Origin of the sequence: Microscilla marina ATCC 23134 (assembly GCF_000169175.1) — a bacterium.
Taxonomy (GTDB): domain Bacteria; phylum Bacteroidota; class Bacteroidia; order Cytophagales; family Microscillaceae; genus Microscilla; species Microscilla marina.
Window position 1 is genome coordinate 1 of record NZ_AAWS01000003.1, and the last position, 230686, is coordinate 230686.

174 protein-coding genes, 1 pseudogene and 1 riboswitch (1 of these 176 cut by a window edge) are annotated in these 230686 nt (G+C 40.3%); of the genes and pseudogenes, 94 read left to right on the top strand and 81 right to left on the bottom strand.

The features are described 5' to 3' along the window. The coding region (locus M23134_RS02685; RefSeq protein ID WP_045112893.1) for a hypothetical protein at window positions 1–327 on the bottom strand (327 nt) is incomplete at its 3' end. A 545-nt stretch (window positions 328–872) separates the two neighbouring features. Here M23134_RS02685 and M23134_RS02690 point away from each other — a divergent pair. From M23134_RS02690 to M23134_RS02715, 5 genes are all read left to right on the top strand, one after another. Next, a complete protein-coding gene (locus M23134_RS02690) occupies window positions 873–1079 on the top strand; it encodes a hypothetical protein (RefSeq protein WP_002693698.1) in 207 nt (68 codons plus the stop codon). Between the two features lie 497 nt (window positions 1080–1576). Further along, entirely contained in the window at window positions 1577–1858 is a 282-nt protein-coding gene (locus M23134_RS02695) for a hypothetical protein (RefSeq protein WP_002693700.1), read from the top strand. Window positions 1859–2068: 210 nt separating this feature from the next. Continuing rightward, window positions 2069–2350 carry a hypothetical protein gene (locus M23134_RS02700; protein WP_002693702.1) on the top strand — a complete coding sequence of 94 codons (282 nt, stop codon included), beginning with the start codon at window positions 2069–2071 and terminating at the stop codon, window positions 2348–2350. 329 nt (window positions 2351–2679) lie between these two features. Then, window positions 2680–4446, top strand: a complete 1767-nt coding sequence (locus M23134_RS02710; RefSeq protein ID WP_002693704.1) for an anthrax toxin lethal factor-related metalloendopeptidase — start codon at window positions 2680–2682, stop codon at window positions 4444–4446. Beyond that, a complete protein-coding gene (locus M23134_RS02715; protein WP_198144973.1) occupies window positions 4439–5926 on the top strand; it encodes a WG repeat-containing protein in 1488 nt (495 codons plus the stop codon). The genes M23134_RS02710 and M23134_RS02715 overlap by 8 nt, the downstream gene beginning before the upstream one ends. A gap of 479 nt (window positions 5927–6405) precedes the next feature. Here the strand turns inward: M23134_RS02715 and M23134_RS02720 are convergent, their stop codons facing one another. Both M23134_RS02720 and M23134_RS02725 read right to left on the bottom strand, forming a co-directional pair. Then, the gene (locus tag M23134_RS02720; protein WP_002693708.1) at window positions 6406–8184 is read right to left on the bottom strand and encodes a 4Fe-4S binding protein; all 1779 of its coding nucleotides are present in this window, start codon (window positions 8182–8184) and stop codon (window positions 6406–6408) included. Window positions 8185–8188: 4 nt separating this feature from the next. Then, window positions 8189–9535, bottom strand: coding sequence for an NAD(P)/FAD-dependent oxidoreductase (locus M23134_RS02725; protein WP_002693710.1), 1347 nt, complete (start codon window positions 9533–9535; stop codon window positions 8189–8191). 676 nt (window positions 9536–10211) lie between these two features. Here M23134_RS02725 and M23134_RS02735 point away from each other — a divergent pair. The 6 genes from M23134_RS02735 to M23134_RS02760 all read left to right on the top strand — a co-directional run bounded on the left by M23134_RS02735 (window position 10212) and on the right by M23134_RS02760 (window position 18539). After that, entirely contained in the window at window positions 10212–11297 is a 1086-nt protein-coding gene (locus M23134_RS02735) for a tetratricopeptide repeat protein (RefSeq protein WP_002693713.1), read from the top strand. 164 nt (window positions 11298–11461) lie between these two features. After that, window positions 11462–12346: a hypothetical protein gene (locus tag M23134_RS02740; RefSeq protein WP_045112897.1), complete on the top strand. Its 885-nt coding sequence runs from the start codon at window positions 11462–11464 to the stop codon at window positions 12344–12346. Further along, a complete protein-coding gene (locus M23134_RS02745; RefSeq protein WP_002693718.1) occupies window positions 12331–13428 on the top strand; it encodes a glycoside hydrolase family 113 in 1098 nt (365 codons plus the stop codon). The genes M23134_RS02740 and M23134_RS02745 overlap by 16 nt, the downstream gene beginning before the upstream one ends. Before the next feature lie 428 nt (window positions 13429–13856). Next, window positions 13857–14126 carry a hypothetical protein gene (locus M23134_RS02750; RefSeq protein ID WP_002693720.1) on the top strand — a complete coding sequence of 90 codons (270 nt, stop codon included), beginning with the start codon at window positions 13857–13859 and terminating at the stop codon, window positions 14124–14126. 327 nt (window positions 14127–14453) lie between these two features. Beyond that, complete coding sequence (locus tag M23134_RS02755) at window positions 14454–16613, top strand: PP2C family protein-serine/threonine phosphatase (RefSeq protein ID WP_002693722.1); 2160 nt, start codon at window positions 14454–14456, stop codon at window positions 16611–16613. A gap of 414 nt (window positions 16614–17027) precedes the next feature. Beyond that, window positions 17028–18539, top strand: coding sequence for a PP2C family protein-serine/threonine phosphatase (locus tag M23134_RS02760; RefSeq protein WP_002693732.1), 1512 nt, complete (start codon window positions 17028–17030; stop codon window positions 18537–18539). 145 nt (window positions 18540–18684) lie between these two features. Here the strand turns inward: M23134_RS02760 and M23134_RS37430 are convergent, their stop codons facing one another. From M23134_RS37430 to rocD, 4 genes are all read right to left on the bottom strand, one after another. Next, window positions 18685–19701 carry a TonB family protein gene (locus tag M23134_RS37430; RefSeq protein ID WP_002693734.1) on the bottom strand — a complete coding sequence of 339 codons (1017 nt, stop codon included), beginning with the start codon at window positions 19699–19701 and terminating at the stop codon, window positions 18685–18687. Between the two features lie 6 nt (window positions 19702–19707). Continuing rightward, on the bottom strand, window positions 19708–20151 hold the full coding sequence (locus tag M23134_RS02770) for an energy transducer TonB (protein WP_053337230.1): 444 nt from the start codon (window positions 20149–20151) through the stop codon (window positions 19708–19710). 10 nt (window positions 20152–20161) lie between these two features. After that, a complete protein-coding gene (locus tag M23134_RS02775) occupies window positions 20162–20479 on the bottom strand; it encodes a hypothetical protein (protein WP_045112899.1) in 318 nt (105 codons plus the stop codon). A 454-nt stretch (window positions 20480–20933) separates the two neighbouring features. Then, window positions 20934–22169, bottom strand: coding sequence for an ornithine--oxo-acid transaminase (gene rocD, locus M23134_RS02780; RefSeq protein ID WP_002693739.1), 1236 nt, complete (start codon window positions 22167–22169; stop codon window positions 20934–20936). Window positions 22170–22530: 361 nt separating this feature from the next. Between rocD and rpmB the strand changes: the two genes are divergently transcribed. After that, window positions 22531–22782, top strand: a complete 252-nt coding sequence (gene rpmB, locus M23134_RS02785) for a 50S ribosomal protein L28 (protein ID WP_002693741.1) — start codon at window positions 22531–22533, stop codon at window positions 22780–22782. Between the two features lie 563 nt (window positions 22783–23345). Beyond that, window positions 23346–24335: a phosphoglycerate mutase family protein gene (locus M23134_RS40410; RefSeq protein WP_002693743.1), complete on the top strand. Its 990-nt coding sequence runs from the start codon at window positions 23346–23348 to the stop codon at window positions 24333–24335. 69 nt (window positions 24336–24404) lie between these two features. Here M23134_RS40410 and M23134_RS02800 read toward each other — a convergent pair whose 3' ends face one another. The 4 genes from M23134_RS02800 to M23134_RS02815 all read right to left on the bottom strand — a co-directional run bounded on the left by M23134_RS02800 (window position 24405) and on the right by M23134_RS02815 (window position 31217). Then, complete coding sequence (locus M23134_RS02800; protein WP_045112901.1) at window positions 24405–25049, bottom strand: hypothetical protein; 645 nt, start codon at window positions 25047–25049, stop codon at window positions 24405–24407. A gap of 123 nt (window positions 25050–25172) precedes the next feature. Further along, complete coding sequence (locus tag M23134_RS02805) at window positions 25173–27314, bottom strand: TonB-dependent receptor (RefSeq protein ID WP_002693748.1); 2142 nt, start codon at window positions 27312–27314, stop codon at window positions 25173–25175. A 258-nt stretch (window positions 27315–27572) separates the two neighbouring features. Then, window positions 27573–30644, bottom strand: coding sequence for a protein translocase subunit SecDF (secDF, locus tag M23134_RS02810; protein ID WP_045112902.1), 3072 nt, complete (start codon window positions 30642–30644; stop codon window positions 27573–27575). Window positions 30645–30788: 144 nt separating this feature from the next. Next, window positions 30789–31217 carry a hypothetical protein gene (locus M23134_RS02815; RefSeq protein WP_002693753.1) on the bottom strand — a complete coding sequence of 143 codons (429 nt, stop codon included), beginning with the start codon at window positions 31215–31217 and terminating at the stop codon, window positions 30789–30791. Between the two features lie 177 nt (window positions 31218–31394). Between M23134_RS02815 and M23134_RS02820 the strand changes: the two genes are divergently transcribed. Beyond that, the gene (locus M23134_RS02820) at window positions 31395–32105 is read left to right on the top strand and encodes a LytR/AlgR family response regulator transcription factor (RefSeq protein ID WP_002693754.1); all 711 of its coding nucleotides are present in this window, start codon (window positions 31395–31397) and stop codon (window positions 32103–32105) included. Window positions 32106–32119: 14 nt separating this feature from the next. On the opposite strand, the gene M23134_RS02825 is transcribed toward M23134_RS02820, so the two are convergent. Next, complete coding sequence (locus tag M23134_RS02825; protein ID WP_002693756.1) at window positions 32120–32554, bottom strand: hypothetical protein; 435 nt, start codon at window positions 32552–32554, stop codon at window positions 32120–32122. Between the two features lie 385 nt (window positions 32555–32939). Continuing rightward, window positions 32940–34256 carry a serine hydrolase domain-containing protein gene (locus M23134_RS02830; RefSeq protein ID WP_002693757.1) on the bottom strand — a complete coding sequence of 439 codons (1317 nt, stop codon included), beginning with the start codon at window positions 34254–34256 and terminating at the stop codon, window positions 32940–32942. 447 nt (window positions 34257–34703) lie between these two features. Here M23134_RS02830 and M23134_RS02835 point away from each other — a divergent pair, with 447 nt between their 5' ends. Further along, on the top strand, window positions 34704–35912 hold the full coding sequence (locus M23134_RS02835) for an NADase-type glycan-binding domain-containing protein (RefSeq protein ID WP_002693760.1): 1209 nt from the start codon (window positions 34704–34706) through the stop codon (window positions 35910–35912). Next, window positions 35912–36826, top strand: coding sequence for a prolyl oligopeptidase family serine peptidase (locus tag M23134_RS02840; RefSeq protein WP_157558306.1), 915 nt, complete (start codon window positions 35912–35914; stop codon window positions 36824–36826). The genes M23134_RS02835 and M23134_RS02840 overlap by 1 nt, the downstream gene beginning before the upstream one ends. Before the next feature lie 296 nt (window positions 36827–37122). Here the strand turns inward: M23134_RS02840 and M23134_RS02845 are convergent, their stop codons facing one another. Together M23134_RS02845 and tnpA are read right to left on the bottom strand one after the other, a co-directional pair. Next, window positions 37123–38337 (bottom strand): MFS transporter, encoded by a 1215-nt coding sequence (locus M23134_RS02845; RefSeq protein WP_002693772.1) that lies wholly within the window; start codon window positions 38335–38337, stop codon window positions 37123–37125. 156 nt (window positions 38338–38493) lie between these two features. After that, a pseudogene (tnpA, locus tag M23134_RS40415) lies at window positions 38494–38878 on the bottom strand (IS200/IS605 family transposase). A 57-nt stretch (window positions 38879–38935) separates the two neighbouring features. Between tnpA and M23134_RS02855 the strand changes: the two are divergent. Continuing rightward, window positions 38936–40072, top strand: a complete 1137-nt coding sequence (locus M23134_RS02855; protein WP_002693776.1) for an RNA-guided endonuclease InsQ/TnpB family protein — start codon at window positions 38936–38938, stop codon at window positions 40070–40072. Window positions 40073–40131: 59 nt separating this feature from the next. Here M23134_RS02855 and M23134_RS02860 read toward each other — a convergent pair whose 3' ends face one another. Then, window positions 40132–41310: a serine hydrolase domain-containing protein gene (locus M23134_RS02860; protein ID WP_002693777.1), complete on the bottom strand. Its 1179-nt coding sequence runs from the start codon at window positions 41308–41310 to the stop codon at window positions 40132–40134. Window positions 41311–41474: 164 nt separating this feature from the next. Here M23134_RS02860 and bshB1 point away from each other — a divergent pair, with 164 nt between their 5' ends. The 4 genes from bshB1 to tpiA all read left to right on the top strand — a co-directional run bounded on the left by bshB1 (window position 41475) and on the right by tpiA (window position 45067). After that, window positions 41475–42200: a bacillithiol biosynthesis deacetylase BshB1 gene (gene bshB1 / locus M23134_RS02865; protein ID WP_002693779.1), complete on the top strand. Its 726-nt coding sequence runs from the start codon at window positions 41475–41477 to the stop codon at window positions 42198–42200. A gap of 71 nt (window positions 42201–42271) precedes the next feature. Continuing rightward, window positions 42272–43237 (top strand): GlxA family transcriptional regulator, encoded by a 966-nt coding sequence (locus tag M23134_RS02870; RefSeq protein ID WP_002693781.1) that lies wholly within the window; start codon window positions 42272–42274, stop codon window positions 43235–43237. A 256-nt stretch (window positions 43238–43493) separates the two neighbouring features. Beyond that, window positions 43494–44099, top strand: coding sequence for a DJ-1/PfpI family protein (locus M23134_RS02875; RefSeq protein WP_002693783.1), 606 nt, complete (start codon window positions 43494–43496; stop codon window positions 44097–44099). A 206-nt stretch (window positions 44100–44305) separates the two neighbouring features. Next, window positions 44306–45067 carry a triose-phosphate isomerase gene (tpiA, locus tag M23134_RS02880; protein ID WP_002693785.1) on the top strand — a complete coding sequence of 254 codons (762 nt, stop codon included), beginning with the start codon at window positions 44306–44308 and terminating at the stop codon, window positions 45065–45067. Between the two features lie 99 nt (window positions 45068–45166). On the opposite strand, the gene M23134_RS02885 is transcribed toward tpiA, so the two are convergent. The 4 genes from M23134_RS02885 to M23134_RS02900 form a co-directional block, all read right to left on the bottom strand. Further along, window positions 45167–45631: an N-acetyltransferase gene (locus tag M23134_RS02885; RefSeq protein WP_002693787.1), complete on the bottom strand. Its 465-nt coding sequence runs from the start codon at window positions 45629–45631 to the stop codon at window positions 45167–45169. 449 nt (window positions 45632–46080) lie between these two features. Further along, window positions 46081–47355 carry a Glu/Leu/Phe/Val family dehydrogenase gene (locus tag M23134_RS02890; RefSeq protein WP_002693789.1) on the bottom strand — a complete coding sequence of 425 codons (1275 nt, stop codon included), beginning with the start codon at window positions 47353–47355 and terminating at the stop codon, window positions 46081–46083. Between the two features lie 203 nt (window positions 47356–47558). Further along, the gene (locus M23134_RS02895) at window positions 47559–48431 is read right to left on the bottom strand and encodes a phosphatidate cytidylyltransferase (RefSeq protein ID WP_002693791.1); all 873 of its coding nucleotides are present in this window, start codon (window positions 48429–48431) and stop codon (window positions 47559–47561) included. Between the two features lie 4 nt (window positions 48432–48435). Beyond that, window positions 48436–49401: a CPBP family intramembrane glutamic endopeptidase gene (locus M23134_RS02900; RefSeq protein WP_053337231.1), complete on the bottom strand. Its 966-nt coding sequence runs from the start codon at window positions 49399–49401 to the stop codon at window positions 48436–48438. Window positions 49402–49782: 381 nt separating this feature from the next. Between M23134_RS02900 and dusB the strand changes: the two genes are divergently transcribed. After that, window positions 49783–50775, top strand: a complete 993-nt coding sequence (dusB, locus tag M23134_RS02905) for a tRNA dihydrouridine synthase DusB (RefSeq protein WP_002693796.1) — start codon at window positions 49783–49785, stop codon at window positions 50773–50775. Between the two features lie 153 nt (window positions 50776–50928). Here the strand turns inward: dusB and M23134_RS02910 are convergent, their stop codons facing one another. Further along, a complete protein-coding gene (locus tag M23134_RS02910; RefSeq protein WP_232296767.1) occupies window positions 50929–52209 on the bottom strand; it encodes a TrkH family potassium uptake protein in 1281 nt (426 codons plus the stop codon). A 654-nt stretch (window positions 52210–52863) separates the two neighbouring features. On the opposite strand from M23134_RS02910, the gene M23134_RS02915 reads away from it, so the two are divergent. Next, window positions 52864–54519: a DUF4139 domain-containing protein gene (locus tag M23134_RS02915; protein ID WP_045112904.1), complete on the top strand. Its 1656-nt coding sequence runs from the start codon at window positions 52864–52866 to the stop codon at window positions 54517–54519. 295 nt (window positions 54520–54814) lie between these two features. Then, window positions 54815–56467, top strand: coding sequence for a DUF4139 domain-containing protein (locus tag M23134_RS02920; protein WP_045112947.1), 1653 nt, complete (start codon window positions 54815–54817; stop codon window positions 56465–56467). A gap of 334 nt (window positions 56468–56801) precedes the next feature. On the opposite strand, the gene M23134_RS02925 is transcribed toward M23134_RS02920, so the two are convergent. Both M23134_RS02925 and M23134_RS02930 read right to left on the bottom strand, forming a co-directional pair. Then, window positions 56802–57347, bottom strand: coding sequence for a 2OG-Fe(II) oxygenase (locus tag M23134_RS02925; RefSeq protein ID WP_002693803.1), 546 nt, complete (start codon window positions 57345–57347; stop codon window positions 56802–56804). Window positions 57348–57378: 31 nt separating this feature from the next. Continuing rightward, window positions 57379–58626 (bottom strand): S-adenosylmethionine:tRNA ribosyltransferase-isomerase, encoded by a 1248-nt coding sequence (locus M23134_RS02930; RefSeq protein ID WP_002693805.1) that lies wholly within the window; start codon window positions 58624–58626, stop codon window positions 57379–57381. 77 nt (window positions 58627–58703) lie between these two features. On the opposite strand from M23134_RS02930, the gene M23134_RS02935 reads away from it, so the two are divergent. From M23134_RS02935 to M23134_RS02950, 4 genes are all read left to right on the top strand, one after another. Then, complete coding sequence (locus M23134_RS02935) at window positions 58704–59732, top strand: hypothetical protein (protein ID WP_157558308.1); 1029 nt, start codon at window positions 58704–58706, stop codon at window positions 59730–59732. 257 nt (window positions 59733–59989) lie between these two features. Continuing rightward, on the top strand, window positions 59990–60823 hold the full coding sequence (locus M23134_RS42005) for an RpnC/YadD family protein (protein ID WP_002693808.1): 834 nt from the start codon (window positions 59990–59992) through the stop codon (window positions 60821–60823). 13 nt (window positions 60824–60836) lie between these two features. Then, entirely contained in the window at window positions 60837–61058 is a 222-nt protein-coding gene (locus M23134_RS02945) for a hypothetical protein (RefSeq protein ID WP_002693809.1), read from the top strand. After that, window positions 61055–62095, top strand: coding sequence for a hypothetical protein (locus M23134_RS02950; protein WP_002693811.1), 1041 nt, complete (start codon window positions 61055–61057; stop codon window positions 62093–62095). The genes M23134_RS02945 and M23134_RS02950 overlap by 4 nt, the downstream gene beginning before the upstream one ends. A gap of 2 nt (window positions 62096–62097) precedes the next feature. Here the strand turns inward: M23134_RS02950 and M23134_RS02955 are convergent, their stop codons facing one another. Next, window positions 62098–63585 carry a tetratricopeptide repeat protein gene (locus tag M23134_RS02955; RefSeq protein ID WP_002693813.1) on the bottom strand — a complete coding sequence of 496 codons (1488 nt, stop codon included), beginning with the start codon at window positions 63583–63585 and terminating at the stop codon, window positions 62098–62100. A 254-nt stretch (window positions 63586–63839) separates the two neighbouring features. Here M23134_RS02955 and M23134_RS02960 point away from each other — a divergent pair, with 254 nt between their 5' ends. The 10 genes from M23134_RS02960 to M23134_RS03005 all read left to right on the top strand — a co-directional run bounded on the left by M23134_RS02960 (window position 63840) and on the right by M23134_RS03005 (window position 81235). Further along, on the top strand, window positions 63840–65276 hold the full coding sequence (locus tag M23134_RS02960; protein ID WP_002693815.1) for an amidohydrolase family protein: 1437 nt from the start codon (window positions 63840–63842) through the stop codon (window positions 65274–65276). Between the two features lie 251 nt (window positions 65277–65527). Further along, window positions 65528–65947 carry a hypothetical protein gene (locus tag M23134_RS02965; RefSeq protein WP_002693817.1) on the top strand — a complete coding sequence of 140 codons (420 nt, stop codon included), beginning with the start codon at window positions 65528–65530 and terminating at the stop codon, window positions 65945–65947. A gap of 112 nt (window positions 65948–66059) precedes the next feature. Beyond that, the gene (locus tag M23134_RS02970; RefSeq protein WP_002693819.1) at window positions 66060–67148 is read left to right on the top strand and encodes a mechanosensitive ion channel family protein; all 1089 of its coding nucleotides are present in this window, start codon (window positions 66060–66062) and stop codon (window positions 67146–67148) included. 214 nt (window positions 67149–67362) lie between these two features. Then, entirely contained in the window at window positions 67363–68421 is a 1059-nt protein-coding gene (locus M23134_RS37440) for an OmpA family protein (RefSeq protein ID WP_002693821.1), read from the top strand. A 325-nt stretch (window positions 68422–68746) separates the two neighbouring features. Next, a complete protein-coding gene (locus tag M23134_RS02980) occupies window positions 68747–74167 on the top strand; it encodes an AAA family ATPase (protein ID WP_045112905.1) in 5421 nt (1806 codons plus the stop codon). Between the two features lie 52 nt (window positions 74168–74219). Beyond that, a complete protein-coding gene (locus M23134_RS02985; RefSeq protein ID WP_002693824.1) occupies window positions 74220–75104 on the top strand; it encodes a hypothetical protein in 885 nt (294 codons plus the stop codon). 54 nt (window positions 75105–75158) lie between these two features. Continuing rightward, entirely contained in the window at window positions 75159–76310 is a 1152-nt protein-coding gene (locus M23134_RS02990; RefSeq protein WP_002693825.1) for a helix-turn-helix domain-containing protein, read from the top strand. 1188 nt (window positions 76311–77498) lie between these two features. Continuing rightward, window positions 77499–79055, top strand: a complete 1557-nt coding sequence (locus M23134_RS02995) for an ArnT family glycosyltransferase (protein WP_002693826.1) — start codon at window positions 77499–77501, stop codon at window positions 79053–79055. A gap of 169 nt (window positions 79056–79224) precedes the next feature. Beyond that, window positions 79225–80079, top strand: coding sequence for an SDR family oxidoreductase (locus M23134_RS03000; RefSeq protein ID WP_045112906.1), 855 nt, complete (start codon window positions 79225–79227; stop codon window positions 80077–80079). A 55-nt stretch (window positions 80080–80134) separates the two neighbouring features. Continuing rightward, entirely contained in the window at window positions 80135–81235 is a 1101-nt protein-coding gene (locus M23134_RS03005; RefSeq protein WP_045112907.1) for an FKBP-type peptidyl-prolyl cis-trans isomerase, read from the top strand. A gap of 62 nt (window positions 81236–81297) precedes the next feature. On the opposite strand, the gene M23134_RS37445 is transcribed toward M23134_RS03005, so the two are convergent. Then, window positions 81298–82251 carry a hypothetical protein gene (locus M23134_RS37445; RefSeq protein ID WP_002693831.1) on the bottom strand — a complete coding sequence of 318 codons (954 nt, stop codon included), beginning with the start codon at window positions 82249–82251 and terminating at the stop codon, window positions 81298–81300. 146 nt (window positions 82252–82397) lie between these two features. Here M23134_RS37445 and M23134_RS03015 point away from each other — a divergent pair, with 146 nt between their 5' ends. Beyond that, a complete protein-coding gene (locus tag M23134_RS03015; protein ID WP_002693833.1) occupies window positions 82398–84941 on the top strand; it encodes a COR domain-containing protein in 2544 nt (847 codons plus the stop codon). 77 nt (window positions 84942–85018) lie between these two features. Further along, window positions 85019–85783 carry a hypothetical protein gene (locus M23134_RS03020; protein ID WP_198144974.1) on the top strand — a complete coding sequence of 255 codons (765 nt, stop codon included), beginning with the start codon at window positions 85019–85021 and terminating at the stop codon, window positions 85781–85783. A gap of 85 nt (window positions 85784–85868) precedes the next feature. Here the strand turns inward: M23134_RS03020 and M23134_RS37450 are convergent, their stop codons facing one another. The 3 genes from M23134_RS37450 to M23134_RS03035 form a co-directional block, all read right to left on the bottom strand. Then, window positions 85869–87179 carry a PAS domain-containing sensor histidine kinase gene (locus tag M23134_RS37450; RefSeq protein WP_002693839.1) on the bottom strand — a complete coding sequence of 437 codons (1311 nt, stop codon included), beginning with the start codon at window positions 87177–87179 and terminating at the stop codon, window positions 85869–85871. A 118-nt stretch (window positions 87180–87297) separates the two neighbouring features. Beyond that, entirely contained in the window at window positions 87298–87732 is a 435-nt protein-coding gene (locus M23134_RS03030) for a GNAT family N-acetyltransferase (protein WP_002693840.1), read from the bottom strand. 148 nt (window positions 87733–87880) lie between these two features. Further along, the gene (locus tag M23134_RS03035) at window positions 87881–88387 is read right to left on the bottom strand and encodes a SixA phosphatase family protein (protein WP_002693842.1); all 507 of its coding nucleotides are present in this window, start codon (window positions 88385–88387) and stop codon (window positions 87881–87883) included. Window positions 88388–88915: 528 nt separating this feature from the next. On the opposite strand from M23134_RS03035, the gene M23134_RS03040 reads away from it, so the two are divergent. The 4 genes from M23134_RS03040 (at window position 88916) to M23134_RS37455 (ending at window position 95360) form a co-directional block, all read left to right on the top strand. After that, window positions 88916–91267 (top strand): hypothetical protein, encoded by a 2352-nt coding sequence (locus M23134_RS03040; RefSeq protein ID WP_002693844.1) that lies wholly within the window; start codon window positions 88916–88918, stop codon window positions 91265–91267. A gap of 479 nt (window positions 91268–91746) precedes the next feature. Beyond that, on the top strand, window positions 91747–91992 hold the full coding sequence (locus tag M23134_RS03045; protein WP_002693845.1) for a Sec-independent protein translocase subunit TatA/TatB: 246 nt from the start codon (window positions 91747–91749) through the stop codon (window positions 91990–91992). Between the two features lie 13 nt (window positions 91993–92005). After that, window positions 92006–93427, top strand: a complete 1422-nt coding sequence (gene gatA, locus M23134_RS03050) for an Asp-tRNA(Asn)/Glu-tRNA(Gln) amidotransferase subunit GatA (protein ID WP_045112908.1) — start codon at window positions 92006–92008, stop codon at window positions 93425–93427. Window positions 93428–93527: 100 nt separating this feature from the next. Then, window positions 93528–95360 carry a LysM peptidoglycan-binding domain-containing protein gene (locus M23134_RS37455; RefSeq protein WP_053337232.1) on the top strand — a complete coding sequence of 611 codons (1833 nt, stop codon included), beginning with the start codon at window positions 93528–93530 and terminating at the stop codon, window positions 95358–95360. Window positions 95361–95398: 38 nt separating this feature from the next. Here the strand turns inward: M23134_RS37455 and M23134_RS03060 are convergent, their stop codons facing one another. From M23134_RS03060 to M23134_RS03070, 3 genes are all read right to left on the bottom strand, one after another. Beyond that, window positions 95399–96397 (bottom strand): ParA family protein, encoded by a 999-nt coding sequence (locus M23134_RS03060; protein WP_002693850.1) that lies wholly within the window; start codon window positions 96395–96397, stop codon window positions 95399–95401. Continuing rightward, window positions 96397–97593, bottom strand: a complete 1197-nt coding sequence (locus tag M23134_RS03065) for an ATP-binding protein (RefSeq protein ID WP_002693851.1) — start codon at window positions 97591–97593, stop codon at window positions 96397–96399. Before M23134_RS03065 ends, M23134_RS03060 begins: the two co-directional genes overlap by 1 nt. A 90-nt stretch (window positions 97594–97683) precedes the next feature. Continuing rightward, window positions 97684–98532, bottom strand: coding sequence for an alpha/beta fold hydrolase (locus tag M23134_RS03070; RefSeq protein WP_002693853.1), 849 nt, complete (start codon window positions 98530–98532; stop codon window positions 97684–97686). A gap of 412 nt (window positions 98533–98944) precedes the next feature. On the opposite strand from M23134_RS03070, the gene M23134_RS03075 reads away from it, so the two are divergent. Both M23134_RS03075 and M23134_RS03080 read left to right on the top strand, forming a co-directional pair. Continuing rightward, window positions 98945–100039 (top strand): DUF4837 family protein, encoded by a 1095-nt coding sequence (locus M23134_RS03075; protein WP_045112909.1) that lies wholly within the window; start codon window positions 98945–98947, stop codon window positions 100037–100039. Between the two features lie 274 nt (window positions 100040–100313). Next, the gene (locus M23134_RS03080) at window positions 100314–102581 is read left to right on the top strand and encodes an NADP-dependent malic enzyme (protein WP_002693858.1); all 2268 of its coding nucleotides are present in this window, start codon (window positions 100314–100316) and stop codon (window positions 102579–102581) included. Window positions 102582–102781: 200 nt separating this feature from the next. Here M23134_RS03080 and M23134_RS03085 read toward each other — a convergent pair whose 3' ends face one another. Next, window positions 102782–103195, bottom strand: coding sequence for a GlcG/HbpS family heme-binding protein (locus M23134_RS03085; protein WP_002693861.1), 414 nt, complete (start codon window positions 103193–103195; stop codon window positions 102782–102784). A gap of 51 nt (window positions 103196–103246) precedes the next feature. Further along, window positions 103247–104188, bottom strand: coding sequence for a LysR family transcriptional regulator (locus tag M23134_RS03090; RefSeq protein ID WP_002693864.1), 942 nt, complete (start codon window positions 104186–104188; stop codon window positions 103247–103249). A gap of 104 nt (window positions 104189–104292) precedes the next feature. Here M23134_RS03090 and M23134_RS03095 point away from each other — a divergent pair, with 104 nt between their 5' ends. Further along, on the top strand, window positions 104293–105729 hold the full coding sequence (locus M23134_RS03095; RefSeq protein WP_002693866.1) for an NADP-dependent isocitrate dehydrogenase: 1437 nt from the start codon (window positions 104293–104295) through the stop codon (window positions 105727–105729). Window positions 105730–106333: 604 nt separating this feature from the next. Here the strand turns inward: M23134_RS03095 and M23134_RS03100 are convergent. Continuing rightward, a complete protein-coding gene (locus M23134_RS03100) occupies window positions 106334–107098 on the bottom strand; it encodes a hypothetical protein (RefSeq protein ID WP_002693868.1) in 765 nt (254 codons plus the stop codon). Between the two features lie 1136 nt (window positions 107099–108234). Here M23134_RS03100 and M23134_RS03110 point away from each other — a divergent pair. The 3 genes from M23134_RS03110 to sov all read left to right on the top strand — a co-directional run bounded on the left by M23134_RS03110 (window position 108235) and on the right by sov (window position 120200). Further along, entirely contained in the window at window positions 108235–111825 is a 3591-nt protein-coding gene (locus M23134_RS03110; protein ID WP_045112912.1) for a ligand-binding sensor domain-containing protein, read from the top strand. Window positions 111826–111910: 85 nt separating this feature from the next. Further along, complete coding sequence (ruvA, locus tag M23134_RS03115; RefSeq protein WP_002693871.1) at window positions 111911–112495, top strand: Holliday junction branch migration protein RuvA; 585 nt, start codon at window positions 111911–111913, stop codon at window positions 112493–112495. Between the two features lie 442 nt (window positions 112496–112937). Beyond that, window positions 112938–120200, top strand: coding sequence for a T9SS outer membrane translocon Sov/SprA (sov, locus tag M23134_RS03120; RefSeq protein WP_002693872.1), 7263 nt, complete (start codon window positions 112938–112940; stop codon window positions 120198–120200). 190 nt (window positions 120201–120390) lie between these two features. Here the strand turns inward: sov and M23134_RS03125 are convergent, their stop codons facing one another. The 6 genes from M23134_RS03125 to M23134_RS03150 all read right to left on the bottom strand — a co-directional run bounded on the left by M23134_RS03125 (window position 120391) and on the right by M23134_RS03150 (window position 128090). Then, window positions 120391–121392, bottom strand: a complete 1002-nt coding sequence (locus tag M23134_RS03125) for an NADP-dependent oxidoreductase (protein ID WP_002693874.1) — start codon at window positions 121390–121392, stop codon at window positions 120391–120393. A gap of 266 nt (window positions 121393–121658) precedes the next feature. Continuing rightward, window positions 121659–123680 carry an NADPH-dependent 2,4-dienoyl-CoA reductase gene (locus M23134_RS03130; protein ID WP_002693875.1) on the bottom strand — a complete coding sequence of 674 codons (2022 nt, stop codon included), beginning with the start codon at window positions 123678–123680 and terminating at the stop codon, window positions 121659–121661. Window positions 123681–124082: 402 nt separating this feature from the next. Beyond that, window positions 124083–124643 (bottom strand): TetR/AcrR family transcriptional regulator, encoded by a 561-nt coding sequence (locus M23134_RS03135; RefSeq protein WP_002693877.1) that lies wholly within the window; start codon window positions 124641–124643, stop codon window positions 124083–124085. Window positions 124644–124771: 128 nt separating this feature from the next. Further along, a complete protein-coding gene (locus tag M23134_RS03140; RefSeq protein ID WP_002693878.1) occupies window positions 124772–124993 on the bottom strand; it encodes a hypothetical protein in 222 nt (73 codons plus the stop codon). Window positions 124994–126965: 1972 nt separating this feature from the next. After that, window positions 126966–127214, bottom strand: coding sequence for a hypothetical protein (locus M23134_RS03145; RefSeq protein ID WP_002693880.1), 249 nt, complete (start codon window positions 127212–127214; stop codon window positions 126966–126968). A gap of 468 nt (window positions 127215–127682) precedes the next feature. Then, the gene (locus M23134_RS03150; RefSeq protein WP_157558309.1) at window positions 127683–128090 is read right to left on the bottom strand and encodes a hypothetical protein; all 408 of its coding nucleotides are present in this window, start codon (window positions 128088–128090) and stop codon (window positions 127683–127685) included. 769 nt (window positions 128091–128859) lie between these two features. Here M23134_RS03150 and M23134_RS03155 point away from each other — a divergent pair. From M23134_RS03155 to M23134_RS37460, 3 genes are all read left to right on the top strand, one after another. After that, window positions 128860–129234, top strand: coding sequence for a hypothetical protein (locus tag M23134_RS03155; protein WP_045112913.1), 375 nt, complete (start codon window positions 128860–128862; stop codon window positions 129232–129234). Window positions 129235–129413: 179 nt separating this feature from the next. Next, on the top strand, window positions 129414–129755 hold the full coding sequence (locus M23134_RS03160) for a hypothetical protein (protein WP_002693883.1): 342 nt from the start codon (window positions 129414–129416) through the stop codon (window positions 129753–129755). Between the two features lie 167 nt (window positions 129756–129922). Further along, on the top strand, window positions 129923–130297 hold the full coding sequence (locus M23134_RS37460) for a hypothetical protein (RefSeq protein WP_002693884.1): 375 nt from the start codon (window positions 129923–129925) through the stop codon (window positions 130295–130297). Window positions 130298–130417: 120 nt separating this feature from the next. Here the strand turns inward: M23134_RS37460 and hmpA are convergent, their stop codons facing one another. After that, window positions 130418–131617: an NO-inducible flavohemoprotein gene (gene hmpA, locus M23134_RS03170; protein ID WP_002693885.1), complete on the bottom strand. Its 1200-nt coding sequence runs from the start codon at window positions 131615–131617 to the stop codon at window positions 130418–130420. 229 nt (window positions 131618–131846) lie between these two features. Between hmpA and M23134_RS03175 the strand changes: the two genes are divergently transcribed. Next, window positions 131847–132173, top strand: a complete 327-nt coding sequence (locus tag M23134_RS03175) for a hypothetical protein (protein WP_002693886.1) — start codon at window positions 131847–131849, stop codon at window positions 132171–132173. Between the two features lie 317 nt (window positions 132174–132490). After that, window positions 132491–133468, top strand: coding sequence for a pyruvate dehydrogenase complex E1 component subunit beta (locus tag M23134_RS03180; RefSeq protein ID WP_002693887.1), 978 nt, complete (start codon window positions 132491–132493; stop codon window positions 133466–133468). A 360-nt stretch (window positions 133469–133828) separates the two neighbouring features. On the opposite strand, the gene M23134_RS03185 is transcribed toward M23134_RS03180, so the two are convergent. Continuing rightward, on the bottom strand, window positions 133829–135061 hold the full coding sequence (locus tag M23134_RS03185) for an alpha/beta hydrolase family protein (RefSeq protein ID WP_045112914.1): 1233 nt from the start codon (window positions 135059–135061) through the stop codon (window positions 133829–133831). Window positions 135062–135385: 324 nt separating this feature from the next. Continuing rightward, entirely contained in the window at window positions 135386–136846 is a 1461-nt protein-coding gene (locus M23134_RS37465) for a serine/threonine protein kinase (protein ID WP_002693889.1), read from the bottom strand. Between the two features lie 334 nt (window positions 136847–137180). Between M23134_RS37465 and M23134_RS03195 the strand changes: the two genes are divergently transcribed. Continuing rightward, entirely contained in the window at window positions 137181–138203 is a 1023-nt protein-coding gene (locus M23134_RS03195; protein ID WP_002693891.1) for a patatin-like phospholipase family protein, read from the top strand. 128 nt (window positions 138204–138331) lie between these two features. On the opposite strand, the gene M23134_RS03200 is transcribed toward M23134_RS03195, so the two are convergent. Continuing rightward, window positions 138332–139624 carry a M28 family metallopeptidase gene (locus M23134_RS03200; protein ID WP_198144975.1) on the bottom strand — a complete coding sequence of 431 codons (1293 nt, stop codon included), beginning with the start codon at window positions 139622–139624 and terminating at the stop codon, window positions 138332–138334. A gap of 457 nt (window positions 139625–140081) precedes the next feature. Between M23134_RS03200 and M23134_RS03205 the strand changes: the two genes are divergently transcribed. Together M23134_RS03205 and M23134_RS03210 are read left to right on the top strand one after the other, a co-directional pair. Further along, complete coding sequence (locus M23134_RS03205) at window positions 140082–141509, top strand: MATE family efflux transporter (protein ID WP_002693894.1); 1428 nt, start codon at window positions 140082–140084, stop codon at window positions 141507–141509. Window positions 141510–141600: 91 nt separating this feature from the next. Continuing rightward, window positions 141601–142089 (top strand): hypothetical protein, encoded by a 489-nt coding sequence (locus M23134_RS03210; protein WP_157558311.1) that lies wholly within the window; start codon window positions 141601–141603, stop codon window positions 142087–142089. A gap of 76 nt (window positions 142090–142165) precedes the next feature. Here M23134_RS03210 and M23134_RS03215 read toward each other — a convergent pair whose 3' ends face one another. Further along, a complete protein-coding gene (locus M23134_RS03215; RefSeq protein ID WP_002693896.1) occupies window positions 142166–142666 on the bottom strand; it encodes a YcxB family protein in 501 nt (166 codons plus the stop codon). A 163-nt stretch (window positions 142667–142829) separates the two neighbouring features. Next, window positions 142830–143558 (bottom strand): hypothetical protein, encoded by a 729-nt coding sequence (locus M23134_RS03220; protein WP_157558312.1) that lies wholly within the window; start codon window positions 143556–143558, stop codon window positions 142830–142832. Window positions 143559–143811: 253 nt separating this feature from the next. Here M23134_RS03220 and M23134_RS03225 point away from each other — a divergent pair, with 253 nt between their 5' ends. Then, a complete protein-coding gene (locus M23134_RS03225; RefSeq protein WP_002693898.1) occupies window positions 143812–145263 on the top strand; it encodes a C1 family peptidase in 1452 nt (483 codons plus the stop codon). A gap of 20 nt (window positions 145264–145283) precedes the next feature. On the opposite strand, the gene M23134_RS03230 is transcribed toward M23134_RS03225, so the two are convergent. Further along, window positions 145284–145793 (bottom strand): hypothetical protein, encoded by a 510-nt coding sequence (locus tag M23134_RS03230; RefSeq protein ID WP_045112915.1) that lies wholly within the window; start codon window positions 145791–145793, stop codon window positions 145284–145286. A 430-nt stretch (window positions 145794–146223) separates the two neighbouring features. Here M23134_RS03230 and M23134_RS03235 point away from each other — a divergent pair, with 430 nt between their 5' ends. Then, window positions 146224–146706, top strand: coding sequence for a hypothetical protein (locus M23134_RS03235; RefSeq protein WP_002693901.1), 483 nt, complete (start codon window positions 146224–146226; stop codon window positions 146704–146706). An 85-nt stretch (window positions 146707–146791) separates the two neighbouring features. On the opposite strand, the gene M23134_RS37470 is transcribed toward M23134_RS03235, so the two are convergent. Further along, window positions 146792–147127, bottom strand: a complete 336-nt coding sequence (locus tag M23134_RS37470; protein WP_157558313.1) for a DUF192 domain-containing protein — start codon at window positions 147125–147127, stop codon at window positions 146792–146794. 469 nt (window positions 147128–147596) lie between these two features. Between M23134_RS37470 and M23134_RS03245 the strand changes: the two genes are divergently transcribed. Together M23134_RS03245 and M23134_RS03250 are read left to right on the top strand one after the other, a co-directional pair. Next, window positions 147597–148892, top strand: coding sequence for a DUF2851 family protein (locus tag M23134_RS03245; protein WP_002693904.1), 1296 nt, complete (start codon window positions 147597–147599; stop codon window positions 148890–148892). Between the two features lie 464 nt (window positions 148893–149356). Next, window positions 149357–149920, top strand: a complete 564-nt coding sequence (locus M23134_RS03250; protein ID WP_002693906.1) for a hypothetical protein — start codon at window positions 149357–149359, stop codon at window positions 149918–149920. A gap of 771 nt (window positions 149921–150691) precedes the next feature. Here M23134_RS03250 and M23134_RS03255 read toward each other — a convergent pair. Beyond that, entirely contained in the window at window positions 150692–151282 is a 591-nt protein-coding gene (locus tag M23134_RS03255) for a hypothetical protein (RefSeq protein ID WP_045112916.1), read from the bottom strand. Window positions 151283–152224: 942 nt separating this feature from the next. Here M23134_RS03255 and M23134_RS03260 point away from each other — a divergent pair. Then, complete coding sequence (locus M23134_RS03260; RefSeq protein ID WP_002693909.1) at window positions 152225–157717, top strand: alpha-2-macroglobulin family protein; 5493 nt, start codon at window positions 152225–152227, stop codon at window positions 157715–157717. Window positions 157718–158525: 808 nt separating this feature from the next. Next, window positions 158526–159593: an IS110 family RNA-guided transposase gene (locus tag M23134_RS03265; protein WP_002693910.1), complete on the top strand. Its 1068-nt coding sequence runs from the start codon at window positions 158526–158528 to the stop codon at window positions 159591–159593. A 443-nt stretch (window positions 159594–160036) separates the two neighbouring features. On the opposite strand, the gene M23134_RS03270 is transcribed toward M23134_RS03265, so the two are convergent. The 9 genes from M23134_RS03270 to M23134_RS03305 form a co-directional block, all read right to left on the bottom strand. Next, window positions 160037–160975, bottom strand: a complete 939-nt coding sequence (locus M23134_RS03270; protein WP_002693911.1) for an NAD(P)-dependent alcohol dehydrogenase — start codon at window positions 160973–160975, stop codon at window positions 160037–160039. Between the two features lie 112 nt (window positions 160976–161087). After that, complete coding sequence (locus tag M23134_RS03275; protein ID WP_002693912.1) at window positions 161088–161663, bottom strand: Crp/Fnr family transcriptional regulator; 576 nt, start codon at window positions 161661–161663, stop codon at window positions 161088–161090. Between the two features lie 284 nt (window positions 161664–161947). Continuing rightward, window positions 161948–162124, bottom strand: coding sequence for a hypothetical protein (locus M23134_RS40885; RefSeq protein WP_002693914.1), 177 nt, complete (start codon window positions 162122–162124; stop codon window positions 161948–161950). A gap of 480 nt (window positions 162125–162604) precedes the next feature. Continuing rightward, entirely contained in the window at window positions 162605–163693 is a 1089-nt protein-coding gene (locus M23134_RS03280) for a hypothetical protein (RefSeq protein WP_002693916.1), read from the bottom strand. A gap of 234 nt (window positions 163694–163927) precedes the next feature. After that, the gene (locus M23134_RS03285) at window positions 163928–164224 is read right to left on the bottom strand and encodes a thioredoxin family protein (protein WP_002693917.1); all 297 of its coding nucleotides are present in this window, start codon (window positions 164222–164224) and stop codon (window positions 163928–163930) included. After that, window positions 164224–164709, bottom strand: a complete 486-nt coding sequence (locus M23134_RS03290; RefSeq protein ID WP_002693918.1) for a DUF6265 family protein — start codon at window positions 164707–164709, stop codon at window positions 164224–164226. Before M23134_RS03290 ends, M23134_RS03285 begins: the two co-directional genes overlap by 1 nt. A 131-nt stretch (window positions 164710–164840) precedes the next feature. Further along, window positions 164841–165683: an acetyl-CoA carboxylase, carboxyltransferase subunit beta gene (accD, locus tag M23134_RS03295; RefSeq protein ID WP_002693919.1), complete on the bottom strand. Its 843-nt coding sequence runs from the start codon at window positions 165681–165683 to the stop codon at window positions 164841–164843. 407 nt (window positions 165684–166090) lie between these two features. Beyond that, window positions 166091–166501 carry an acyl-CoA thioesterase gene (locus M23134_RS03300; protein WP_002693921.1) on the bottom strand — a complete coding sequence of 137 codons (411 nt, stop codon included), beginning with the start codon at window positions 166499–166501 and terminating at the stop codon, window positions 166091–166093. Window positions 166502–166654: 153 nt separating this feature from the next. After that, window positions 166655–166846, bottom strand: a riboswitch (cobalamin riboswitch). Between the two features lie 277 nt (window positions 166847–167123). Further along, window positions 167124–168182: a class I fructose-bisphosphate aldolase gene (locus M23134_RS03305; RefSeq protein ID WP_045112917.1), complete on the bottom strand. Its 1059-nt coding sequence runs from the start codon at window positions 168180–168182 to the stop codon at window positions 167124–167126. A gap of 288 nt (window positions 168183–168470) precedes the next feature. On the opposite strand from M23134_RS03305, the gene M23134_RS03310 reads away from it, so the two are divergent. Both M23134_RS03310 and murB read left to right on the top strand, forming a co-directional pair. Continuing rightward, window positions 168471–169928: a leucine-rich repeat domain-containing protein gene (locus M23134_RS03310; RefSeq protein WP_053337234.1), complete on the top strand. Its 1458-nt coding sequence runs from the start codon at window positions 168471–168473 to the stop codon at window positions 169926–169928. Then, window positions 169928–170944 (top strand): UDP-N-acetylmuramate dehydrogenase, encoded by a 1017-nt coding sequence (murB, locus tag M23134_RS03315; protein WP_002693925.1) that lies wholly within the window; start codon window positions 169928–169930, stop codon window positions 170942–170944. Before M23134_RS03310 ends, murB begins: the two co-directional genes overlap by 1 nt. 445 nt (window positions 170945–171389) lie before the next feature. Here the strand turns inward: murB and M23134_RS03320 are convergent, their stop codons facing one another. The 5 genes from M23134_RS03320 to M23134_RS03340 form a co-directional block, all read right to left on the bottom strand. Then, window positions 171390–172079: an energy transducer TonB gene (locus tag M23134_RS03320; RefSeq protein ID WP_045112918.1), complete on the bottom strand. Its 690-nt coding sequence runs from the start codon at window positions 172077–172079 to the stop codon at window positions 171390–171392. Between the two features lie 445 nt (window positions 172080–172524). Beyond that, window positions 172525–173214 carry an energy transducer TonB gene (locus M23134_RS03325; protein WP_002693927.1) on the bottom strand — a complete coding sequence of 230 codons (690 nt, stop codon included), beginning with the start codon at window positions 173212–173214 and terminating at the stop codon, window positions 172525–172527. 102 nt (window positions 173215–173316) lie between these two features. Next, on the bottom strand, window positions 173317–173691 hold the full coding sequence (locus M23134_RS03330) for a VanZ family protein (RefSeq protein WP_045112919.1): 375 nt from the start codon (window positions 173689–173691) through the stop codon (window positions 173317–173319). 286 nt (window positions 173692–173977) lie between these two features. Beyond that, window positions 173978–174361 carry a glycine cleavage system protein GcvH gene (gene gcvH / locus M23134_RS03335; RefSeq protein ID WP_002693929.1) on the bottom strand — a complete coding sequence of 128 codons (384 nt, stop codon included), beginning with the start codon at window positions 174359–174361 and terminating at the stop codon, window positions 173978–173980. A gap of 260 nt (window positions 174362–174621) precedes the next feature. Next, window positions 174622–176052 (bottom strand): hypothetical protein, encoded by a 1431-nt coding sequence (locus tag M23134_RS03340; protein ID WP_045112920.1) that lies wholly within the window; start codon window positions 176050–176052, stop codon window positions 174622–174624. Between the two features lie 447 nt (window positions 176053–176499). On the opposite strand from M23134_RS03340, the gene hslV reads away from it, so the two are divergent. Further along, on the top strand, window positions 176500–177039 hold the full coding sequence (gene hslV / locus M23134_RS03345) for an ATP-dependent protease subunit HslV (RefSeq protein WP_045112921.1): 540 nt from the start codon (window positions 176500–176502) through the stop codon (window positions 177037–177039). 485 nt (window positions 177040–177524) lie between these two features. After that, window positions 177525–179393, top strand: coding sequence for an ABC transporter ATP-binding protein (locus M23134_RS03350; protein WP_002693932.1), 1869 nt, complete (start codon window positions 177525–177527; stop codon window positions 179391–179393). 3 nt (window positions 179394–179396) lie between these two features. On the opposite strand, the gene M23134_RS03355 is transcribed toward M23134_RS03350, so the two are convergent. Further along, the gene (locus M23134_RS03355; protein WP_002693933.1) at window positions 179397–179903 is read right to left on the bottom strand and encodes a hypothetical protein; all 507 of its coding nucleotides are present in this window, start codon (window positions 179901–179903) and stop codon (window positions 179397–179399) included. A gap of 431 nt (window positions 179904–180334) precedes the next feature. Here M23134_RS03355 and M23134_RS03360 point away from each other — a divergent pair, with 431 nt between their 5' ends. After that, window positions 180335–180763, top strand: a complete 429-nt coding sequence (locus M23134_RS03360) for a type III secretion system chaperone family protein (protein ID WP_157558314.1) — start codon at window positions 180335–180337, stop codon at window positions 180761–180763. A gap of 175 nt (window positions 180764–180938) precedes the next feature. Here the strand turns inward: M23134_RS03360 and M23134_RS03365 are convergent, their stop codons facing one another. Then, window positions 180939–183224, bottom strand: coding sequence for an OmpA family protein (locus M23134_RS03365; RefSeq protein ID WP_053337235.1), 2286 nt, complete (start codon window positions 183222–183224; stop codon window positions 180939–180941). A 110-nt stretch (window positions 183225–183334) separates the two neighbouring features. On the opposite strand from M23134_RS03365, the gene M23134_RS03370 reads away from it, so the two are divergent. Next, on the top strand, window positions 183335–184594 hold the full coding sequence (locus M23134_RS03370; RefSeq protein ID WP_157558315.1) for a DNA polymerase beta superfamily protein: 1260 nt from the start codon (window positions 183335–183337) through the stop codon (window positions 184592–184594). Between the two features lie 42 nt (window positions 184595–184636). Here the strand turns inward: M23134_RS03370 and M23134_RS03375 are convergent, their stop codons facing one another. Continuing rightward, window positions 184637–185662: an ABC transporter ATP-binding protein gene (locus M23134_RS03375; protein WP_002693938.1), complete on the bottom strand. Its 1026-nt coding sequence runs from the start codon at window positions 185660–185662 to the stop codon at window positions 184637–184639. A 290-nt stretch (window positions 185663–185952) separates the two neighbouring features. Between M23134_RS03375 and M23134_RS03380 the strand changes: the two genes are divergently transcribed. Then, complete coding sequence (locus M23134_RS03380) at window positions 185953–186711, top strand: metallophosphoesterase family protein (RefSeq protein ID WP_002693940.1); 759 nt, start codon at window positions 185953–185955, stop codon at window positions 186709–186711. A 264-nt stretch (window positions 186712–186975) separates the two neighbouring features. Here the strand turns inward: M23134_RS03380 and yaaA are convergent, their stop codons facing one another. After that, complete coding sequence (yaaA, locus tag M23134_RS03385) at window positions 186976–187737, bottom strand: peroxide stress protein YaaA (RefSeq protein ID WP_002693942.1); 762 nt, start codon at window positions 187735–187737, stop codon at window positions 186976–186978. Between the two features lie 198 nt (window positions 187738–187935). Between yaaA and M23134_RS03390 the strand changes: the two genes are divergently transcribed. The 3 genes from M23134_RS03390 to smc all read left to right on the top strand — a co-directional run bounded on the left by M23134_RS03390 (window position 187936) and on the right by smc (window position 192864). Beyond that, on the top strand, window positions 187936–188526 hold the full coding sequence (locus M23134_RS03390; protein ID WP_002693943.1) for a type 1 glutamine amidotransferase family protein: 591 nt from the start codon (window positions 187936–187938) through the stop codon (window positions 188524–188526). A 196-nt stretch (window positions 188527–188722) separates the two neighbouring features. Further along, entirely contained in the window at window positions 188723–189043 is a 321-nt protein-coding gene (locus M23134_RS03395) for a hypothetical protein (RefSeq protein ID WP_002693944.1), read from the top strand. Between the two features lie 218 nt (window positions 189044–189261). Beyond that, window positions 189262–192864, top strand: a complete 3603-nt coding sequence (gene smc, locus M23134_RS03400) for a chromosome segregation protein SMC (protein WP_002693946.1) — start codon at window positions 189262–189264, stop codon at window positions 192862–192864. A 484-nt stretch (window positions 192865–193348) separates the two neighbouring features. Here smc and M23134_RS37475 read toward each other — a convergent pair whose 3' ends face one another. Further along, complete coding sequence (locus tag M23134_RS37475) at window positions 193349–196156, bottom strand: S8 family serine peptidase (RefSeq protein ID WP_075163984.1); 2808 nt, start codon at window positions 196154–196156, stop codon at window positions 193349–193351. Window positions 196157–198681: 2525 nt separating this feature from the next. Here M23134_RS37475 and M23134_RS40890 point away from each other — a divergent pair. The 12 genes from M23134_RS40890 (at window position 198682) to M23134_RS03470 (ending at window position 208794) form a co-directional block, all read left to right on the top strand. Continuing rightward, complete coding sequence (locus tag M23134_RS40890) at window positions 198682–199077, top strand: hypothetical protein (protein WP_157558316.1); 396 nt, start codon at window positions 198682–198684, stop codon at window positions 199075–199077. 1549 nt (window positions 199078–200626) lie between these two features. Further along, on the top strand, window positions 200627–202654 hold the full coding sequence (locus M23134_RS03420; RefSeq protein ID WP_082226513.1) for a tetratricopeptide repeat protein: 2028 nt from the start codon (window positions 200627–200629) through the stop codon (window positions 202652–202654). Between the two features lie 173 nt (window positions 202655–202827). Beyond that, entirely contained in the window at window positions 202828–203031 is a 204-nt protein-coding gene (locus M23134_RS03430; protein ID WP_002693951.1) for a hypothetical protein, read from the top strand. A gap of 87 nt (window positions 203032–203118) precedes the next feature. Beyond that, window positions 203119–203856: a hypothetical protein gene (locus M23134_RS03435; RefSeq protein ID WP_002693953.1), complete on the top strand. Its 738-nt coding sequence runs from the start codon at window positions 203119–203121 to the stop codon at window positions 203854–203856. A gap of 9 nt (window positions 203857–203865) precedes the next feature. Next, entirely contained in the window at window positions 203866–204687 is an 822-nt protein-coding gene (locus M23134_RS03440; protein ID WP_002693954.1) for a hypothetical protein, read from the top strand. 12 nt (window positions 204688–204699) lie between these two features. Continuing rightward, complete coding sequence (locus M23134_RS03445) at window positions 204700–204888, top strand: hypothetical protein (RefSeq protein WP_002693955.1); 189 nt, start codon at window positions 204700–204702, stop codon at window positions 204886–204888. A 38-nt stretch (window positions 204889–204926) separates the two neighbouring features. Beyond that, window positions 204927–205391, top strand: a complete 465-nt coding sequence (locus M23134_RS03450; RefSeq protein WP_045112923.1) for a hypothetical protein — start codon at window positions 204927–204929, stop codon at window positions 205389–205391. A gap of 405 nt (window positions 205392–205796) precedes the next feature. Then, window positions 205797–205982, top strand: a complete 186-nt coding sequence (locus M23134_RS40895) for a hypothetical protein (protein WP_157558317.1) — start codon at window positions 205797–205799, stop codon at window positions 205980–205982. 10 nt (window positions 205983–205992) lie between these two features. Then, complete coding sequence (locus tag M23134_RS03455) at window positions 205993–206259, top strand: hypothetical protein (protein ID WP_002693959.1); 267 nt, start codon at window positions 205993–205995, stop codon at window positions 206257–206259. Between the two features lie 58 nt (window positions 206260–206317). Next, window positions 206318–206701 carry a hypothetical protein gene (locus M23134_RS03460; RefSeq protein ID WP_157558318.1) on the top strand — a complete coding sequence of 128 codons (384 nt, stop codon included), beginning with the start codon at window positions 206318–206320 and terminating at the stop codon, window positions 206699–206701. 55 nt (window positions 206702–206756) lie between these two features. Then, window positions 206757–207470 carry a hypothetical protein gene (locus M23134_RS03465; protein WP_002693961.1) on the top strand — a complete coding sequence of 238 codons (714 nt, stop codon included), beginning with the start codon at window positions 206757–206759 and terminating at the stop codon, window positions 207468–207470. 76 nt (window positions 207471–207546) lie between these two features. Next, window positions 207547–208794, top strand: a complete 1248-nt coding sequence (locus M23134_RS03470; protein WP_002693962.1) for a hypothetical protein — start codon at window positions 207547–207549, stop codon at window positions 208792–208794. Here M23134_RS03470 and M23134_RS03475 read toward each other — a convergent pair. From M23134_RS03475 to M23134_RS03535, 12 genes are all read right to left on the bottom strand, one after another. Beyond that, the gene (locus M23134_RS03475) at window positions 208791–209369 is read right to left on the bottom strand and encodes a Maf family nucleotide pyrophosphatase (protein ID WP_002693963.1); all 579 of its coding nucleotides are present in this window, start codon (window positions 209367–209369) and stop codon (window positions 208791–208793) included. The genes M23134_RS03470 and M23134_RS03475 overlap by 4 nt on opposite strands. A gap of 555 nt (window positions 209370–209924) precedes the next feature. Continuing rightward, window positions 209925–210737, bottom strand: a complete 813-nt coding sequence (locus M23134_RS03480) for a 3'-5' exonuclease (protein WP_002693964.1) — start codon at window positions 210735–210737, stop codon at window positions 209925–209927. Between the two features lie 368 nt (window positions 210738–211105). Further along, window positions 211106–212485: a UDP-N-acetylmuramate--L-alanine ligase gene (locus tag M23134_RS03485; RefSeq protein WP_002693965.1), complete on the bottom strand. Its 1380-nt coding sequence runs from the start codon at window positions 212483–212485 to the stop codon at window positions 211106–211108. A 625-nt stretch (window positions 212486–213110) separates the two neighbouring features. Further along, complete coding sequence (locus M23134_RS03490; RefSeq protein WP_002693966.1) at window positions 213111–214088, bottom strand: CHAT domain-containing protein; 978 nt, start codon at window positions 214086–214088, stop codon at window positions 213111–213113. A 74-nt stretch (window positions 214089–214162) separates the two neighbouring features. Continuing rightward, on the bottom strand, window positions 214163–214540 hold the full coding sequence (locus M23134_RS03495) for a hypothetical protein (protein ID WP_157558319.1): 378 nt from the start codon (window positions 214538–214540) through the stop codon (window positions 214163–214165). Window positions 214541–214551: 11 nt separating this feature from the next. After that, on the bottom strand, window positions 214552–216840 hold the full coding sequence (locus tag M23134_RS03500) for a hypothetical protein (protein WP_002693968.1): 2289 nt from the start codon (window positions 216838–216840) through the stop codon (window positions 214552–214554). A 137-nt stretch (window positions 216841–216977) separates the two neighbouring features. Continuing rightward, window positions 216978–217175: a hypothetical protein gene (locus M23134_RS41715; protein ID WP_002693970.1), complete on the bottom strand. Its 198-nt coding sequence runs from the start codon at window positions 217173–217175 to the stop codon at window positions 216978–216980. A gap of 405 nt (window positions 217176–217580) precedes the next feature. Then, complete coding sequence (locus M23134_RS03510) at window positions 217581–217916, bottom strand: hypothetical protein (RefSeq protein ID WP_002693972.1); 336 nt, start codon at window positions 217914–217916, stop codon at window positions 217581–217583. Beyond that, complete coding sequence (locus M23134_RS03515; protein ID WP_002693973.1) at window positions 217913–218119, bottom strand: hypothetical protein; 207 nt, start codon at window positions 218117–218119, stop codon at window positions 217913–217915. Before M23134_RS03515 ends, M23134_RS03510 begins: the two co-directional genes overlap by 4 nt. A 36-nt stretch (window positions 218120–218155) precedes the next feature. Continuing rightward, window positions 218156–218413 carry a hypothetical protein gene (locus M23134_RS40900; protein WP_157558320.1) on the bottom strand — a complete coding sequence of 86 codons (258 nt, stop codon included), beginning with the start codon at window positions 218411–218413 and terminating at the stop codon, window positions 218156–218158. 202 nt (window positions 218414–218615) lie between these two features. Continuing rightward, a complete protein-coding gene (locus tag M23134_RS03525) occupies window positions 218616–218804 on the bottom strand; it encodes a hypothetical protein (protein WP_002693975.1) in 189 nt (62 codons plus the stop codon). A gap of 886 nt (window positions 218805–219690) precedes the next feature. Further along, a complete protein-coding gene (locus M23134_RS03535; protein ID WP_002693977.1) occupies window positions 219691–221334 on the bottom strand; it encodes a pyruvate dehydrogenase complex dihydrolipoamide acetyltransferase in 1644 nt (547 codons plus the stop codon). 377 nt (window positions 221335–221711) lie between these two features. Between M23134_RS03535 and M23134_RS03540 the strand changes: the two genes are divergently transcribed. Together M23134_RS03540 and M23134_RS03545 are read left to right on the top strand one after the other, a co-directional pair. Then, complete coding sequence (locus tag M23134_RS03540; protein ID WP_002693978.1) at window positions 221712–222902, top strand: aminotransferase class V-fold PLP-dependent enzyme; 1191 nt, start codon at window positions 221712–221714, stop codon at window positions 222900–222902. 149 nt (window positions 222903–223051) lie between these two features. Next, window positions 223052–223300 (top strand): hypothetical protein, encoded by a 249-nt coding sequence (locus M23134_RS03545; protein WP_002693979.1) that lies wholly within the window; start codon window positions 223052–223054, stop codon window positions 223298–223300. A 201-nt stretch (window positions 223301–223501) separates the two neighbouring features. Here M23134_RS03545 and M23134_RS03550 read toward each other — a convergent pair whose 3' ends face one another. After that, the gene (locus tag M23134_RS03550) at window positions 223502–223765 is read right to left on the bottom strand and encodes a hypothetical protein (protein ID WP_002693980.1); all 264 of its coding nucleotides are present in this window, start codon (window positions 223763–223765) and stop codon (window positions 223502–223504) included. 895 nt (window positions 223766–224660) lie between these two features. On the opposite strand from M23134_RS03550, the gene M23134_RS37480 reads away from it, so the two are divergent. The 6 genes from M23134_RS37480 to M23134_RS03580 all read left to right on the top strand — a co-directional run. Continuing rightward, the gene (locus M23134_RS37480) at window positions 224661–226550 is read left to right on the top strand and encodes a PAS domain S-box protein (protein WP_002693982.1); all 1890 of its coding nucleotides are present in this window, start codon (window positions 224661–224663) and stop codon (window positions 226548–226550) included. A gap of 135 nt (window positions 226551–226685) precedes the next feature. After that, window positions 226686–227123, top strand: coding sequence for a response regulator (locus M23134_RS03560; RefSeq protein WP_002693983.1), 438 nt, complete (start codon window positions 226686–226688; stop codon window positions 227121–227123). 237 nt (window positions 227124–227360) lie between these two features. Next, a complete protein-coding gene (locus M23134_RS03565) occupies window positions 227361–228776 on the top strand; it encodes a sensor histidine kinase (protein WP_002693984.1) in 1416 nt (471 codons plus the stop codon). A 207-nt stretch (window positions 228777–228983) separates the two neighbouring features. Then, window positions 228984–229394, top strand: coding sequence for a hypothetical protein (locus M23134_RS03570; protein WP_045112927.1), 411 nt, complete (start codon window positions 228984–228986; stop codon window positions 229392–229394). 369 nt (window positions 229395–229763) lie between these two features. Next, window positions 229764–230171 (top strand): lipocalin-like domain-containing protein, encoded by a 408-nt coding sequence (locus M23134_RS03575; protein WP_002693987.1) that lies wholly within the window; start codon window positions 229764–229766, stop codon window positions 230169–230171. 173 nt (window positions 230172–230344) lie between these two features. Beyond that, window positions 230345–230686, top strand: partial view of a lipocalin-like domain-containing protein gene (locus M23134_RS03580; protein WP_002693988.1) — the 5' portion only. It continues 63 nt past the right edge of the window; 342 of the gene's 405 nt are visible here — the first part of the coding sequence; its start codon is at window positions 230345–230347; the stop codon falls past the right edge of the window.

The following is a 230686-nucleotide window of genomic DNA, read 5'->3' on the forward strand; positions in this document are numbered from 1 at the left end:
AGCTCCATAACCCGAGCTTCCATTGTTAATGACCACATTGGTTACTTCACCACTCGAAATAGCAGCCGTAGCCGTGGCTCCGGTACCGCCTCCACCAGTAATGGTTACTGTGGGGGTTGCAGTATAGTTTTTACCCCCATCCAATACCAGCACCCTATCAAAGGTAGTAGCTCCAAGTATTGCTTGCCCTTGGGCACCACGTCCAGTAGCATCTTTTATAATCACAAAAGGGGTATTTGTATATCCAGTGCCATTATTAGTTACAGTAAAACTACTGATACTACCAATGGTAGCTGCGCTTGCAGTAGCTGTACTTGCATCGCCCACTCATCCAGGAAAGCTTGACAAACACCCGTCAGCTGACGGGCGTTTGTCCCCGTTATTTTGTTGGCTAACTCACTAAAATTCAGCTACTTATTTTTAGGTTTGTCCCTGCGTCAAATAGCGAGGACACCCGAAAAAACCTCACTTTCACCCCTTGCGTGGTATGTTTTTGCCTCCTACATTTGCCTCAAACGTAGCGAAGTTTTATACGCCCAATACTGCAGGGTGTAGGGCTTCAGAATCAGTTTTTTCTAAAAACCAGAGGGTAAGTAACTACCCTCTTTCCCTCGAAGTAAATGGTGCGCCGTAGTGTGGGTGTACTATTGCATTAAGCACAGCTTAAGGGGTGGCTGCTGGCTGCCCTTTAGCTTATAGTTGGGAGCTTTTTAGTCGGGAGTCGGTAGTCAGTAGTCAGTAGTCAGTAGTCAGTAGTTAAAAAAAGGCTAAAAGCTAATGGCTAAAAACTAAATTAAAGCTCAAACAAAGGCTAAAAGCCAATGGCTAAATCAAAAAACAAAAAAAACTAAAAACTCAACCATACGAAAAACATGAATTTATTCAGAAAGAAACGAAAACAACCCACTACCGGGGAGCCTGTGCCCCTTGCCCAGGCAAACAAGGTGCGCGAAGCCAAACTAGAGTATTGCCGGGAGGTGTGCGCCCGTACTATAGCCAAGCTGAGGCGGGGCGAACCCTTGAGCCCCTATGAGAAAACCATGACCGAAGCGGCTATAGAAGATTTGATCAATAGTTAGTTTAATTACGAATGGTTCAATTACGAATTACGAATGTTCGCAAAGCGAGGCTAAAAACTATGGTCTACCGACTACCAACTCCGGACTAAAGTATGAATGGCTTCGCCCAATTCGTAATTAGCTTTGCAGAGCTCCCTTTGGTCGGTTCGTAATTCTCAAATTCGTAATTCCTAATATTTGCAAAGCGAGGCTAAAAACTATGGTCTACCGACTACCAACTCCGGACTAAAGTATGAATGGCTTCGCCCAATTCGTAATTAGCTTTGCAGAGCTCCCTTTGGTCGGTTCGTAATTCTCAAATTCGTAATTCCTAATATTTGCAAAGCGAGGCTAAAAACTATGGTCTACCGACTCTGGACCAAATTACTAACGGCTTCGCCCAATTCGTAATTAGCTAAAGCAGAGCTCCCTGCGGTCGGTTCGTAATTCCCAAATTCGTAATTCTCAAATTTGCCACTAAAAACTATAAGGTTAAAAATTAAACAATAAACCACCACATGATACAAGCAATAAAAAAGTACTGGAAAAGGCTGCGGCATACTGTGCCCCAGTTGCCAAGAGAGGGCAAAGCCGCTTACCCACAGGCAAAACAAATGCCTGCCCGCTACACCAATAGTTTGGTGTTTTTTCAGGAGCTGCAAACTCGCCTGCAAAACAACGAACCCCTCAGCGAACGAGACGCCATACTTGCCAGGGCTGCCCTTGCTATGCTAGGGGCAAAGTTTTATGAGGAGTATAACCAACTATTGGGGCAACTGATAAGCGAGCGTACAAAATAAGCTAATTACGAATGACGAATGGTTCAATTACGAACCGACCGCAGGGAGCTCTGCTTTAGCTAATTACGAATGTTCGCAAAGCGAGGCTAAAAACTAGGGTCTATGAACCAAAAGGATTGAGCATTAAAAAAACAGACGCGTGAGCCATTTGCGACAGGCTAAAGCTAAAAGCTAACGGCTTAATAATACAACAATCAAAAAAACAATACAATGACTAAAAAACAACAACACCAAGCCGACCAAATAGCGGCAATAGAGCTACACCCACCCCACCAGGCGCCTACTTTGCTAAAAATGGAGGCGATATTAGGCATTACGCCCGACATTTGGTGGGATCAGCCCGCCGTGCGACTGCAAATGGTAAACGGTGGCAAGCACCGCCTTGCCTTTGCCAGCCACGAAGCCCGCGCCAAGTTTTACAACGAGGTATGCGAGCACTTCAGCATTAGCCGCCACGAGGTAGTAGAGATGCAGTCGGAAGAAGCTTGTTAATTATGAATTGTTTAATTACGAACCGACCAGAGGGAGCTCTGCTTTAACTAATGGTCGCAAAGTTAGGCTAAAAACTATGGTCTACCGACTACCAACTCCGGACTAAAGTATGAATGGCTTCGCCCAATTCGTAACCGCAGACCTTTAGGTCAAGCTCTGCTTTAGCTAATTCGTAATTCTCAAATTCGTAATTACTAACGGCTTCGCCCAATTCGTAATTCGTAATTCTCAAACTCGTAATTACTAACGGCTTCGCCCAATTCGCAATTCTCAAATTCGTAATTTTTACTGAAAAAAATATTAACTTTATACCTTATCAGACTTAACCCATGCACAAAAAAATACCACAAGAGGATAACAGCCAGGATCAAACGCAGGCACAGCAACCTGTACAGAAAAAGCCAAAAGCGCCTGAGAAAAAAACCGGGCAAACCCATAACCCAAGCATACCCACGGTAGGCGGCGACTTGCCCCCTATAGAGAGCAAACACCCACCCCACCGCAGCAAGCATGCGCTTCATAAGGCAAAGCAAGTGCCTATCAACAGAAGTGGAGCAACCAGCAAACCCCAACACGGGGTAACCCTGAGCGCGGCTAAGGTAAAGGTAGTGGGGCAAGACAAAGAGGTAAACGTAAGGGCTGGTGTGGAGGTGTACATTGCAGACGTAATGCCCAATGGCTATGTATGCCAGGCACCCGTCAAAGAGAAAGACAAGAAGGGCATTTGGCATACCAAACCCTACCAGGTGCTATTGCCCAAAGCAATGGTAAAAGTAACCCCCAACCAGCTAAGCGAAATAGACCCTGCCACCCGCCAACAAGTGGTAAAGTATACCAACCCCAACCTCAAAAAGACCAACCAGTCGCTTGCGGCAGACTATAGCAAAGCCACCGAAGTAAGCTTTATGCATACCCCGGGCATACCCAAGGAACTTAGGCGGGTGTTTGAGCATTTGGCAGAAACGTTTTTTTCTGACATAGAGAAGTTCAACGAAATGATGACCTTTAAAATAGACTTTGGGCAAATTCCCCCAAAAATAGCCCCTAAAGAATCGCCCACTAGTACCAAGTATGGGGGCAAGGTGTGGGCATACCGCTTTACCTCGTTGCGGCACGCCGACTTTGAGAAAACCCTGTTGGTAGAAGAGCTGGGCGAGGTAAAACAAGCCCCCCTCACCGAGCAAGCCGAGGCTAAAGCTGCCCAGCTCATGAAAAACTATCACATAAGCATCCACCAACCCACCGCCCGGGAACAAGCCAATAGCCAAGCCCTGAAGCAAGCCGTGGATGCGTCGAGCAGTAAGGTGTTTAAGCTAGGAGTGGACAATGATAAAAAGGGCAACGAAAAAAAGGATAAGGATAAAAAGAAAAAAGTGGATATGAAAAAGCTACATGCCCAGTCTTTTTTGCCGTTTAGCCCCCAAGACAAAACCCATATACGCCGTGCCTTGCTCAAGATGACCCCTGCCATGCTAGAGCGCATAGCGGGGGTAGCGTTTTTCAAACGTGGCTTTGCTTGTATAGGTGTCCCTACCCCCACTGGTAAGACAGGACAACATGTGAAAATACAAGCAGGCTGGGCAGTGGCAAGGTACCACCTCGAAAACCATACAATTTCGGTATATAATGGAATGATCAACGCCGACAATGTGTTGGTGTTTGGCGACAAGGGCAGCGACACCTTTACACCCCAGGCCGAGGAAGCCATTATTCATGAGTTGGGGCACGCCATAGATCTTAAAGAGGTGGCTAAAGCTCGCATGAAACGCGACCAGCTTAGAGAAAAACACAAAAAAGCCCCCCAAGACCCCCAAGCCAAAAAAGCCTGGGAAGCCCAGCAAAAGGTGTATAAAAATACCCCAAGGTTAAGCGGGCAAACCGATACCAAGCGTGCTCCAGTGTACGAAACCGAGTTTAGCAAAGCAGCCCAACTAGATGCCCCCTTGCTCACCAAGTACTCGAACAAAAACGACCTGGAAAACTTTGCCGAAGCTTTTGCCTTGTATATCACCGAACCCAAAACCCTACAACTATTGAGCCCCCATGTATACCAATACTTCAAAACCCATTACCCTAAACCTACCTCTGATGATTAGAAACCTACTGCTCTATCTAGTGCTAAGCGGGGCGTGTACAGCTTGTGTGGTGCGTCCCACCACCCCGTACCCCGCTCGTTGTTATGCTATAGCTACTTTTCACGGTAAAAAGGGGGTGATCAACCGCCAAGGAGAGTGGGTGGTAGCCCCTAAATATGACGACTTGTATTTTTTGAATGATGAAGTTTTAAAAGCTTGTGCACAAACTGGAGACAAACAGAAAGCGTACTTGATTGATTTTAAAGGCAAGGTAATGTACACTGTCCCTGATACATTGAAAATAAGCACAATGAACCATCACAGGCTATTAAAAGCTCGAATAGTATTGCCTGAGTTTAGATTTAAAGAAGTTGGTTGCATTGATGCCAAAGGCAATTGGATCGTTCCTCTTAAATACGATGGTATGGGCGATTTTTCGGAGGAGCTTGTGGCAGTCAAGCGCCAAGGCAAGTGGGGTTTTATCAATGCCCAAGGCAAAGAAGTAATTGCCCTTAGTCACCAACAAGTAAAACACTTTGTAAACGGCTTGGCAATGGTAAAAAAGGATGGTTTGTATGGAGGCATCAACCGCCAAGGTGGTTGGGAGATACCCCCTGTCTACCAACACATAGGGTATTTTGTCAATGGCTTGGCAATTGCCCAAAAAGACAGCTTGTATGGGCTTATCAACCGCCAAGGCAAGTGGGTAGTGCCCAACCGCTACCCTGACATAAACTACTACCAAAGGGTGCAGGGGCGTTTGGTGGTGAAAGACACCACGGGCAAATGGGGGGTGATGACCGAGGCGGGGCAATGGGTGCTCAAGCCCCAATACGAGTATGTGCAACTATTGGGGGCAAACCGTGCCGTGGTGTGGCAATTAATCCCTGGCAAAACTGCCATTCATCAGCCCCGTAAGCGAACCTTGGTAGCTTTGCCTTCGGGCAAAATTGTTTTACCCCTTGCCAGAGAATATTTTTTGCAATCCTTTGATCACCACGGGCTTGCCAAAATACTGGGAAAAAGCTTCCAGCATTGGTATAAAATCAACAAGTCAATTCGTGATGAAAACGACATACCTTGGGATTATAGCCATTTGCTATACTTTGATAAATTCTCAAGAGGGGTGCCTGGGTTGATAGATACCATGGGCAAAATGACGATTGCTACCAAGTATGATGAAATAGGGGAGTTTAGTGAAGGGTTAGCCGCAGCGCAAAAAAAACCCAGAGATAGATATATGTTTATTAGACCAGATGGCAGTGTTGCTATACAAGGTAACTTTATCATTGCTTCCCATTTTCAACAGGGCTGGGCAAGGGTGTTAGCCCCTGCCGACTCGCTTACTTTTGTGCAAGAGAAAAACGGCAAGTTAGTCCTTACACCTGCTTCTATTTCTGACCTCAAAAGCCATCGTTGGGGTTTTATCAACAAAAAAGGCGAGTGGATGATTAAGCCCAGGTTTGAAGAAGTATCTGATTTTTATTGTGTTGAAAAATAAAAGTCCCCGCTGTGTCAAATTTTCCCGTAGGGCGACTTGACACCATTGATGAATAGAAGTTTCCTAACTTCGCCCGAAAACAAGTTCGGGGTTTTTAATCTGCGAATGCAGCCTTTGGTCAAGTACTATGCGAGGTTGCTACGCAAGGAAGCCTGGAGACTTCCCTGTATTTAAGCTTTTAAGCCTCTTTTGGAAGATTTAAAAGAGCGGGGTGTTGTATACAATACTCCGCAGTGATTTTAGTCAAAGTTGTTTGCTGGTGATCAGTCATTGATGAATTTAAAAACTATTTAATTGGGTGTTTAGGCATAAAACCGAAACACTTTTAAAAATAAAGTGAGTACTCAATCTTAATATAAAATACTGGTTTACAGCATTTAACAAGGTGAACATTTACTCGAATCAGCTATGGACTATCGACTAAATACTATGGACTATTGTTATAGGCATATTGGAAATTAGACGTAAGAGAGCACAAATTACTTTTTGAGGTCAATACTGTCGTTCCCAATCAAGATGGGTTGGTCGTGAATGCGTCCATCTTCGGGAGCATTTTCTAACTTGAGCACACCACGTGGGCATACAGCGGCACATATCCCACAACCCACACACGAGGCGCGCACAATGTTTTGTCCTTTTTGGGCGTAAGCCCGAACGTCTATGCCCATTTCGCAATAGGTAGAGCAATTGCCACAAGAAATGCACTGACCCCCGTTGGTAGTAATGCGAAAACGCGACTTGAAGCGTTGCACAATGCCCATATAGGCCGCCAACGGACAACCAAAACGGCACCAAACCCGGTTACCCATCAAGGGGTAAAAGCCTGTACCCACTACCCCGGCAAATGCCGACCCAATCAGAAAGCCATAAACCTTTTGTACCATGTAAGTGTCTAAAAATAACACTTGCGATGCCCCCGTAAAGTAAGTATATAAAGTAAGTCCAGTCATGGCTACTGCAAACACCAATACACTATGAATAAGGTAACGCTCTACCTTCCAGGCTTTTACCGATTTGTCGGACAATTGACGGTAAGGATCGCCCAAAGTTTCGGCAAGTCCGCCACACCCACACACCCACGAACAATACCAACGCTTGCCAAAGAAATAGGTCATAATGGGTACAGCTATAGCAAATAAAGCAATGCCCCAGCCCAGCATAAAAATACCCAAGGTTCCGGCTTTTACCATTCCGTCTATGTTGTAAGCAAAGAAAAAATCATAGTCAAGCGGCCAGATGTTCTTAAAGTCCATATAAGGTTGGTTGAACCTGACCAATATTTCGGGAATAAGAAAAGCAAAGGCCAACTGGAAAAAGACTACCGAAGCTGTGCGCACCAATTGGTAGCGGTTGTGGCGGTATTTTACTGCCATACGTACGCCCATGACCAACATAGCTACACAGTATAGCAAACCATACAAAAACCATTGGCTTGCCGGGTTGCCACTGAGTTCGTTGCTGAGAGGGTCTACCATGAGCACCCAGCTGGTAATATATTCGGGAAACCAATACAAAAAAATGTAAAAGCTAATGAGAAAACTCCCCACCAAAATACCTATCCATCCGCGCGAAGTGCCTGGATGAGTAAATACGCCATTGTTTTTGATGCCTGGAAAGGAGGTGAGCGAGGGTAAAATATAAAGCAAGCCACCCACAGCCGCCAATGCTATAGTGAGCAAAAACCACAGGGCAGGATGAGCGGCTACCCATCCGTCGCTGGAGGCTTTGGTAATAGAAAAAAGCAGGTTTTTGATTTCGTAGCTACTAAACCCCTTTTTTTGGATTACATCATTGTTGATGTTTTGTATGGTAGTAGTCAGTTTTTCTTTGAGTGCCTTGGCATCGGCAAAGCTTTGCGACTCTAGCCAACCTGTATAGTCTTTGAGCGCTTTGTTTTTAAAGTCGTTGAGTTCGTTGCCTTTGGGGTAAAGCTCATCAATAGGGCTTTTACTGTATTTTTTTCCATTTTTGGCGGCAATTGCGTCTATTTCTGCTTGGCTAAAGGCATACTTTTGTTTGATTTCGGCATTGGCAAGCTCAAACCCTCCCTTCAGATTGGCCACAAAGTTAAACTGGTCGCCAAACCGCTTGCGAAACATGGGGTCTACCTGGGGCGTAAGTGCCGCACGTTTGTCGGCATTGGTCACGGTGGTTTTGAGCACCTCTGGGGTAAGCTGATATTCGCCCAGGCTTAAAGTAGCAATAAAGGCAATAAAGCCCACCAAAAATAAGCTTAGCCCTATTTTTTGAATGTTCATAATTTTAAATGTATTGTTTTTTGCGGTTAAAAATTCTTTTCCAGCTTCTTTTCTTGAGTCGAATATTTTCCCCGGTTTGCTGGTTGTAGGCGGCTATAATGGCGGCCTCGTGTTGGGTATACAACTCAGGGTCGAAATTGGCATCCTTCAGGTGAGCAATGGCATACGCTACTGATTTTCCCTGAGCAACCCAGTCGTTGCATACCTCGTGGCGTAAGCGTATGCCAAATACATTGATGCCCAGCAATTGCTGATTGCTTGCCTCATACACCAGACGCAAACTAATACGCTTGTTGGGGTGTTCCCAATAAAAAGCCCGTTCGTTTTCTTTAAGTTCGTTCCATACCCAGCCATAGGTTTGGTATTCTATATCAAAAAACTTTGCAGAGTTAAACCAAATTCCGGGCTTATACTCTGTGCGTTTGCCACACAAAGTTTGGGCAAGTGCTTCGCCCATCATTCTTCCTGTATACCATACTTGCTCTATGGGGCGTCGGTTGGCAAAAGGTTCGGTAAACTCAGCACAGTCGCCCAAAGCATATACATCGGGTATGTTGGTTTCTAAAGTACGGTTTACCAATATGCCCCGGTTGAGGGCAATCTCTGAACCTTGCAAAAAATCTATATTGGGCACCACCCCAATGGTAAGCCCTACAAACTGGCAATCAATTTTCTTGTCATTATGGGTAATGATATGCTGCACCCGCCCATTGGCATCGGGTACGATCTCTTTGAGTTCGGTTTGCAAGCGTAAGTCTACGTGGTGGTCGTGCGTCATGTGGCGGTTAATGAGTTCGCCCTCCTCTTTAGGCATTACCCCACCCCAAAATCGATCTTCACGCACCAAAAAAGTAACCTCTATCTGGCGGCTTTGCAGCATTTCTGCCATTTCTACCCCAATAAGTCCTCCCCCCACTATCACTGCCCGCCTAATGTCTTTAGTGTTTTGCTCCATCATCTCCAGGTCTTGTAAGCTATACAAACCCTGTACCCCTCTGGCATCTACACCTTTCCAGTCAAATTTGCGTGGCTTTGATCCCGTTGCAAGCACCAACACATCATAATCGAGGGTTTCGTTATTGTTCAAATACAGGGTTTTACGGTCAGTGTCTACCCGTTGTACATACGCTTTTTTGAGGGCGATTCGGTTCTTTTCCCAAAACCAATCTTCATACGGTTTGGTATCCTGGTAGCGCATGTGCCCCATATAAATGTACATCAAGGCAGTACGCGAAAAGAAATGATCTGACTCGGCAGATACTACTGTAATGCGATGATCACTGTTTTTACGCACGTGGCGAGCAGTAGTAATCCCCGATATACCATTCCCGATAATGACAATATGTTTCATTTTTTTTAGTGGTTTTTGGGTGTTAGTAGTTGGGAGCTCCTACAGGGGCAAGCTTCAAGCGACAAGCCACAAGTGCCCCATGCTTTGCAAGTAGCTACTGATTTTATAGTACATTGGCTTTTAGTGGTTTATAAAATTGATAGATAGAAGCTTCTGTAGTTTCAAGGTACAGGCAACAATTCGCAAGGGTACTCTGTAAGTAGCCACTGATTTTTAATGTTTTATACACCCCATAGTTAAGCTGATGCATATCGGTGTTACACCCTGTGCTATCGGTGACTATTTTTAAACAGTTATCACTTGGTTGTTTAAAGATAGACGACGGCTTGTTTTGGGGTATTGTTTCGCACCCATTGGCAATAACTCTTGATTCGTTCCCAATTAAAAACTTGCTTCGTGTACCATCAAGCAATAGAACAATACCTTCCCCCCTCATAATTACATTTTAAATTACTATATTTCAGTTAGCATTGCAATTGAATACACTTCATTCACAAAAAATTAAGAGAATAGGTGTTTGACTTTGGTAACCTGAAGGCAATATAAGTGGTTCGGGGAGATATTTTTGTCGGGTAGATGACAGAAGTTTTTTACTTGAAAGTATTAAGTATTTGATTATGAGAGTACTGATAGCAACGCATTGCTCTTTTTCACTAAAATCCTAAATATTTGTTAAATGCCTAACTTACCTCATATAGACCAGTTAAACGAACAAATAGCACTGGATGCCGACAATGATGAAGCGCGTTTTATGCGGGCAGAATATTATTTCAGGCACCGTAATTATGCCCAGGCAAAACTTGATTATCAGGCAGCCATTGACATTAACCCTGAGTATGGGTTGGCGTATGTGGCGCTGGGGTATGTAGACACTATAGAGAGAAGCACTGAGACAGCGTGCGCCTATTTTGAACAGGCACGCCTGTTGTACCCCACCAATAGTCAAGAGGCAGCGTGGGTACAACAAGTAATTTGGGCCACCCAAAACCTGGCAAGCTACGGAGAAGACGCCAGCTATTACAACCGCAGAGGCATTAATCTAAACGATTTGAAACTCTATTGGCAGGCATTGGTCGACTACAGTCAAGCATTGGTGACCGATCCTGGATATAAATATAGTTATTATAACCGAGGACTTAACTACAACGAAATGGGGGAGTATGCATTGGCAATTAAGGATTTTACGCAGGCCATTAGGCTTAAACCGGATGATCCCTGGCATTATAACGACCGGGGCAACAGTTATAATTACCTGAAAAGGTATGAAGAGGCTTTGAAAGATTACTTTAAAGGCATTAGCCTTGACCCAAACATTGCGGCGCTGTATGGCAATGTGGGCGATGTGTATTTTAGCCTGGGCAACCTGGAACAAGCCACACACTATATTGAGCTTGCCATTAACAAAGACCCACACGATGCTACCTACAAGGCTATCCTTGCCGAGATTTATTTGTGTGCTGGTGGCTATGAAAAAGCGTGGCAAATGATGATGCGAAATCGCACCTTGTTTGATGAATCAGCGTATGCGCTTGCCACTGATATTTTACAGTTGGTGTTGGCTTGTATATTGGGGCACACCCAAGCGATAGATGCATTGGAAAAACGACTTTATATAGCAAAGCAGTTGGCAGAAACTGTAGATTGGGATTTTGATAGTTTGATGCGTTGGTTTAACAATACACAAGACCTGAGCGAAGGTACAAGGGTAGTTATTCAAAAGTATTTGGAAGTGGCCGTTGGACTAGTACCTCATCCAAAATAAATGGTGCATTTACTTAGAGGATAAGGTACTAGTGCATTAGGGATTAAATAAGTCGCCAAATAATATGTGAGTAACTTAGTACCTAATGCACTAAGGTATATATCTTAAATCATTTATCAAGTGCTAGGTTTTGTATGCAAACACCTTTCATTACTATTGTCAATATGAAAAAAACACTACTACTGCTGGGCTTACTTGTAGGCTTGGTACATTTGAGCCAAGGTCAAACCGACTCTTTGCACAACCTGCAAAATTACACGCCTGCCGTTGCGCTTAAAAAAGGGCAATTTGCTTACCGTTTCTGGAACCTGCTCTATACCCAAAAAGCCTTGTATGCCAACGATGGAGTGAGATTTGAGAGCAGCGAGCGGATTACTTATTTTACCTCGCAACATCACTTTAGCTATGGTATAAGCAAGCACCTACAGTTAGATACCGAAATATGGCTGAAGTCGGTACGGGCAGATTTGCCCCAAAACTCTCCATTGCAAGTATACCAGTTTACTGGCTCAGACAGTATACGTACTGCTTTGACTTATGCAGGAGCGGGTGTTCGTTGGTCGCCCCAACCCGACAAAAAACGTTGGTCGCTGGTGAGCAAAATACTTATTCCGCTGACCCCCAATCTGGAAAGTATTGATATTGTGCAGCCTTTTCTTGCCGAAGATCATTTTTGGTGGGTCAACGAAATCTACTTCGATCAAGTAGTAGCCGACAAACTCTATACTTTTTTGCAAGCAGGGGTGTGGTGGTCGTTGCCCAAAACAAGCAGTGAGCAAAACAGCATTTTGAGGCTACCCTTTCGGGGAATATTGAGTTATTTTGCCTCGCCCGTAATCAGTGCAAATTTGCAAGCAGGCTTTACGTTCCATCAGCAGTGGCAACAGCCCCAACGTAGCGGCTACTGGGGCGACTTGGGCATAGGCTTGCGTTGGCAAATTGTGCCGGGTGCCCTTGAGCTACAAGCTGATTATCAGAAATATGTGCTGGGTAAAAATCAAGGGGCTGGCGAAACCTTTAACTTTGGTGTGCGATGGATCAGGTTTTGAAACATTGGGGTTGGGCTGTTTGGATGGCAATATGGGTCACCACTGCTTGTCAAACCTCCCCCAAGACCGAGGCAAGGCATACCAGGCAACCAAACGAAAGAGTTATTCATCAACCGATGAAAAAAATTGACGGAGTGAGTTTTGTAAGTGCTGCCCAACCACCCAATGATCAAACCTTTGCTCCTATACGTCAGCGTGTACATGCCGACTGGGTAGCATTAGTGCCCTATGCTTTTTGTTTCAAAGATTCTACCCAAATACATTTTGACACCCCCCAACAATGGCAGGGCGAAACCACCCAAGGAATGATTGCTTATGCTAAATATGCCCGCCAACAACGTTTAAAATTGATGCTCAAACCTCATTTATGGATCATTCGGGGTGGTTTTACGGGTACACTTAGTTTTGGATCTACTGCCCGATGGCAGGCTTGGGCAAAGTCTTACGAAGCCTACATTTTGCACTATGCTCACCTTGCCGACTCGCTGCAGGCAGAGTTGTTTTGCATAGGCACCGAGTTAGAAAGTTTTGTAAAAGCGCAGCCCCGGTTTTGGCAACAATTGATCGAAAAAATAAGGAAGGCATACCGGGGCAAGCTTACCTATGCGGCTAATTGGGACGAGTACAAACGGTTTCCTTATTGGACAATGCTCGACTACATAGGCATAGATGCCTACTTTCCTTTGACAAAAGCCGCTACCCCTACCTTGCCCCAGCTCAAGGCAGGCTGGCAACGTTGGTTGAATGAAATAAGCCAGGTACAAAAACGCCACCACAAGCCAGTACTTTTTACTGAGTTTGGTTACCGCAGCATCGACCATACCGCCAACAAGCCTTGGGAATCAGGCAACCACCGTCAAAAGGTAAACCTTGCCGGGCAAGCCCAGGCACTGGAGGCGCTTTTTCAAGTTTTTATGCTTCAACCTTGGTTTGCCGGAGGCTTTGTCTGGAAATGGTTTGACGAAAATGTTCACCCTATCGACGCTACTACCCATACAGGCTACTCGCCCCAACACAAACCCGCCGAACAAGTACTGAACTTGTGGTATAAAAAAATGGGGGAGATGTTAGGTAAAGGTTGAAGTTTTTTAATTAAGAATTAGGGCTGTACGAAGTTTTAAAAATGTTTGACATACCGTTATTTAAAGCTAAATCAAGAGGCTAAACGTAGGGGCAATCCCTTGCTGTAATGCAATGGAAGTTCGCGGTTTATCGGAATGGTTGCCCTAGCCGAGAGCAAACAAGCCCCAAAAACAACTGCCTCGTGTTGGTTCTTGCTGGTGCACGTCGTCCTCACGTGTGCCATCGTAGGCAATTCAAGCCCAAAAAACAACTTCCTTGTGTTGGTTAATACCTTGATTACCAATTTATTAAGCTAGTATTTTTTCTTGCAAAAGGCGGGAGATTTCACTATATTTGTCTATACTTTCAAGGTGAAAGTAAGCCCAAGAGGTGTAAGTTTTGGAAGACTACCTCAAGGGCTTTTTGCAAACAAATTAACATTTACAATATGCAAGTTAATCAAAATTTGAATGGGCAACAAACCTGCCCCGCGCTCGACCTTCAAGACGTGATTTTAGATTTATTTCAGCAAAACCTAATGGCTCGGCTTGAGGTGTTGATTTTTGATGCTCAAGAGTTGTTAGAAACACGCGCACAACCTGCCGAAGACTTGGCAACCCCCAAAAAACTGGCAGACCAACTACGGTTGATGTCAACTCATATACACCATCTCAGCAACAACGTAGAGGTTTGGCAGTATTTGCAGCAAAATAAATAATGATAAAAAAGCCCTCTGATGATTATTTCAGAGGGCTTTTTTATTGAATTTGCTATATTTTGAGGTGTTAAAAAAGCTTCAGGCTATTGTACCCTAACTCTTGACTTTAGCTGAGTTTAAAATTTTGTTTTTGCAAAACGAGCCAAGTTAAAAACGTAAAACCTTCGCGAATGTGGTGGTAATTTGAGGTTTCGATCGGGCGTGGGGACACTGCCCGAGGCGGGGAGGATTTCAGTATATGCTTGTCTACCATAACCTGAATTGTTTTATACCGTTACATAGAACAATAAGACGCGTAAGCCTTACTATTTTATACGAACTTTTACTATGAACAGAATCATTATTACCTGGTTGGTAATTATTATTACCTGCTATGGTTCATCGGCACAAAAAACCTACATCGTCTCACAAAAACAAGCTACTCACTCCCTCAGTCAATCCTTAGAAATCCTCGCCGACTCAACCCTTCAACTTAAGTACCCGGCCGTTAAAAATCAGCCTTTTATCCTTTTTAGTAAATTCAATAAAAAATTTCATCCTCATGAGGCTTATTGGGGGCGCCTTACTTTGCAAAGCCACCTAAACTACGACGAAAGTTTTGTGTTGTACCTGGGCTCGGCCAACTATGGTGAGGTATACATAGAAAGCCAACAAGGACTGATCGAAGAAAAAACCGGAAGACTGGTACCTTTGTCACAAAAAAAAATAAAAGAAGGGCGTAATGCACCTGTCCCTTTGGTGTTGCCCGAAAAATCAGATCAACAACCAATAACAGTGTACTTCCGCTTATACAATGTTGATCATCGTTTGGTAAACTTTGTACCTGTATTGTATACCCAAGCTACCTGGGGAGCGCGTTTCAAACAACGAAACCTTGTACAGGGTATATTTCATGCCATTTTCTGGACGCTTATCATTTATCAGTTGAGCTTGTTTGTTTTACTCAAATACAAAGAACAGTTTTATGCCCCTGCGTATTTTATAGGACTGTCGGTGTATTATGCCTCCGTATATGGCATTATACCGGAGTTTTTTCTAGGCGAAACCCCCCACATCAACGAAGGGCTCTGGATCAATTCTCTGGCTTTGCATACGGCATTTCTGTATTTACTGATGAGGGCATTTCTCAATACCAAAAAGCATTTCAAGACCTGGCATAGCATTTTTACCGTGCTCATTAAATTACACTTTATACTTGCTATTGCTACCCTAATCGTGACCATCAGTACGTTTAATCTGGGCATGCTGTTAATAATAATACAGGCTGTATACAGTTTTACTTTGCCTTTGATCACCCTCTTTTGTATAGCAGCTTACCGCAAAAAACTCAAGGGCAGTTTTTTGTTCATTACTGGCGTTTTACAAATCAGTATATTTAGTAGCATCAATTTTATTCAAGTAATGATGCACAATACCAGCAACAACTCATCTATGGTGGCGCTTATTGGGCATGCAATTCAGGCAATATTGTTTACAATGGCTTTGGCGCAAAAAATGAAGGCAAGCGAAGAAGGCAAACGTTTGGCGCAAGCCGAACAACTACGCTTGGTGGCCGGGCAAAATACGTTGCTGGAGCAAAAGGTGAAAGAACGTACCTTAAAGTTGGAAGATAAAAATCACGAAATTCAAATGCAAAATGAGGCGCTCATGTTGCAACACGAAGAAATAGAAACCCAAAGAGATGCCATTGACCAGCAAAATAAAAAGCTTTCGGAGCGCAACTACCTCATTTCGCAAAGCATTAAAGCTGCTCAAGCTATTCAGCAGGCCATATTGCCTCATCAGGAAAAACTGGATAAACTCATTCCTGATCATTTTATTCTCTATAAACCCAAAGATGTAGTGAGCGGCGATTTTTACTGGCTCAACGATATAGAAGGTACTACTTTTCTTGCCACAGTAGATTGCACCGGGCATGGGGTGCCAGGTGCTTTTATGTCGCTCATTGGCAATACTTTGCTTGACAAAATTATCAGGGTATATAAAATATTAGATCCTGCCGAGGTACTATCGCGCTTGCATAACGAAATTTTTCACACCTTGAGGCAACAGGGCACCAACAACAATTATGGAATGGATATGTCGTTGCTTACTGTGAAAAAAACAGACGATGTGAACTATGAAGTGAATTTTTGCGGAGCCAAACATTCACTTTATTATGCCACTCAAGGTACTGATATGATCATTCAAGAGCTCAAAGGTGATCGGAGATCAATAGGAGGGTTTCAGCCTAAAAAAGTGAGTTTTAATACCCAATCTATTACATTGCCTGTGGGCACTATGCTGTATACCAACAGTGATGGGCTCAAAGACCAAAACAACCCGCAACGTAAGAAGTTTGGCAGCAGGCGAGTAACTGAACTATTGAATCAGATAGTACATTTACCTCTGACCAGTCAAAAACAAAGGCTGGAAGAGGCCCTTGGTGAGCATATGAGGGGGGTGTCCCAACGCGACGATATTTTATTTATTGGAATCAGACTTTAGTAACTCTTTTATGCTTGTTGTTTGTAACAAACTCCTTATACCTGGTAAATCAGCAAAGTGCCTGATTTATTTAAAATGTAAGCTTACATGTATTTTTTAATAGGGGTAAGTGCAACAAAGAAAGGATATAGTGTGTTTGCCTTCATTTTCTTTTGATTGTATTCGCTCAAGTTTCTTTTGCCAAAGACTATTTTTTAGGGCTTAGTTTGGCCCACGAAAGTTTTCACGCTGCAAAACACCTGGCACCTCTCTACTTTCACTTTATGGCACAAAAATCCTCCTAACTACTCTGGTTACCTACAGGCTTTGGAACAATATGTGATTATTGAAAGGCAGGGTATATGCGATTATTTTGTGTATACCAGAGCTTGGCTCAAACCGAACTATTTGATAACCCCTACAGTAGTCCTCACAATGAAACAACTCATTGAACAATGTATCCCACACCACCTCATTGGAGACGATAATGAGAAAACCAAAGCCCGCATTTTTGTGTTTTCGGGGGTGGCAGTATCCTTACTGGGTCTAATAATGATTTTGCTTTACCTTACTGTTGTTCCTACGCCCACCAGTAATTTTATAGCTACATTTATACTCTTTGTTTTTTCGCTTTTATTGCTTGTATATTTCAAAAAAACCGGTAATCTGAAAATTGCCGCCAATGCATTGATCACGTTTGGTTTTTTGGCGCTTAATGTATCTGTGATAGATACTGGGGGTATATATTCTATGGATTTGATTTGGCTGGTGGCTTTTCCATGTGGGGCATTTTTGTTTGTAAATAACAAAAGTGCTTTTTGGTGGACAGCGGCTTCTATATCGGTGACTGTCATTTACCTTATCATTGCGTTTACGGCTCCCCAATTGCTAGGTAAAGTACAGTTTGACCCCATATATAATTTTGTAAGTGTATGCCTTTGCATCGCCATAGTAATTTCTATCATTTACTATTTTGTCAAACAAAATCAACTTTATAGCCTGGTGTTGGCTCAAAAAAACGAAAAGCTGGAAAAGGCACAAGAAGAAATGATTGTCCAAAATATGGTGCTTCAGGAGCGGCAAGAAGAGATTGCCACCCAAAACGAAGAACTTATTCAAAACCAGGAAGAAATTATTGCCCAACGCGATTTTATAGAGGTTAAAAATCGGGCACTCGAAAACCGCGACAATCAAATTAGCCATAGTATTAGGGCAGCTCAAGTGATTCAACAAGCAATTTTGCCCAATGCCCATAGTTTACAATTGTTACTGGGCGATCATTTCATTGTGTTCAAACCTAGAGATGTAGTCAGTGGCGATTTTTACTGGGTGAGCAAAGTGCAGGGGCAAACAGTGTTGGCTTCGGTTGACTGTACTGGACATGGGGTGCCGGGTGCTTTTATTTCATTGATTGGGCACAACTTACTGGACAAGGTGATACTCCAGCAAAAAATCACAGATCCGGCAACTATCATCAATACTTTACACACCGAAATTGTACAATTACTTAAACAAGAAGCTGGGCGTAATAATTATGGCATGGATTTGACTGTATGCGCCTGGCAACATACCTCTGACGGTTGTCAATTGTTGTTTTGTGGTGCCAAAAATTCATTTTATTATACATTGCCCAACCAGTCAGGATATACTATACTCAAAGGCACCAGAAAGTCGGTAGGAGGTATACAACCCGGAAGTATTCATTTTACTAACCAAAGTGTATGCTTGCCTCCGGGTAGTATGTTTTATATTGGCAGTGACGGCATAGAAGACCAAAATGACAAAAAGCGTAAAAAACTAGGTACCAAAAAGGTACTACGTATACTAAGTGATGCGGCTCACTTGCCTACGGCTGAACAAAAATTGCTGCTTGAAAATAGCTTAAAACAACACATGGAGGGTACTACCCAACGCGACGATATACTGTTGATTGGGGTAAGGGTTTGATGAATCAATAGATTTTATTTATAACTGATGGAAAATAAGTGCCCTATAAGTTTGTTAGCTACCCGTGAACCGAATTTATTGCCGATTTATCGGGTAACTTGCTGTAATGAGCTTAACAGAGTGTAGCGCTGGTAATACTAAATTTTTAGTAAGAAAAACGCACTACAAATGTTTTTTTTACCCTTACCGCCTTGCCTCTTTGTCTGCCAGGGTTCCACGGTGACGACCCTTTGAGCAAACGAATGGCTTCTTTGTCGCAACCATTGCCCAAACCCCTCAACACTTTAAAATGACTCAATTGTCCGTTTGACTCTACAATAAACTGCAAGATAACGATGCCACTGGTGTGGTTAGCTTTAGCTTCGGGAGGGTATTGCAAGTTTTTTTCGAGGTATGCTGCCATTTGAGCGCTGCTACCTTGAGGAGTGGGTGGCTGTTCTACCACCACAAACACTGGGGCGTCTTTTTTGGGGTCATACATGCGCAGAAAGCCGCCAGAAGTGTTGATATAAAACTGCTTTTTTGCTTTGTTTACCAAGGCTTTACCTTGGACAAAATCTGTTGCCTCATCATACTGGCAAGCAATTACTTGTTGTCCATTTTTGTTCAAAAAGCCATATTTCCCCTGGGTGTTTTTTGCTTTCAGTCGCTGACCCATCAAACGAGGCGCTAAATATTGGTATTGAAAAGGTGTCAGTTGCTTGCCAGTAGCTTTATCCAACAAAGCAAACAAACCGTTTTGCTTGGCTCTTACTATAGGGGTGGGTGTGTTTTCTGGAGCCAATACATAAGTAAGTTGACTGTAGGCTGCTGGTACAACCAATTTGCCCCGGTTGTTTACCAAGCCCCATAGATTGCTGCGTCCTACTTTGGCATACCCTGCCCTAAACGACAACACCTGCTGGTACAAAGGCTTTATGACATACCTGCCTTGGGTATTGACAAACCCCCATTGCCCGTTTTTTTGCACAGCTGCCAGCCCTTCGGCAAAGGGGCGGGCTTTGCTAAATTGTGGTGGAATGCGTACTTCGCCTAAGTGCCCTCTATAGCCCATCAATCCATTTTTTGATCTAAATAGTTTGGGGGTAGACTGTGCCCAGGTGTTTGTATTGCCACCCAGTAAAAATAACAATACCCATATTATCCCTTGTTTTTGGTACATACACTTTTATTTTACAATTTTAAACACCACTGGAAACGATTGTTTGACCCTGACTACTTGGCCATGGTGCTCACCAGGTATCCATTTGTCAAAGCTCTGAATCAAACGTATGGCTTCACGATCGCACTCAGGCCCTATGCCTTTCAATACCCGCAGTTGATTCACTGTGCCGTTTTTCTCTACCACAAACTCTACAAACACCCGCCCTTCGAGTCCACGCCTGATGGCTTTTTCGGGGTATTGCAGGTTTTTTTGTATGTGTTTATATAACGCCCTCAAACCTCCTACTGGTGCGGCGTTTTTTTCAGGTACTATATAAATTTTATTATCATTGTCCGTTCCCTCCTTTTTGTCAGTGCGCATCTCCTCAACGCTTTGCGTATTGGGCTTTAGGCACCCCGACAGTAAAGTAGCACCGTAAACAAAAAAAACCAGGTATATGCTTTTCATGAATTTAATTCTAATGCTGTATAACTAACTTCACCGCGCGTACAGTTTCTAAATAGGCTATTCCTGCTGGGCTAAGTTTTCGGGTATAAGTTTTACCGTGTAGGGTAAAATGTACATAATGGCAATTAGGATGCAAAGAGAAGTGAGCCTTTAATACACTTTGTTTGTGATATTTAAATACAATCTCACCATCATAGGGTTGTTTTTTTAAGGGCACATCCTGGGTGGTGATATAATATACATACATATCATTTACCAGGTGTTTATCAGTTACCTTGATGTTAAATTTATTAGGGTTTTTCCTTGTCTTGTAAAAAACCAAATCCATTGCTTTGCACTTAGCCAATGGTTGATACAAGGGATTGGTTTGGCAACCCGATAATATGATAACTAATAAAAGGCAGAGAAGTCTTAACAAAACGTGTTATTTTTAATATAAAATGGCTGTCTCACCCATTAAATACCCCCATTATTTTTTTTAAAAAACATAGTGAAGTGTTTCAATGATGATGAGACAGCCTCTTGGCACTTATTTAAATTGTTATTTTTACTAAACAAGTGCTAAGTAGGGATATTACTTCTTAGTAATGGTTGAAAAATAAGGTATCCATTTGGAGATAGAGATTTACCACTGAGGCGAGGCATTTAGCCTCTGGCAGAGCTCAGCACAGCGAAGCTGTAGCTATCGGTTTTTGCGTTCGTAGCAGCGCTACGAGCAATAAAAATAACGAAGTATCAGTAGTAAAGGTCACTTCCTAAATCGAAAGATTATTTTTTGTCCATTACTTAAACTCTAAAATAGTTTGTTCTATAATATCAGCACACTCATGCAACTCTTCTTCGGTCATTACCAAAGGAGGAGCAAATCTGATAATGTTGCCATGCGTAGGCTTGGCAAGTAAACCATTTTCTTTAAGCGCCATGCAAATGTCCCAGGCAGTGCTGCTATCCTCACTGTCGTTGATTACAATAGCGTTTAACAAACCTTTACCTCTTACCAAAGTTACTAAGTCACACTTGGCAATCAAGGCATTCATTCGCTCACGGAAAATGTTGCCTAGTTTGAAAGATTTTTCGGCAAGTTTTTCTTCTTTTACTACCTCAAGGGCTGCCATGGCCACTGCGCAAGCCAATGGGTTTCCTCCATAGGTAGAACCATGCTCACCAGGTTTGATGCTCAACATGATTTCGTCGCGGGCAAAAACAGCCGATACTGGGAAGACACCTCCTGACAAAGCTTTGCCTAAAATCAAAATATCTGGCTGAAAGCCTTCATAATCACAAGCCAGCATTTTACCCGTGCGGGCAATGCCTGTTTGTACCTCATCGGCAATAAAAAGCACGTTTTTAGCCTTACACATTTCGTAGGCTTTCTTTAAGTAACCCTCATCAGGCACTACTACTCCGGCTTCGCCTTGAATAGGCTCTACCATAAAGCCTGCTACGTTGGGGTCTTCCAGGGCTTTTTCTAAAGCAGACAAGTCGTTGTAATCAATGATTTCGTAACCAGGCATATAAGGACCAAAGTTATCTTTTGCCACCGGATCGGTCGATGAAGACACTGCAGCCAAGGTACGCCCCCAGAAATTGTTTTTTACAAAAATGATTTTTGCCTGATTGGCAGGTACACCCTTGACAGTATAAGCCCACTTACGGCAAAGTTTCAAGGCGGTTTCTCCTCCTTCTACGCCAGTGTTCATAGGCAATACTTTGTCGTAGCCAAAGTACTGGGTAATGTATTCTTCATAACGTCCCAGTACATCGTTGTGGAACGCACGCGACGTAAGCGTTAGCTTTTGTGCCTGTTCTGCCAACGCACTCAAAATTTTAGGATGACAATGTCCTTGGTTTACTGCACTGTAGGCAGATAAAAAGTCAAAGTACTTTTTACCTTCTACATCCCATACATACACACCCTCGCCTTTAGACAGTACCACTGGCAATGGGTGATAGTTGTGTGCTCCATACTTGTACTCCAAATCGATGGCCTCTTGACTTGAGGTTATTGTCTGTATCATACTAATAATTATTTTAACTGTGTGTTTGTGTCAACTTTTTAGGGAATAAAAAATAAGGCACTTTTCCTTCGCAGCGGTTTCGCTCTCCCAGCAAGTGCACCATTTTTTTGGGTATTCCCTTACAACCACAGGCTCTACGTCGTACCTAAAAAGTGATCAAATATAAATTGTATCCTCAAAATTAGTCAAAATAAGGAAGCTTTAAAAAGTCTTGTTTATAATGATTAAGCAAGTGTGTAATTCTGCTAAGAATTCAAATTTTTTTAGGGTAACTTTCGATCGTTTGAGGATTATTTTGTAGATTTGCCCCCTCGCTTTTCTAACATCCAATTAAATAATTGAATATTAAAGCTTTGTAACAATGGCAAGGATTTGTGAAGTAACTGGAAAAAGAACCCAGTCAGGAAATAATGTATCGCACGCAAATAATAAAACAAGAAGAAAGTTTTATCCAAATTTGCAGAAAAAACGCTTCTTTTTAGAAAGTAAAGGTGAGTGGATTACTTTGAAAGTATCAACTCAAGCTATTCGTACCATCAACAAAAAAGGTATTGAAGAAGTATTAAAAGAAGCTAAAGCTAAAGGTCTTTTAAAGAAAAAAGTGTTGCTATAATCTATTGTAGTTTTACCACTTTTCAACTAAAGTATTTCGGTCGCTAATACAGGTCAATTATGACCTCTATTAGCGATTTTCTTTTCGACCCTATTCAGGTATTTATTACTACAAATGTCTGATGCTAAGGAACATGTTCAAAATAAGTGTCGAGATTGAGGTCATAAACTCAAGGCTGACTGAGGCACTTTTAGCCTTTGGCAGAGCTCAGCGCAGCAGGGCTGCAGCTATCGGTTTGCAGGCAAGGCAACATCCGGGGGATGTTGAGCCAGACCGTGGGACGGTGCTACGGCGAAAAAAATCTCGTAGTTCCGGCGGAACTGCCGGGGTAACGAAAGTCAGTAAAGAGAACCGCAGAACGAAGTTCAAGCTCTGCGAAGCTAATTTGTTCTAAATCGGACAGCTTCAAAGTCCCGATTTCTTATCGGGGTTATTGTTGAGGGCTATGCCCGAAATCCCGTTTACGGGGCGATCACATTCCTAAAGAAAAAAGCACTTTTTGACACATCAACCAGAGGCTTTGTGTTTACCTTTATTGTTGAAAATAAAATATTATTAATGCCATGAAAAAACTTTGTACTACACTGATATGGGCGATTATTTTAGGGTTGACGGCATCGTCGGTTTGGGCACAAACTACTATTTATTTGGTACGCCATGCCGAAAAGGACAAGGGACGCAATCCTGACTTGACCGTAGCAGGTAAAGAACGTGCTAAAGCATTGCAAAAATTATTGAAAAAAGAAAATATAGCTGCAGTGTACGCTACCAAAACCAAACGCACCATGCAAACAGGCGAGCCAGTAGCAGAAGCGCAAAACCTTGCCATAGTAAACTATGATTACCGTGATAGGCAACTTTTGAGCAAGTTGTTTGACAAGCACGTGGGCAAGGCAATATTGGTAGTGGGGCATTCTAACACGTTGCCTTCTCTCTTAAACCACTTGGTAAAAGAAGACCGCTACAAAGACTTAAACGAGTCGGTATATGATAACTTGGTAAAAGTACACCGAGGCACTGATGACAAGCTAACCGTAAAGCACCTGAAGTATGGCAGAGCAAGTAAACTTACTTTTCCTAAGCCCAAGTCTGACTACAAGGCATCAGATGCTGATGTAAAAACCATTGATGGAATGATCAGGGCTTTGTATGGGGTAATATCTGGAGCCAAAGGCGAAAAACGCAACTGGGATCGTTTTCGCTCATTGATGAAGCCCACCGCCCGTATGAACGCAGTAGCTACTCGTGCCAATGGCAAGCAGGTGTTTATATCTATGACGCCAGAAGACTATATCAAACGTAATGGACCATACTTGGTAGGGAAAGGTTTTTTTGAAGAAGAGATTGGGCGCAAAACCGAACGTTTTGGCAACATTGCCCAGGTGTTTAGTACCTATGTGAGCCGTCATACCAAAGACGGAGCTATTTTTATGCGTGGCATCAACAGTATTCAGTTGTCGTATGAAAATGGTCGCTGGTGGTTAGTAAATATTCTATGGAACAGCGAAACAAAAGCGCAACCTATTCCGGCAAGGTATATTGATAAGAAATAACACGGGTGATAAAGTTTCAAGTAGCAAAATTTTAAGCACTTGCTACTTGAAACTTACATGGTCACTTTTCTAACAACCTCCTTGTTTCATTATAGCAGCGTTGGTTTCTTTGCCCCAATCAGGCATCAATCCATTGCCAGGCTTAAAAGCCTCAAATTTTTTGGCAGCCTTTTTAAATACAGGACAAGCCGCCTCTTTTCCTCCGCCAAAAGCAGGGGGCATGTTCATTTTCAGAATAGCCTCTATAAAATAAGGTCGGGGGTTTGCAGGGTTCAAGGCTTTGGCTTTGCCTATTTTTGCAAAAGTACGTCCACTGTATTCACGTCCTCTTACCATTGGGTCTACGCTTAGGCGGGTCAGGGTAAGGTAAGCTCCCAAGGTGACCAATTCCGAATTTTTACTATCTATTTTGTTTGCTTTTTCCAACAGGGCTGCGGCTTTATCCAGCACTTGATCTTTGGAAGTTGCTTCTTTCTCAAGCCTGGCCATTCTTATGTAACAATAAGCTGCATAGTAACCAGGCAACCATTTGTTACTTTCGGCATTGCCAATGCGCTCAAACTGGTTGGCCACCGCAAGTAATTCTGCTTTGGTTTTAGCAGTTTTCAATTTGCTCAGGTTAGCTTTCATTGCTTTTTCGTATTTATCTCCATTGTTGGCTTGCAGGGTAAACACGGTACATATACAAACGAGTAATAGGGTTAACTTTTTCATGTTTTTTTGAGTTTATTGGGTTGTTTTTTTGTGAATAAATGATCATTAATAGTTACTACTAACTGCCTTTGTTGCTTGTAAGGCTACCTTGGCTTTTTGTTTTGAGGCATTCATTGACTGCAGCTATCGCTTGCCAATAGAGACAAACATTCCGATAAAAACGCCCCGGTCAGCAGCCTGTCCAATGGCTTGCCTTTGGGTACCGTCAGGCGCATAACGGTAGCCAAACACATTTTGTACGCCCAATACATTGTTGATCGAAGCAAACAAAATGGTGAAATTGTCAAACAGTGACGTAATGTAGGTGTAAGTCAGGCTTAGGTTATGGTAAGCCGGGGTAGTATCACCGTGAAACTCAGGGTTATTTGGGTTGAAATAAGCCCGGCCTGAGCTAAAGGTATAAGTAAACCCTACATAACTATGAATATCAGAGAAGTACTGCTTGTATACCATCGAGAGCGTGTGATTAGCCGCAAAACCAGGTCTTGCCAAAGTTGGAAAGTTTTGAAACTCACGTTCAGTGTCTAAAAACGAGTAAGAAACCCAGTAATCTACGTTTTTAAAGGTTTGTTTGTCACGCCAAAACAACTCTATCCCTCGGGCAAACCCATAGCCATTGTTGTTGACCTCAAGTTGAGCCAAATCCTGGTTATTTTTGACCAGATCGTCGTATTGCTTATAGTATCCTTCTATTCTAAAAGTGCGCTTGCCGGGTACCATCCACTGGTAGTTGAGCAGGTAATGCACCGATTGTTCAAACTGCAGGTCAGTGGACAGCCTTGCTGTTTTTAGTTGTATTAAGTCATTGGTTTGAGGGGTTTGAAAAAACTGTCCGTATGCTGCCGACACCTGACTATATTTGCCAGTTTTATAAGCAAGCGATAGCCTGGGGGCAATATTTTGTTGTCCAATTACTTCCGATTTTTCCATCCGTACCCCAAAACGCCCGGCAAGTTTGCGGGTAAAAAACACATCGGCCTCTACAAAACCCGCCAGGTAGTTTTCTTCGAGTCCCCGACTCAATTGGTTAAGCCCATCGTCAAAATTGAACCGTTGCACCTCGCCCCCAAAAGTAAGTCCTGAGTTTTCGCCCAAAAGATGTTGTACCGTAATGCGTCCTTGTTGCAAGCGTTCTTGCTGAAAAATGCGGTTACCATTTAGCAAAATCAAGTCGTGATCGTGGCTATAAGAACCCCCCACCTGCACAAACCAACGATCACTTAAGGCTTCTTTCCACGAAGTATTGATGTAAGTATTGTCATTGGTCAAGTCTAGCGCATTGGTGGTATTCTCTAAGCTTATATCTTGATAGTTCATAGCCAGGTTTGACTGGTTATAAGTGCTATACAGTTTGAATATGCCCGTTTTAGAAGTTTTTTGTCTAAAAATAATCGAGCCGTCCACACTTTCGGGGGCACGCTTCCAGTCGGCATTTTGCGGAATAAGTTGAAAAACCGGCTCCAGGTTGGTATACCTTGTATTGAGGCTCAGTGAAGTGTTTTTCCAACGTTGGGTATGACCCGCACCCACACCTACAGTCATAAGATCAATATTGGTCTGTGTTTTTTCGGCAAGGTCTTGCGAGTTGAGCACCAACACAGACGAAAGCGCTTGCCCGTATTGGGCGGAATAGCCCCCAGTGCTAAAAACAGTTCCTTTGAACAAAAAAGGAGAAAAACGTCCTCGTTGAGGTACATCAGGCACTGAGCTATAAAACGGGTTTTGCACTACCAAACCATCAATCAATGTTTTGGTTTCGTTGGCAGCGCCTCCTCGCACAAACAAACCTTCCGTTTCGCCTACTGTTTGAGCCCCTGGCAAAGTTTGTAAAGCACCCACCAAATCGCCTGCGCCGCCACCTGCTGTAGTAGCTATGTCTATAGAATTGAGCACTACCACCCGTTTTTCATCACTTGCCTCAAAGGCTCCTGCAGTAATTACCACCGTGTTTAGTTCGTTGGCTTCTTCTTTTAGGCGCACGTTTATCTGTAAAGGTTTGCCCGAAAGGGTAATTTTTTGCTCAAAGGTTTTAAAACTGATATAAGCAACTACCAATATTGCCTCACCTTGTTGGGGAGTGTTAAACTGAAACTGCCCATCTATATTGGTAGAAGTACCATCATACGTGTTTTTGACCGATACATTGGCTCCTGCTAAAGCCTCACCTTTTTCATCAGTTACCATACCACTTATCAGTGTTTGTGCCTGTAGTGGAGAGGTGACTGTCCACAGCAATAATGCAATGATAAACTTCAGGTATATCATTTATTCAATGGTTATATGATTTGTATTAAGTTGTTACAAATAAAGTGTTTAAACCCAGGCAGGGCTTGCTTTAGGGAGTGAGTTGGCGAATACCGGGTGTGAAATGGTAGGAGAGGGGAGTGTTGAGTAAGTCTGGTTGTTGTATGTACGCGTTGGCATCCCTCAATTCTTCGCTGCTGCCTTTGGGGTATCACAAAAAAATCCCTTACCGAAAAACATCAGTAAGGGATTGTATATAAATCTAAAAACTACTATATGCTATTTTGCTGCTTCTGTGACTTTTTTCTTGTCTTTCTTTTGTTGCATGTTATAAAAATCTAACACAACCGGAGAAGCAATAAACACAGAAGAGTAAGTACCTACCAATACCCCAATTAACAAAGCAAAAGAGAAGCCTCTCAATACTTCGCCACCTGCAAGGAACAAGGTCAATACTACAACCAATGTAGTGGTAGAGGTCATTACAGTACGACTCAAGGTGTTGTTAATGGCATTGTTCAATACTTCGCTAAATGCCTGACCACGGTGTCCTTTGGTATTGTCTTCGTCTTCTTCACGAATACGGTCAAACACTACCACTGTATCATTAATTGAGTAACCAATTACTGTAAGAATAGCGGCAATAAATACCTGGTCTATCTCTAGGGTAAAGCCAAGCAAGTGGGCAATAGAGAATGCCGAAAGCACAAACAAAACATCGTGGAACAAAGCGGCAATGGCTCCTGCGCCGTACTGCCAGCGACGGAAACGTACTACAATATAAATAAAGATAACTACCAGCGAGAATAATACTGCAGTTTGGGCAGTGTTACGAATATCATCGGCAATGGTTGAACCTACTTTAGAAGAACTTTCTACCGAAGGTGCTTTACCATCGTTGAATTTTTTCAAGCCATTCAATACCATTGCTTTTACTTTTTTGTCGGCTTCTTGCGATTCATCATCAATTAAGTAACTGGTCGTTACTTTAATTTGATTGCTGGCTCCAAAAGTTTTTACTTCCAGTCCGCCCTTAAACGAGTCGGTAAGCGCCTGACGAGCATCAGTAGCAGCTACTGATTTTTCAAACTTCACTACATAAGAACGTCCTCCTTTGAAGTCTACACCCAAGTTTAAGCCCCCATTGATCACCATAGCAATGATACCACAAGTGATGAATGCCGCAGAACCCATATAGGCTTTCTTTCTTAGCTTGATAAACTGAATGTTTGCTTTACCCATTGTTGGGATAAAAGAAGAAAATCCGATGTTACGTTTGCCACCGCGAGAAATAGCCTCAATGATTAAACGGGTAATAAAGATGGCACTAAACAATGAACAGGCAATACCAATCATCAATGTAACCGCAAAACCTTTTACTCCACCAGAACCAAAGCTATAAAGAATGGCGCCAATAAGGAAAGTAGTTACGTTGGCATCTATAATAGAACTGTAAGCTTTTTCATACCCTAGTTTGATAGCCATTGGTAATTTTACTGCTTGCTCACGGCGCAGTTCTTCACGAATACGTTCATAAATAAGTACGTTGGCATCTACCGACATACCAATGGTAAGTACAATACCTGCAATACCAGGCAAGGTGAGTACTGCCCCAAACTGCGCCAAAATACCTACAATAAAGAAGATGTTGGCAAGCAAAGCAACGTTGGCAATGGCACCACCAAGCTTGTAGTACAGAATCATAAATACTACTACCAAGCCCAAACCTACCAACATAGACTGAAGTCCTTGGTTAATAGACTTTTGACCCAAAGAAGGTCCTACAATGGCTTCTTCTACGATACGTACCGGAGCAGGAAGTTTACCCGCTTTAAGAATGTTTGCCAAATCTTTTGCTTCTTCGATGCTAAAACTACCACTGATAGAAGAGTTACCACTTGGGATTTCGTTTTGTACAGTAGGCGCAGAGTATACATTGCCATCCAATACAATGGCTACACGACGACCAACGTTGGCACGGGTAAGTTTTTTCCACTCATTAGTACCCAGTTGGTTCATACGCATAGATACTTCTGGCTGAGAGTTTTGATCAAACTCCTGGCGTGCATCTACTACTACGTCACCTTCCAGAGGAGCCTTGCCACCACGAGTGTTTTTAGCAATGTGTAGGCTCAACAACCCATTGGCATCAGGTTTTACATCCCAGAAAAATAAAGCATTTCCTTTAAACATACGACGAACCTCAGGGCGTCTTAGGTAAGAGTTAATTTCAGCGGTATCTTTTACCAAAGCCGCATAGTTTCTTCCGTTGTTTTTGAACAAACGGGCGAATTTTGAACCTATTTGCTGGGTAGTGTCTTTCTTTACGTCTTTTTTCTTGGCAGTATCTGCTTTTTTAGCTGTGTCCTTCTTGGTGTTGGCACTGTCAGTTTTGCTAGAGTCGGTTTTGGTACCCCCAGCTACCAAAGAGTTTTCAGTAGAGTCAGTTTCTTGGGCAGTAGTATCGCCTGCTACCAATAAATTATCATCTGTTTTTTTAGCAGTATCTACTTTAGTCTCGGTTTTGGTAGAGTCTCCTGTAGTTTTTTGCGCTGCTTTTTCAAGCTTGGTCATGTACTGGTTTAACTGAGAAAAGCTCAAGGCAATCTCGTTTAGCTCATATAGTTCCCAGAATTCAAGCTTAGCTACACCAGAAATCAGTTTTCTCACCCTTTCAGGATTGTCAACCCCTGGCAATTCGATCATAATACGACCAGAACCGGGTAGTTTTTGAATATTAGGGTTGGCTACGCCAAATTTATCAATACGACGACGCAAGATTTCGAATGCGCGATCAATACCCTCGTCTACTTCTTTACCAATAAAAGCAATTACTTCATCGTTGGTAGAGTTGGTTCTGATCTTTTCACGGTTGGCACTACTGGCAAAAATATCAGCCAGCTTGTCATTTGGGTACAACTTGTCAAAAGCTTTTTGGAAAAGAAAAATAAATTTTTCCTGGCTGTTTGCCTGTGCTTTTTGTGCTTCTTGCAGCGATCTATTTAGTTTTACACTGGCGCTGCTACCCGATAATGCTTTGATGATTTCTATGGGAGAAACTTCTACTACCACGTGCATACCACCTTGCAAGTCAAGACCCAAAGAAAGCTCTTTTTGCTTTACTTCTTTGTAGTCATACGATGCCCAGGGCAATTTATATACTACTTGATTGTCGACAGAGTCAAAGTACTTTTGTTTTTTACTGTTGCTTACCACACCAGTTTTAGGGTTACGCGCATATTCTTCAGCTTTTTGCTGCACGCCGCGTGCTTGAAATGTAAAAGACAGGTAATAAATACACAATAGTGTAATGGATACCGTCAAAATAATAACTCCGGTTTTATTCCGCATTTTTGTTAGAATTTAATAATAAAGTTTTGAGATTTTTTATAAAGTATAGCAATAAATATCGTCACTGTATAAAAGTGTATACAATCTGACAATCAATGCTTTATGTCTTTTTAAGAAAATTAAAAAGGGTAAAATGGAGAGGCGCTAGGGGGCATTAATTACTATAAAGTGGTTGAACACATTCTCAAAATAGGGGAGGAGTGCAATAGAGGGTTCAGCGTAGTAAGCATGGTACTCAATAGATGGACACTCTATATTGAACAACAGGTGAAGGGCAGGATCAATGTTTACGTTTAATGGAGGCACCGTGTGCTCCAGGGTAAGTTCCTGTACTATTACCTCTTCCTGGTTGTCTTGTGTTTGCTTTTGCTCTTTTTCTTGATGAGTATTTGTGTTCTGATGAGCAGCGTTTTGTTTTTGAGGTGTATCACCAGGTTTGGCTACTTGTTTTTTTACAAGCGCTTTACTTTGGAATGCATCAAACACTCGCCCATTTGCCAACAATGTAGAAGTAATGGCAAGGTATGCTAAAAGCAATGTAAAAAAGCGATATGTTTTTTGTCTGTTCATCATTTAAAGTGGGCGCAAATGTACAAAATACTTTTTTGTATGCCAAACCTTACTTGAGTTTAGCCCAAATTAATGCTTAAAAGAGTAACATACCATCATCAAAAAATTTAATAACGTTCATTCTGCTGGTAGTATCTAAATTGATAACTTTGGCTACAATGCTTAATAAAACTAAATAATATGACCATACGCTGTATTATAGTAGATGACGAACCCCTGGCTACCGATATATTAGAAGCTTATGTAAGTAAAATTGCTTTTTTGGAGTTGGTGCAAATATGTGCCAATGCCTTTGAAGCCTTGGACTGTCTGAAGAGAAACACGATTGATTTGATATTTTTAGATATTAATATGCCGGATTTGTCAGGCATTGAGTTTTTAAATGCCTTGCCTCAAAAGCCTGCGGTGATTTTTACTACGGCTTATGCCGACTATGCCGTTGAGGGGTTTAACCTTGATGCGGTAGACTATTTGCTTAAACCTATTTCGTTTGACCGTTTTCTAAAGGCAGCCAACAAAGCCGAAAGTTTCTTAGCCAGTAAGCAGTCGGGCAAGGAGGTGGTGGGAGCTGATGAAGCCCCCACAGAACACCTTTTTGTGAAAACTGAGTATAAAATTGTGAAAGTAAATTTGAAGGATATATGGTATGTAGAAGGGTTAAAGGATTACATCAAAATAGTGACTTTCGAAGGGCAACTGCTTACGCTTCAAAGTATGAAAAATATGCAGGAGACCTTGCCCGATGCGCAGTTTATGCGGGTGCATAAGTCTTATATTATTGCTATGGCGTATATAGAAAGCATTGAGCGCAATAAAATTAAAATTCAAGACAAGTGGATTCCTATTGGCACTACCTACCGCGATCAATTCTACAAGCGCATAGAGCACTAGGTCTCGTTTGCTGTTTATTCCTTAAGCCATTCCAGGGCTTTGTCGTTATGGTCAAAATACAGCACTTGCATTGTACCATTTTGTTTTTTTACCATATCGTTGGTCGTTTGTTGAAGGGCTACCTCAGCAAAGTAGGATGGAGGAATAATCACCGCCATTTTTTCTAATCCAGCATCTGCCAATGTCTGATTAAACTCTCCTGAAATCCAGTCTTGCAGGGCAGGCTCCATTACAAAGTCAAACTCTTTGGTATCGGCAAGCCATCTTTTTGCGCTCTTTTCTTTAACAAAAACAGCTGCTTGGGTTAATAACTTTTTCAGTTCATTTTCTTGAATATACTTGGTTTCAGCAAGCCACTGCAGGTTTACAATTGAATTCTCTTGATCCCAGGTTGATTTTAGGTAAGGTGAGTTGATAAACACTTCTTGATTATTTTGAGTAGTATCCATGCGTTGAATAAGGTTATAACTGTAAAAAAAATGTTTTAGGCTTTAGGATGTGAGATGGGTGTTTTTTAATTAAAACAGGCATAAGTGTGATGTTGATTGAAGCTTATCAACAAGGTAAATGTTTATAATTCACTGTTAGTGAAGCTTTAAACATCATAAAAGATAAACCATTCACACGAGTTTTAAAAATAATATAAGTTGTATTTTTTGTTGTGTAACAGACCGTCATTACCTATGGTTAACAAACAGTAAATAAGTGATTGATAGTGTACTAAGTAAGTTTACCTACGCGAGAGGGAAGGGAATAGTTGGCTATTTTACAAAAAAAACACCCCAACTAAAGTAAAAGCTGAGGTGGTTTGAAAAATAAATGATTTATACGCAACTATTGCACTGCTGTACTATCTGTTACCAAAAATAAGTCTTTTTGTGGCCATTGTTTAATGGTTTTTATTCCTCGTCTCATGAGCCCCTCCAGTTCATAGCTAAATCCTGGACCTCTCCAGGTGCTGGTATTAGTAACAATGGCATAGCTTATGCCGTCTTGCCTGCGTTTTACTACAATGCCAGTGCCGGCAAGACTTCCGGTGCGCCACCATCTTTGGGCATTGCAGGCTTTCCAACCTAACACCTTTTTTTCGCTGCTATCGCGTGGGGTGGTCATTGCCCTGATACTTTCTGGGGTTAAAAAATCGGGTAATGTGCTGAACCCATCAATTGCTGTTACCAAACGCAACAAGTCAGTGGGGGTAGCCAGCCAGCCTCCTGCCGGACCCAGTGCCTCTATATTGGTGGCATCATAGGTGCGGGCTACCGAATCGCCCGTATTGTAACACGAGAGTTTTTTTTCTGCGTTGGCATGCTCATAATACCTTACTTCGGTAAAAGCTTGGTCTTGCATTCTATTTTTGCTCAAACGCATTCGTTCAATGCCCAAAGGTTTCAATATTTGTTGTACATATTTTTCATAGGGCATTCCTGCGGCTTTTTCTACTACTTTGCCCAGTACACAATACCCAAAGTTAGAATAGTCGTAAAACTTGCCAGGCTCAAAGGCTACCTCTTGGGTAAGCATAAACTTGAGGGTAGTTTCAAAGCTTGGGGGCGACTTTACCTGCATACGTTTGGCTACAGCCAAAGGAACAAACATAGGGTCGGTACGATAAACATTGCGCCAGCCACCTGTATGGGTAAGCAAATGTTCTACTTTGATTTTGAGTAGGCGAGGGTTGTTATAGTGCAAATAAGCAGTATCATTTAAAATGCCTTTTTTGCCAAAAACTGCCTGATCAAGCCTGATTTTTTTAGCTTCTACCAGTTTCATAATGGCCACTGCTGTGACAAGCTTTGATACGCTTGCGGTGCGAAATAAATGATAGGGGGCTGTTTTTTCGTGGTTGATGGTGTCTGCTTCGCCATATGCTTTGGCATACAGCAACTTACCGTCTTTTACGATGCCCAGCGAAAGCCCTTGCACATCCCAATAATGCATAAACCGATGGATCAAAGTATCAAACTTCACCGTTTCGTTATAGTTTGAATGGTGATTTCTTAAAGGAAAGTCAATGGTAGGTTTGGTAGGCTGGGCAGCTACTTCTTTGTCTAAACTTACTTCGCGTACCTTTTCACTCTTCACTCCACAGCTACTTAACCAGCTCGTAAGGACAACTCCCCCAAAATAAATCCAGAAATTTTTTAACATAATTGCGATTTGAATATAATAAGACTACAATGCTACAAAAAAATATGAATACAAGCCCATTCTTTTTTGCAAGTAGTGGCAGATAATTAAATTGGCAGTATAAATTTAATAGCCTATAGCCCCAACGAGGTTCTAGGGACTAGTACCTTATCCTCTAAGTAAATGCACTATTTATTTTGGATGAGATTTGTTCTCTGACGAACTTCAAAAATTGAGCATAGCCATAGCTACGCGATATTTTTTAAGTAAAGTCAGGGTGCGAATATCGCCGAAATAATGTATCAGGTATTTAGAGGTTGAGGTACTAGGTATACCCTGTTCCCTAAGTAACTACACTTTTCTATCACGTTAATTTTTAGTGACTTATAAAAACCGTAGTTAAATTAAAAGGATTCGAGCCACTTGTTTATGTATAATAGTAGCACTTTTATAACCTAAACTACACTTATGAAAACAAAAAAAACAATATTTATTGTATGCCTGACGGCTATATTTTCTTGGCTGGTGATAGGCTGCGGAGAAAAAAAAGAACAATCTGCCAGTGATCGGGCACAAGAATTTTCCAATCGTTTGATCAAGGTAATAAACGAGTTTGAAAATGAACGTACCCAAGCTTTAGAGGTGATCACGATCTCGAACGCCAGGATGGGAAAAGATATGTCTAGTAGCAATATGTCTGCTAAAAAGAAAGCCGATAACTATGAGAGAGATTGGAAAAAAATCGCAGTAAGCGTTAAAGCAATGGAGGCAAAGTTTAATGCCATTGAGCAAAGCTCAAAAGCTTATTTTAACCAACTGTACAGTATCAATGAAAGCATTAGCAGCGACGATTTGCGTAAAAAAGAGTTTAGCAAAAATACGGCGTTGAAAAAAAACTGGGATAAAGTATACCAGAAAGCCCAACAAGATATGCGGAACATAAAAACTGTGTTAGAAGAGGGTAATGATTTGCATAAGGTGTTGATTTCCAGTGTTATGAGGTCAAAGATTACTGATAATGTTAGCCAAATGCACAATATATCGAGCCGGGCGCGCAAAGTAGTGAAAGAGCTGAGCAGTTTTTCGGTAGAGAGCAAAAAGATACTACAGGGTGGTTTTACTAGCTACCGCACCCCAAAAAACAAGGCAACGGAATCAACTAATCAGCATCGTAAAAACCAGGAGACATCAGGTGAGCAACCCGACCCTACCCCCAAGGTAAACAATGATGCCCCGTTGATCGAAGTATTGAGTAACGAAATCAATGCTTCGAGTTATTTATCTACTGATGGTTTTGTATATAAACCTGCCAACGTAAATGATAATGACCTGAAAACCTGGTGGTCGCCCAAGCGTGATGATTTTTCAACTAATTGGTTACAAGTCATTTTTGACTCCGCAGAGCCTATCAGGGCTATTGAAGTACACGGAGGTTCTCATTACCCTGATTACCCAAAGCATGGCGATATTTTTAGGATGAATCATCGGGTAAAAACTGCCACACTTGAGTTTTCTGACGGAAGCAAAGAAACCATTCGCCTCAAAGACATAGATGCAGTGCAAGAGTTTCAATTTCGCCCGCGTAATACCCGCTACATTATACTTAAAGTCAAAACCTGGTACCCTTCCGAAAGATGGAAAGACATCTGTGTATCACATTTCAAGGCATTTAAATAATGAGTATCTCAGGTAGAATGATATGGTGGGGGTGGTATTGCCTATGGGGAGTGGTGGTGGTGGGGTGCAATCGCCCACAGGCAAAAAATGGCCAAAAAACGCAAGATTCTGTTACTGTATCTACATTAGCCGACTCTGTTGAGGTAAAACCACCCACTTGCGACTCTTTGCGGCGAATGCAAACCATCAAAGTAGCGGGACATTTGGTAGACATTGCCGTACCTCAGGATTCGACAAACATAAAAGCCAACTTATTGGTATTGCAAGGCTGGAACTTCCCTAAAGACGATTGGTGTAAGAAATCGTCCTTGTGTAAAAAAGCCCTGTCGCAAGGCTATCGGTTGATTATGCCCGAAATGGGCAAAAGCACTTATTCTTCCAAACTATACCCGGAAACTCTCAAACAATGGCGCAAGTACCCTACCCTTAAGTGGGTAACTGATTCGTTGATTCCTTATTTGCAACAACGATATTGTATCATGACGCCCCATCAGGCAAACTTTGTGGTAGGGCTTTCTACTGGAGCAAGGGGGGCTGGGTTGGTAGTACTCAATCTACCTGGTTTGTTTAAGGCCGTTGCTGCTCTTTCCGGAGACTTTGACCAAAGAAAAATACCCTACGATCGTATTATGACTGGGTTTTATGGCAGTATTGCTACTTTTCCGAAGCGCTGGGCAGGGGAAGATAATATGGTGGTAAATATTCAAAAATTTAAAACGCCATTTTACCTGGGGCACGGCAAGTTAGACCGCGTATGCCCCCCTGCCCAAACTCAGTTATTTTACCAAACACTTAAGAAAGCTCACCCTCGGCTCAAAGTAGTGTTAAGTATGCCAACGTGGGCAGCTCATAACTACAGGTATTGGGACTATGAAGTAGATAAGTTTCTGAAGTTTTTTGAGGCTTATAGGTGAATTGCTCCAGCAAAAAAAGCTGCTTGTGTTTGAGCAGCTTTTTTTGTTGTTGGTACTTACAATAGTCCATAGTATTTAGTCGATAGTCGATAGCTGATTCGAGTAAATGTTTACCTTGTTAAATGCTGTAAACCAGTATTTTATATTAAGATTGCTTACTCAATTTATTTTTAAAAGTGTGTCGGTTTTACGCCCAAACACCCAATTAAATAGTTTTTAAATTCGTAAATAACTGAGAACCAGCAAACAACTTTGACTAAAATCACTGCGGAGTATTGTACTTAAACAAGCTTTTATTATGCTTCAGCTTTTTTACTAAGTACAATGCCATGCAGCAATAAACCAATTGCCAAAACAAGCATGATGATACCATACGTCAAAAATGCAGAAGAAACATCCATAAACTTAAGCGCAACACTGGTAATATTGGGCGAAACAAAAATAGCGAAGAACAATAAACTGGTAAATATACCCATGAAACGCCCAACCAAGGCAAGGGGCACTAAACTCATAATCCACAGGCTGGTATTGGTGCCATTGAGCCCATAACCCAAACCTGCCAAACCTACTCCTATCAAAAACACAGGGTAGGTGTTGGCTTGATTGATAGTGATGAATCCGATACCTATCACAATAAATACCAATGCATAAATCAATTGGTAATGCAGCCTTTGTTTAATGGGCGTATACAAAAACATAGAGCTGGCCGCACCAGAAGCCAAAAATACCGCAAAGCCAGTCACGATATAGTAAATATCTGTGCTAAACCTTGCCACAATGATGTCGGGTAATTTGATAAAAGTTAAACTTACCAGTGTAACCGCCACAAAAGAAATAGTATAGACCAATATCACCAGTGCTTTGGGGTAAGAGGTGGTAGAGAGGTTATCTGACGCTACTGTGGTGGTAGCTGTTGGATCGCTGGGAGGGGGACTGCCAACTGGTTTTTTGTCATGAAGCGATATGATTGCCAATGGAATAAGTAAAAAAGCTACCCCATACATCGCAAAAGGGTGGTGCCAGCTTTTGGCAGCCAATGGAGCTACTACATACAAAAAAGCCACGCTTGCCCACAAACTAAAGCCATTGATAAACCCCATAAACCTGCTGCGGGCTTCTCCCTCAAAATAATCGGCAACAAAGGTAAACAAAATGGTCATGATGCCCGCAATAGACAAGCCTATAAGGGCGCGCGATACTATGAGCAAGTAAATATTGTTGAGGTACAGCCCCGATGTGCCTGCCAACCCATATAAAGCAAAGGCAGCAATGAGTAACTTTTTTTTGCTAAATCTTTCGATGAGTAAGCCCACTATGGTGGCTCCTATAGCAATAAACAACGCATTGAACACCAATACATAGTTTACCAATAGCTTTATATTAGGTACTTGTGCAAAGCTTTTGGCGATAGCGGGTTGCAGTGGCATTACTACTGCGTCACCCATTGACACTAAAGTGCCCCCTATAAGTAGGGTAATTTTAATCAGCGGATTTACTTTTGGTTGAGTCATATCAGAAGGAAGTTAGGTATACTTGCATAATATCCTTTTTTGTGGGCATAAATGGCGCCATGATGAAAAAAATCACGACTTTACGATAAATATTATTTGAAAGCCCACTGTCTTTAGTAGTGGGATGAAAAATAGTTGCCGAATGGCAAATGATGTTCACACCTTTTTTTGGTTTTCAATATATTTTTTGATGTTTTTTTCTGAAATATGCCCTACCGATTCCACATAATATGATCTAGTCCAAAGTGTTGGAAGTCTACTTTTTAGTTGGGGAAATTCTTGCCTCAAATGGCGACTAGTGTAGCCCTTAAGTTGCCCAATAATGAAGTGAGGAGCATCTATCGGCTTTGCTTTGATGAAAAGATGCACCTGGTATTGTTTCTATTTCAATGCCCAAATCTTTAGCCTTTGAAAGCAAAAGTTCTTTGAGCCTTTTTTGTATTTCCTGAGTCAGGACTTTCCTGCGATATTTTGGACACCAAATGATATGATAGCCAAGTTTGTAGACACTAGTTTTAGAGCTTTTCCAGCGTTTTTCCATGGCTTAAATATAGTATTTAATTGTCAGATAAATAATATTTCCTTCGTATATTGCATTATGCTCCAAGTAGTGAAGACATACAAATACAAGCTCCGAAATTTGTCGGCTACCCAAACTCAAAAACTGAGTAGCTGGGTGGGTGCTTGTCGGTTTGTGTACAACCTCGCTTTGGAGACCAAACAATACGCCTACAAAGCCTACGGGGTTAACTTGTCTCGCTTTGATTTGGATAAGGAGCTCAAAACCCTCAAGGATGTTGAATGGATCAAAGATGTTCCATCACAGAGTCTTCAGGATGTGCTCCAAAGGCTTGAGAAAGCCTATCAATCTTTCTTTAAGGGTGGTGGCTTTCCCAAATGGGCGAAAAAAGGCAAATACAATTCTATCACTCTAAAGTCAGTCACTCGTGACAACTGTGGGGCAGGTCGTTTTGTTCTTCCAAAACTAGGCGAGGTCAAAACCTTCTACTCACGAGAAATCCCCAAAGAAGCCAAACTTAAGCGAGCAACCATCATCAAAGAATCGGATGGTTTCTATATTTCTATTATGTTCTCAACGATCACCCAACCACTTCCGAGCAATAACCAAACTGTGGGATTGGATTGGGGGATAGAACATTTTCTAACAACCTCAGATGGCGAACACATTGCCAATCCGCGCCTTTTTCAGCACTACCAAAAAAAGCTCAGGATTGAACAACGAAGCCTTTCCCGCAAAAAGAAAGGAGGGAGCAACTTCAAGAAGCAAGCCCGAAAACTTGTCAAACTTCAGGCTAAAATTGCCCGTATTCGCAACGATTTTCAACACAAAGTCAGCAAAAGCTTAATTCTCAAATATGGCTCTATTGCGGTTGAAAACCTCAAAGTTCGCAATATGACTGGTAGCGCCAAAGGAACCACTGAAGCACTTGGAAAGAATGTCAAAGCCAAATCAGGTCTTAATCGCTCTATTCTGGACACGGCGCCTTCTATGTTTTTGGATAAGCTGGAGTACAAATCGAAATGGCACGAACGAACTTTTGTCAAGGTAAACCCAAAGCGTACTTCCCAGGTATGCTCTGAATGTGGGCACAAAGACAAAGAAAGCAGGAAAACACAAGCCAAATTTGTGTGTACATCTTGTGGTACAAAACTAAACGCAGACATCAATGCTGCAAAAAATATGGAGGCAAGGGCTTTTGCCTCCATCCGCTAACGTGAACCATTGGGTTGTGCGTTGGATGAGAATCCCCTTTGCTTTAGCTTGGGGAGTAGTCAATCTAAAGATTTGATCACCTTTTTTACCATTTCTCCCACTTTGGAAGGCGCAAGCCAACGTGTTACAATTACCAGGTTGTGTTGTGGAGCTATCACAATAAAATTTCCTCCAAAACCGGCGGCATAATAGACTCTTTCTGACACTCCAGCCCAATGCCTTGCCCCTTGTTTGTTGAGCCACCACATGTAGCCATAGTTTACATTGGCTTTAGAGGAGGTAGTAGCAGCTTTGATCCATTGGGGCGAAAATATTTGTTTTCCGTTCCAGTTGCCATTATTCAAAAACAATAAGCCAAAGCGCGCATGATCTTCAGTATTGATAAATAAACCTCCGCCTGAGTGTCCGCCACCGCTTACTGATTGCACCTTGGTACCATCTACGTTTACCCACGAATTGTCATAGCCAAACCAACGCCAGGTAGTTGAAGCGCCTATCTTATCCATGACCTTTTCTTTCAGTACCTGGGGCAGGGGCTTGCGCCAAACCTGAAGCAACGAATAAGCCAGCAGATTTACCCTTACATCGTTGTATTTAAAGTGAGTGCCAGGTTCGTGCAGTTTACGTCTTTGCCATTCATCTATGTTCCCAGTATTGGGTGGACGGTCTGCCCAGTCGTGCCCTCCCCAAAGTTGCCCATACCAGTCAGATGATTGGGTAAGCAGGTGTGCCCAGGTTATTTTGGCGTTGTGTTGTCCACTAAACTTTCCATCCCATACATATTGTCCTACCCGATCATCAAGTGAACCTATCAGTTTTTCGTCTATAGCCAGCGCTGCTACTGTAGACAAATAGCTTTTGGTTACACTAAAAGTCATGTCAACCCGCTTGGTATCGCCCCATTGGGCAATCACATAGCCATTCTTTAAGATCATACCTGTAGGAGCTCCTCGTTTTTTGACTGGTCCCAATATTTTGTGAAAAGGTTCGCGGCGAAAGCCCTTTAAGATAGCTGTGCGTAAATCACGCGATCCTGAGTATTCATTGGCTTTGGCAAAGTTTACTGCCTCTTGTAGGCGTTGCTGGTTTACTTGTAGTTGCTTAGGTGATTTGCTTTGCCAGGTAGCACCCCTTGGCGGGAAGTAATCGCTGTTTTGGGCTGTCAAACTGCTTCCAGGCAGCCCAAGGATACAGATAAAAACAGCAATCAATAAATTTTTTTCTTGAATTTTAGTCATTGTCCTTTTAGGTTTGAATAGTTTTTATCAATCAAATCTATTCGATCATAAGTTCAATTGCTAATAACCAGTACTTTTAACAAAAGTTTATAAATCAGGCATGAAGCAGTGCCCCAAATAATCGCTATTTTTGTTTTTTAAAATACATTAAATCAGACACATATATGAAATTGGACATATTGGCATTGGGGGTGCACCCCGACGATGTAGAGCTGGCGTGCAGTGGTACCGTTATTTCTCATATAAATAGGGGTAAAAAAGTGGGTATTGTAGACTTTACCAGAGGCGAATTGGGCACGCGAGGCACCGCCGAAACCCGCAAGGCAGAGTCTGAAGCTGCTTCTAAGATTTTGGGGGTAGAGGTGCGCGAAAACCTGGAAATGGCAGATGGCTTTTTTCAAAATGACAAAGCCCACCAACTAAAATTGATTGCTGCATTGAGAAAGTTCCAGCCCGAAATAGTACTTGCCAATGCGCTCGATGATCGTCACTCTGACCACGGCAGAGCTGCCAAACTTGCCATAGATGCTTGTTTTTATGCTGGATTGGTAAAAGTAGAAACCCTTGACGCACAAGGCAACATTCAAGCACCTTGGCGACCTAAACAAATTTACCACTATGTACAAGACCGCTACATGAAGCCTGATTTGATTGTAGATGTTACCCCATTTTGGGAGCAACGGATGGAAGCAGTCAAAGCTTTTAAAACACAGTTTTTTATTTCAGGCAACGAAGACAACGAGCCTGCTACACCTATATCTACCCCTGATTTTATGCTTTTTTTGGAAGCCCGCGCCCGCGAGTTTGGACGCTTGATTGGGGTAAAGTATGGCGAAGGTTTTGTGAGTCGTACCCCTATAGGAACCACCAATTTGTTTGAATTGAAATAGATGCGCAAAAAGCTGCATAATTGTCAATTAAACCGTCAGCGAAAACTCATCACCACTTAACGATTGCCTCTATGAAAACCATTGCTTTTGTCATTTTACCCCAAGTACATATACTAGACCTTGCCGGACCTTTGCAAGTGTTTTATGAAGCCAAAAACGACTATCAGCAACCGTTTGATTTGCAACAAGTAGCCCTTGCTCCAGAGGTGTCTATGGCACAAGGGCTTACCTTGAGCCACTTGGCACCTTATACCACGCTCAGTTTGCAGAAAGGAGATTATATAATAATTGCGGGTATACATACCAGTGGTTTTCGTTCAGAAATATACCAGCAAGCCTCCCCTGCATTTTTTGCCTGGCTCAATGCCCAGCACGTTCAAGGTGTAAAAATATGTTCGGTGTGTACAGGGGCGTTTGTATTGGCACAAGCTGGTTTGTTAGACGGTAAAAAATGCACTACTCATTGGAAAGCTTCCCAGGAACTCCATGATAAGTTTCCAGCGGCTAAAGTGCAGTCTGACTGCCTGTATATTAAAGACCAACAAGTGTATACCAGTGCTGGAGTAGCTTCGGGTATCGATCTTGCCTTGTCTATTCTGGAAGAGGAAGCAGGTGCTTTATTGGCGGCAAAAGTAGCCCGCGAAATTGTGGTGTATATGCGACGCAATGGGTTGGAGCAACAGCAAAGTATTTACCTGGATTATCGAACCCATTTGTATGAAGGAGTACACCGGGTACAAGATTGGTTGGTGCAAAACCCAGAGAAAAAAAACAACCTCGAAGAACTTGCCGAAATGGCGCACATGAGTAGTCGCAACCTTACCCGTTTGTTTCGTAAGGCTACTGGAGTCAGTGTGCATGAGTTTGCTACTAAAATAAGACTTGAGTTGGCAAAAAAACTACTTAAAAACCCTGACCTCACCATTGAGGCGGTAGCTGCCCGGTGTGGCTTCAAAGATGCCCGTCAGTTGCGTCGTTTATGGCGCGAGCAGTTTGCCCAAAGCCCGCTCGAATGGAGAGTGAGTCAGGTGATGTAAGTTTGGATGGCTTGTTTTGTCCGGTAAATGTCCTTTTATCAAGTGTTTTATCCACCTATATTTGTGTCATTATCAATATTTAGAGCTTATTTAAACTTTCGCGTGTAGAGTGATTTTCGATGAATTTTGTTCTCAGATGCGTTAAATTTTGAAGGAATAGCACGCTATTTCAGATAAATTTAACAATATATGAGGGGAATATTCGCGTAAAGTGCCTATTAGGTGAATTTTAAACAAGCTCTTAAACACTTTTTCGATGGACAACAAAAAATACAACGTAGGGATTTACCTGTTTGACGATGTAGAAGTATTAGATTTTGCCGGACCTTTTGAAGTTTTTGCTGTAACAGCAGAACTATCAGACTATCAATATTTTGAAGTCTTCACTATTAGCGAAAGTGGGCAACAAGTAAAAGCTCGGAATGGGTTAAAGGTACAGCCTGACTACAGTTTTGAGAACCATCCTGCAATAGATGTCTTGATTGTTCCAGGGGGGATGGGTACCCGCGAGGTATTTAAGCATCAAAAGCCTCTCGACTGGATTGCTAAAACAGACACCACTACTCATATTACTATGTCGGTGTGTACTGGAGCGCTATTATTGGCAAAGTTGGGTTTGCTCAACAATCAGCCCGCTACTACCCACCACACCACCTTTGATTTTTTGAGGAAAGTATCGCCCACTACTGAGGTAATAGAAGACCAGCGTTTTGTAGACAATGGACATGTGATGACTGCGGGGGGGATTGCGGCAGGCATCGATTTGTCGTTGCATGTAGTAGAAAAACTTTTTGGTAAAGAGGCAGTGGCAAAAACCCTGACAGAAATGGAGTATGGCGATTGGCGAGCGGCCACTGTGTAGTAAGTCAGTAGTGAGGCCTTGAAAGCTTGCCGATGCGCGTAAAAAACGTGATGGAGTACTTGTTGAGATAGGGCAGTGGATTGCTACTAAAAAAGCTTGCTACCTAATTTGGATGTTTTTGGCTTTTATTGGAAATTTGATTCCGAAAATATTTCCTGTCAAATTGCTGTATAAATTCACGTACAGCCTAAATAAAAAAAAACTACATGAGACAAAATATAGTTGCTGGAAACTGGAAAATGAACAACACCCTTGATGAAGGACTCAAGCTTACCTCTGAGGTGGTAAATATGGTGCAAGATGAACTTACAAACAACAATGTACAAGTAATTTTGGGTTGCCCTTTTGTTCATTTGACCAGTGTACAAAAGCTTACCAATGGTACTAAATTAGCCTTGAGTGCGCAAAATTGCCACGAAGAAGCCAAAGGAGCTTACACTGGAGAAATATCGGCAACTATGCTAAAGTCGGTACCTGTGCAATATGTGATTATAGGGCACAGCGAGCGTCGTCAGTATTTTGGCGAAAGCCACGATACCCTTACTAAAAAAACCGATACTTTGCTGGCGCACAACCTCACTCCAATTTTTTGTTGTGGCGAGTCGTTAGACATCCGCGAAAAGGGTGAGCATGTAGCGTATGTGTGCAATCAGCTCAAGGACAGCTTGTTTCACCTAAGCGCCGAAGATTTTGCCAGGTTGGTGATTGCCTATGAGCCCATTTGGGCGATTGGCACTGGAGTAACCGCCTCTAACGAACAGGCGCAGGAAATGCACCTTGCCATCAGAAGCTTTATTGCCGATAAGTATGGCAAAGAGGTAGCTGAGGGTACCCCTATTTTGTATGGTGGGAGTGTAAAACCTGACAATGCCAAAGCACTATTTGCCTGCCCCGATGTAGACGGAGGTTTGGTAGGTGGAGCCTCTCTTAAGTCGCGCGACTTTGTGGATATTGCCAAAAGTTTTTAATCAATTTTAAGTAATAAATTTCAGGCGACAAGTCTTTGGATACCAGCGCCTATTGGTGTGCTCTCCATTTACTTGTCGCTTATTGCTCAAGTCTTGTTACTACGCCTCCCACCTTATTTTTACCAATGACAATTGCTCAGTTTTAAACCGTTGGTCGGTCAATACTTGAAAGTTATTTTTGAGATAAAACTCAACAGGTGAAATGTATGCTTGCCCGTCTTTGCGCACATAGTCGTTATGGTCAATTACCCAGCCATTGAGTACCTTGTTTTGCGCCTGAGCGCGGCGTAACAGTTCAGAACCAACGCCTTGTCCTTGTATGTTGTCATTGAGCAACATGGCAAACCAACGATCATCGTCGCGGTCGAAAGTAGTGAGCCAACCTTTTATGATGGGCTGTTTGTTTTGCACCAACCAATGCGTGGTATTGTGGAGCGGAGCAAGGTATTTTTCAAAGCTTATAATGTTTTGATGAGCTACTTGGGCTGGGTATACCCTGTTCCATATTGTGCGAATTTGTTCTTTTTGTGCATCATTTAGTGCTTTCGTAATCAAATATTGCATAAGTTTTAGAAAATGGGTTATCAAGTCAATACTCTATCGTTTTTTCAATGAAACGTAGTTTAACTACAAATGAATTAGTTTGAAGCCCCGACAAGGGGCAAGTTTTTATATATCGGTGAACATCGGTGTTATTACCTTTGGAACACAACCAGTCTTTACAGGCTTTGTAAAAGAAACAAAATGTACTACGCCACAAAAAAAGGAAGAGTCTCGTAAGACCCTTCCTTATATTTTATAGTTGTGTATGCTTCCACTGTTATGCTATTAACTACGCTTTTTATAAGTTGCTAAAAATCAACATGATAGAAAAAGTGTAGTTATCTGTGAACCGAATCTACAGCTTGCTGTGATGAGCTCAACGGAGTTAAACAGGGTGTAGCACCGATATACATCGGTATCTAAGGACTTGCGACTTGTCGCTTGAAGCTTGCCCCCGCAGGCGCTATATACTAATAGCCACCACGGAACTGGTAAGTATCTGCTACTTTTTTCAAAGCTACTATATAAGCCGCAATACGCATGGGCACTTTGTACTCTAGTGAAGTAGCATATACGCGTTCAAAAGCTTCTTTCATAATGCGATCACTACGACGTTTGATACGCTCAGCTGTCCATTTATAACCTAGTCTGTTTTGTACCCACTCAAAGTAAGATACAGATACCCCACCTGCATTTGCCAAAATATCGGGCACCGCAAGAATACCTTTTTCGTTGAGGATTTTATCTGCTTTTGCCGAAGTAGGTCCATTGGCACCTTCTACAATCATTTTAGCTCTGATTTTTGGTGCGTTGGTTTCTACAATTACATCTTCCATCGCTGCAGGTACTAGTACATCTACTTCCAGGGTAAGCAAATCTGCCGGGTCAATTTTTTCTCCCCCTTTAAAGCCTGCCAAAGAACGGTTGTTCTTTTCGGTATACTCCATGGCGGCCTTGATGTCTATGCCTTTCTTGTTGTAATAAGCACCTGTTACATCACTGATTGCCACCACTTTTACTCCACGTTCGTGTAGTAAACGGGCAGCATGCGAACCTACATTACCAAAACCTTGTACCGCACAAGTGGCGTGGTATGGGTTTACCCGTAGTTTTTCCATGCCTACCAAAGCACACACCATTACTCCACGTCCGGTAGCTTCTACCCTACCTTCTGAGCCACCCAATACCAATGGTTTACCTGTCACTACCGAGTGTACAGTCATACCATTTGCTTTTGAGTATTCATCCATCAACCACGCCATCTCGCGAGGACCCGTACCCATATCGGGGGCAGGAATGTCTCGATCGGGACCAAAAACGCCCAGCATAGTTTGAGTATAGGTACGCATTAAGCGCTCTAACTCACCCGCTGACATTTCGCGGGGGTTGCAGGTTACGCCTCCTTTGGCACCTCCGTAGGGAATATCTACCACGGCACATTTCCAGGTCATCCAGGCAGCCAGTGCTTTTACCTCGTTGAGGTTTACACCAGGGTCAAAACGAAGCCCTCCTTTGGCTGGACCTAAAATATTGGAGTGAATTACGCGATAGCCTTCAAATATTTTGATTTTGCCGTTATCCATTGTTACTGGCAGACCAACCACTACTTGTTTGGCAGGTACTTTCAGAATGTCGTACATTTCTTCATCGAAACCCAACAATTCAAATGCTGTATTGAATCGTTGCATCATCGATTCTAATGGATTTTCGGTGTCTTTGATAGGAGCGGGCTCAATGTAAGCCATAAGCTATTTATTTTTGTTGTATATATATATGAATTATTATTTGAGTCGGTATTCACCTATAATCTCAATGCCTGATGTATTATTTTTCAAACCTTTATTAGAAATAACCTTGTTTGAGAATGAGACACTTCATTACAAGTAATACCGGTGTTTCTCAATGAGCGGCAAAGTTACAGGATTCGCTGTGTAAATATAATTTTTTATTAAAATATTTGCAGAAAAGCAACAATAAAAGGAATAGCCATTAATAGGGCATCAAATCGGTCTAAAAAGCCCCCGTGACCGGGTATGGTACTGCCCGAATCTTTGATATGAATGCTGCGTTTAAACATAGATTCTATTAGATCGCCAGAGGTACCCGCCAGAATAACAATGACCACTATACCGAGCCATTGCCAGGCTTGTAAACCATTGAAAATAAATGATAACAATATGGCCACAAGTAAGGTTGTAACCATTCCGCCTATGCTTCCTTCCCAGGTTTTTTTTGGCGAAATGCGTGGAAACAAGGAGTGTTTGCCAAAAGCTTTACCAGTAAAATACGCTCCAATATCGTTTGCCCAAATCAAAAACAACACCCCTAATATATTGGTAGGACTATATTTGCCAGGGACATAAAAAGCCACAAAATGCAGCAAAGCAAAAGGAACCGCAATGTACATAATGCCTAAAAACCACCAGCCCAAATCTTGAAAAGGGGTGGGGTTGTTTTTGCGGTAAAGCTCTAGTAAAAAAGCAGCAAATAATGCCGGGAAAACCAGAGTGTAAAATTTGACTGCCGCCACTGGCAACGGGCTGTAAAAGTAGAGGAAAATGAGCACGTTGGTAGCTGCCCCCAGTACAATGCCGTAAATTTGTAAGTCTTGTTTTTTACGCAGGCCAGTCAATTGATAAAACTCGCGTTGGGTAATCAGGGAAATAAGCAAAAATATACTGAAATAACTCCACGGGTGCCAAAACAAAGCTCCTAAAATAATTCCTAATCCGGCAAGCCCGGCTATTATTCTTTGTTTTAACTCTGCACTTCCCTTTTTTTTAGTGTTTTGATCAGTTTTCACTGAATTGTCTTCATTCATTGGGTTAGTTGTTTTCTCCTGCGTAATGTATGTCCTCTTGGTTTTGGGTGGAGGGTACTTTCAATGTTTGCGTATACAATAACCACAGCAAAGCCGCTGAGCCAATCAGCGAAAGCACCACCCAAAAAGTAGAGTAGTTGGTAGTTTGAATATCAAAAGAAACGACTTTTTGCTTGTAAAGATAAATCATCAACAAGGTAAAAGCATTATTGAGGAAATGTGCCAGCACAGGTAGCCACAAATTGCCCGACCAGTAATAAATGTACCCAAACAATACCCCCAGCAACATACGTGGCACCAAACCATAAAATTGTAGGTGGAGGGCACTAAACAAAAAAGCGCTCAACCATATTGCCAGGTGGGGGCTCATAAGGTAAGAAAATTTTTTCTGGATTAGCCCCCGAAAGATAAGTTCTTCGCCAATACCGGGCAACAGAGCAATGATGAAAGTGGCAATCAAAAGTTCGGGCAGGCTACCTATGTTGGTCAGGAAAGCAGTAAGTTTGGCAAGTTGTTCTTCTTTGGCTTTGGCGGCTTGCTCAAACTCTGACAAAAAAGCGGGGAGTTCCAGGTTGGCGTTCCAATGAATCACTGATGACATAAAGGGCATAACTACTAATACAATGATCACGGCAAGTATAAGGGGAAGCATTGAAGTTTTTCGCTCGTTGAGGCTGGCGATGCTTTTGTGCTCAAACCAACGCAAGTATACCCAAGGCACCAGAATAAATCCTACCAATGCTGTAACTCCTTGCAAAGCCAGAATCAGCATTCTACCTTCAGTATTGTTGGGAGGGTTGCTGATAAAGTTGGTCATTCCGGCAAAGGTGAGGTTGTCGTAAAACGGTAAAATAGCCAAAAATGCCAGTAATGGACCTATTAAAAATAAACCGATGAATAAGCACCCAGTCAATATCAATAGCTGTGAGACAACAGTAGATCTGGGGGTTACTTCAGATTGGTCAAGCATATTCATTGTATGTTTTGTCTTCGGTTGCCTGTAAGGTATACCTAAGTTTTAAATACGATTTCTCGTTTAAAAGCGGTAAATTTACAGCAAAAATGGTGATTAATAATATATTCATGAGCAATAAGTAATTACGAATTATGAATTACGAATTACGAGTAGCTGTAAGTTGCTGATAAACAAATAATTACCTTTATTCATAAGTTGTACTTAATTTTGGCGTGCCGCTTAAAGTTGTCATTACTGATTTTCCTGTATTTTATTTGTTGGAAGTAAATAAATGGCAATGTTTGAACCTGATAATAGTTATATAGCTACATAATCATATAAAAGCAACAGGTCAGCAATAGTATGTACAAAGACTAATTAATTTTTTTTAGAAAAGTGGTAAAGATAGGAAATATAGAAGTAGGCGAGTTTCCGTTATTGTTGGCGCCTATGGAAGATGTAAGCGACCCTCCGTTTAGAGCTGCTTGTAAGCAAAACGGCGCTGATGTAATGTATACTGAGTTTATAGCTGCCGAAGGCTTGATTCGCGATGCACATAAGAGTGTACAAAAGCTGGATATTTATGACTATGAGCGCCCCATTGGGATTCAAATATTTGGAGCAAATATAGAGTCTATGCGCCTGGCGGCTGACATAGTAGAGCGTACCCAACCCGAAATATTAGATATAAACTATGGTTGCCCAGTAAAAAAAGTGGCTTGTAAAGGAGCTGGTGCAGGTATTTTGCAAGACTTGCCCAAGATGCAAAAAATGACCGAGGAAATTGTAAAACGGGTAAAGCTGCCAGTAACGGTAAAAACGCGTCTGGGCTGGGACGATAGTTCGATTAAGATCATGGAGGTGGCAAAACGCTTGCAAGACGTAGGGATCAAGGCATTGAGCATCCACGGGCGTACCCGCAAGCAAATGTATAAGGGAGAGGCCAATTGGGAGCCCATTGCTGAGGTAAAAAATAACCCAGATATTCATATTCCCATTTTTGGCAATGGTGACATTGACACTCCCGAAAAGGCATTAGAATACAAAAATCGTTATGGGATAGACGGTATTATGATTGGACGTGCCGCCATTGGTTACCCTTGGATTTTTAACGAAATAAAACACTATATGGCAACAGGCAAAAAACTGGCTCCTCCTACCCTGGAGCAGCGGGTAGCAGTGTGTCACCAACACCTGGTGCATTCGGTAGAGTGGAAAGGTGAAAAACAAGGGGTTTTTGAAATGCGTCGCCATTATACCAACTACTTCAGGGGTTTTCACGGATTTAAGCCTTTCCGTACTCGCCTGGTAGAAGCTGGTTCGCCTCAAGAGGTCATTGATATTTTGGGCGAAGTAGGTGTACACTATGCCAATAAAACACTGGTATAATAAACTTAAAGCGTGAAAACTAAGTGAAAGTCCCCTGAGCTATATTGGTTCAGGGGACTTTCGGATTAATCCAGTGTATGACTAACAGCATAAGATTTGCAAATTCGTTGATATTTGCTTTTAACCTTGCCTTTTTAATTTGCTTAAGTTTTTCTAAACTGCTAAATCGTCCTCTATTGACTCCTCTTTGCTTTTGTTTTTTCTTTCAAGCAACGCAAACCCAAATGTCAAAACCCCCACTCTTCCTATAAACATTAATACTATGGTCAATGCTTTTCCCGTGTTAGACAAATCCCCTGTAATTCCTGTACTTAGCCCTACAGTTCCCAAAGCAGAGGCTACTTCAAAGAGGATTCTTTGAAATTCAAAACGCTCGGTGAACGTCAACAAAAATGTAAACAGGAAAATAATACTGGTGTACATCATGAAAGTGGAAGTAGCCACATATAGCCGCTCAAAAGGAATGGTTCTGTTCAAAAAAGAAATGCGTTTTTGCCCAAACAATCTACTTTTGAGTATAGAAATCATCGCCGTTAAAGTTGTTATTTTCATACCACCCGCTGTTCCCGAAGGCGAGGCACCTATGTACATTAAAAAAGTAACAAACAGCAAAATAGGCAGGCTTAAATTACCCGTCGAAATAGTATTAAAACCAACAGTTGTCATGGCAGTCATTGCCTGAAAGAATGATTCAACCAAGCGAGAGTCGGAGGAACGAATTGAAGGTTCGGTAAAATAAACCAAAGTAGTGCCTAAAAACAGGAGTATCACAAAACCATAAGTAATTATTTTAGTAGTAAATGACACACTGTTCGATTTTCCTGTAATTCTGTACCATAGGTCTGTAATTACTATAAAGCCAAGCGAACCAGCAATGGCTAAAACTGAGATAATTGTATTGATGAGTGCATTGCTGCTATAGCTCTCAAAACTATTGTTAAACAAGCCAAAGCCGGCAGTACAAAATGCAGATACACTATGGAATACTGAAAACCAAACTGCTTTCAAAGTCTCCATACCTGTCTGTCTGAAAGCAATGAAGAAACATATTGCTCCTATGACCTCCATTATAAGTGTAAATACAATGACACTTTTTACAAAATCCCGAATTTTAATAGTTTTTGGTAAGGTAAATTCTGCTCCTACTACTTTTTTATGCCAATGACCAATTTTTTGTGTTGTAAAAAGCAAGTAGTATGTGGTGAGGGTCATATATCCAATGCCACCAATTTGAAAGAGCACCATTACGATCAACTGTCCAAAAAAATTGTAAGAGTCATATACACTGACAGTGACAAGCCCTGTAGTAGAAATGGCAGAGGTAGAAATGAACAAGGTGTCGAGGAAACTGACGCTTGTTTTGTGAAATATTGGAATTGATAAAAGTAAAAAACCTATAACAGTGTAGAGAAAGAAACCCCAAACTAAATTCATCTGAGGCGACTTACTTACTTGAAATTTTTTGTACCAGGAAAGTATTTTGTAGAGGACGTTCTTATGCTTTGTCATTATTGTTTTTAGATAGCGTATAACAATTAGGTATAGTTATTAAAACAACTATATTTTCTTAAACTTGTTTCAATTTCTTCTAGTGCTACTTTACGGTATAACTCTATAGTCAATGGTGGTTTGGGCAACACAATGCTTAAATTATTTTGCTCAATAGTCTTCCTTCATCACATATTACTCACTGTTTGCTATTCTTTTTTTTTAATAATTAATAATCAGTGGTTTATGTTTTTTAGTGACCTGTATACGCCCTAAGTTACGAACCCTTTTTGCACATTGGTAAATATAATATTACAAAATAATTGTTGCCCAATATACGCTCTCTAAAGTATTGTATTTATCGAGTTTGCCCGTGGATGACTACACGTGAGAACGTGTGCTAACACTTATTCTGTTTAAAGCAGTTTTTAAGATAGTATCTATTGATGTAGGAGGTACTTACATTTGGTATAAGTGGAAATACTTGGTACCAATAAAATAAAAAATATTGCCTGGCTTCTACTCCTTTTTATTTCTTTCAGTGTCTTAGAAGTGAATTTGAAAAACTATTTTACTCACGACAATAATTCTTTAAAAAATATGAATACGAACAAAAAAACTATACTCACCTTTGCGCTTTTGCTTGGCTTGGTGGTCAGCAGTTGGGCAACCGACAAGGAAAAGGCAATCAAGTCTAAAATCAAAGAAGTCACCGTGTTTTTGAACCGTGCCCAGGTAACCAATACCGCAAGGGTATCTTTGTCTGCGGGCAAAACCCTTTTAGTATTTGAAGGCTTGTCAACCAAACTTGCTAAGCAAAGTTTACAAGTATCGGCCAAGGGCAACCTCACCATTATGTCGGTCAAGCACCGCATCAATTACCTAAAAAGTTTTAGCAAGGCTCGTCGCATCAAACAGCTGGAAGACTCGCTGGAGTATTACCAAGACCGCATTGCCAGAGTAGGCATTGAAAAAGAGGTGTTGAACAGTGAAGAAAAGATGATTCTTGCCAATAAGAAAATAGGGGGGCAAAAAGGTGTGTCAGCGCAAGAACTTGCCGAGATGGCAGCTTTTTATCGCAAACGTTTGTCTGAAATTCGTTTTGCTGTATTGCGTCACAACAAAGTTTTACGTAAGTATCGCCAACAAAAAAATAAAATTAAATACCAGCTCCGCGTAGAAAACAAAAATGCCAACAAACCCACCAGTGAGGTAATGGTGACTGTATCGGCTAAAAGTGCAATAAACGCCAACTTTGAACTGAATTACATAGTAATGAATGCCGGATGGAGACCCATTTATGACTTGCGTGCCAAAAACAGTAAAAGCCCCATTCAGTTGAGTTACAAAGCAGAGGTTTTCCAAAACACGGGCATCGACTGGAAGAATGTAGACATTACACTCTCAACAGGCAACCCTACCCAAAGTGGTTACAAGCCTAGCCTAAATCCTTGGTACGTAAACTTATATTACCCTCGTCCGGTAAAATTAGATCATTATTCGAGAGGTAAAGCCGCTGGTGTAAGTGTAACCACAGAACAAAACAAGAGCATCAATGCAAATGATCTTCCTCCACCGCCACCTCCAAGAGCATTGAAACCACGAAGTAAAACCGTGGCAGATTTTACCAAAGTAGTAGAGTCTACCTTTGCCACCAAGTTCGACATTTCTATTCCTTATAGCATTCCATCTAATGGCAAACCACAACTGGTAGATGTAAAAAGTCATACCCTGAAAACCCTCTATAACCGTAGCGCAGTGCCTAAACTGGACAAAGATGCATTTTTGATGGCACGCTTGGTTGATTGGGAGAAATTTAACCTGCTTTCGGGCAAAGCCAACATTTATTTTGAAGGTACTTTTGTGGGCGAAACCTACCTGAACGCCAACAATACCAAAGATACGTTGGCCATTTCGCTGGGGCGTGATAAGCGAATTATCATTGACCGTAAGCAAATCAAGGATTTTAGCAGCAAAAGGTTTTTTGGGTCTAAAATAAAACAAACCTATGGTTATGAGGTTATGGTGAGAAATACCAAAAACGAACAAGTGGAATTGGTGATAGAAGAGCAGATTCCGGTATCTAAAAACAACAAGATAACCGTGGAGCTATTGGAAGCCAAAGGTGCCAAAGTAGACCTGACTACAGGCAAGGTAACCTGGAAACTGACCTTACAACCTAAGCAAGCCTCCAAGGTGTTGCTCAAGTATAGCATCAAATACCCCAAGGGTAAACAAATTAGTTTTGGAGGATAAAGAAATAGCAAATTTTTAGCGGCAAGCTACAAGAGTAACTGGCAGTAAAAAAGCGTGTTCGAAAGAGCATGCTTTTTTTATTTATAAGCTTTTTTGAAATTATTATTATTTGTTTTAAGGGTTGCAAAACCTTGTTTATCAGATTTTTATAGGCTTTTGGTTACTTAAAAAACAAGTGGTAACCAAAGGTTTAGTGTTAATTACTAAAAGCTTGTTGATGCTGTCTACTCCCTTTTGGTATTGTCCCTGTCTTACAATTGAATTTAAATTCAACAAAATATTTAATATCAAAAAAATGACGATTTCAAAAAAAACAATACTAACCCTTGCTTTTCTTTTTAGCCTGATGGCAAGCAGTTGGGCAAATGACAAGGAAAAGGCAGTAAAGTCTAAAATAAAGGAGGTGACGGTGTTTTTGAATCGTGCCCAGGTAACCAACACCGCAAGGGTATCTTTGTCTGCGGGCAAAACCCTACTAGTATTTGAAGGCTTGTCTACCAAACTTGCCAAACAAAGTTTACAAGTGGCAGCCAAGGGCAACCTCACCATTATGTCGGTCAAGCACCGCATCAATTATCTAAAAAGTTTTAGCAAGGCTCGCCGCATCAAACAGCTGGAAGACTCACTGGAGTATTACCAAGACCGCATTGCCAGGGTAGGCATTGAAAAAGAGGTGTTGAACAGCGAAGAAAAGATGATTCTTGCCAATAAGAAAATAGGGGGGCAAAAAGGTGTGTCAGCGCAAGAACTTGCCGAGATGGCAGCTTTTTATCGCAAACGTTTGTCTGAAATTCGTTTTGCTGTATTGCGTCACAACAAAGTTTTACGTAAGTATCGCCAACAAAAAAATAAAATTAAATACCAGCTCCGCGTAGAAAACAAAAATGCCAACAAACCCACCAGTGAGGTAATGGTGACTGTATCGGCTAAAAGTGCAATAAACGCCAACTTTGAACTGAATTACATAGTAATGAATGCCGGATGGAGACCCATTTATGACTTGCGTGCCAAAAACAGTAAAAGCCCCATTCAGTTGAGTTACAAAGCAGAGGTTTTCCAAAACACGGGCATCGACTGGAAGAATGTAGACATTACGCTCTCTACGGGCAATCCGAGCCAAAGTGGCTACAAGCCAGATTTGAACCCTTGGTATGTAAATATATATCAATCACAGAAATACTATAACAGAAGAGAAGCTTATAGGCTTAGAAAAGAAGCTGAAAAAGTCGAAAAACAGGCTCTCTATGACAAGAAAAAGGCTAAATCGTCTAAAACAAGCTTCTCAAGGAAACCCAACAGTAGCACTGTAGCCGATTTTACCAAAGTAGTAGAGTCTACCTTTGCCACCAAGTTTGACATTTCTATTCCTTATAGCATTCCGTCTAATGGCAAACCACAACTCGTGGATGTAAAAAGCCATACTTTGAAAACCATTTACAACCGTAGTGCAGTGCCTAAGTTAGACAAAGATGCATTTTTGATGGCACGCTTGGTCGATTGGGAGAAATTTAACCTGCTTTCGGGCAAAGCCAACATTTATTTTGAAGGTACTTTTGTGGGCGAGACTTATCTGAACACCAATAATACCAAAGATACGTTGGCCATTTCATTAGGGCGTGATAAGCGAATTATTATTGACCGTAAGCAAATCAAGGATTTTAGCAGCAAAAGGTTTTTGGGGTCTAAAATAAAGCAAACCTATGGTTATGAGATTGCCATCAGAAATACCAAAAACGAAGCGGTGGAGTTGGTGATAGAAGAGCAGATTCCAGTATCTAAAAACAACAAAGTAACCGTGGAGCTATTGGAAGCCAAAGGCACCAAAGTAGACCCGACTACAGGCAAGGTCACCTGGAAACTGACCTTACAACCCAAGCAAGCCGCTAAGGTATTGCTCAAGTACAGCATCAAATACCCTAAGGGTAAACAAATTAGTTTTGGAGGATAAGATAAGAAAGTAGCAAATTTTTAGCGGCAAGCTACAAGAGTAGCTTGCCGTTTTTTATGTCCTTTAGTCTAAATTTAGTCAAGTAGTAGATAACTTCACTCAATAAAAGTGGCATCTGAGACTTTTTGGAAAATAAGCAAAAAACTATAGGAGAATAATTTTCAAACCATTGGTTTTCAATATATTGCTAGATGCTTGTGCTTACGCAACAACCATCACCCGTCGACTGAACACTTTTACTAACAAATTCATAATCCACTGAAAGTAAGAATACTATGAATTTGTTAGTTGCCTATGGAGCAAGGTGTACCTAGAACCTTTTCAGGGCTATGAACTATTGATACATTACATCAGACCTGAGCACATATTTTACCCCCTCAATTACAGGCAAACCAGCGTGTACTACCCGATGTTCAAAAATCAAGGCAGCCCCTTGTTTGGGGACAAAATTTATATCCATTGTTCGAAAAAACGTGTCTCCTCCTGTAAAGTCCTCATTCAAATAAATTAATAAAGTCAATACACTGACCTCCTGAGCATTACGTCTAAAGTGCCCATCTTTGTGTTCCTTAAACTCTTGCCCTGGGTGGTATTTATAAAACCGAAAACGTTCGTTTAAACCTACTGCTTTTTTACCTTGCAAACGAGTTGGCAGCAAAGGTTGTAGTTTTTGCCAAAGGCTTGCCGCCAGGTTATTGTCGTCAAACATTACCCGCTCGTTGTTACGCACATCGGGCATCATTTCGGGACCCCAAGGCGTGGTTACTGGTGCAGGTGCATACCCCACCTTTTCGGTAAAGTCAATGTAATGTTCACATTCCTCTGGAGTAAACACATTGCTGATGGTAAATACTTTTTCGTGAAGTTGATCTACTTGCATTGTTCATTATTTAAATGTTTCTAAAAACGGTTTACTTACTTGCCTCATTACACCAAAGCAAAGACGAGTCGCCATAGCTCAAGAAACGATAATCTTTGGCTAAAGCTTCATTATATATTTTTTCCCAATCGTTGCCCACAAAAGCCGCCACTAGTAAAATTAAAGTAGTTTTGGGCAAGTGATAATTGGTAATCAGGCCTTTACACATTTTAAACTCATATCGGGGAAAAATAAATATTTCGGTAGCCCCCCAAAGTTTGCCCAGTTCCTGACGATTCATATAATTTAAAATTGCCTGTAAAGCCTCTTGACGAGTAGGTAAATCGTTGTTTTCCCATTGGTAAGGCAACAGTTTATCGATTTGAAAAGGGGTGCCAGGCAACAATTCATAGTTTTCTTTGAGCAAACGTACCCCTAGCCAATACACACTTTCAAGCACCCGCATAGAAGTGGTACCCACTGCCACTATATTGCCCGAATGATGGAGTAAGTGCTCAATATTTTGTTTATGAATCACCAACTGCTCAGAGTGCATGTCGTGCTCTATTACATTTTCAACCTTTACTGGCTGAAAAGTGCCTGCACTGACGTGTAAAGTCAAAAATTCGGTTTGTATCCCCTTGTCTTGCAACTGACTGATCACCTCTGGGGTAAAGTGCAAGCCAGCAGTAGGGGCGGCCACTGCTCCTTCAAACTTGGAGTATACCGTTTGGTACTGATCTGCGTCTTTTTGGGTAGCTTTGCGCTTAAGGTAAGGAGGCAGGGGTAACTCGCCTGTCATAGCCAATACCTCAGCAAAGCTCACATGACTATTGTTCCACTCAAACCTTACCCACTGTTTTTCGGAATCGGTTAGCTCTGCTTTTAGCACCAATCCATTGGGTAAGACTTGCTCCAGTATCAGTCCCTTGTTCCATTTTCTTTTGTTGCCAATCATGCAGTGCCAGATACATCCATTACCTGTATGCATAGCAGCCGCTATTTCATGGGGAGCTTCAGGTTTTAGCAAAAACACTTCAATCAAGGCACCCGTGGGTTTTTGAAAATACAACCTTGCCGGAATCACTTTGGTATTGTTAAACACCAGCATAGTGTCAGCGGGCAAGTGCTGTGGCAAATCATAAAAATGCTGATGCTGAATATTGCCCGATTGGTAAACCAAGAGTTTAGACTGATCGCGTTGCATTAAAGGACTTTTGGCAATGCGTTCTTCTGGTAATGTATAATTATAATCGGTTAAATAAACCGGAGGTAAGTTATCAATGCTCTGATTGCTCATAATCAAAAAACAGTTTTTAGACTTCAAAATTAGGGTAAAAAATGATATGTTTGTATATAACCTACGCCAATAAATTTATGAAAACACCTCATCCATCCCATCTTCAAAACCTTGAGCACGATATTCAATGGTTAGCCCAGGTTATTCAGGCGCGTTATGATTTTTTGCAGGGAGGCAAAACCCAGCAAGTGAGTTATGTTCCTGTACGTTTTCAGGTGAAAACCCCTGAAGGTGACCGTTTATTTAAGGTAGAGCATCCAGCGGTTCATTTGCAAGCGCCTGTAAAAGAAGTAGTTATACCTGTTTATCAAGAGAACAAGGAAGACCTTATTAAAGTCCCTCAAGGTAAAAAAGAGTATTTTGCGGTGCTTAAAGTAGCCGCCACAGTACACCTCATTGCGCTAGACGCTGATAATGACTGGGCGCAAGTTTGGGTGCCCAATCAAGACAATGCTTACCTGATTGACCAAAACTTAATAGTACAGGGCACTAACCAACAAGGTTTACAAGGTTGGGTAAAACTATCAGATACGAACATTCCATCGGGGTATCACCCTGACCTTACCGAAGAAGAGTTTAATAAGGCGAAAAAGGATTGGGCACCTGAGCTACAAACACTTATTACGGCAAATATACCATTGAGAAAGTCTTATTTGCAGTGGCAGGACTTTTATAATAATCAAAATGTGCTGGCAGTGACTGTTCCTGAGCCTGTAGCTAAAGACTCGGTCTATGGAACCTTTATTGAGGACAATAAACTCACCCTACCTGATCGGTTGCTATTGATTTTGTTGCTGTTGCCTCATTTGCAACCGGGCAAACTAGAGGAGATGTTGAAAGACAAGTTTTCGTCACTAGACATTGGGAATACTTACAACCCTGACTATCCAGGCATTATACCCAACGGTTTGATGTTTATATTTTTACTGGCGGGCAATCATATCGAGCGTCGTCTTGAGGTGGTTAACTTTATGATGCAAGACAGTGTATTACTCAACCAAGGCATTATACAAATGGAGCAAGATTCGCCCAGTAGCCCACTGATGAGCGGACGCTTGCGGCTACACCCTGACTATGTCAAACAGTTTGTGTTGAACCAGTCATAAGTGTATTTCCTTTGACAGGTTGCGTCCTGATTGCTGCATTGGGCTATTTAGTTTATGTTTTTATTTTGGAAGGTACCCAACAAATACAGCAAAAAAGTATGCGTGCCTAAAAAACAAGTCGCGTAAGTACTAAAAAAGTGATTTACTCTTGAAATGACATAGTAATATTAATGAAAAAAATGATTTAAACATTTTGTTTAAATTTATGTTTCTTGAAAATACAATTTCATTAGCTTTGAATAATCAAAAGCTAGTGTATGAGTAATAAATACGACAAGATATTTAAAGAGAATATTGGCGAATACTTTTTATCTTTGAGCAAAAAGCACTTGGGTATAGAGGTAGCAAGCAGCGAAGAACTCAAAGACAAACTGCAAACTACATTGGAGCGAGAGGCTGATTTTCTGAGAAAAATAACTACGCCAAAGGGCGAAAAAATGATCATTCAGCTAGAGTTTCAAACCACCGACGAACAAGGAATGGTAGAGCGAATGCAGCTGTGTTTTGCCCTGTTACGACAAAAGTATCAATTGCCCGTACATCAGTTTGTGATTTATGTAGGGAGCAAACCACCTAAAATGCGTACTAGGTTGCAACCACAAGAAATTTTTACTGGTTTTAAGTTGATTGACTTGCAGCAGGTAAGCTATGAGCAATGGCTTGACTCAAATATACCAGAAGAAATGCTGCTTGCGATATTAGGTGATTTTCAGCAGGTAGATGCTTTGATAGTTTTGAAACAAATAATTTCAAAACTTGACAAACTAATTAATGACCCTGGTACGTTACAAAAATATATCAGGCAACTCACCACCCTTGCCCGATTGAGAAATTTGACAATTGAAACCAAAAAAACACTGAATTCTATGGCATTTACTTATGATATTGAAAAAGATGCTTTTTATCAAAAAGGAGTAAAAACAGGTAAGGAAGAAGGAAAAGAAGAAGGCAAGAAAGAAGGCAGGGAAGAAGTAAAAATAGAAATGGTACTTGGCTTGATCAACTCTGGCAAACTTACCTTAAGTGAAATTGCCCAACTTGCAAAAATTAGCCTGGAACAAGTGCAAAAAATTGCTGATCAAAATAAATAAACTTTGCAGTAATATGGCACTTACTTATGACATTGAAAAAGATGCTTTTTATCAAAAAGGAGTAAAAAAAGGTAAGGAAGAAGGAAAAGAAGAAGGCAAGAAAGAAGGCAGGGAAGAAGTAAAAATAGAAATGGTACTTGGCTTGATCAACTCTGGCAAACTTACCTTAAGTGAAATTGCCCAACTTGCAAAAATTAGCCTGGAACAAGTGCAAAAAATTGCTGGTAAAGTATGATCACACAAACCCAACACCTGATTACTTACCTAAAAACCTCTGTACACCCCCAAAATAGCATTATATCGTCTTATGCCAAGGCAATTGAACAGTTAGGTGACCAAGAAGACCTACAAGCATTGCTTGAGTTGTTTTTGCAACAAGCAGATAATTATAAATACCAGGCATTGCTTAGCCCAATCAAAAGGCGAGGTAACAAGGCAATGGCTGATGCACTGGTGGAGCATTGCTTTGATCACTTTTTATTGAAAGAAGGAATTACCGAAAAAGTACTGGATTGTATTACCTGGCTTAAACACCCCCAAGCCGAAGAAATACTTTGGCGTCATTTTCATCATGAAAAAGCCAACTATTCTATGCACCAGGCAGCTTGCATAGGTTTATTACATTTTGACTTAAGTGCCCACCAAGGAGTAATTCTGAAAGCAATTGAAGCTTGCGTTGGCAAAAACATATTTGACGAATTTGTACCTGCCTTGGTTTGCAAAATAACCGATATCGCCAAACGCAATGAGTTGGCAGAGCGCCTCTATGAATCAGGCTGTACCATTACTTCTACCGATTGTAACGGAGGCATTGTATTGGGGCTTGCTTTATCACCTGGCAGAGGTGAAGAACTTTTCAAGAAATTGTTTTGGGACGAGTATTGGGAAGTACAAGGAGGTGGCACAGGTACCGATACCTTTGCTTATACGGGATTGCAATACCTGCAAATAACCATACAAGATTTATGTAAACAAATACAAGCAGACATAGACAATGGGCAAGACGATCAACAAACCATTCATCAATTAAGGGTTTTAAGGTCTATGTTATCTTGTCGAATTAGGCGATCCTACTCGCTTTTAAAGTTTTCTCCTGTATTTACTGATAGTTTGTTGAATGTATACGCCAGTGTTTTTAGCTGGAGTACCCCACACAAAAATGACTCACTTGCTGGGTTGGCAAGCAAGCTTACTCAAGGCAAGTTCAATTTTTATAAAGAAAAGACCGAACTTCAGCTAAAAGTAGACAAGGAAATATTGGAAATAAGGTAATGTCAAACAGTCTCTTCTTCTTTTTTTGTCGAGCTTGATGTACCCAGGTCAGCCACCGTTGCCGCTTGCTTTTTTGCTTGCATCCACCTGAATAATATCAAACCCAACAAAACAATGAATGCTACTGAAACAGCGATGCCTATATTGCGCCACAGGTTTCGTTTTTTAGTCATTTGCTCGATGAGTTTATCTTTGCTGGCAAGTTGTAGTCTTTTCTCGTTTTGCTCAGTTTTAAACTTGTTCTGCAAAGACGATATTTGGGCAAAGTTTTCGGAACTAAACAAAGAGTCTTTGATGTTGGCGTACCTTTGGTGATATTCATAAGCCCTTTGATAGTTTTCACTTTGGGCATAAGCTTTAGCAGTGTACTCATAAGCTTCTTTTTCAAATTCTTTAACTCCTATTTCGGTAGCAATGCGTAGCCCTCTGCGTAAATAAACCAAGGCTTGTTTTACATTCCCTCTACTTAGGTAAGTTTGCCCAATGCTGTTGAGCGAAGCTGCTTCTCCTTTTTTATCTCCAATCTCTGCCTTTATCTTCAACGATTGTGCATGGTAATCCAGTGACTTGTCATAGTTTTTAAGGTTTTTGTGTACAATACCAATGTTGTTTAATGCAATAGCTTCACTGTTTTTGTCGTCGCTTTCCTGGAAAATTTTGAGAGCTTGTCCATAATAATCCAATGCTTTTTCAAACGCTTTAGCATCATCATAAATGGCACCTATATTATTGAGTGCCTGAGCTATCCCATCTTCATTTTTACTTTCTTGACTTACTTTTAACGATTGTTTAAAGTAAATCAGGGCTTTGTCATTTTTCTTAAGCTTTTTATACACAATACCCACATTATTGAGCGCAAGTTGTAAGCTCCCCTTATCATTGCGTTGCTCGTTGTGTTTCAAGGCTTTCAGATAGTGTTCAAGAGCAAGATCGTAGTCTGCTTGGGCGTAGTATACTGCTCCCAGATAACGCAAGGTCTCGTCTATACCCGGCCCACTATTCATTTCTTTGTAAATGATATATGCTTCCTGAAAGTTTTTCAGTGCTTTGTCATATTCTCCCTGATAATAATAAATCAAGCCTATGGCATTCAGGGTATAAGCCACCCCCTTGCTCGATTTAGCACTTTGGTAATATTTAAGGGCTTTCAGGTAATACTCAAGGGCTTTTTTATAATTACTTTGGTTTTTTTGTAAGTCGCCCAAATCGTTGAGGCTATGTGCAATATACTCTTCATCTTTGAGTTTTTTGGCAATAGTGTACTCTTCACTGGCGTACTTTGCGGCTGCTTGGGGGTCGTCCAGCGATAAGTAAAACACCAGGTTTTGTAAAACTTCTATCTTATCTTCTTCAGAGGTAGCTTTTGCCAATTGTTCTTGCCAGATAGCAACAGAGTCTTGTTGAGCATATAAGAGCCCAACATTGCCCACTACCAGCCAAATCACAAAAGCCCATGCTCCTTTGTATAATTGGAGAGAGGTTCGTGTCATTATATGTTTATCTGCTATTAATTCTATTAATCAAGTATCACTATTGTCTGCCAATATGCAAAGGCAGATTGTTTTCACTTATGGTAAGTTTAGACTTTTTTTAAAAAATTACAAATAATTTGGTTAATTTGAGTGGTATAATCAAAAGCAACAAGTGATGAGCTACAAGATTCAAGTATTTATATATGTATAAAGTATAACTACCTAACCTTGTCGCCTGAAGCTTGATGCTTGGAGCTTAAAAAAGTAATAAAGTGGAAGAGAATAAAGAACACAAAGCAGACAATCGAAGGTCGGCACTCAAAAAAATTGCCATTGCTGGTACTGCGGCTATCTTTAGCCCTTCAATTTTGGTAGGGCAAGATTTAAGCGACCAATACAAAATGGTTATTAAAGGTGGAAGGGTATTTACCGAAGGTGCACTTAAGTCGCTAGAGGTAGGTATTACCCATGCGGACAAACTTAAGCTAAGCCCTACTCCGTTAGAAGCCAGCAAGGTAATCAACGCCTCAGGAAAAATTGTAAGTCCTGGATTTATCGATATTCTAGGAGATAATGCCAGCAACCCACGTCAGACTTACCGCTTGTTTGAAAAATACAAAGTAAGCGATGGGGTAACCACGGTATTGCAAATGCACGGGGGGGCTATGTTTCCCAAAAGTTTTCACAATACGTTTGATCGTTTGCCTCACTACACCAATTTTGGGGTGAGTATTTTCGTGATGCGTTTGCGTCTGAAGTATTCATTGGCACAGCGTTACCGTTATGTAGAGCAAGGGCTAGAGCAGGGAGCTTTGGCAGTAGCACACAGTATGGAGTACCAACCAGACACTACTTATGCCGAAGTATTGCAGTATGCCAAACTTGCCAAAAAATATGACCGCCCACTCTTTTTACATTTGCGTTACTCAGACGAAAAACGTGAGTTGGAAGGGGTAAAAGAAGCCATTCGGCTGGCTAAAGAATCTGGAGGCGCACGTGTACACATAGATCACTTGCACTCTACCGGAGGTACATTTAACATGGCTAAAGCTTTAGAGCTTATCCAAAATGCGAACAACATGGGGCTGGAAATTACCTGTTGTGTATACCCTTACAGTTATTGGGCAACCTATATTGTATCTAAGAGGTTTGCCCCAGGTTGGCGCAAACGTTTTGGCATGACTTACACTGATTTGACGGTAGTAGGTACGGGTAAAAAGATTACTGCACAAACTTTCCCCCTTTACCGTAAACGTCACGGAGTATTGGTAGCAGTGCCCGAAGGCACCATGCCTTTTGAGAAAACGATTAACCTGGCATTACAAACCGATTTTTGTATGATAGGTTCTGACGGAGGCATACAAAGTGCGCCCAGAGCCAATAATCACCCTAGAGGAGCAGGTTGTTTCGCTACTGCTGTTCGTCATGGCATGGACATAGGCATGAGTCTGGAAAAGGTGCTCGACAAAGTAACTACCTTACCTGGACGTCTGATGCGCCCTTCTATGAATGATAGGGCAGTGTTGAAAGATGGTAACATAGCCGATGTAACCATATTTGACCCTAAAACGATTCGGGGAAAAGCCAGTGTAGCAAACCCTAACCAGTTTTCAGAAGGCATAGATACTGTGATTGTCAATGGTGAGGTTGCTTACCAAAACAAAAAACTGCTTAAGTCGGCAGGGAAACCTATTTTTTATGGTAAATAAACTGTTACGTTAATTTAGGTTGACGGGAGCAATTAAATATATCTAAGCATTTGCCCCAGTTGGGGATTCAGAGTTAAAAATGATCAAGCGTAGTTCGTTTTTTGGGCTACGGTTTTGTGCTGACAAAGCCTGTTTTTACAAAAAGCCATTTTGCGAAAGCTGCTAAAATCAGCGTGGAAAAAATGGTTCCCTAAACCAGTACTACGACTTTTTATACGCTTATAGCAATATATCTAAAACTTACTTTACACATGGATTATCAAACTGTAGCTACCAAGGTCAGAGAGTTTATCACTTTTAAAGACCAAATAGATAAAATGAAACAGGAGCTTGTTGAACTTGAGCAAAATCCACCTAAACTTACCAGCGATACCGTAACCTGGGAAGAAGCAGTGGCGTATGCCGAGGGAAAAAAAGCCCATGAAGCCCGTATCAAAGAGGTACGCATGGGCATACAAACCAGGGCTGAGCTTACCAGTGGGCGTGAACAGGAAATAGGTAAGTTATTGCCTATTCAAGATCATTACATCTTGTTTAAGATAATGGTCAATAATGAAGAACAAACCTTCAAAATTGGTTATTTTCCTAATAGTTATGGGTTCAGAATGGAACGAGTAGCCAGTACTCCGCCGTCAGCGGCTCAGTCAACAAATACCGAAGCTTCGGCTTAAAAAATAGAGGCACTGGAGTAAAGTTTGTATGAGCATTACTCCAGTGCTTTTTTTCTTATCATTACCTACACTAATCAAGCTTTTGAACGCTTATGATCTCTGAGATTCAGATATGATGATCTTAAACTCAACATTTGATAAAATTATCAATAGCCGTTTTTTGGGTAGTTCGGTGTTGCAATATACGGTATTTTTGACTTACCTGCTTGGAGGAATTTTATTGGGTAGGCTGTTATACTTTTTTCTCAAAAAATACGCCCGTAGAGTGACTGCCAAAACCAAGTCTACCATAGACGACATGATTGTAGACTTGATCGAAGAACCCTTGGTAGCGATAGTAGTTGTTATAGGGTTTTATTTTGGGTATCATCAACTACACCTCCCTTCTAAAGTATATAATTTCTTCACCCATACTACCAATAGTTTATTTACTATAGCCATTGCTTGGTTTGTTATCAGTTTGGTAGACCGAGTGTTGTCGGGTTACAAGCGATCATCTTATTTAGAAGAAAAAAACGAGCTATACGACCATGTGTTGCCGCTTTCGCGGAAAATTATTCGTTTTACTTTAATTTTAGTTACAGCCATTATCATTGTTAACAACTTTGGCTATAATGTAACCTCATTGGTAGCAAGCTTGGGTATTGGTGGGTTGGCGGTGGCATTGGCAGCACAAGAAGTGTTAAAAAATATATTTGGTGGAGTGACCATTATTACTGACCGCCCTTTTAAGCTAGGCGACTATGTGTCAATTAACGATTTTGAGGGTACCATAGAAGAGATAGGGTTGAGGTCTATCAGACTTAAAACTTATGAAGGTTATTACGTTACTATGCCTAATCACCTGATTACCGAAACATCTATCAAAAACTACAATCGTTATAAGGTTACTCGCCTTATTTTTACCATCGGCTTGACCTATGGAATGACCGATAGACAGATTATTACAGCAAAAAAACTAGTAGAAGAAGCACTCAATCAAACCAAAAGAGTAGTCAAAAACACCTATGAAATAGAGTTTATTAATTTCAACGACTTTTCATTGGATCTTTACATTGCTTGCGATGTAGCGTGCAACATTCCTCCCTTACGGAGAAAAGTGCGGGACTCTATTAACATGAAAATAAAGCAGACTTTTGATAAGGAAGGTATCGAGATTGCGTTTCCTACTCAGACTGTAGAGTGGAAGCGAAGTAACTAATCAAACAATGATACGTTGAGCAGTTATGCCTGATGGTTATTTCTTGATAATGTCAAGCAGTGTTCACTGTCAGTGTCTAAGGCTATCACTTTAAATATTTGTAGACTTTAGACTAGTTTCTATATTTAAACGTTTTATTATTAAGTTGCACCTTTATCCAATAATACCCAAAATATCGACTACTACTTTAAATGTCATTTATCTATTAAAAATAATGAAGTTTAACACACAAATACTCCCCCGATTTACCAAAACCATAAGCTTACTTATTGTAGTCTTTTTTGCGTTACCATCGTCTGCCCAATACGTATCGCCAGTATATACTGTAGACAGCGACTATGATGGTGTGCCCAATGTGCGTGACAAATGCCCAACCACTCCCGAACTGATTGAAAACTATGAGTTGGCACAAGCAGTAACTGTCAAAGGCAAAAAAGTAGTGGTGGTGTTCAGAAATGTAAGAAAAAACTTTGAGATACGCCGACGTAAGTTGCTTATCAAAAAGAGTCGTTGGCTCAAACGAATACGTAAAGCCGATGAAACAACCAATCCAACAAAAAGTGCGATCCTCAGCAAAATCAGAGACTTGGATAGCTTAATCAAGCGCCCATCTATATATGAGGCAAAAGTTACTATTAATGGGAAAGTAGAAAATTTTACCATTCCTATTGATGTAGACGAGTTTGGTTGTCTACCTGATGCAGATGGCGATGGTATACCAAATATTGTGGACAAGTGTCCTGAAAAGCCTGGGATAAAAAAATTAAAAGGTTGCCCCCCAGCCAAAAAGAAAGACCGTGATGGAGACGGCATTATTGATGAAGATGATCTTTGCCCCGAAAAGCCTGGTCCTAAAAAGAACAAAGGTTGTCCTGAAATTCTGAAAAAAGAAGAAGAAGAAATTCTGAAAAAAGCCAGTAAGGTTTTATTTGCTTTTTCAAAAGCAGAGATTAAAACTGTATCATTCTCTATACTAGACGAAGTAGTTCGATTGCTTAAAAAGTACCCTAAATCTAACATTCACTTAGAAGGGCACACCGATAATGTAGGGAAAGACCAAAGTAACCTGATACTGTCAAAAAACCGTGCTGCCTCAGTAAGACAATACTTTATAAACAAAGGTATTAATGCCAATCGTATTACTAGCATAGGCCATGGCGAACAACGCCCTATAGACACCAATACTACTGCTAAAGGACGGCAAAATAACCGGAGGGTAGATATGGTGATGTTTTTTGGCAAACGTACTACCAAAATTATTAAGAAAAATTAGATTACTAAATTATTCTAATATACAGATGAGAAACCTAATGAATTTATTCGTTAGGTTTTTTTATTTAAACCTAAGAATAACCCCTGTATAAAAGATATTTAAACGATACAACCTTCAGGATATTCTACTATCGATTAGTTTTATAAATTGTTAATAATCAATGATTTATGAAGAAGATAGCCTGCTCGCAAACCAACCTCAATCTAAAGGCTAGTAGCTAAAAGATTGAGGTTGTAGAAACTACCAACTAAAATAGTATTTTACCGTACTAAATAAATAGCGTATGAACTATCCTACTTTGTAAAAAAATAATTATCTACCCCCTATGAATCTAATCACATCTCAGCTAAACTTATTGTTCGAAGGACGAAAAGTTTTAGTTTATGAGCTTCCCCAAGGCGAATTTCCCTCTCCTACACTAGTCAAGGTATTGAAGAACCCACATCCCACCCCTGAAGAATTGTCCCAGTTTTATAATGAGTACAGAGTTGCCCAAACACTCAATGAGCATGAGGTTATGTTAAATGATACAGAGGGAGTGCGGAAGGTATATAAAAAAGGCAGCATTGACCAAAAGCCTGCCTTGTTTTTAGAACACATTATAGGCACAACACTTGCCGAAATAATCAGAGAAAAAGAGCAGTTTAACATTATAGACTTTCTCAATACGGCGATTGAACTTACCCATATCGTGGGGCGCATTCATCATTTTCATGTCATTCACCGTGACATTACCCCTAATAATATTATACTAGATAAAACAAAAAAGCCTGTTATTATAGATTTTGGGCTTGCAACTGAACTGTCTGGACAAACCTTTTTTATTGGTAATCAAACCCTCGAAGGTACTATAGCCTACATTTCCCCAGAACAAACCGGACGCATGAACCGTCGGGTAGACCATCGCTCCGATTTATATTCTTTAGGCATCGTGTTTTACGAAATGCTCACAGGTACTTTACCGTTCAATAGCAATGATAAAATAGAACTGGTACACGCTCACCTTGCAATGCCCCCCATTCCTCCCGAAGAGGTAGTACCTTCTATTCCTCCCATCATTTCTCAAATTATATTAAAACTACTGTCCAAAAATGTAGAACACCGTTACCAATCAGCCTATGGGTTGCGCGCCGACCTTACCGAAATAGCCTACTACCTAAAGTCTCAACCCAATGCCTCGGTAAGTTTTAACATTGCACAAAAAGACCGTTCAGGGATTTTACAAATACCAGAAAAGCTGTATGGCCGTAAAAAAGAGTTAAACTTATTGATGCAAGCTTATGACAGGGTAGCAAAAGGAGCCAATGAATTGTTGTTGGTATCGGGCGAGTCGGGGGTAGGTAAATCCAATCTTATCCATGAGCTTTATCCTGACATTGCCCAGAAAAACGGTCTTTTTATCGAGGGAAAGTATGACCAGTTTCAGCAGCAAAAGCCCTACTCTGCTATTACTCAGGCATTTAATGCCTTATTTCAGTATTTGGTAACTTTACCTGCAATTGAGCTCAAACGCTGGCAAAAAACTATTCAAAATGCTGTGGGTAACAATGGACGTTTACTTACAGATGTGATGCCCGACTTGGAGTTAATTATTGGGCAACAACCACCAGTAAGCCGCATTGATGGACAGGAAGCACAAAACAGGTTTCAGCGAGTGGTTCAAACTTTTATCAAAGATATCTCGCGTAAAGAAAACCCTTTGGTGTTGTTTCTCGACGACTTGCAATGGGCTGATGCCTCTTCACTACAGCTTTTGCAGACAATGCTTAACCAAAATGACAATCAGTATTTTTTGGCAATAGGTGCCTATCGTAGCAATGAAGTGCACGAGTCTCATCCATTTAATATTACACTACACAACTTAAAACAAGCCAACGAAGCGGTTATTCATGAGGTAGCCCTGCAAAACCTTACACTACGGCACATAGAAGAGTTGTTAAAAGATTCTTTATACTTTGATGATGCTCAGCAATTATATCAACTGGCGGAACTCATTTTTATAAAAACTCAAGGCAATGCTTTTTTTGTCAATCAGTTTTTAAAATCATTGTATGAAGAATTGTTGCTTACATTTAGTTTTAAAAAACAAGTGTGGGAGTGGGACATATCAAAAATAAAAGAACAGAATATTACCGATAATGTGGTAACGTTGATGACCCAAAAGATCAACACCCTGCCTGTAAGTACCTGTCAAGTACTTCAAATAGCAGCTTGCTTGGGCAGTACTTTTAGCTTGCAAATGATTAGCTTGGTACAACAGTCCTCTCCGGTGCATGTATTTAAGGCGCTATGGCTGGCAGTTACTGCGGGCTACATTTACCCATTAGATGAAAACTATCAACAGTTTCAGGACGAATCGATAGAAAAAAACAACAACGAAAAGCATACTAAATTCAAATTTGCACACGATCGCATAGAACAAGCCACTTACAATTTACAAACCCTTGAGGAGCGGGAAAACACCCATTGGCAAATAGCACAGTTACTGTATGCAAAGCATCAAAATAACCCTACACATATATTTTCTTTAGTCAACCACTTCAATAAAGCATTGCGTCTGGTAAAGCAAGAGAACCAGCAAGATTTAGTGGCAAACTTGAACAAGCAAGCAGCTGAAAAAGCCCATAAAACCAACGCTTATGAGTCGGCTTTGAGCTACTATACTACGGTGATGCAACTACTTGATGTCAAAGTATGGGATAACTATGACTTTGCGTTTAGTTTATATACCCAATATGCTGAATGTACTTATCTTACAGGTGATTTTGACACGGTTCGTCAGGTATATAGTCAACTGTTGGCACAGCCCTTAACCCAATTTGATAAGATCAGGGTTCATTATGTATTGTCCCGTTTGTTGCTTACGGAAGGGGAGGTGGAAAAAGCGCAAAGTGAAATACTGAAAGCCTTGGATTTATTAGGAGTACGTTATCCTAAAACGACGGATGAGTCTAAGGTGTTTTTGGAAAAAGAATATCAGGAGGTAAACAACCACTACCAACACCTGAGAGAAGACATTATTATAAATCGTCCTTTGATTCAATCAGAAAAAGATGATTTGTTGCTCGGCATTTTCGAAACTTTGGGCAATATTAATTATATACTAGGAGAGACAGCCTTTAGTATTTGGGCGGGACTAAGGCTTACAAATATTACTTTACAAAAAGGAAATAATAAACAATCTTCCTACGCTTTTATTGTCTTTGGTATTTATTGCATCATTTACTTGAAAGACAGCCTAAAGGGATATAAAATAGGGCGATTGGCTTTGAAAATCTCAGATAAAATTGATAATCAGGGACAACAAGCTACTGCACATTATGTGTTTGGTTCGAGTATTTTACATTGGGTATCTCACCAAAGAAAAAACCTGAAATACCAGCAAAAAGCCATACAGTATGGATTGGAAGGGGGCAACAATATGGTGACAGCTTATGCTATGTTTTCTTTGTTGCAAGAGTTGCTGCTCACAGGTACCCACCTAGAGGAGGTGAAAAATGAACATGATAAACTGTTGCCTGTGCTCAAAAAAATAAATCCGTATACTTATCAACTCAATGTAATTCCTACCATTTTTCAACCTCTCAAACAATTGTTGGGTGAAACCCAATCTACTCAATCGTTTGATGACGCTGGATTTAATGAAAAAAAATTTTTAGCTGAGTGTAATACCAACGGCGTAGCTCAGTTTTATACTGCCAAAGCAAGGAACCTATACATCTTTGGGCATTTCGAACAAGGGGCCTCGCTTGCTAAACACTACGACCTGTTTTTTCAAAGTGTGCCTACCCTTATCAACCTGGTGGAGGGGGTGTATTATGTGGCATTACACCTATTGGCTGTATACTCCAAACAAAACACTCAACAGCAACAGCAAGACTTAGTTATTATCAATAAGGCATTGACACAACTAGAAAAATGGGCAATAAACGCACCCATGAACTTTAATGCTCGGTACTTGTTAGTGCTGGCAGAAAAAGCTTATCAGGTAGACCATCAAGATTTTAAGGCAGTAGATTTGTATGAACAAGCCATTGCTGAAGCACATCGTACCGAGTTTCTCTATCTTGAAGCGATTGCCCATGAGCGTATTGCGCAGTTTTGGCTTGCCCATAAGAAAGACAGCTATGCCAAGCTTCATATTCAGCAAGCCTACCAACTATATAAAGCCTGGGGTGCTAAAGCCAAAGTAAGGCAATTGGGGGAGGCGTTCCCTTATTTTTTATCGAGGAAAAAAAACAAGCATTCCCTCTCTACTCACGAGAAGGTAGTCAAAGAAAACCAATATACTACGTTTAGAAGCTCTACCAACGGAGGTACTTTAGACCTTCATACTATCTTAAAATCTTCAACGGCACTGATGAAAGAGGTACACCTGGAAGCATTGCTTGAGCAAATGATTAAGATAGTGGCCGAAAGTGCAGGAGCACAAAAAGTATATATTATTGAAAACAATCAGGAAAGTTTGGTGGTAAGAATGAAAGGTGAAATGGCGGTGCAAATAGGCAGACCAGACTTTGGCGACATACAAGTAACTGCCCTCAGTACTCCTTTGGAGCACAGTACCGAGGTGCCCATTTCTTTGATTAATTATGTGCATCGCCTGAGGTCAGATATGGTAATAGCCAACGCCAATGAAGAAAAGCTTTTGCAAAAAGATGCTTATATACGAAAGCATCGACCAAAATCACTGCTATGTTATCCTATATTAAGAAAAGAACGAGTAAGCCTTATCTTTTATCTGGAAAACAACCTTGCCATTGGTGCATTTACTCCTGAACGCCTGGAAATACTAGGGGTACTCTCATCACAAATAAATGTATCTTTAGAGAATGCATTGCTTTATGAAAACCTGGAAGAGAAAGTCAAGGAACGCACTGAACAACTTAGAAGCAAAAACCGTGAAATGTCTGTACAGTCAGAAATACTTAAAGACATGTATCAACAGCTGCAAAAACACAACAAAAATGTAACTGCAAGCATCAATTATGCACTGAGAATACAAGAGTCTATGTTGCCCAAAATAAAACACATTAAAAAACAACTGCCTGAGCTTTTTCTAATGTACCGCCCCCGTGATATTGTATCAGGTGATTTTTATTGGTACGGCGAAAAAAACGGACAAGTGATTATTGCAGCCATTGACTGTACTGGCCACGGAGTACCAGGGGCATTTATGAGTATGTTGGGGCATGGCATATTGAACCAAATTGTATACACAAAAAAAATTACCGATCCTGGAGCCATTCTTAGTTCGTTGCATTTGGGTATATTGACTGCACTCAGACAACGTGAAACTGACAATCGGGATGGAATGGATATGACCATTTGTGTTATTGACAAGCAAAATAAGGTATTGAAGTTTGCTGGAGCTAAAAACCCTTTGCATATTATTCAGGACAATGAGCTTACCGAGATAAAAGGAAACATTATGCCTATAGGTGGTGTGTGGCGCAGAATAGAAAAACGAGAATTCAATACTGTCGTATTTCCCTTAGATAAGCCCACCACTGTCTACATTCACTCTGATGGCTACCAAGACCAGCTTGGAGGACCAGACGAATACCCTAAAAAATTTATGAAACGAACCTTCAAGCAATTATTGTTTTCTATTCACCAAAAACCAATGGAAGAGCAGCAGCAAATACTGGAAGAAGCCCTGGATAATTGGATAGGAGATTTACATTCTCAAACAGATGATATATTGCTGGTTGGATTTCGCATTACCCCAGATATGTTGGCATAATACTAGTAGTAATGAAGGGAGTTTGAAAGCCCGATGATTAATAAAACCCCTGATGAAAGCGAAACAACTATTACCTTTATATTTACTATGCATAAGCCTTTGGTTTACAGGTTGTGAGCATAAGGCATCGTTGCAAAGCATATACAATGAAAAAAACTTGGAGGCCGACTTGCTTGCCATAGAGAAAACAAAACAAGCAAGTAAAGAAGACTTAAAACTATTGTCGGTATACATACTATACAACAAAATCATAGATCAACAGATTGGCTCAGAAACTTATGCCGACTTGTTGCTTGCTGCCAAAACTACCAAAAGAAAAAAAATCAAACCCTTTCAAGTGATATTTAGCCGTTTAGAACGCGCGGAGTATGATGAAGTGCTGGGCAATGCCTTGGCTATATCAGCCGCTGATTCTTCGTTACATAACAAGAGAAAAGAGTTTAAGAAATTAGACGAAAACTTTGCCCGTGAACAGGACAAAATTTTGAGAGAAATGGAGGCCAACAAAAAAAGTGAGTCAGAAAAAAGGCGAGAGTTCTCGAATAACCTGGAGGAAGAAAACCTTGGTATGCTTGTCACAGTAGCTGAAAAAACCCGAAAGGCACTGAAAGTAACATTAACAGAAAAAAAGGTAGTGAAGAAAACAGAGTCTTATGTTTACATAGTGTATACTTTTGAACTTAAAAACACCACCTCGAAAAAAATGAAGGCTTTGACCGGAAAAGTAGATGTGCTGGATAATAATATAGACTTGGTGACAAGTGTGTTGATAGAGTGTAATCAGGAGGTTGACGCAGCCCAAGCAATCCAATGGAAATACGAAGTCCGTTATCCTGTATTGTCTCAGGTATACAAAAAGCTAAAAGATTTGCCTAAACCTCAAGTTGTGTGGAATCCACAAAAAATATTTTTTGCTGATGGCACCATTTGGCAGTAATTAGTCTGCCTATTTACAACTTGCAATCTTCTGAGGCATCACTTATATTTGACAATGATTGCGCCTCACTTGGATGTTTTTGCTGTACTTATATTTTTAGGAGTTATACAAGCCCTTTTTCTTGCTTTACAATGCCTTTTTGGGCAGCCTCGCCTAGAGCCCTCCAATCGTTTTTTAGCGTTTAATCTGTTGGCGAATGCGGCTACTTTACTCGAGATTTTTTTGTGCTATAGCGGATACATCATTTATACATTACACTACTATGACGTGTCCGAACCCTTTAACTTTGTGTACGCCCCATTGTTATGGCTTTACCTCAGAACCTATTTAAACCAAAGCACGCCTCAAAAGTGGTATTTACATTTTATCCCATTTTTGTTTTATACCTTATACTGCGCTTTATTTTTTATACAGTCAGCTGCCTATAAATACAATGCGTTTTTGTATGCTTATCACCCTGAATTGCCCTATATACACTCTACAACTATATGGACTACCGACCCATTGGGTATCAAAGCTCACATCAATACCGTCTCTATTTTATTCAATGGAGTGTATTATTATCTCATCATTCGTTTTATCATACAATATACCAAACAACACCAACTCTCTTTTTTTAAATCCTTGCCAAACAAACGTTTACGTTGGGTTCGTACCTTCTTTATTTTGTCTGCGTTTAGCTATATACATTGGGTATACCGTACTTTTTTTGTGCTACGCGATTTGCAAGACTACACCAGCGCTGCGCTCAGTGCAGTAATCATTTACTATATGAGCTTTATGTTAATGCAGCATCCCGAAGTATTTAGGAGAAGAAAGCAAAACAATGCCCCAAAATATGCCAAATCGGGGTTGAGTGAATCGGAAAAAGAAGTCATTCTTGCTCAATTAACTCAACTCATGCAAAACGAAAAGTTATACCTTGATAACTTGATTTCTTTGCCGCAGTTAGCAAAAAAACTGGCGGTACCTAGTCATAGTATTTCGCAGGTGTTGAATGAACAACTACAGAAAAACTTTTTTGGCTTTTTGGCCGATTACCGGGTACAAGAAGCCAAGGAGTTGTTGAGCAACCCAGCGTTCAACCACTTGACTATAGAAGAAATAGCCACTAGAGTAGGGTATAATTCAAAATCGGCATTTAATAACGTTTTCAAAAAGATTACCCATACCACTCCATCAGCCTACCGGAAAAAACACACCTAAATAGCCCCTTGTTTATCAGATACTTACAAAAAAAGATGTTTTTTTTTACCCTTTCCTACTCCCTTTTTAGGTTTGGCTGGTCTTACCTATGAATACCAACAATAATAACACTATGAATACCTAAAAAACAGACAAGCCTACTCCTTTTTTAAGGAAGGTTTGTCTATTCAATGAAAACACTATGAACAACTAATAATTGAGTCTGCAAAACCTGACTTTTTTGAAAAAAACTACACTATGAGTACCTAAAAAACAGACAAGCCTACTCCTTTTTTAAGGAAGGTTTGTCTATTCAATGAAAACACTATGAACAACTAATAATCGAGTCTGCAAAACCTGACTTTTTTGAAAAAAACTACACTATGAGTACCTAAAAAACAGACAAGCCTACTCCTTTTTTAAGGAAGGTTTGTCTATTCAATGAAAACACTAATCAAACACTATAAACAATTAATAACCGAGTCTGCAAAACCTGACTTTTTTGAAAAAAACTACACTATGAATACCTAAAAAACAGACAAGCCTACTCCTTTTTTAAGGAAGGTTTGTCTATCTAATGAAAACACTATGAACAACTAATAACTGAGTCTACAAAACCTGACTTTTTTGAAAAAAACTACACTATGAATACCTAAAAAACAGACAAGCCTACTCCTTTTTTAAGGAAGGTTTGTCTATCTAATGAAACACTATAATTATCAAGCATTGAAACCAACTTTGTAACTATGATGCACTGTGAAAAAAACTAAACAATAAGCAAAAACAAGCCACTTATCATTGATGGTGGCTTGTTTTAAACCAACAAATTGAATGAACTACGAATACTAACAAAATTGAAAACACAATGAACACCAGGTCAATACACCAACACCAATTGACCACTTGTAATTACCCAAAATATTTGAGGAAGAATAAATTCCATCAGGCAAAACAGCCCTGACTACAGGGCTGTATTATCTAAACTAAATCGTTGATCAGTTTATGTGTTAGCTTATATCAAAAAGAGCTACAAAACCGACTAATTGAAAACCTACACTAAACACGTTGTCTGTGAGAACGTGTTTTTTTACTTTAGAAACCCTTCAAAATGTACTTGCCTGTGGGCAAAAATGCCTTTTTGATGCCTAAACCAGTATTTTATTTTTGCAAAGCCTACCTTTGGGTACTTGATTTAACTTCTGTATACCCATGAAAAACAACCTTAAAATAACCCTTGACCAATCTCCCAAAAATGCCTGGTGGTGGGTGCTGATTGCCCTCTTTGCTGTTAAACTTTTTATTCACCTTTGGGCAGGCAATCAATATGGGTTTCACCGCGATGAATTGCTCTACCTTGTACAAGGCCACCACTTAAGTTTTGGTTACATGGAAGTACCACCAGTTACCGCCTGGCTTGGTAGATTGGCCCGCACTATAGGGGGCGATAGTTTGCTTGCCATGCGTACCCTCACAGCACTGGCTGGTTTATGTACATTATGGCTTACTGTACAATTTGTGCGAAAACTGGGTGGCAGCTTATTTGCCCAGGTACTTGCCGTTGTCTGCATACTTGCCAGCCCAGCTTTTTACCGTCACCACACCCTGTTTCAGCCTGTCGTATTCGACCAGTTATGCTGGTTATTGGTATATTATTTTTTGCTCCATTATTTACTCAGCCATCAACCCCGTTATTTGTTATGGATGGGAGCAGCCGCAGGCGTAGGTATGCTCACTAAGTACAATATGCTATTTTGTGTAGGAGGCATTGTGTTGGCAATGTTTGCCACCAACCACCGTAAGCTCATTGCGAGCCCTTGGGTTTGGGCAGCTTTGGGAGTGTCAGGTGTCATTTTATTACCTAATATTTTCTGGCAATATCAACACGATTTTCCTGTAATGGATCACTTCAAGGGGTTGTATAAGAAGCAACTTCAAGGAATGACGGCTGGCGACTTTTTATTGGCTCAACTCCGTATGCATCAATACATCACTGCCCCTGTATGGTTGTTGGGTTTGTGGTATTTTTTACAACAAAAATCTTTACGTTGGTTGGGTGGGGCATACCTTGCCACTTTAGGGTTGTTTATTATTGCCCAGGGGCAAGCTTATTATTTCAATGGTGTGTATCCATTGATGTTTGCGGGTGGGGCAGTGTTTATTGCCCAACAAATAGAGAAAAACAAAGCAAAACTGCTTATACGCCCTGTGTTGGCATTGGTCATATTTACCTTGGGTATGGTAGTCATGCCCTACGGTACCCCTTTTCTAACAATTGACCAATTGATCAAATACACCCAGGCATTGGATATAAACCCTATAACCCCTTTGCCCAATGGCAGGGTACAAAACCTGACCAGTGACTATGCCGATATGTTTGGCTGGCGTGAGCAAGTAAAAGTGGTGGCAGATACTTATACCAAACTTAGCAAAACCGAACAAGAACATTGTCTGATTTGGGGTGAAAACTATGGAGAAGCAGGCGCACTTCATTATTTGGGCAAACCGTATGGCCTACCTCCGGCTATATCGGTGCACGGCAGTTTTTATTTGTGGGGGGCAGGTAACCCAAATGCCCAGCTTGCCATTACTGTGGGGCTTTCGCCCAAAGATATGCGAGATTTGTTTGAAGAAGTCACCTTGATACAAAGATTTAAGCACCCCTATGCTATAGACGAAGAACACAATATTCCCATATTGCTATGTCGAAGACCTAAACAACCCCTGGGCACATACTGGAAAAAATGGCGGAAATACGTGTTTAGTTAATCAGTCACTGGTGTTGCTTACAACATCATTTTTCACCCTTTATACTTCAGGTATTGGGGTGTTTTTAGCTTTAGCAGATATTCCTTACATAAATTAGCAGCGTTAATTTTAACAATTTTGTGTGAAACCTGTATTGTTATGTAACTTTAAGTATAATCAATCAAATACAATGACACAACAATCGACAGTAAGCATACTAGGCTGTGGCTGGCTGGGTTTACCTCTGGCTGAGCACCTCATGGCACAGGGTTACCATGTAAAAGGCTCTACTACCCAAACTTCTAAACTTGATTTGCTCCATCAAAAAGGCATTGAGGCATTTTTGGTAAAACTTACACCTGACTTGGAAGCAGACAAAATAGAACAGTTTCTGGATACAGAAACCCTTGTAATTAATATTCCACCCGGAGTGCGTAAGCAAGGAGAAGATTTTCATCCTGCGCAAATCAAAACCCTGGAGCCACTCATTGGGCAAGCGCCTTTAAAAAATGTCATTTATGTAAGTTCTACATCGGTATACCCTAATGTAAACCGAATGGTAGACGAAACTGAGCCTTTGGGCAATACCGATGGTTCGGTAGATGGGGTGCGAGGCTTGTACGTAAACCGGGCTTTGCTCAAAGCTGAACAGATGATCAAAGGATTGGAAGCTAAAAATGTAACCATTTTGCGACCAGGGGGGCTGATAGGAGAGGATCGGGTTCCGGGGAAATATGTGGCAGGGAAAAAAGGGATTACCACAGGAAACGTGCCTGTAAATTATATACATCCGGTAGACCTGGTACGCCTGATCACGCAAGTGATACAACAAAATGCCTGGGGAGAAGTTTTTAATGTTGTAACCCCCGAACATCCTACCCGTCGTGAAGTATACACCCAAAACATTGAAATGTTTGGACTGGAAGCACCTGAATACACCGAGGGTTCACCTGATTTTAAGATTATTGATGGAACAAAAATAATAGAAACTTTAAATTATAAGTTTAAATATCCCAATCCCCTTGAGTTTCGTTATAACCTATAATACGTATAAATATTAATGTAATAAAGTGTAATTTATAAATAAGACACCTGACATAATGAAGCAAGTTACTTTAAGTATAATGTTAACTTTGGTGGGTATTACTTTTGGATTTGGGCAAAGTATTCCTTCTGGATACAAAGTGCTTCCCGAAGAGTTTAACATTCATTATAAGATTCATAAACAAAGTGCCGGCAAAACCAAAAAAATAATTATCAACCAGTTTGTCACTTTCCATGTATGGATATACAACGACAAAGACTCGTTGATAAGAACTACTTACCCTCATAGACCTGCCATTAAAGAAATCTCTACCGAAGAATATAAATACGCCAACCGGGGGTATATGACCGAAATGCTGCTTAAGCTGTCTACTGGCGACAGTGCTACCTTCCGTATGTCGGCCGGTTTTCTATTTAAAACCATTAAGCGCAAGCGACCTAAGTTTCTAAAACCCAACGACTACATCAAGTATGTAATCAAGGTGCTGAACGTACAGCCACACGAAGAAGTACTACACGACAAAGAAGCCAAGGTTTTTCAGCAAAGACAAAAAGATGAAAAAATCATCAGCGCTTACCTCAAGGGTAAAAAATTTCCTAAAGCCCTCAAAAAAACCTACGCTGGGGTATACTATTACTTTACTAAAGAAGGCAAAGGCGACTTTCCTGTAAAGGGTGATGTGGTCATGTTAAAATATAAGACTATGTTTTTGGATGGTAAAGTGTGGCGTACTTCTAAGATGGACGGTAGGGTGTTTGATTTTCCAGTGGGACATAAATATGTGATTCCGGGGTTCGACCAAGTACTATTATTGATGCGTGAAGGCACCAAAGGACATTTTATTATGCCCTCTTACTTATGTTATGGCGAAAACGGTTTTTATGGTATTCCCCCTCATACCATTCTTAAGTTTGACATAGAGTTTCTGGCGATCAAATCGCGTAAACAGATTATACACCGTTCGAAAGATGCTGCTACCAAAAAGAAGAAAAAAGGAGCTGACCCCAATGCAAGGCGTAGGGTAACTTTAACCAAAAAACAAGCCGACCTTATCAATAAACAAAACGGAGTGGGGCTTACTAAAAAGCAGCAAAAAATGATTAACAAACACTTTAATAAAAATAAGGGCAATCGACGAAAAAAAGACAGAAGATAAATTTTGCCGCTTTTATGAGACAACCAAAGGCAAGCAGATGTTTGCCTTTGGTTGCTTTAGAACTATAGTGTTTGGAGTACTAGTTTATCCTGAGTGCTGTGCCAGCGGTAATCAGTATTTTTTACCCCTCCCAAGGCAAACGATTGAGGTTGAACAGTTAGAAAGTTTTGTTGTTGATTGACCACTTGTTTGCCCACATCTGTCAATTGTAACTGTTCATTTTCTTGCCAAAGAGCTCCCATTCGTTGCATAGAATCATAGTATTGCAAATCGCCAAAACCCAAGTGAGGAGTACTTTCTCGAAGCATGCGTCCTACCCACCGATGTTTGTTTGGCAAAGAGTGGGGTTGGATCATTTCCAGCATTTGTCGCTCTATAAGGTTAAGCCCGCTTTGCTGGTCAGGGAAAAGTTGCTGAAAGTAACCAAAAGCCGTTTTTAGGTAAGGAAAAGCCTCTGGAGTGTGCTGTTGAATCAAATCAACCAAGGCAAGCATGTCTTGCCCACAGTAAGTCGCCCACACCTTATCGGCAAATACAATATCTGTTTCACTCAGTTTTTTTCTTTGGGCAAACAAAGGCGCAAAATGTTCAGGTGCAAGTTGCCCCAATCCTCTGAAATCTTCTACAGCAGGGTGGGTGTCAATGCATACCAAATAAATACGATCCAACCCAAGTTGTTGTTGATAAAGCCAACTCAAAACAGCCATCAAGTTTACTTGACAAAACCAGTCAAACTCAAACCAAAGAGTGATTTCCTGATAGTCAGGAGCCGCTTTTAGTTGATTGAGTTCTTGTATTACCAACGTCTGATAACTATCTGCGGGTATGGGTTCACGCAAGGGTAAATCACTGTACTGTTGCGTGAAAAAGTTTTGGCGAATAGTATAAAACTCAGGGGTGGCTACCTCATAGGTGGTAGGACCACAGGCAAGAGCTTCGTTCCAGACAAGGCGATCACCTGGCAAAGTAAAGTGATGAGCAGTACCCTCACCATTGAGTATATGTAGTATTTTCATGGATTTTATGGTTTATATATGAGAAATTTTGAATATCACCTAATTTACATCACATAGCGTTTGGGTCAAAACATAACCTGTTTCTTTTGTGGCTTGAGGTATTTTTACTTTCTTGAATAAGGCAAACCTTAACAAAGCTACTGGTAATGGGATTATCTGAAAAAGTTGCAAGAAAAATTAAAAGGTGTAAAGACAAAAAAACTTATTTTTTAAATCTAAGAGAGTGTAGTTTGAGTGAAATACCCACCGAAATATTTGAGTGTACTTGGCTCACTATTTTAGATTTGGGCAACTACAAAGAGTTACGCTCAAATCATATCACTACTATTCCGACGGGTATAGCCAAACTAACGAATCTTAAGCATTTAGACCTAAGATTTAACGAAATACAACAGATTGCTCCTGAGTTTGGACAGCTTAAAAGCCTGCAAACCCTCATGTTGGATGAAAACCAAATGAGCCATTTGCCTAAAGTAGTAGGAACACTTGAGGGGCTAACCAAATTAGCGCTTACAGGCAACTGTTTGGGAGCATTGCCTGAGTCTCTGAGCCAATTGAGTCAGTTGCGTCACCTAAAATTAGGTAATTGTGGTTTAAAAACCTTTCCTGAATTTATTTTATCCCTTAAAGAATTGGTTTACCTTGACCTAAGCAACAATGCCTTGGTGCAGGTACCCGAACAGTTGAGTCAACTTAAGAACCTGGAAAATGTGTTGTTGGATAACAACCAGTTGGAAATTGTACCTAAAAAGGTGTTTTTTATGCCTAAAGTCAAAAAAATAACTTTAGAAGGCAATGTCATTGCTTCGTTGCCTGACGAAGTGGTACAACAGGGAGTTACAGGGGTACAGAATTTCTATCAGAGCTTTACTCCTGTTACATACGACAAGTCAGTGCCCGAACGGGAGCCTAGTGGTGAAAGAGTAGTATTGTCCACATCAGGTGGCAACGAACAATCCCAAAGCGATGATGAGGTAGATTACTTGAATGAAATAAAACTGTTATTGGTAGGAGAGGGACGCGTAGGGAAAACTTCATTGGCGAAAGCACTTCGAGTAAAAAAAAATGAGCTAAAGGATGAACCTAGTACTGAAGGTATAGATATTAGCCAGTGGGTGATTCCTAAAGAAGAATTTGAGGGAAAGCTTAATTTAAACAAAGATTTTCGCTTGAATGTGTGGGACTTTGGCGGGCAGGAAATATATTATGCTACTCATCAGTTTTTCTTGACTCGACGCTCTATCTACTTATTTGTGACCGAGTCGCGCAAAGAAGATAACCATGGTACTTTTTTTTACTGGTTAAACATCATTCGCTTACTGGGGGGCGCCAGCCCGGTTATACTGGTGCTTAACAAAATAGACCAACCCACCAAAGAGTTGCCTATAGAAGACTACAAAGCCGCATTTGCCAACCTGATAGAGTTTAAAAGAGTGAGCTGTCATGCCGACTATAAAGCTACTGTAGAGTCGCTTAAAGAAGAGATAAAACGGATCATTACCAACGAACAACTATTGCCGCAAATAGGAGCACCCTTGCCCAAAGTATGGGTCAAAGTACGAAAAGAAATTGAAGCTTTACAGAATGAACAAAAAAGCTATATTAGTTATAGTACATACCTTGACGTTTGCGAAGCTTATGGAATGACTGAAGAACAGGCCAAGACTTTAAGTCGTTTTTTTCACGATTTGGGTGTTTTTCTTCATTTTGCCAATGATTTGGAGCTTGCCGAAACCGTATTCTTAGATCATCAATGGGTTACCAAAGGGGTCTATGCAGTATTGGACAATGCTAAAGTAAAGGCTAATTATGGCAGGTTTACCGACCAGGATTTGATGGAGATTTGGAGTGAGCGAAAATACCGGGAAAAGAGACGCGAGATTTTATCATTGATGAAGCACCAAAAATTTGAGCTTTGCTTTGCCATTGAGCAAGGAGTATACCTAGCACCTCAACTCTTGCCAGCCGATCCTGTGTCTTATACTTTGCCTGCCAACAGTGAGCATTTATATTTTGAATACAGCTATTCGTTTATGCCCAAAGGCATTCTTACCCGTTTGATCGTCAGGCGAAGCCCCGACATTTATCAAAACATTTACTGGAAGTATGGGGTAGTATTGTACTATGACAACACCTATGCCGTAGTGCGCGAAAATTATCTGATCAAGCGCATATCTGTTCACCTGAGCGGCAAAAACAACAAACAACTATTGGTGATTATTCGCAAAACCATGCAGGAAATCCATAGTGATTTTAACAATCTTGAGGTGACCGAGATGATCCCTTGTCACTGTAGCGAATGCAAAGATAACCCTGAACCTTATTTTTATAAATATCAGCAACTTAAACGACGATTAGACAAAGGACGCAAAACCGTAGAATGTGACAATAGTTATGAGGATGTGTCAGTGGTAAGTTTGCTTGATGGAGTTGGAGGGTCGCATAGTGCCAGCCTGCAACTTATTCGTGATTTTATTGCTAAAGATTTTGTCCATGAGGCGTTGGATGTAATGGAACAATACGCTCAACAACTCAATGACCGCCAGATGCAGGACGAAGTCATTGGTTGGAAAGCTGCCTTACAACAAAATGAACGCTCAAGGCTTTTGGTAGATACTGATCAATATCATAGACAAAAAAATCGCATAATAGATGTCATATTAAATGCTTTGAAACATTTTGATGAGTGAGTTGAGCGCTTTTCCATTACCCTATTTTCAGGGTGCAATTTGGGTATCTAAGAGCGTATAAAATAGTCGAATATACAATGAGAATAAGAACCAAAACAATCTATCTGATCGCCGGACTTATGTGTATGCAGCTTTCAGTGGTAGGTCAAAGCAGGTTGCTAGTGACTATACCCACTGCCGCACAAGAGACAAATTATATATGGCGAACTATTCGTGATATAGTCTTCTTTGAGCAGCATCAATACCAACTAAGTTTGCCTAAAGGTCGTTTGATAGAAGCGTTGAAGAAGAAAGCCAGGGCTAAACAGTTGTCTGATGAAGATTATGTTGCCTTGAAAAAGTTTGTAACAGATAAAGTGTACCAAGAAGCGGATTATCAAAAAGGGTATCAATTGATTAAACAAAACGAAGCCTTGCTTAATCGTTTGATCAAACAACTAAGTAAAAATTCCCCAAAAAACTGGAAATTTAAAATGTTTGATACCTATCGGGTGACACTTACGCTCTATGGATCAGGTGGAAGTTATGATCCTGATCGGGGGTCAATTATTATTTTTGCTACCCGCGACGGAAAATTTAAACAATATAAAAATCCAGCAAATACCATTATTCACGAAATCACCCATATAGGGATAGAGTATTCTATTATCCGAAAACATAAAGTGCCTCATGGGTTGAAAGAGCGTATTGTAGATACTTTTGTACTGCTCAACTTTAAGAAATACCTGCCTGAATACTATGTTCAAAATATGGGCGATAAGCGTTTAGATACTTACCTGAAGCATAAAAAAGATTTAGATAATTTAGAAGAGGTGGTAAAAAAGGTGTTGAAAAAAAAGTAAGTCTTTTTAACATCGAGCAGGTTTTAAATTAGAAGCGAAAGCCAGTAAATACCGTTTATTACAGTTGCCTGGTTTTGCCCTTGGTTCAACCAGGAGGAGTATTGGGGATTTTTAAGGTAAAAGCAGAGCCTTGGTTTACCGATGATTGTACGTCAATACTACCATTAAGTTTTTGTAATATTTCTTTGACAATATATAAGCCCAGTCCTGCTCCATTAGAGTGAGCACTGGCACGATAAAACATCTTAAAAATATTGTTGAGATGGTCTTGATCTATGCCTTTGCCATTGTCTTGTATAGTAATGATGGCTTGTTGAGGTTGTTGGTCTACTTTAATCAAAATTAAAGGGTTGGTTTGATGGGGGTTATGGTAACTAATGGCATTTGACAATAAATTGTTCAACAAGATCAAACAACGACTACGGTCAGAGTAAAAAATATGCCTGCCATTGATGGCCAGTTTTTTTTCTATTTTGGAGGCAGCTGGCAAGTACTGTAGTTTTTCCAATACTGTTTGTATCAACTCATTAAAATCAATTTGCTCTACATTGGTTTCCATACGGGCATTCATTGAATAATCAATGATTTCTTCAATAAAGTAATCAAGCTTGAGCACACTGTTACGCATTTTGTGAAGGTACTCTTGTATGTTATGTGGAGGTTCATATTCGGCAAGTTGCAACAAACCTAGCAGTGACTTGAGTGGTGCCCGTAAGTCATGCGAGGCACTATAAACGAAACGGTCTAACTCAGCATTGGTTTTTTTGAGCTCTTCATTAATGGCCATTAAACGGTTTTGAGTTCGTTTTTGTACGTCAATATCTACAATTGCCCCATCATAAAATACTTCTCCCTCGTTGTTGCGCGACAAAATACAACTGACCAATCCCCAAAACATTGTCCCATCTTTTTTCTTAAATAAAGCCTCTTCATTTTTAAAAAAACCGTTGGACGCCAACTTTTCATTCAATGTGTCAATTGTACTTTGTTCGACAAAAAGTGCACTAATTGGCATACTGATTACTTCTTTGGCTTGCTTGTACGCAAAAAGTTCAGCAAATGCCTGATTGATGTAAACTACTCCTTTGTGCGGGGTGCTTCGGAAAATAGCCTCATTAATATGCTCATTGATAGAGCGTAAAATTTGTTCATTTTTTCGGGCAAGTGCTTCAGCTGCTTTATATCGTTCGGCTTCAAGCTTTATTTGTTGGTTTGCTTCTGTTAACTCTTTCGAGTTTTGCTGCATCTCCTGTTTAATAGCGGTGCGCTCTTTTTCAAAGTTATTATAAGAATCACTAATGGAGGCAAAAAGCTTTTCCAGACCCTCAGGCATTGCTTTGCCTTTCAAAAAGTCCTTGAGTTGCTTTTCCAAAAGCGGGTTATATTGCTTATTCATATGAAGAGATTCTTAGTAGATAGTATAACTCCCCATGTGTGTGTGAGGGCATACAAATATTAAACAGGCAAAATTGATAACTTATTGTTTGTAAACGCCATACAGTCATCAACTAGTTTTAACCTTTTTCGTTAATTGCCAATAAGGTGTTTCCGTACGGATACTGACTCTGGCACCAATCTATTTTGGTAGTTATTTCTGTCGGTGTTTTTTCAGGGGACTTTACCTCAACAAATCCACAGCTTTTATAAAATGTCGCTAAATGTTCGAAAGCCAAACAATATATGGTGTGTGCTGGAGAGCGTTGTTCCAATAGAAAATCGACTATTTTGCGGGCAATCCCTTGTTTTCGGTGACTGTCTGCCACATACATTCCCCCAAGTTCTTGTATACCATCCGATATATTAACTAATCGACCGATGCCTACTCTTTCTTCAGACTGTTGTGCAATGGCTATAAATTCGTTGTTGAAATCAGAGTTTACAAAACCCAGTTCGTCATATCGGGCATTAGCCCAAGGCATATCAATAATAGTGGCTTTCCGAATAATCATGGTGTTTCTAGAGTGTAGTAATATATTAGTTTATCTTTTTAGCTCAGGCCATTGACCTCTTGATAAACTTAGTTATGTATACTTAAACAAAAATAAATGAATGAAGCATCATAGACAAAATTAATATTTATTTTTCCTGAACTAAACTCTATTTAGTTTCTTCTTTAGGAAAATACAATTTAGGATACTCAAAATACACCAACGAAGCTTCTTTAGCTGTTACTTGCTGCCATTGTGTGGTCACAAAATTAAACTGCACTACCCCTGTAGTAGGCACATTGTCTATGGGACGAGGCGCAAAGTAGTTGGTTAAATCTGTCAACCCCGGATTGTGTCCTACCAATACCAGTGAAGTTACCTTGTCAGACTGCTGTCTAATCAGGCGGAGCAGAGTTTGGGCGTGTGCTTCATAAATTCGCTGATCAAATTCAACGGCGGTTTCAGGTAGCACTTTGGCAAATGCGGCTACTGTCAAGCGGGTTCTTACCGATGGGCTTGATAGTATAAGGTGAGGCATGTCCCCTTTTTCTTTGAATTTTTGTGCCATAAAAGGTGCGTCTCTTTTTCCTCTTTTATTGAGAGGGCGTTCAAAGTCTGGAAGCGACAAATCTTTCCAGCTTGACTTGGCGTGCCTTAGCAATGTCAGTGTTTTCATACGGTTATATCTTTGTTAAGTACAATTTTCACAATCTTCCGCAAGCGAAGCTTTTTCGTAAATATAACTATTCTTTCAACAGAATGTATTTTTGCAACTTTCTTTGTGATTTCATAACCTTTGAAAAAAAACCTCGTACATATAAATGTGAATTGCATAATTCAAAGTCATTAAAGTGTAACTAAAAGTAAATCAGTGAAATACAAATATATTTTTTATTAATATTTTGTTTTTTAACTGTCAAAAAATTAATAAAAAGGTGATTAGAAATAAAAGCCTTTCATTAAAAATAATAAAGGTGTATTTTGAATTATATAAAGTTGTTAATGCAGGTGTTTTATATTAAATCCATTCTCATAGTCGGTTCCCGGCTTTCTTTATAAAACCTCATTCATACAAAAAAGAATTTTTATTGAGTGCTAAATTTTATAGTCTAATTTTTAAAACCATCCAATGGGAGATATCGGGTGGTTTTTTTTATGCGTTGACTTATGTAACTTTGAACAAAAAGCTAATCTCTTTTAGCCCATGGACGATTTACTCTTTACCCAACCCGACTGGCAACTCTTTACCAATATCAATACTTTGCCCCAACAAGCGGGAGTATCTAAACACCTGTTACCTCGCCTCATAGCCAAAGAACTTACCGACAACGCCCTGGATGTAGATACACAAGTACATGTGTTTCACCCTGAAGAAGGCAAACCAGGCACTTTTGTAGTAAAAAACCTAGGCAAAGGTTTTGATGCCTCGGACGAAGAAATTGCAGATTTTTTTTCTGTTAAACGCCCCCTTACCAGCTCCAAGCGCTTTCGTTTGCCAAGCCGAGGGGCACTAGGCAATGGGTTGAGAGTGGTTACAGCCACTGTATTTTGTCTGGAAGGTACGCTTACAGTTGCTACCAATGGGCGGGTGTTACAACTGATTCCGCAAGACGATGGCACTACATTGCCCAAAAAGATAGGTGAGTTTGCCGATGAAGGTACTGAAATACAAGTAAGTATTCCACACGATTATTTTTATTATGACACTCTAGAGTGGGCAGAACTTGCCCTAGCCATCAATCAAGGCGTTCACTATACAGGCAAAACCTGCCCACATTGGTACGATTCCGATAGTTTTTATAATTTATGTCTGTCTACCCCTGCGAAGGTTACCGTTAGTCAATTTACTCCTTACTTTGAGGGCATTGCCAAAAGCAAGGCAAAAGCAATGATCAATCAGTTAGGTGACTTAACTATTGCCCAGCTAAGTCGTGACGAAAGTGAGCAATTGTTGGGGGCGTTGCGTGAAAACAGTAAGTATGTACCAGCAAAAAAGCTGGGAGAAGTAGGGGCAATAGAAGGATTTATAGGCTATGTAAAAAAAATGAGTGAATTTACCTTAAAAACTACCCGAGGTGAACATCATGCTCAAATTCCGGTGGTGATAGAAGCCTATGCCCGCTTGAACGAAGCCAGTGACAAAACCCGGTTTTTTGTCAATCGTACCCCCATTATTGGCGATGTAGACGTGATCTTCAATTCCCGCCGACTCATTGTATATGGTTGTGGGCTTAATAGCAACATAGACAACCACCGTTTGAAAGCCCCCCCTGAAATATGGCTCAACATCACCACCCCTTATATGCCTATAGTGTCTAATGGCAAAGAACCTGACCTATCAGTGCTGGAAGAAGCCATTGTACAAACCATCGAAAAGACTGTCCACCAGCTCAGGCGCAAACTTGTTGCCCGCGATAAAGAAGACGCACCAGCCAGCCAACAAGCCAAGCCACCTTCTCAGAAGAAAGTGGTGTTACAAAATCTAACGGCTGCCATCGATAAAGCGTCGGGGCAAGGGCAGTACCGTTACTCTTTGCGTCAGTTGTATTATGTGTTACGCCCTTTTGTGATGGAAGCCACTAGACGTGAGCTAAAGTACCAAAACTTTAATACCATCATCACCGACTATGAATTCGATACGGGAAAAGATCTTCCAGGAGTTTATCGCGATGAACGAGGTACGCTACTGCACCCACATACCCACGAAGAAATAAGGTTGGGTACTAAAAGTGTGGAGCGTTATCATCGTCCGGTGTTTAATTTTAACAAAATATTATATTCAGAAAAAGAAGGTTTTTTTGAGATTTTAAAGGATGCCGGTTTTTGTGAAAAACACGATTGTGCTTTGCTTACTTCCAAGGGCTTTGCCAGCCGTGCGGCAAGAGATGTGATAGATTTGCTTGCCGAAACCGAAGAAGAGTTGTTGTTTTTCTGCATCCACGATGCCGACATTTCGGGTACACTAATTTATCAGGCGTTGCAGGGAGCCACCAAAGCCCGACCTAAGCGTAAAGTAAAAATAATTAACCTGGGGCTAGAGCCTTGGCAGGGGTTGGCAATGCAGCTAGAGGTAGAAATGTTAGAGCGATCGTCGAAAAAAACACCTGCCCAATATGTATTAGACTTCGACAACAAAACCGATGTGCCCAAACCATATAAGTTTGAAGGGCAAATGATGACCCGTTGGGAAGACTGGCTCAAAGAGTACCGTATTGAACTCAACGCTATGGATACACCTACCTTTATCAAGTGGTTGGATACTGAAGTATCTAAGCATGACAATGGTAAAGTAGTACCCGACGAACCGTATTTGCAGGCAACTGCCGACCAAGATTTGCAGGTAACGCTCAAAAGCCGCATTCGTGACGAACTGCTCCAACAGCTTGATATTGAGCAAATGGTTGCCGAAAAGCTGGAAAAAATTTACCCCAAACTCAAAGAAAAAATCAGCCAGACCGATCTGAAAACTCAAGTGCACCAAAGTCTTGAAAATATGCCTAAAAATAGTTGGAGTAAAAGTTTTTCGGAGATTATGAGGGGGCTACTTGATAAGTGATCTTTCATAAATAATTTGAGCCATTAAAGTGTATCTATTGCCCTCATTCTTCTCAAAAAAAAAGCTTCATAGCTTTGGCTATGCACCGTTTTTTTTGAATCGTCTGAGAACAATATATTTTCTTGAATTGGCACATCTTATTTTTTCCAGATCACTAAAGATTAACCTCTTTTCACTGTTTTTTATCAAAAAAATAGTTTCTATCAACAACAGTGCATCTTGGCTGTAAAGTAAGCAGAGTGCCGTCAGTGGCATTCATACATAAGGGCAATCATTCAGCGTTTATCCTTAGTCTTGCTTTATTTATATATAAGCTCACAATTTATTTGTATATTTGCCACAATATTTACCTGAAATATTTCTTTTTAAATCAAACAAAAGATAACTAGCAGGTGTAATAAGAACGAGCCCAAAAAATCACTAAAATACAAGGGTTTGTTTTTCTCAAATTAGCATTACCATTTAAACCAAGAATATTTATGGAATTAATAAACATTTTTGCTTTTTTCAATCTGGGAGGTCCAGAAATAATCTTTATTATGTTGGCGATCCTTTTGCTTTTTGGTGCAAAAAAAATCCCTGAATTGGCAAGAGGTTTAGGAAAAGGTATCCGTGAGTTTAAGGATGCCACCAAAGAAGTAAGAGACAATTTGGAAGAAAGCGTAAACATCGAAGAAGAAAAGAAAACTTCGGCACACAACAACAGTAAAACTCCTGTAAAGTAAGCCTTTATCGAAATTGAAAGAATATAGTTCTTTGAAAGCCATCCAGCAGGAATTGCAGGGTGGCTCTCTTACATGCTCCCAACTGGTTGAACACTATTTAGAAAATATTGACAAAAAGGCAGACTTAAATGCTTTTTTAGAAACCTACAGCGACGAAGCACGGCAACAAGCCCAAGTTGTAGATCAGAAAATTGCCGAAAATCGAGCGGGCAAACTCGCTGGAATGGTGATAGGGATCAAAGATGTGCTTTGTTATCAAAATCACTCTTTACAATGCTCTAGTAAGATTCTCGATGGATTTGAGTCTCAATTTACCGCCACTGCCGTGCAACGTTTGCTCAACGAGGATGTCATTATCATCGGTAGGCAAAATTGTGACGAATTTGCGATGGGATCATCTAACGAAAACTCTGCTTTTGGCGTAGTGCGTAATGCGGCTAACCCTGCCCATGTGCCTGGAGGCTCTTCGGGAGGCTCAGCAGTGGCAGTACAAGCCGATATGTGTTTGGTATCTTTGGGTTCTGACACGGGAGGCTCGGTACGCCAACCTGCGGCTTTTTGTGGGGTAGTAGGGCTTAAACCCAGTTATGGGCGTATTTCACGCTATGGGTTGGCTGCTTATGCCTCTTCGTTTGATTGTATTGGTATTTTTGGAAAAAACATAGCAGATGTGGCATTGGTGCTGGAGATAATGGCAGGAGCAGACGAGTTTGATACTACTGTGTCAAAAAAGTCGGTACCTGAATACTCCAAAGCTTTGTCGTTTGACCGAAAGGCAAAAGTGGCTTACCTCAAAGAAACGCTTGAGAGTGAGGGCTTGCACCCAGAGGTAAAACAGGCAACCCAAGCCACGTTAGATTTTCTAAAAACCGAAGGACATACTGTAGAATCGGTCGATTTCCCATTATTAGATTACATTTTACCTACTTATTATATACTAACAACTGCAGAAGCCAGCTCTAACTTATCACGTTATGATGGGGTTCGGTATGGTTTTCGAAGTACCAGTGCTGAAGATTTACAGCAAATGTATACACAAACCCGCACCGAAGGTTTTGGGGCAGAAGTAAAAAGACGTATCCTGTTGGGTACTTATGTGTTAAGTGCCAGTTATTATGATGCTTATTACACACAGGCACAAAAGGTGAGGCGGCTTATCAAAGATGCTACAGATAAGTTGTTTGAGCAATATGATTTTATTGTATTGCCTACTACACCCAATACAGCTTTTGAGGTAGGCGCACATAACGACAACCTGGTAGAAATGTACTTGGAAGATCTGTTTACCGTACAGGCAAATGTAGTAGGAGTTCCTGCTATATCTATACCCAACGGCAGGGCAACCAATGGTTTGCCCATCGGTTTGCAGGTAATGGCGGCTACATATCAAGAAGATGACTTGTTGTCTTTTTCGCAGTATTTGTTAGAAAGTTAGCAAATTATATTTATGTTTACAGGCGTAAACTACAGAAGACATGTGTATAACAAAACACAAAAATCTTCAAACGATATTTAAACTCAATTTCACAAAAACTATGTGTTTACGAAAAAAAACCACAAGGTTTCTTCTCAGCTTATGTTTTACTGGCTTATTGGTTTTTGATGCTTCGGCAAAAACAGATACCACTAAAGTCACTAAAAAAGCCGAAAAAGTAAAGGTTGTGGACACCGTTCCTCATTTCCCGCCTAATTATGTACCCCAGTTGCACGTAGATGTGATCAAAGACCGTTTGGTTTGCTTGAATACATCTATTAAGCTTACTTATAGCAAAGAAATTATGCGTTGGGTAAAGTTCTACCTTATTAAGAACCGTGTTACTACCCAAAAATTGCTCGAAAAAAGCACCTTTTATTTTCCTATTTTCGAAGAAGCTCTCAAGCGTCACAACATGCCAGTAGAGCTCAAGTACTTACCCATTGTAGAGTCTGCACTTAGACCCAGGGCAGTATCGTGGGCCGCTGCCGCCGGATTATGGCAGTTTATCCCCAGCACCGGGCGCGAGTATGGCTTGAAGCAAGACTGGTATATAGACGAACGTTACGATATTTATAAGGCTACCGATGCAGCTTGTCGTTACCTTAAATTTTTGTATAACTACCACGGCGACTGGCAGTTGGCCTTGGCGGCTTATAACTGTGGACCAGGCAGAGTAGATTGGGCAGTAAAGAAAGCCGGGGGTAAAAATAACTTCTGGAAAATTTATAGGTATTTGCCCCGTGAAACCCGTGGATATGTACCTGCTTTTATTGGGGTAACCTATGTGATGAATTACGCTGACAAGCACAACATTTATGCAAAACGCCCAGTGCCTCCTATTCCTTCAGACACTATTATGGTAAGTAATTTTGTAAACATTCAGCAGTTTGCCAAACAAATAGATGTGCCTTTGGGAGTAATGCAAATTTTGAACGCCCACTTGAAAAAGAACGCGATTCCTAATTACAAAAGAAATTACCCTTTGCGTTATCCTGCTTATAAGCGCGAAATGGTAGAAAGATTCAGGGGTAGAATTGTATCATCGTCACGTGGTTATTCTCGCCGTGGGCTAGGGTACACCGCCGGACGTAACCAGTATGGAGGCAGTAAAAGAGTACACCGAGTAAAAAGAGGTGAATCTTTGGCTTTGATTGCCCTACGTTATGGTACTACAGTGGCCTATTTGAGAGTTTGGAACCGTTTACGCTCTAATATGGTGTATCCAAATCAAAAACTGGTGATTTACAGCAAGCCCCCTCGTCGCCGTAGCGCTAAACTGGGGCAAAACTTTATAGCAGCCGTGCATGAAATGACGGCAAAAGAAAGCAAAAAGAAAAAAACAGTAGTAAAAAAGAAAACAGTGAAAACCACTGTAGCTAAAACTGCTGTAACCAGGACAAAAGGAAGTTCCAAAACGCTGGTATTTGCGACGACTGCCGATATAGAAAAAACGGCTAAAGTGAAGCAGTCAAAATCAGTGGCTGTAAAAACCGATCACAGTACTACTAAGCAAATAGAAAAGAAAGTAGCGAAGAAAACGGTAAAAAAAGAACCGCTAACTGCTGCGACTACTTTTTACGCCAATAAGATAAAATTTAAACAAGGTGAGTACCAGCAGTTGGTAGCTCAAACGCCTAAAGACGTACGCAATGCTGCACGTGCCAAAGAACGCAAAACCAGTATTGGTAAAACATTGCCTCGCCGAAAAGCCAAAAGCAAAAAAAGAAAGATGTTGCAAAATATCCGCTTTCATCGAGTAGTACGTGGTGATACACTTTGGACAATTGCCCGACGCAATGGCTTGACTATTTATCAGTTAAAGAAATTAAATAACTTGAACAACCGAAGTGTATTGGTACCAGGTCAAAAACTGAAAGTAAGTTCAAGATAGGCAAAGCAAAGAAATTGAGTTTAAAACCCCTGTAAGGCTTACTTACAGGGGTTTTGTTGTTTTGATATTTTGACAATTTGCTTGGCTATTTTATCAAAATCTTCATAAGATTTATGTACTGCATACATGTGACTGCCTATAGCTCCATCGGCAGGTTTGAGTAAAAATATGGGTTTGTGTGCTTCCATAGCCATAGGAGCAAGACTGTGATAATGTTTAAGTAAACCTATGCAATGACAATCATTTTCAACAGTAGTATTAGAGTCCTCGTGAGTTTTGAGAACAAATTCTCTGTACACATTAGGAATTCTATTAGCCCATTTGAGGTAAGACTTTACAGGACGTTTTTCTTTAGCTGTGTATTGCATTACTACATACCCTGTAGGTTGCATTTCACCATTAGGTATGGTTAATGTTTCAGGTTTTGGGTTTTTGATACATCGCTCATCCCAACCTTGTTTCCAGTCGGTTAGAGTTTTACCTAAGTTTTTCATTCCCTGTAATGAAAACAAATCAGAGGCAACTGGAATAATAATATTGTCAGAGCTAATAATAACAGCACGATTGATTGCACCCAGATTTGGACCTATATCAACCAAAGCAAAATCAGCTTCCCATCTCTTTCTTGCATCATTAATAATAGTATTAAAAATTGAAGTGATTCTGAATGAATATATATCTGCATTTAAACATTTTAGCCAAGCATCGCTTAGTCTATCTTCGAAAGTAGAAAGTGCTAAGTCGCCTACTAAAAGTCCAATCTTATCATTTATGTTCTCTATATGTACAGGGAGGTAACGATCTCCTTCGGTAATAGGTGTAATAGCATCTAGTACTGTAAGAGGGTTTGATTCTGCTTCTATAATTTCTTCAAGTCGGTCTGGTGTTAGGAACATAGCTGATAAATTTGATTGTGGATCAAAATCTGCTACTATTACTCGTTTTCCTTGTTCTGCCAACATCCAGGCAATATGGTAAACCATGGTGGTTTTGCCAACTCCTCCTTTGTTATTAAAAAATGTAATTGTCTTTTTCATTACCAGCTAGGATGTTTTTTTATTGTTACTCGAAACTTTGTAATTAAATCTAGTTCAAATTCTGCGGGTGGATTACCATTATCATGTAATTTTTGTTGAGCATTCTGTATTCCAAAATTGAAGCGATTGACATAGCCTAAGTTTTTCATTACTTCTGCGATTACTGGATTACGATAGTCACTGGCCTGAGGGAAGTTTTCTGGGCGAACCTCCCCGTATAACCCCCCAGAGTTTATGATTTCGATTCTATCACTGTATTCATAAATAAGTATTGGTGCATTAGACTCATAATCACGATGCATCACAGCATTCATTAAAAACTCTCGCAATGCCCAAAGAGGGTAATTATATATTTGTTGCTCCTGTAAAGAATTATTTTGTATTACTTTTGATTTGACGATATTACTTGTTACAAAATCATTGAGGTTTTTAAGCTCTGTAATTAGTGCCCCTGAAAACCGCTTCTCAAATTCAATCTCAGGAATTTGTTCTTTACCTGGTAGTTTGATGTATTGAATGTAAGCCCCTGGTAAATAAAATAGAGGGTTCAAGCCTAAAAGTAAAATCCCCGAATTAGTAACACAGTTTTGTACGAGGTCATATAAACGTAAAGAAGAGAGTTTTTCTTCTATAGTTCTGTTATTCGCCTGAAGAGTGTCTCTATCTATTGCTGCTGGTAGATAGGTGGACTTAAATGTTTCAACGTCTAGATCAGAAAGTTGTGAATTGGCAAATGGTCTTGCATCAAATGTTTTAGCAGTAGACGTCCGTTTTTCTGATAATCTTCTTTCTTCTGTTTCGTTAGCTACTGCCTTTCTAGGACCAACCCTAATCCAACATTTACCACGAAATCGTACTGGTGGGTGAAAAGAAGGGTGGACTTCTGCTACAACAATGTCTCCTTCGTCAAAGTTGAAAACTTCACTAACTATTAAAGAAGGTTGTGGCAAAATATTACCGTTTGATCTTACTCCTCCAATGTTCTGTGTTTTATCGTCGCCAATAGTCATTCCTGCAATAGAGCCATCATCATTTGCCCCAAAGAAAATATAGCCAGGTTTTTTGTGGTTAGGGTAATCGTTTGAAAAAGCGCAAACTGCTGGACCAATTTTATCTTCTCTAAATGAAATTGTTCTTTCTATTCTGTCTGATTCTAAATCTGTGAGGAGGTTTTTAACTTCTTCTTTTGATAACATATTGTGCAGCTTAGTGAGGTTACTTTTAAAAATATGTTCAAGTTAGAATTAATTTTTGTGGTAGACAAGTTTGTAATACCAAGCACAGTTTTAGCCTTCTATAAAGTCAAGTATCAGCTTTAGCGTATCAGCGCAATCATTGCCTATCCACAGCATATGCCCCCAGTCGTTGTCGAGCAAATGCAGGGTAGAGCCTTCTATTAATTGGTGGGCGTGTTGAGCGTGGGTAGGTGCTACACTTAAGTCATGCTTACTGTGTACAATAAGGGTAGGGCAGGTGATTTTTTCCAGTACAGCACTGTCTATGTTTTGCTCAATATCGTTCAGAAACCCTTGCCCAGAGCCATAGTGTTTGAATACGTTTCCGAGCTCTTGCCTTTCTTTCGGATTAATTTTCACCCCTTTTTTAGCCGAAAACTGTTTGAAAAAGCTTTTGGTCATCAAGCCAGGCATCAGTGCAAAGAAAAAACGCACCATGCGCCAAGTCAAGCGCTGGCGTTTGGGGTGGAACATAAGACGGGCTGTTTTGTATATTTTACTGTCTCGTGCCAGCCATTTGGTACTTACGGCTGAGGCTAGTATTAATTTTTGCACCTTTTGGGGGTATCCAGCAGCAAGCGCAAGTGCTGTCCAACCTCCCGCCGAAACACCATACACAATGACTTGAGAAATGTCAAGAGCATCGAGTAAGGCAACAAACAAGTGAGCGGCTTGTTTTGGTGACTCATTACCCGCAAGAGGAGTTTTTCTATAACCAGGACGCGAAGGGGTGATCAATTGATAGCGATGGAGGTCAAAACCTTTGTGAGCTATTTGGTCGAGGCTGTTGGCGTGCCCCCCATGTAGAAACAACACAGGAGTACCCGTACCAATGGTGCTGTATTCTACCAGACCTTGGTTGGTTTGTATGGTGGTGTTTGTAAGTGTGTGTAATGTCATAAAAACAGCGGTTCATAATGTTAGTAAAAGTAAATAAACAGGTCAGGTTTTTATCAACCAAGGCATTTTTTCTTTGGGCTTTTTTTTAACAAAAGCGCGGTCATTAAAGAATAATTTGTTTCTTTTTGTAGTTATAACTAAAATTTTAGTTAATTTTAAATTGTCATCACAAATTCGGCTTTTTTTGGTGCTTAAAAAGAACTTATTGCGAAATAATCTTTTACTTTGTTATCATTCCTCTACTGTGATGAACTGTTTTGTATTAAAATTAACCTAAGTTGCGTATTATAAAACAGAAAATCCTACAAGCCAAGCATTTATGTTTTTTAGGACTTCAAAAACAGGAATTTGTTGCTTGTAACTCGCAACTTGTATTAAACTTAAAAATATAAAAAGCATAACCTTGAGAAAAATGACTAAATTATATGCTTACGCATTAGCAACAATATTGATGGGACTGAGTGCTTGCATTGGCGGCGACCAAACCTCTAAGGATAACAGTCAGTTTGTAGTAGACAGCAAAGGTGGCATAGGAGAGATTGTAGTAGTGATGGACCCCAAGAAATGGGATGAGCCTTTGGGCAAGGCATTACGCAATGTGTTTGCTAGGTATATTCCGGCATTGCCCCAGCCCGAAAGCTGGTTTAAACTAATGAAAATACCTCCCTCTAAGTTTAAGAGCTTTATGAAGCGGCACCATAATATAGTGATACTTGCTTCGCTTGACAACACCAGTTTGGAGGGGAGGTATCTGAAGGGGTATTTTACCCAAAAGTCAATTGATTTGATTAAAAAAGACCCTAAAAAATTTATGATGCGTCGTAAAGATGTGTTTGCCAAAGGGCAAAGGGTAATGTACTTGTTTGGCAACAATGATACACAGTTGATTGAAAACATGACCAAAAACAAAGATCAACTATTGAATTATTTTCATGATATGGAACAAAAAAGGTTGACCAAAGACCTATACAACATTGCTGAACAATATAAGTTGAGCAATTATGTAAAAGATATTATGAAGGTAAAAGTACGTATTCCAGCAGGTTTTAAGTTGGCAAAAAAAGATAAAAACTTTGTATGGTTGCGTAAGCCGGGCGATGCAGCTCTCAGAAAGGCAGACATTAACCTATTAATGGCATCCCGCCCTTATACCTCTACAAAAGTGTTTGATGAGCAAAACATTATTGCTTGGCGCGATAGCTTGGGTAAAAAGTACACCAATGACCCTACGCTTACAGAATCTTATGTGGTAACAGAAACCCGTTTTGAGCCAGCGCTAATTACTAAGCGTATTATAAAAGATAAAAAGTTTGCTGTAGAATACCGAGGTTTTTGGAAGTTGAAAAATGGTACAAGAGGAGGAGCTTTTATTAGCTATGCCTTTGTAGACGAAGCACAGAAAAAAGTTTTTTATCTGGAGGGTTTTATCTACGCCCCTGGTATGAAAAAGAAAGATGCTATTTTTCAAACTGAGGCAATTCTCAGAACTTTTGAAAGGATAAAGTAATTAAAATACAATAATTAATCCCACCTACCCTAAAAATGAGAACTACAGAAACTGATTGTTTGTAGTTCTCATTTTATATCTGTAACATTCGAATAAATTTATACACTGAACATATACTATTTCTCAACCAACCAAAATAGTATCAGAAAATCAAGAGGGGATAAGCCACATTTATTTATATAGAACAGGAGTGTTTGTTCAAATAAACGCACGACCTGGTCTGTCATCTTCCCCATAACCTTAACAACAACTTTTAAACCTATTCTTTAAGATAATGGCAATCAAAATTCGAAAAGAAGACGCCCTTAATTATCACTCACAAGGGCAACCCGGTAAAATAGAAGTAATTCCTACCAAAGCATTAGGTTCTCAACGTGACCTGGCTCTAGCTTATTCGCCTGGTGTGGCTGAACCTTGTCTGGAGATTGCCGACGACCCCGAAAATGTTTACAAATATACTGCTAAGGGCAACCTGGTAGGGGTAATTTCTAATGGAACTGCCGTACTTGGCTTGGGTAACATTGGGGCGGCCGCCTCTAAACCTGTCATGGAAGGGAAAGGAGTATTATTTAAAAAATTTGCTGGAATAGATGTATTTGATATTGAAATAGACAGTACTGATCCTCAGGAATTTATTCGCATTGTAAAGTCACTTGAACCCACTTTTGGGGGGATCAACCTGGAGGACATCAAAGCACCTGAATCTTTTGAAATAGAAGAAACCCTGCGTCGTGAAATGAATATTCCTGTAATGCACGACGACCAACACGGTACAGCCATCATATCAAGCGCAGCATTGCTCAATGCATTGTCAATAGTAGGTAAAAAAATAGAAGACATTTACCTGGTAGTCAATGGTGCAGGAGCTTCGGCTATAGCCTGTAGCAAATTGTATGTGAGTTTGGGGGTGCGCAAAGAAAACATTGTAATGCTTGACAGCAAAGGGGTGATTCGCAAAGACCGTGAAAACCTGAATCCGATCAAGGCGCAGTTTGCTACCACAAGAGATGTACACGAGTTGGAAGATGCCATTGAGGGTGCAGACATGTTTTTGGGTTTGTCGGCAGGAAATATTATGACTCCCGAAATGCTCAATAAAATGACTACTAACCCCATTGTTTTTGCATTGGCGAATCCTACACCTGAAATAGACTATGATCTTGCCATTAGTACTCGCTCAGACATTATCATGGCCACTGGGCGTTCTGACCACCCCAACCAGGTAAACAATGTATTAGGGTTTCCTTATATATTCAGAGGGGCATTAGATGTAAGGTCTACTGAGATCAACGAAGAAATGAAGCTGGCTGCAGTACATGCCATTGCCGACCTTGCCAAAGAAGCCGTGCCCGACGTAGTAAGCCGGGCGTATGGCGACTCAGTGTTAAGTTTTGGCAAAGAGTATTTGATTCCTAAACCGTTGGATTTGCGTTTGATTACGACCATTTCGCCAGCAGTGGCTAAAGCAGCCATGGATTCAGGTGTGGCAAAGTACCCCATAACCGATTGGGAAGGCTACAAGGTAGAGCTCCAAAAGCGTCTGGGGATTGATCAGAAGCTGATGTCGCGTATGATTCAAACAGCGCAACGTAAACCAAAACGGGTGATTTTTGGAGAGGCTGATAATCAAAAAGTATTAAAAGCTGCCCAAATTGTGAGAGATGAGGGAATTGCGACCCCTATATTTTTAGGAAACATAGACAAGATCAAGCGCATTATAGAAGAAAACCACCTGGATCTAAATGATTGCCAAATCCTTGACCCTTTGAATGAACCTGAGCTTTGTCAAGAATACGGGAAACGTTTGTACGAAAAACGCAAACGCAAAGGGGTGACTTTGTATGATAGCAAAAAGATGATGCGTGACCGCAACTATTTTGGTACCATGATGCTGGAATTGGGTGAAGCTGATGCTTTTATTTCTGGGCTGACCAAAAACTACCCCCAAGTGATTCGCCCGGCACTAGAGGTAATAGGTACCAAAGATGAGGTAAAAAAAGTAGCGAGTATGTATGCAATGATTGCTAAGAATCGCACCTTGTTTTTTGCCGACACCTCGGTCAATGTAGACCCAGGTGTAGAAGATTTGGTAGACATTATTGGGTTAACCAGAGAAGCTGTAAAATCGTTTGGCTTTGAGCCAAGTATGGCCGCATTGTCTTATTCAAACTTTGGCTCTATTGGTGGTGAATTGCCCAATAAAATGATTAAAGCTACTGAGCGGGCAAAAGAATTGTTTCCAGACTTGATCATAGATGGAGAGCTTCAGGCAAACATTGCTTTGAACCAAGCGCTGCTGAAAGAAAACTATCCATTCAGCGATTTGTGCGATAACCCACCTAATACCTTGATTTTTCCTAACCTTGCTTCAAGCAACATTGCTTATAAGTTGTTGCACGAGTTGGGTTTTGCCGAGGCCATTGGCCCAGTATTGTTAGGAATGCGCAAACCTGTACATATTTTGCAGTTGGGTAGCTCAGTACGCGACATTGTAAACATGGTAGCCATTGCAGTGGTAGATGCTCAAAATAATGAAGCATAATACACAGTGAGCAATAAGCTTTTGATATTGGCACCCTTCAGGATATAGTTCTTGAAGGGTTTTTTATGGTCAAAAGTAAGAAGCGTTTTTATGTAATGATCCAACCAGCTCCAATGAGGCATACATTTAATCACAAAAGCCCCCTAAGAATTGTCTTAGAAGGCTCTTGTGGGTGTTTTTCGCTCAAGTTTTGCGACTAATTAAGCCACTAATTCAGCATCCAAAATTTTTACTCCTGCTTCAGCTACTGCGTGGTCATTTTCTACAGTGCTGCCACTTACACCAATAGCGCCAATTACTTCGCCCTCAGCGTTTTTTATTGGTATTCCCCCCGGAAAGCTGATCAAGCCCCCGTTTGAGTGCTCAATATTGTACAAAGGTCCTCCTGGCTGTGCCAGTTCACCAATACTGCCCGTATTCATGTCAAAAAAGCGAGCTGTTTTGGCCTTCTTAATAGAAATGTCCAAAGAGCCCAACCAGGCACCATCCATACGGGCAAAAGCCAATAAGTTGGCACCAGCATCAACAATGGCAATGTTCATTTTAGTGTCTAAAACTGCGGCTTGAGCTTTTGCTCCCGCGATCATTTTTTCAGCTTGAGATAATGTTAACATTTGATTTTTTTGTTTGTGATTGATAATTAATTAAAACAAATATACAGGATTTTATGTTTTATGTGGCATTAGGCTGCCTTCATACCACGAAAATTTACTTTCAATAATTTTTTGTTTTTCCTGTGCTATATAGTGCAGGTAAGCCTGTGCCACTGGAGTTAAGTTTTTACTGCGAAGCCAGATCAAATGCCATATAGACTCAATAGGGAAACCCTTGACGGGGATAATTTGTAAGTCTTGGTTTAGTAGCTCGTTTTTGATCCCAATCAATGGTAAAATCGAGTAACCCAAGCCAGCAATAACGGCTTGCTTAACGGCTTCGTTAGAGGTAAGCTCCATTTTTTTGGTAACAGGCAAGTTTTTTTGTTCAATAAAACGCTCCATAGTGTAGCGGGTGCCAGAGCCTTGCTCCCGATAGATTAAAGGGAGCTTTTCGAATATTTTTTGACTATACATTTTTTGCTTGAAGATTTTTTGGTGATTACCTACCAGGTAAAGTTTATTTTGCATAAGCTCTAGTTTTTCAATAGGCAGCTTATGTGGGAGGACTGATACCAATGAAAAATCTACCTCATTGTTCTTGAGGCTTTCTATTACTTTGGCTTTGTTGGTTACATCTAACAATAGTTCCACCCCTTGGTGTTTAGACACAAAGTCGGCAAGAAAATAAGGCATAATATATTTGCCGGTAGACACTGCCGATATTTTGAGTTTGCCTACAAGCTTGCCCTTATAGGCAAGGGTTTGTTGGTTGAGCATTTGTACTTCATCGATTATTTTTTGGGCAGTTACCGCTACCTCTTTGCCAAAGTCAGTGATATAAAGTTGTCTGCCTACTACTTCGCTAAGCGGAATAGGGAACTGATCTTGAAAGTTTTTTAACTGAATTGATACCGCAGGTTGGGTCAAGTGTAGTTCTTCGGCAGCTTTGGTAATACTCTGAGTTTGAGAAACCTTAAGGAATATTTGCAGTTGATTGAGTGTATAGTTCATAAAATAAATTTATGCATAATATTAATAATATAAATAAAAATTTATGAATATTTTTTCAGATATTTGTATCATCAACATTCAAAAAACACATAAATCGTAACGTCATGAAAACAATCACAGTAGCCAAAGGAGACGGGATAGGTCCAGAGATTATGGATGCTACCTTAAAAATATTGAAGGCAGCCAATGCACAAATTAAAATAGAAGAAATAGAAGTAGGTGAAAAAGTTTACTTATCAGGCAACACTTCGGGCATTTCTAAAGATGCCTGGCAAACCATTCGCAAAAACAAGATTTTTTTAAAAGCCCCCATTACTACACCCCAGGGAGGCGGCTACAAAAGCTTGAATGTGACTATGCGAAAGTCGTTGGGTTTGTATGCCAACATACGCCCTTGCAAGAGTTTACACCCCTTTGTAAGCACCAAACACAAAGATATGGATGTGGTCATCATTCGTGAAAACGAAGAAGACTTGTATGGTGGTATTGAGCACCAGCAAACCGATGAGGTAGTACAGTGCCTGAAACTGATTAGCCGACCAGGTTGCGAAAAAATTATTCGTTACGCTTTTGAATACGCCAGATTATACGGACGCAAAAAAGTAACTTGTTTTACCAAAGACAACATTATGAAGCAAACCGATGGCTTGTTTCACAGAGTGTTTGACGAAATAGCACAAGAGTACCCCAATATAGAAAATGAGCATTGGATCATTGACATAGGAGCAGCACGACTGGCAGATACTCCCGAAATGTTTGATGTGATTGTAATGCCTAACTTGTATGGCGATGTAGTGTCAGATGTGGCAGCCCAAATTGCTGGCTCAGTAGGCTTGGCAGGTTCTTCAAACATCGGTGATTCTTGTGCAATGTTTGAAGCCATTCACGGATCGGCACCAATGATTGCCAACCAAAATGTAGCCAACCCTTCAGGATTGCTACAAGGGGCTATCTTGATGTTGAACCATATAGGACAAACAGAAGTGGCTGAAAAAATACAAAATGCCTGGCTTAAAACGGTAGAAGAAGGCATTCATACCTTTGACGTGTATAAAGAAGGTATAAGTAAGCAAAAAGTAAGCACCAGTGAGTTTGCCGATGCGGTAATTGCCAATTTAGATCAATACCCAAGCGTATTGGAAAAAGTACACTACGAAAAAGGCATTACTTTTAACTTACCGAAGTATGAAAGAAAAGCACCCGCTAAGAAAGAACTTCTAGGAGTAGATATTTTTGTACAGTGGAACGGGGAAGAAGCAGACCAACTTGCTCAACTACTTCAGCAACTCAACAATGGAGATGCTCAGCTCACAATGATTACCAACCGAGGAGTAAAAGTATGGCCAGAAGGTTTTGAAGAAACTTTTTGTACCGATCATTGGCGATGCCGATACCAAACTGCTGAGGGCAATGTGATTGATAACGAATCGGTGATAAAAATACTAAGCAAGGCTTGGGAGCATCAAATAGATGTGATTAAAACTGAGAACTTGTACTTGTTTGATGGACAAAGAAGTTTTTCTTTGGGACAAGGCCAATAAATTATAGATTAAGTAACGTGTTCAAAATAAGTTTCTGTTTTTTAGGGCAAATACGTACAACTGACTGAGGCATTTAGCCTTTGGCAGAGCTCGGCAAAGCGAAGCTTTAGCCATCGGTTTTTGCGCTCAAGGCAACATCCGGGGGATGTTGAGCCAGACCGTGGGACGGTACTACGGGCAATAAAAATAACGAAAGGCAGTAAAGCGAACCGCAGAACGAAGTTCAAGCTCTGCGAAGCTAATTTATTCTAAATCGGACAGTTATTGTTGAGGGCTACGCCCGAAATCCCGTTTACGGGGCGAACACGTTACTAAGGGAGGGATCAAGAAATAAAGTACGCAGAGTTTAGCTAGAAATTTTTAGTGAAGATGAGGCATTTTTTGAAGGAATAGCCATAGCTATTGCTGAAAAAAACTCCTAGTCCCGACGGAACTGCCGGGGTAACGAGATATTCACGGAAAAGGGTATCTAAAAATGCGTATACTATTTCTTGTTTGCTCCCTAAAATCACTTTACATCTAACAAAGTGTACTGATGGCAGCACAAGGGTCAGGGATCGCTCTTGCTTGCTGCCTGTCAGTTTTTAGTTGAGTAGTTGCTCCCCTATACTGCTCCAATCACCTCACAATTGCACCAATCAACAAATACTACCTCAAACACATCTACTACCTGTTTTATCTCATTGATGGTATGCTCAGAAAAGTCAGCTATAGACAATTCTACTACCTCATCGCCTTTCAGTATGCCATAGTAAGTAGTTTCGCCTGTTTTTAGGGCAAAAGATGCAGGCACAAAACCTTCGTACCCTTTGAGCGCAAAGCTGCCAACCTCGGTGGCATTGAGCAACTCTTTAAGTTTATTTAGGTCAATATTCAAATCAGGAGTATTGATAGTAGTGCGCAGGTGACACTTGGTAAAAGCAGTCAATGATTTGTCTACTGTTTTGGTGTGTTGGGTTTTCACTTCTTTGATCTTATCAATTTCCAAATCTATTAATGGAAAAGATGATTTGTTCAAAAACTCATACTGATGCCAGTTGTCTTCGTGCATTGTAAAGATAAAATCGTTGAACTGTGCCGTTTTTGATATATCAGTAGGAATATGCCCTGAGATAGTAGGCAATGAAAACAAAATATCATCTGTTTTTACCTTTTTAAGCTGACGCATTTTTAAGGTCAGTTCACCCGTAGCAATAAATTCTTCCGACATTTTGGGCTCGGCATCTTCAATGCTCCAGTCTGAACCTCCCATATTCAAAGTAGTGGCTACCTCAAAAGATTGGGGAAGTTGCTCAAGTGGAACCTCATAAATGCCCAAGGTCATGCCCGTTGTTATATCTATAAAAGTGACGTTGATAAGTTTACTCATTTCTATATTTCAAATAAAAATATGCTTTTAACAGCTTTCAATACGTGCTACTTACTGACAATAAGTGGCACAAAACGCGGCAATTTACAGTATTCGTTTCAATTATTGCCAACAGCCAAGCCGGAAACAGTAAATTTTGGGTAGGCCTGACCAAATCCCTAAAATGTGGGGTAACCCATCCACCTTATGATATTGCCTGTGAGGAAAGGGGGGACAAATGACAGGTTTATGCATAACGACTGATTACATAAGTAATGTATGTAATGAAAAAGTACCATGTTTTTTTTAATATCTTCTTTAATTAAGGTAATTTAAGTATTGATTGCACAAGTGCAAGACTCACTAATGCTTTTGAAAGCGTGACATTTGTCTTTTACCAAAAAATGCAGCTAAGAAGGGGAGTACATAGAATTGTTTTGTTTTGTAAAATCATTTATTTTTGTGCTTTAATTAGCTTCCAGTGTGGATTTTTGTTTAGGAATGGTGAAAAAAAAGCATCAACTTCAAGGGAGAGATTTTGCTCGGTTAAAACCTTAGAGTCTCAATGGAACAAAATCTCAGGTGGAAAATTCACCTCCAAACTGCTTACAGTCCTGACTTATCAGGTAAGTGATCTGGAAAAAATAAGATGTTCCAATTCAAGAAAATATATTATTCTCAGACGATTCAAAAAAAACGGTGCATAGCCAAAGCTATGAAACTTTTTTTTTTGAGAAGAATGAGGGCAATAAATACACTTTAATGGCTCAAATTATTTATGAAAGATCACTAAAAGTTATTTTTTGTGCATTTCTTAGTATTCAATGCTCCGCAGTGATTTTAGTCAAAGTTGTTTGCTGTTTAACTTCGTTGAGCTCGCCAAAGGCTCGGTTATCAGTCATTTATGAATTTAAAAACTATTTAATTGGGTGTTTAGGTATAAAACCGAAACACTTTTAAAAATAAAGCGAGTATACAATCTTAATATAAAATACTGGTTTACAGCATTTAACAAGGTGAACATTTACTCGAATCAGCTATGGACTATTGAGTATTAAAAAAGTATAATTTCAGGCACAACGTAGGTGCTTTTTTGTTTTTCAATAGTCATACTGGTACTATTTTAAACATGACCATTTTTAGTAGAATTACTGTATATGAAGAACCTTTGTAGAGTATGGATGATGATCATAGGTTCTTGTGCTTTTCTTCAGGCACAATCCTGCCTTCAAGGTATCAAGTTTTCCAACCTCACCTCTCGTCAGGGCTTGTCACAAAACTCGGTTACCTGTGTTTTACAGGATAAAAAAGGATTGCTTTGGTTTGGTACTACTGATGGTCTGAATAAGTTTGATGGCTATAGTTTTACCAAGTACACTTCTGAACCTGGCAACTCCCAAACGCTCATATCTAATTATGTATCTTGTTTGTATCAAGACCGTGCGGGTCATTTGTGGGTAGGTTTGTACGGTGGTGGGATAAATCGTATGAATCCTGCTACTGGACAAATAACAGCAAGCTATCATCATTATAAAAATAAACCTGGCAGCTTGACAGGCAACAAAGTAAAAGACATTTATGAAGATAAAGAAGGGTTGATATGGGTGGCAACTTATGGGGGAGGCGTTGGGTTTATACATCCTGTAACTCAAAAATTTACTAGGGTACGTTATCGTAAGGCGGGCATTGATGTTGAAACAAACTTTTCTTTTTGTATTTTAAACGATCAGGATAAGGGGCTTTGGGTGGGATCTAATGTGGGACTACTGTATTTAGACTTAAAAACAAAACAGTTTACTGGGTTTTATCACATAAACCATCCAGGGTTTAGCCAAAGAATGGCGGAATCAGTGAAAACAGGGATAAATCAGATTGTGAGAGATAAAAAACAACGCCATATTTTGTGGTTGTGTACCCATAATTCTGGTTTGGTAAAGTTTAATACCCAAACCCACAAAGCAGAAGAATGGTTGATGCATGATCCTGCCAATCCTTTATCGGTCAATAGTAACTCGGTGTGGAGCTTTTATCAGGATAGCGCAGGTAACTCATGGGTAGGTTCACGCAAGGGGTTTCACTGGTTCAATCCTAAAACCCAAAATTTTGCCCGGTTTTTACACGATGCTCAAAATAAGCAAAGCATTACAGGTAACGATATTCAACAAATTTTTGAAGATAAAGCAGGAACTGTTTGGTTGTGTACTTACGATGGAGGCATTAGTTCGTTTAACCCCCACTTGAACAATTTTGATCACTATACTGCTTTTGGAGATAAGAATAGCCGTTGGGTGAATGCGTTGTGTGAAGATGTTCAGGGAAATATTTATGCTGGTTTGGGCAAAGGTCCTCATGCTATGGCGATCATCAACCGTAAAAAACGTCACATTAGTTTGCTAAAACACGACCCAGCCAATGCGACTACCATTGCCAGTAAAATAGTAAGCCGATTGTTGCCCGATGTAAGCGGTAAAGGAATATGGGTGGGTACTATAGGGCAAGGGTTAGATTATTATGATATTGCTTCGGGCGAGTTTACTCATTATGGTTATGAACCATTAGACACCACTGATTTACGTTCGCCCCATATAGGTGCTTTGTATCAAGATAAAGCCCAACCTAATATTTTGTGGGTAGGTACGCTTGGCATGGGTTTGTATCGTTTTGATATTAAAAACAAAGTGTCTAAGGTATACATGAAAACTCTAAGATACAAAGGTTCCAAATTGTCTCATAATACCATCATTGATATTGCCAAAGATTACAAAGGCAACCTTTGGCTGGCTACCCGTGAAGGGCTCAATTGTTTTGACCCTAGAAAAGAAGTATTCACTAGTTATTTTTACTCTTTCAAAAACCCTAAAAGCTTAAGCAACAATTATGTAAGCTCGCTGTGTGTCGATGCACAAGGTGTGCTCTGGGTAGGTACACATCAGGGGCTCAACCGTTTAGACTTACGCGCATTTTACAAAGATGGAAAAGCATCTTTTGATCGTTATACTACCCAAAGTGGCTTGCCCAATGAAGTGATTCATCAAATTATAGAAGACAACCAAAAGCGTTTGTGGGTGAGTACCAACCAAGGTTTGAGTTGTTTGAACCCTGAAACAAACCAGTGGAAAAATTATGACGCCAACAACGGTTTGCAGAGCAACGAGTTTTTGGCCAAGAGTGGTGTCAAAACCCGCGAAGGAGCCATTTTAATGGGGGGAATCAATGGGTTCAACTTGTTTTATCCCGACAAGGTAGTACATAACACTTACAAACCTCAAGTGTTAATTACCGATTTTCAAATATTTAATCAGCCCGTACCAGTCACCAAAGAGGGGATATTGACGCGCCCCATTTGGGCAACCGATACTGTAGAACTATCTTACAAAGACAAGGTGATTTCGTTTGAGTTTGCTGCTTTGAACTATATTTTGCCCGAAAAAAACACTTACCATATCAAACTCGAAAACTTTGATGCTGACTGGCGTAACCTTGGCACCAAGCGTTTTGAGACTTATACCAACCTGGCGCCAGGCACCTATGTGCTTAAGGTAAAAGCTGCCAACAATGATGGAGTGTTGAGCGATAAAGAAACCCGGTTGGTGGTGAAAGTACGCCCACCTTTTTGGCAAACTACTACTTTTTATGTACTGATGGTAGTATTACTCATTGCGCTGGTGTTGGGTATTGTCAGGTGGCGTACACACAACCTGAAAAAACAAAAAAAAGTACTGGAGCACAAGGTAACAGAGCGTACCAAAGAGATAAAAATGCAGGCAGAAGAGTTGCAAACCCAAACTGAAGAAATAAAGGCTCAAGCAGAGGAGTTACGTAAAATTAATGAGCAACTGCTCGAACTCGACGAGTTTAAACAAGGGGTAACCGGAATGATAGTACACGATCTGAAAAACCCTCTCAATACTTTGATGGCTTATGCCAAGTCGCCCGAAATAAAACAGTCGGCAAGGCAGATGCACCACATGGTACTGAATATACTTGATGTGCAAAAAATGGAATCGGCCGAACTGAATCCTCATTGGGATGCAGTGCAACTGTATGAGATGATAGAAGAGGCAATTGAACAGATACAAGTACTCAGCTCACAAAAAAACCTGTATATTCAGCGGTTTCGCGACATAGACTACCAAGTAAGGGTAGATAGAGACCTTACTACAAGGGTGTTGGTAAACTTGCTCACCAATGCCATTAAGCACGCCCCACTTAACTCAAGCATTGTTATAGAAGTCAATCAATCGGCAGATCACCAGATAAAAATAAGTATTACTGATGAAGGCGAAGGAGTGCCCCCTGAGTTGCAGCAAACCATATTTGATAAGTTCTTCAGCTTATCCAACCATCATATATCTAACATTAAGTCTACTGGGTTGGGGCTTGCCTTTTGCAAACTTGCCCTGGAAACCCAACAACAAACTATAGGGGTTACCAATCATCCGTCTAAAGGTGCTCAGTTTTGGTTCACCCTTTCGTTGGTAGATAAAGTAATGCTTACCGACCAATTGTTAACAGAACAAACCCAGCAAAAACTCTTACTATCTGCTACCGACAAACAACTTTTGCAACCTTTTGTGAGTGATCTCCAAGCCATTGAAATATGTGAAATAGGACGGCTAAAAAAACTTGCAGATGGTATTCCGCACGAAGGTAGTTCTGAAATACAACAGTGGAAAGATTTATTGATGGAGGCCACTTTTAGTATGAACCAATACTTGTTTGACGAGTTGGTAGGTATGATAGATTGAATAATTGTGGAGTCGATGTTACAATTTATTCAGAGAGTTTATATCTTGCTTTTTATTATAAATATAGCATTTAATAATACAAGCAATGTTTGCATACATTTCAGGAAAACTCGCCCATAAAGAACCCACCTTTGCCGTGATAGATGTGCACGGAGTAGGCTATCAGATCAACATATCGCTCAATACCTATACAGCCTTGCCTATAAGTGGCGATTGCAAACTACATACTTGGTTGCAAGTGCGTGAAGATGCCCAAAACCTGTACGGATTTACTGAGTTAGCCGAAAAAAAACTGTTTTTATTACTCATTAGTGTGTCGGGCATAGGTGCTAATACTGCCTTGGTCATGCTCTCGTCTATGTCGGTGAGTGAAATACAAACTGCCATTGCGTCTGAAGATGTAAAGGCAATTAAAAGTATCAAAGGCATCGGGCTCAAAACTGCCCAACGTGTAATACTAGAGCTCAAAGACAAAGTTCAAAAAGAAGTAGGCAGTATAGCCGTTACTCCTGCTACCCAGCAGTCTGCCGTGAAAGACGAAGCAGTTATGGCGCTCATTACTTTGGGCTATGCCAAAAACGTGGCGGAGAAAAATGTGGCAAAAATTTTTAAGACAAAAGGCAATGATGTAAAAGTAGAAGATGTGATCAAAGAGGCACTTAAGATGTAGAGAGTAGACACTACAGGCTCTATAGTGAGCCTGACACTTCGTAACTTTAGGCATATCCTAGGAGTGAAACTTTAGCTTCCGAAAAAAATTACCCGAAAAACCCTGTAAATTTCTCCATTTTTATATTGGGCATCCAGTATAAAAGCCGTAGGCTTGCCAAAAGGTCAGGCAATGGTCTGTATATGCAAGAAAAAACTAACTAACAAACATTGGAGTTGCTAGACATTGGGTCGGTAGTTATTGGCTGGTTGCTACAAAAAAACTATCAACTATTGACTGTGGACTTCCATCTATCGATTTTATAAACCGCTAAAAATCAGCGCCCTATAAAATCGGTAAGTTGCTTGTAGAGCAGCGTCAAACTTGAAGCTTGTCGCTAAAAGCTTGAGGCTGTAGAAGCTATCGACTATAAACTATTTATAACATCTAAAAAACAAGCGCCTTGTTGTCGTTGAAATATATTATACCCGTTGGATTATCCGCCTGGTTTATTACCTGGTGGGGACAAGGATTACAGCATACCTCTCACCAATACAAAGTCAAACACCCTGCTGGAAAGTATGCATCTATACCCGACAGTGTGTGGCAGCAAATGAAAGTTGCCTACCAGAGGTCGCGTAGTGATACTGATAGTACTAAAACTAAAAAACCTGAACCTTATAATAGGTTTAAACCACCCGTATTTGTGCCCAAAGACCGCTACGGCGATCCTATTATTAGCAATGGCCACAAGTCAAGGTTGATTTATGGAGCACCCTCTAACCTAAAAACTACGATTAAGCTGTTGCCCGATAGTGCCGGAAACCGTTTTGTAGTAGACGAAAACCTGGGTAAAACCTCTTACCGCCCGCCCACGGTGCTTACCACCGACGAGATAAGCAGAATTCAGGAAGACCGAGAGCGCCAAAAGTACTGGAAAGATGTAGCCTTTGGTGAAAAAAATAGCAGTACACTGGGCAGTAAAAAAAATCAAGTATTGATCCCCCCCATTAAAACCCCACTTGGGTTGATCAAATTTACCACTACTGGTTTTTTGAATCTTGATTTCGGAGTACGTTCGCAAAGGGTTAGAAACCCAACGTTGCCTATACGCCAACAGCGTAATACTAACTTTAATTTTGACCCTCACCTTAACATTAGCCTGACCGGACAGGTGGGTGACCGTTTGAAAATATCATTGACTCAAGACACCAAGTCCAGTTTTCAGTTTCAAAACAACTTCAAGGTAGAATATACCCCACAAGAAGAAGACATTATTCAAAAACTTGACTTTGGTAATGTAAGCTTTCCGCTTAAAAGTACTTTGATTCCAGGCGCCCAAAACCTGTTTGGTCTTACTACAACTCTTCGCTTTGGTAAATTGTTTGTGAGAGGAGTATATTCTAACCAAAGGGCTCAGGCAGATCAGATCGTTTTGCAAGGAGGAGCCCAACGCCGTAACTTTGAAATACGTGCTGATAAATACGAAGAAAATCGCCATTTTTTCCTGTCACATTTTTTCAGAAATCAATACGAAACCTGGTTGAGTGGTTTGCCAGTGATTACCTCTGGGCTAAATATTACCAGGGTAGAGGTATACGTGACCAACCGTACCAACAATACCCAAACTTTGCGAAATATTGTAGGTTTAATTGACCTTGGCGAAAACAGCCGGATTAAAAATACCTCGGTAGTAAACCCTGTGGGTACCAACCTTGCAGCTAATAATGGCGCCAATGATTTGTTTGGTAAAGTAAGCGCTATTACTAATGCCGATGCTGCCACCCAACAGTTGGAAACTACTTTAGGTTTTAAGAGCAACGAAGACTTTGTGTTGTTGCGTGGTTCGCGCAAGCTCAGCGACAATGAGTATACCATACACCCACAGTTGGGCTATGTGAGCTTGAATGCTCCCCTAAAGAACGATGAAATTCTTGCGGTGTCGTTTGAGTATACTTACAACGGACAAAGCTACAAGGTAGGGGAGTTAAGCGAAGACTATCAGGACAGGGGCGACGATGAGGTTATTTACCTTAAAATGTTGCGTCCTTCGTCTATTCAGGTAGATTTGCCTACCTGGGACCTGATGATGAAAAATATTTATTCTTTAGATGCCACCCAAATAGCCCAAGAAAACTTTCAGTTACGCATTATTTATAAAGATGACCTCACAGGTATAGACAACCCAAGTTTGCAGGAAGGGATTCGTACAAAAGATATTCCCTTGTTACAGGTCATGAATCTTGATAACCTGAACCAGCAAAATGACCCGCAAAAAGATGGAAACTTTGACTACGTCAGCGGCATTACCATTGATCCTGAAAAGGGAAAAATAATTTTTCCGGTGTTGGAGCCTTTCGGTAGTAGTAACCTGGTGCGGGGCCCACGTGCCAATGGGTTTAACCCCAATGGTTGGTTTGACCCAGTAACTGAGATAGGCTTGGTAAACAAATATGTGTTTGATGAGTTGTACCGAACTACGCAGGCAGATGCACTACAGGCAGCCAATAAAAACAAGTTTTTCCTTACGGGAGGGTTTGAGGCAAGTTCGTCGAGCGATGTAACTTTACCTGGTATCAACATTGCCGAAGGGTCGGTAAGGGTAACCGCCGGAAACACACCTTTGGCCGAGGGTACCGACTATACCGTAGACTATGCCAGTGGACGGGTAACTATTATCAATGAAGCAATTTTGAATTCAGGCAAGGAGATTAAGATTGATTACGAAAAGGCTGATTTGTTTAATTTTCAAACCCGTCGTTTATTTGGAACCCGACTAGATTACCACATCAACAAAGATTTTATCATTGGGGCAACTGTGCTCAACCTGAGAGAGCGCCCGGTGATTACCCGAACCAATATTGGCGAAGAGCCCATTAACAACACCATTTGGGGGTTTGACATTAACTATAAGTCAGATTCACGCTTTTTGACTCGTTTGGTAGATAAAATTCCACTCATTCAGACTAAAGAAAAATCTACTATAGATTTTAACGCAGAGTTTGCCCAGCTTCGTCCGGGAGCTTCACCTATCAGTGGGCAAAAGTCTTATATAGATGATTTTGAAGGAACCCGTACTGCCTTTAATCTGGTACGTAGTGCACATACCAGCTGGAGCTTGGGCTCTACTCCTCAACTGATTCCACAGGGTACTGCTGCTAACCGTTTGGAGTATACTTACCGCCGAGCAAAAATGGCTTGGTACAACATAGATGGTAGTGTGTTTTATAACAGTGTAGGCAGTGGCAATAAACCCGACAATATTAGTGAAGAAGACATGGATAACCACTTTGTGCGGGCAATTACTCCACAAGAGATATTCAGAGGACAAGACAACCTGGTAGTAAACACCAACGAAGTGATTTTTGATGTCGCTTATTTTCCATCAGAGCGCGGACCTTATAACTATAACCCTGACCTGGACGCCAATGGTTTGTTGAAAAATCCAGCCAATAGTTTTGGTGCAATTACCCACGCTATTAGAACCGATATTGACTTTGACAATGCCAACGTAGAGTACCTAGAGTTTTGGATGATGAGCCCTTATATTGATGGAGCGAAAGGGGTGGTACGCGATGGAAAGGTAAATCAAAATTTTACTGGGTCGGGTGAGTTATACATTAACCTGGGGAGTGTGTCGGAAGATGTAATGAAAGACGGCAGACACGCTTTTGAAAATGGTTTGGCGGTAGAGGGTACCAGCAGTGCCAACTCTGACGAAACCGCCTGGGGTTTTGTAACCAAGCAGCAATATTTGACCAACGCCTTTGACAATGCTGCCCGGGGACAGCAAGACATTGGGTTGGATGGTCTGAAGAGTGTAGGAGGAAACCAGGAGCAAGAGTTTTTCCAATCATATATTAACACAATGAGAGGCATTGTAACCAATCCTGATGCATTTCAAGTCTTAGACAATGACCCTTCAGCAGATGATTTTAGACACTATCTAAGCCCCGACTATGATGGGGTAGATGCCAAAGTGCTTGAGCGTTATAAAAATTTCAATGGTTTAGAAAACAACTCTTCTACTGCTACTATTGCTGGTAATATTAGTACCTCATCTACCAATGATCCTGATAATGAGGATTTGAACGAAGATAATACTATTTCTGACCTTGAGGCATATTATCAATACAAAATTTCTATCCGTAAGGAAGACATGGTAGTGGGTAAAAACTATATTGTAGACAAAGTAGAGGGCAATGGAGATAAGTCAACCGGGTCTAGTTGGTACTTATTTCGTATTCCTATCCGTGAGTTCGACAGCAAGGTGGGCAATATTCAAGGCTTTAAATCTATTCGCTTTTTGCGAATGTTTATGACCAAGTTTCAAAACCCGGTCGTGTTGCGTTTTGCCCGTTATCAGTTGGTGGCCAATCAGTGGAGGCGTTACCTTGAAGATTTGTCGGACAAAACACTGGGGCAACCTATAGAACCTTACGATGCGAACTTTACGGTAGCCACCATCAACATAGAAGAAAACAGCCAGGCAAGTGCCAATGTTACCCCTTATGTATTGCCTCCAGGGGTTATTCGTGACCAGGACAGGACTACTCAAAACAATCGTTTGTTTAATGAGCAATCGTTGTTGATGAGTGTAGAAGGGTTGAAGAACAAAGACGCCAGGGCAGTGTTTAAAAATGTAAATATGGATTTTATCAACTACAAAAGAGTCCGTATGTTTATTCACGCCGAAGCCCCTGAAGGTACTACTACCCGATCTGGTCAGGTGACCGCATTTATTCGTTTAGGTACTGATTTTACCGAAAATTATTATGAGATTGAGGTGCCCCTAAAACTAACTCCTTTGGGTACCGATGCTTCATTGATCGATACTATTTGGCCTGCTTTGAACAATATAGACGTACCTTTTGAGGAACTGTACAGAACCAAGCTAGAGCGCAATCAAAACCTGTCTAATGTGACCATTCCTTACCCCAGACAATACGATAAATACACGATATCGGTAGTGGGTAATCCGGATATGAGCGCTATCCAAACTGTAATGATGGGAGTACGTAATCCTGACCAGGGAGTGACGGACGACAAACAAGCCAAAAGCGTGACTGTATGGATGAACGAACTACGGGTAGCAGAGTTTGACCAAACAGCAGGCTGGGCAGCATTGGCAAGGCTTCAGATGAAACTCGCCGATTTTGCTCAAATCACCGCATCGGGCAAATATTCTACTTTTGGTTTTGGTAACATCAATCAAAAAATATCGGAGAGAGCACGAGAGCGTACTTTTGAGTATGACATTTCGGCAAATGTAGCACTTGACAAATTTATTCCTGAAAAGGTAGGGCTTAAAATACCTATGTTTGTGAGCTATGAACGGAGCAATATCTCGCCCCAGTTCAATCCGCTAGACCCTGATGTGCCCTTGTCGGCATATTTGCAGAGTTTGCCTAGCGACGATGCCCGAAAAGATTATCGAAAACTGGTAGAAGACAATACCGAACGCAAGAGTATTAACTTTACGAATGTACGCAAGATAAAAACGAACCCAAAAGCCAAAAACAATTTTTGGGACATAGAAAACCTATCGGCAACCTGGGCAGTAAGCGAAGAAACCCGTAGTAATATCAATATTCAATCTTACTTGATTCAAAACCAAAAATGGTCGTTGGCGTATAACTTCCAAAACAAAGCGAAGCCTTGGGAACCTTTCAAAAAAGCGAGGGCTTTTAAATCTCCCTGGCTTGCCTTGATCCGTGATTTTAACCTCAACTTTTTACCTACAAGTATTACCGTAAGAGGAGACCTGGACAGAAGCTTTAGGCGTACCCAATTGCGCAACTCAGACCTGACCATTCAGGGCATTGATCCTACGTTTGAAAAACTGTTTACTTTCAATCGTTTGTACAATGTGAGTTGGAACTTGAGCCGTAATTTGTTGTTGAACTACAACGCTACTGCCAACGCATTGATTGATGAACCCTTTGGTGATTTGAATACCGACGAGAAACGCGACTCGGTGTTGAACAATATTCAGCGCCTGGGACGGATGAAAAACTTTACCCAAACCATTAGCGCCAACTATAAACTACCTTTAGATAAAATTCCGCTAACTGCCTGGATTACTGCCACGGCAAACTATAGTGCAGGGTATAACTGGACAGCGGGCTCGTTGCGGGTGGTAGACTCTTTGGGTAATACCATCCGAAACACCAGGCAAAGAGGGTTAAATACCAACTTTAATTTTAGAAACCTTTATCGGAAAGTAAAGTTACTGAAAAGGGTCGATGGACCTGCAAGACGTACCAAAAAGCCTAAAAACTACGCAAGCCTTCCACCAGCCCAAAAGAAAAGAGTAGACAGTATTGCCCGTGCTGAGTCACGTTTGAATGTGCTCAGGGCATTTATGCGTCCTTTGTTATCTTTGCGTACCGTGAGCGTAAAGTATACCTTGCAGGAAGAAACCCAAGTAGCGGGTTTTATGCCTAGCCCTAGCTTTTTTGGGTTAGACAGTAGTTTTGCGGCTCCCGGTTGGGACTTTATCTTAGGTGGGCAAAGCTCAGAGATTAAAGCTACCTCGGTAGAAAATAATTGGCTTGCTACAGGTAATTCGCTGAATACCCCGTTTTCGCAACGTTTGCAGGAAAACCTCAGTATCAGAGCGTTAATAGAGCCTTTCAATGGGTTAAAGATTCAACTGGAAGCCCGTAAAACCCGTTCGGCAGGCTACCAGGAACTATTCCGAAATGTAGGCGATCCTGATAACCCCGTGTTTGAAAGTCAAACCCCTGTATTGCAAGGAAGCTATCGCATTTCATACCTTTCGTTTCATACTGCTTTTAGCGCTGATAAGGGTGACAATGAATCGGCTATTTTTCAGTCTTTTACCAATCACAGAACCATTATTCAAAATCGTTTGCGGCGTTTGAACAGCAGTGGGGGAGGAGAGTACACCCCAAACTCGCAAGATGTATTGATTCCGGCATTTTTATCAGCGTATTCGGGCACATCGCCTGACAACATTAATTTGTCAGCTTTTCCGGCAATTCCGTTGCCCAACTGGCAAGTGACTTATTCGGGTTTGTCTAAAATAGAACCTTTCAAGTCGTTGTTGTCAAGTTTTACCTTGCGTCATAGCTATAGCTCCTCTTATAATGTAAATTCTTATACCAGTTCGTTGAACTATGGCAGCCAGTTTTTAGATATTCGCAACAGTGTATCTGACTATATTGCACCTACCGAGGTGAACGAAAACGGGGAGTATGTACCTGTATTTGTGATTCAATCGGTGACCTTACAAGAAAAGTTTGCTCCAGTAATAGGTGTAAATGTTCGTACCAATGGCAACTTAAGCGTGCGGATAGACTACAACCGTAACCGATCGCTTACCTTGAACATGAACAACCGTCAAGTAACCGAAATCAACAACAAAGATTTTGTGGTAGGGATTGGTTATAATAAGAAAGGGTTACGCTTGCCGTTCAAGTCGGGAGGGGAGTTTATTGTACTTAAAAATGACCTGAACCTAAGGCTTGATTTTACCATTCGTGATACCAAAACAGTACAGCGTAAACTAGACGATGTTCCAACCATTACAGGAGGAAACATCAACTTTCAGTTAAAGCCAGTGATTAGTTATATGGTCAACTCAAAGTTAAACTTTCAGTTTTACTTCGAACGTAATATCAACACCCCACGAATTTCGAGTTCGTTCCCACGCAGTACTACCAATGTGGGTTTTCAGTTGAGGTATAACCTGGCGCAGTAGTATTTGGAAAGCGACAAGCCATAAGCAACAAGCTGCCCATATAAAGCAAAAAGCCTGTTTCTAGTGGTGGCAAGCGATAAGTCATGAGCAACAAGCCACAAGTAGCCATTATAAAGCAAAAAGCCTGTTTCTATATAATACTAGAAACAGGCTTTTACTTGTGGCTCATCGCTCAAAACTTGCCACTAAATCAGTTATCCATCACTTTCAACACCAGTTTGCCCAGTTTTTCACCACTGAACAAACGCAAAAAGGTTTCTCTAAAATTCTCGATACCTTCGTGTACATCTTCTCGGCTTTTGAGCTTGCCTTGCGCCATCCAGGTGCCCATTTCCATGGCCGCCTTTTGGTAGTCTTTGACATAATCCAAAATAATAAATCCTTGCATAGTGCCTCGGTTTACCAATAACGACAAATAGTTTTTAGGTCCTGCAATACCTTCGGTGCTGTTGTATTGCGAGATAGCCCCACATAACGGAACACGCCCATGCATACGCAAATTGGCAAGAGCCGCATCCAAAATATCACCACCTACATTATCAAAGTACACATCTACTCCTTTAGGACATTCGCGTTTGATGGCAGCCTGAATATCCTCATTCTTGTAGTCGATAGCCCCGTCAAAACCAAGCTCATCTTTTAAGTAAGCGCATTTTTCGGCACCTCCCGCAATGCCTACTACTTTACAGCCCTTGATTTTTGCAATCTGTCCGGCAATGCTACCTACCGCACCAGCTGCACCCGAAATGAGCACAGTTTCGCCTTCCTTGATTTTACCCACTTCGAGAATACCAAAGTAAGCGGTCATACCGGGCATACCTAAAGTACCAATGTAAGTAGGCAACGACACCAAATTAGGGTCTACCTTAAACCAACCTTTGGCGTCAGTAGCTGCATATTGCTGCACGCCACCCCAACCCGAAAGATAGTCGCCCACCTGAAAGTCAGGATGTTTAGACTCTACTACTTCGCCTACCGATCCGGCACGCATTACCTCGCCAATGCCCACAGGAGGCAAATAAGACTTGGAGTCGTTCATCCAGCCGCGCATAGCTGGGTCAAGCGAAATATAGTGTTGTTTTACTACTACTTCGCCATCTTTTGCGGCAGGAATATCAGCTTTTACTGTTTCCCAGGTAGACTCATCTGGTAAACCCACCGGGCGTTGTTTTAGTATTACTTGTTTGTTCATTGTTTTGGGTGTTTTAGTTATTGTTTATTATGTATGAATAGTTGGTAGCTTCTACAGCCTCAAGTCTATTGTCGATTTTATATATCGTTGATTATTAATGGTTTATGAAATCGGTAGATACTAGTTTACTACTGCTTCCTTAATTACCGCGCCTTAAAAAAAATAAGTGAGTGAGCCCTCTGTAACAGATGAAAGTTAACGGCTAAAAGCTTTGTCAAGGAACCGAACGTAGTGAAACAGCATTGAAATTCTAACAAATAGGCTATCTACAGTTTCGCACACAAATAAGAAGCTTCATTGATGGCTTTTTTAGCATCCAGTTCGGCAGCTACATTTGCCCCACCAATCAAATGAACACTCAATCCTTTTGCCTTAAGCTCTTCGTACATATCGCGTAGAGGCTCTTGTCCGGCACATACCACCACATGGTCTACCGCAAGCACCTCAGGGTTGCCATCGCGCACAATGTGGAATCCTGCATCATCTACCTTTTGGTATTCTACATTCCCCATCATTTTTACCTCCTTCATTTTCAGGCTGCTACGGTGAATCCACCCTGTGGTTTTTCCTAAGTTTTTGCCGTGTTTGCCAGTAGAGCGTTTGAGTAAATAAATTTCACGGGGCGACGGGGCAGGTTCGGCAGCAGTAAGCGCCCCACCTTTGCTATACTCCATGTCTACTCCCCACTCTTTCATATAGTTGGCAGTATGGAGGCTTGGCGACTCATGCTCTGGCTGGTGCGCCAAAAATTCCGCCATATCAAAACCAATTCCACCGGCACCAATAATGGCTACCTTGTTGCCTACAGGCTTGTTTTTATACAATACATCTGCATAACTCAATACCTTGGCGTGGTGGGCACCTTCAAAGTTGACCTGGCGTGGAGTAACTCCAGTAGCAATGATGATCTCGTCATAATTACCCGCTACCAATTCATCAAGCATTATCCGGTGGTTGAGATGTACATTTACCCCGTATTTTTTGAGCATTACATCATAATAGCGAATGGTTTCGCCGTACTCTTCTTTGCCCGGAATCACCTTGGCCATATTAAACTGTCCACCAATTTCGCCTTCAGCCTCAAACAAATCTACTGTATGCCCACGTTCGCCCAATACGGTAGCACTGGCAAGCCCTGCAGGGCCGGCACCTACTACTGCCACCTTTTTCTTTTGCTCGGCAGGGGTGTAATTAAGCTCGGTTTCGTGACAAGCCCTGGGGTTTACCAAGCAAGAGGTAAGCTTGCCCTGAAAAGTGTGGTCAAGACAGGCTTGATTACAGGCAATACAAGTATTGATTTCGTTAGACTTATTGTCCATTGCCTTTTGTACAAAAAACGCATCGGCAAGAAATGGGCGAGCCATAGATACCATATCAGCGCAACCCTCTTGCAACACTTGCTCAGCTATTTCGGGAGTGTTTATGCGGTTGGTGGCAATCAAAGGAATGTTTACTTCGCCCATCATACGCTTGGTTACCCAAGCAAAACCACCGCGTGGCACTACAGTACCAATGGTAGGAATACGCGCCTCGTGCCAGCCAATGCCTGTATTGATAATAGTAGCCCCCGACTTTTCTATTTCTTTGGCAAGAGTTACCACTTCGTCCCAGGTACTGCCATCCTCTACCAGGTCGAGCATAGACAAACGATAAATGATGATAAAATCAGGTCCTACTTTTTCACGTACCCTTCTTACAATTTCAGTTGGAAACTTGATGCGATTTTCATAAGCACCTCCCCATTCATCTTCGCGTTTGTTGGTTTTTTTTGCAATAAACTGGTTAATCAAATAACCCTCCGAGCCCATCACCTCTACTCCGTCGTAGCCTGCTTCTTGTGCCAGGGCGGCACAATTAACAAAAGCCGCAATTTGTTTTTCTATGCCAGCTGCGTCCAGTTCTTTGGGAGGAAAAGGCGCAATAGGTGCTTTCAGAGGTGAAGGTGCCACTGCCATTGGGTGATAAGCGTAGCGTCCAGTGTGCAAAATTTGCATACATATTTTACCTCCCTCTTGGTGTACTGCTTGGGTAATGAGCTGATGTTTTGCCACCTCTTTGGGTTCGTCAAGCTTGGCAGCTCCTGGGGCTACCGAGCCCTCAACATTAGGAGCAATCCCACCTGTAACAATCAACCCTACCTGTCCCCTGGCACGTTCGGCATAATAAGCTGCTGCGCGTTCAAATCCATTAGGAGCTTCTTCGAGCATAGTGTGCATCGAGCCCATCAATACCCGGTTTTTTAAGGTAGTAAAACCCAAGTCAAGTGGTGAAAGTAATTTGTTGTACATAATCTTTTTTATACTTTTTTAATCATTGGTTTTGTAGTGATATTTCTTTGCCTGGTAACTTGAGCAACGCTGAATGCTTTTTTTGCCCCAGTTCCTTGGCTAGTACTTAGTCAAGGTTATATTTAGGGATAACTGCGGCGAATAATTTTGTCATTCTTTGTTGCAAAAAAACTTGCGTAGCTACAGCTATGCGCGTTTTTTGCGCCTCGCCTGACTGCATTATTCATCCACATTCTATCCCCAATCCAAGCATTGACTAAGCACTAGTTTTACTGAACGCTCAGTATGCAAAAACTTATACAGCCAGTCAAAAGACCTAAACCAGTCAACATAGTTAAAAGTTTAAGAACTTTTTTATTATATTTGCAAATGTGATATTTTACCCTGCCATCTGCCAAGGCATTAACTGCCCAAATGCCGCATAGTACGTTCAAAAGCCTTGGTCAGAAACTCCTTGTTTTTGTGTACCTGCATCAAAATCAACGAACCCTCAATATCAGCAATGATCTGATGTGCCAGTTGTTGTGCCTTGTTGGGTTGGTATTCGTTCTCTAAAATGTATACAAAAGCCCGTTCCCAATCTACAAAGAACACTTTTGTAAATTCGGCAAAAGCTTCTTCTATGTGGGTGATTTCCAGTGCAGTATTGGCAAAAATACAACCCTGACAGTCTTTAGAAAACACCCGGTTCGACGCCTCAATCATTTGCTGCATACGGTCGTGAGCGGGCACTTGGTCTTGGTAAGCAATAGAGAAAACCTTGGCTTTGAAGTAACTATAAGATGCCTTGAGCACCTCTTGCATAATGGCTTCTTTGTTTTTGAAATGATGATAAAACACCCCCTTAGTCAATCCATTAGCCTTGGCAAGCTGATCGAGCGTGGTGCGGTAATACCCTTGTTTGCGGAAAACCTGGGTACAAATAGCAATAATTTCCTCTTTAGTGGTTTTTTTTATCGGCATTTACTGAACGTTTAGTATGTAAAAGTATATGGAAAGGCTGAGATTTTCAAATATTTTATAGAAGAAAAAAATAAGGAGGCAAAATATTGTGTGGGCAAAGGCAGGGGCAAGTGAAGCAGTAGAGCAAACTATTTCCGCCCTTTGATATGGTACCTTACAATGTCTTCAACCTTCCCGTGTTCACTCAATACCCGTCGCATGCGCTTTTCCGATACCCCCGTTCGGTTGGGGTGGTAATAATCATATTTTACGTCTTTAAGCTTGAGCTTATGGGCAGTAGACAAACCTGGATATACATTGTTCATAAACCATTCGAAAGCTTCGGCTACATTCTTAAAATCGTGCGTCATTGGGCGTTTGTTTTTGCTTGTGAATATAAAGCATTTTAACCTTAAATAGTGATAGGTCATGAGCTATAAACTACAAGTAGAGGCACTTGTTTTTTTGGCTTGAATTGTTTTGAGAATCAGGTAAGTGCTTTGTATCGAAAATCTGGTTTTTGAGTCTTCTTTGAATGCTTATTGTAGACAATTCAAAATATTACCTCCCGCGAAGGTCTTACCGCAGGGTGACCTGAGCACTGTTCACCCGAACGTTTGTAAACGACTTATGAAGGTTTCAAACCTTTCTAAAATCCCCCTTGTAGGGGCGTACCTTTTACCTCCCGCGAAGGTCTTACCGCAGGGTGACCTGAGCACTGCTCACCCGAACGTTTGTAAACGACTTATGAAGGTTTTAAATCTTCTTTGAATGCTTATTGTAGACAATTCAAAATATTACCTCTTGCGAAGGTCTTACCGCAGGGTGACCTGAGCACTGCTCACCCGAATGTTTGTAAACGACTCATGAAAGTTTTAAATCTTCTTTGAATGCTTATTGTAGACAATTCAAAATATTACCTCTTGCGAAGGTCTTACCGCAGGGTGACCTGAGCACTGCTCACCCGAATGTTTGTAAACGACTCATGAAAGTTTTAAATCTTCTTTGAATGCTTATTGTAGACAATTCAAAATATTACCTCCTGACAGGTTGGTCGCTGGTTTTAACAAAACAAATTCACCTTAAACCTCCACCCCCGCGAAGGTCTTACCGCAGGGTGACCTGAGCACTGCTCACCCGAACGTTTGTAAACGACTTATGAAGGTTTTAAATCTTCCTTGAATGCTTATTGTAGACAATTCAAAATATTACCTCTTGCGAAGGTCTTACCGTAGGGTGACCTGAGCACTGCTCACCCGAATGTTTGTAAACAACTTATGAAAGTTTTAAATCTTCTTTGAATGTTTATTGTAGTCAATTCAAACTATTTCCTCCTGACAGGTTGGTCGCTGGTTTTAACAAAACAAATTCACCTTAAACCTCCACCCCCGCGAAGGTCTTACCGCAGGGTGACCTGAGCACTGCTCACCCGAACGTTTGTAAACGACTTATGAAAGTTTTAAATCTTCTTTGAATGCTTATTGTAGACAATTCAAAATATTACCTCCTGACAGGTTGGTCGCTGGTTTTAACAAAACAAATTCACCTTAAACCTCCACCTCCGCGAAGGTCTTACCGCAGGGTGACCTGAGCACTGCTCACCCGAATGTTTAAACGACTTATGAAGGTTTTAAATCTTCGTTGAATGCTTATTGTAGACAATTCAAAATATTACCTCTTGCGAAGGTCTTACCGCAGGGTGACCTGAGCACTGCTCACCTGAATGTTTGTAAACGACTTATGAAGGTTTTAAATCTTCTTTGAATGCTTATTGTAGATAATTCAAAATATTACCTCCTGACAGGTTGGTCGCTGGTTTTAACAAAACAAATTCACCACCCCCGCGAAGGTCTTACCGCAGGGTGACCTGAGCACTGCTCACCCGAACGTTTGTAAACGACTTATGAAAGTTTTAAATCTTCTTTGAATGCTTATTGTAGACAATTCAAAATATTACCTCTTGCGAAGGTCTTACCGCAGGGTGACCTGAGCACTGCTCACCCGAACGTTTGTAAACGACTTATGAAAGTTTTAAATCTTCCTTGAATGCTTATTGTAGACAATTCAAAATATTACCTCTTGCGAAGGTCTTACCGCAGGGTGACCTGAGCACTGCTCACCTGAATGTTTGTAAACGACTTATGAAGGTTTTAAATCTTCTTTGAATGCTTATTGTAGACAATTCAAAATATTACCTCCTGCGAAGGTCTTACCGCAGGGTGACCTGAGCACTGCTCACCCGAACGTTTGTAAACGACTCATGAAAGTTTTAAATCTTCTTTGAATGCTTATTGTAGATAATTCAAAGAAAAAAGCCCTAATATGGGTCAGGGCTTTGGTATTTTATATTGATTTTTGTTCCATCCTACCCAATATTTCTACGTTGTTGAGCGCGTATTGCATTTGTTGAATATTTGCCTGTAGAAAAGTTTTTACTTGAGTGTATTCTTGGTTTTCGAACAGTTCTAGCGAAGCGTTGGCGTCAAGTGCTACTGCCTCCAAGTGAGCGTATATACTTTGGGCAAAAATGTTGATCATAGATTGAGGAATGGTAACGTTTTGTACCTCTGAGTTTAAATTAACATCTTGCATATGTAGAATAATTTATATTTTGCAAAAAGCCCTTGAGGAGAACCTGCAAGTTTACACCTCTTGGGCTTACTTTCACTGTGAAAGTATAAATATAAGAAAATAGCCCGCCTTTTACAAAGAAGAAATAGTTTAATTTACTGAAAATCAATGCTTTATATGGTGAGTCCACTAGTCACATACTCGTAATTACAGGGCTTTCTTATAAAAAATGAGAAACCTCTGTGAAGTTTGCAAAGTACGAAGTTTCGATCGGGTGTGGAGACACTGCCCGAGGCGGAGAGGTTATTTTTTTTGTTTGAATTGTCTTCGCAAACCTGCTAGGTTTTGCTTTAATTGGTTCTACTACAAAAAAACACCAGTACCTAAGCACTGGTGTTTGAAATCAGACTTGGCTATTTTTTAAACCTAGCCAGTAGCCTGAGCGATTTGCCTGGTTGCTTACTCAACAATTTTCGCATAGGACAACTTTTATCCTGGTAAGGGCAAGTGTAATTGGCAGGTACAAACCCCACTAATGAGCGCTTTACGCGCTTTGGGATGAGCCCGACAGGTACCCCCTAAGTGAAAGGTTCTGCCCCAGCCAGTGATATAAATCTCGTGGTTGATGAGGTATTCCATAAAACCTTGTCGCCAGATGTCGTTTTGTACCTGTTCGCGTCGGTCTCTGCGTTCATCTTCCACAAACTCACCGTATACAGCAATTGGAATGAGTTCAACCCCATTTTCTTCTGCTTCTTTATTTCCCGATTCAACATTATTATACAATTGATTTAACTCAATTTGTGCGTCCTCGCTCAACTGGTTCCACCAATCTTCGGTTTCCCTTGTTTCGGCATCGTTCAGGTGAGCATTCATGTTTGATGGGATTTTGATCATAGAATAAAATTAGTATTGGGCAAAATTGCATGATTGTATACGTGAATTGGCAAGAACAGAGCGATGTCATTTAGAGGTATTTCTCTTCTAGCGTGGTCATAGAATCCTGGCAGGTTTGGAGCTGGTTTTAAGGTTTCTAGTACAATGGGGATTAAGTAAATAATGAATTAATTTGGATGGATTTTGTTCTCTAACGAATCGTGAAAATGGCGGATAGTTCGCTTTCTGAATTCCGATGCATATCGGAACCTTAGCTATCTAACTTTTTGGCGATGAAGTAAGAGGGCAAAAGTCGCTGAATAAATCATTAGGAATTTAGTTCCCGTTGTACTAGTCTTCTTTGAATGCTTATCGTAGCAAATTCACCTCAAACCTCCACCCCCGCGAAGGTTTTACCTCAGGGTGACCTGAGCAATGGTCGCTAGAACCTTGTCGGGGCTTAAGACTATACAATTGATTGAGCTCAATTTGGGTTTTGTTGCTCAACTGGTTCCACCAATCTTCGGTTTCCTTTATTTCGGCGAGCCTGCATGTTTAGAGGGATTTTGATCATAGAATAAAGTTAGTATACATGTAAAAGTATGCTTGTAAAATGGGGAATCAAATTGCTTAGGATATTTTTTTCAAAAAAAATAAAGCCTTGAAAAGTGTGTTTTTATTGGCTACAATCAAAAATATGAAAAAAAATAGTCGATGGAGGGAATAAAAAACACACATCGGTGTCTAATGGGTGTATTTGAACAAAACAACCATTTAAAATTAAAGAACAATGAAAACAACTGTTGTAAATATTACTCGCTTAGGTGTATTATCACTGTTAATGGTACTATTGGTAAATGCGGCTTCTTATGCCCAGCGTGGACGTCGAGGCAACAACCTGACGGCTGAGCAACGCGCTGAAAAAGCCGCCAAACGTTTGACCAAAAAACTAGGGTTAAATGCTGACCAAACTACCCAGGTGCAGGCAGCTAACCTAAAAATGCAAACTGCCAAAGACGCAGCAAGAACTACCCGCGATCGTGCGGCAATGAAAAGTGCCAGCGAAGCTTATCGGGCGGAGTTAAAAACGATTTTAACCAGTGAGCAATACTCGAAGTTTGAGCAAATGAAGAAAAGAAAAAAACGCAAGGGTAGACGTGGCTAAAGTTGATTAGCAATGAGTTATACTGTTGTTGAAAAATAGTATTTAAAAAAGTGAAAAATAAATGAGCTTAGACTAATCCTTTTTACAAAAGCATCGTCTAAGCTCTCACATCCTGGCAGATCAGGACAAAAACTTTTTATACTTTAAAAGACAATATATATTTTTAATGCTTTACAATTATGAAAGCAACCATTGCCAACATTACTCGCTTAGGTGTATCATCATTGTTGATGGTACTATTGGTAAACACAGTTTCTTACGCCCAGCGTAACAAGCAGCTAACTGCTGAGCAGCGTACTAAAAAAGCCGTACAGCTTATGACTAAAAGTTTGGGTTTAAGTGTGGCACAGATCGCCAAAGTAGAAGAAGCAAATCTGACTTTTCAGCGTGCCCGCGAAGTGGCTAAAACCCACCAAGACCAAACCGCAGTAAGAGCAGCCCGAAAAGCTTACCATGCAGAGTTAAAAACGATTTTAACCCGCAATCAGTATAAGAAATTTAGGCAAACACAAAGAAATTAAATTATTGTAAAGCACTGATAAGTAATGGTTTATGTGTGGTGTGGGAAATAATTTGAAAAAAAAGCAGGCTTAGATTAATCCTTTGGGTAAAAGATACATCTAAGCTTGCAAACCCTGTAACCCAGGGAGTATTTTTTATTATTATATCACTTATTAATCACAAAATCATGAGAGCAACTCTTGCCAACATCACCCGTTTTAGTGTACTATCATTGTTGATGGTATTATTGGTTAATGCATCGTATGCCCAAAACGGCAAGCGGGCTGACTGGACGCCTGAACAACGTGCTGAAAAAGTAGCCAAGAATTTGACCAAAAAGTTGGAACTAAACGCTGACCAAACCACCAAATTACAAGCGGCAAACCTTACCTGGCAAAAAGCCAGAGATGCAGCCAAAGCTTCAAATGATCGTAAAGCATTGAGAACTGCTCGCAAAGCCTACCGTGCCGAATTGAGCACTATTTTGACTAGCGAACAGCAAACCAAGCTAAAGGCTTTGCAAGATGCAAGAAAAGCCAAGCGTAAGGGTGGGGGCAAATAGTTCACTAACCTTGTAAACCCAATTAAGACTTTTTTTAAGGTTCATTTTATTTTATATTCATAATGTCTAAAGGAGTAAGGATTTTTCTTACTCCTTTTATTTTTTATAAGCACCAATAATTTATGCATAGTCAACCGTGGCAGGGGTGAGCGCATCGGTAGGCCCAAAAAACTCATAAAATATTTGATCTTTGGTTATCCCCAATCCTTCCAACAAGCCCAATACGTGGCTCATAAATACCGGAGAACCACACAAATATACCTCACTTTGAGTTTTCACTAATGGTCTTAGCATTTCAGCAGACAAAAAACCTTCAAAATCAAAATTTTGCCTGAGCTGGTCATCAAATGTAGGTTGGTCGTATACTGTCATTGCTTGTGCTTTGGCATTGATGCCAATGTTTACTTCATCCCTAAAGGCGTGTACTTCACTATTTTGGGTGCACTGCACCAGCACTACCTCTCGTTTGCCTTCTTTTACCAATGTTTTATACATGCTCAGCAAAGGGGTAATACCCACCCCACCCGCAATGAGTAGTACCGGGTGCTGCGAAGGTTGCAACGTAAATACACCAGCAGGCATGCCTACGGTGAGTTCGTCGCCTTGAGTCACCTGATCGTGTAAGTAACCAGACACCAGTCCTTCTTTTTTTACACTAATGCGCAAATAATCGGGTTGGCAAGCATCCGATAAACTGTAGTTGCGGGTGTGGGGGTGGGCTTCGCCAGGTATATTCGTTTTAAGGGCAATGTATTGCCCAGGTACAAAGGCAGGGGCGGGGCTACCATCTTTGGGTTGCAGATAAAGTGACGTAATTACTTCGCTCTCCTTTACTTTTTTGGCTACCACAAACTGTTTATGTCCCCTAAAACCTCCTGGTTGCACTTCGCGACTGGCATAACGACGTTCTTCTTCTCCAATAAGCAGTTGGGCAAGTTGACCATAAGCCTCTGCCCAGGCGCCCAACACTTCGGGAGTGGCGGCATCGCCCAAGACCTCTTTGATGGCTGCCAATAGGTTTTCGCCCACTACCTCGTATTGAGTAGGAGTTACGCTCAAACTCACGTGTTTTTCGGCAATCATGGCTATAGCTGCTTTCAGTACTTCGGGTTGTTCTATGTAGCGGGCATACTGAAAAATAGCCGTAGCAAGCGCCTTGGGTTGGCTGCCTTTAGCCTGGTGGGTCATGTTAAACACTTCCTTCAGTTGGGGATGGTTTTTAAACAAACGTTTATAAAAAGCCTGCGTAATAGTATGTATTTGAGTCTCTAAAACAGGCACAGTTGATTTTACGATTGCTATGTTTTCTTTACTGATCATAACGGTAAATTATTTTATAATTTCTGGGTAATTACTTTGATAATGCCTCAAAGTTAGGGACGGTAAAATACCTGCTTTATGATCTGAATCATATATGTTCAAAACAGCGCTGAGAAAGCATTCGAATAAGCTTTGAATATGATGCAAGTTGTATGAGGGTAACTAGTTTATTATGAGGTGATTAATCCGGGTTATAGTTTGTAATCAATTGCTTACAATACCAACAAAGATGAACGAAAAAACTTACGAAACTTTGACCGATTTTTTGTTGCAACACCTACAGCAACGCCCTGGTATGTACCTTAAAGAACCCCGTTTGTCAACCCTTTCTACTTTTCTGATGGGCTATAGCGTAGGGCGTTATGTGAGTCAATACCCTTATGAAGATGATTTTTTTGGGCACAATGGTTTCATTCAATGGCTTGGACATTACAAAGACAACCCTGAGGTTGATTTTTGGGAGGCAATACTAATGGAAGAAGCCCAACATGATGAGTACCGCGCTTTGGAATTGTTTTTTGAGTATTTAGAAAAGTTTAGGAGTGAGCAATGTTGACAATGGATAAATAAAACCAGTTTTTTGCAGCAACCTCTTGCAATTACTGCAAGGGAAAGACTTGAAGAGCGAAATAGTCTTTTTATCTGGCATTTAAACAATTTGAAAAAATCACATTGTTGGAATATTTTTTTTGTATCAAAATCACTGCATCTTTTTAAGCATAAAATAAGTGGGCTTAACGAGTAATAGATAAACAATATACAAACTTAGCACTTTTTTTCCCCCCTGTTTTTTGATTGGTACAGATGTTTGGCAAATTATAAACTAATTACTAGCTTTACCCAAACTAATAGACAACAATTGCACAATCAACAATGAGACAAATACAGTTCAGAGAAGCTTTACGCGAAGCCCTGACCGAGGAAATGACTCGGGATGAGCGGGTATTTTTGATGGGTGAAGAAGTAGCCGAATACAATGGAGCGTATAAGGTGAGTCAGGGAATGCTTGATCAGTTTGGGAGCGAAAGAGTAATAGATACCCCTATAGCCGAACTCGGTTTTGCAGGGATTGGTGTAGGAGCGGCAATGAATGGTCTCCGCCCTATCATTGAGTTTATGACCTTTAACTTTTCACTGGTAGCAATTGACCAGATAATAAACTCAGCTGCAAAAATGATGTCGATGTCTGGAGGGCAATATGGAGTACCCATCGTATTTCGTGGACCCACTGGTAACGCTGGAATGTTGAGTTCTCAGCACTCGCAAAATTTTGAGAGCTGGTATGCCAACTGCGCCGGGCTTAAGGTAGTAGTACCTTCTAACCCTTATGATGCCAAAGGCTTGTTAAAGTCATCGATCAGAGACGAAGACCCTGTAATATTTATGGAGTCAGAATTGATGTATGCAGATAAGGGCGAAGTGCCTGATGGCGAATACATGATTCCTTTGGGAGTAGCTGATATAAAACAAGCAGGAAGCGATGTGACCTTGGTTACTTTTGGTAAAATGCTCAAAATAGCGCTTGAAGCCGCAGCTGAAGCTGCCAAAGAAGGCATTTCGGTAGAAGTAATAGACTTACGTACAGTGCGCCCAATTGATTATGCATCGGTGGTGAAATCGGTACAAAAAACCAATCGTCTGGTAATTGTAGAAGAAGCCTGGCCATTGGCGGCTATCTCGTCTGAGATTACTTACCATGTACAAAAGCACGCTTTTGATTATTTAGACGCGCCTATTCATCGGATCAATAGTATGGATGTACCGTTGCCGTATGCTCCTACTTTGATAGAAGCCGTATTGCCCAATACCAAACGTACATTAGACGCGATAAAAGCTGTGATGTATAAGTAGATATATATGAGTAGCCCTAAGCAATACAAGTGAAGGTATACCTCAAACAATATTAAAAAAGGCAAGCATACCCTTGGGTGTGCTTGCCTTTTATTGTTAAGGGCGTACCTAGCGCCTAAACCCTAATCCCTTGATGACTATCTTCGCCTCGGTTTGTGTCTCCACAACCGAGTTTACGAGTCCTTAGATACCGATGAATGTCGGTGCTCAGCAAAGCTAAATCGCCCTGTCACAGAGCCAGGGAACAGTGCTTTTCAAGGTTTCGGTCAGCTCGTGGAGACACGATCTGAGGCGATGGCGCTAGAAAAAAAGCTGGGTAGAGTACCTGGTACTCCAAACCCCAGAACCTAAATCCCTATATTATCTAAAAGTATCAAAATACTTAGAAACCTCTATTACATACGCTGGCACCGACTCAAAGTGCCCAGTGCCGTTAATTGGGAATAGGGTAACATTGGTAGCACCATTGGCAGTCATTTTATCAAAAGCACTTTGCGAGTTTACAAACAACACAAACTCATCGGCAGTACCGTGAATCAAGCGAAGGGGAGCATTGGGTTTCCAATCAAAAGTAGAGTTATCACGCAATGCATTTAAAAACTCAGTGTCTGTATCGTTGAGTAGCCCATTGCGAAATTCAGCAGTAAAAAGCTTAGTAGGGTTTTGTTCTATGTCAATAGTAATGCCCTCACCTTCAGGCTGATTGGCTATATTGGTGGCATAAGGTTCATTGAAATAATAAGTCAAAGGACGGTTTAAGCCATACAGTTTATTATAAGTCAAAATTACCCATGAGTAATTTTTAATATTGAGCATAGGTTTGTCTTTTACTGTAATATTCTTTGCAAACGTGATCTTGTCGTAAGCGCCCGCAGCTGGGGTGCTGGCAGTGATGGTAAACTCACTACTTGCCGAGCTCTCTATCAGTTGGTGCAGGGCAGTAGTGGCCGATCCACCTTCAGAGTATCCAGTCAAAAATAATTGATTATTGAGCTCAATGTTTTGCTTGGCGCTGAACTCTTTAGAAGCACGCAGCATATCCAGCGATGCTGAAGCCAACGTAGCCCGGTGTTCATAAGGGTGATCAGCGGCAGCGTTTTCGCCATAGCCCAAGTAGTCGGGCATAGACACCACGTAGCCTAAAGAGGCGAGAAAAGTTCCGCCTATAAATGAGTCAGCAGAAGTGCCATAAGACGATGGAGCCCCTGCTTCGGTTGTAATGGTGCCGTGTTGATAACTCAACAAAGGTTTGGCACCGGAGGTATTGATAGGATATAAAAAAGCACCCGACGCAGTAATATCATTACCATCCGCATCTTTAGTTTTGTATACAAGTTTATATACCTTGATGCCTGGCAACCCTTGAATAGCTTCCAATTCATTATCTAAAGGCAAATACTCTCCACCATAACGATTAGTGAGGTTTTCGGCTGAAATATCAGCTACCAATGTGGCACTTACCAAGTATTTGGTGTCAGTAAAAATTTGTGGTATTTGATCGGTTTCTACTATTTTGGTACAACCAGTAAGTAGCACCAGCCCCCAGCAAAGTAAGAAAGCAAAGGACAGTACTTTTCTCGTAAAATTTTTCATGTGCATAAGTTTTAATCAATAAACCACTTCTAAGGTGTAGAGAGAGTGGTTGAGTTCGTTTTTGAGTAAATAATTAACTTTAAGAAGATCATTGTGCAAACTGCATGAGGAATGATGAAAAATAAAGCTCTATAGTGGATTAAAAATGCGCACTTATGTTTAACAAGCTCTTAGACTCAGCCTAACTTTACAGTATTTTGCGTTAAATTCAATATAGATATTTTTTACCTTTAGTTAAGACATACTTACGGTGAAAGTGTACTCTTGGGTAAGGTTTATGGGTATAAAATTTTTGAGGATAAATAGTGTAAATAAAAGAAGTGGTTAGAACCTTTTCTTTTTGCTCAGTTGACTTCTTAAACTCACCAAAAACTTTTTAGATTGTTTGAGGTGCCAGGGCCAACCCTTCATCTTGACTTTTTTACCATCTTTGCGCACTACCGTAAGGCTTGGAAAGTGCGAAAAACACACAATACTAAAAAATAAAAAACTAATAGCCAGGACATAAGTAATGACGTGCCCCAATATAAAAAGGCCGGCAGCAATGAGCATAAACACAGCACCAGCCAATAGTTCGCGGCGTGAACTATATTCTACATCTATTACCTGTGATAAAAACAAGCGCTCTTTTTTGCCCTTTTCAAACAAATCCTGATTGCGGAAATATTGCACCCTTCGGGTAGACACAATGCCAAAGTAATTTTTAAGCAACAACTCTTCTTTTTCTGCTTTAAACTGAGGTGACTCAGTGCTGGATTGGTCAATTGGGTCGGCATTTTTTTCGGGCTGAGCCGTAGGTAGGTTTTCTATTTCGGCCGTTTCAGAACTCATTGGGGTATTTGTCGGGCTACCTTCTACTTGTTGCAAATGCTTTTTGGGTGGATGCACCAACTGCTCTTGGTTAATGTTCCATACTACCTGGTGAAGGTGTTCTTCTTCAGTTTCTTGTTTGCCCAACAAAGTAGCATCAAACAAGGCCTTTTTAAACTGTTCGGCATTCTGAAAACGATGATCAGGGTCTTTGGCAGTCGCCTTGTCTATTATTTTTTGCATATGGCTACTTGCCGCTGGCAAAAACTCTTTGAGACGTGGCAACGGGTCATTGACAATTTTTTGGCTCAGATCGTACTCTCCCAACTCTTCTGAATAAGGCAGCTTACCAGTGAGAATCTCAAATAGGGTAATGCCTAAACTGAAAATATCGCTGCGTGCGTCTATCTCCCAAGCCCTTATTTGTTCAGGACTCATATAATAAATAGTCCCTAGCCTCACCCCCGCCTGGGTCAGGTTTATCTCTTGGTTGTCTACCATTTTGGCAATACCAAAGTCCATTATTTTCACATCACCCATTTGGGTAATCATAATGTTGGCAGGTTTAATATCACGGTGTACGATGCCCCGTTGGTGAGCATAAGCAAATGCATCCAGTATTTTGGCAAACACCCTCTTGGCCTGGCTTTCGCTCAATGGGCCTGAAATTTCGCTGGTATATTGCTCCAGTGTAACTCCCTGCACGTATTCCATCACCAAAAACAGGTTCTCGCCCAATTCTACATAATCATATAAGTCTACAATGTTGGGGTGGTGGAGCTTTGCCATCAAGGCAGCTTCATTTTTAAACCGCATACGAATGTCCGGGTTTTTGGCAAGGTGAGGCTTCAAGCCTTTAATGGCTGCCTGGCGACCAATTTGAGTATGGGTCGCCAGGTATACGGTGCCCATTCCGCCAGTACCCAGGGTTTTTTCTATTTTATAGTATCCTATGCCTGTTTGTTGTTGACTCATACGATCACATTTGCTTTTACAGCACTAACAATTTATTTGGAGTGTTTGGAAATAAAGAATAAAAAAATAGCTGTAAATCAAGACATTGATTAACAGTAGCTTATGAAAAAATAAAAATAGATATTTTTATGACTAATTCAGTCTTAATTAGGTAAAAATCAATCAACGAATTTTTAAACAAACGAAACTATGTGCTGGTTGTTAAATAAACTATCAAAATAACTTGTGAAGCCTACAAAAATAAAAGCAATTATTTTGGTAGACTTACTTATTACTTCTTCTGATAAAACCACTACCTTCATCATTCTATAAAAGAAAAGACTAAAAAAAACTTATGAGCAAACAAACCAAACATCTCTCGCTGGCTTTACAGGGTGGAGGTGCCCACGGAGCCTTTACCTGGGGAGTATTAGATCGTTTTTTAGAACAGGAAGACTTAATCCTGGATGGTTTTGTAGGTACCAGTGCCGGAGCCATGAATGCCTCGGTGCTGGCGTATGGCTTGCATATAGGCGGGCGCTCAACAGCCAGAGAGCTGCTGCACAAGTTTTGGAAAACCAATTCAGAATATGCTGCGCGTACTCCATTACAGCCTACCTGGATGGATGGTTACTTTGGGCTTGAAGGGAATATGGACTACTCGCCCTTTTACCGTGCTACCGAAGTCATGTCGTTGTTTGTGTCTCCCTACCAGCTGAACCCTACCCACCATAATCCTTTACGCAAGATATTGGGCGATTTGGTAAACTTTGAAGAGTTGCAAAAATGCAAAGTAACCAAACTATATGTATGCGCCACCAATGTAAGGCGTGGTCGTGCCAAAGTGTTCAACCTCAGCGAAATGTCGCTAGATGCAGTACTTGCATCGGCTTGTTTGCCTACTTTGTTTCCAGCAGTCACCATCAACGGGGAAGACTATTGGGATGGAGGGTACATGGGTAACCCACCTATCTTTCCATTAATTAGCAATACCCAATGTCACGACATTATGCTGGTGCAAATTAACCCAATCAATATACCTGACACACCCACCTCGCCAGAAGGCATTCGCGATCGTATCAACGAACTCAGCTTTAACTCTAGCCTGATGCTCGAAATGCGCCGGGTAGCTTTTGTTGACCGTTTGCTCAAAGAGGGGATCAACCCAGGGGATGAGTTTCAAAAAATAAGAATGCATAACATTAATCCGGAAGAAGATTTGTGGGCGCTTAACTTATCAAGTAAGTTGAATGCCTCCTGGGGCTTTTTGACTAAGCTCAAAGAGCTGGGAAGAAAGTATGCCGACAAATGGCTGGAACAAAACCTTGAGCATGTAGGCGAAAAGTCCACTTGCGATATAAGAAAAACTTTTTTGTAGCAAAAAAACAAATAGTGGCAAGCCATTAAAGACAGGCGACAAGTAGCTAATAGAAAATGAATGTATGATGAATTGATTAGTTACCTGTGAAACAGGGTGTAGCCGATGGCTAAACCCTGTGCACACTATTAAAAACTGTCAGCAAAAGTGGTAATCAATTCAAAAAGCTGTTCAAACTTGGTCAGGGGCAATGTTTTGTCACGATCAAAAATATCATGGTAAGCCCTGATGCCTCCCAACGTGTATATATAAAAACTAGGAACCCCATTCTGCGTAAAAAAATAATGGTCAGAAATGGGTGCTCGCCCCCTTATTTTTACCTCAGGTAATAATTTTTTCTTTCGATTAATCGCTGTCAGTCGGTCAAACTCTTTGCGGTATACCGATCCATTGACTACCTTTATGCCATCGTCACCAGTACCTACCATGTCAAAATTAACCAGAAACTTGATATTGCCCAAGTCTACCGTAGGATTTTTTACGTAGTAATACGAACCAATCAAGCCTACTTCTTCGGCGCCAAAAGCAATAAACATCATAGAGTGTTTGGGTTTGTTTTGACTATAGTATTTGGCTAACTCCAGCAAAAGTGCAATGCCACTGGCGTTGTCGTTGGCACCCGGAAAATAAATCTTTTTGCCCATCCGCCCCATATGGTCGTAGTGTGCCGTAAAAACCATAAAAGAATCGGGCTCGTGCTGCCCCTCTATATAGCCAATCACGTTTTGGGTAGTGTAACGTTGCAGGTGCTTGTTGTCTATAGCAAACTTGGCGCGTCGTGCGGTCATATCAAAGCTACTTGTTTGTACCATCAAAATAGGGCGATTGACGGGTTTGCTGGCAAAACCAGCCGTAAGCTTAGTATGTAGCTCTATAGCTGCTTTTGATTCTTGCAGCTTGTCGAAAAGCTTTTTGGGCACCTTGTTGCTTTGCCGCAACTTACGCATATACGTAGCCTTGTATACCAATATATTTTTAGAAATATTGCTTGCCAAAAACGATTTTAGGCGGATAGGCTCTTGAAGCAATAAAGTATCTAGCCAGCGTAATTTGCCCCGTCCTCTGCCTGTTTTTGAAGTGGGGTGAATAATAAAGTCAATCCCTGGTTTTAGTTTTTTGCCGCCTATTTTTAGGCGCATTCTGCGAGGGAACACATTGATATTGATAGGGAATTTCTGGAAGTAACTGTCATTAAAAGCCTTGAGCCCTGCTTTTTTAAACGCTTGACCAATAAACTCAGCGGCTATTTTGTCTCCGTTTTTAATGTAACCCCTGCCGTGCATTTCGGGGGCTGCCAGTGCCTGGATGGTTTTTTTTGCACCATTGAGTAGGGCAGATGCTTGCTGTGCCTGTGCCATAAAGCAGGACATACCAATAACAATAGATAAAGCAAATCTTAAACGCGTATATTTCATGGACATTTGTTGACAAACAGTGTATACAATATAGAATTCAATAAAAATCGGTTTACTGGCTAAAATTAAATTATTTTTTGCAAACATAACTTAATCACCCTCAAATAAGCGTTGTAATGGTGGCAAATCACTTGTTTTTTAGTGGTGAACATTTCAAACTACGTCTATACAACGGTCGCCCCAGGCAATATGTGGTCAGGTTGCCCTCATACTTATTGACTGAAAAGCAACCTTAATAGCTATATTTATACAAACATTTGGTATAAATATACCAACTAAAACTATACTTATGACAGCCTCTTTTTTTTACCTTTCGTTTACCCTAAAAGCCCTGTTAAAGATATGTTATACCTTGATATAATTATAGAATTTATTACTAAAAACACGTAATTCAGTATTGAAAATATACCATAAATACCACCATATACCAAATAACCATCGTAACGCAGGCCTAATTTAAATTATGCAAAAGTCTAATCAGAAAGCGTCTTTACGCGAGCAAATTCTTCATCAAAACATCTGGAAATTAATGTTTAAAATGGCTACCCCTGGCATATTGGGTATGCTTGTCGTGAGCATTAATAACTTTGTAGATGCTTTGTTTGTAGGACAACTTATTGGTCAAAACGCCTTGGCTGCCATTTCTTTGGTATTGCCTATTACTATGATTCCTGCCGCATTATCTGCGATGATTGGCGTGGGTTCTGCCTCGGTATTGAGCCGTGCCATTGGTTCGCAAGATGTAGAAACCCAGCAAAAAGTATTTAGTAATTTATTAGGCATGTCGCTTGTTTTTTCGGCTATACTCACTGTATTAGGGTATATCTACGCCAGTCCCCTCATTGCTTTTATGGGTGGCAAAGGCGAAGTGTTGGTGTATGGCACCTCCTATCTCGAGATATTTATGCTAGGTTCTTTTTTTCGTGTTTTTGCTATTGCCACCAATATGCTCATTCGTGCCGAAGGTAAAGTAAACATTGCTATGAAGTATGCTGCCATTAGCATGGTCATTAACATGGTACTTGATCCTTTGTTTATTACAGGGTTTGGCTGGGGGATAGAAGGTGCCTCGCTTGCCACAGTGTCGTCATTGGGAGTATACACAGTATTAAATTACTTATATTTTGTAAAAGGCAAAAACTCCTTTCCGGTTGATCTGAAAAAAGTTACCCTTGACCGTTCTATTTTGCCCAAAGTGTTGGGGGTGGGGGTAGCAGCTATGATGATGCAACTGATGTTTTTGGTGCAGCAAACCTTTGTATTTAAATCTATAGCCTATTATGGCAATGACAACGACATTGCTTTTATGGGCGCTTGTTATCGCGTATTGATGTTGGCCATTGTGCCAGTATTTGGCTTAGTGCAGGCAATGCAACCTATCGTAGGTATCAACTATGGCGCAAAAGATTTTCAACGGGTAAAACAAACTGTCAAAGTGTTTGTAACCGGAGGTATGGTATTGCTTACTGCTATATGGTTGCCAGTGCAGCTTTTCCCTACTACCATTTTGCATTGGCTTTTGCCAGATATGCGTTTTACAGTGACAGATATCAATAACTTCAGAGTAGCCATGATTATGATGCCCGCCATTCCACTGGTGTTTATTGTAGGTAACTTTTTGCAATCAATAGGCAATGGCTTGTTATCCGGTATCATTACCGTGGCACGTCAAGTTGTGTTTTTTATACCTACTGTCCTTATTTTGCCTACTTATGTGGGTATTTCTGGAGTGTACCTAAGCGCTCCTTTGGTAGATGTAGTCGTAATATCTCTAGTACTGGTGTTGCTTTCGCTTGAGTTCAAAAAATTAGATCGGAAAGAGGTACAATACCAAAGCCAAATACCAACACACCCTGCCTCTGCTACTTCTCCACAACCGATACTTGGTTAAAAAAAATAAATAATTTTCATAATACGAGTTCGGCACACTATTAGGGGTATTTGCGTAGATTTGTACCGTCGAAGAAAATCCTATTAATTGTATGAAAAAATTATGTCTGCTATGGGTTGGGGGACTTTTACTATTGCTATCAAACATAACGACAGTAAATGCTCAGTGCCGGATGTGTTATTTGACCAAGAAACAGGCAGAAAAAGCAGCCAATTATTTAAGAACACAAGATGATATTATTTTATTTGCCGGGTGCGAACTCAAAGATGTTGCCCGCAGGGTAGAAGTAAAAAAGGTAATTATAGCACCCACTGAAATCAAAGATAAATTTCAGTTAAAAATAGAAGGTTTTATTTTTGCCACCTTCGAGCTCAAAGACAATAAGGTAATCAATTATACCAAAACTATCATCAAAGATACGTTTTACATAGACCTGGCGTATGTGCATGTGCGCACTGGTGGTTATCAAGACGAGCAAAGCAATGAATATGTATGGGATGCCACCTGTTTGGGCGTATACCTGGGCTATACCGTAGATCCCTGCACCGACCCTTTTGACTACCCTAGTCAGCCAAGGTAGTGCCCCCTAAAAATAATAAGTCACAAGTTTTGGGTAAAACCTGTGACTGATCATTGCAAAATATCACCTAAAAAAATTAAGCGACTTCTTTCTTTTCTTCCTTGATATATCCTTTGCGTCTCAATATAGTTTCTACTACTCTAATGTCGTGTTTGGGGTTGCTAAAAGCGTTAAACGGAATGTATATAAACTGACCTTTAGAAACTACAAACAAAAAATAGTCTTTTCTCTTCTCGGCTTTTTTTATCACATCCCACTTCATCGGCATTCCTTCACGTTGGTTGAGCTTAATCATAATCTGACGGCTGTCTATTTCATAACGAAGTTTCTCAAACATTACCTTGTTTTGAGGTAGTTGACTAGCTCCGGCAAATTGGATATACCAAAACAAGAGATATAAACCTACCGACAAAAACGCCAGAAAAAAGAACCAAAAGCTTACCGTAATCAGGTTTAGCAACATAAAAATACCAAACAACCCAGCAGGAATCCACCATTGTTGTTTAAGCACATTATTCATTCCTATGCGGGAATAGACTTTTTTAGGAAGTTCGAATTTTTTGGTTTTTACAATCATTACTGAATTTTTTTCGTGAATAAGTCACGTACTCTCAAAAATCAAAATGCAAATATACGGCTATTTCGGTTTTTATGAGTCATAGAAGTTCTATTTTCTATGTTCAGCTGTTTTTTGTAATAATTAAACACTTAATCATCTGCCTGCTTTTTATATTATATACCTAATCTTTCTTTCTAAACTTTTCATAACAAGGTACTTGTGGGGCGGCTTTCGCCTTAAATACGGTATCGCCAAAGGTGATATTACCCTTAGGGGTAAAAGTAAGCTGGGAGTTATACCATTCGCATATTTGTTTTTCAGTACCCAGGTACTTTTTATACTCATAAGCATACACTCCATTTGCTTTAAACTGCCCTTTAAAGCTCCACACCATATCCATATCGGCTCCATTATAGGCAAGGGATACATTGCCCAGCAATTGACCTTTTTTGTTGTACATCAGCCCGGTTATCTCATTGCTCATTCCTTCCATACAAGAAAGCAATATCACTACTACGTGTCCATTTACATTTGACTGAAAGGCATAGTAAAAATGCTTGTTTTTCTTAAATGTAGCTTCATCAGGCATTGTTTTTTGCAAGTATTGCTCTAGTTGCAAACCTTTGAACGCTGCTTCGTTTACAGCCTGAAATCCTTTAAAAGCACAAGGGACCATTTTGCCCAAATCAACCACCTCTACATCTTTATATTTACTTTTTTGTTTGGCTTGCGCCAAATGAGCAGGCAACTTAACACTTGAATTAACTACTGCTTGGTTGGTAGGGGTACCTTCTGTGAGGGTGTTGTTGGTTGTGTCTGACAATTCATCAGTACTTTGGGCATCTTTGTTTGGCTGACAAGCCCACAAAGCAAGAAGTAGTAAAAATAGACAAGGGTATTTGTTCATCATAGTAATTTTAAAGGTTATCTTTTCTAAAGGTAATATATTCAATATAAACGATTCCTTTATCAGGCAATAAAATTTATCTTTTTTCATTACAAATGCTGCTTATAAAGACTCTATAGAGATAACTTTTGCTATATTATTTCTCATTAAATGATATGAAAAATAAATTGATATATAATTTTATCAGTATTGTACTAGTGTTTTATGCCCACGCGATAGCTTTGGACTATTGTTTACTCAATCAACTCTTGAATATATGAAGTTAAAATACGCACTTTTTTTAGTGGTGGTAGGGTTTATATCACCCAACATACTATATGCCCAACAATTTGATTATGGTTTGGGGGTAAAAATAGACGAGGAAGGGTACAACAAAGTAAAGCTTGCCCATGTGTCACGGGGAGACTTTAAGGCATTGCCAAGCAAAGTTTCATTAAAAAAATATTGCCCCACTCCAGGCAACCAAGGCAAAACAGGTACTTGTGTAGCCTGGTCTTCTACTTATGGTGCTCGTACCATTATTTACGCTATGGAAAAAGGCATTACCAATCGGCAGAAAATCACTAAACTTGCTTTTTCCCCCTCTTTTATCTACAATCAAATCCGCGAAAAAGGAGATAAGCTATGCAAATCAGGTACCTACGTGTACGATGCGATGTATAAGCTTAAAAAACAAGGAGCTATGCCACTTCAAGACTTTGCCTTTGACTGCAGCCGTATGCCCCAGCCTGCCGACAAAGCTAAAGCCAGCAAATACCGCATTAAAGATTATCAACGCTTGTTTTTTAGTAGTGCCAAAAACAAAGTGGCGATGGTAAAAAAAAGTATTGCAGAGGGTAATCCCGTAGTGGTAGCTATGAAAATTGGTTTTACCTTTACTTATGCCAAAAAAGTATACCGCGACCCGGCACCAGCCAACGCCCGCCGAGGTGGTCATGCGATGGTGGTAGTGGGGTACGACGACAAAAAGCAGGCTTTTGAGTTGATGAATAGCTGGGGGACTAAATGGGGGGATGGAGGTTTTGTGTACTATCACTATGAGTCGTTTCAAAAATACTGCGCACAAGCGTATGAAATGATTCCATTCAGTCCGGTTTTAATCTCTGACGATATGTTGGGCAAAGATATTCCCAAGGCAACTATTTCAGGTACAGTGGTTTTTAAACAATACCTCAAAGAAACCGAGGTATTCAAAGATATGCGGGCAACCAAAGTGGGCAACTCTTACCAAATGCTCAATGCTTATACCGAAGGTGATAGCTTTCAAATGGTCATTACCAATAACCAACGCATTCATGTATATGCACTCAATTTTGATGGAACAAATAAATGCTTTAAGCTTTTTCCGTTTGCCGGAGATGTGCTGGAAGCCTACCACCAACAGGCACGGGGTACCAAAATAAGTTCTATCAAAAATCATAAAAGAGCCAAAACGATTATTCCTCACGAAGACAACGTAATAGAGTTGGACGATACCAAAGGACTAGACTACTTTTGTGTATTATTTGCGAGAAAATCGCTCAGCATTGACCGTATTATGTTAGCTATTGAAAAAGCTACAGGTACATTTGAGCAGCGTCTCAGCAAAGCATTAGGAAACCAGGCAGCACTGCCAAAAGAGATTAAAATGGAGCAATCTATGATCAATTTTAAGGCTAAAACCAATAAAGTAATAGTGCCAGTAGTGGTACGGATGCGCCACCAATAAACTACCCTTTTGCCTTTGGATTATTTCTCTTTTTTCCAGAGTTTAAAAGAACCAAAGAACTTTGCAGAACGAGCCTTGTCCAGAATTTTGTTATACTTGGTAATGATAAAATGGTAAGTATGGTATTTGGTTACCAATACCCGGTATTGGTACAATTGATTGCGTTGGTTTCGAAAGCGGATGCCTTGCACTGGTAAGCCTAGCATGAGTGTGCCCATATTACTCTCTATTCGGAGTTCTTCCTTGAGGCGTAAATCTCTCCTTACCTTGTCCAACTCCTTTGATACTAATTTTTGGGCAACTTTTAGGTCATTGTTTTGTCGGGTTTTGTTAAACAGTATCTGGTATAAAACCCCTTCAGACTCTGTCTCTAAAATGTATTGGTTTTTACGTTCCTTGAGCGTGGGTTTGGCAGGGAGTTTTACTTTAAAGTTTCCTGGTTTTGACTTGTACCTACGCCATTTTTTTTGAGCAAAAGATACTTGAGCAATGAATAACAAGAGTATAAGGAGAAGTAAATTTTTCGACATATTTGTTCAAGGTTATGTTTGGGGTGTTTTGAGTCAATATTGCTACTATTAACGTAGTGTAACTAGAAAAACGTTGCAAAAGAAAGGAAATGGCAAATAAAGTTGGGTGATTTACAACATGTAACTACTAAATTAGTTATATGTTTGAACGTGAAAACATAACAATTGCCGAATCTTTGTTTTGTAGAATAAACTATGGTAAAAAAAGGTGATTTTATTACCATATTCCAGAAACTGTGCTTTTGTCAGTGTTTGTTTATTCAGGCAAATACTTGGTTAAGCCCACGAATTTTCTGTAAATTTGTAAAGCGTTTTGAAAGCCTTTTTGTCAAACGTAAAAAAATATTATTGTGCTTTGCATTAAAATAGCACCTTTTTGCGTTACAACAAGGGAAAACTAACATTTAAACATTTAATTTTTTTAGAAGTTATGATACGTAGACTACTACCAGTATTCTTATTACTTACAGTTTTTACTTTTGCTGCCCAAGCTCAAAAAAAGACACCAGAGCAAAAAGCTGCCAGAAAAGCAACCAACATTACCAAATACATCAACTCTAAGATTACTGACAAAGCCCAGCACGTAACAGCCACCCAAACGGCTTCCATCAAAACTGCTTATGTTGAGTTTTATGCTGATAAGAAAGCATTGAGAGAGAAAAAGAAAAAATTTCGTACTGATGTAAAAGAGTTTAAAGCAGAATCTAAAAAAACTCAAAGTGCAGAAAGCATTGCTAAGCTAAAAGAAATGAAGAAGAAGTTGATTGCCGACAAAAAAGCAATGAACAAAGAAGCCAAAGAAATGCGTGTGCGTCGTGAAGACAAAATCAAAGAAGCATTGAACGCTACTCAAAAGGTTCACTTTACTGCTATGAGAGCTGAGCAAGCAGCCAAGAGAAAAAACCAAAAATAAGTCACCATTACACTGTATACAGTGTTTAAAAATATTTATCCCGTGTTTGATCATAAGTATCAATCACGGGATTTTTTTATGCATACTATTTTCTCACCACTTCAATTACCCACTCTACGGGTTCGGGCGAAGCCACACTTACTACTTTACCTGTTTTTTCAATAGATGGTAAAAAAGCAGTTCCTACTATGGTATGGTCTGCCACCCAATAAATGTCCAAGTCCATAAAAGTATTTTGGTTCCAAAACGAGTGATAGTCTTTGACCGGAAATATAAATAACATACCATCAGCCTGGGTGAGTTCGCGGTAATGCATTAAGCCTTGTTGCCAGGCGTAGGGGTGGTCAGCTACCAGCAATCGGTGCATCTTACCATCAATGTCTAGCTCTACTATGGGTTGTTCTTGGTGATGATTGCTCAATATTTTAAGGTTTGTTGGTTTTAAGGGAGTAATCCACAAATAGTATACGCATTTGACAGCGGATGTTTCGCCCTGATGCGTCGTTAAATTTTTTGACTGTAGCTATGCTACGCTCGCAACCGTCGCACAGGCTGGCTCAACATCCACTGGATGTTGCCATCTCGCCTCAAACCAAAACCTCTCACTGAAAACATGTACTTTATTTACTGGTTGCTCCCTAAATAAGTAATGACACTTTATATTTAAACATTCCTCTTTCAATTGCAAACATTTAATAGTAGATTATTGAGTAGTTATTCTTTGAAGTCATCTCGCCTTTTAATAATGAACTAAAAACAGCTCATTTTGACCGCTAACGTAGCGCTGCTATGCCTCAACAAAAACGCTCTGTTAACGAACAAAAGCAACCATTTTTATCAACACTCTAAAAGGCGAGACAACTTCTATCCATAAACAATAGTTAATAGTAATGAAAGAAGATTTTCTGCACTTTTTGTGGTTGTTTCAATACTTTGACAAAAAAGACTTATGTACAACTCAAGGCGAGACGCTCAGTGTTTTACAAGTGGGTAATCATAACGCAGATGCCGGGGCAGACTTCAGTCTGGGTAAAGTGAAAATAGGAGGAGTAGACTGGGCAGGCGACATTGAGATACACCTCAAATCGTCGGACTGGAACGCCCACCAACATCAACATAATCCGGCTTATAACAATGTGATCTTGCACGTAGTGTGGCAAGATGATGCGCCTGCGCTACGCGCCGATAATACTCCTATGCCCACCCTGGAGCTCAAAGACCGCACCAACCCAAAATGGTTGGACCAATACCAGGTATTATTGAGCAACAAAGATGTTATTCCTTGTGCACGGCAATTTGCCAGTGTCAAAACTATTCAAAAGTTGGCCATGCTTGACAAGGCGCTTGCCAAACGACTTGAAGACAAAGCCTTTTTATTGAGGGCGTTGCTCGTAAAAAATAAACAAGACTGGGACGAAACTACTTACCAGGTACTGGCAAAAAACTTTGGGTTTAAGGTGAATAGCGAGCCCTTTTTAAGGCTTAGCCAAGGGTTGCCCCTTAAAGTTTTACGCAAAAGTCAGGATAGTATTTTTCAGTTAGAAGCATTATTGTTGGGGCAGGCAGGCTTGCTTCATGATAAGCCCAATGCTGAAAAAGTGGAAGATGAATACATTGATCGTTTGAGAAAAGAACATCATTTTTTGCAGCGTAAGCACCGACTAGAAGACGAGCAAATGTCTTACGAACACTGGAAGTTTATGCGGTTGCGCCCTACCAATTTTCCCACCATAAGGTTGGCACAATTTGCCTCACTCATTCACCAACAACAAAACTTATTTTCGCTGTTTTTTAACAATGACTATAAAACATTGGCCAAAAAATTACAAGTGAGTCAATCTGCTTACTGGCAACAACACTATACACCAGGCAAGCCTGCCAAAAAGCCCGTACCGTTACTAGGCAAGGACAGTATAGAGAACATCGTCATCAACACCGTAGTACCTTTGTTGGTATTGTATGCCAAAGAGAAGAAACAAGATGAGTACATGGAACGTGCTACAGGCTTTTTAGAGTATATCAAAGCCGAAAATAATCATATACTGAGAATGTGGGAAGATTTAGGGCTAAAAGTCAAAACAGCTTTTGACTCTCAAGCCTTGATCGAGCTCTACAATAATTTTTGTACACCTCGCAAATGTCTTCAGTGTAGCATAGGAATTTCTATTGTAAAAAATCCCAACTGATACTTACAATAGTCCATAGTATTTAGTCGATAGTCCATAGTTGATTCGAGTAAATGTTCACCTTGTTAAATGCTGTAAACCAGTATTTTATATTAATATTGTGTACTCGCTTTATTTTTAAAAGTGTTTCGGTTGTATGCCTAAACACCCAATTAAATAGTTTTTAAATTCATCAATAACTGATATCCAGCAAACAACTTTGACTAAAATCACTGCGGAGTATTGACTTAGGAATGGACAAAAAATAACTTTTCAGTTTAGAGGAAATTAGTCACTTATTTTTTCGCTATTCCTTAGAGTAGTTAATGTGGCAATATTCAAGGAATTGTCTAGGTGTGTATACAAAATGTAAACAGGGTTTTTGGCTTTTTTATGAAAAAACAAAGAACTTGCCTCCAACTAAATCACAAAGACACGCGGGATGTCGCAAGGCAACCCATTGATAAAGCATATAAGATTCTCTTATGAGTACTTTAAATAGTTTCCTGAATAAGCTGCCTATAGCTTTTTACACCCTGTTTACCTTCACTCTTGGTAGTTGTAGCGGTGACCGCACGTACCAAACCAAAACTATAGAAAACAGGTACAGCATTTCCATTTCGAGAGGAATGAAACAATATGAAAACCACTCAAATACCATTGCGATGCTATATCGTGACAAAGAAAGGGGAGAGTGCATTGCAGTGACCGACCACTTGAAAGAGAGTGGCAAGGCCTTGTTGACTAGTCATTTGCAAACCCTGGCAGATAACCCTGAGTTGTTGGGGGTGCCCATAAAAAATGCCCGCTTTGGCAAACCTTTCGCTAAGCAAATTAATGGTCATAATGCCATACAAGCCGGAATGAGTGCCTTGATCAAACTAGGTGATAAGTGGGAGTCTGTCTGGGGGATTGTGGCTTATATAGAAGGTAAAACCCATATTTACCAAATAACTACCTGGTTGGCAGATGATGAACCTGGTGAAGATGATGCTCGTTTGCACGATATGATTAACTCTTTTGAAGAATTGAAAGAAGAGGAGTATTAAGCACCGACAAGGTTCTACAATAGTCCATAGTATTTAGTCGATAGTCCATAGCTGATTCGAGTAAATGTTCACCTTGTTAAATGCTGTAAACCAGCATTTTATATTAAGATTGCGTACTCACTTTATTTTTAAAAGTGTTTCGGTTTTATGCCTAAACACCCAATTAAATAGTTTTTAAATTCATCAATAACTGATAACCGAGCCTCTGGCGAGCTCAACAAAGTTAATCAGCAAACAACTTTGACTAAAATCACTGCGGAGTATTGTTCTAGGTACACCTTGTTTAACTGCGTTGAACTCATCACAGCAAGCTGCTGTAGATTCGGTTCATAGGCAACTAACATACTCATAGCACACTTATTTTCAGTGGGTTATGGATTTGTTAGTTAGAAGCAAAGGTAGGGTTTGTTTGAGGGGCATACCGTTTTTTTTAACCGTTGTGTTTTTCAGGGTAGGGCAGATGCCAATTAGTAGGCAGGTGTCCTGTTTTCTGGTAATCAAAAAAAATACCTTGAGATCAACAATCTGCAAGGTATCTATGGAATCTAAACTAACCCGTGATTTATTTTAATATTTTTTATTTCTTTTGTATATCCTTTCATACGCTACTAGGTATAAAAAGGTTCTATGTAATACTGTTAAAGGAATGTTAATAAAATTGTAATTTATTTAACTATAGTTTTTATGTTAAGTAACATGTTGATAAACAGTGACTTATTCGGAGAAAACGAACCTTAAACACTGCGTGTATTTTTAATAGTTTTTTAGTTTTTATTTGGCACCTGTGTAGTTAATTAACTCACTTGTATAGCGAAAGCCACCACCACCCTCTTGGATGTGTTTGATGTTCTGTTTCAATTTGGGAGAATACCAAAAAGTATCAGTAACCTTTCCTTTGCCACCCACTTGATAGTTTTGAATATATCCCACATATTTTATTTTGTATGCCATAAACTTTCCAGCTGGTAGGTTAAGTTCTTCAAATGAAATAACCTCAGCGTCTTGACTGGTGATTCCTTTTTCTCCAGATTCGTTTGTCCACTTAGATTCATACTTCCACTTTTTTCCTACTTTCAAAGGCCAGCTACGATATGGAGTATCACTTTTCTTTTTATTCAGAATGTCAGCCATCTTTAGTGTGTCCGAACCATTCCAAAGGCCTAAAGTACCGTTATAATCTACTATCTGTCGTATATCTTCACCTGTCCCTCCCACTTTCCCGTTAGTGGTACTTTCCCATTTCCAAGTCCATTTCTCACCAATTTTATAATCATCTAAAGTTGGTTTATTTGTGGATGAAGGCTTACAACTTGCGAGGGATAATAAGATAAATGTTAACTGAAGTATTACGTTTTTTGTCATGGTTATTTACTTTAAATATTGCACTATGTATATTATGATCTGACCTTTCGCAGTATGTATTTTTGTTTTTAAGCAAAAAAATACAGTTTAGGACTAAGGTTGCGTCAGCTGGATTCAGCCTTAGTTTGTTGCCGTTAAGAATCTGTGAAACGAAGCCGTAAAAACAGATCACTGTTTGAGCGAAGCGAGTTTGAGCTGTTTCGGCGTAGTGCAACAGATTTAGGCGAAACAAACTACAGCTGCGGGGTTTTTGATTACTTTTTTACCTGTAGAAAAAAGTAATGGCTCACAGATACTCGAATCATTGCTTTTTATGAGCATATTTTGCTGAGTGGTATTTTTTCACAAAAAACAAATTTTTGACCTGCGAAAGGTCAGTTATGATAATGAACTTGTTTATTTCAAGGTGTTTTTTTGGCACCTTTGGTTCCTACGTAAGTAGAGAGTATGATTCCTGAACTTGCATCTTGTCCTTGAATTACGTTTCCTGCAAGTAGTAGGAAAAAGCAGAAGAAAGCTTTCAATGAAATTAATTTTAGTATGGTTTGTCTTTTTTGAGTAGTATCCATCAAATTCAATTTAAAATGCTCAACCAGGCGTTTGTTTTTTTAGATATAGGTTTAGTTTTGTATTTATGAATCTATTACAAGTTTTATTTGCAATGAAACCTACATTGTATAGGGCAGTTGCAAGGCTACTTTCAAAGTACACTAGTCCCCAATGCACTAGTGAGTTTATCCTCAACGTGGTTGATTGACATAATTTACTTGATTCATGATTAAGACAATAGACAAGGGGAAAGGTTGCATTCCGCAAAAAAAAATCTACAAGGTATTACCTTTAAGTTTTTTTAGTATAAACCTTACATCAGCCCCCTGTTTTACACGTTGTGCTAATACAATGATACCTACAATCAAAATACCTATTAATTTTTAACACATTATGAAAAAAACTACCTGGATACAAACACTGACCTTACTGCTAAGTGTGGTCATTTTTACCCAATGTTCAAAAAACCTGGTCGAAGTCCAGAAAACCGACTTTAAGGAAGAAGTAGCTACTCAGCAAAACCTGAAATTCACCTTTAGTCAGGACTTAGTGGCAGATAATAAATTGAACGTTTGGGATACGACAAGTTATTTGACCTTTACCCCCAAGGTAAAGGGTAAGTTTAAATGGGTGTCGAAAAATGAGTTGATTTTTTCTCCAGTCAAAGGCTTTCAACCCAGTACCGATTACAAAGCTGTGTTACAAGAGGCTTTGGTAAAGGCTGCCCCCAATAAAGTACCTGATGTGAACAAAACAAGTAGCATTGTTTTTCACACTCCTTACCTCAACCTGAAAGACTCAGACGTATACTGGGCACAAGACAACCGTCGTACGAAGCAATTGAGGATAAACCTGAATTTTAATTACAAGATAAAGCCCCAATCCATTAAAAGTCTTTTAAGTATCAAGTCGGGTGGTAAGCAAATCCAGAGCTTTCGTGTAGTGAATGATGATATGTCGAGAACCGCCCAAATTGTCATTGATGAAGCTGGTTTGCAAAATGCCGGAGCCAGTCAGATAGACTTAACCATTGCTCCCGGTTTGCGCTGTGCCGAAAGCCCTTATGTAACCACAAAACCAATTGCACATAAAGTAAGCACGCCCAATAAGCGTAACCTTGAGATTGTAAACGCCAAGGCTACGTATGAAAATAACGTTCCTTATATTCGGGTACAAACCAACCAGGCGGTAGAAGAGCTAGAGGTATTGAATAACCTGAAAATTAAGCCTTCGGTAGTATATCAGGTAAAAATGCTGGATCATGGGTTTTTGATTAAAGGAAATTTTAAGGCCAACAAAAGCTACACGGTTACACTGTCTGACAATATAAGAGGAGTTTTTGGGGGCAAACTTGCCGAGGCGCATGAGCAAGTGGTGCAGTTTGGCAGCTTGTCGCCCTACATTAGTTTTGTAGCTAAAAAAGGGCTCTACTTGTCAAGCAAGGGTAACAAAAACATTGGTATTCGCATAGTAAATGTGCCTAAAGTAAAAGTGACGGTATATAAAATCTATGAAAATAATATTCAGCGATTTGTGACTGAACGTGGCTCAGTAAAAGACAATGCGTCTAGTTATTATACCAATTACAGCAGCTATGGCGATGCAGTCCTTGATCAGGAATATGACACCAGGTCGTTGCCGCAAACCAATGGTATGCATGTATTGAATCTTGACCTCGACAAAGCCAATAACTTCAAGGGCATTTATGCTGTAAAGGTAGCCTCTACCGAAAAACAGTGGCTCAATAGTAACAAAATCGTGTCGGTGTCGGATATTGGCTTTATAGTGAAACATACCAAAGAAGATGTATTGGTTTTTGCCAACTCTATCATGAGTGCCAAACCACTCAAAGGAGTGACTGTAAGCTTGATTAGCAAAAGCAACCAACCTTTTTATAAGGCTACTACTGATGCCAACGGGGTAGCAAAGTTTGCTAAAATCAAAGAAAAGTTTCCCCAGGCAAGCGTGCGAATGATTACTGCACGTTATGGCAAAGATTTCAATTACCTTCATTTCAATCAAACTTCGGTAGAGCGCTCAGCTTTTGACATCGGGGGAATTCGTGAGAATAAATCGGGTTACCAGGCTTTTCTTTACGGAGAACGCAACTTGTATCGTCCTGGCGAAACCATCCACTTAAATACAATTGTGCGCGACCAGCAATGGAAAGTACCAGGGCAAATTCCGGTAAAACTTAAGTTGTTGCTACCCAATGGCAAAGACTTTACTACTATGCGGGGAGTACTTGACAAACAAGGTGCTTTTGCGGTTTCTATTAAGTTGCCTGCTTCGGCAATTACGGGCACCTACAATGCCGAAGTGTATTCGGCTACTGGAGTATTACTTACCTCTAAGCGTATCAGTATAGAAGAGTTTATGCCTGACCGTATCAAGGTAAAGCTGGACTTGGTAGACCACGAGTTTAAAAATATCTGGAAAAAAGACGTTAAAAACGGTGACAGAGTACAGGTAAAGGTTGAAGCTTTGAACTTGTTTGGTCCCCCTGCGGCTAATCGTAATTATGACTTAAGTTTTTACTTGCAACGTAAGTCGTTTCGACCAAATGCACCAAAATATAGAGACTATAATTTTGCCATTCGTTCGGGTGACGATAAACGGGTTTATTCTACCGATTACTTGAAAACCGAACGCCGGGAGGGTAAAACTGATACAAAGGGCTTGATCAAGGAAAGCTTTAAAATACCCGCCGAATACGTTAATCAAGGAGTACTGCAGGGCAAAGTGTTCGCCACTGTGTTTGACGAGACCGGAAGGCAGGTAAGCCGTATGAAAACCTTTGATGTGTTTACTCAAAGTACATTTTTGGGAATCAAAAAATTTGATTACTATGTAAACACCAGGTCTTCGCTGCCCATACAACTGGTGGCAGTAAACAAAAAAGGCAACCCGGTAAATGCCACTGCCAAGGTGCAAATTATCCGTTATCGTTGGCAAACCGTGCTTGAAAAAACCTACAGTGGAACGCGTTATGTTTCGCGTCGCAAGCCTAAAATATTACAAGAAAACACGGTTTCTTTCAATGGTGGGGTAGCAGCTCCTTTTAACTTTACCCCCAACTATTCGGGAGAGTATGAGGTGCGTGTAAAGTTGCCTAAGAGCGATTTTTATGTATCCCAGTCGTTTTATGCTTATCAGTATGGTACTACCGACAATGCATCGTTTGAGGTAGACAAAGATGGTAAGATTGGCATTACCCTAGATAAAAAAGAATACAATGTGGGCGACCAGGCCAAAGTGTTGTTTACTACTCCGTTTAAAGGGCGTATGCTGGTAACTGTAGAACGCAATCAAGTATACAAACACTTTTATGTAGATACTGATAAAAAATCTGCCTCAGTCACCATTCCAGTGACAGAAGCTTATCAGCCCAATGTATACATTACGGCTACCTTGATCAAACCATTGAGCGATGGTGCCATTCCATTGACAGTAGCCCATGGGTTTGCTCCTTTGAAGGTTACACGCCCCGAAAACCGCCTACAGGTAAGCATAGATGCAGTAGAAAAAACTGAATCAAAACAAAAACAAACCATCAAAGTAAAAACCAATCGTGCTGAAGCCGACGTTCAGGTAACCCTGGCTGTAGTAGATGAGGGTATTTTGCAGATGAAGCGTTACCGTTCGCCCAATCCGCTCAATTATTTCTTCCAAAAAAGAGCCCTCGAAGTAAACGCTTATGACCTGTACCCCCAGCTATTTCCCGAACTCTTCATTCGTCGCAGTAGCTCAGGTGGGGGTGGGTCGCTCGCCGATGAGCGCACCAACCCTATGGTAAACAAACGCATTAAGTTGGTGAGTTTCTGGAGCGGTGTTCTTAAAACCAATGCACAAGGCGAAGCTACATATACCATTAACATTCCTCAGTTTTCGGGTAGTTTGCGGCTCATGGCAGTGGCTTATAAAGGCAGTGCTTTTGGAGCAGCCCAAAAGAATATGATTGTAGCCGATCCTGTAGTAATATCTACAGCATTGCCCCGTTTTTTGAGTCCTGGCGATCAGCTCAAAATGCCTGTAACGCTTACCAACACTACAGACAAAGCTTCGCCTGCCTCAGTACAATTGCGTACTACTCCCAACCTAAAAGTAATTGGGCGCAAGAGTGCCAATGTAACCCTGGCAGCCAATAGCGAAAAGCAAATCATGTTTGAAGTACAAGCAGCTAAGGTAATAGACAGTGCCAAGGTAGAGGTGGTGGTCAATGCCATGGGGCGTATGTTTAGCGAAAAACAATCTATCAACATCCGAGCCTCAAGCGGATTGATCAAGAGCAGTGGCAGTGGGGTGGTAACTGCAGGTACCAATCAGTCGTTGAGTTTGAAAAAAGGGTTGCTACCTTCTACTACTCAAGCCAAATTAGTGTTGAGTAAATCACCTTTGATACAGTTTGCCAAAAGTTTGGATTACCTTATTCAGTATCCGCATGGTTGTGTAGAGCAAACTACCTCATCGGTTTTTCCTCAGTTGTATGCCCAAAACCTCATGAAGGTATTGATGCCCAAAACCAGAGGGTTTGATGCTACCTATGGCAAGCAAATCAAAGAAAATGTACAAGAAGGTATCTTAAGGTTGCAATCTATGCAAATGTACAATGGTGCATTGAGTTATTGGCCTGGAGGCAATTACGCAAGCTGGTGGGGAACTGCTTATGCTACTCACTTTTTGCTGGAAGCTAAAAAGTTAGGCTACAATGTAAACACCAGTATGCTCAACAGGATGTATACCTACCTGGCGCGTAAGTCTAAAAGCAGTACTGATGCCTACTATAGCCGCAACCGGGTACGCTACTATTACACCGATAATACAGGCGCCCGCAAGCTCAAGACTATAGCCAAACGCGAAGCCATTTATTCTTTGTATGTGTTGGCGCTTGCCAAAAAAGCCGATGTATCGACGATGAATTTCTATAAAGAAAATGCCAAGCTGTTGTCATTGGATTCAAAATATTTGTTAGCAAGTGCTTATTTTGTATTGGGTGATCAAATCAACTATAAAGTGTTGTTGCCCAAAAGCTTTAGTGGCGAAAAAGCCGAACAAGCCTTGGGTGGAAGCTTTTATTCTTATATACGCGATCAGGCGCTTGCCTTAAATGCATTGGTGGAGGCCGATCCTCAAAACCCACAAATTGCTTCATTGGCTCGCCGTTTGGGGCAGCAAGTACGTTCAGCCCGTTACCTCAATACCCAGGAAAGTGCTTTTTCTTTATTGGCGTTGGGCAAGTTGGCTACTGCCAACAAAGGAAACATACAGGCAGAGGTGACCGCCGGAGGTAGCCGTGTAGGTACGTTTGTTGGGCAAGACCTGACAGTTACCCAAAATATTGCCAATAAAGCGTTGAATATAAGGGCGACTGGTTCGGGTAGTTTGTACTACTTCTGGCAAATGAATGGTTTGAGTGCCACTGGTAAAGTAGAAAACCAAGACAATGTGATTAAGGTACGCAAACAGTTTTATGACCGTGAGGGCAACCTAATTAAAGACCATGTGTTTAGACAAAATGATTTGGTGGTGGTAAAGGTAACCGTGGCTACTGTTGATGGTTCTAGCGTAAAAAATGTAGCAGTGACTGATATGCTTCCGGCTGGTTTTGAAATAGAAAACCCTCGCCTGACTTCTTCGTCGCCTGCGGTAAGCTGGATCAAGAAAGCCAGTAATCCCGATCATTTTGATATTCGCGATGATAGAATTAACCTATTTACAACGGCTTCACGCAAAACCAAAACCTTTTATTATTTGGTAAGGGCGGTGTCGCAAGGAAACTTTACCATGGGACCTGTAAGCGCCGATGCGATGTATAATGGGGCTTTGTATTCGTACAATGGCAGTGGTACTATTAAGATTGTAGCACGGGGTAGTGACGAGGGATAGGTAGAGATAATAAGGTAAAATAATGAAGGAGGCTTTGGTAAAACAAGGCCTCTTTTTTTGTGAGAAAAACTAGTAAATTATTGATTTTCAGTGCTTAATATGTTGTGTGAATCAGTTTTTTTGCTTATTTAAGGGCTTTTGCCTTCAGTGCCGATGAACTCGTCGAGCAAGCCCAACAGCCTGGTTTAGCCAATGTGCGTCATCATTTAGAGGTTAGTGATCTTTCATAAATAACTTGAGCCATTAAAGTGTATCTATTGCCCTCATTCTTCTCAAAAAAAAGGCTTCATAACTTCGGCTATGTAGCCTTTTTTTTGAATCGCCTGAGAACAATATATTTTCTTGAATAGGCACATCTTATTTTTTCCAGATCACTTAAGCTCTGACCTTTCGCAGGTCAAAAATTTGTTTTCTGTGAAAAAATACCACTCAGCAAAATATGCTCATAAAAAGCAATGATTCGAGTATCTGTGAGCCATTACTTCCCCGAATCAAGTTCGGGATCATGGATTTCCTACAGGTAAAAAAGTAATCAAAAAACCCGCCGCTTATATCTTTACCTTATCTTAAAATAACACATAAATCATTATATTAGATAAAACCTAAATGGTAGATGATTACAATAGTTCTTACATAGCCGCCGCTAAGTACTATCACAAGATAGATACAGCACTACAGAGATCACAATCATCTACCTTTCTACTCTAAATTGAATTAAGTATCCAAGGCATAGATGTGTTCTATAGCCTGCATCTCATAAGTGAAGTTGAGTAAGAAGTAGGTGATTCATCGTTTAATTTTATGCCTTATGAAAAAAATAACTTTCGTTCAAGTTGGGATTGCTTTAGATATATCCAAAGCAGATTTTAGAGCTTGTATTATGGGTAGCAATGGTCAGAAAGTTTTTAAAGTAATTGCCAGCCGGAAGTTTTCAAATAATACCAAAGGTTTTAGCGAATTTAACCATTGGGTACAAAAAAACCTAAATAAACACTCAATAACAGAGGCTGAATATTTAATGGAAGCTACAGGTGTTTACCACGAAAACCTAGCTTGGACACTTTATGAAAAAGCACATAAAGTAATCGTGGTGTTACCTAATCAAGCAAAAGCATTCTTGAAAAGTGAGGGGATCAAGAGCAAAACTGATAAGATAGATGCCCAAGGTTTGGCAAAAATGGTGCTCGTCAAAAACCTTCGTTATTGGAAACCAATTAGTCCTGTTTTAAAGGAATTACGCACAATCGCGCGTTATTATGAGGTTATTCAAAAAGAACTCACTCAAAATTATAATCGCCTACATGCGCTTGAGCATAGCCATGACCCTAATAAGTTTGTCCTAAAACAACTTAAAAACCACCTCAAATTTCTCGAGAAGCAAAAAGAAAGCGTTCATCAACAGATTTTAGAAACTACCAAGAAAGATGAGGTGTTACACGAAAAAATGAAGCGTTTAACTACTATTTATGGAATAGGTATTTTAACTGTTGCGGTGGTTGTCGCTGAAACTAATGGCTTTGAGCTATTTAGCAGCCAGAAACAACTTACTAGCTATGCAGGGTATGATATTGTTGAACATCAATCAGGAAAATATGTTGGGCAAACACGTATATCTAAAAAAGGAAATACACATATTAGAAGAGCTTTACACTTTCCTGCCCTCAAGACAGTCAAGCAAGAAAATATTTTTCAGGAATTATATTCAAGAGTATTTGAACGAACCAAGAAAAAGATGAAAGCCTATACAGCAGTACAAAGGAAACTTCTGGTAGTGATGTATACTTTATGGAAAAAAGAAGAAAACTTTGATCTCAACTATGCAAAACAAAAAGTTGTAGAAGAGCAAGAATGCCCTCCTACACTAGGTAGTTATTAAATAACTCCTTTTGGGTAAAGTAAAGATAAAACCGTTTTTTAAAATAAACTCAAAATCTTGAAAAAATTATATCAAAAAGCTTGATTTCGCAGATAGTATCTGTAGTTTGTTTCGCCTAAATCTGTTGCACTACGCCGAACCGCAGCCCGTAAGGGCAAGCTCTGCCTTTTCGGCTAAACAGCTCAAACTCGCCTGCGGCTCAAACAGTGATCTGTTTTTACGGCTTCGTTTCACAGATTCTTAACGGCAACAAACTAAGGCTGAATCCAGCTGACGCAACCCTAGTCCTAAACTGTATTTTTTTGCTTAAAAACAAAAATACGTACTGCGAAAGGTCAGTTAAGCTGATGGAATTACAATTTTTGCTCAACGATTTGAGCTTTTTTCACACAACTCATGAAGGTTAAATAGTCTCAGCCCTGGCAACTTGTCAGGGCTGGGTTTTATTCACTCATTTGTATGACTACTCGCCCTCTTCTGCCTTTTTCACCAATTCGCCGAAAGGCTTGAGCATAATTTGCCAAAGAAAAAACACTATCTACTACCGGGCGTAATTTGCCTTGTGCTGCCCAGCTACTGATCAAGGTGAGTTTTTCACTGTCCCCATTTTCTACCATCAAGTATTTTACTTTTTTGTTTCTAAAGGCGTTGCCAATAAAATAAGGAAGATTATTAAAAGGGTTGGCAGGTATAAACTTGCCGCTTTTGTTAAGCAAGTGCTTTATTTGTGGGTACTTGACCAAGGTACTCAGGTCTAATATCAGGTCAAACTTATTCTGGAGGCTCTTAAGTGGTTGTTGGTAGTTGATCACCTGGTTGGCGCCAAGGTTACTTAAAAAAGCTTTGGTGTTGGTGCCTGCTACAGCAGTAACATTTGCCCCTAGCAACCGGGCAATTTGTATGGCATATACTCCCAGCCCTCCCGATGCTCCGTTGATTAATACTTTGCTACCCTTGCTTACTTGCCCCAAGTCTTGCAAAGCTATGAGGCTGGTCAAAGCACCCAGTGGCATCGCCGCACTCTCTTCAAAACTTAGTTGAGCAGGCATCAAAGCCACAAAATCTTCGTCGATACAAATATATTCCTGATGAGTTTTGATGCCTTTAAGCAGGTCTACATAGCCAAAAATCCGGTCTCCTTGTTTGAATCGTTTCCCCGACTTTTGTACAATGCCCGAAAACTCTAGCCCGGTATTTACCAAATGACGTTTGGCGCCCAGCAGCTTTGCTAATAAGGCGTGGTTGCCTGCCACCGTATCAGCATCAGTAGGGTTTACGGTAGCATACATTACTTTTACCAACAGTTCGTTGGCGTTGGGTACAGGCAAAGGTAAATCTTCTCTTAGTTGAAGGTGTTTATTTTCTAAAGTGAGTCCTTTCATAAGGTATCAAGTGTTTTGGGTGGTGCGATATATTTGGTTACAAAAGTAGCGACCACTTGCACGAACTACACTTGACAAAAGTCAACAAATGAAACAGGGGAGGAGAAGGGAGTTAAATTTTTCGTCTTACCCTGCTCAGGGTTTCTGGGTTGATGCCCAGGTAAGAGGCAATGTACTTAAGGGGAACCCTTTGCAAAAGCGTGGGATGGTCATGCATCACCAAGGTTTGGTAGCGTTCAGTTGCTGGATAGTTTTGCAATATATAATTATGTTTTTCGGTCAATAAATAAGCGGCCTCAAGTACTTTGCGGTACACCAGGTTTATGCCAGGAATCGTTTCTACCAAAGCAAAAAAATCTACTTTGTTGATTTCTATTAAATGAGTATTCTCAAGCGCAATGAGGCTTTCAAAAGAGGGAGTACTATGAATGAAACTTGAGAAAGGGGCACAAAAGAAGTTTTCCCAGGCAAAACAAGTAGTGTGCTCATTGTTGTCATAATCATACTGGCAATAGCGAATCATTCCTTGGGTGATAAAAGCCAATTGATGGCAAACTTCCCCTTGTTTAATCAGGCATTCATCTTTTGCCAGGCTTCTAAATGATAATTTGTCTTGTATGCGCTCCCACTCGGTTGAGGTAGGCGTGAAGTATTGCTCTAAAGCCTGCTTAAAAACCAAATTGTTCATATACTTTGATGCTATAAAAAGTAGAGGTGACGTGTGTATAATGGGTGAGTGTTGCCCTCATTGACTACTATGTGTTGGTACCCAAAACTTGTGGCTGCTTACCCATAAAAACAAAAAACCAGAAGCAAATCAATGCTTCTGGTTTCTATTTGAATCTAATATAATTGGGTATTTTTTAATTAGCAAATTTGCAACTTCAATTATGGGTAAATAAAGGAGGAATAAAAAATATGTATTTCTTTTGATAAACTTGTTAGCTGAAGCTGTGCAGTATGCTATAAAAATTACAAATCGTTATTGTCAAGTTGTCCGCCCAACACATCATACCATTCCTGGCTTATTTCGTTGGTAGTTTCTTTTGCTACTTCCTCATTGTAGCTTCGGGTTTTACCTGCTAAAGAGGCATTTTCCATTTTAATCAACTGACTAATAAAGTTTTTCTTACGATTTTCCTGATTCATATAATTTATATAATTGGTTTTTGTTGTTATTATTAACGGCAATGTAGTACAAAAAAATAACTTGATTTTTTTGGATTTTGTTTAAAAACATTTTGCACTAGGGTTTTTTGACAAATTAAATATTATATTTTCAAGATTTGCCAAAACCTTACAGGTTATTTGAACCATATTGCCAGACACCTTTATCTGAGTATTTACCCTCAAACAGCGCAAGGATAAATGCTTAATGTGTTGATTTACAGTGGTTTATTATTATTAAGAAGGAGAGAGAAAAGCTTGTTTGGGGGTGAAAAAACCTTGGTTTTAGGGATGAAAAAGTTACAAGCGCAAGAAGAGGTAAAAGATTAAATAAGGGGTGAATTTGAAAAATATACTTTTTTATTGGTAAAGTGCAAATATATAAACTACGAGTCCTATAAAAAAAGGTTGTATATTCAATGTTAAATATACAACCTTGTCCTATTTTTTTTGAAAAATGCATCAATCAAGTTGACTGATAGCTTTGCCGAGCAGCATAGCAAATATATCGGTATTGGCACCAAAGTTTAAAAAGGGGTTAATGCCTTTCTCCTTTTCTAAAAATATACCATTGATATATACTTCAAACTCGGTAATACGATTGAGTAAAATAATTTTATCACCTTTGGCTCCCTTAAAAATAATTTTCTTATTGGTCAGGTAAAGCTGCCCATTATCTATATGGTTCCACTCCTTTTCGTGTAGGGTCTTTTCCTGTTTGTGGATATTTCTCCAGTAATCACCTTTCGCAATTTTGATTCTAAGCCCTGACCGAGTACTATGGTCAATGTCAGGGTGGATGGCATTTTCTAACCAGTCGGCTTTAGTCTGAAAGTAACATTTTTCTTTGCGAGGCAAGCCAATATTTACTTCTAACTCTGGAATCTCATCATTTTCTATTTGCCAAAACAGCTTGTACTTGTCAAGGTTGGCACGGGTGGCAGAGTCTAGTTTTACCTCAGCGTTGAGGTTTTGAGCAATTTTTTGCAATTCAGCTTCTTCTTCTGGCGATAACATCTCGTCAGAAAGCGCATTATTCATAAAGTTATTCAACAGTTCTTGTCCGCTGGTTTGGTATATTTTTTCGGCAACATCTGTGGGTAGTTTTAAATCATTCTGTAGTTTTTCCATCAATTGCTTCTCGTCATCATCCAGCATTCCATCTTCAATGGCTTTTTCCACCTCTACTTTATAAATTTCACCAGCCAGTTGGCTATGTATAATATCTACTTCTTTGTCGTTAATGCCTAAAATAAACTTAAGATGCTTTAGATCAGCCAGCTCTTCTTCCGACAAATATTTGTCATCCAGACAACTTCTGAGATAATCGGTGTAAAACACCAATACATCATTATTAAACTCACCTTCAAGGTTTACCTTGTATTTGGCCGCAATATTTTGAACTTCGTCTACAGTGATGCTGGTGAGTTCTTTTTCAGCCAAAAGATTATTGATCTCAATCAAGGCGTTCTCTTTTACTTTTTGTCCAAGCAGGTTTTTCAAAAAACCACCTTTTACTAATTCTTTCTTTTTGTAGATATGATGTTCCATATATTTTATGACCGAATGATTGATGAAGCCGTACTGGCTATTATTTTATAATCAAAAATCTTAGTAATTTCTGTAAAAATGAAAGTATACCCAAATAACACAAGGGGACTATTTTGCCAAAATTATGTGTATGCTCTTGATGCAACAGTTATTGGTTTGGCAAAGTTTAAAACAACCCCCATGATAAAAACCGTATGCGCAAAATGTTTGCCTAACTAGCTTTTAATTAATAGTTTATTCGTCAAATAGCCACCTGTATACCCGGTCTGTTTTCTCTCTGACTTCATCTAATGAAAAAGCTCGAATAAGCCTTACATATTCTTTGCCTTCTAAGAGCAAAATAAATACAGGTACCGTAAACACACTATATTGCGCGGCAAGTTCAGGACTACTTGTTATGTTTATTTCCTGCCACTCAAGTTTAGGATAATGGGTGCTTATTAGTTGGGCTACTTTGGGTTTAAGCACAGTGCATACTGAACACCCAGCACTGGTAAAGTATAATGCCTTATTATCTGCACTTATTTGCATTATTTTATTCGTTGGTATACAAAGGTTATTTTTCTGACTTTCTTCCTTACCACACCACTTATTTGCACTTGTAGCGTTTGGGTGTTTTTCAGACGATATTCAATCTTTTGAGGAAAGTCGTGTTTTTCATTGATGAATATAACCTTTTTTTTACGTTTTTTAGCTAACCTAAACTTAATTGGTTTACCATCGTTTTGTTCCAATACTTTTGCCACAAAACAAACTTGTCCTTTATCTTTTATTACTCTAATGGTTTCAGTAAAGGTGCTGTCACCTTTGCTTAGGTCTAGCACCCTTGCCTGAAAGGAGCCCGACGTAGCCTGTGTCCATTGCTCTAGCACGGGGCGATTGTTGAGTTTCCAAGTACCCACTATTTGGTTGAAAAACTTATCTGTAGGCAGTTTGTTAAGCATTTGACCATACCCAAAAGATAGTGTAATGAACACCAAACAACCTGTAGCCAGCCATTGACTAATCCATCTCATTTTTGATAATATTTAAGTGTTATATATTTTAACCCTCCACACGTAACTACGAGGCGCAAAAGTCTCAAAATAAAAATGCCTGTAACAGCAAAAGCGTTACAGGCATCCTATTGTAATGTATAAAAAGCAGGTTATTTTAGCATTTTAATCAAACCCGCCAATTTATTTTTCATTTCGGTTCTATCTATGATAAAATCAAGGAAACCGTGCTCGAGTAAATATTCTGAAGTTTGAAATCCTTCAGGTAAGTCTCTGCCTATGGTTTCTCTGATAATACGTGGCCCGGCAAAACCAATCAAAGCCTCTGGTTCGGCAATGTTAAAGTCACCTAACATAGAAAAAGAAGCCGATACTCCACCAGTAGTAGGGTCAGTAAGCAATGATATATAAGGAACTTTGGCTTCGGCAAGCAAAGCAAGCTTAGCCGATGTTTTGGCCATTTGCATCAACGAGTACCCTGCCTCCATCATGCGGGCGCCCCCCGATTTAGATACTACAATCAAAGGGTATTTTTTCTCACGGGCAAAATCTATAGCTCTTGATATTTTTTCACCAACAACCGAACCCATTGATCCTCCAATGAAGCCAAAATCCATGACTGCCAATACAATATTTTCCCCCTTCATTTTCCCATGACCAGTTCTTACGGCATCTTTCAATCCAGATTTATATTGTGACTGTTGAATACGTGTAGGGTAAGTCTTGGTGTCTGAAAAATCAAGCGGATCGCCAGACATCATATTTGCGTCCAGTTCGGTGAATTCATTTTTGTCAAAAAACACCTCAAAATATTCTTTAGAGCCTATTCTGGCGTGAAAATGACACTCTATGCAAGTATAAGCATTTTGCTTATGGTCGCGCGAGTTCATTACGTTTTTACATTTTGGACATTTGTACCAGTGCCCCTCAGGAGTTTCTTTTTTTGCTGAGGTAGGTGTAATAATCCCTTTTTTTTCTCTTTTATACCAAGCCATATTTTTGTTTTTTGGGGTAACAAGTGGTCAGAGGTACAAGCACAGGAGGGTATCTACCCTTATAGAAAAACCTGATGCTATGACTGGTCTGATGCATCAAATACTCTTTTTTCAGAGCATTTATTACCTGCTACCAATATCTGAAAACAGGTGTAGGCATTGATCTTTGTTAAAGTTAAAAGATGCCCGTTTCACCAAATTTTAAATGTAAATAACTGACTTATAAAGTTTTATAAATAAACCCGTTGTTATCAGGTTTGTGTTTTTTATGTAACTGACTTAAAATTAGTCGCCAAATTTAAATGTAAATAATCAATTTATGAAAGTTATGTAAGATTGTTCACCCAAAAAATGTGTGGCATACCTCCTAACTTCCAAGATATTGTACTTGTAGCTTGTGCTGATAATTATTTTGTTTTAGGTAAATTTTCCCGGATAGTTAATGGGTGTCTGTTTTCATCAATGGCCACAAATGTAAAATTACCCGAAATGGCTCGTTGTCGGGTTTCTTCGTACATGTGTTCCAAAAAAATATCTACTTGCACCCCCAGGCTGGTATTACCTACCTTGACTACCTTGCCTATTAGCTCTATGAATGAGCCTGCCGGAATGGGTTGTTTAAAGTCAACCCGGTCAGAACTTACCGTTACTACCTTAAGGCGGGTAAACCGAGTAGCTGTAATAAAGGCCACTTCATCCATAAGTTGTAAGGCGGTACCCCCAAACAAGGTGTCATAGTGGTTGGTGGTATTTGGAAAAACTGCCTTGAATATATGCGTTTCTGACTCTTCAATACGTTTTGTTAAATTTGTATCCATTTTAAATGATTGTTTTGGGGTAAAACCATCTTTTAGGAGAGAGTTACAAAGAGGGCAAAGCGCAACAAGGCTATGAATTTACTTTATAAAAAAGGTCATTCCATAGTTATTTTCCAAACGCCTCACACCCAACTCTAGCTCCCGAAAGTTAAGTATACTAACTATTACAAGGCAGGTCTACTGACTCGTTGCATACTCTTTGCGCCTTCCCATAAGTACGCATACTTACAGTGGCATTATGTGCAAAAAAGAGCTTTTACAACTTACAGTTGCGGGTACAGTGCTGGTTTTTCACCAGCTTCCCTTTTCGTTTGCCGTAGCAAAACCTTGTAAAGTGTGTTGAAAAAAAGAATCCGCAGCATTGAATACTGCGGAAACTAAAAAATAAAAATTCAGTAAAACCACGATGGTTAAAAGCTCCAACAGGGACAAGCTTTAAGCAACAAGTCGCAAGTCCTTAGATACCGATGAATATCGGTGCTACTCCCTATTTAACTACGTTGAGCTCATCACAGCAAGTTAGTTAAACAGGTAACTAACAAATTCATAGTATATTCATTAGATTATAAATTTGTTAGTTAGAAGTGGTTTTACTTGTGTTTTGAGACCTAAGCCCTTAGGCTTAGGCCAATGTAATTTTATCTTCTAAGTACACATCCTGAACAGCATTCAAAATGTCTACTCCTTCTGCTACAGGTCTTTGGAAAGCCTTACGCCCTAAGATCAAGCCACTTCCACCAGCACGTTTATTGATCACGGCAGTTTTTACTGCATCCGCCTTGTCGCTGTCTCCACCAGACGCCCCACCAGAGTTGATAAGCCCAATACGTCCCATGTAGCAGTTAGCCACTTGATAACGACACAAGTCAATAGGGTTGTCAGAAGCAAGGTCACTATACATTTTTGGGTGAGACTTGCTAAAGTTAATTGTTGTAAACCCTTCATTGTTTTCAGGAAGCTTTTGTTTAATAACATCTGCCTGAATGGTTACTCCCAAGTGGTTTGCTTGTCCGGTCAAGTCGGCGGCTACGTGGTAGTCAATGCCATCCTTCTTAAACGAAGAGTTACGAGTGTAACACCACAATATAGTAGCCATACCCAAAGAGTGTGCTTCTTCGAACGCTTGAGCTACTTCTACAATTTGACGAGAAGATTCTTCAGAACCAAAGTAGATAGTGGCACCTACCGCAGTTGCCCCCAAATTCCAGGCTTCACGGATAGACCCAAACATAATTTGGTCAAACTTAGATGGGTAAGTGAGTAATTCGTTATGGTTAATTTTTACTACAAAAGGAATCTTGTGTGCATACTTTCGCGACATCATGGCAAGGTTTCCATAAGTAGTAGCTACTCCATTGCAGCCACCTTCTATAGCCAATTTGATGATATGCTCAGGGTCAAAATAAATTGGGTTAGGAGCAAAAGAAGCACCACCCGTATGTTCAATGCCTTGGTCGATAGGTAAGATAGACAGGTATCCTGTGCCTCCTAAACGCCCGTGGTTATACAAAGACGCAATACTTTTTAAAACCTGTGGATTACGGTTAGAATTTATAAATTGATCATCTACCACATTGCCACTGGTTTTGTGCAACATGTCTTTTGAGATAGTTTTACTTTCGTGAGTAAACAAGTCTTCGTTATTTTTACCCAGTAAGTTTACAATTTCGTCGTATGTCATTACTTTATTTTTTAGGAGTTTTTGTGATCTATCCAAAGTTGGCAAATATATCATGAAAAGTTGAAACAAAAAGCTATTAGCTTGCTTTGAGACATATATTTTATCTGGTTTTTGATAAAATTTCTCCTTAAATTTCGATAGTATGCAATATCTTATCAATTGTATTTTCGTATATCTTTTTAAAAACTCATTTCTAACTTGCATATTCACATGTCTACTTTACGCTGCTTCGTTGTATTAATTTTGTTGTTCTATTGTGGAAGGTTTTCTGCTTCTGCTCAAAAAAAAATGGACATTAACCGACTGTTTTACAGTAACCTTGACCAAGCCCTTCAGAATAAAAGTAAAGTACAACGGCTCAACCTAAGTAGCCAAAAGTTAAAAAAAATCCCTCAAAATATTGTCTTGCTCAAAAACCTGGAAGAACTCAACCTGGGGAATAATCAATTGACAGTTTTTCCTAAAGTACTTTTTCAATTAAAAAAACTGAAAATACTCCGGTTGTATAATAATAACATCAAACATTTGCCTCAAGGCATAGACAGTTTAAAGTCGCTTGAAGTGTTGGACATTCAGCGTAACTCATTGGTTGATTTGCCCGGCAAGATTGTTCGTTTGCGTAACCTTACCCAGTTGAATATTGCCAACAATAAAGTAAAAGAATTGCCCGAAAATATAGGAAAGCTTAAAAAGATGCGTGTATTTGAGGCGTATGGCAATCAGCTAAAACAGCTTCCGGCGAGCTTCAGTAGTTTGCGAAAACTAGAAAGCCTGGGGTTGGGAAAGAATCAACTGGAAAGTGTCTCGTTGGGCAAATATAAAAACCTGCAATCGCTTGATATAAGCCGCAACCGTTTGACTAAAATACCTGATAACTTAGGAAGTTTAAAAAAGCTTACTTCGCTTTTTTTGCAGCAAAATAACCTGACCAAACTACCTGAAAAAATAGGGGCTTTATCCCAGTTGCGTCGTTTGTACTTAAATGAAAACAAGATCAAACAATTGCCTAAAGAACTAACATCTCTTGTTCAGTTGCAGGTAGTAAAGCTTGAGCATAACCAGTTGCTAGAGTTGCCCAACGATATTGGTAAATTGAGCCAACTCAAAGTATTGAGCCTGCACCACAACCTACTGCGTGCTTTGCCCGAAAGCATAGGCAACCTTACCCTATTACCTACGTTGCAGTTGAGCAACAATCGCCTGGAATTGTTGCCTTCCAGCCTTGGCAACATGGCTTCATTGAAGTCTATCTGGGTGAGAAAAAATAATTTACAAACTTTACCCAAAAGCATTAGCCAGCTCAAAAAAATAGAGCGTATCTACGCCTCTCAGAACCAAATCTCTTTGTTGCCTGTAGAATTGGCAGAGCTTACCCAGCTCAAAAGCCTGGCAATTAGTGGCAATCTGTTGACCGAAATACCCTCTGAACTGTGGGGGCTCGAAGAACTCTATTACCTCGATGCCAGTCGAAATCAAATTACCAGTTTGCCCAACAAAATATCTGATCTTCGTTCGTTGCGTATATTGGTATTGTCACACAACCGTTTACGTACTTTGCCATTTGGTATTACTCGCCTAAAAAACTTGAGAGAGTTATACCTTGATAATAATCAATTGGCTAAATTGCCCCCTAATATGGGAGCTTTGCTCAACTTGAAAATATTTACAATGAAACGTAATGGATTCACTAATGAACAAAAAGCTCATATTAGAAAACAGCTTTCCCACGTTAGAATAGGATTTTAATGCATATACAACCTGAGGTATCACTTAAGCCTCACAATACTTTTGGCATAGATGTAAAAGCCCAACAATTTGTAGAGGTTCATCAACTTTCTGATTTACAAACTTTACTAAAGGAACAACAACAAAACCCGACTCCATTGTTGATATTGGGTGGAGGGAGTAATGTGTTGTTTACCCGTGATTTTGAAGGCTTGGTAGCTAAAATAAAGCTTAAGGGGATCAGGCTCCTGCGGGAAGATGACTCAAATGTTTGGCTGGAAGCCGCTGCTGGCGAAGTATGGCACGATTTGGTAATGCATTGTGTACAAAAAGGATATGGAGGAATTGAAAACCTCTCGCTGATACCTGGAACAGTAGGGGCAGCCCCTATGCAAAACATTGGAGCGTATGGTGTAGAGATAAAACAAGTACTGGAGACAGTGCAGGCAGTAGAGCGTAGTACAGGGGTACTCAAGGTTTTTACCAACGAGGAGTGCAAGTTTGGGTACCGAGAGAGTGTATTTAAAAACATTTACAAAGATCAATTTGTAATCACTGGTATTACCCTAAAGCTCTCTAAAAAGCCAACGTTTAATACCAGTTATGGTGCCATTCAAGAGGTTTTGCAAACCAACCAAGTCAAAGAGTTAAGTATACAGGCAATTAGTGATGCCGTTTGTCAGATTCGGTCGAGCAAACTACCCGACCCCGCCAAGATTGGGAATGCTGGAAGCTTCTTTAAAAACCCCACCATACCTTTCACTCAATTTGAGCAACTCAAACAAGCTTTTCCGCATATTGTAGGCTATCCAGTGGCCAACAGCCAGGTAAAAGTACCAGCAGGGTGGTTAATAGAGCAAAGCGGCTGGAAAGGCAAACGTTTTGGACACATTGGCGTGCATAGTCGTCAGGCTTTGGTATTGGTTAATTATGGCGGTGGTGAGGGCAGTCAAATACGCCAATTATCAGCAGATATTCAGCAATCTGTTTTACAAAAATTTGGCATTGCTATTCAGCCAGAAATCAATATTATATAAATCACATAGGTGCAAGCCTTAAGCGATAAGCTTCAAGTTAGCCTTGGTTCTACTAGCAAATGTATAAGTTACTGATTTTTAAGTGTTTGTAATTTATCTGGCTTTACTAAACTTGATGATGACTCAATAGTCCATAGTATTTAGTCGATAGTCCATAGCTGATTCGAGTAAATGTTCACCTTGTTAAATGCTGTAAACCAGTATTTTATATTAAGATTGCGTACTCACTTTATTTTTAAAAGTGTTTCGGTTTTATGCCTAAACACCCAATTAAATGGTTTTTAAATTCATAAATGACTGATAACCGAGCCTTTGGCGAGCTCAACGAAGTTAAACAGCAAACAACTTTGACTAAAATCACTGCGGAGTATTGGATGACTATAAATCCATAAAAAAAGCCTGTTTCGTTAGAAACAGGCTTTTTTTATATGTTAAATGTCTATTATTATCCAAGTTTAAATGCGATGGGTACATACATACGATACTTTACAGCTTGCCCTCTTTGTTTGGCTGGATTCCATTTAGGAGCTCCTTTGAGTACTCTGATAGCTTCTTCATCGCAACCACCACCAATACCCTTCTTTATTTGAAAATTGCTCAGGCTGCCATCTTTGTCTACTACACACTCTATCACTACTCGGCCTTCAATGCCCATTTTGCGCGCTTTGCTAGGGTACTTGAGCTTGCTTCCTACATACTTATAAAAAGCCTTCATCCCACCTTTTGGCGTAGCACGTTCTTCTACAATCATAAAGATTTTCTCTTCTTTCTCTACTACAGGTGGAGGAGGAGGAGGAAGCTCTACTTTTACTGGAGGAGGAGGGGGAGCCTCTTCTTTGAATTCTACGTCCAGGTTCACTTCTATTTCTTCGTCAATTTTTTCTTCATCGGGTACCTCTACTACCTCTGGTTGTTGTAACACAGGAGGAGGAGGGGGAGGCATCTCTGTAATGGGAATTTCTATCTGTTCTTCAAAATCTTCCTCATTGTCTTTAAACTCTACTTTGGTAATAGAGTCGTAGATTTTCCACTCGAAAGAAACAACAACAAACAACATTGTTACAGCAAGCCCAATACTAAAGAAAAACCACCTACGTCGTCCTATATCGGCTCTTGGATTTTTTTTAAGTTCCATTATTTCAATTTTTTAAAATTGTAAGTACAACAAAAATTCAGTGAGTAATCTTAGATCATATAGTATTGTTTGAAGTAATATCTCCTTAAATACTTACGTAAAATATTTACTATCGGATGCGTTTACACAGTAATAAAAATAAATTGTACTAAAACGTGTAAATACAGCGTAAAATTAGGTGTTTTATTGAATTTTTTAAAGAAAAACGAGTGATTTTTAAATGATTTAATATTTTTTTAACATTCAGTTTTTATAGGTTGGATGAAGTGAAAAGTAAAAACGCCTAATTTGTATTATACAGAGATATTGTTTTGGGTTATTTTATCTTACTTTATTCTATAGACACCAAAGAAACTTCAAGGGTTGCATTTGTTTCGAAATAAAAAACCCCGACTAGGTTTAGTCGGGGTTTGAACTTATTGTTAAGTTTTATTTTCTAGGTAGACTATTGTAATTTAAATACAATAGGGATAGAACGGCGAACTCTTACTGGAACACCACGTTGCTTACCTGGCTTCCATTTAGGTGCGTTTTTCAATACACGAATAGCTTCTTCGTCACAACCAGAGCCAATACCTTTCAATATTTTTATATCAGTAATGCTTCCATCTTTTTCTACTACAAACTGGATATATACTTTACCTTCTACTCCCATACGACGCGCTTGTGATGGGTATTTAAGGTTTTTTCCAATGTATTTGTAGAATTTTCTCAAGCCACCTTTTGGCATTGCTTGATCTTCTACAATCATAAAGATTTTTTCTTCTTTCTCTACCACAGGAGGAGGAGGAGGAGGAAGATCAACTTTTACTGGAGGAGGAGGGGGAGCCTCTTCTTTGAATTCTACGTCCAGGTTTACTTCGATTTCTTCGTCAATTTTTTCTTCATCAGGTACCTCAATTACCTCTGGCTGTTGCAATACAGGTGGGGGAGGGGGAGGCATCTCTGTAATAGGAATTTCAATTTGCTCTTCAAAATCTTCGCCATCATCTTTAAATTCTACCTTGGTGATAGAATCATATACTCTCCACTCAAAAGAAACAACGATAAATAGCATTGTTACAGCAAGCCCAATGCTAAAGAACAACAACTTACGGCGTCCGATATCAGCACTGGGGTTCTTTTTTAACTCCATAATTCAAACTTTATTTATATAAATTCTTTTCAATTAGTTTTAAACATTCTGTAATATATAACAAAGATAGTAAGTCTTTTTTTAAAAAACTAAATTCTTAGTTTAAATTTTATATATCAAATAAAAAATCAACAATCCGCCAAAACACCCAAGAATATTTGCCATAGCATCGGCTGCGTCGAAACTTCGTCCGGTATTTGCCAGTAATTGCACTATTTCAAGTATTATTGAATAACCTATACCTATACCCATAGATATACGAAAAGGGTAAAACCTGAGCGAGGTAAATGTATGTTGTTTGTGAAAGCCAACAATCATCAAAAAGACCAAGATACAAAATTGAGAGAAGTGGGCAAACTTGTCGAAACTTAACAAATCCCATTGATTCATGGATGGCATGCTATTTTTGGAAGCAATAGTGAGCAATAGCATGATAAGGGCCCAAGTGATGGTATATAAATTGTATCGAAGAAACATAATCGAGGTTAAGTTGGCGTGGCAATGTCAATTGCGTTGGTATGTACAAAAACTGAGTCATAAATAAACCAACTTTATTTATTTTATGACTCAGGCAATTTGGGGTAATGTTGTTTTAGTTAAGCCTAAGGAATAGTACCAAAATAAATTTACATTTTTAACGTCATCTTTCGCTGACAGAATTCGTTAAAAGAACTTGCCGTAGCGCTGCTATGCCGCGTTTTTTTACCTCTCCTGCCAACAAAATATTTTGGCGTTACTATAGAACTTTATTTTTACACCATTCCTAAGCCTCTACAAGTGCTTTGTAGTCTGTAACAGACAAAAGTTCTTCGGCATCTGCTATGTTAGCAAACTTCATTTTGATCATCCAACCTTCTCCATAAGGATCTTGGTTTACCAGTTCCGGAGTATCGGCTAACTTTTCGTTTACTTCAAGCACAGTACCTTCAGCAGGCAAATACAAGTCTGCCACTGTTTTTACTGCTTCAACTGTACCAAAAACAGCGTCTTTTTCCAGTTCTTCGCCTTCAGTTTCTATCTCTACATACACAACATCTCCCAGTTCACTTTGAGCGTGTGCTGTAATACCTATCACAGCAGTGTTGTCCTCTTCCAACCTGATCCATTCGTGCTCTTTGGTGTATTTTAGATTATCCGGAAAATTCATAAAGGTAATGATTTAAATAATGATAGATATGTAATCTGTTAATTATGAGTTGTTTAACAGTTTTTCAAATCTTATTCTAGGATTTGATTTTGCAATAAAAGTGTTTTTGCTAAAAAATCAAAATAAGCTTCAAGAATTGCCATCTATCTTAGGAGCAAGGCTAAAATGCTATTAAAAGGAGAGTGAGTAGAGATAGGGTAAAATAAAAAGTGGCTTTCAATTAAAAAACCACTTCTTATTTTCAAAAAAGTAACCAAAGCTTATTTCGCTTCTACCTCGTTGGGTTTGTACCCAAACAACCGTTTAGATACAATGGCTTTGGCAACGGCTTCGGGCACCATTTTTTCCCAGCCAGGGGTACTTTGTTTAATCATGTTGAGCACATTGTCTGAAATGATTTTAAGGCTATCTTTTTCAAAGTCTGCAATGTCCTCTATCTTGTCGTTTACAATCAGGTATTCATACAAATCCATTAAATGAGGTGACAGGTCAAAGTTGGCGCAAGTATAAAGCTCATCGGGCATATCACGCATATACGCCGGATATACATAAAGCTTTACGTTGCGGCTAAAAAGTGTACTGAAAGACTCTAAAATTCCACCCGCGAGATTCTCATAGTATTTTTCATCAAATATAAGCTCCAGTACATATATACCCAGAATGATACCGATCTTTCGTCCACGGTTAAAATGAGATAAGTAAGATACCAGGCGGTAGTATTCTTGATAATTGGAGATAAGCACGTGTTGTCCCAATGAACATAAAATGTCTACCCGATCGAGAAAATCGCGGTAATCAATGTCTTTTTTACCCATCATCAAATCGTGCAGGGTAAGTTCGGTCAATACAATGAGCTTGTTTTCGTCTACATCATCTTCTTGTTTAAACTGCTCAAGTCCACACTGTAGCATATCAAGGTTTACATTGGTAGGTGGACGAAAACGCCCTCTCAGCACCAAAATATTTTTTTTGTATATAAAGTCAGATACCTGATTTACCGAACCGTCAGGACCAAACATAGCGGCATTAGTCAGTCCATTTTTAACTAACTGTAGAGTAAGCAAACGGTTGTCTATGCGCTTAAAGTCGGGGCCAGACATACGAATCATGTCTACTTCTACCCGGTCTCTGCCCAGGTTGTCCAACAAAGACTGTAATAAAATTTCGGGGGCATCATAATAATTAAAAGCGCCATAAATAAGGTTGGTACCAATGACACCAAAAGCTTGTTGTTGGGCGAGGGTGTCGTTGTCACGCATAAATACGTGAATTACGATATCGTTGGGAGGGGTTTCGGGGCGGAGCTGATAACGAATGCCTAACCAACCGTGCCCCACGTTGGTTTTGTGGTAGTTAAGTGCTACTACTGTGTTGGCAAAGGCAAAGAAAGAGGACTTTTCTCCTCTAATTTCTCCCAGGCGTTCTTCAAGCAGACCATATTCTTTTTCAATCATGCGTAGCAAACGTGGTTCACACACATAACGCCCACTTTCTTCTGCTCCATAGATGGCATCACTAAATTTCATGTCGTAAGCCGACATAGTTTTGGCAACTGTTTGGGAAGCAGCACCAGCTTTGAAAAATATGGCAGCGGTTTCCTGACCAGCCCCAATTTCTGCAAATGATCCGTACTTTGCGGGGTCAAGGTTTATACTGAGGGCTTTTTCTTTGGTGCTTATTATTCTGTCCATAGAGTTTTGTTTGATGCGAAGTGTTGGCAATGATTGTTTAACTGTGTTGATATGCTGAAAATAATCTGCAAAAACTTTTGAAGCACACTATTTTGCCAAAAATATAAACAACATCTTTGCCAAACAAAAGATTGGTTATTATTAAATTGTTGTGCTGTTTTTGAGTTTCAAATCTGTTGTTTTATTAATTTGAACTTCTCTGGTGGTCCGCACTTTTGTTGGTAGAAAGCGCCAACTTTTATGGTATGAACGAAGGAGGGGAACGAATGTTCTTTACCTGACGTTCTGGCAGAGATTGTGTTTTGGCTTTAGGATTGTTCAATGCTTAGCATCGATCCAAGGGTAGAGGAACTCTAGTGAATGTAAGTGAGTGGATTGATCAAAACGCCTTGATGGGTGTAACAAAGAGATTGATTTTAGTTATTCATTTTTAGAAATATTTGATTTATGATGCAAAAGATTCACGCTACTACAGTATTGGCTATAGTGCATAACGGTGAGGTAGCCATAGGTGCCGATGGACAAGCTACCATGGGCAATACTGTAGCTAAAAGCAATGTACGTAAAATAAGGAAACTATCTGATGGTAATATTTTGGCAGGTTTTGCCGGGTCAACTGCCGATGCTTTTACTTTGATTGAGCGGTTTGATGAAAAACTAAATGCTTATGGTAAAAACATGAAGCGTGCCGCCATAGAGCTTGCTAAAGATTGGCGTACTGACCGTTACTTGAGACGCCTTGAGGCGATGTTGATTACTGCATCGAAAGACGAGGTTTTGGTGATTTCGGGAACAGGTGATGTGCTTGAGCCTGACAATGGCATTGCTTCTATTGGTTCGGGTAGCATGTATGCCCAGTCGGCTGCCACTGCCTTGAAAAAGCACTCAACCCAAATGACTGCCGAAGAAATGGTGAAAGAAAGCTTACATATAGCGGCTGACATTTGTATTTACACCAACCATAATATTATTCTGGAAAAACTGTAAAGTTTTAAAGGTTATCAGTAAACGTTTTGACATAGTTTGTTGATAACCTTTTTATTAAGAGTGTGTTTAAAATTAGCCAAAAGGCAGAGCCCCGAAGACAAGTTCGAGATTTATAAACTCGCCTTCGGCTTGGGTCATTAATTAGGCGTTTTACGCGATTTTTCTGCTCATATATTGTTAAACTTATCGTCAATAGCACTGCTATTCACTCAAAGTTTGACGCATCTGAACCGAAAACTCATCGGAAAACACTCCAAAAACGACCGCTTTAAACAAGCTCTAACCCTCCCTCTACTTTTTACCATTACTTTTTAATCAACGCCTTGAGTTGTTTAATCTCACAGATAAAAGCTCTAATAGGGTTCTAGGTGCATCCTGTTGTCCAGGTAACTACACTTTTTCTATCACATTGACTTTTAATGATTTATAAAATCTACAGATAAAAGCAACAACACTATCTTATTCTTTTTACTCAAAACACTATTATGTCATTAGCCGAATTTGCTCCAAAAATGTCCCGACGACGGCGTAGCAATCCCCCTAAAACCTCATTTAAAGAGAACCTAAAAGCATTTAAAAACCTTCCTAAGTTTTTTAGGCTGATATGGGAAACGAACAAAACATTGACTTTTACCAACATTGTGCTACGCTTGCTTGCGTCAGGTTTGCCCCTGGCAATGTTGTATGTAGGCAAGATGATTATGGACATCATTGTAGTGCTGTACAAAGCAGGCAATATTCAACATTGGCACCAAACCCCAGAACTATGGCAATGGATACTGGTAGAGTTGGGGTTGGCAGTACTGGCCGATTTGTTGAAAAGAGGGATTACCTTGTTGGATGCTTTGCTGGGCGATTTGTTTAATAATGAGACCTCGATAAAGTTAATGGAGCAAGCCGCTCGGTTAGACTTACCCCAGTTCGAAGACTCCGAGTTTTATGATAAGCTGGAGCGTGCCCGCCGCCAAACTACTACCAGGGTAGTGTTACTTTCACTGATATTGAGCCAGGCACAAGGGATTATCACCATGTTGTTTTTGGGGGCAGGACTGATGTTTTTTAATCCTTGGTTAATTTTATTACTGGTGATTTCTGTGATCCCGGCTTTTTTGAGCGAAACCTACTTTAACCGTTCCAAGTACTCCTTAAGCCTTAACTGGACTCCTGAACGGCGAGAGTTAGATTACTTACGGTATGTAGGTGCCAGTGATGAAACGGCTAAAGAAGTCAAGATTTTTGGTTTGTCTGATTTTTTGACTTCGCGGTTTAAGTTGTTGGCTTATGAGTACTACTATGCCAACCGAAAGCTTGCCACACGAAGGGCTATGTGGGGAGGTTTGTTCAATGCATTGGGCAGTGTGGGCTATTATGTGGCTTATGCCTTGATCGTGTTCCAAACTGTTCAGGGTACATTATCTATCGGAACACTTACATTTCTTGCCGGGTCGTTTAATCGCCTAAGAGAACTTACCCAAAAAATATTGTCAGACTTTTCCAGCATTGCTCAGCAGGCATTATACCTTCAGGATTTGTTTGATTTTTTTGAAATAAAACCGTTGATTTTTTCGCCTGACCAATCGCGCCCTATCCCTAAGAAAATACTGGAAGGGTTTGTGTTTGAAAACGTAAGCTTTAAATACCCTAATACCAATAAGTGGGCAGTAAAAAATATCTCATTTACATTGAAAGCGGGTGAAAAACTTGCTTTGGTGGGTGAGAATGGCGCTGGTAAAACTACTTTGATTAAATTACTTACTCGTTTGTATGACCCTACCGAAGGGCATATTTTGCTGGATGGGTATGACTTGAAAGAGTATGATTTGACTGCCTTACGCCAACTAATTGGGGTGATTTTTCAAGATTATGTAAAGTTTCAGATGAATGTATCAGAAAACATTGCCATTGGTAAAATAGACGAAAGAGATGAGCCCCCTAAGATTGTGCACGCAGCAGAGCAAAGCCTGGCAGATAAAGTGATAGAAAAATTGCCCGATGGTTATGGTCAAATGTTGGGGCGTCGTTTTGCCAATGGGGTAGAGCTTTCGGGGGGTGAGTGGCAAAAAATAGCGTTGAGCAGAGCATATATGCGAGATGCCCAACTCATTGTATTAGACGAGCCTACATCGGCATTGGATGCCAGGGCAGAGTATGAGGTGTTTCAGCGGTTTGCTGCATTGACCCAAGGCAAAAGTGCAGTGTTGATTTCGCATCGTTTTTCAACGGTAAGAATGGCAGACCGTATCATGGTACTCAAACAAGGGCAACAGGTAGAGTTGGGTTCTCACGAAGAGTTGCTGGCACAAGATGGCTACTATGCAGAGTTGTTTAACCTTCAGGCAAAGGGATATCGTTAAATTTTATTTTTTTTGGTGGGGATTGAACTGGACAAATTTGAGGAGTAATTGGTGAAGTTTTTTCCAGTCATTCATGTCTATATAGGCTACCTTTTGACCGTTCTGAACCAATAGAGCAGTATGGGTATTTTCAAATAAAATATTTTGTCTGGGATACCCTGCCATCATGCGTTGGTTTACTTCATGGCTTAAGTCAGCAAACAAACTGATACTTTCCCATTGTCCCGTAATTTTGTGTAAAGGATTGGGTGGCGCATCGGTAGGCGGAGCAAGCCTGGTTAAGTGTAACTTAAGCCCATACTCTTTGGCATAATCATAAAGTAAGTTCTGAAAAGGTACCTGCAGAGCAGCTTCACCATAATTAGAGGCTTGCTCTAGTTCCTGGTAATATCTCCGAATACGTCGACGTGGGGTGTTTTTATATTCTGCACGTATATTGAGGTAAATATTAGAGCCAATATATATGATAAAAACCGCCCAAAAAACCGCCAGAATAAGGTTTGCCAACATATCATATGAGTTTTGTTATTTGAAGAATCAATTCTTATACACACCAAGGTGTTTGATCTACTCTGCCCTACTATTTTTCGTTCTGAATTAGTGTTCCCACAACTCAGTTTACAAGTCCTTAGATACTGATGCTTAAAAAACAGCTTTTGGTCGGTTGGTAAGGACACGCAACCTATAACAGCAAGGATGATATTTTTTTAAAAACCGAAGCTATTTCTAAATCTCGATTTATCAAGACAGTTTTACTGTGCTAAATTCAACCAAGGTAAAAGTTGGGTAGAGTAGTGCTTGATCGTTGTAAGAATAAGTATAACTCTTTATACATCAAAATAATTCCAAAAATGATTTGGAGTAGTGTAGCAAGGTTGTATGCGCTCACTAATTTTGCTATATTGATATTCTATATAAAAAATTACTTGGTAAAAACTTTTATGGCAATAACAAATGCAGTAGAAAACCGGAATGTTCGAGGCTATTTACAGGAATTGGCAAAAGAACTAAAGGCAAGTTATATTGAGTATTCAGACAATACCATTATCATTACTATCCCTTTGCAAAAAGGACGCTTTCAGGGGGTGAAAGTGTTAATTGCCGAAAAAAAAGGGGAAATGATGCTTACATTTACCTCTTCGGTTTGTCGTTTGTCCGAATATGACAATATTGACTTTAAACACTTGCTGGAGATGAACTATGAGTTGTGTTATACCAAAATAGCCATTATAGAAGCAGAGTTTGTAGAGCTGGTAGCATCTGTACAGTATGACGTTTGTACCGACGAACAACTGCGTAATATGGTGATAGAGGCGGCTACTGTGGCAGATGAACTAGAGCTAAAGCTGACCGGAAAAGATGTATATTAAAGCCAATATGTTGTGTAAGGTGATTGTGTTACAAACCACCCCTTATGTTATGTATTGATCAACGCGAGTTGCTTTATCAGCGGCAAGCCAAGTAAGTACAAATTGCCAGCATATATATATACCAACAAACTAAACCTAAAGCTTGCTACATTGATATACATTAGCCGCTAGAGTATTAATACCCTACTACTTTACATTCTACCCTACGGTTAAGTATTCTGCCGTGTTTGGTTTTGTTAGGGTGCTTAGGCGACACCTTGCCATACCCCTTATAGGTAAGTCTTGAGAAATCAATGCCCTTCTCAATCAGGTAATCTACTACTGCCTTTGCCCTGTCTTCTGATAGCCCCACATTTCCTTTTTTGCTCCCCAACTCATCGCTGTACCCCGCAAGTTCGACTTTTACCTTAGGGTTTGTTTCCAAAAAATTCACCAATTTGTCAAGTGATGGGTGACAGTATTTTTCTATTTTCCGGCTGCCAAATTTAAAGTAAATACGAAAATCGGAGGGGGTAGTAGTTGCCAGTTTTTTGAGTTTAATATTCAATATTTTTTCACTCGACTTGCTATTTGCCGGAATATCAAAGTAGGTAGAGTAGAACATATACCCGGTTTTTTGCACATACAACAGGTATTTTTTGCCCGATTCCATCGTGGTAGAGTATGCCCCCGATGGGTTGACAGAGTTGAACTCGTCTACTACCTTGTTGGTTTCTACATCAATCAATTTCATTTTGGCGTCTATCAGTTTTTTAGACACTTCATCAGTTACTGCCCCTCTCAGCATCACAATAGAACGTTCAGTTTTAGAACTTGGCAAAAACTTAATGGGTAATATTTTCACTGCCACCTGAAAACCAATCTCATTTACTTTGTTGATGTTATACTTAGGCAAAGAAATTACATAAATATCGTGTTTGTTAGAGCCTTCTCCTTTTATGGATGAATAATACCCACGGCGGTAGTCGCCCGAAAGCACAAAGTGAATGTCATCGCGTATGGTGTTGATAGGGTACCCCATATTTTTGGGTTTGGCCCATTCATCGTTTTCAAGACTGGTTTGGTAAATATCATAGTCATACCGACTAGAGTCTCCCCGATGCCCTCGTGAACTAAAAAACAAGGTTTTGCCATCTATATGAATAAATGGGGAGTCTTCATCTTGTTCAGTGTTAATGTTAGGGCCCAGGTTGACAGCTTTGCCCCATTTGCCACTGGCACCCTTTTCACTTTTATAAATGTCTAGTCCTCCTTGCCCTCCTGGACGATCACTAGAGAAAAATAATGTTTTACCATCTGCCGAAATTGTCACCGATGGTTCATGATAAATGGTATTGATGTGCTTGCCCAAAGAGCGAGGCTTAGACCAGGTATAGTCTGCCTTAAGGTCAGATACATACAGGTTGCCCCCTCGGTTGTCGCGGTAAGTAAAAAGTTGTTTGCCATCGGGCGAGAGCGCCACTCCCGACTCGTGGGTAGAGGTATTAAAATCCTTGATTTTTTCGGGTGCGCTCCAATAACCCTTGGACTTGTATGAGATGTAAATGTCTTCGTGAAATAAGCTGTCATTACTATCTCGTTTGCCTCCAGTGGTATTAGGGCGCCTTGAGGTAAAAATAAGGGTAGACTCATCTGCCGAAATAATAGGCGCATATTCGTCATATTCGCTATTGATAGCCCTGCCTAAGTTATTAATAGGGCGACTATAGGCGTTTTGAGTATGTTGAATGGCATTGTAACATTCCTGCATTTTTGACCTTACAATATCTTTGAGGTCTTTTACTGCCATTTTGTTTTCTATAATGCGTATAGAGTCCTCTTTAATTTTGGTAAATTTTCTAAAGGCCTTTTGGTAGTAATGCATTGCCGTGTCCAGGTTATTGTTATAATGGTTGATCTCGGCAAGAAAAAGCTCATTAAGAGACATGAGTGAGGGGTTGTTTTTATAAATTTTCTTTAAAAAACCCTTGGCATCCTTTTTATAAGAAGCTTGCATTAGTTGCAAAAAGAATACCCCCATTTCTATTTTTTCCGATGCTTTACGCAATGTCTTCTTGATGGTTTTTCCATAAGTTTTTAAATTAGGGTCTTTTTTATCTCCTATACTGCCTGAAGCAATTTCGCTGGAGTTTTTAGGGAATAGCCTTTTGGCAAGTTCTCCTGAACGTTCAAAACGTTTAAAAAAATTATTGGCTTCTTGTTTGGAAAGAGATTGAACAATTTGAATAAAGAAAGCCCCTAGTTCGGCCTTGGTTTCGAACTTTTGCACCAACCCCTGGATTCTTTTTGCGTAAAAAGTCATATCTTTCGCAGGCTTGGTGGTATCACCCTGTACGGTTGTGGTGTTGTTTTTAGGTTTTACATCTGTTTGGGCATTTAATAAGCCCGGTGTACAGCAACAAAACAATAAAATTAGCCAGTTTTTTTGCAGGATTAGATGAATGGAATTGAATGTTTTCATAATGGATTGTTGCCTTGGTTTTAATACCCTAAAATCAAACAAAATTAATTGCCAAGTTATTTAATGATAGTATACAAAAATATACAAAATACTTTATTTAATCAATGCTAATGGATACAGCATATTTGAAAGAAAACCACCTGTTATTGCTGGATAGTATCAGTGGCAGTAAAGCTTATGGATTAGATGGTACACACTCAGATACCGACATTCGTGGGGTTTTTATATTACCCAAAAAAACATTGTACGGTATGGAGTATACTCCACAGGTTAATAACGAATCGAACGATATAACTTATTATGAGCTCAAGCGCTTTATAGAGCTTTTGGCAAAAAATAACCCGAATATTTTAGAGTTACTCTATATTCCGACCGATTGTTTGATTTATGAGCACCCATTGTTTGCCAAAATCAAACAAGTGCAAGTTCTATCTAAACTTTGTCGTAATACTTATGGCAACTATGCCATGTCTCAAATAAAGAAAGCCAGAGGTTTAAACAAGAAGATTGTAAACCCTATGTCGCCAGATCGCAAAACGATTCTTGATTTTTGCTACATTGTATACGAGCAAGGAAGTATTCCTCTGCGTAAGTGGCTCAAGTTAAGAGGTTTTGCTCAGGAACAATGCGGTTTGGTGAATATTCCTCACATGCGCAATATGTATGCCGTGTATTATGATCCTTCCAGCCAAATGGGGTATCGGGGAGTGATGCAAAAAGAGAATGCCAATGACGTAATTTTGAGCTCAATACCCAAAGGCGAAAAGGTGGTGAGTTATATGTCATTTAATAATGATGGATATTCGTCGTATTGCAAAGATTATAAAGAATATTGGCAGTGGGTAGAAGAGCGCAACGATGCACGTTACCAAGGTACACTTGACCATGGCAAAAACTATGACGCCAAAAACCTAATGCATACTTTTAGGTTGCTCACTATGGCAGAAGAAATAGCCAAAGAGGGCAGGTTGATCGTAAGACGACCTGATCGGGAGTTTTTACTTAAGATTAAAAAAGGTGAATTTGAATATGATGATTTGGTAAAACAAGCCGAAGAGAGAGCCAATAATTTAGATGACTTATACGCTAAAGCTGATTTGCCTGATACACCTGACGTGGTGGGTTTGGAAAAAGCATTGGTAGAAATAAGAGAAGAGTTTTATGTTATAGGCAAAGGTGGAAAGCCTCCGGTTTCGCCTACCAAAACTGCCCAAGACCTGGTAAGGGAAAAGGCGAACACTAAATCTAAAGAAGCAGCATCTGCCCAACCTCAGCCTAAAGCAAAAACCAAAGTGGAAGCCAAGGAACCTACAACAATGGATTCCACCAAAGAAGCTTCTAAAGGTGATGAGGGCACAACGGATAAATAATGATAGAAGTCTTCTTGCGGCGCCATTGCAGAAGGCTTTTCCTTACTTTTTTTTGACCAAGGGCTCGTTAGGCAAAGTCCACCAATCAGTAATACTTAGGTGGATGGTGGTGCTAGGTTTAAAGGGGGCAAGCGAATACACCCACAGGCTCAGTCCATCGTTGCTTTGTACCTGAAGCAAATAATGATTTCCCATGAATTGTTGTTGAATTACTTGACCACTGAGGTGTGCTTTTTTGGCTTTGGTTACTTTCAATTGTTCTGGGCGAATACAGACTGTTTGGTCTGCGTCATTGTTTTTGATGAAGCCTTTGGGCAACAATTGGCTGTTGAACACATTGCAAAGCCCGAAAAAGCGAGCGACAAACTGGTTGGTCGGTTTGTGGTACATGTCTTCGGGAGAAGCGGTTTGTATCAATTGCCCACCTTGTATCAGGGCTACTTTATCGGTAAACGACAAGGCATCTTGGGTATCGTGCGTGACAAAAACAAGGGTGGTATTGTAACGGTTGACCAACTGCTTGAGTGCTTGTTTTATTTCTTGTTTTAGAATGCCGTCTATTTGGCTAAAAGGTTCATCTAAAAGTAATATTTCTGGTTCGGCAGACAGTGCTTTTGCCAAAGCAACTCTCTGTTGTTGACCACCCGATAGTTCTCTGGGGTATTTTTTGGCGAAAGCTTGCAAATGAAAAATCTGGAGAAGCTCTTCTGTTCTTTGTTGTTGGGTAGCCTGGTCATAATACCTTAGTTGGTAATTGATATTCTCGGCAACAGTATGGTTGGGAAAAAGCTTAAAATCCTGAAAAACCAAGTGTATATCAGGGTGTCCAGGCACCAACTCTTCGGCATACTCATTGACCAACTCATCTTTATAATAGACTGTACCTTGGTCTGGCAACATCAAACCTGCCAATAGCCTCAATAGGGTAGTTTTACCCGCGCCACTGGGTCCGGTCAGCGCCAGTACTTCGCCTTGGGTTACCTGTAGTGAAACCTGGTGAACAGCAGCAGCCGTACTTTGGACAAATGTTTTACTAAGCTGATCTGTGTGTAAGATAATGTCTGACATAATGCCTTATCAATTGCCTGTAATATATAAGTGATACTCTGTAATAACTGTCTGGTTTATAATAAATTAGCTTCGTAGTGTTTGCGCTTTGTTTTGTAGCTCTCTGCACTACTTCTCGTTGCTTTTCCTGGCAAGAGTACCACCACTCCCACAAAAAGCGTTTCAGCCAGTTTTGAGTCTATCTGGGAACTCATCTTGACCACGTTATTAAAGAGGGACAAACTTACTACTCTGTGGGTTAATTTGTGGAGGAATGAAAAAATATTGTATAAAAATAATGTGATAACTGTATGGAAGATCCAAAGTTTTTGAAAATACCTGCGCCACCTTATGGGCGTAGGTTTGCTATAAGTGATGTACATGGGTGTTTGCAAACCCTAGAAGCGTTGGTGTGGCAACATATCAAACTGCAACCCGAAGATCAGTTGTTTTTTTTGGGTGATTATATAGATCGGGGACCTGCCAGTGCCGGAGTAATGGATTTTATTATGGCTTTGCAAGCCAAGGGATACCCAGTATATGCCTTGCGGGGCAATCACGAACAAACCTTGCTGAATGACTACGAAATGCATGACAAAGAACGGCTTAAAGTAGTAATGACCAAGTTTAAGAAAACCCCTGACTTGCTCAACGAAATGGGCGAGATGAATTTGCGTTACCTCGACTTTATCAAAGGTTTACCTTATTATATAGACACTGAAGGTTTTTATTTGGTGCACGCTGGGTTTGATTTTGGTGAGGAGGAGCCTTTCGAGGAATGGGAGGCAATGCTTTGGATCAGACAGTTTCCGCCCAGATTGTCAGATTTGCAAATATTGGCTATGCTAGACCAACCCAAACGTATAGTACATGGGCATACCCCCAATAGCATTGAAGACATTGTGTCCAAAGCTAAAAGCAAGGCATTGGTGCTGCCCATAGACAATGGCTGTGTGTTTGGGGGAGCTTCTAGGGGCAAGTTTTCGGATAATGATTTAGGCAGGTTGTGTGCGCTCAATCTTGATACTTTTGAGGTGTTGATACAAGAGCGATTAGAAGACATGGCTTAACAAAAAATAAGCCCCGGGAAGTTATAATCAAGATAACCACCGGGACTCACCATTTAGGATAAGCACAAATCGGTAACTTTTGGTTGATGAAAAATGTTTTCAAGTTTTCTAAAAAACTTTGCATCTGAAAGCTTAAATACAAAGTTTTGAGTAAAAGCGACCTTAAATAACTGCAAAGGCGACTATTTGCCCTGGTGAAAAAATAGTTTTTTACCCTGAACTCACCTGCAGTACTGACCTGAGGTATTTTAAAACAGGCTAAAATTACCTCACAAAAACCAATTCATTTGATTTGGTGCTATGTTGTTCGCTAAAGCCATAACCATCGTAATTGAACCCTTTCAAATCTTCGATGGTTTCTGCATCTGTGTCTACAATGTAACGCACCATCATTCCTCTGGCTTTTTTGGCAAAAAAGCTAATCGTTTTGAGTTGATCATTTTTCCAGTCTTTAAACTGTGGCGTAACTATAGGTACTTTGAGTGCTTTTTTGTCTATTGCCTTAAAATATTCATTACTGGCAAGGTTTACAAATAGTTCTCCTTTGCTTAGTTCATTGTTGAGTTGTTTGGTGATTGACTTTTTCCAAAACTCGTACAGGTTGGCTTTACTGCCGACTTTAAGTTTGGTACCCATTTCCAGTCTGTAGGGCTGCATCAAATCCAATGGTTTAAGTATGCCATAAAGCCCCGATAGTATTCTGAGTTTATCTTCTAGTGCCGCCAGTTTTTCTTCGGGAATAGTATATGCGTCTAAGCCTGTATACACATCACCGTTGAACGCATACACGGCTTGACGGGCGTTTTCAGAGGCAAACGGGAGTGCCCAGTCTTGGTTGCGTTGCCAGTTGAGTTGCGCCAGGTTTTCGCTGATGCCCATTAGTTCAGTGAGCTTAGCCGGCGATTTTTTCTTGAGTACAGTGTTCAGTTTTTTGGCTTGAGCCAAAAAAGCCGCCTGGGTGTATTTTTGGGTGGGCAGTGCCGTTTCAAAATCCAATGATTTGGCAGGAGATACAACTATTTTCATACAGGTTTTATTACTTTTTTTCAAAAATAGAGTAGCCCATTGACAAAAAAAATAAAGCTTTATATTTCTTATCAATCAGCAGATTGGTAAACTCTATGTAACCCAAATTGTTTGACTGCTAATGCCAGCTTATGTTTTTAATCCAAACTCCACTATATTGCAGGTGATAGACAGCAATAATTTTAGAAAAAAAACAAAATGAATCAGCCTGTAAAAAAAAGAGCATACGTGTTTCTGTTTGATGGATTTTCTGACTGGGAAATTGCCTATCTTACCCCGGAAATCAATAAAAGCAAAGCCTGTGAACTCTTGTACTTTTCAGCCCAGGGGCAAACTGTACATTCGATGGGAGGGATGAAGGTAGTTCCTGATATTGCGCTTGAGCAAATGAATACAAACGAGGTTGATCTTTTAATTTTGCCCGGGGGCACTGCCTGGGAAAAGGGGGAGAACAACGTGCTGGATCAATTAGTCAGGCTGCTTTTTGAACAAGGCAAAACCATTGCTGCCATTTGTGCGGCATCGGCTTATTTGGGGCAAAAAGGATTTTTAGATAGATTGCAGCATACCAGCAATGACTTACAATACCTCAAGGGAGTTGCTCCACAATATTTGGGTGAAAAAAACTATCTGAATACTTTGGCGGTAGCTGACCAAAACATTGTAACTGCTAATGGCATAGCCCCCATTGAGTTTGCAAGAGAGGTATTTAAAAAACTGAACTTGTATAGCGATGTTGAGACTGAGCAGTGGTATCAATTATTTAAAAATGGTGTCTGGCAGGAGTAAAGTAAGGTGATGGAAACAGGTTGAGTTTTTATCTGAAAGTTGAATTAAAAATACAAAAATGTCCGTCGCTTTGAGTCAAACAAGTACTACCATATATAACCCATTACTTCAATAATTAACCAATCTTCTTCAACTTCATCCATAAACTATTGCCAGTAATATGTGATTAAATTTTTGATAAAAAATAATAATTAGGATGGACAAAAAAGACAATAGCGTTCAAACTGCTCAGGCATATCAGCAAATGATGATCAAATTAATGAACACTGCTGAACAAATGTACGATGAAGGACAATTCAAGCAAGCCATTCAGTACTACGACCAAGTGTTAACCCAACGAGATAACCTTTCTAAGGCCGATTTGACTTATATGCTTTATATGAGGGGGAGTACACAAAAAGAATTAGGCAACCTGGAGCAAGCCAGGCAAGATTTTTTAGAGGCGCAAAGGTTGGGTTTTGAACACCCTCTGGGAGTAGACTTGATTGCCGAAGCACTGGCTTCGATAGGTATTTGACAAACATTACTTGATTGTGTATGTCTCCAAACCTGGTACAGATGCGTGTGTCAGGTTTTTGTTTTGCCTTATTTCAATTATTTTTACCAAAAAAAATTACCCCAAACAAGAAATTTTAAACAAGCTCTTAAAAACATCTCATCAAAAAAACGAATTAATCTTTATATTTGCTGTTCTCTAAAAAAGCAAAAAGGCACTTACAAGGCGGAATAATAGCAATGTTATTAAAAAAACTGGAAATAAAGGGGTTCAAGAGTTTTGGCGATAAAGTTCATATAGACTTTACCACGGGGGTGACCGGAATCGTAGGTCCCAACGGTTGTGGTAAGTCTAATGTGGTAGATGCCATTCGCTGGGTATTGGGGGAGCAACGCACCAAAAACCTGCGCTCAGATAAAATGAGCAATGTGATTTTTAATGGTACCCGTGCCCGTGGACAAGGACGTACTGCGGAGGTTTCGCTTACCTTTGACAACAACAAACATATTTTGCCTCCTGAATATTCGCAAGTAACCATTACCCGCCGTTATCACCGCAGTGGCGACAGTGAGTACATGATCAACTTTGTACCTTGTCGTTTGAAAGATATTCAGGATTTGTTTTTAGATACTGGAATTGGTTCTGATAGTTATGCCATTATAGAGCTAAAGAAGGTAGACGAAATACTCAACGATAAAGAAAATGCCCGTCGTAGTTTGTTTGAAAAAGCAGCAGGGGTATCGAAGTATAAAAACCGTAAAAAACAAGCCCTGAGCCGTTTGGACGGGGTAGACAAAGACCTTCATCGGGTAAATGACTTGTTGGCAGAAATAGAGAAAAATCTTAATTCGCTGGAGCGACAAGCCAAACAAGCTGAGCGTTTTTTTAGGCTCAAAGAACAATACAAAAAAGCCAGTATTTCGTATGCTTCTACACGCATCAAGCGAGAAAGAGATGCTTTTTTGTTGCTGAATGACAAACTGGAAACCGAGACGACCAAAAAAGACGAAATTCAACGAGCTTTGGCTACCAAAGAGCATACTTTGGAGCAAAAAAAGCAAGAAGTACTCGAATATGAACAACACTATTCGGCAAAACAAAAAAAGCTTAATAACCATTTGGGGCAGTTGCGCCACCTCGAAAACGAGAAAAAACTGAAAGATGAAAGGTTAAGTTTCTCCACCGAAAAAACAACCACGCTCAAAGACCAGATTGCCCAGGATACCGAAAACAAAGATACAGTGTACCAAAGTTTGCTACAGTTGGAAGCCCAGCGGGGTTCTGCCGAAAAAATGTGGCAAGAGCTCGAAATGGAGCTGCAAAACTACAAGGAAGGCCTGGATGAGCAAAAAGAAAAAACTGCTGAAGTGCAACAACTTGCCACGAACAAAGAAGCCTTCTTTAAGCAGAAGGAGCAAGAGGCCTTTCAACTGAATAAAGATTATGAAATTAAGCAAAGTCAACTTTCATCGGCAAAGCAAGCGCTTGAAAAAGTAGCCAATGCCGATAGCCAGCAAAATGAAGAGCTGCAGCGCTATGAACTGGAGTTGACTCAAATAGAAAAAGATTTGGCAGAAGTAAGGCAGCGCCTTGCCAACTGGCAACAAAAAGAAGAGCAACGACGGGCAGAAGTGAGCACATTGGAAGAAAATGTAGAGGGTATTCGGGTGAAGTTATCAGCCAAAAACCGAGCACTGGATGCCAAACAAAACGAGTACAAGCTTACCAAGTCGTTGATTGACAACATGGAAGGGTTTCCGGAGGCGTTGAAGTTTTTGAAAAAAAACAGCGCCCAATGGACCAACGATACGCCTTATTTGTTATCTGACATTATCACTACCCATGACCCTCGGTACCTGGTAGCTATAGAAAATTACCTAGAGCCATTTCTTAACTATTACATTGTACAAAATGCGGTGGAAGCTTATGAGGCAATCAGGTTGTTAAGCGAAAGCGAAAAAGGAAAAGCCAACTTTTTTATACTTGATCATCTGTTGCCCCAAGCTACAAAAGCAACACAGCCCACCAGTTTGACAAATGCGGTGGGTGCCTTGGACATTGCAGAGTTTGACACCCGTTTTCGTCCTTTGTTTGAGCACTTATTAGCCAATGTATGGATTGTAGAGAACGAGGTGCTTTTGCCCACGACTGATCAACCATTGCCTGCGGTATTGAATGATGTTACCCTGAATGCAAATCTGGTATCGTTAAATGGAGAAGTAGTAAGGCGCCATCCTGCGGCGGCAGGTGGGTCGGTGGGAGCTTTTGAGGGCAAGCGCATTGGGCGAGTCAAAAACCTTGAAAAGCTGGCTTTAGAGATAGAATCGCTGCAGCAAGAAGTAGAAGACATTGGCGCGCAGCTCTCTTTTCAGCAAAATGACCTGCAGCAGCGCAAGCAAGACCAAACTTTTAGAAACGCCATCAAAGAGAGCCAAAAAGAAACAAACCACAGCGAAGGAATGGTGATTTCGCTGCGTACCAAGCGCGAGCAGTTGACCAACTTGCTAGAGAAAAACAGGCAGGCTCAAGAAGAAATTACCGAAAAGGTGGCACTCCTTCAGGAAGAAATAGGGGAACTATTGCCTCAAACCAATCATCAAAAAACGGTGTTGGAAGACCTCACTTATGAGGTAGAAAATCTCAAGGAGCAATTGCTTACCGAAAACGAGGGCTTGCAACTTAAGTCGTCGCGTTATAACCAGCAAAACATTGCTTTTCATCAACAACAAAACAAACTTGCCACCATTGACCAAGAGATTGGTTATAAACAACAAACCTTGAGTACCCTAGAGAACCGTCTGGTAAAATACCGTCAGGAGTTGGTACAAGTAGAGGTAGAAGCGGGGCAGTTGTTAGACAGCCAGGAGTCGCAAGATGCATTGATTGAAGAGCTTCAGGAAAAAACAGCGCCCTATAGCGAAGAGGTAAAAGCTGCCGAAAAAGAATACTATGACATTCGCAAGTTGGTCAATGACCTAGACAAAGAGTTACGCGAATTGCAGCGTCGCAAAGAGTCGTTAAGTGTGATTTTGAACGAGTTGCAGAATAAAATTCACGAAACCAAAATTAATCTTACCAGTATAAGCGAACGCCTTTCGGCAGAGTTTCAGGTAGATATAGACCAGTTGATGTTGGCTACTGACGAAGATGAACCCCAAGAAGAAAAAGAAGGAGAACAGCTGAGCGAAGTAGAGCTACAGGCTGAGGTAGAAACGATTAAGCGCAAGCTTGAAAAAATTGGTACCATTAACCCTATGGCAATGGACCAGTACCAGGAGTCTAAAGAAAGACGCGATTTTATTGTAGAGCAAAAAGAAGATTTGCTCAAGTCCAAAGAGTCGTTGTTGCAAACCATTGCCGAAACCGAAGAATACGCTAAAAATGCTTTTATGGAGGCATTTGACAAAATCAGGTCTAACTTTTTGACGGTGTTTCGTTCTTTGTTTTCGGAAGAAGACACGGCTGACTTGATTTTAACTGACCCCGAAAACCCCCTAGAGTCAAAAATAGACATTATTGCCAAGCCTAAAGGTAAGCGCCCACTGACGATCAACCAATTGTCAGGAGGAGAAAAAACGTTGACTGCCACGTCGTTGTTGTTTGCGTTGTACTTGCTCAAGCCAGCGCCTTTTTGTATTTTCGATGAGGTAGACGCCCCACTGGATGACGCCAATACCGAGAAATTTAACCAAATCATCAAGACCTTTTCCAAAGACTCTCAGTTTATCATTGTTACCCACAACAAGCGCACGATGGCAAGCACCGACCTAATGTATGGAGTGACCATGCGCGAGCAAGGGGTTTCTACTGTTGTACCGGTAGATTTGCGTGGGTTGGATTAGTAAAATCACTCCAGCTGTCTTGCTTTTTACTCGTTTAGAGCTTGTTTGGCTTCGCAGAGTGGGGGTAAGCCTTCTAAGGGGGGTATGATTGGTGTAAGCCCGACTTATAGCTTTCAACTAATGCCTAAAATACTTCGCCGTTTTATGTATCAGACCTTGCTTTTGAGCAATGTAGCAAAGGAAGTAAGCTACTGTATCACTCGGTCAATGAAGCTAATACAATCATTTTACTTGCCTCTCATTCTAGAAGAAAAAAGAACCTGCCAACCTAAGTTTCCTTTGTTGACAGGCTCTCTCTGAAATTTATTTTAACTACTCAAATTATCAAGTACAAACCTTTCTTGAAAAATTATCTGTAAATGAATAGTTACTCTACTTTGCCCACTGATTTCACTTGCAAAACTTTATATAACGTGGGCAATGTACTATTGAGAAAGCTATCCATTAGTTAAAACTGGTCTATAAACTATTTAAACCTAACTGTTTACCTAAGCACAATTACCCTTTTAACCTGTTGACTACCATTCACCTGAACTACCAACAAGTACATCCCTGGTTGGTACTGGCTTACGTCAAAGGTATGACTAATACTTTTGCTCTTAGCTTTTGCCTCCACTGATTTTGTCTGTAAAGCTATTCCATTGCTATTCATCAATACAAAAGATGCTTTTGTGTTAGCCTTTACTTGTACAGTTACTTGAGTGCTGGCAGGGTTGGGAGATATTCTGATATCTTCCGTTAGTGGCTGAACCTCTTGTCTGATAGATGCTGCTGCTGCATTGTTATTGGCTGCTTCTATAATATTTACTTCGTAATCTTCTACCTCTCCATACAGGAATTCACCACAGGCAAGGGGTACTTGGTTATAACGCATGGCTACCCTCATAATCGTTTTTCCAGTAGCGGCAGTTGCTGGAATGGTAATTTCTCCCGTAACTGGAGTATTGATGGTAGGATCTTGTGAAAATAGTGCTTCACCTGGATCATTAAAGTCTCCATCTCGATTCAAATCTATCCATACGCGATAGCCCTCTTGATAGGAACGGTTGGTCCAGCTAGGAGTAATTGTAATTCTGGTAGTAATTCCTTTGCGTAAAGTGGTGGTTATTTGTCTGGAAAACTTTTTATAACCATCATTGTTTCCAGAAGTATTATCAATAGCTCCAAATTGTACCCGATTGATGTATTCATCAGGAGTGGTCCCTTTAACAGCACAATACCCCTCTGGGAGGCTTGTTGTGGTAAAACTTACTGTTTCAGCATAATTGCTTATACCGCCTTCACAACGGCTCCTTACTTGAAATTCATAGGTATTGTTGGATATCAATCTGGGTAAATTAACTGTAGTATCCTCTATGCTGTTTATTTGAGTCCAAACGTCAGACCCTTGTACATGGTAGCGTACATCGTAAGAAGCTGCGCCATTTACCTGACCCCAAACTAACTTGGCTGTAGTATCAGCTATATTGGTTGCTCGAGCTCTCACAGGTACTCCACAGGCTTGACTAATCGCTTCTACTCTTATCCCTGTTACAATCATAGAAAAAGCTTGGTTCGCGTTATTGTGTAAGGCACCTTTGTGAGTAACTGTAATAGTATAGGTACCTGCTACTGGATTAGCGATAAAGATTTTTTCTACATTGTCGCGACTATTATCTCCTCGGGTGGCTGCATTTGCTGGATTAGCCGGGTCAAGTATCCATGGAAGATGAGTAGTCACTACCCCTGCCTCATTTCGGTGCGTAATGAGAATATCCAAGTCGTTTACCAGCATGCGATTAGCTGGATCAAGCGCTGGAGCTACTGGCGTACCTGGAACGTCAGTCCATACAATTGTAGCTGATAAAGGTTCGCCTCCTACAGCATTGACATTAGTAGTGTAGCGTCCGTTATTATTCAAAGTTTGCTCTTGAATCAAGGCAGATATATTGCGATTGGTAATCACGTCAGCAGCCTTTTTGGCGTTCATTAATCCCCAACCATTCTGGTAATCTGGTCCATTGGCTGGACCAGCTTCATCTGTAGTGTGAATTGCCAAAGCCTTTAACGTAGCCGAACGCATATAAGTGTTGTTGTTGCGTTGGTGGTAATAGCGTTGTAACAATCCCAATGATCCGGTTACGGTAGGTGTAGCCATAGAAGTACCGCTCTTGTTAATGTATTCATTGTTTATATCACGTGCAGTTACATTAGAAGAATATACTGCCATCCCATTGGCCACAAGGTCAGGCTTGATGCGACCATCATCGGTAGGACCCCAACTGCTAAAACTTGTTTGTACTACGTCAGCAGATGTTTTATAGCCTCCTGCCACATCGTTTACTGCCCCCACAGTTAATACATTTTTAGCTGTACCTTGCGAGCCTATACAGTCGTATCCATTATTACCATCTACATTGCGGCGTTGTCGAGAAAACACCCACCTCCCATTAACATTGATATGACCTGTTCTTTGAACATTACGTGTACCTTCATTGCGATCATTTCCTGCTGCCCAGCAAATCAAATAGTTAGGTGCACCTGCTGCTATCCTATCAAGAGCTTGAGCCTTATCAGTATAAAAACCAAAGTTATAATCTTCTACTTCACTGATCTGTGGTGCTCCGTACCATTGCCATCTTCTTTCGCGACCATTATATGACCAGCCATGGACCCAGCCATAGGAATGATTCGATAGCAATAAACCTCTGGCTGCTTCAGCTGTCATTTCTGCCAGATCGTTGGTCCAGTCATAAGCATTTAAGCGTGCCATAGGAGCTACTCCTTTCGCTCTGGGCTGTACTCCAGAGGCCACCAGAGTGCCTGCCACATGGGTTGCGTGTGAACGCCCTATCAGATTACCTACTCCGCCATCTTCTTGAGTTACTCGGCTAAGGCCATTCACTGCAAACTCTTGGTGGGTTACTTTTACTGCACCACCATCCCAGATTCCCAGGGTTAAGCCAGCTCCAGTTAATTCTAATTCGTTATGTAGTCTATCTGTAGAAATAGATTGCGTAGCAATGTCATTGGTGGTAATATTGTATATAGGTGTACCAAATTGAGAAAACCCTTGTAGCTCCATAAAACGACCATTAGATACAAGCCTAATAGGTATATTTAGCCGTTTGGCTTTTTGGTAAACTATCTTCCTTTCTCGTTGGTATTCTTGGGAGAAAGTTTGGCTAAGCCTATTAAGCTGTTGAGTTGTACGTTTGTCATAACGTTGTTGACCTTGAACAGACACGGCAGACGTGATAGATAATCCCAGCAATAAAAAAAGCCAGGTCATCTGTTTTCTTAGATTTAACATAAACAATAATATTTATTTAATGTGATTAATTTTAGAAGTTTTTAGGTTGGTAATAACTTCTGGAACTAATGTAGGTGGGCAATAAAGAGGCAGCAAATTTGAGTACTTAACAAATGATTAGCTGGTATATGTAAGGTGTTTAGTACAGGTATACATTATAATAGGTTTAGAACTTTATTCTTAAAAATGCTATAGTTGGCAAATAAAATATAACAAGTTTATTGTCAGGCATATAAAAGAAGTTGGTTAAGTAGTTGTTAGGGGTGTTTTTTTAGAAAAACACAGTATACATAAGGAGTTTAAAAACTTTGAGATCATTCAAAAAAACATGTAAAAAATTAAGGTGTTGCCCCTTAGTTTGGGTAACTATCCAGATAAAAATAGGGTGAAGGCAGCCAAACAATCAAATTATAGCTCTAAAGTACCACGTTTTAGGCAGCTTATTTCGGGGTTTAAATCATCATGAAACCTCACAACAATAAATAAATGTGGTATATTATTCAACCTGTCTGGTCTTTTTACAACAAAGCCCCTGCCCTGTTTTGTAAAGCCTAAATTTAACGTTTAGAGCCGCCATTTTTTCTAATAATAGGAAGCAAGGCTTACTTATGGTGTTATCTTTAGACAAAACAGTGCATTGGGAACTAAGTAGTTTATACAATATTTCGAGTTTATTTTGGTGGCTGTCAAACCTCCAAAAAACGAGCATAGCCTAAGCTACGTGAGTTTTTTTAAGTAAAGTCAGCGAGCTAAAGACTCCAAATAATGTAGTATGAATTTAGTTCCCAATGCACTAGTGCTTTGGGAGAAAAAGTAAGTGTAACCAAAGAATGCCTGAATGTAAGCTATTACTAGAGTAGCTGGGTGTTGAGGGGCGTGGTTTGTATTAAAAACGCTTAAACCTTTATGTTTTGCAAGGTTTTCTTATAAAAAGCTATTTAGGAGAATATGCCCCCCGAAAAACCACATTATCGCCTCGGGCAGTGCCTCCGCGCCCGATCGAAACTTCGTACTTTGCAAACTTCAGAGAGGTTTCTCATTTTTTATAAGAAAGCCCTATTATGTTTTGAGTCTATAGTAAGTACGCTTGGTGAGCACCAACCCACCTTGTACGAAGGAAAAATGTGCTGTCTTTGTTCGTTTTGCCTAAATTCAAAAGTTGAGCTTTTGATTAGTGAATGGTTTAAAATGCACACCTTTATAGACCTTCATTCTTTTTTCAAATATATGCCTTAGCAAGGGTCAAACACTGATAAATGTTTCTATAAAGGATTTATTGTTGCTCAATTATAGTTTATGATGCCTTTATGGTTTAATAATTCATAACTTTTCATGTTAACTTCGTGTTTTTCTGAAAACTTAACACAACAATCAATGAGTTGTGTTTTCACCTGCTTGATAGTGAGTTTGTTATATTACTCCAAAGCTAAGTGAAGTTCTCCTGACAACCAAGCCCTCAAATCGAAATGTATACTTGTTCGAATGCCATTATTTACACCAGCTAAGTATTTGTTAAGTACTTAAATTTGTTCCCTTCCTTTTTACTGCTTTATATTACTTGCAGAAGTTGTTATTAGCTCAAAATTTTTAAAGTATTATACTAAACTGTAATAAATAAAATAGCTTGTTATACTTTTCTTAACCTATTGTTAACGCTTAACAAGGAGCTTTTACTTGGGCTCAATTACTTTAGAAGATACTCCAAATACGATGAGAAAGTAACAACTGGGTTGTATGGATCAATTGTTAAACAGGGAAAATCTTCTTGTCCTTAAGTGATCTTTCATAAATAATTTGAGCCATTAAAGTGTATCTACTGCCCTCATTCTTCTCAAAAAAAAGTTTCATAGCTTTGGCTATGCACCATTTTTTTTGAACCGTCTGAGAACAATATATTTTCTTGAATTGGCACATCTTATTTTTTCCAGATCACTAAGGAACGTGATCGCCCCGTAAACGGGATTTCGGGCGTAGCCCTCAACAATAACCCCGATAAGAAATCGGGACTTTGAAGCTGTCCGGTTTAGAACAAATTAGCTTCGCAGAGCTTGAACTTCGTTCTGCGGTTCTCTTTACTGACTTTCGTTACTTTTAGCCTTTGGCAGAGCTCGGCGCAGCAGGGCTGCAGCCATCGGTTTTCGCCGTAGCTATAAAAGTGCCTCAGTCAGTCTTGAATATATGCCCTCAATCTCGACACTTATTTTGAACATGTTCCTAAACAAGTAATGATTTTTGCAAACATTCAAAAAGTCGAAACAAGTTCACGTTCAAACTGTGAGTGGAAAATAATTATTTTTATTAAAAACATAAAGTATGTAAGTTGTGTACAGAATTTTATATCTGATAACCACTTGTTTAATAAGGTCAATAGTTTGTTTTGTGTAATGAATAAAATAATTGCCTATATATTAATCGCTGCTACTAATATACATTTGTTAGGAGGGTTATGGTTTTACGTTGAAATTCAATGGCAATGTAAAACCAGGCATGCATTTTTTTTGCGAAATAAACCACGACAAAAAGATTTGACTATACTTGATTTATCAAATGAGCAGCAGCAAAGCAACAATTTTGAGTGGATAAACTCTTGGGAGATCAAGTATAAAGGAGAGTTGTATGACGTTATAAAAACTGTACAGTATGGGCAAATCACCCGTTTTATATGTGTATGGGATCAATATGAAAAATCGTTGCACCAAGCGTTAAAAAAACACGTAAACCAGCAGTTACCCACCTCTGGTGTACCCGATACTGTGGTGCATCAAATATTTAAACAGCATTGGATACACCAACCATTTTTTGCACCAGAATTATCATTTTTTTTATCAATAGAAGCTTACATTAAAGCTCATTATACCAATTACTTTACTTCGTATCAAGTCGAAGTTGATGTTCCTCCCCCCCAATTAACCTATAGATAGTTGAATGTTAAGACCATCGAAATCGAGCCAGTCTTGCCAGATTTTTCTAGACAATCTGGCAGGTCTAAATGCTTGATTTACAGTTCATCTTAGGGCATTAAAATCATCTGTAAAACTAATGAAAACTTTTGGCCCAAGGTGTAATGTATATTGTAAACCAAGTTGTTTGGTTTGGGTTTATTTTGTTGGCTGACAATTTTTAGAATAGGAAACTAATACTCCCGGCATTAGATAACTTTTGCTCGTAAAATTCCTTTTTATCAAAAGCATTTTAGGTTAAACTCAATGAAGGTACTCCGTTGAGTTCCTCACAGCAAGCTGTCTTGACGAATCGAGATTTAGCAATTAACAAGTTGGTAAACTTCTGATTATTAAGTGTTTTATGATTTTTATTGTTAGAATAAGCTAATGCTTAACCAAGTGTTGGAGATAAGATTTATTGGCCTGGTAAAGTAGCTTAAGGGGCCAAGCCTGAGCGAAGTTTGCTTTCTGAATTTCGCTATGTATTGGAACCTTAGCCACATGAGTTTTTTGCAATGAAGAAGAACAGTGTTACTCCAATAATATATCTCTAAACTTGTGGGTTAGGTGGTTTTACTCTCAGAGGAATAATAGTCTAGAGCTCTAACAAGGCTCTAGTGCACTGGGGATTAAATAAATGCGCTATTTATTCGAGGGTATTTTGTTTGCTGACGCACTTCAAAAAGTGCACAGAGTTAGTTTACAATTCCGATGTATATCGGAACCGGAGCTACGCAAACTTTTTTAAGTAAAGTCAGCGGGCTAAAGACTCCGAATAACCGAGCCTATTTCTAAATCCCGATTCATTTCATCGGGGCAGCTCTGCTGTGGCGAGCTCTGCGAAGCTAATGTAGTAGGAATTTAGTTTCCAGTGCACTAGGCTCTAGGTGCAAGGTACACCCTGTTCCCTAAGCAACTACACTTTTTATATCACGTTGATTTTTAGTAACTTATAAAAAGCGTAGTTAGAAGTGAACAGTTTTTTATTTTTGGCTCTGAAGGCAAAGTTTAATCGTAGAAGCGGATAATTGGTGTAATGGCCGGATGTTTCTATTCTTAATGTCTATTTACCTTTGACAACACCTACCAACTAAGGGCTTGTTTAAAATTAGCCAAAAGGCAGAGCCCCGAAGACAAGTTCGGGATTTAGAAACTCGCCTGCGGCTCGGTTCATTGATTAGGTCCCCGAATCAAGTTCGGGACTGTGAGCTTTTACGCGACTTTCCTGATTATATATTGTCAAACCGAACCTACAGCTGCGCTGTGGTGAGCTCAACGAAGTTAATTTAGCTAAAGCGGAGCTCGGCAGAGCATAGCTCTAGCCATCGGTTCTTCAAGATTAGTTTAAATACTAATTTTCAAAGGTGAAACAGAGCTCCGAATTTAGAAACTCGCTAAAGCTCGGTTTGACGCATCTAATCCGAAAACTCATCATAAAATCTCCTATGACTGAAAATTTAAACAAGCTCTAATATCACACGCAAGTGTAAACTACTATGCTACATCAAATATATAAAGAAGTTACATCATGATTTTACAATATTTTAACATAAACAGGGGAGTTTACAGCCTCATTTTAATGTTTTTTTGGAGTTTAAGCCTAGCCCAAAACTCAACTGTAAAGGATATAAACCAGGTATTAGAAGGCGAAACTTCTACTTTGAAAAAAGTGAAAATACTTAACAAGTGGGCAAAATCATTATTATTAAAGCATCCTGATCAAGCATTGATATATGCAAGTAAGGCACTGAAGTTGGCACAAGAAAACAACTATAGCTGGGAAAAAGCGGCGTCTTGTGAACACTTAGGGTTTGTATATTCAAGGAAACATAAGTTTGATAAGGCCATAAGCTATTACAGACAGGCGTTAGATATATTTCAGGCAAAGCAACGGTTAAAAAAAGTGGGGGAATGCTTGTACCAAATTAGTAGAGCGTATTATTACCAGGAAAAATATAAACAAGCCAAAAAATATTGCTTAAAAGGAATAGAGGTAGGCGAAAAAAGTAATGACAGCTTAACTATTGGGCGCTTGGTCAATATATCGGGGTTAATCTATGGGGCGGAAGGCAAATCAGACAAAGCCATTGCTGAATATAAGAAAGCGCTGGATTGGAAAAAAGGGGGAAAGGATACGATTGGAATAGGGCATGTATACAATAATATAGGGATAGAGTATTATAATCAAGGGCGTTATGGTAAGGCTGTAAAACTTTATGAAAAAGCGTTAAAATTTTATAGTACAAGTAAAGATAAGTCCTATGTCATTAATTTATTAACTAACCTGGGAGCATTGAGTTTAAGGCAAGGTCAAAATAAACAAGCGATAAAACGTTTTCAGGAAGTATTGGATTATTACCGTGCGAATGATATAAAAAAGAGGGCTTATCCATTGATGAATATTGGAGCGGCTTATTTAGAAGAAAAAGAATATACAAAATCTCTTCAATACTTTAAGAAGGCACTAGCAATAGAAACAAAGGCAAATAATAAAAATGGGATAATAGATATATTGCATAATATCGGAGTTGTTTATGGGAAGCAAGAGAAGTATGAACAAGCCCTGATAAAATATAAAAAAGTGTTGAGTATGTGTGGCAATAGCAAGCAGAAAGATCGAGCTTTGGCATTGATTGAGGTTGGGGATATACTCAGGATTAAAGCTTGTTATAAAGCAGCCTTTGATACTTTGCAGGTGGCTTTGCGAATTACGAAAAAATTACGGATGAGAGATGCCCAAGCACAAAGTTATAGCGCCTTGGCTAAGTTAGATTCTACTCAGGGAAACTTTAAGCGAGGTTGGGAATTTTATAAGAAGCTTATTCGGGTGAATGATTCTCTATTTAGTGAAGAAAAAAACAAACAACTACTAGAAGTACAGACTCGTTATGAAGCCCAAAAGAAAGAGCAAGCCATCAAGATCAAAAATAAGCAGATTTCTTTGTTAAAGAAGGAAAAAGAGCATGAGCGCTTGCTCAAGCGTAGGTTCATTGAGTCATTGGTAAGTACATGTGTTGTTGGCATTCTAATTATCATATTGTTGTACTCAAAAATTAAGAGCAAAAAACGCTTAATCGAGTATAATAAACAGTTGCATAAGATTGAAAATAAAAACCTGCAAAGAGAGTTGAATTTAAAACAACAACAGTTAACATCTAAGGCTTTACATATTGTTCAAAAAAACGGCATGCTGGAAAAGATTCGTAAAAATTTGCAACAAATGAATGAAAATAAAGAAAGTCCAAACCAAGAGTTAATAAAGTTGTTGCGTATGGTAAGTTCCAGTCTGAAAGCTGATCGGGAATGGGATAATTTTTTTAGTTTCTTTTCAGAGGTTCACCAAGACTTTTTTCAACAACTGAAAATAAAAAGTGAAAAATTAAGTAATTCAGAATTACGTTTGTGTGCGTTGATTAAATTGAAATTCACGTCTAAAGAAATCTCCTCTATTTTGGGCATTACTTATGGGAGCATTTCTGTGGCTCGTCATAGAGTTCGTAAAAAACTTGCGCTGTCGAAAGAGCGTAAGCTATCAGATTTTCTTGCAGATTTATAGAGCTACTCACAAAATTGCGTCAATGAATTTATTAAACGTAAAGGTTGTTTTACTCAATGTTACCCCTTGGTTTATGTAATGAAAAAATAGTCTGAGAGTAGTTTCTTGGTAACCATTTTCTTTGAAGAAGTAAGGAGGCAAAATGATGTTGTAAGTAAGAAAAGCAAATAAAATTGTTTGCCTCTTCAATATATCTGATAAAAGCTTTGTTTGAGAAGTTTAACCAAATCATCAAGACCTTCTCCAAAGACTCTCAGTTTATCATTGTTACCCACAACAAGCGCACGATGGCAAGCACCGACCTGATGTATGGTGTGACCATGCGCGAGCAGGGAGTGTCTATGGTAGTGCCGGTAGACTTACGTGGGTTGGATTAGTAAAGCATATCCCGTTTTTTTTCTCAACCTGTCTCCCTTTTTTCTCGTTTATGTGGTTATCTAAGTATCAAACCAAGACTACAACAGATGAAGCATGCTGAATTAAACGATCAGGCAAATCGCTTATGGCAAAGCTACTGGCAAAAAGCCCAAGCAGGTTTGCCCCTTTCCAACACTTTTGAAGCACAGTTTTGGGCAACTTACAAACCCTTGATTCAACAAAGACAAGTGGTGAGTGTTCAAAACAAAAACATACCAAATACTCAAAAAATATCTCGTACTACACAAGCTGAGTTGATGACAATATTTTATAAATATTGGGACAGGGCTTTTGAGCATGAAAAGGTTTTTTATGCCAAAAAAGCTGATAATATGGGTGAAGTAGTACTGGGGGGATGTGTAGCCTATGTGTTGATGGGAGGTTTGTTTGTAGCCTCTTTGGTGGTGGCTTTTGCTGGGCTTTATTCAGCATTGGTGTATACCCTGTTTGCCCTGTTGGTAGTTTGGGGGGTACAGCAGTTGATCAAACCCAATGATACCAATGTGATAGACCCATACCAACCTCCTGAAAAAAGGGTGATTGTTTCTTTAAATCATGATGCTTTGAAAGTGGCAGAATTGAATTCAGCGAGTAGGCAAGTAGTAAAAGTTTTGAAGTACGAAAACATTGATACTATGTGGAAGGTAGCAGACGGTTTTTTAGTATCGGGCAGAGATCAAGGGCAACTTATAGAGTTAAAAGTACCTTCGGGGGTGAGCATTTTTAACAAAATGTTGTTCTTTATCAGCGAGGTAGTGTCATATAACTATTTGCGCAAGCAATAAAACAAGCAGATGGAAAACATACACCAGAATCAACTAGAGCACCAAGCCGCGCAAAAGTGGCAAGAGTACGCTCAAGGGGTGGCAAAGCTTCACTCAACCCAGAAAAAACACAGTGTACAAGTGTTTTGGGCAAGTTATGAGCAACTATTGGCAAAAGCCCACCAAAGGCAATTAAAGCAACAACAAATACAAGCAACTCCACCTGTAGCCGTAGTACAAACCCAGCAAACAGCCGTAATTACTACCGCCGAACATGCGTATTTGCCTTGGGTAAAGCTCATGGTACCCTATTGGGACAAACTGCCTTTGAAGTTACAATACAGCGAGCAAATGGTGACCCCATTACAGGCAGAGCAAGAAGGTTGTGTCAATGTGACAAAATGGTTAGGACTCTTTTTAATCAGTTTAGCGGCTGTAATTACATTTTTCTTTGCTTACTACTTAGTGTCAATAGTTTGTGTGGCTATTTTGATCACTATTTTTAGTGTCAAAGACCCTGGTACTACCCGCCGAGTAGTGCCTACCCTCTACCATAGTTATGAGTTTTCGCCCGATTATATCACTTATGAGAAAAAAGCAGTATATCAAAACAGCCAATTAAAACCACGGGTAAGGCAGTTACAAATTCCTTACAAAACCATTGGTTATATATACACTGAAGAACAAGGGGTGCGCATTCAGCCAAAAAGTGGGACGAAATGGGTAGACAGCGACCGTAAGTCTCATTCTCACCTGATGATTGACCAACGCATAGTGGCTTTCAATCAAGTGGCGTCTTTTATAAGAGATGTGATCAATGCCAATTATGCAAACTGGATGAAACAACCATAAAATAAAACCATCTTGAAAGATATAGATCAAAAAGATATAGGTCAACTAGAAGAGAAAGCAGCTGGTATGTGGCAAGCATACAGAAACCAAATACCGGATTTTTGGGCAGATTATGAAAGCATACTGGCAAAGGCAAAACAAAACCAACAGGCGTTGATGCAAGCACCTGCTTTGCCCCTGATTTGGTTTGGACAGATTTGATAAGGCATTACCTGCCCAACCAGCAGAGTTTTACCTGTATGACAGAAAAACGGGTAAGTGGTTGTTTTACTTTGCTAAAGATCATGTTGTTTGTTGGTGTCTTATTATTTAGCCTGATCTTCCTGTTATTACAGGCGTTTTTGATTACGTTATTTGGGGGAGTATTGGCAGTGTTCATTGGGAGGAGTTTTGAGAGCAGAAAGCATACTGTGTATTACCGTTTTGATTTTGCTCCTAATGGTTTGACGTGTACCAAGCGAGTAGCATATAGCCAAAGCAAGCAATATGTAATTGCCGTACAAGTGCCTTATGCTACGGTGATAAATGTACGAAGAAATCAGGGGCAAACCATACAACTGGCAAGTCCACAAGGGCAGGTTTGGTACGATGCTTCCAGCAGAACCTATAACAAAGTGGTTATTCCGGCTGGTGTAGCCCAACACCCACCTATATATGATTTCTTATCGGCAGTAGCAAAATATAACCGTCAGTTAAACCCCTAAGCGAGCATGTTGTTAGGAAAGGTACTTGTTTTTTAATACTGGTCGAGTAACAATGGTTGCGTCAGCTGGACTCAGCCTTATTTTGTTGGCGTTAAGAAATTTGAGCAATGAAGCCGTAAAAACAGATCACTGTTTGAGCGAAGCGAGTTTGAGCTGTTTCGGCGGAATGAAACAAATTTTAGCAACAACAAAATACAGCTGCGGGGTTTTTGGTTACTTTTTGACCTGGAGCAAAAAGTAACGGCTCACAGATATTCGAATTATTGATTTTATAATAGTGCCTGCTGATTCGTATTCATTTGATAGGTTATGAATTGTTAGCTGTCGCTCCTACTGGTAGGTTTTTCTTATAAAAAATGAGCAACTTCGCTGAGGATTGCGAAACTTGAGGTTTCGATCGGGCGTGTGGACACTGCCCGAGGCGGAGAGCAACAAGGAATGACCATTTGGTGTGATAATGATACACCATGGTATGACAATCACCATGAACCCTACTTTCATTTGACTATTCGTCAGGAGGTGGCTTGCTTTGATGAGGTAAAACACTTTATACAAGATGTGTTGAAGGTTAATCAGGCAAGTAGCCCATAAAATAAATGGCATGAAAAAAATAGATCCACACGAGTTAGAAAACAAGGCAACTGGTATGTGGCAAATATACAGAAACCAAATGCCGGATTTTTGGGCAGATTACGAGGCGTTAATTGGACAGTCAAGGATGTTGTTTCGAAAGAAACCTATAATTGCCCCTGTGCCTATAAACCATACTGCCAAAAGGCTTATTGCCAAATATTGGGTGAAGAAGTTGCCCGAATTACATTATGTAAACATACGTCAGAGCACAATGCGGGGTGTAGCATTTCTTTGAGTTTAATTATATCATTGTTTGCGTTATCGCTGGGAGCAATTGCTTTATTCACAGGTGTTTGGAGCTTGCCATTGGGTGCATGGTGGTGGCAATGGTGGCTATCTTGATGAAAATGCTAAATTTTGCGGGCAACAAGCCAGACCAAAAGATAACCTTGGAAGTAAAAATTGTCATTGAACCACATCAGTTGGTATATCATTTCAGAGATGATCAGGCAAAGGTCTATAATACCGTCAAGATACGTTATGATTGGATAGCAGGGTTGCAAGAAGAAGGAGAAGTGGTAAGAATAGTAGGGCATAAAAAGCAAGAAACCTGGCAAGGCAACATCAAAGGGGTGTTTCATCCCGTGTTTCTATACCAAGACATGCACGAGTTTAACCATATAAAGTTCTTTTTGCAAGAGCTGGCGAGGCATCATCATCAACAGAGAATCCGTTAAAAAAAACAGGTGATGATGATAAAAACAATAAGTAGATCAAAAAAAATAATATACAATGAACAACCCAATAGAACGACCAAGCAATGCCTTGTGGCAGCAACAGTGGCAGTGTCAAAACGCCCCACGTTTTGATGAGAATTTTTGGAAGGCTTATGAGAGACTCATTAGAAGGGCAAAAGCGGTACAAAATGAGCCTAAAGATTCCACGCTCATAAAACCCGAAGATAAAATAACCCAGTTACTCACCAAGTATTGGACAAAAGTACCTAAATTTGATTATGCAGAAAGTGGCACCAGACAAGATGAACCCTTCACTGCTTTGGTTGTAATTTTTGGTATAATGGCAACGACTACTATAGTGTTGTTGCTAGGCAACTTTCATCGAATGTTGATAGAGATGACATTAGCCATTGGGCTCATTTTCATTAGTTTCCTTCCTGACAAAAATTCACTAGAAGGAGAAAATGAAAGGGACAGTCAGGTAAGGCTTGAAACGCAGCACTTGGTATATCGTTCACAATACTGTTATGGCATTAAGGAAACTACTGTATATGTACCTTATAGCCAGATAGAAACCTTGCAGCAACACAAGAAAGGAATAAAATTAGTAGGGCGAAGGGGAGAGGAAAAGTGGGCAGATGCGGGTAAAGTAGGTGTGCCTGAGATAATATTACCCTCAGCGATGGAAGGCTATGCCACTTTGTGTTTGTTTCTCAATGAGGTGGCAACTTATAACTACCAACAAAGAAAACACCTATTGTATCATTAATAAATTGCGCCTCGCCACAAACACTTACAGGTTTGGCATCGTTGCATATAAAAGAATACACCCAACAACACTCAATATGGAAGAGGCTTCTTTAAATCAATTATCTGCTATTGAGAGCAACCTGACACAAAAGGGAGATGAATTGTGGCAACAATACCCTGTGGCTAACGACGACCTTGACGCTGAAAGTTCCAGCGAAACCCCTCATTTTTGGAAGCATTACGACCGCCTGATAGACGAAGCCCGTCAGCGTCAACTGACCAAAAGTGTAGACAAAGCATTGGCATTGGCAGAAGACGTGTTTTTATCAAACCAACAACAATTCAAGTCTGTACCGATTCCTTTGGGCAAATACTTTTACAAGCCCCAGGGCTTACACCCTAAAGCCAAATTTTATGTAGGTTTGGGTGGGGTTTGGATCGTTAATTTTTTTGCGTTGGGTTCAGGATTGATCCCTACAGGAGTGCAGGGTTGGCTTACCCTTTTTCAGTTGGGCTTTGGGGTGTATATTATTATGAAGCTGGTAAACCTGTTTGCTGGCAAAACCACCAACGACATTGCCATTGAATCTAGCTATATCAGAGACAAAGCCCATCAATTGATGTTGGCACTCAAAGACATTACTGCAATAGAAGAAACCTCCCGAGGTCTGTTGGTCAAAAGTACCCACTCGGCAGGCAACCAGCAAGGGCAATTGCTTGTTCCCAAAAACACCGAAGAGTATGGCAACATTGTCCAGTTTGTGAAGCAAGTAGTAGCAGTAAACGAGCACCAGCCCAATATCTACCCCGACTTGCCCTCTATCAAAGCACATCATTGGGCAAACCCTATTGCCGAAATTAAGCATGAACGTCGTTTTATTGTACCCAAAACCGGGATGAAAGGAATAGGAGCCATGCCTTTAGAATGGACAGGGGCAATGGTAGGCGTGATAGGGGCAAGTGTTGGAGCCATTTCGTTTTTTGGTATTCCTATGTTTGGGATGGCAGGAATCTTAGGCATGATCTATTCCTTAGACCTTTTTTTCAAAAACAAACAACGTTTTGCCCTGCATCACATCCACATTACCCAAGAACACCTCGTGTATACCTTTAGCTATAACCATCGATTGCGCAACATCCACATCCCCCTCAAAGAAATATATGGTTTAAAAAGAACCCGTCGAGGCATAAAAATATTGAACCAACAAGGCAAACCGTATTGGACAACCTTGGAGTATCCACACAAAAAATACGAACCCATCATTCCCAAGAAAAACCCTCAGGCATTGCACATTCAAGTGTTTTTAGAAGAAGTAGTGGCCCACAACCGAGGGCTGGGTTAGCCCCATATCTCAGGGGCTATTGCTTTGAGTCTGGTGTATACCTTTTGCAAAGGCAAACCCACCACATTATAATAGTCCCCTTCGATGCGCTCAATGCCCACCATTCCAATCCACTCCTGAATACCATACGCCCCCGCCTTGTCAAACGGTTGATAATGTTCAATATAATAATTGACCTCTTGTGTAGTAAGCGATTTAAACACCACCTGAGTAGTTTCGGCAAAAACTTCGTACTTATGTTGGTAATAAATACAAACCCCTGTTACCACCTCATGCGTGTTGCCAGAAAGCGCCAGCAACATTTGTTGGGCATGCGCCTTGTTCTGAGGTTTGCCCAATATTTTATGGTCATGAATTACCACCGTATCGGCAGTAATGATCAACTCATGCGGTTGGACATCTTTCTCAAAAGCTTGAGCCTTAAGGCGCGCAAGGTATTGAGCGGCCTCATGTGGTGGTTGAGCATCGCCCACCGACTCATCTATAGGTTTGGTACGTACCTCAAAGTCAACCCCCAACGACGCAAGTAACTCTTTGCGGCGAGGCGAACCAGAAGCTAAAGTGATTTTTATCATATTTGTGAGTTAGTCGATAGTTGTTAGTCCGGAGTCGGTAGCACCTACCTGGTTTCGTTATTGGTGTTTAGCCCTTAGGCTAAAAGCTTGAAGCTGTAAACTCTCCCGACTTCCATCTACCGATTTTATAAACCGCTAAAAATCAACGTTCTATAAAATCGGTAAGTTGCTTGTAGAGCAGCGTCAAACTTGAAGCTTGTCGCTAAAAGCACCGATATTCATCAGTATCTAAGGACTTGAAGCTGTAAACTCTCCCGACTCCCAATTTTTAACTAACAAATTCATAAGCCACTGAAAGTAAGCATACTATGAATTTGTTAGTTGCCGATGGAACAGGGTGTAGCACCGATATTCATCAGTATCTAAGGGCTCGGAGCTGTAAACTCTCCCGACTCCCAATTTTTAACTACGCTTTTTATAAGTTGCTAAAAATCAGCGTGATATAAAAAAGTGGTTACCTGTGGAACAGGGTATAGCACCGATATTCATCAGTATCTAAGGGCTCGGAGCTGTAAACTCTCCCGACTCCCGACTATGGACTCCCAACTAACTAATCTACTTCTTATTAAACTTTCGTAACTTAATTTCAGTCAGCTTACGCTTGGTATCCAAAGCAAAATCGCCCTTCATCATCCAGTCATAATAACCGTGTTCACGCTCCAGCACCCACTCTACAGGCTTGCCCTTAAACTTACCAAAGTTAAATACCTCTTGCCCCTTGTCGTTAAACACCATACGCCCGGCAAAGTCTACAATCTTGTCGTTAACCAACTCATGCAGCTTGTTTACATCATTGTGTACAGGCACAAAAGAATTGCCCTCCTTGTCTTTGATCTCTACCCCTTCGTAATGGTGAATTTGGGCGTTGAGCACCTCAAGTGTAGCCACTGTATCAGCCTCGGCAGTGTGGGCATCTTCTAGGCTCTTGTTGCAATAAAACTTATAAGCCGCCGTAAGCGTGCGAGGCTCCATCATAAAGAAAATCTTTTGGGCATCTACCAGTTTGCGGTTATTCACCGAAAAGTCAACCCCTACCCGCAAAAATTCTTCTACCAACACAGGCACATCAAAACGCACAATGTTGTAGCCGGCTAAGTCGCAACCCTCTAAAAACTTCACCAAATTTTTGGCAATGCTCTTAAAAGTAGGTGCATCCTTTACGTGTTCGTCATAAATGCCATGTACCAAACTAGATTCAATCGGAATAGGCATTTCAGGGTTAATCTTCTTTACATCTTTTTCAATTTCACCATTAGGCAGTGCTTTTATAAAAGCCCACTCTACTATACGGTCTTTGGCGATATTGGTACCAGTTGTTTCTAAGTCGAAAAAAACCAAAGGGTTTTTAAGGTTGAGTGTATGTTGCATAAATTTATAGCTTCACCTGATTTGTTTGCTTCAGGTTGATTTTTATTTAATTCTATTTTTATCTTAGTAATGGACAAAAAATAATCTTTCGATTTGGGAAATGACCTTTACTACTGATACTTCGTTATTTTTATTGCTCGTAGCGCTGCTACGAACGCAAAAACCGATAGCTGCAGCTTGCTGCGCTGAGCTCTGCCAAAGGCTAAATGCCTCGCCTCAGTGGTAAATCTCTATCTCCAAATGGATACCTTATTTTTCAACCATTACTTAGCGACAAGCAACCAGCTGTAGGCAACAAGCTTTGCCTTCAACTGTTTATCAACTTGCTGATTACTTGTAGCTTATCGCTTGCCACCTGTAGCTTATCGCTAGTTACTCACAATCTCCTCTGCCAGCAGCTTAAGGTCTAAATTATCAAAATTGCCCGAACTCATCATGAGCAAGTTGGTAGCATCCCAGGACTGAGCGTGCAGAAAGTCAACCAATTGAGTTGACTGATCAAACACCGTCAGATTGCTTTGCCCAAAGGCTGCCTTGATGTCATCGGCATTAATAGTCTCTAGTTTCTTAAGCGCAATTGCCTCAGGGTTAAAAAACACCACTGCTGTATCAGCTTTTTGCAAAGCGTTGTGGTATTGTCCCAAAAAATCTTTATTCAAACTACTAAAAGTATGTAGCTCCAGACAAGCCACCAGATTCCGGTCGGCATATTGCTTTTTCAACGCCTGAGTAGTGGCCGTTACCTTAGAAGGCGCGTGGGCAAAATCTTTGAACACCGCCTTGTCATTGTTTTCCGCAATCTTTTCCATTCGGCGCGAAGCCCCCGTAAAAGATGGAATCGCCTCATAAAATTGAGCTTCACTCAGGTTCAACTGCAGGCACATTGCCTTGGCTACTGCCAAATTTTGCATGTTATGGTTGCCAAACAGTTTTACCTTTACCTCTCCGTGTTGTTCGGTCAGTAGCACCGTTTGGTTGTCTACTATTTTATGGGGATGCTCTTGGTAAGGTGTCTGGGTGATGCCTTTTCTAGGTTCACGGCAGATGGCAGCTACTCGAGGGTCTTGGGTATTAAAAAACAGCTTGCCTCCGTCTACAAATGTATCAGCAAACTGAGCAAACACCTGAGTGTAGGCTTCAAAAGTCTTAAAAATATTGATATGATCCCAGGCAATGCCCGTGATACAACCTATATGTGGGCGGTAATGCAAAAACTTAGACGTACGGTCTATGGGTGATGACAAGTACTCGTCGCCCTCTATAATTGCCACTGGAGCATCAGCCGTTATTTTTACCGTAGAGTTATACCCCGCCAGTTGTGCCCCCACTATGTAGTCGCAAGGCAAGCCATGGTATTTAAACACGTGCAAAAGCATCGCTGTAATGGTGGTTTTGCCGTGGCTTCCGCCTACTACTACCCTTTGCTTATCAGCAAAACTCTGGTAGATGTACTCAGGGTAAGAGTAGATTTTGATACCCATGTTCTGGGCTTTTTTTAGTTCAGGATTATCAGGACGGGCATGCATGCCCAAAATCACAAAATCGGTTTGATCGGTGATTTTTTCCGGAAACCAGCCAAACTCATCAGGCAACAAACCATGTTGGGCAAGCTTGCCCTTCGAAGGGTCAAAAATATAGTCATCCGAACCACTTACCTGGTGTCCCCTTTGGTGCAACGCAATTGCCAGATTATGCATGACGCTTCCACCAATGGCAATAAAATGTATCTTATTTACTGTTTTGCTCATGTGCCATAAGAATGAAATTCAAATATAAGAATTTTTTGTTTGCACTATAGACGAGCGGTTTTAAAATAAATGAGGCGGGTGACAATGCGGGAGTTTGTGATACCCTCATTGTTTTAGCTGTTCCGAAGGGCACTCGAAACCCCTAAAAATAAGTAGGGCTTTCTTATAACAATAGTCCATAGCATTTAGTCCGTAGTCCATAGCTGATTCGAGTAAATGTTTACCTTGTGAACACTTGAAAACCTGTAGTTTATGATAAACCTGTATACTCGTCTTATTTTTAAGTGGGTTTCAGTTTTACACCTACACACGCATTTAAAGAGTTTTTAAATTCATAAGCACCTGATCGTTAGTAATCAACTTTGACTAAAATCACTGCGGAGTATTGATTTCCAAAACTTGATTTTTAATCAAAATTCTGAAAATGCAACCCTAAAGTCAAAGATTAAATTAGAAAAAATCCGGATACAGTTCTGCTTACAGCTCCGAGCTTGTACTCGGAGGATTTAGAAACTCGGTTTTCGAAAACACACGCGCTTTAGTTTTTAAGCGCAGCACAGCAATTGAACAAAAACAACAAACAGCTACGCCTCGCGCCATTCGTAATTAAATAAGGTTCGTAATTCTAAAGCTCTTCTTTTGCCTCCTCCAATATTTTGCTGATGGCTTTTGCGATGTCAATCACTTGCTGTTTGTAGTCATTTTCATTGACTAAGCCTTTATGATGATTGAGCTTTAGGCTGTGATAACTTCCAGAAGTGATAATCACTTGTTGCTCGTAGGCTTGATCATACAAGTTATGTTTTACCAACAACTCTTGAGTCATCGTCAGGGCTTTCTTCAACTTAGCTTTGTCGAGGCACTTTTTTATCTTGATTTCTTCTGCCAAAAATGCTTGTTGCTCGGCAGATGGTTGTCCATTTGCTTGGTGGTTGGGTGCTTGAACCAACCTAAAATTTAGCGCTTGTTCGTCAAGAAAATAGAGTCCCCAATCAAACCCTTCGTCTTCGAGCTTTGCGTGAGGTGAGTCCTCAACCTTGCTCCATCGCTTGGGGGCTTCTGCCAATCGTGTTTTTTTGCTTACCTCTTCAGCCGCTTCAATAAAGTTTTGAGCACTGGCAAAGGCTTCCTGTATGGAAGCTCCCTTCGCTAGGTTTTTATAAAAGTATTGGGCAAATTTTGCCGCTTTTGCATCACTTATATTCACCTTTGCCGCAATCACCACCTTTAGCCCCAAATCAAACAATGCGTTTACATGGGCATAGGTAGAACAACCATTCAAAAAGATTAACTTGAGCGACGTTGGATTTTTTTGGCTTAACTCGTTTGCCAAGGGGTAAAAAAAAGCCGCTTTGTCTTGCAACCTCAACCCTTGCCAGTTGGCGTGCCCTCCAAAGTGAAAGATAGTTACTTGGTTTTTCAAGTTTTGCAGGTATTCAAAATAAGCAGGTAAGTCTAGCCCTGACCGACTAAAGTGCCTGAGTACTCCTCGAGTCTCCAAGGAGGCTAACTCGTCTTGCATGGCGTTTTTTTCTTTGTTGAGGCTTGGCAGATTTTCGTGTGGATCGGCAAAAGCGGAAAAAATAACGGTGTTTTTGTTCATTTGGGTGGTGGTTTAAGGGCTTATTAAAACTTGCGTAAATGATCACGCAAGTTTTAAATTGTTTTCTAGAAGGGTTATTTATGATTATTCACGTTTCCTTTCACGCTCCCAAAAACCATGTTGCTGTCTCCAGTTACTTGTATATTGTTTTCGGTTTTGCCTGCCTCGTGGTTTTTATTTTTAGCCTCTTCGGGCAATTTCAAGTCTTCTTCTTCCATTATATCTACCAAACCCAAAATAGCCTCCATGATGTTTACATGGGTAATACTGGCATCGTTCCAATCTATAGTTCCCTCCCTTAGTTGCTTTTGTAACAAGGTAAGCCTGCCCGATTGTAGGATGGCTTCGTTGAGCATATCGTGCGCCAACAATAGCTCTTTTAACGCACCAATGGCGGTATCTAAACGCCCTTGCCCTACCAAACGTTTGATTCTTTCGAGTGGTTCTTTCATGTCCTTCATCATTACATTCCAGTGAGTTTTGCGAATAAACCAACCAATGGGAAGCAACCTTTTTTTGAGGTAAGGCTTACACCCGCCAACTTGCTAAACCGCCCTTTTAAATCTCGCAAATTTTCTTGCTTTGTCAGAATCTCTTGCCTTTGCTGTTTTCGTTTTTTCTTGTCGTGCCTATCCAAGTTTCTAATTTGGACGCTATAGTCTTGTATTTGCTTTTCCCACCCCTCGATGAGGGCAAGTTTTTGCTCCCGATTGGCATATTGCACAAACAACTCTACATACTTTTGGCTGGCGGGCTTGTTCCCCTTTACTGGTTCTTGTGGTGTTTCTAGCGAGGTGAGTTTTCTAAACCAAACTTCTGTCAGAATAGCACGGGCTTTGTCAATCACTCGACAAATATTTTTTTGATCAACACTCAATACATTTCCCTGCTTGCTGCCATCGTGTTTGATGTCTCTCAGGGGCAAATATTTAGATCGGTTGTGGTAGCCTATTTCTAACCTGGAGTTAAACAGCCAACTTGCCAAGAGGTGAGGGTTGACGTGGGCGAGCAGGTTAAACTCATCGAGCTTATAAAAACCCCAATAATCAACAATGAAGGAAAGAGAATAGCTCTCGATGCTGGTTTGTGCCTCTTTTTGTTCCCACGGGGTTGTTTTTTCGCTTTTGGGCAACCACTCGCCTATGCCTTCCTCAAGAAAGTCGTACAAGTCTTGGGCATTTTCTTGGTAACTGTCCGCCAACCGCAACAAGAGATAATATGCTATGTTTTTTGTCTCTTTTTTGCCCAATCCCATCATCAGTTCAATCCAACGGTACTTGTCAAAGCCTTCCATTGCCTTCAGCTCAAAAGTAATGTCTGCCAACAAGTTGCGCGGGGTTTTATTGATCTCATAGCGGTAGTCGAGGTGTTCGAACAAGAAAAACTCTATGCGTTCGGTCAACAGCATATTGTCTAGCTTGAGCATGGCATAAGTAAGCTCCACCAAAAACAGGCGAAGGGTAGAGACTATGTCGGTTGGGGAGTCTTCATTGGTAGCAAAAGACTTGAAAAGACTTGATACTTTGTGCAGTAGTTTGGTGCCGTAAAAATGGGGATCGTTTTTGGCAAGTTCGCAAGAAATCTGGATAAAATACTCAATGGTTTGGTCGGAGGTATCGGGGGCAAAAGGCAACCCAGAATTTACCAAATTGTCGAACTGTTCGAGCAAGAAAAAAGGCATTTTACTTTTGAAATAATGTTTGTAAGCCTCCCTATCTCTAGCATCGACAAAATCTACCTTTTGCAAATCGTTCTCTTGCTCTATGGCAAGCCCACACGCTTCGAAAAAATCGTCGGTTTGTTGCTCCCACAAATAAAGCAGGCTTCGGGTCCTGAGGGCTTCCGTGCGCTTGAGTATTTCGTCCTTGTCGCTCATTTCGCGGGTAGCATCCGTCAATATTTCGTCCTTTTTTTCAGACAACAACACATCTACTATTTTTTTAAACTCTTTGGGGCTGGTGCGAGGAAAAAACGTAGCTACATACAATATATATTTAAATACAGAGTGGTTCTTGTCGTATAGCTTTGAGTAGTCAAAGGCTGATATAAACTCTTGAATGGTGTTGATAGGGGGCGAAGTATCCCAAAAATGAAAACTAAAATTGCCCTTTTTTTGGTTGGTAAGCGTTTGTACTTGTCGTGTGTCGTTGAAATAGCAGATAATGGTCAAGTTTTTTGCCCTTAAGGTATTTCTTATCTCAATGGCGCCTTGTTCGGGCATTTCTACTATAGATTTGAGAAAGGTATCCGACGCTTTGTTTTTGGTAATGTCAATGGCTACCAAGGCATTTTGGGGAAAGGCTTCTTCTGTCACCGAATCGAGGTAAATGTTGCGTTGGGCGTTGTTTTTACCCCAAAACGATAACCAACGATGTTCTTGAGGAGCATCAGGCTCATATTTTTTTATAATGTTGTGCAATGTTGCCACCACATTGCTACCCGACTTGCCTCCCAAAAAAATAATTCTTTCTTGATACATCTCGGCAAGGGTTTGCTGCAAAGCCTCCTCGTTCATATACAAAGGTTGCACGTTTTCTTGCAGGGTAAAATTTTCGGTAGGGTCTTTAAAAACTTCTTTTTCTTGAGGCATTCCAGCGGCATAAATGGTTACATCGCCGCCCACTTCGCCAAAACTGGTGTTTTCATTGCCAGTTGCCGACACATTGTTTTGCTGATGGGGAGTGTTGTTTGTGATTACTTGGTTGAGGACTTCCTTTGCCTCATTTTTTTGAAGATTTTTAACTAAGTTCATTCAATAATAGGTTAAGTGATGTATTGTAATATTGATGAACAAATGTATCGTCTTTGGGCAAAGGGTTTGCCCTCAATACTGAGGGTTTTTGCCTCCTCAAAACTAAGGAGGCGAAGGGGTGGTTATCTGCTGGTGACCTAATTAAAATACTTCTCAAACGTTTGCTTCAACCGTTCATTACCTAACACTATCCAACGTTTGAAAGAAGTAAAGGCTGAACCCTTGTCTAAGTGTTGGCGAATTTTTCTATCATAATAAGCCATATCTTCAGCATTGTTAACATCATTGAAATACTCAACAAGTAAGGTCTGAAATTTTATTATTTCTTCAAGCAAACATTCCCTCAAGTTATCTGACTCAATGCTTTTAAAGGGCTTTCTTATAAAAATCTAATGCTCTTCAACCAGTTCAATAATGCGTTAAAATCATCCTGAAAAACCTCTATTTGTTCAATATAGTTTTTCACCGTTTTCTTCTTTAATAATTTGATAGTCAGTGTTCTAAGTTCGGTAAAAAGCATTTGGATAGTTTTTTCTTTGACCTTAGTTGATCTTCTTTGAGAGTTACATCTCTAAGGAATGGTGAGAAATTAAATTACCATTCTTGAGGTAGAGGTTTTGTTTTGAGACGAGGCTATTTTTTGCGCCTATAGCAGCGCTACGGGCAATAACCGATGGCTACAGCTACGCTGTGCCGAGCTCTGCCAACGGCTAAAAATAACGAAGTATCAAGGCGAAAAATCACCTCTCAGAGTGTAAATTTATTTTTGAACAATTCCTAAGGTGGTTATTCACCTCGACACTCCAATGATTTCTTACTGCATCAAATATACCTTCCTTTTCTGTTTCATTAGATATATAATAACTTACTTCGCTACTTATTTTTGCATTTTTTTGATTGATACGGGTTCTTTGAACTTTTACTAGGCTTTTAAAGGCTGTCTCATCCCAACGTGGATCAAAATCTTGCTTAATTATGTCATATAACCAATATTTTCTTTGCTCAACTCTCCCATGATTGAAGTCAAAAGTTGTTTTTTGATCTATTGCTGGAAACTCTTTGGCGTAATCAGTCATATCAGCGAGCAATATTGATTGTTTTTTTTAAGTCCAATTAAAAAGATTCCTCCTGCCTTAGTGATGGTTTTGGTAGTATCAGGACAAAGCTGTAAAGCATCCAAAGTAATTTTTTGACTTGCAAGATCATTTTTAGAAAGTAAAGTACATAAAGCAGGTATTTCACTTTCTTTTTGCCCATCATAGTAATTTTGGGCGATCACTTCTCCTGAATGATGGTTAACAATTTGAACTACCGCCTATCCTCGTTTTTTACCTGATTCAATACTTCCGCGTAACTCTTTACCATCACCACTAAACCATTGCTTTTCCGCAGGGTCTAAACGAAAGTTATAATGCGTAAATAACAGGTAGTCAAATACTTCCATATCTACTTTTTGTAGTAAAATAGGTAGATGAGAACGAGAAACTACTGGGGGTTCTGGTATACCCAAAAAAGTACATAAAGCAGAATGGGTGTTGACCATAACTACGATGAATACTTGAAAGAACTCCATCTCTTTTGCGAAGTATACCTAATAATACGCCTAGCAAAACAAAAGCTAGGTTATGTACTTTGCCACGAGTATCTCTAAGATCTAAAGCTGGACAATTTTGCATTTCTTCATAAAAACTTTTTCCTTTGGCTAACATGAGAGTAAGGGTTGGTTGTAATTGAGGTTGTGTCGTAACTCCAATTTTACAACTTTTTCCTTACTCTCATTTTTTATAAGAAAGCCCTTTATTTTCAGGTTGGGTCATCCGCTGATTATAAGCTTGCACTGCCTGAGTAGCAGATGATAAATGGGGCGATGATAGTTTGGCAGCAGAAGTTGGCACCTGATGGCGGATGTTATTACCTTTAGAAATAACCCCTTCAGTACTTGTTTTTTCGGAGGATTTTGACATAGATCGTAGCTTTTGATAGTATGCCTAAAAATAAGAAAAAACGAAGGTTTTTCCTGTTTTGCCAAATAATTTATCTATAAATAAAATAATAGTCTAAAATGCCCAAGCATTACTTTTATTTGGCGAAGATTGTATGTTATACTGTTTGGCTAGGTTGAGCTACCAAAGTGAAAAGCGTTGGAGCACTGAAAAATAAATTTCACAAAAATATTTAGAGAGGGTATCAAATGACTTCTTGTTATCTGGGGTGGTGGCAGTAAGCCCACAAAGTATAGCATTGATCGCTCAAACAGGCAACCATGTTAAGCACTCGTTTCTTATATTTGCAATGAAGCGAATGACTAATCAGGTTTGTCTGATGATAAGTAAAACGGAAAAAATAAAATGAGCCAAACCGATGGCTACAGCTTTGCTGTGCCGAGCTCTGCCAACGGCTAATTTGGTGCAATATTTTAGTTTTAGGCGATTGAAAAAAAAATTGCATAGCCAAAGCTATGGACATATTTTTTCAAGAAGTCTGGGGCTACAAGATTAGTCAAATGGCTCAGGTTATTTTAGTAGTTTTACTTAAGGGGAGGTTTGTGTGTCTATCAAATAAAAAACCACTTCAATATAGAAGTGGTTTTCCTATGAAACACTATGAAAAAAACTAAACTCATTATTTATCAGTAATAACTAACTTATGGGTGCCTGCATTGTGTTTGGAAACACAAATAGCAGGTAGACAAATATACACGATTTTTTTTGTTATCCAAAAGTTAGCCCATGAAGTTGATCAGCCCAACTTGTAGCTTATAAGTATTAGAACAAAAGTAGGTTTGGACTAACAAATTCAGTAAATACATTGATTGTTAGACCTTTACAACTACTTGTTGCTAATGGCTGCTTATACCAACATCATATAAGGGTTTTCAATCATTTGTTTCAATGTTTTGAGAAACGAAGCTGCCAAAGCCCCATCTACCACGCGGTGGTCAGACGATAGCGTAACTTTCATGATATTTCCTACCTCTATTTGCCCTTCATCGTTTACTACCGGAGTTTGTTTGATTCCCCCTACTGCCAATATACAAGAGTCGGGTGGGTTAATGATAGCCGTAAAATCTTCTACGCCAAACATGCCCAAGTTACTTACCGAGAAAGTACTCCCTTCCCAATCGGCAGGTTGTAGCTTTTTGTCTTTAGCTTTGCTTACCAAGTCTTTGGTGGTAGTAGCTACTTGCGAGAAAGTGAGGTTATCGGCAAAACGAACCACTGGCACAAACAAACCATCTTTTACTGCTACTGCCATCCCTACGTGGATATGGTTGTTGTAACGAATCTTGTCTTCTAACCAGTAGGCATTGATTTTTGGGTGCTTTCGAATCGCCAAAGCCGATGCTTTGATAATAATATCGTTGAACGATACCTTTACTGGAGATACTGCGTTGATCTGCTTGCGGGCTTTCATAATGGCATCCATTCTTATTTCCATGGTTACATAGAAATGAGGCGCCGTAAATTTGCTTGATGCTAAGCGTTTCGCAATGGTTTTGCGCATTTGCGATACATTGATCTCTTCGTAGCTTTCGGTGCCCACTGGAGCAGTTGCCACTGCCGAGTCCTGAGCGGCAGGTTGAGCAGCTGGAGTAAAGTTTTCAATATCCCTTTTAATGATTCTGCCATGATCGCCGCTGCCTTGAATCTGACCAATGTCGTAACCCTTTTCGTTGGCAAGTTTACGCGCCAAAGGCGAAATCTTGATACGTCCGTTGCTGTTGGCGTTGTTGCTGGCATGTGCAGCTGCTTTATTAGGAGGGGTAGGTGTTTTAGGTGCCGAGCCATTGTTTGAGGTAGCAGGCTTAGGAACCGATGCAGAAGTAGTAGGTTTGGCCTCTTCCTGAGCATTTCCGCCCGCCTTAAACTGGTCGACCAATGCCTGATAGTTGGCTCCTTCTTCGCCTACTACGGCAATCAAACCATCTACTTTTACACTGCCACCTTCTTCTACTGCCACATACAACAAGGTTCCCTCGTCATAAGCTTCCAGTTCCATTGTTGCTTTGTCAGTTTCTACCTCGGCAATAATGTCACCTTCCTGAATGTTGTCGCCTACCTTTTTGAGCCAGCTTACAATCACCCCCTCTTCCATGGTGTCACTCATTTTAGGCATGGTTACCACAGTAGCATTGTCTACAGTTACTTCAGTAGTTGTTGGAGCACTGGTAGTTTCATCAGCAGGAGCAGATTCAGTTGCAGACGAACTTGCCTGCCCGTTTCCGTTTTCTTCCAACAAAGGCTTATAGTCTTCGCCAGGTGCTCCCAATATAGCCAATAAGCCATCTACAGGAACAACGCCTCCGTCTTCTACAGCAACGTACAACAAAGTACCCTCGTCGTAAGACTCAAGTTCCATTGTAGCTTTGTCAGTTTCTACCTCGGCAATGATGTCGCCTTCTTGTATAGTGTCTCCCACTTTCTTTAACCATTTGGCGATAACCCCTTCTTCCATGGTATCGCTCATTTTAGGCATGTGGATGATTTGAGCCATATTATTTTATTTGATTTATAACCAGGCACCTGGTGTTGATTGTGTAGATATTTTTGTTATTTAAGTCAAAAATAAACGTATTATTCACATAATCAAAATTAATTTGGAGCAGGGCAACGCTTTGGGCAGATTCAAGAGAATCAAACCAGTTAAAATAAAATAATATAAAGAGCCAGTAGTGCTATTTTTCTTTTTTAAATTCAATTTGTAGTATTTTTGATAAATTGCTTACCTTCATTTGCCCAAAAAGGGGGATGAGTGCCACTAATATTCTGTCAACTTACTTGGGTCAATTTTGTACCATATTGAGTTATAAATGTTTTACCTGACTCAAACTATTCAATTATATGTTGATTACACCATAACAATCATTACTTATGAAAAACCTTACGTGTCAAAAACATTTGTTTTCGTTACCCAACGAGATAAGTTACTTCAACAATGCGTATATGGCACCTTCGCTCAAGGCGGTAAGTGCCGCCGGAATAGCCGGAGTTGAACAAAAAAACCGACCTTATGAAGTATTACCTACTCATTTTTTTGAAGACACTGAAGCACTGCGTGCCGAATATGCCCGGTTGATCAATGTGACCGACCCTCAACGTATTGTAACCATTCCATCGGTTTCGTATGGCATAGCCAATGCCGCCCGTAATATTGATTTTGAGCCAGGCGACGAAATCTTATTGATAGACGAGCAGTTCCCCAGCAATGTGTATGTATGGCAAAGATTGGCCAAAGAGCAAGCGTTGTCTATAAGAGTAGTGGCACCACCTGAAACCAGCGAACATAGGGGAAAAGCCTGGAATGAACGCATCTTAGCTGCCATTAGTCCTCAAACCAAAGTAGTAGCAATGGCACAGGTACATTGGGCAGATGGTACCCTGTTTGACCTTGAGGCCATCCGTCGGCGTACCCACGAAACCAAGTCGTTGTTGATTATAGACGGTACCCAATCGGTAGGGGCTTTGCCTTTCAACGTGGCCACTATTCAGCCCGATGCCCTGGTGTGTGCCGGATACAAATGGTTGATGGGAGGGTACTCGTTGGGGTTGGCTTATTACGGCGAATACTTTGATCAAGGTACCCCTATAGAAGAAAACTGGATGAATCGTCACGAGAGCGAGAACTTTGCGGGCTTGGTCAATTATCAGGAAAAATACCAGGAAGGAGCGTTACGCTACGAAGTAGGCGAACATAGCAATTTTATTCTTATTCCTATGCTCAAAGCCGCCATTACTCAAATCAACGAGTGGGGGGTAGCAAATATACAGGCGTACACCCAAGCACTTACGCAAGCCATGGTGACCAGGTTAAGGGTAAAAGGCTGCTGGATAGAGGACGAAAACCACCGTGCAGCCCATATCATAGGTGTACATTTGCCCAACGGAGTAGATGTAGCGCACGTCAAAGACCTCTTGACGAGTCAACAAGTGTATGTGTCGGTGAGGGGCCACTCTATTAGAATATCAAGCCATGTGTACAACAACGAAGAAGACATTCAAAAACTATTGACTTGTTTTGAGCAGGTGCTTGACTCAAAAGCAGCAACAAGCACTGAGCGATAAGCCGCAAGTGAACTTAAATTGTAGCAACTGTTGCGTGTATACCCTTGTTCCAATGAGGCGAAGAATGTCTTAAAGTGGCTTACTTTTGATTCAAAACATTGTGTATCACGCCTCAACAGCAAAGCCATATAAATCATAACCATAAGACCATGTTTGGAAAATTTTTTAAAAAGAAAAAAACGAAAAAGAAAGAGTCGCCACCGTTGGTAGACCTTGAGCAACGCCCTTTGCAGGAAGGAGATATTGTAGAAGCATTGCGTTATGATTTGGGTGAAGCCAAAATAATCATTGCCGAAGACAACCTGTATTATGAATCACTGGCTACTGGCAAAAGGGTAATATGGGTAAAAATGATAGATGCTGCCACCCAATTTCAAAAAGTAAGAAAGCTAGGATAAATAGCTCCGCTGGTGAAATTCGACAGACTCCGGGTCAAGTTCGACTCATGGCTCCGAGCTTGCGCCCAGCGGAGTAAATTCAAGGTTATCTATTTGTTTTTTGCAAAAACAGGAAGTTTATAAATACCAATAGACGCTTACGCCATTATGAAGAGAAGTGGAACATCTCCGCTCTAAAACCATAGCGTCCTCCAACTATGGCTATTTTCCCATTTTGCGCTTTAGGTTACTCAAGTCACTTTCTATATCCAGTTTTCGAAACTCTTCGTTGAGCGCTATTTCCTCCTCATCTATATCATACTCCAACATCAAGCGAATAATTTCAGTTTCAGCCACTTCTATGTTTTGCATTTGGGCTATTTCGGTAATTTTAGCTGCCAGTTCGCTCCCCACTATAGAGGCAATCTCATAACCTTGTTTTACCATAGCTACCAAAGTATTAAGTATTGTGCGTTGGTCTGCCATTGCATATATCGTTTTTTGTTGATCAAATAGGTTGTTGAGTGAAGTTAGGCAAATTCTGTCATTCTTTGCACTTTTGGGGCTAAAATTTGGGTGTTTCTTATGATTGAATAGTTCAGTTGAGAATCACCAAGTTTGAAAAAAGTGTTGTGGCAAAAGTAAATCTTAAAATTGTATATTTTGAGAACTTGGTAAAACTATCGTAAGCATTTGATAATCAATACATTTTTAGTATGTTAGTTTATTTTGTTAACTCTAAAAGTGCTTGAATACCAGCGTCTTTCTTTCCGCCTTAGTTTGTTAGCGTTAATAAGTTTATGCAATGAAGCCGTTAAAAACATATCACTGACCGAGGTTACGAGGGAACGTTTGAGCTGTTTAGGCGTAATGGAGTAAATTTTAGCGGTCAAACTCCAGCGGCGGGGTTTAGCCGAAAAGGCAGAGCTTGCCCAAAAAGGGCTTCGGTTTGGTTCCTTTTGACCTGAAGCAAAAGGAACGGCTGTTGAGGCTCACCAAACTTAGTTTTATTCCAAAATATTGCTGATTATGTGGTAAAAATGACTTTTGCCAAGTTTTCAATATATTTATCATGGGGCAAATGACATGTCTTTGCTTGATCCAATAGACCAGGTTATTTTCTTACCTCTAAGGAATATCAATATTACACATACTCGTTTTTCCAATTATTTATTGGGTAAAATTAAGTAAAACCTGATGAATTATCCTTAGGTGAACGATTTTTTCCGTTTTTTTAATTTTCTTTGAAACTATCCTACATTAGCAGGCACTTTAGTTGTGGGTGTTATAAGTATTCACTCACCAGTGAGTGTAATTAATATACAATGAATGAGCGCTATTTATCTACAAAAATATTATTGAATAAAAGACCCCTGGCAATATGAAATCAAGCTTACAAGAAGGAGAAAATGATGGTCGTTTGATCTATCGCTTGCTTGCAGACAATTCAAACGACCTTATTTCGCGTCATACCATCACTGGAGAGTGTTCTTATGTATCTCCCCGTTGTTTTCATTTGCTGGGGTATCGCCCCGAAGAAATGGTAGGTAAAATGCCGTGCGACCTGGTTCACCCAGATGATTTACCTTCGTTGAAAACCAAATTTGATATTGCGCACCAAAACGAAGGCTATACTACTTTTGTATACCGGATACGTCGCAAAGACCATGAATTTATTTGGTTCAAAACCTTGAATAAGGTAATCAGAGACGCCAAAAACCATGAGATTAAAGAGATACTCTGTGTGTCGAAAGATATTTCGAAAAACAAGAAGTATGAGACTGATATTATAGAAAGCGAAGCCCGGTTTCGGCGAGCTTTTGAGTTTGCCCCCATTGGTATGGCCTTGGTAGATATCCACGGTAGGCTCATTAGAGTCAATCGGTCTTTGTGTAAAATGCTGAATGCCAACGAAGACGAGTTAATAGAAGAAATGTTGTATAACTTTGTGCACCCCAAAGAGGGGCACTTGAGCTTTGCCGCCATTCAGCAGCATATAGAGCAATCGGAGCAAGAGCACTACCAAACCGAGCTACGTTTGCTTACTCAAAAACAGGGCGTAGTATCAGCTATATTGAGCATGTCGTTGGTGAAAAACCGCGAAAATGCTCCTTTACACTATATATGCCATCTGCAAAATATCACCAAACGCAAACAAACCGAAGAGGCGCTACTCAACAGTGAGCGTTTATACAGGGCCATTGTGCAAACCGAAACCGAACTGGTTTGCCGATTTACCACCGATGGGCAACTCACCTTTGTAAACGATGCCTATTGCCATTATTTCAAAAAAACGTGTGACGAGTTGGTAGGCACTACTTTGCTTCCCCCCATTCCCGAAGAAGACCGCAACAAAATTGAGAAGGCGATTAAATCTATTACGCCCGAAAACGAGATAGTTAACCTTGACTTTAGAATAGTACTCAACCAGGAAATACATTGGCACAACTGGAGTTTTTGTGGTATTTTTGATCAAAACTCTGGTCAGTTGATGAGTTATCAGGCGGTGGGGCGCGACATTACCCGCAATAAACGCAATGAGCAACAGCTTATAAAGAAAACCCAAGAGCTGGAGACAGCCAACAAAGAAATGGAGTCGTTTTCTTATTCGGTGTCACACGACCTAAGGGCTCCTTTACGCTCTATTGATGGTTTTTCGAAAATACTGGCCGAAGATTACGCCGAAGTGCTTGATGAAGAGGGCAAACGTTTGCTGGGCATTATCTCTGACAATAGTAAACAAATGGCAGAGCTGATTGATGATTTGCTGGCTTTTTCGCGGGTAAGCCGGAAAGAAGTGAAAAAAAATACTTTTGATATGAGCGAACTGGTCAAAGAGATTATACATGATTTTACGCGCCTGGGTGAACATACTGAGAGTCAAATTACTGTTTATCCGCTCAACCACATCAAAAGCGATATGGCTATGCTAAAGCAGCTATGGATAAACCTTATATCAAATGCCTTGAAGTTTAGCAAAAACAGTTGTCCACCAATGATTGAAATAGGGCAAAAGTACATCAATGGTACTTGTGCTTATTATATCAAAGACAATGGGGTAGGCTTCGACATGCGCTATGCCCATAAAGTGTTTGGGGTGTTTCAGCGTTTGCACCGTAAAGAGGAGTTTGCCGGTACTGGGGTAGGTTTGGCAATTGTACATAGGATTGTGACCAAAAACAAGGGTAAAATATGGGTAGAAAGTGTGCCAAATAAGGGTACACAGTTTTATTTTACCCTGCCCCCCGAAAGCATAGTAAAGCAGGTGTAGTGTTGTTTGCTTTTTCAAGAATTTCACCCTGTAAGAGAAGATAATATTTGACCTTGATGCATCCTAGCGATTTTTAAATAACGTTGATTATCAGATGGTTATGCAAGTTTACTTATTTATTATTTGAACGAACCAATGAACACAGGAACAGATATACTGTTGGTAGAGGACAGTATAAACGATGCAGAGCTCACCATAAGAGCGCTCAAACGCAAAAATGTTTGCAACAAAATTCATCATGTGCTGGATGGCGAAGAAGCGCTTGACTTTATTTTTTCGCGGGGTACATACATTGATCAGCCTTTTCCGGCAAGCCTTAAGTTGATTTTGTTAGACATAAAGCTACCTAAAATAGATGGGTTGGAGGTATTAAAGGTGCTCAAGGCACATGAAAAAACCAAGTTAATTCCTGTGGTAATGCTTACTTCCTCAAACCAGGAACCTGACATTGCCGAAAGCTATAAATCAGGGGCAAATAGCTATATTGTAAAACCCGTAGCTTTCGACAAATTTGTAGAAGCAGTGGTAGACGTAGGCATGTATTGGGTGATTCGCAATCAGCCCACCCAGTAAAACCGATGTCGCATTGCTGAGTGATCTGGAAAAAATAAGATGTGCCAATTTAAGAAAATATATTGTTCTCAGACGATTCAAAAAAAACGGTGCATAGCCAAAGCTATGGGGCTTTTTTTTGAGAAGAATGAGGGCAATAGATACACTTTAATGGCTCAAATTATTTATGAAAGATCACTGAAAATACAGCCGTAAACTCATGTTTAAACATATTATCCTCACTGAACTTAACCCGACATGGATCAAGCCCTTCATATTCTATTACTGGAAGACAATGTATACGATGCTGAACTCATAGAGCGAGAGTTACACAAGGCAAAGCTACACTTTGTGGCAAAACGGGCAGATACTCGGACAGAGTTGATTACCCATATTTCGGAGTTTGCACCCGACATTATTATTTCAGATTTTAGTATGCCTCAGCTCAATGCTATAGAAGCCCTGGAGCTATTGGCAGAACAAGAGCATAAAATTCCTTTTATATTGGTGACAGGGTCGCAAACCGAAGAGGTAGCCGTAGACTGCATAAGAAAAGGTGCCAATGATTATATCCTAAAGCATAGCTTGACCCGTTTGCCTTCGGCAATAAAAAATGCCTTGAAAAACCAAGAGGTAGAGCGTGAAAAGCAACTGGCCGAAGAGCAACTCAAGCACAGCGAAGAGCGTTACAGGTTTGTGGTAGAAAATATCGGAGAAGTCATTTTTCAGACCAATGAAGATGGGGAATTTACTTTTTTAAACTCTGCCTGGGAAACTATCACCGGATATACCAACCTTGAAAGTCTGCAGAAGCCTTTTACTCATTTTTTACATCCCGACGACCGCGCAGTGGTATTTACTCTTTATCAGAAAATATGGCACAACGAAAACATTGGTAAAACCTATGAGGTACGCTTTAAGGCAAAAGACGACCGCGAGCTATGGTTTGAGATCAATCCCCAGATTTTGTACGACGAGCGCAACAACATTATAGGCACCTTTGGTTCTTTACGCGACATCACCAACCAAAAACTGTCAGAGCAGCAGTTGAAGGCCTCTTTGGAGGAGAAAGATATTTTGCTGAAAGAAGTGTATCACCGGGTAAAAAATAACTTGCAGGTAATAGCCAGCATGTTGAGCATTCAGGCGATGTATCTGGACGATGACCAGATGAAAAAAATATTGGAAGATAGCCAAAACCGAATCTTCTCTATAGCTTTGGTACACCAAAAACTGTATGCCTCTAACGACTTAAGCAGTATCGCAGTAGACGATTATTTCAAAGACCTGGTAGGACAAATTTCGGGCTTGTATGGAGGATACGAGGTAATGATAGACCTGGACATAGAAAACATCAAACTTGACATTGATACGATTATGCCTATGGGCTTGATCACCAATGAGGTAATGACCAACTCGTTTAAATATGCTTTTGCCGGGGTAGAAGGTGGTCGCATTAATGTAAACATTAATAAAAACTCCCGCAATCAGGTGGTGTTCAAAATCAGTGACAACGGCAAGGGTTTTCAGGAAATCCCAGACCTCAAACGCCCAAAATCTTTGGGAATGCAACTTATTAATTTACTGGCAAGTCAGTTAAATGCCGAACTTACACTAGAGAACAAAAATGGGGTGACTTATACTTTAGTTTTTACTGCAAAATCTTTAAATTAATTTGTAGTTTCGCTTTCGTTTTGGACAAGGTATTTAATAAATTTCTAATTTAGGAGTGGTTTAAAAATAAGTGATTTATTCGCAATAGAGGCTTCTTTCTGAGATGAGCCGCTTAAAGGCAATACTCAGCAAAGCTCATTAGGATTGAAAAGTTGCCTTTAAAACGAAAAGTTATTTTTTGTCCGTTCCTTATAACAATCAAAAATAATGAAAAACGTATTAAAAGGTCTTTTAATGTTTACTTTGGTCGTTTTGATGGCTTCATGTGCAGACAAAAACAAGCTCATTGCCAAAGCCTGGGTAATTGACCTGAACGCAGGTAAAGCTGAGGCCGAAAATAAAGAGAAGTCGGTATTAGACAAGATAGGTGATATAGGCAAAGGCCTAGCTGAGAACCTGGTACTTTTTGAGTTTAAACCCGACGGCACCTTTAGAGCAGGTGGAAAAATGATTGGAGCAGATGCCGGAAAGTGGAAAATTGAAGGCAACCAAGTGAAAATACTAGATGGAGAAGGCAAAGAAGTAAGCGCAATGAACATTGTAAAGCTCACCGAAGAACAACTGGTATTGTCAAAAGAAGGGGAAGAAAAAAAAATATACCTGAAGCCCAAAAAGTAAACTCAAGGGCAGTATTTGTATCAAAACTTATGTACCCTTTAGTACCCAAACCATCTGACAACACTGTTGGGTGGTTTTTGCGTTTTAAGCCAAATTTAAGCATTATTGTTAAACACAATGCTCCGCAGTGATTTTAGTCAAAGTTGTTTGCTGTTTATCAGTTATTTATGAATTTAAAAACTATTTAATTGGGTGTTTAGGCATACAACCGAAACACTTTTAAAGATAAAGTGAGTACACAATCTTAATGTTAAATACTGGTTTACAGCATTTAACAAGGTGAACATTTACTTGAATCAGCTATGGACTATCGACTAAATACTATGGACTATTGTAAACAATGTTACACCATAAAAAACAATAAACCTTATGAAATATATCTATAAAGGTGCCTGCGTGCTTACCTTGCTGCTACTGGTAGTGGCTTGCGCCGATAAAAGTGAACTGATTGCCCGAAGCTGGACAATAGACCTGGACGCTATACAAGCCAATGCCAAGCTAAAAAACGAAGCTGATCGTGCCAAGCTTGCCGAATCGACCAAAGCCATGAAAAACCTGATAGGCGAGCAGGTTACCTACAAGTTTGAAGCCGACGGTACTATGACTGCAGCCTCTAGTCCTGATTTGGTAAGGTGGAAAGTAGCAGATGGCAAACTGTTGCTCATGACTAAAGATGGAGGTTTTGTAAAAAGGGTCACCATTAAAAAACTGACAAAAAACCAATTGGTACTTGACTTTAAAGACGGTAAACCCATGTACCTGAAAGCAAAAAAATAAAAGGGGGATATGCCCTTTAAATACTGTTTGCAAAAACCATTGAGCGATTGTTTCAAATGGTTTTTGTATTTTTGTACACGCACCTGTTTAAATTTTCGTTGTTGTGATTTTTTACCCAGTGTGAAAAACCCAAGTAAACTATGCCGTATTTTTACAAAATTAAGATGATATGTATGATTGCACTTGTGGGATGGCTACAAAGCTGTGCAGGAGGAAACGAGCAAGAGAGAACTACTGTAGTGGGGGAATGGAAAATTTCGCACCAGGCACAGGTAGAGGCAATGTCTGCCGAAGAGCGACAGTTTTACGATAATTTATCCGACGACAAAAAAGAAGAGATTCGCGAAGCTACCCAAATAGAGTATTATTTTCATACAGACGGACGGTTTGAGAAAATACACAAAAACAGGACAGATACGGGCAAGTGGCAGCTAAGTGCCGATAGAAAGCTACTGACGATTACTTATGACGACGGCAAAGAACTCAAGTTGGTGGTGAAAAAGCTCACCAATGAG

What these genes read in the sequence shown, in the direction of transcription:
- M23134_RS02750 (WP_002693720.1), top strand. Translation starts at nt 13,857, where the DNA reads ATGCAAGTTAATCAAAATTTGAATGGGCAACAAACCTGCCCCGCGCTC.
- M23134_RS03450 (WP_045112923.1), top strand. Translation starts at nt 204,927, where the DNA reads ATGACAGAAAAACGGGTAAGTGGTTGTTTTACTTTGCTAAAGATCATG.
- M23134_RS40885 (WP_002693914.1), bottom strand. Translation starts at nt 162,124, where the DNA reads ATGAATCAGGAAAATCGTAAGAAAAACTTTATTAGTCAGTTGATTAAA.
- M23134_RS03310 (WP_053337234.1), top strand. Translation starts at nt 168,471, where the DNA reads ATGGACATTAACCGACTGTTTTACAGTAACCTTGACCAAGCCCTTCAG.
- M23134_RS03480 (WP_002693964.1), bottom strand. Translation starts at nt 210,737, where the DNA reads ATGCAACATACACTCAACCTTAAAAACCCTTTGGTTTTTTTCGACTTA.
- M23134_RS03330 (WP_045112919.1), bottom strand. Translation starts at nt 173,691, where the DNA reads ATGTTTCTTCGATACAATTTATATACCATCACTTGGGCCCTTATCATG.
- hslV (WP_045112921.1), top strand. Translation starts at nt 176,500, where the DNA reads ATGATGCAAAAGATTCACGCTACTACAGTATTGGCTATAGTGCATAAC.
- M23134_RS03490 (WP_002693966.1), bottom strand. Translation starts at nt 214,088, where the DNA reads ATGAACAAAAACACCGTTATTTTTTCCGCTTTTGCCGATCCACACGAA.
- M23134_RS37480 (WP_002693982.1), top strand. Translation starts at nt 224,661, where the DNA reads ATGAAATCAAGCTTACAAGAAGGAGAAAATGATGGTCGTTTGATCTAT.
- secDF (WP_045112902.1), bottom strand. Translation starts at nt 30,644, where the DNA reads ATGCGGAATAAAACCGGAGTTATTATTTTGACGGTATCCATTACACTA.
- M23134_RS40900 (WP_157558320.1), bottom strand. Translation starts at nt 218,413, where the DNA reads ATGGAGTTCTTTCAAGTATTCATCGTAGTTATGGTCAACACCCATTCT.
- M23134_RS37440 (WP_002693821.1), top strand. Translation starts at nt 67,363, where the DNA reads ATGAAGTTTAACACACAAATACTCCCCCGATTTACCAAAACCATAAGC.
- M23134_RS03325 (WP_002693927.1), bottom strand. Translation starts at nt 173,214, where the DNA reads ATGGAGTTAAAAAAGAACCCCAGTGCTGATATCGGACGCCGTAAGTTG.
- M23134_RS02900 (WP_053337231.1), bottom strand. Translation starts at nt 49,401, where the DNA reads ATGCTTGACCAATCTGAAGTAACCCCCAGATCTACTGTTGTCTCACAG.
- M23134_RS03475 (WP_002693963.1), bottom strand. Translation starts at nt 209,369, where the DNA reads ATGATAAAAATCACTTTAGCTTCTGGTTCGCCTCGCCGCAAAGAGTTA.
- M23134_RS02710 (WP_002693704.1), top strand. Translation starts at nt 2,680, where the DNA reads ATGCACAAAAAAATACCACAAGAGGATAACAGCCAGGATCAAACGCAG.
- M23134_RS02700 (WP_002693702.1), top strand. Translation starts at nt 2,069, where the DNA reads ATGACTAAAAAACAACAACACCAAGCCGACCAAATAGCGGCAATAGAG.
- M23134_RS03080 (WP_002693858.1), top strand. Translation starts at nt 100,314, where the DNA reads ATGGCAATCAAAATTCGAAAAGAAGACGCCCTTAATTATCACTCACAA.
- ruvA (WP_002693871.1), top strand. Translation starts at nt 111,911, where the DNA reads ATGTTTGCATACATTTCAGGAAAACTCGCCCATAAAGAACCCACCTTT.
- M23134_RS03440 (WP_002693954.1), top strand. Translation starts at nt 203,866, where the DNA reads ATGGAAAACATACACCAGAATCAACTAGAGCACCAAGCCGCGCAAAAG.
- M23134_RS03110 (WP_045112912.1), top strand. Translation starts at nt 108,235, where the DNA reads ATGAAGAACCTTTGTAGAGTATGGATGATGATCATAGGTTCTTGTGCT.
- M23134_RS37430 (WP_002693734.1), bottom strand. Translation starts at nt 19,701, where the DNA reads ATGTACCAAAAACAAGGGATAATATGGGTATTGTTATTTTTACTGGGT.
- M23134_RS02910 (WP_232296767.1), bottom strand. Translation starts at nt 52,209, where the DNA reads ATGAATTTAGTTTGGGGTTTCTTTCTCTACACTGTTATAGGTTTTTTA.
- M23134_RS37455 (WP_053337232.1), top strand. Translation starts at nt 93,528, where the DNA reads ATGTGTTTACGAAAAAAAACCACAAGGTTTCTTCTCAGCTTATGTTTT.
- M23134_RS03360 (WP_157558314.1), top strand. Translation starts at nt 180,335, where the DNA reads ATGGCAATAACAAATGCAGTAGAAAACCGGAATGTTCGAGGCTATTTA.
- M23134_RS02720 (WP_002693708.1), bottom strand. Translation starts at nt 8,184, where the DNA reads ATGAACATTCAAAAAATAGGGCTAAGCTTATTTTTGGTGGGCTTTATT.
- M23134_RS02725 (WP_002693710.1), bottom strand. Translation starts at nt 9,535, where the DNA reads ATGAAACATATTGTCATTATCGGGAATGGTATATCGGGGATTACTACT.
- M23134_RS03000 (WP_045112906.1), top strand. Translation starts at nt 79,225, where the DNA reads ATGACACAACAATCGACAGTAAGCATACTAGGCTGTGGCTGGCTGGGT.
- M23134_RS03510 (WP_002693972.1), bottom strand. Translation starts at nt 217,916, where the DNA reads ATGACTGATTACGCCAAAGAGTTTCCAGCAATAGATCAAAAAACAACT.
- M23134_RS02805 (WP_002693748.1), bottom strand. Translation starts at nt 27,314, where the DNA reads ATGATATACCTGAAGTTTATCATTGCATTATTGCTGTGGACAGTCACC.
- M23134_RS03465 (WP_002693961.1), top strand. Translation starts at nt 206,757, where the DNA reads ATGAACAACCCAATAGAACGACCAAGCAATGCCTTGTGGCAGCAACAG.
- M23134_RS02995 (WP_002693826.1), top strand. Translation starts at nt 77,499, where the DNA reads ATGAAAAACAACCTTAAAATAACCCTTGACCAATCTCCCAAAAATGCC.
- M23134_RS02890 (WP_002693789.1), bottom strand. Translation starts at nt 47,355, where the DNA reads ATGGCTTACATTGAGCCCGCTCCTATCAAAGACACCGAAAATCCATTA.
- M23134_RS03275 (WP_002693912.1), bottom strand. Translation starts at nt 161,663, where the DNA reads ATGAACAATTTGGTTTTTAAGCAGGCTTTAGAGCAATACTTCACGCCT.
- M23134_RS03140 (WP_002693878.1), bottom strand. Translation starts at nt 124,993, where the DNA reads ATGACGCACGATTTTAAGAATGTAGCCGAAGCTTTCGAATGGTTTATG.
- M23134_RS03290 (WP_002693918.1), bottom strand. Translation starts at nt 164,709, where the DNA reads ATGAGATGGATTAGTCAATGGCTGGCTACAGGTTGTTTGGTGTTCATT.
- M23134_RS02885 (WP_002693787.1), bottom strand. Translation starts at nt 45,631, where the DNA reads ATGCAATATTTGATTACGAAAGCACTAAATGATGCACAAAAAGAACAA.
- M23134_RS03185 (WP_045112914.1), bottom strand. Translation starts at nt 135,061, where the DNA reads ATGAAAAATTTTACGAGAAAAGTACTGTCCTTTGCTTTCTTACTTTGC.
- M23134_RS03350 (WP_002693932.1), top strand. Translation starts at nt 177,525, where the DNA reads ATGTCATTAGCCGAATTTGCTCCAAAAATGTCCCGACGACGGCGTAGC.
- rocD (WP_002693739.1), bottom strand. Translation starts at nt 22,169, where the DNA reads ATGATACAGACAATAACCTCAAGTCAAGAGGCCATCGATTTGGAGTAC.
- M23134_RS03245 (WP_002693904.1), top strand. Translation starts at nt 147,597, where the DNA reads ATGAAAGAAGATTTTCTGCACTTTTTGTGGTTGTTTCAATACTTTGAC.
- M23134_RS02875 (WP_002693783.1), top strand. Translation starts at nt 43,494, where the DNA reads ATGGACAACAAAAAATACAACGTAGGGATTTACCTGTTTGACGATGTA.
- M23134_RS03155 (WP_045112913.1), top strand. Translation starts at nt 128,860, where the DNA reads ATGAAAACAACTGTTGTAAATATTACTCGCTTAGGTGTATTATCACTG.
- M23134_RS02775 (WP_045112899.1), bottom strand. Translation starts at nt 20,479, where the DNA reads ATGGATTTGGTTTTTTACAAGACAAGGAAAAACCCTAATAAATTTAAC.
- M23134_RS03340 (WP_045112920.1), bottom strand. Translation starts at nt 176,052, where the DNA reads ATGGACAGAATAATAAGCACCAAAGAAAAAGCCCTCAGTATAAACCTT.
- M23134_RS03305 (WP_045112917.1), bottom strand. Translation starts at nt 168,182, where the DNA reads ATGACATACGACGAAATTGTAAACTTACTGGGTAAAAATAACGAAGAC.
- murB (WP_002693925.1), top strand. Translation starts at nt 169,928, where the DNA reads ATGCATATACAACCTGAGGTATCACTTAAGCCTCACAATACTTTTGGC.
- M23134_RS03380 (WP_002693940.1), top strand. Translation starts at nt 185,953, where the DNA reads ATGGAAGATCCAAAGTTTTTGAAAATACCTGCGCCACCTTATGGGCGT.
- M23134_RS03535 (WP_002693977.1), bottom strand. Translation starts at nt 221,334, where the DNA reads ATGGCTCAAATCATCCACATGCCTAAAATGAGCGATACCATGGAAGAA.
- M23134_RS03500 (WP_002693968.1), bottom strand. Translation starts at nt 216,840, where the DNA reads ATGAACTTAGTTAAAAATCTTCAAAAAAATGAGGCAAAGGAAGTCCTC.
- M23134_RS03210 (WP_157558311.1), top strand. Translation starts at nt 141,601, where the DNA reads ATGAAAAAATTATGTCTGCTATGGGTTGGGGGACTTTTACTATTGCTA.
- M23134_RS03065 (WP_002693851.1), bottom strand. Translation starts at nt 97,593, where the DNA reads ATGTTATCAAAAGAAGAAGTTAAAAACCTCCTCACAGATTTAGAATCA.
- M23134_RS03220 (WP_157558312.1), bottom strand. Translation starts at nt 143,558, where the DNA reads ATGATGAACAAATACCCTTGTCTATTTTTACTACTTCTTGCTTTGTGG.
- M23134_RS02820 (WP_002693754.1), top strand. Translation starts at nt 31,395, where the DNA reads ATGACCATACGCTGTATTATAGTAGATGACGAACCCCTGGCTACCGAT.
- M23134_RS03070 (WP_002693853.1), bottom strand. Translation starts at nt 98,532, where the DNA reads ATGACATTACACACACTTACAAACACCACCATACAAACCAACCAAGGT.
- M23134_RS02980 (WP_045112905.1), top strand. Translation starts at nt 68,747, where the DNA reads ATGAATCTAATCACATCTCAGCTAAACTTATTGTTCGAAGGACGAAAA.
- M23134_RS03420 (WP_082226513.1), top strand. Translation starts at nt 200,627, where the DNA reads ATGATTTTACAATATTTTAACATAAACAGGGGAGTTTACAGCCTCATT.
- M23134_RS02915 (WP_045112904.1), top strand. Translation starts at nt 52,864, where the DNA reads ATGAATACGAACAAAAAAACTATACTCACCTTTGCGCTTTTGCTTGGC.
- tpiA (WP_002693785.1), top strand. Translation starts at nt 44,306, where the DNA reads ATGAGACAAAATATAGTTGCTGGAAACTGGAAAATGAACAACACCCTT.
- M23134_RS37445 (WP_002693831.1), bottom strand. Translation starts at nt 82,251, where the DNA reads ATGAAAATACTACATATACTCAATGGTGAGGGTACTGCTCATCACTTT.
- M23134_RS37450 (WP_002693839.1), bottom strand. Translation starts at nt 87,179, where the DNA reads ATGAATAAGCAATATAACCCGCTTTTGGAAAAGCAACTCAAGGACTTT.
- M23134_RS03160 (WP_002693883.1), top strand. Translation starts at nt 129,414, where the DNA reads ATGAAAGCAACCATTGCCAACATTACTCGCTTAGGTGTATCATCATTG.
- M23134_RS03195 (WP_002693891.1), top strand. Translation starts at nt 137,181, where the DNA reads ATGAGCAAACAAACCAAACATCTCTCGCTGGCTTTACAGGGTGGAGGT.
- M23134_RS03135 (WP_002693877.1), bottom strand. Translation starts at nt 124,643, where the DNA reads ATGCCGATAAAAAAAACCACTAAAGAGGAAATTATTGCTATTTGTACC.
- M23134_RS03085 (WP_002693861.1), bottom strand. Translation starts at nt 103,195, where the DNA reads ATGTTAACATTATCTCAAGCTGAAAAAATGATCGCGGGAGCAAAAGCT.
- M23134_RS02950 (WP_002693811.1), top strand. Translation starts at nt 61,055, where the DNA reads ATGATCACACAAACCCAACACCTGATTACTTACCTAAAAACCTCTGTA.
- M23134_RS03355 (WP_002693933.1), bottom strand. Translation starts at nt 179,903, where the DNA reads ATGTTGGCAAACCTTATTCTGGCGGTTTTTTGGGCGGTTTTTATCATA.
- M23134_RS37465 (WP_002693889.1), bottom strand. Translation starts at nt 136,846, where the DNA reads ATGAGTCAACAACAAACAGGCATAGGATACTATAAAATAGAAAAAACC.
- M23134_RS03435 (WP_002693953.1), top strand. Translation starts at nt 203,119, where the DNA reads ATGAAGCATGCTGAATTAAACGATCAGGCAAATCGCTTATGGCAAAGC.
- M23134_RS02970 (WP_002693819.1), top strand. Translation starts at nt 66,060, where the DNA reads ATGATGATCTTAAACTCAACATTTGATAAAATTATCAATAGCCGTTTT.
- M23134_RS03575 (WP_002693987.1), top strand. Translation starts at nt 229,764, where the DNA reads ATGAAATATATCTATAAAGGTGCCTGCGTGCTTACCTTGCTGCTACTG.
- hmpA (WP_002693885.1), bottom strand. Translation starts at nt 131,617, where the DNA reads ATGATCAGTAAAGAAAACATAGCAATCGTAAAATCAACTGTGCCTGTT.
- M23134_RS02925 (WP_002693803.1), bottom strand. Translation starts at nt 57,347, where the DNA reads ATGCAAGTAGATCAACTTCACGAAAAAGTATTTACCATCAGCAATGTG.
- M23134_RS02715 (WP_198144973.1), top strand. Translation starts at nt 4,439, where the DNA reads ATGATTAGAAACCTACTGCTCTATCTAGTGCTAAGCGGGGCGTGTACA.
- M23134_RS02835 (WP_002693760.1), top strand. Translation starts at nt 34,704, where the DNA reads ATGAAAACAAAAAAAACAATATTTATTGTATGCCTGACGGCTATATTT.
- M23134_RS03125 (WP_002693874.1), bottom strand. Translation starts at nt 121,392, where the DNA reads ATGAACAAACAAGTAATACTAAAACAACGCCCGGTGGGTTTACCAGAT.
- M23134_RS02830 (WP_002693757.1), bottom strand. Translation starts at nt 34,256, where the DNA reads ATGTTAAAAAATTTCTGGATTTATTTTGGGGGAGTTGTCCTTACGAGC.
- M23134_RS37475 (WP_075163984.1), bottom strand. Translation starts at nt 196,156, where the DNA reads ATGTTAAATCTAAGAAAACAGATGACCTGGCTTTTTTTATTGCTGGGA.
- M23134_RS02990 (WP_002693825.1), top strand. Translation starts at nt 75,159, where the DNA reads ATGATTGCGCCTCACTTGGATGTTTTTGCTGTACTTATATTTTTAGGA.
- M23134_RS02860 (WP_002693777.1), bottom strand. Translation starts at nt 41,310, where the DNA reads ATGACTAAAATTCAAGAAAAAAATTTATTGATTGCTGTTTTTATCTGT.
- M23134_RS03180 (WP_002693887.1), top strand. Translation starts at nt 132,491, where the DNA reads ATGAGACAAATACAGTTCAGAGAAGCTTTACGCGAAGCCCTGACCGAG.
- M23134_RS02935 (WP_157558308.1), top strand. Translation starts at nt 58,704, where the DNA reads ATGAAAACACCTCATCCATCCCATCTTCAAAACCTTGAGCACGATATT.
- M23134_RS03320 (WP_045112918.1), bottom strand. Translation starts at nt 172,079, where the DNA reads ATGGAACTTAAAAAAAATCCAAGAGCCGATATAGGACGACGTAGGTGG.
- M23134_RS03260 (WP_002693909.1), top strand. Translation starts at nt 152,225, where the DNA reads ATGAAAAAAACTACCTGGATACAAACACTGACCTTACTGCTAAGTGTG.
- M23134_RS03545 (WP_002693979.1), top strand. Translation starts at nt 223,052, where the DNA reads ATGTTTGGAAAATTTTTTAAAAAGAAAAAAACGAAAAAGAAAGAGTCG.
- M23134_RS02815 (WP_002693753.1), bottom strand. Translation starts at nt 31,217, where the DNA reads ATGATGAACAGACAAAAAACATATCGCTTTTTTACATTGCTTTTAGCA.
- M23134_RS03145 (WP_002693880.1), bottom strand. Translation starts at nt 127,214, where the DNA reads ATGCAAGATGTTAATTTAAACTCAGAGGTACAAAACGTTACCATTCCT.
- M23134_RS02840 (WP_157558306.1), top strand. Translation starts at nt 35,912, where the DNA reads ATGAGTATCTCAGGTAGAATGATATGGTGGGGGTGGTATTGCCTATGG.
- M23134_RS03020 (WP_198144974.1), top strand. Translation starts at nt 85,019, where the DNA reads ATGAGAATAAGAACCAAAACAATCTATCTGATCGCCGGACTTATGTGT.
- gcvH (WP_002693929.1), bottom strand. Translation starts at nt 174,361, where the DNA reads ATGAATTTTCCGGATAATCTAAAATACACCAAAGAGCACGAATGGATC.
- M23134_RS02895 (WP_002693791.1), bottom strand. Translation starts at nt 48,431, where the DNA reads ATGAATGAAGACAATTCAGTGAAAACTGATCAAAACACTAAAAAAAAG.
- M23134_RS03495 (WP_157558319.1), bottom strand. Translation starts at nt 214,540, where the DNA reads ATGAAAGAACCACTCGAAAGAATCAAACGTTTGGTAGGGCAAGGGCGT.
- M23134_RS02920 (WP_045112947.1), top strand. Translation starts at nt 54,815, where the DNA reads ATGACGATTTCAAAAAAAACAATACTAACCCTTGCTTTTCTTTTTAGC.
- M23134_RS03100 (WP_002693868.1), bottom strand. Translation starts at nt 107,098, where the DNA reads ATGAGTAAACTTATCAACGTCACTTTTATAGATATAACAACGGGCATG.
- M23134_RS03235 (WP_002693901.1), top strand. Translation starts at nt 146,224, where the DNA reads ATGATACGTAGACTACTACCAGTATTCTTATTACTTACAGTTTTTACT.
- M23134_RS40410 (WP_002693743.1), top strand. Translation starts at nt 23,346, where the DNA reads ATGAAAAAACTTTGTACTACACTGATATGGGCGATTATTTTAGGGTTG.
- M23134_RS02825 (WP_002693756.1), bottom strand. Translation starts at nt 32,554, where the DNA reads ATGGATACTACTCAAAATAATCAAGAAGTGTTTATCAACTCACCTTAC.
- M23134_RS03040 (WP_002693844.1), top strand. Translation starts at nt 88,916, where the DNA reads ATGGACGATTTACTCTTTACCCAACCCGACTGGCAACTCTTTACCAAT.
- smc (WP_002693946.1), top strand. Translation starts at nt 189,262, where the DNA reads ATGTTATTAAAAAAACTGGAAATAAAGGGGTTCAAGAGTTTTGGCGAT.
- M23134_RS03230 (WP_045112915.1), bottom strand. Translation starts at nt 145,793, where the DNA reads ATGTCGAAAAATTTACTTCTCCTTATACTCTTGTTATTCATTGCTCAA.
- M23134_RS03045 (WP_002693845.1), top strand. Translation starts at nt 91,747, where the DNA reads ATGGAATTAATAAACATTTTTGCTTTTTTCAATCTGGGAGGTCCAGAA.
- M23134_RS02855 (WP_002693776.1), top strand. Translation starts at nt 38,936, where the DNA reads ATGCTCCAAGTAGTGAAGACATACAAATACAAGCTCCGAAATTTGTCG.
- M23134_RS02695 (WP_002693700.1), top strand. Translation starts at nt 1,577, where the DNA reads ATGATACAAGCAATAAAAAAGTACTGGAAAAGGCTGCGGCATACTGTG.
- M23134_RS03005 (WP_045112907.1), top strand. Translation starts at nt 80,135, where the DNA reads ATGAAGCAAGTTACTTTAAGTATAATGTTAACTTTGGTGGGTATTACT.
- M23134_RS02690 (WP_002693698.1), top strand. Translation starts at nt 873, where the DNA reads ATGAATTTATTCAGAAAGAAACGAAAACAACCCACTACCGGGGAGCCT.
- M23134_RS03525 (WP_002693975.1), bottom strand. Translation starts at nt 218,804, where the DNA reads ATGTCAAAATCCTCCGAAAAAACAAGTACTGAAGGGGTTATTTCTAAA.
- M23134_RS03550 (WP_002693980.1), bottom strand. Translation starts at nt 223,765, where the DNA reads ATGGCAGACCAACGCACAATACTTAATACTTTGGTAGCTATGGTAAAA.
- M23134_RS03570 (WP_045112927.1), top strand. Translation starts at nt 228,984, where the DNA reads ATGAAAAACGTATTAAAAGGTCTTTTAATGTTTACTTTGGTCGTTTTG.
- M23134_RS03565 (WP_002693984.1), top strand. Translation starts at nt 227,361, where the DNA reads ATGGATCAAGCCCTTCATATTCTATTACTGGAAGACAATGTATACGAT.
- M23134_RS03030 (WP_002693840.1), bottom strand. Translation starts at nt 87,732, where the DNA reads ATGATTATTCGGAAAGCCACTATTATTGATATGCCTTGGGCTAATGCC.
- M23134_RS03280 (WP_002693916.1), bottom strand. Translation starts at nt 163,693, where the DNA reads ATGGAACATCATATCTACAAAAAGAAAGAATTAGTAAAAGGTGGTTTT.
- accD (WP_002693919.1), bottom strand. Translation starts at nt 165,683, where the DNA reads ATGGCTTGGTATAAAAGAGAAAAAAAAGGGATTATTACACCTACCTCA.
- M23134_RS02760 (WP_002693732.1), top strand. Translation starts at nt 17,028, where the DNA reads ATGAAACAACTCATTGAACAATGTATCCCACACCACCTCATTGGAGAC.
- M23134_RS03370 (WP_157558315.1), top strand. Translation starts at nt 183,335, where the DNA reads ATGGATACAGCATATTTGAAAGAAAACCACCTGTTATTGCTGGATAGT.
- M23134_RS03150 (WP_157558309.1), bottom strand. Translation starts at nt 128,090, where the DNA reads ATGATCAAAATCCCATCAAACATGAATGCTCACCTGAACGATGCCGAA.
- yaaA (WP_002693942.1), bottom strand. Translation starts at nt 187,737, where the DNA reads ATGAAAATAGTTGTATCTCCTGCCAAATCATTGGATTTTGAAACGGCA.
- M23134_RS02955 (WP_002693813.1), bottom strand. Translation starts at nt 63,585, where the DNA reads ATGACACGAACCTCTCTCCAATTATACAAAGGAGCATGGGCTTTTGTG.
- M23134_RS03265 (WP_002693910.1), top strand. Translation starts at nt 158,526, where the DNA reads ATGAAAAAAATAACTTTCGTTCAAGTTGGGATTGCTTTAGATATATCC.
- M23134_RS03075 (WP_045112909.1), top strand. Translation starts at nt 98,945, where the DNA reads ATGACTAAATTATATGCTTACGCATTAGCAACAATATTGATGGGACTG.
- M23134_RS02870 (WP_002693781.1), top strand. Translation starts at nt 42,272, where the DNA reads ATGAAAACCATTGCTTTTGTCATTTTACCCCAAGTACATATACTAGAC.
- M23134_RS03225 (WP_002693898.1), top strand. Translation starts at nt 143,812, where the DNA reads ATGAAGTTAAAATACGCACTTTTTTTAGTGGTGGTAGGGTTTATATCA.
- M23134_RS03285 (WP_002693917.1), bottom strand. Translation starts at nt 164,224, where the DNA reads ATGCAAATAAGTGCAGATAATAAGGCATTATACTTTACCAGTGCTGGG.
- M23134_RS03300 (WP_002693921.1), bottom strand. Translation starts at nt 166,501, where the DNA reads ATGGATACAAATTTAACAAAACGTATTGAAGAGTCAGAAACGCATATA.
- M23134_RS03130 (WP_002693875.1), bottom strand. Translation starts at nt 123,680, where the DNA reads ATGTACAACAAATTACTTTCACCACTTGACTTGGGTTTTACTACCTTA.
- M23134_RS02755 (WP_002693722.1), top strand. Translation starts at nt 14,454, where the DNA reads ATGAACAGAATCATTATTACCTGGTTGGTAATTATTATTACCTGCTAT.
- M23134_RS03455 (WP_002693959.1), top strand. Translation starts at nt 205,993, where the DNA reads ATGAAAAAAATAGATCCACACGAGTTAGAAAACAAGGCAACTGGTATG.
- M23134_RS03485 (WP_002693965.1), bottom strand. Translation starts at nt 212,485, where the DNA reads ATGAGCAAAACAGTAAATAAGATACATTTTATTGCCATTGGTGGAAGC.
- M23134_RS03255 (WP_045112916.1), bottom strand. Translation starts at nt 151,282, where the DNA reads ATGACAAAAAACGTAATACTTCAGTTAACATTTATCTTATTATCCCTC.
- M23134_RS03395 (WP_002693944.1), top strand. Translation starts at nt 188,723, where the DNA reads ATGGACAAAAAAGACAATAGCGTTCAAACTGCTCAGGCATATCAGCAA.
- M23134_RS02735 (WP_002693713.1), top strand. Translation starts at nt 10,212, where the DNA reads ATGCCTAACTTACCTCATATAGACCAGTTAAACGAACAAATAGCACTG.
- M23134_RS02945 (WP_002693809.1), top strand. Translation starts at nt 60,837, where the DNA reads ATGGCACTTACTTATGACATTGAAAAAGATGCTTTTTATCAAAAAGGA.
- M23134_RS03375 (WP_002693938.1), bottom strand. Translation starts at nt 185,662, where the DNA reads ATGTCAGACATTATCTTACACACAGATCAGCTTAGTAAAACATTTGTC.
- M23134_RS03540 (WP_002693978.1), top strand. Translation starts at nt 221,712, where the DNA reads ATGAAAAACCTTACGTGTCAAAAACATTTGTTTTCGTTACCCAACGAG.
- M23134_RS03215 (WP_002693896.1), bottom strand. Translation starts at nt 142,666, where the DNA reads ATGATTGTAAAAACCAAAAAATTCGAACTTCCTAAAAAAGTCTATTCC.
- M23134_RS03060 (WP_002693850.1), bottom strand. Translation starts at nt 96,397, where the DNA reads ATGAAAAAGACAATTACATTTTTTAATAACAAAGGAGGAGTTGGCAAA.
- M23134_RS02930 (WP_002693805.1), bottom strand. Translation starts at nt 58,626, where the DNA reads ATGAGCAATCAGAGCATTGATAACTTACCTCCGGTTTATTTAACCGAT.
- M23134_RS03175 (WP_002693886.1), top strand. Translation starts at nt 131,847, where the DNA reads ATGAACGAAAAAACTTACGAAACTTTGACCGATTTTTTGTTGCAACAC.
- M23134_RS02965 (WP_002693817.1), top strand. Translation starts at nt 65,528, where the DNA reads ATGGATTATCAAACTGTAGCTACCAAGGTCAGAGAGTTTATCACTTTT.
- M23134_RS03365 (WP_053337235.1), bottom strand. Translation starts at nt 183,224, where the DNA reads ATGAAAACATTCAATTCCATTCATCTAATCCTGCAAAAAAACTGGCTA.
- M23134_RS03090 (WP_002693864.1), bottom strand. Translation starts at nt 104,188, where the DNA reads ATGAACTATACACTCAATCAACTGCAAATATTCCTTAAGGTTTCTCAA.
- M23134_RS02770 (WP_053337230.1), bottom strand. Translation starts at nt 20,151, where the DNA reads ATGAAAAGCATATACCTGGTTTTTTTTGTTTACGGTGCTACTTTACTG.
- M23134_RS02740 (WP_045112897.1), top strand. Translation starts at nt 11,462, where the DNA reads ATGAAAAAAACACTACTACTGCTGGGCTTACTTGTAGGCTTGGTACAT.
- bshB1 (WP_002693779.1), top strand. Translation starts at nt 41,475, where the DNA reads ATGAAATTGGACATATTGGCATTGGGGGTGCACCCCGACGATGTAGAG.
- M23134_RS03035 (WP_002693842.1), bottom strand. Translation starts at nt 88,387, where the DNA reads ATGAAAACACTGACATTGCTAAGGCACGCCAAGTCAAGCTGGAAAGAT.
- M23134_RS37460 (WP_002693884.1), top strand. Translation starts at nt 129,923, where the DNA reads ATGAGAGCAACTCTTGCCAACATCACCCGTTTTAGTGTACTATCATTG.
- M23134_RS03560 (WP_002693983.1), top strand. Translation starts at nt 226,686, where the DNA reads ATGAACACAGGAACAGATATACTGTTGGTAGAGGACAGTATAAACGAT.
- M23134_RS03250 (WP_002693906.1), top strand. Translation starts at nt 149,357, where the DNA reads ATGAGTACTTTAAATAGTTTCCTGAATAAGCTGCCTATAGCTTTTTAC.
- M23134_RS03200 (WP_198144975.1), bottom strand. Translation starts at nt 139,624, where the DNA reads ATGTCCATGAAATATACGCGTTTAAGATTTGCTTTATCTATTGTTATT.
- M23134_RS42005 (WP_002693808.1), top strand. Translation starts at nt 59,990, where the DNA reads ATGAGTAATAAATACGACAAGATATTTAAAGAGAATATTGGCGAATAC.
- M23134_RS02845 (WP_002693772.1), bottom strand. Translation starts at nt 38,337, where the DNA reads ATGACTCAACCAAAAGTAAATCCGCTGATTAAAATTACCCTACTTATA.
- M23134_RS03390 (WP_002693943.1), top strand. Translation starts at nt 187,936, where the DNA reads ATGAATCAGCCTGTAAAAAAAAGAGCATACGTGTTTCTGTTTGATGGA.
- M23134_RS02985 (WP_002693824.1), top strand. Translation starts at nt 74,220, where the DNA reads ATGAAAGCGAAACAACTATTACCTTTATATTTACTATGCATAAGCCTT.
- M23134_RS03095 (WP_002693866.1), top strand. Translation starts at nt 104,293, where the DNA reads ATGAAAACAATCACAGTAGCCAAAGGAGACGGGATAGGTCCAGAGATT.
- M23134_RS03205 (WP_002693894.1), top strand. Translation starts at nt 140,082, where the DNA reads ATGCAAAAGTCTAATCAGAAAGCGTCTTTACGCGAGCAAATTCTTCAT.
- M23134_RS02800 (WP_045112901.1), bottom strand. Translation starts at nt 25,049, where the DNA reads ATGAAAAAGTTAACCCTATTACTCGTTTGTATATGTACCGTGTTTACC.
- M23134_RS03015 (WP_002693833.1), top strand. Translation starts at nt 82,398, where the DNA reads ATGGGATTATCTGAAAAAGTTGCAAGAAAAATTAAAAGGTGTAAAGAC.
- M23134_RS02745 (WP_002693718.1), top strand. Translation starts at nt 12,331, where the DNA reads ATGGATCAGGTTTTGAAACATTGGGGTTGGGCTGTTTGGATGGCAATA.
- rpmB (WP_002693741.1), top strand. Translation starts at nt 22,531, where the DNA reads ATGGCAAGGATTTGTGAAGTAACTGGAAAAAGAACCCAGTCAGGAAAT.
- M23134_RS03270 (WP_002693911.1), bottom strand. Translation starts at nt 160,975, where the DNA reads ATGAAAGGACTCACTTTAGAAAATAAACACCTTCAACTAAGAGAAGAT.
- M23134_RS03470 (WP_002693962.1), top strand. Translation starts at nt 207,547, where the DNA reads ATGGAAGAGGCTTCTTTAAATCAATTATCTGCTATTGAGAGCAACCTG.